The following is a 203,013-nucleotide window of genomic DNA, read 5'->3' on the forward strand; positions in this document are numbered from 1 at the left end:
TGCCCTGTTGAGTACAAGGATCGCTGCAAAGAACTGGGCATGAATGATGCTCAGATCATGCAAGTGGTTGCCTGGGCAGGCATTAATAACTTCAGCAACTGGGTCAACAACTTGGTGCAACCCAAGATCGACTTCCCGAAAGTCGAGTTGGTTCCCACTGCCTAATTAAGTGAAGCAACGATGCGTAAGAGACTTTCCAAAGACGAGCGACGCCAACAACTGCTGGACCTTTCTCTGGTCATTCTCGAGCGCGAGGGTGCAGATGCCCTCACCCTGGCCACGCTCGCTCAAGAAGCGGGCGTGACTAAACCCGTCGCGTATGATCACTTTCAGAGCCGCACCAACCTGCTCTACCAGCTATATGCGCGATTCGACCAGCGACTCATCGACGTCACTCGGCAACGAATTACCCCTCAGGCTTGCTCATTGCATGAGCGAGTACATCATGTGGTGACCGCTTACTTTGACTGCGTTAAATACTGTGGCCCTCAATATGAAGCGATCGTGTCCGCGTTAATGGCTTACCCCGAGCACAAAGACATTCGCACCAACGTACGCAACTCATTCGTGGAGGTCTATCAGGCGCTTTTCTGGGACTGTGATAACGATGGATACCTAACCTACCGTCTCGTGGCCGTTTTCGGTGCAATCGAAGAAATAGCCAAGGCAACCATGGAAGATCAGATCCCCTACGACCAAGCCATTGAAACACTAGAAAGCATAATTGTTTCAACACTTCAGCTGGGTAAAAAAAGCGCTTAAGTCATATCGAAGTCATATCGAGTTGATAACAAGAACACACTCGCTGATATTGGAGGCATACTCCTCATTACGAAGCAAACGATGCTTAAGCGATATTTACCTGCCCTACTGTGGCTGCCTCACTACAACCGCCGCCTACTAAGCAGCGACTTAATGGCCGGTGTGATTGTCACCCTGATGGTCATCCCCCAGTCCATGGCGTATGCAATGCTGGCGGGTTTGCCAGCGGTGGTTGGCTTATATGCCAGCCTACTACCCGCCATCCTCTATGCTTTGCTTGGCACCAGCCGTACTCTGGCTGTTGGCCCAGTCGCCATTATCGGCTTAATGACCGGTGCGGCTCTCTCCCGAGTGGCAGAGCCTGGTACCCAGGAGTACTTACAAGCAGCCTGGCACTTATCGCTATTGTCAGGTGCCATGCTAGCCATCATGGGTGCACTAAAAATGGGGTTTTTTGCCAATTTTCTGAGCCACCCTGTTATTGGTGGGTTTCTATCGGCTTCGGGCTTGTTAATTGCCATCAGCCAGCTCTCTCATCTGATTGGTGTTGATGCCAGTGGATACACTGCCCTATCACTGTTAAATAGCCTTGTTCACCACCTCAGTGATATCAACCTGCCCACAATGGCGCTAGGCGTGGGCACTCTGATGTGGTTGTTTGCCGTGCGACGCTGGGGGCGACGCACCTTAATTCGCCTAGGACTAACCAGAGGGTTAGTCACCCTAACACAACGCGCAGGCCCATTATTCGCCGTCATTCTGAGCACCGTAATCAGCGCTGTGTTCAAACTACATGAGCATGGCGTCGCCGTTGTTGGCACCATTCCCGCGGGATTACCTCCGCTCACGTTACCTCTGCCTAACGCGACGCTCTGGCAGGCACTGTGGATGCCTGCGCTATTGATTAGCGTGGTGGGTTTTGTTGAATCTATTTCCATGGCTCAATTAATGGCGGCACGCCGTCGCGAGCGTATTGTGCCGAACCAAGAATTAATCGGGCTTGGTGGCGCTAATCTTGCAGCAGCTTTTAGCGCAGGCATGCCCGTTTCTGGCGGCTTATCACGCACAGTAATTAATGCCGGTGCTGGCTCACGTACCCCAATGGCCGGTGCCTTTGCCGCCGTGGGTATTGGCGTGATCACCTTATGGCTGACACCTTGGCTTTTTCACCTGCCCGTAGCAACATTGGCAGCCACTATCATCATGTCCGTGCTCACCCTAGTCGATATTCCCTTGATGCGCCGCACGTTGCGCTACTCGCGCAGCGATTTCTCGGCCATGGCCGTGACGATGTTCATGACACTGACTGACGGCGTAGAAAGCGGCCTATTGCTTGGTGTGGCGTTATCAATCGGCCTGTTTCTTTATCGCACCAGCCGCCCCCATAGCGCATTGGTAGGACGCATTCCAGGCACAGAGCACTTTCGCAATTCCGCCCGCCACGAAACACAGACAGCCGACCACTTAGCACTGCTGCGTATTGACGAAAGCCTATACTTTGCTAACGCGCGTTACCTGGAAGACACCATTCAAGCCCTGGTTGCCAAGCGCCGAGGTATTGAGCATGTGGTGTTGATCTGCTCAGCCGTCAACTTAATTGACGCATCGGCCTTAGAAAGCCTAGACAGCATCAACCGTCGTCTATCAGAAGCGCGCGTTACACTTCATCTGGCCGAAGTGAAAGGACCTGTAATGGACCGGCTGAAAAAAAGCGACTTCCTCGGCTCGCTAAGTGGCCGAGTCTTTCTGAGCACCTACTCAGCATGGAAAACACTGAAACAGAAAGCAAAATAGTCGACAAATCAGAGAGGCGAAGGCATTCTCATTAAAGACAGACTTGCTGACAGGGTGATTGACACTCACGGTCGTCAGCACGTTTAGCCGGCCAACAGCCGGATACCACACACCTGATGTCAACTATTTGATCTCAAACACCTGGAATATTGCGTCGGCTCATGGAAATAGCACCGAAACAGAACCTCGCAATCAGCGCCTACAGCCAGCTTAAGCACGACATCATACGTAGTGTTTTTGCACCTGGTGAAAAACTGCTGATGAGCAAGCTCAAGGAGCGCTACGATCTGGGCGTTGGCCCACTTCGCGAAGCCTTGTCACACTTAGTTGCTGAACGGCTAGTGGTCGCCATCAGCCAGCGCGGATATCGCGTGGCGCCCATGTCACGTCAGGAGTTACATGACCTGTACGATGCGCGTACTCAGCTGGAAGGCTTAATTCTAGAGCTGGCTATTGAGCGCGGCGATGATCGTTGGGAAGCCAATATTCTGGCAACCGCACACACATTGGCCAAAGTCGTTGAAATCAACTCTACCGAGCAAGTACTGGACGTCTGGGACGCTCGGCACAGCGATTTTCATACCGCTATTGCCGCTGGCTGCAAGTCGCCGCACTTAATGCAGGCGCGCGCCCAGCTGTTCGACCAGGTCGAGCGCTATCGCCACCTATGGCTGAGAGAAACCGTTCTCTCTGAAAAAGCCCTGGCTCGCAAACGCAATGAACATGCCGAGCTGGTCGATATCATTCTCAAACGAGACGCGATCAAAGCACGCGATATGATGCGGGCGCACTTGATGACGCCAGTGCCCATCATTATTGAAGTGATGGAGCGACAAGGTCTCGCCTGACACCTTTGTCGTCATCACCCTGTCACGTTATGCCATCATGCTAAGCGTGACACTACTCAAAGGAGATAGCATTCATGCCTAAGCTCACACGTCTTTCTCGGAGTCAGGAAATGCGTCTTGAACGCTTGATCGCTCACACAGGGCTGGAACGCAGTGTGCTGATTGAGCAACTGGTTGCCAATGGCCTCAGCCAGCTGGAAACCGAACACTTTGGCGATGACATGATGTTATCGGGCGGCCGCACTATCGACCAGCTGCTGCGTGAAAGCGGCCTCGGGGCTTAATACACGCTGGCGAAACGTCACGCACGGCCTAAACTCGCGAAGCATACGCCGTCTGACTGGTCGGCGTATGTGCACCTTTACGCTGCTCCTGCGCCAGCCTTTCCGCCAGAGCAGCCCGTGGGTCTCGGGGGTAAAAACGCTCAGGCTGGCGTAATATTCGATGATAGAAACGTACGTCTTTGTACGGCATTTTCATGAACCCTGACACACCCAGCCCTTCAATCAACCCCACGGCAGACAGAATATCACGCAAACATTGATGAAACTCCGCCTCACGGGACGGGTCCAGTAACCGATAATAGCTATGTATCTTCATGTGCTCAGGCAGCACTTCGAAGATAATCATGCCGGTATGGTGAATATCGTTAAGTGTCTTCAAGGTGTTGATAATGGCGTCAGGCAGCGTTAGAAACTCCTCTGGGTCAGGGCCATCCTCAAAATAGCTGTGTAACCGGCTATGATCTTCAAGCTCCGGCACTGAGCTGACCTCGTATTTCAACGAGCCATCCGGCACCGAAAAAGGCTGATCAATGGACTCACGCTCCACGTGCAGCGTATCGCGTGCATTGAACAGGCAACTCTTGAAAATACCCTGACGATGCACACCACGTGCTAACGTCACCATATTATTCACCGCAGCCACAAATGCTGGTTTCAGCGCAGGGTCGTGTAAAATCAGCGAAGCGTCGATATGTACGCCGTCGGCTTCCCAGTTTACCGCCAGCCCACCTACAACCGGATACTTGCCTAAACGGCTGACAGAAGCGAGGAACGCTTTTTCAGTCTCCCCCATTCCCTGCATGAAATTTTTGTAATAACGATCAAGCTGTACATCATCAACATGATCCAAGCTATTGATGTGCTCTTCTTCACGTAAAAATGCCTTGCGCGAACTGTACACCACCGTATCAACGTCACGATCCAGCGCCCGGCTCCATACTGGCACCAGCGGCTGCTCTTCGGCGTCAGGCAAATCAAGCATCACGGTTCGTGCCAGCCGAGGCATCTCACGCAGGTAGTAATCTCCCGCTTTTCGGCGCACGGCGGGGTCCGCATCCAGCATGCCATCCAGCATGCGCGCAAACTCCTTGGGCAACCCCAGCGACGTCGCCGGAATCGCTTGATGACCAAAGCGGCACGACTGGCCGGACGCCAACGCATACAGCGTGCCCGCTGCCCCTTGTTCGTCAAAACGCGGAGATGACAACGCCCCGTTAAGCTGATCTTCGCCGATGAAATAAACATCACCCAGCCGCGCATTAGTCTGCTGCATACTGTCTGACATCAGCTCCATGACGTTGGTCACCACAAACTGCTGACTGGCATCAAGCTGAGCAAACACCGATGACCCCCAGTCAATCAGGGCAATCGACTCATCGCGTTCATCAAACACTAAGTTCGACGGCTTAATATCACCATGAACTACCGGGCGACCCGCAGGGTTCGTTTCACAGCGCAGCGCCACCAAAAGATCCGCCAGCTGAGCAGCAATATGCACAATCAAGCGTGGCGACAAGCGCCCACGAAGCAACGACACTTCTTCCAGGTTGATACCCGGTGCCCGCTGCATGACGAGGATCGACTGGTTACGCACCCGCTGATACGCAATCAACCGAGGAATCCGAGGATGCGCCACCTGCTCCAGCATGAACGCTTCTTCTTCCAAACGATCCTGAAGATGCTGGGGCAGCGTAATGCGGCTGAATTTGAACACATAGGCGTCACCTTGCTCAGTTAGCCCAGCAAACACAAAGCCATAAGCCCCCTTACCAATCAGCGCAATATCACGATAACCCAAAAGAGCCAGCTTATTCTGGCACAGCGCCACCCACTCCTTGAGCTTTCGCGCATCGTCCTGTCTAAGCAAATAGATCGACTGATCTTCGGGAATGTAAAACTGCTGCAAATTAGCTTGGGGCATCGGGTCCACCTACGGCTATCAGCTAGCAACTACCAGCTACGCAGTATGCGCCTTAATCAACGCTTCCTGAGCCTGTTTAAGCGTCGTGCTCAAGCCCACTTTGTAACGGTGTGGATTATCAAACCGCTTGTACTCCTGTGGCAGTTTGGCAAAGCGCTGCTGGCAGTACTCGGCAATCTCTGCCAGCGAACGCAAAGTAATGCTAATTTCACCGTTAGCCATCACCTCATGTAACAACGGCTCCTGGTGTAATTGGCCAAGCTCCATGCGCTTGAATGGGTCCGCTGGGTGGTGCATTACCTCAACATCAGCGTCATCGCTCAGCCCAATTACATCGGCCCCTACCCAGCCACCCTCAGCCGTCGTCAACCGCGACACCTGCTTGGCATGGGGCAACGTCACCTTCTCTAAGCTATCAGACAGTTTTATGCGTGGCTTACCATTAGAGTAAACCAGCTTGTAGACCCCATCTAACGCACCATCAGGCTTGCCAATCACCAGATTCGTGCCAACACCGTACACATCAATGGCTGCCCCCTGTTCCTGCAGGCTTTTAATCACATACTCATCCAACGAGTTAGAAGCAGCGATCTTCACCGCATGCAGTCCTGCGGCATCGAGTAACTCTCGGCTTTGGCGTGATAGATAGGCGAGATCACCGCTATCCAAGCGAATTGCCTGTAACTGCTGACCGCGTGCCTGCATTTCCTTAGCTACCGTAATCGCGTTGGGTACACCACTTCTTAGTGTGTCGTAGGTATCCACCAACAATACACAACCATCTGGGCGATGCTTGGCGAAGTCGCGAAAGGCCGCCAATTCGTCGTCATAACTTTGTACAAAGGAGTGGGCCATGGTGCCAGCCACTGGAATATTGAAATCCTTGCCAGCCACCACATTACTCGTGGCATTCATCCCTCCCACAAACGCCGCCCGAGTTGCGTAATACCCGCCTGCCGCTTGTGCCCGACGTAGCCCGAAGTCCAGCAATGCTCGGTCGCCGGCGATCCAGCGCATACGACACGCTTTCGTAGCAATCAAGCTTTGAAAATTCAAAAGGTTAAGTAGCAGGGTTTCAATCACCTGTGTTTCGATCAGCGTGCCTTCTACACGCAGCACCGGCTGATTCGGAAACACCACGTCGCCTTCTGACACCGAAGCAATTCGTCCGCGAAAGCGAAACGCTTTCAAATAGGCAAGAAAGTCGTCGGAAAAATTCTGTTGTGACAGATAGGCCAGATCCGCGTCGCTAAAGCGCAGTGACTCAATGGACTTCAGCAGATCCTCCAGCCCCGCAAAAATGGTATATCCCCCGCCGAACGGGTTGTTGCGAAAATAATAATCAAATACCGCATCCTGCAGGTGCGTCTCGCTCTTGAAGTACACTTGCGCCATGCTGAGCTGATACAAGTCGGTATAGGTTGCCGTGAAACTGAACATCTGATCCCCTGTTATCAATGACGCTTACCCACCGGCCCGTAACGCATCCCCATTCGGACAGTGATATAAATATGCCGACAAAAAGAACAATTCTATCTCACCGCGGAGCAGGCTGTCCTACTAGCCCAATCTCGTGTGGTCAGAAACGGAAATAAGTGACGTCATGTTCAGCTTCTCATTGGTGTTTTTTCACGAAACTTCACTTATTGAGGCTTCGACAAACAGACCGGAACTCCTGGCAAGAAACGGATGAACGCAGACAGCGGTTACTGCAAAAGTCCCATCTCATGACAGGGGTTTCTGCTATGGCGTGATCACCACAGGCGTATGCTGCAAGCCATCTTGTCGCTCCCGTAAATGTCACCCCAGCACGCAGGGAGCGTTTGTTTAGCACAAACACCCCCCTGGCTGCTCAACGTTTTTCCATCAGCTTAGGTGCAACAACATGGTTTCTGGCGAGGTCAAATAGTGCTTCCAAAGGTTGCAGAAACGCGCAATGGTACCGCCATCAATTAAGCGATGATCACCCGCCCAGGTAACCGTCATGATCGCGCGCCGGCACACCTGGCCTGCGTCATCAAAACGCGGCAACCACTGGGTTTTACCCATGGCCACAATCGCCACTTCTGGGGTGTTAATGATCGGCGCGGCATAGGTGCCGCCCAAGGCACCAATATTCGAGATGGTGATGGTGCCATCTTTCAGGTCAGACTGGGCAACCCGCCCTTCTCGCGCATCATTGGTGAGGCGTTGAATGTCTCGCGCAATATCCAACAGACTGAGGCGCTCGACACCTTTAACATTCGGCACCATCAGTCCTGCTTTGCCATCCACTGCCATGCCAATATTACACGAGGGCAGGTAGCGAATTTCATCACCCGATTCACTAAGCTGGCTGTTAAGAATCGGAAATTCAGCCACAGCCAAGGCCATGGCTTTCATGAAAAACGGCATCAACGTCAGCCGAGTTTCCAGCGCTTCAGCACGCGGCTTAAGTCGCTCACGCAAGGCAACCAATTCGGTAACATCGATCTCCTCACCGTACTGAAAGTGCGGAATTGTACTGGCCGAAGCCACCATGCGTTTGGCCATGGCAGCACGCATCCCCCGCAGGGGTTCGACGCGCACTTCGCCAATCTCTTGAGCTGGCTGGCCGCTTGACGGTGCCGACGGTTCGGCGGTCAACCATGCCGCAATGTCTTCCTTGAGTACTCGGCCATTTTTACCTGAGCCTGGCACCTGGGCCAAATCAAGATCGTGTTCACGTAACAATCGACGCACTGCTGGGCTAGCAGGGACCCTACCATACTCCCCCTCGCCAGAAGACGAGTGCTGCCTGCTGGCGCCTGCCACTGCATGCGGCTGTGCCTCAAGCGGTTCCAGCATGCTGCCTTCAACAGGCTCCTCGGCATTTTGCTTAACATCCTGCGCAACGTTTTGCGCACCATCCTGCGTAGCATCATCACCTGCTGAGTCATCGTCAGATACGTACGCATACAGCGGCGCATGTACCTTGGCAATCTCACCTTGCGCCACATACAGTTTGGTGACTCGCCCAGCTTCTGGGGCGGTAATTTCGACCAGCGCTTTGTCTGTCATCACTTCAACCACGGGCTGGTCTTCAACGATCATATCGCCTTCGCTAACCCGCCACTCAACCACTTCGCATTCCACGATACCTTCACCGATATCGGGCAGTTTGAATTCACTCATGGGGTCTCTCCTGTCCTGATACCAAGCTTAAAAGTGCATACTTTCACGAATCGCCTCGAACACCTTAAGGTGATCGGGAATGTATTCCTTCTCCAGCGTTAGTGGGAACGGGGTATCCAGCCCCGTCACACGCCGGATGGGCGACTCCAGATACAAAAAGCAGCGCTCTTGAATGGCAGCAGCAATCTCACCAGCAAAGCCCCCAGTGCGTGGCGCTTCATGCGTCACCACCAACCGCCCGGTTTTGAACACCGACTCCGCAATGGTCTCTTCATCCCAGGGCAGAATGCTGCGCAGGTCAATCACTTCACAAGAGATACCTTCTTTTTCAGCAAGCGCGACGGCCTTGCCAATGACTTCCATCTGGGCTCCCCAGCCCACCACGGTGATATCGCTACCTTCGCTGACGACCTCCGCAACGCCCAACGGCAGCTGGTAATCCTCGTCAGGCACCTCACCTGTGGATGCACGATAAAGCCGCTTTGGCTCAAGAAACAGCACAGGGTCTGGGTCACGAATAGACGCCAGCAACAGACCTTTGGCTTGATGGGGGTTACGCGGTACCACCACCTTAAGCCCTGGCGTATGAGCGAAATACGCTTCTGGTGATTGAGAATGATAAAGCCCACCAGAAATGCCGCCTCCGTAGGGCGTGCGAATGGTCAGGCCGCCGACATTGAACAGATCGCCGGAGCGATAGCGAAACTTAGCGGTTTCGTTAACAATCTGGTCGAATGCCGGAAAAATGTAGTCAGCAAACTGAATTTCAGCCACCGGCACAGAGCCTTGAGCCGCTAAACCATTGGCAAAGCCAATGATGCCCTGCTCCACTAGCGGTGTATTAAAACAACGCCTGCGACCATACTTTTCCTGCAAATGGCTGGTGGCACGGAACACGCCGCCAAAGCTACCCACATCTTCACCAAAGCACAGTACCTTCTCGTCTTCCGCCATAGCGATGTCCAACGCTTGGTTGATCGCCTGCAACATATTACGTGTTGGCATGTTAGGCACCTCCCTGAGTGTTATCGCGGGTATCTTCAGTGGGTTCTAACAGGCGAGCCCCCTTAGGGTATGCCTCAGGGTAACGGCGAATATGTGCGGTTAATGTCTCCATCTGCTCCTTTAATGCGGGTGTGACGTCGGCATACACATCAGAGATCAGGCTTTCCAGCGGCGGCGGCGGACGCTTCTCGGCACGCTTCAGCGTATCAAGCACATCACGACGCAGTATCTCTTGTTGTGTTTTCTCCTCCTCATCACTCCACCAGTCCTGAGCCGTTAACCAGTGACGAAAGCGCAGTACCGGGTCTTTTTCCCGCCAAATCTCTTCTTCTTTTTTCGAGCGATAACCCGATGGATCGTCTGACGATGAGTGCGCAGCAAGACGGTAGGTCATGGCCTCAATCAACACCGGTTTGTTCTGTTCTACTGCAATACGTCGCGCCTCTTGAGTCGCACGATAAACCGCCAGCAGGTCGTTTCCGTCCACTCGCAGCACTTGCATACCATAACCGAATGCACGCGGCGCAATACCATCACCGGCATACTGCTCCGATGACGGTGTTGAAATGGCATAGCCGTTGTTACGGCAGAAAAATATTACCGGAGCCTCATGTACCGCTGCCATATTCATACCCGCATGAAAGTCACCTTCTGACGCCGCCCCTTCACCAAAAAACACTAAGGTACAAAGCCCCTCTCCAGCGAGCTTCTGGCCATAGGCATAACCGGCGGCTTGAGGGATCTGGGTACCTAGCGGTGAAGAAATTGTCATGTAATGCAGCTTGCGCGAGCCATAGTGCACCGGCATCTGACGGCCTTTGCCGTAATCCAGCTCGTTGCCGAACAGCTGATTCATGAACTCATCAATACTGAAGCCGCGATACAGCAACGCCCCCTGCTCACGGTATTGCGCCATGATCATGTCAGCATCATCAAGCGCCGCCGTAGCACCAATTACCGCCGACTCTTCACCCGTACACTGCATATAGAACGACAGCCGCCCTTGGCGCTGAGACGCCATCATGCGCTCGTCCAGCACTCGCGTGGCAAGCATGGCCTGATAGATACGCCGCGCCTTGTCACGATCAAGGCTGGGTCTGTCTGCACCATCAAGCAAGTCACCCGCCTGAGACAGCACGCGGTAGGTAGGAATAGAAACGTCATTACCTGACAGAAAGTCAGGTGTGTGAATCTCATGCGCTGTGGTCATCGTCATGATCCTTGTCCCTTTTGAGGACAGTGTTGTCTGTTTTTTCCGGGATCGCCAGGGGATTGCCCCAGCGCCCATCAACGCTACAACCTGACGTTAACGTAAACTGCAATGATTGGCCATAAAAGAAATAACCCTCAGCCCCCCAATGCTCCCCTTGACGTCAAATCGCTCCTTTTGTAGAACGTTCTATAAAAGGAACATTAACAGAAGAGGTGAATACCTTGGAGCTGTAGCGTAGTGACCTATCCGTATCCGATGCCATCCGCTGGCGCATACTGCGGATCGCCAACGGCAAGAACACAGACGTTAATAGCACGGATACCCTATTCATGGAGCTGGGCATCTATTGAGGTTAACCGCCTCACAAACCACTACGCCCTGACTGCAGCCAAGCAAACAGGCTGTCGACACACAGTGCCAGCAACGCGATCAGCAGTGCGCCCTGTAGCACATGGGCGGTGTTGCCGTTAACAATGCCAGAAATGATCGGATCGCCAAGATTACTGGCCCCCATCGTAGCGCCAATAGCAGCGGTGGCGATGCTAATGGTCACCGAGGTACGAATACCCGCCACAATCACCGAGGCAGCCAGCGGCATTTCCACCCGCCATAGCCGCTGATGTGGCCGCATCCCCATACCTCTAGCGGCTTCTCGAACATCAGCAGAAACTCCCTGCAAGCCAGCTAATGTATTACGCACAATCGGTAACAGCCCATACAGAAGTAGCGCGACGATTACCGGCAAGGTGCCAAAACCCAGCACAGGAACCGCCAATGCCAGCACGGCCACCGGCGGGAAGGTTTGACCAATTGCGGCTACCTGAGCGACAAGCGGTAGAAAATCTCTGCCCCATTGCCGAGTAACCGCGATCGACGCGCCCACCCCAATAATGATGGAAAGCGCGCCTGCCACGCTAACCACCAACACGTGCTTGCCTAGCAAGCTGAGAAAATCAGCACGGGCATAAATCACACTACGGCTGCTTGGCTCAAGCCAACGAAAAACCGGCTCAAGCTGATCCATCCCAACACAGGCAGCAAGCAGCAGGCCCAGCCACACCAGTGGCACAGTTAATCCGCGTAGCCGGCTCACGACGACAGCCCCCTAGTCGTGCCCATCGGGGCCCTCGCCGTTACAACATCAGCTAAACGTAACGTGCCCAGACTCTCACTGCCCTCAACAACATTCAGACAATCAACGCGGTGCCATAGCATCAACGAAAGCGCATCTCGCAGCGTTTTATTAGCATCGATATCTGGCACGCCTGATGTCATTTCAGCGTGGCATAGCCGTTGAGCAACCGGGGTCAGAGCCGCCTCTTTCAGACCACGGCTATTGCCGCCTAATAACGATTCGACAAATTCATCGACCGGCTCTCGTAGCAACTCAATTGGCCTGCCCTGCTGACGAATTTGCCCTTCGTGCATAACGACTAAGCGGTCAGCTAGGCGCAACGCTTCATCCATATCATGGGTGACAAACACAATGGTTTTGTTAAGCCGATGGTGTAGCGACAATAGCTCTTCCTGCAGGCCATCACGAGTCAGCGGATCAAGTGCGCCGAACGGCTCATCCATTAACAGAATCTCTGGATCAGCCGCCAACGCCCGGGCAACACCGACCCGCTGTGCTTGCCCGCCAGAAAGCTGACGCGGGTATTTACCCGAAAAGCGCTCCGCGCTCATTCCCAGCAGCGCCATCAGCTCATCAACCCGTGCGGCGATACGTTCTGGCTCCCAGCCTAATAACCGCGGCACCAAGCCAATATTGCGTGCCACCGTCCAGTGGGGAAACAGGCCAACATGTTGGATCACATAACCGATACGCCGTCTTAACAAGTCTTCACGAAAACCACGAACTGGCTGGCCGTCGATATGTATTTCACCCGCACTGTGCTCAATCAGCCGGTTGATCATGCGCAACGTTGTCGACTTGCCACAGCCCGAGGTGCCCACTAGTACACAAAATTCGCCCTTGTTAATGGTGAGGTTCAGGTCGCGAACGGCCCACATCTCACCAAACTGACGACTCAGGTTTTTCAGCTCAATCATGCCGCGCCTCCTGGCTGCAACCACTCGCCCAGAGCGCCAAGCAAGGCATCAGCCAACAGCGCCATAATGAGAATGGGCAAAGCGCCCAGTAATACTAGGTCCATGGCTGCCTGCCCTAGCCCCTGAAAAATAAAGCGCCCCAGACCACCAGCACCAATCAGAGCCGCAACAGCCGCCAACCCAATAGCCTGCACCGTAGTGATACGTATCCCTTCGAGTAACACTGGCAGCGCGAGTGGCAAGCGCACTTGTCGAAATACCTGCCCTGACGTCATCCCCATACCTCTGGCGGCATCAATCACGCCAGGGTCGACGTCATCAAGCGCCACAAAGGTATTGCGCACCAACGGTAACAGGCTATAACCAATTAATGCCAAAAGCGCTGGGGCCCAGCCAATACCACTAATCCCAAGCGATGCCAGCCAAGGGTGATTCGCCGCAAGCCACGCCAGTGGGGCAATCAGCAGCCCGAAAAGCGCCAAGCTGGGGATGGTTTGCAGGAAATTGAGTAGAGCGAACCCTGGCCCTCTGAGTCGCGGCCAGTGGCGCATGATCAGTGCCAGAGTGACGCCTATGACAAGGCCGCACCCCACCGAGGCACTGACCAACAGCAGATGCTCGCCAATGGCGGTATAAAACGCATCGCTTCGCGTCACGAATTCACGCCGCAGCGCCAGGCTATCGAGCCAGGGGGTCGCTATCAATACCGCACTAAAACTCATCATGGGAATCAATAGCAGCAACCCACCTTGCCAACGCGACAGCCCAAGCCGAGTGCGCACCTCAATCACGCTGAGCAACAGGAGAAAAAGTACCACCCAGATACCGGCCCCAATGCCCAACCGTGCCCCAGGTAGTTCTGGGCTCACCAGATTATGGGCTGCCAACGCTAGCCACAACGGCAGGGCTGCTAACGTCAACACCACTAATAAAGCCACCACCACCAGTTGACGGCGCGAACTCTTCAGCGCCAACACCCCAGCAATAATCACGGGCAGCAAACCCAGCACCACGCCTGGCCAGCCGGCCACTCCAAACACACCAACGCTGCTGCCAGGTACAATTCGATTCGGCGCCACACTCACCGATGACAATACCAGCCACGCCATCACGCTAGAGACCATCAAGAAAACCAGTACCGGATTCGCCTTGGCACTGGCCATCGAATGAGCTGCTGGAGTTACTCCCGCCATCACTGGCCCCTCCTGCTACCGGACACTCGGCTCAATTATCCAACGTAGCAAGAAAGTCTGCGGCCACGTTGGCTGGGTCTAAGCCATTCACTGCCACATCGCCATTCAAACGCTGCAGTGTCTCGCGGTCCAGTGCGGCAAACAGCGGGGCCAATAAATCAGCGATGTCAGGATTTTCATCCAGGACACTCTGGCGTATCACCGGCGCAGGCTGATAGACCGGCTGCACGCCGAGGTTGTCATCCAGCACCTGTAGATCCAGCGCCTGCAAGCCACCGTCGGTGCCGTAGACCATGGCGGCATTAACCCCATCAGTTTGAAGCGCAGCAGCACGCATGGTCGCGGCAGTGTTACCTCCCGACAGCACCAGCAACTGGCCTTGGCTCAGCTCAAAGCCGTAGGCTTCCTGAAACGATGGCAGCGCCTGGGGCGATTCAACAAACTCAGCGCTGGCGGCCAGTTTCAGCTTGCCGCCCTCCTCCAGATAATCCGCCAGGTCTTCTAGGCTTGTCAGGTCGTTGTCGCGCGCCAGATCGCCACGCACACTGATTGCCCACGTATTATTGGCCGGCGCAGGTGTCAGCCACACCAGCTGATTAGCGTCAAGATCCTTGTCACGCACCGTTTCATAGCCGCTATCGGCTTTCTGCCACACCGGACTATCGGCCATGTCAAAGAAAAAGGCACCGTTGCCCGTGTATTCTGGATAGATATCTATCTCGCCAGACACCAACGCCTGCCGCACGATATTGGTCACCCCTAGCTGCAGGCGATCCTTGACCTCTACACCGCCATTTTCAAGCTGCTGTAACACCAACTCCCCCAGAACGGAGCCTTCGGTATCAATTTTTGAGCCAATCACTACCGGACTGGCAGCATGAGCTGTCGCAAGACTCACCAAGCTACCAACCGCCAAGGTGGTGGTGACAAGGTGTCGAGTCACACGATTCAATAACGGAAATTTCATAGACAGCACCCCAGAGGCCAATTACTTGGTATGGTGACGAATTAATGGAAGTTATCCGCTATTGTTTTCATTATTCGCCCCCTGTCGTCAACTCTATACAGTTGAAAAATCATGACCCAGTCTTACGCGCCGCCTTCCTTTGACCACTGGTTTGATCACTGGCAGCACCCTCAGGTGCGCGACCTGGCATGGCTGCTCGAAGCGCCAGATTTGCTGACATTAGAACACGCCAAACGCCCAAGCCTGGCTGAGCTTGGGCTGGCCGAGCCAGACGTCAGGCAACGTTTTCTCGCTCAGCTGGAAAATAGCCCAGAACAACTTAGCACAACATTTGGCGACACCAGCCAGCAAAAACTAGGGCTCTATCATGAATCACTCTGGCAGTTATTGTTGTCGTCGGCACCAGGCACTCGTTTATTAGCCAACAACCTGCCTATCATCGATAATCGGCGCACCCTCGGTGAGCTAGACCTACTCTATAGCTGCCGCGACACCGGCCTACCGATTCACCTTGAAGTCACCGTGAAATATTACCTGGGCCTTCCACTCGGCCCAGGCGCCGCAAATAGCCACTCACGCTGGATTGGGCCCGATGGCAAAGACAGCCTGGCACGCAAAAGCACACGGCTTCATCAGCACCAACTTCCTATTGCCCACACGCGCCAGGCACGGGAAGCCATTACACAACACCTCGGAATGTGCCCACCAGGACAACTATCGCAGCGCCTAGCCACACCGGGCGTGCTGTTTTATCCGCTAGAGGGCAACCTTCCTACCCCTCAGCATGTCAACCTCCAACACCTCAAAGGTCGATGGTTACATTGGCAGCATTGGCAAGACCTTATCGCCACCTTGCCCACAGGAATGCGCGGCGCCTGGCTACAGAAACCTTATTGGCTTGCCCCACCGCCACCGCATCAGCTCGCACCATTAGCACAGCTAAAACACCAACTCACCCATCACTTCAACAACAAAGCAACACCTGTTCAACTCGCGCTTCGCTACCCAAATGGCTACCCCGGCGGCATACCCCATAACTGGCTACGCGTATTTATCGTCAACGACACTTGGCCACAACAAATCCCTCTGCCACCACAGAGCAAAGAGTGATAGAGAAAAGTAGGTTTAGAGCGTTCGCGACGTGGCTTACTGAGGGATAACCTAGGTATTACTCTGGCCTGACAGCACCTGCTCCAGCAACGACCATTTACGCGGCAACAGGCTTACCTCTAGGCCCAAAGGCCGGAAGACTCGGCTCTTTAGCTCTGGGGTAACATTCCCTTTGTCGCCCTCCAGATCAGACAAGGTCCGCCGACTGATACCCACCAACGCGGCGTAGCGGGCCTGTGTCAGCCCCAGTACATCGCGACGCAAAGCACGCAGCAGCTGCCCATCAGTGAGCTCACCGGCATAAAACTGCTTCAGCAACACCACCAGAGCCGCTTCACGATCATCAGGGATATGAGGTTTCACAATAGCCCCCAGCGTTTAAGCCGAGCATCGACGGTACGCAAGCCTACCGCCGGCATATCCAGAAGGCGAGACGGAATCCCTCGTGCAGCTAGGCGTTCATCCAGCCCCTCAAGAGTTGACGCAAGCTGCTGAAGTGACTCCAGCAGTTTCTCGGGCTCAACAACATCCGACAGCGAGTTTGCGATGGCGTGCCAATCAAATTCTCCGCCGACTTCCAACGGAGGGCCCCACTGCGTAGTTCGTGTCACGCCCTCAGGGTCAGCTCGCATCGGAGCAAAGTCATAAACGGGGGCCAGCCACACGCCTTCAGGACGCTTGAGCAGCGCCGTATTACGGCCATGGTTATCAGAATTACCAAAGGCGATATTGAGCAAATCGCGACGGGTCCACTCGATCACAAAAGCCTCCGCATCAAAACGCTCACCCAGCTCGCGGACTCGGTGCTGCTCCTGCAGCAGTCTCACCAAGTGGCGAAGAGTGTCAGCCTGGCGCAGGAAACTGCCAGGTGCCGCCCCCATCAACGAGTAAACCGACTCTAGGCCATAGCGAACCCAGGCACCATCGAGGTACTGCATATCGAAACGCGGCAACCACAGAGAGGGATAGCGCTCACCTTCAACAAGGCGCATGGAACGAGTCTCGATGGTATCAATGCCCAGCGCGGCCAACTCCTGATAGTAGTGATACTCCGCCCGCAGGATGTCGCAATCGTCCGCAGAGCGGCTGCCACGGGGAAATTTTACCAACATCGGCAAGTCGGGGCAGTGAGTCTCCTGCTGCCAGGTATCGATCCAGACTTGCTCACCCTGGCACTCGGACGCTTGGGTGAGCCTAAGCAGCATTTTCGGTGCCTCTCCGCCAGCACCGGTCGCACCGCCGCTGGCCGCACCCATTTGCTGAGCATACTCCAGAAAGTCCACATCGCGCTCTACCACGCTCTGCACCGGAAAACGGCGCTCCCCCATGGCATCCTGGGTGGCATTATCAGGCACCGCTTCTTTAATGCGCAGGTTGCCTACCGGTGCAATCGTGCCGCGAGCCAATAACTCTGCATCCTGGCGTCCCGCCGGAAGATCCTGAATTCCGAGATAGTTCACCCAAAAGCGGCGACTGGCACCTGCTGGCATGATGTCTTCTAGGAAGCCGAACCAGCGCGGAGATTTATGGGTAAGCATCAGCTCTACCGGCAGTCGCAGGCTGCAAGCACGCAGATCGTCACAGAACATTTTTTCGAGGGCATAATCGGTGATATAGCACAGCCGAGACGTTCCACTCACCCCCTTCTCGGGATCAGGCAAAACGACCTCGGCAGCATCGTGCCAAGCGTGGTCAACGTGAACTTGCACCGTCAGTTTCAAGGCTCACCCATGCGTAATATATTGCTCAAAAAGATATACTGACAAAGATTATGAGCAGCATAACGCATAAAAGTTTAACAACGAACCCTAAATGTGCAATATTTTTCACACTTCATAGTTAGCGTTTCATTAAAGAAAAGCAAGAGAAGGCTTGTCGAAGGTGCCTGTACTGCCGGCCTTAGTCGCCCGCTCGCACCAGAGAAAAATCACAGATCGATGCTAGCCTAGTCCCCTCAGGGGCTTAAGGGCCGCCATTACCATTGTCCCTTTGGGGATATCGCCACCCTTTACTCCTACTGCTATTACTATCCCCCGCCCCAAATAACAACAAGGTGAGGTAAATGGAAAAAATTAACGCTTATCCACGTGGCCATGGGCTAAATGCCAAGTCAGGCTTGCGTCGTGGTATGACTTGGCTGATCGTGGTTCTAATAGCGAGCCTTAGTGGATACTGGTTTGGTGGTAAGGATGGGTTTGGTATCTATGTGTTACTCCCAACCTTAGTCGTTATCAGCATGGCCCTAATCACTCAGCGAACTCTAGAAGCGTTATTAGCAGGCACCCTAAGCGGTTTGCTAATGGTGTCACCTACCACAGTGCTGAGCGACATGGCCAACACAGGGCTAGGCGTCATGCAAGACCCAACCATGGGTTGGATCACCTTAGTCTGCGGCCTCTTAGGCAGCCTGATAGGTTTATTACAGTTCGCACGCGGCACCGAAGCTTTCAGTCACTCTGCGGGCAAATATCTTAAAAATCGAAGAAATGCAATGCTTGGAGCAACCAGTCTTGGAGTTCTTATCTTTATCGATGATTACTTAAATGTTATGACAGTCTCTGCTGCTATGAGGCGACTGTTTGACAAGTTAAAAATATCACGCTCCATGCTAGCCTACATTGTTGACTCTACCGCAGCTCCAGTATGCCTTATTATCCCCTTTTCCACCTGGGCTATTTATTTGTCAGGGTTACTTGAAAGCAATGGTGTAGCAGAGACTGGAAGAGGGTTTTCTGTCTATATAACTTTAATTCCTTACTTTTTTTATCCTTGGCTGGCTCTTATAATAGTTATTATGGCAGGGCTTGGAATAATTCCAATACTTGGTAAAAAAATGAAAGATGCTGAACAGGGAAGGGAATCTATCATTGAGAGTAAAGAAGAAAACCATCATCAAAAAGCAACCATAAAATCACCTAAATTAATTAATTTCTTAATACCAATGGCAACGCTACTACTGGCTACTTGGTGGTCTGGAATAGACGCCCTAATCGGTGTTGGCTTTTCTCTAATCGTAACACTTTCACTATTTTCAGCTCAAAAAATTGCACCTTTAAATCGTATGTTTGACGAGCTCCTAACAGGTTTTCAACAAATGCTCTTGCCATTGGGCATTGTCTTTTCAGCATTTATGCTTCAGTCAGTTAATGAGACACTAGGGCTTACTGAAACACTTATCGCATGGGCTCAACCCATGATGCAAGGGAGCTGGCTACCTGCAATAACTTTTATACTATTATCCATTCTCGCCTTCGCTACTGGTTCATTCTGGGGTGTTTACGCCATCGCATTTCCGATTGTAATTCCCTTAGCCCAAGCGACTGATGCCTCTTTATCTCTCACTTTAGGCGCAATGATTTCTGCAGGTGCCTTTGGGTCACATGCCTGCTTCTTTGGAGACGCAACAGTCCTCAGCGCTCGTGGCTGCGGCATCACGCCAATTCAACATGCCTTGACCCAACTTCCCTACGTTTTGTTAGCAGCACTAATCAGTACTGCTCTTTACATTATAGCTTCTTAAAGGAGATCACCATGCATCGTACTGGATTCGCTTTTCACGAACATTGCATGTGGCACGACAGCGGCCCCTGCTCAATATTTCCCACGGCCGGAGGGCATGTGCAACCAGCAGGCGCAGCTGAACACCCTGAGACGAAACGGCGTCTACGTAACTTAGTAGAAATGACCGGCTTGATTGACGAACTAACGCCTCTTAAAGGCGAGGTAGCAAGTGAAAAGGACCTGCTACGTTTCCATACCGCTGAATATCTGTCTCGGTTAGCTAAGCTAAGTGAACGCGGACATGGAGATGCTGGTGACTGCGCTCCGGTGGGGAAAGACAGCTACCAGATAGCGAGACGCTCCACCGGCCAAGCAATAGAAGCAATAGATGCCGTACTACGTGGCGACTGTGATAATGCTTACGCCTTGTGCCGCCCGCCTGGACACCATGCAGAAAGGGACCAAGGTAAAGGCTTTTGTTTGCTAGGAAATATTCCCGTAGCTGTAATGACTACGATGGAAAAATACGACCTCAAACGCGTAGCAATTCTTGACTGGGACGTGCATCACGGCAACGGAACTCAGCAGGCTTTTTGGAAACGAGATGATGTTTTAACAATATCAATTCATCATGACAATAATTACCCTATAGGTAGCGGAGGAATCAATGAGCGGGGAGAAGGTGATGGCCTTAACTTCAATCTTAATGTTCCACTACCTGCTGGCAGTGGCATCGGTGCTTACCTTGCCTGTATGGAGCGAGTAATAATACCTGCATTAACTGCCTTTCGTCCTGAACTGATTGTCGTGGCCTGTGGTTATGATGCCAGCGCCATGGACCCCTTAGGCTGCATGCTTCTCAATAGTGATGCCTTCTATTCTCTCACCCAACAGCTGCTAGATACTGCTGAAATGCTATGCAATGGTCGCTTGGTTATGGTGCATGAAGGGGGGTACTCGGAAGGCTATGTACCATTCTGTGGACATGCCGTGCTCCAAGCACTTGCGGGAAGTAGTATTTCAGCAAATGATCCAGCGAGTAAGGAAATTTCCTTATGGGGGCAACAATCCCTTCAACCACACCAAAATGAGCTACTGATAAAGGCCGAAACATTGGTAGAGGCACTTACATAGGCTATGATCTGCCCTCTTACTAGCAAGAAAGTGATTTAATAATGGCTATCTCTCAGAGCGAGCACCTTCCTCCCGCGAGCTTGGCGCCCGTCGCTAGGCTTGCGGGGCTAGTGCGCTCACCAGACTTTCTTTGTGGATTAGGGAGAACTTTAGAAGACTATTTTCCAAATATTAGCCAAGTGCTATTTCATTTCGATAGTCGTGGACGTCCTAGCGTATTAACTCACAACTTGTCTGGCGAGCTTAATGATCGAGTATTAAAGCCATACGTAGAACGCATGTATCTGCTTGACCCGTTCCACCAGCACTGGAAAAGCACAATGTCGCCAGGTTTATGGACATTGGATGAGCTGGCTCCCGATGGGTTTCGTGATAGCGATTACTTTGCCACTTACTATCGCAACCTCGGGTTATATGATGAGGCGGCTGCATTTTTTGATTTACATAATGGTAACTGCCTGTCTCTATCTTTTGGTTTTTATCAACGAAAAAACTCCCCTAACCAGGCAGAGCTGCTAGCTACTTTACGCTACCTTTTTCCTCTACTAAACTCTTTAATTCATCAGTTCTGGCTTGCCAGCAGCCTAAATATTCCAGCCACGGAAGAAAAGCCAATACTATTAAAACACTTTGGTCAAGGAAAATTAAGTGACCGAGAGAGGGAAACAGCTTGGCTTATTTTGCGTGGCTACACAGGCCCCGAAATGGCTAAATCCATGAACATTACTTTAGGCACAGTAAAGAACCATCGCAAACGATTATATTCTAAACTTAATATCAGCAGTCAAGCCGAACTATTCCGACAATTTATGCTTTTTCAGCACTCAGAAGGTCGAAAACACTAACTAAATTTTAATGATAGAACAAACTACAATAAATAAAAAATACGCTCATCATCATGATTCCAAAAATGCCTCAGCTACCCGCTCTGGTAAAAAGTCATCTAACCAAGCGTCACGTATCGGTGGTTTGCTACCGCTGACATGCTGCCGAAGCCCTTCTGCCAAAGCGTCTTCAGAGCGCACAACGATATTATTCTCAAGCTCGCCTTTTAAAATATCGCGAATCCCCCCAGGGCAATCCACGCTAATCACCGGCGTTCCACAAGCTAGCGCTTCAAACAGCACAATTCCCATGCCTTCAAAGCGTGACGTCAAAACAAACAGCCGCGCCTGATGCATCCAGGGGTAAGGGTTATCCTGCTGGCCAGCAAAAATGGTTCGGTCGGCAATCTCTAGTTCATCAGCTAAGCTCTGCAAACGCTGACGCTCTTGGCCATCGCCAATCAACACTAACGGCAGCCTCACACCACTTCGCGCATAAGCCCTCAGCAACAACGCGTGATCCTTGGCTGGCACCAAGCGTCCCACGCTAACCAAATAGGGTTCATTTGGTATATCTGGCTGAGGCTCAAGCATACGCTGACGAATGCTCTGTAAAGGACATGGATTAGTGATCACCTGCAGCGACGCTGGTTGAAAGTGCCAAATTTTCATCGCCTCACGCAGACTATCCGCCACGCCAGACGACACAGCCACGAGATCACGCTTATGTAACAAGCAACGCCCGAACAGCTTGCGCCCCAGCGAGCTGAGCCAACCTACACCACCACTGGCTGTAAACCTCCTCCCGCCAGACGCTTCTTTAGCTTGCATGACGTTTTCCAACACATAACGCCCTCGACTATCACGAAACGTCCATAGCTGTTCAAAGGTTCCCGCCCCCCGAAATACAATACGATCGACCTTTCCGTACTTGCGCTCAAACACTTTGAGCCACAGCCAAAAGACCGCTCCCCCCATAATCCCCGTACCCAAATACACCGAACGCTTGAGCAACGGATTCAACAGCAATCGAGCAATCAGCTCAAACAGCACGCCCACCCCGGTATAACGCGCCCAACGATTAAGCGGCAGCAGGTGCTGAGTAACCGCAGCACGCTCAGGGCGCAGAGGGTTCGCCACCTTACGTAGGCTGAGCAGATGACTGTCATGGCCCGCCTCAGCAAACGCATCAGCCAGGTTAACGGCAACCCGCTCCATGCCGCCCATTTTCAGTGAACGTACAACGACAAGCGTGCGCATCAGCACGACCGTCCAGCAGTAAGCTGTTGCTGCGGCATTGTTTGTTGACGCTGCCAGCGCCAAATGTGCGTTACCAAACCACCAACAACCAGGTTATGCATGTAAACACCTGTCCAGAAGCTGTTATAGGATTCAAATTGATTAACCACTACCCAATAGATAAAAAAAGCTGCTCCAAACAATGCCAGATCCCCGGGTAGCACACCGGCCCGCCAACTACGCCAACAGCCATAGCCAATCCACACGGTTAACGCAAAGATAACCGCTAAACCTAGCAAGCCATAAGCCACCCACATTTCCAAGAAGTAGTTATGTAAGTGCCCGAACTCGGCCTTCACGTCATCCGGCAACCACTCCGTATGTTTAATGGCCAAGCTGCGCCCCTCACCACCCCAACCAACCATGGGCCGCTCAGCTATCCACTCAACACCGGCACGCCAAGTGTTGATGCGAATTCCAATGCTGGTATAAGGAATGCTGTCGAACTGCCCACTTACCACCTGCTCAACGACGTCACTTTCAGCAGCCAGACGATTAGCTACAGGCTTCCCCAACAACGCAACGGCCAAGCCAATTACCAACACAGCCACCAAACTGATAGCACCAATCCACCGAAGCGGAGCTCCTCCGCGCTTAATCCAGTGATATACAGTCCACGCAATAAGAACAAGAGGCATAGCCAACGCCAAACCAAGCCAAACCGCTCGCGTCTGCCCAACCAGCACGCCAACCAAAGCAAATACCAAGACGAATACCCAAGCACCACCACGCAGCAAACGCCATTTTCCATCACGCAACAAACGTGGTGCCAGAATTACCAGTGCCATCAGAATTACGCCAAACATCATCGAACTATGCTGAGCGTTGCGAATACCAAAATCTACACGCGTGCCCTTAAGCCCTAATAACCAATCTTGATATGCTCCATCCACAAAAAAAGTGGTGGCAAAAAAACCAATTACTGCACACCCCCAGACAAGTAACGTATTTCGTGTACTGCCTCCCAGCCACCAAGCAACCGCGATGAAAATAAATAGCTTCGCCAGACGGTCTACCTGAGGGTTATCAGCCACCCACTCCGGATGATGTTGATAGCCCAACCACCAAGACAAGCACTGTACCAGCAGTGCTGCCAGCAACAACCACAACGGAGCACTTGAGCGAATACCGCGGCCATATACGAGCACTGCTACAAGGCCGAACAGTGCGCTGATACTTTCTGCGTTACTACCCACAGCAGGCCACAGCACACGAAACCCTGCGTAAAATAGCAGTGTCGTCACACCAATAGCCCATAAAGGCCTCGGGCAGGCCCAGTACTCCGGACGCTGCCAAAGCGACTCCGTCAAACGGTTAGAGAATCTCACGACGCTACGCCTCTCTATTATCTACGAAGAAAGCCGCATTAACCTCGCAAAGCGGCTTTCCTGGAACGGGGTACTCAGTCTGAATAACCTTGCGGATTAGCCTGCTGCCAGCGCCAGGTATCCGCCAGCATTTCTTCAAGCCCGCGCATAGCTTCCCAACCAAGCTCCTGTCTCGCCAGGGTTGGGTCCGCCCAGCACTCCGCTACGTCACCCTCACGGCGATCAGCAACCTTGTAGGACACATGCTGCCCTGACACTGTTTCGAAAGCCTTAATCATTTCAAGCACTGAGTAACCACGCCCAGTACCTAGGTTCCAGGTGCTGACACCGCGTTGCGAGGTCAAAACCTGCATGGCTGCCAGATGACCATCAACCAGATCCATCACATGAATATAGTCGCGCACACCCGTGCCGTCTGGTGTGGGGTAATCGTTACCAAACACCGAGAGCGTATCGCGCCGCCCAACGGCCACCTGGGCAATAAAGGGTACTAGGTTATTGGGAATACCATTGGGGTCTTCACCGATGCGCCCACTTTCATGAGCACCCACTGGGTTAAAGTAACGCAACAGCGCGATCGACCAGTGCTCATCGGCTTTAGCCAAGTCACGTAACACGTCTTCAACCATCAGCTTGGAGTGGCCATACGGATTGGCCGGACGTCCGGTCGGCAGTCCCTCGTGAATCGGCATCGGGTGACCGTCGCCATATACCGTGGCTGATGAACTAAACACCAAGCGATACACCCCAGCAGCAGCCATGGCCTGACACAGAGTTAACGAACCAGCGACATTATTCTCGTAGTAGCGCAGCGGCTCGGCCACGCTCTCCCCCACTGATTTGAGCCCGGCGAAATGCAGCACGTCACTAATCGAATGTTCTGCGAACAATGCGTCAAGACAATGCCGGTCACGAATATCGCCTTTAATAAACACTGGCGCTTTACCGGCCAGCAGCTCAACGCGCCGCAGCGACTCCTGACTGGCATTGGAAAGATTGTCCAACACCACCACCTCGTGTCCCGCCTCAAGCAGCGTCAGCACCATATGCGAACCGATATAGCCCGCCCCTCCCGTTACCAGCACAGCCATGGGATTCTCCTTCCGTTTTCATAAACGTAAAGAGGGCGCCTATAGGCGCCCTCCAGCATTATGCATATCTGGTGCCATCTCAGCACGTCGAGTCGTAGGTCACCGTGCACCGAATCCTGTCAGGATAGTCCTTATTGTCTTGAAAACAATCAAAATATCCAGCCACAAAGAGAAATGCTTGATGTAATAAAAATCATGCTGAAGCTTGACCCGAGTATCATCAGCATCGCTGGCATAGCCCTGCACCACCTGAGCCCAACCGGTAATTCCCGGCTTAACTACATGACGATACACGTAAAACGGAATTTCGTTTTCAAACTGCTCAACAAAAGCACGCTGCTCTGGCCTTGGCCCAATAAGGCTCATATCGCCTTTCAGCACATTATAGAACTGCGGCAACTCATCAAGACGCGTTTTGCGTATCACCTTACCAACACGCGTGACACGCATATCTCCAGCCTGAGCCAATTGAGCACCATCTTTCTCAGAGTCATGGCACATACTGCGAAACTTGTAGATTTGATAATCGCGCCCGCCTTGCCCAACCCTGTTCTGTATAAACAGCGCAGAACCGGGGCTGTCTAATTTTACAGCAACTGCCGTCAAAAGCATCAAAGGCACCGTCAATGGAGAAGTCACCACAACAGCAAAAACATCAACGCAGCGCTTAAAAAAAGCATAAAAGGTAGAGGGCAGCAGGCTACCAAATTCATTTTCAACCAAGTGATCTATCTGCACACGCCCTGTCATCGATTCGCTAATCTGCTTGACATGATAAACAGGAATCCGACAAAGCGTACAACGTGCCAGGAAGCGCTCCCAATCCGGCGACAAATCAGGGCTACGCAAGTCGGCAACAACACCATCAAACCTGATGCCTTCAAGATCTGGCTGCTCCAGTCTGCGCAACTCTGTATCACGTGTACTTTCTAACTTTAATGCAGCCCCTGCGGGCACTAACGCCATCTTGAGTTTGCGATAACGGCGCCCAAGAAAGTAGTCGCTATAAAACCACACCAAACATAAAAAATAGCTAAAAAAAAGCACCTGACGCGAGTAACCCTCGCGTGTAAAAAAGAGTATGACAATCGCAAAAAGGAAGGCCACAGTGATGGTTGATACTAAATAAGCCGCAACGTGAGCCCCTGGAAAACGAGCAATCCGACGCTGAGTTAACGTCACCACCAAAAAACATAGTGCGACAGCTGACATGGTATTGATTCTGACATCATCAAGCTCGTGCCAAAACCCAACCCCCCAGCGCTCCAGAGTTACTGGCAGCAAAACAAAAGGCAGCCCCAGCAAGAGCTGAGCCGGTAAGCTTAGTAACGCTTTTTCATACCAGCGTGAGTGACGGCGCTCAAAACGCTTTTCCATAATTGTCTCTTACAGTAAAAAATACGGTCTCGCAGCTTTAACTTTAATCACTGCCAAACAGGTCGCGAGTGTAGACTTTTTCAGCCACATCGGCGAGTTCTTCACTCATACGGTTACTCAAGATCACATCCGAGCCTGCTTTAAACGCATCCAGATCCCGCTCGACCCGAGAACCAAAGAACTCGTCCTCCTCAAGTACCGGCTCATAGACGATGACTTCGATGCCTTTAGCTTTTATGCGTTTCATAACACCCTGCATGGCACTGGCGCGAAAGTTATCGGAGCCCGACTTCATGATCAACCGATACACCCCGACTACGTCGGGTTTGCGGGCCAAAACCTGCTCAGCAATAAAGTCTTTGCGGGTGCGGTTAGCGTCGACAATGGCTTGAATGATATTGCTCGGCACGTCCTGATAGTTAGCCAACAACTGCTTGGTGTCTTTGGGCAAACAGTAACCACCGTAACCGAAACTTGGGTTGTTATAGTGGCTACCAATACGCGGATCCAGCCCGACACCTTCAATAATCTGACGACTATCCAGACCATGGGTTTCAGCGTAGGTGTCTAGCTCATTGAAATACGCCACACGCATGGCCAAGTAAGTGTTCGCAAACAGTTTGATAGCCTCGGCCTCAGTACTGTTGGTAAACAACACCTGAACATCTTTTTTCAGCGCCCCCTTTATGAGTAACCCAGCAAACTGTTCCGCTCGCTGCGAGCATTCCCCCACGATAACTCGTGTCGGGTGAAGGTTATCGTACAGCGCGCGGCCTTCGCGCAAAAACTCTGGTGAAAACAAAAGGTTATTTGTACCAAAGCGTTCACAAGCCTTCGTGGTAAAGCCTACCGGAACAGTGGACTTAATCACCATTACCGCAGTGGGGTTAATGGCCATCACTTCTTGAATGACGGCTTCAACGCTAGAAGTATCAAAGGTGTTGGTACTGGAGTCGTAGTCTGTAGGTGTTGCAATCACCACAAAATCGGCATCCTGATAAGCCACGCAAGGGTCCAGAGTAGCCATGAATTTTAGTTCTGACAACACTAAAAACTCACTGATTTCAGCATCTTCAATGGGCGAAACTCGCTGACGTAATAACGCCACCCTGTGCGCATCAATATCTAGCGCAACAACCTCATTATGCTGCGCCAACAACATCGCGTTCGATAGTCCCACATAACCCGTACCTGCGACCGCAATTTTCATAGGCTATCCGAATAAGTCATTATTCATAATAATGCTGAAAAATCATACAGCATCAACCCCTGATTAATCTTCACCCTTAAGAATTGATATTAACAGTGGATTTATTTTATTCACATCATAACGCTCAGCCGCAATACGATGACTCTCCTCTCCCATCTCTTTAATTTTTTCAGGATTTTCAATTAAATAAATCATTTTTTCAGCTAGCGCACCAGCATCCCAGGGTGGCACCAAAAATCCATTAACATTATCAACCACTGTTTCCCTACATCCAGGCACATCGGTAGTAATAACAGCACGGCCAATTGCCATCGCTTCTTGTGTAGACCTTGGGATACCTTCCCTATAAGAAGGCAATACAAAAACGTGTGAATCAGTAATCCAGTCATTTACATTATTAACATACCCTGGATACTCAACAATGCCTTCTTCAACTAATTGCTTCAATTCTAGCTCTGAAAGGGCAGCAGGGTTATCAGGATCTAAGCCACCTAACATCACAAACTCAACATCAGAATACCTCTGCTTTACTATACGTGCGGCAACAACATACTCATAAACCCCTTTTTCCTTAAGAAGCCTAGCAATAAAAATAAACCGTAAAGGGATAGATAGACTAACATTAGAAAATTTATACTTTTCAAGATTTAACCCAACAGGCCCTAAAACTTTAACTTTTCGGCTATTCAAAAAAGATACTTTTGACAAGTCAAGAAGATCATCGGAATTTAAAAACAAAACCTTATCAGCATAAAAATAGCCAATTGTACACAATAAACCATGCACCAAACGTAGCACTTTTTTCTTTAAACTAAACCCTTCTTTAGCAGCTGTATGGATATACCCCAACCCTTCCAGCATAGCAATACGCCTAGGCACTCCCGCAACTTTTGCAGCCAATGTTGCATAGATAGAAGGCTTAACAAAAAAACTAAAAACTATATCAGGAGAAATAGTTTTTAGCTGACGAGACAGGCCTAAAGTATCTTTAATATCAGAAAATGGATTCACTCCAGTTTTATTAAGGCTGTAACCAACAGGTATGGCACCTAATGAAGAAACAGCCTTCCTTGTCTCATCATTATAATCTATAGCAAAAGCATAAACTTCAAAGCCTTCTTCTAACAACAGATGAATTAAATCTTTCCTAAAAATCAGTATCCCTGGCGATACATTTTGCGAAACAATAGCTATTTTCATAAATTAAAAATCCATTAACAAATTGTTGGATTATTTCAAGATAGCTAGCCTAGCAGCTGAAACAACTTCGGCACGTTAAAATTTTCAAATCGTCACCCTCGTTCGGCGGCATCAATGAACAATTTTAACTCATAATCGCTCAGCTTTTGTAGCACCACCTCACTGCTAAATTAACGTACGGTAACCATAGTAATACTGATTCTTCAAGGCTGCATTCCAACTTATCTACTTACTGACACGGTAGTTTTCAGCCAACCATACAGCGTTGTGCCTGATATGCCTTCTTCAGCGGCCACCTCAGCCACGCTGTAGTTTTCTGGCGGAGCCTTACGTTCCTCGGAATAACGTGGCATGAATGTTCCTATGCCGCCCACTCTGCTTTGGACTCAAGCGAAATCGCCAACTGGACAACTAGGCTGACAGAGGGGGATATCGCTAACTGAACAACTAATTTGACAGAAAGGAAGAGTATGATCGCAAAAAGCAACTACTATAATAACGCTTGAGCCGAAAAATTCTCCCATAGTTTCTCTAAGTCGTTATAAAAGCGACCAAAAAAACTCATATGGTAAAAATGGAGTAGGCCCTTGACCATATTCCAACAAAAAATTTCTAAACGTAGCGCCCACCGATACAACACCAGATAAGACAAACGAAGTTTTCACAAAAAAGTCAAAATCAATATTTAAACTAGAGTAAGCTAAAACAACAGATACAGGAAAAGCAATAGAAATTAAATCAAGAAACCTCAACCCAGCATAGCTAAACTGAGCCAAAAAAACACTTAACAAAGTTGCACTGACTCCTATAAAAACAATTTTATATTTACGCCGATCGCCCAACCTGCCTAAAGAAACCCCTAGAACCATTAGAAAAACAGGTACTACCTTGCCAACCCCAGACAACGCTCCCGGAGAAGAATAATCACTATAGAGTGAAATCTTACTAACCACATATGGCAACATAAAAGTTAAAACAAAAACTATAAAAAAAGAAATACCAAATAAAAAAATTAAAACATTAGAAACTCTAGACCACTTAACCTGAGAAAAGGTGATATAAACCAACGGAAAAATAATTGAATAATGGAAAAATATAGAAGACAAAACAAGACCACTTGCAATCACTTTCCCTCCTCTCCTAACCGTCTGAGCTGCTAGCAGTAAAAGAACAACCGCCACACCTATACGCATACCATTCATACTGTAGGTATAAGAAAAAGCAGGTAGAAAATAAGAAATAATAAAGAACGACTCATTACGATCTGAGCGAGCTATATAAACGAACAAAAGCAAAAAAAATAATAATGAAAATAATCTAACAACAAGCTCTGAGGATTGAATCCAACTACCCAACAACGTTACAAAAACTACAAACGCAGGTTCAGCGCCCCCCCAAACAAACCCTTGTGTTAAATTTTCGACCATTAGTGTGTAAGAAGCTGTATCAGTTCCCACATCACCTCGAAAAACTGCTACCGCTAAAAAATAAAAAACTACTGTTACAAGAAAAGCTCGACCACGGTACCTTAGACCTTCTTGTAAAAAAAAACCAATGTAAAGAAATAGCCATCCAGTAATATAAATCATTATACACCCGAATTTATTCTTTCTCTAAAAATATATCGAACAAGATTTCTTTTAATAAACTTAATCATAGAAAAACAACAGAGAAAAACATAAGTAATTTTTGTTATCAATTTTTTATCTTTTACGCTTTTCAATGTGGACAGCTCCCCCTTCTCCATTTTCCAAAGATGAGCAGAAAGCCCGCCTTCACCATATGCAGCTTTATGTATATACGCCAATGGTGTGCAAGCCTTGTAGCACGGGTAATCAGACAGTGCAATTTCTAACCACAACTGATAATCTTCAGAGTAGCGTTTACCTTCTACATAGCGAAATGGCAAGTCAGACCTGAGCATTATTGAAGGTGTAGAGAAGGAGTTTGAAATCAGTAATTCAGCTTTTTTTATTTTTTTAAAACTCACCTTACTAACATTTACTATAGATTCAGACTCAAACTCCATGCCGACTTGGGCACAAGTATGCCCCGTAAGCCCAACATGAGAATTATCTTTCATCCAATTATATTGCAGCTCTATTTTTTGAGCATGCCAGCTGTCATCAGAATCTAAAAAAGCTATATACTTACCCGTTGCTTTTTCCCAGCCTCTGTTGCGTGCAGAGCCAGCACCAACATTAACATTCAAGAAAACAATGACTACCCAGCCATTAGGGTATATATCTTTTATTTTGTGTAACGTACTGGGTGTGTCATCGCAGCTGCAGTCATCAACTAAGATAACTTCCTTTGGCCTTAATGTCTGTTGGTAAACTGACTCAACTGCACGTTTGATAGTTCCACTTGATTTGTAGCACGGTATGATAACACTTACATCCGCAGTAACCATTCGTTAAGCACCCTGTTAAGAAAGCCACAAGCTGTCTTTGTCTTTTATCAAATTAAATATAAGAAGCCCCATAATTAACCTTCTTAGTTAATTATTCTCAAAGACTCCATAACTATAAATTTAGCAACCAATATTCTGACTTGGAGATAACTATTGACTCTAACCACCCATAAAAAATTAAGCTTGCCCACAGTAGCTTTTCAAGAACAAGCCTCATTAACTCAAAACTATTTTTCTATACGTTATAAAACACAATACCATGTAAAAAATACAGCTAATCATGCAATAAAAAGCTACTGAAAACATCTCGTTATTAAAAAAAACACCCAAATAAAGCGCCGCAAACTTTAAAGGTAGAAAAATAGACTCAAGTATTAAAAATATTTTTTGCATATTTATTACAGGAATTATACTAATTGCTGGCCGAGTCGATAATGTAAAAACCATCCATAATGCAACCCATCTTGCAAACTCACCTGACCTCAGCCACTCCTCCCCAAAAAGTAATGAAAAAAACCAAGGCCCCCAAAAAAAAACTGGCAAGAAAATAACTAAACCTAAACCAAAAAGTATTACTGTCGTTTTTAAAAAAAAATCTCTTAAAATTAAAGGGTCATCTTTTAGCTCTACCGCTTTTGGATAAAAAACATTCCCTACTGACATCCCAACTAAGACTACAGGTGCCTCAAGCACTGTTTTTGTCAATGTATATAGCCCTGCTACAGCTGGGCCAAAAAAGCTAGCTAATATTAATATTGGCAAACTTTGAGAAAGAGCATTAATGACTACTTGGGGTGCACGAAAAAAAGGGAAATCAATATACTTTTTAGCTAAATACTTTACACTACCAGAGGCCTTGCCTTTTTCCGATTTCGCAGCACCTTCTCCTCTTATCCCAGCCAATAGCAATATACCATAAAGTGCTTGGCCGAAAGTTGTAATAACAACAAGCATCGCGCCTATTGGATTAAAAAAGCCAACACCTGTTTTTACTGAATTAATTATTATAGCTTGAAATACTGCCACCCTTGCTGTTATTTTAAATTGGTTTTTACGAATCAACCATTGAGTAAGTACCTGCTGAAATGCAGAAAAAAACATTACAATAGGAATGAGTAGAAAAAAACTTGTGATCGATTGTAGATTGAGAATACTAGCAATCCAACCACCTGCTGTAAGAAAAATCACTGCAGTAATACTTGCAACAGCCGCGGCAAGGCCAATACTAAATTTAGCTAAAACTTTGGCGTCTGCATCCGACCTTGGAAGAACTATCGCAATAGGATAGGTTAGCGCAGCAACAGGGGTAAGAACTGCTATAACAGCCATAAATGTGCCTAATAAACCAAAGGCTTCAGGGCCATATAACCTCGTAATCAATGGCGTAAAAACCATATGAATAGCTTGGGCACCTGCAGTCCCTGTCGCAACCACTACTACGTTGCGAAAAAAATGGCTCTTAGTTAAGGTTTTTGCTTTAGTTATCAACATAGTTGCTTCGATAGCTTATACTTTGTGCGAGATAATTCGCTTCGCAAATTTTAACTAACATTTAGGCACACTATCGCCCAGGGATTGTTCTGTACGATTCCCTTGTCCTTAAATGCTAAAAATGTATAACCGCCTATTTTTTGCAGTTTTTCTAAAAAACACAAGGAAACCAGCATAGCATTGCTTTTCACGGCGCGATATTAGCCAACTCTTATTTTTGCGCCATAACGTGTTGTAACCTGGTTACTGGCCTGCATCGCCCTATGAATTGGCTTTCAATAACTCTTAAATAATCAATTTAGTCACGCGCTTTTTTCTGCCGATAACCTCGCAAGCTTGCTGCAAACCTCACCAAGAACACCAGCATCACACCTAATATACCTCCCAATGCTAAAGAGATGGCTAGAATTAAGGCTTTACGTGGTTTGACAGGCTCCGCAGGCGGAAAGGCGTAGTCCACTACGTCAACCACTCGTTCAGTGTGATTGGGCTCAACACCTTCGTCGATGCCATACAATCGGCCGCTGTCAAGCAGCGTAGCGATACGCTCGCGCTGTTCCAGTTGCTGCTGTGTATCGCGTATTTGGCTATTGCTCAGCCCTTCATCGATGGCACTGCGAAGCACATCACGGTCGGCTTCCAGTGTTTGATAGCCCATAAAGTACAGTGGCAATGCGCCATCGCCGCTGATGTTGGCGTAAATCACTTCACTACCGTTGGGTTGACGTCCAAACTGCTGTGGCGTGGTGGGCTTTTCGATCTCAAGGCGCCTAGCCACATTGATTGCCTGCTCCAGTGCAAATAAACGATCCTCACGGGCACCCTGCAAGGACTCTTTCTGCAGTTCCAAATCAGTAGAAAGACGGCTGGCCTGCGCACGATTATAATCATCAAACTGATTACGCAGCGTTATCCACACGTCCTGTGATGTGCTACGTACATAAGAGTTGAGTATCTCTGGGCCCTGCTCGCCTTCTGGGTAACGATACGTCAGGCTCAGCATCAGATTACCGTCACGATCGGCATTGAGTCCTCCGATGCTAAAACGCTCACTGAACACCTTGCTAAGGTTGGCACCGTTCTCTAAGTCAAACAAGTCGCGGTGCTCTTCAACAAAAGCAGCGAAGTTTTGGTAGCTGGAAAGCTGATTACCCAAGGTACGATAAGCATCTTTCGGAGTGATCTCAAAATCTTCAAAAAGATTAAACCCAGAAAAGTTGGCACCGGCTGAAGGTATCGCTTTAAAGCGTGTTTCATAGGTCGTTGTCGTTATCGCTAAGTAGGCGAAAGCGGCCACAACAGCAACCACGATGGTGCCAATAATCCAATACCAGCCTTCGATCAGCATCAAAGCCAAGTCGCGAAGGTCTATTTCGTCGTTGTGATCATTTTGCATATAGAGAGCGGGGTCTGGAGAGCTCATCGAATGTTAACCTTTGTAATACTTGATGTGAGGCAGCACTGATATTCAGGCACGCTACCGCCCAGGGATTGTTTCTGGACGATTCCCATGCCCTTAAACTAATAGCAGATATTTAATCGTAAGCCTTTGCTGTGGCTATTGTTAACGAGTCGCGTGAGCCACAGGCAGCTTCTTTGTTTTGTAACAGCGCTATGTTACGCCATGCCTCTCGCCCACGCTACTGCACCGAAGCTGTTCAGTGATCGTAAGGCGACTCAGATGCTGGCGCGTTAGAGGTAGGCACCGAGTAGAAAACAATGCTCTTTAGAGGCTGGAGGTAGCTAATTGAGTGGTGTCTGCATAACAGCAACAGTGTGGGAGGTTATGCTTATGTGGATTCCGAAAAAAACCTGAACAGTGACGTTTTAAAGCTTTCTACAACAGCTGGTCGGCGCCAAGGGTTACTTCTACCTCACAACCGTCTTTGCTTGCCCACTGCTCAATCCTGGCTTTGAATATTGCCTGCACGTCGGGCTCCCCGTGTACCAAGCGGATATGGCTGGGTGGATGGCGCATGCGTTTGATGAAGTTGAGGAGTTGGCTCTGGTCGGCATGGGCAGAGTAACCACCCAGTGAAGTAACACTGGCGCGGATGTCGACGCGCTGGCCGTCAAGCACTACCCAGCCGCCAATTGGGCCGTAGCGTTGAATATCACGTCCTGCCGTGCCTCGGGCCTGGTAGCCGACAAACACAACGGCGTGCTTAGGGTCACCAAGCAGCCGCTTGAGGTAGTTGACTACTCGCCCTCCTGTCGCCATGCCGCTGGCGGCGATGACAATAGCGGGCCTTCCTGTGCGTGCCAGGTAATCGACGGTTTGCAGGTGCTCTTTGTGACTAGCGACGGTATACAGCGAATCGAAGCTTAACGGATGACGCCCACTGCGCACGCGACGATGGGCCTCAGCATCCCACCAAGGTTTCAGCTTCCGGTACACCTCAGTAAAACGTGCTGCCAGCGGGGAGTCGACAATGATTTCTAGGTCTTTCCACAGCGGTGACTGGGCCTGATGAATCAGCCCTTCCAGCTCATAAAGCAGTTCCTGTGTGCGACCAATGCTGAAAGCAGGAATAATCACGCTGCCCTGGTTTTCTAGTGCCTTCTCAATGACAATTTTCAGACGTTGCCGCCGTGTAGTGCGCTCTTCATGTAAACGGTCGCCATAGGTCGACTCAATCACTAGGGTATCGGCGCGATATGGCGATTTTGGCGCAGGCAATAAGGGCGAGTAAGGCGCGCCAAGATCTCCCGAGAACACCGTGCGATGCTGCTTACCACTGCGGTGCTCAAAATGGTCTACCTCCACATAGGCCGAGCCAAGAATGTGCCCAGCACGCTTGAGTTTAATGCGCAGTCGGTGGCTCGCATTGTCAATCACGGTGTGCCACTGGCCATAAGGCACGGGTCGCAGGCGCGACCTCACGACTTGCAGAAAGCGTTCAATCAGACGTGTATCGCGGGTAAAGCCAATCTTCAGCGCATCCTCAGTCACCAGAGGAAGTAGCTGAGCCGAGGGGGGTGAGCAATAGATGGGGCCGCGATAACCCGCGGCGAGCAAATATGGCAGCCGCCCCACATGGTCGATGTGCACATGAGTGACCACCATGGCTTGAATATCGTCAACTGGGAACTCTACGCGATGCTGCTCTAGCGTGCTGTCAGCGCCACTTTCTCCTTCCTCACCTTGGAAAAGCCCGCAATCAACCAGCAATGAGTGAATGGCATCCAGGCGAAGCCGATGGCAGCTGCCAGTCACACCTTTTGCCGCGCCATGGTGTTCAATTTGCCCAGATGCCATAGGTGCCCTCCTTGGTTTGCCGAACTGGCCGGTTAGGTGTTCGAGCAGCCGGACGGGGTGTATTTCGCATCGCTGTCTGTAGAACAGCTCCAGCTACCGCTTGCGGTACGTGTCCAAGTCAATGTTTTGCCCGCAAGGCTTGCCGCCACCTCTCCAGACATGGTTGCGACAAGAGACAACTCACCACCAACAGTCAGGCTGCTCAAGTCAGTGGCAGAGCCATCCTCGGCAACGGTCACGCCACCAAACGTCATGCTATCGGCACCCAACAGGTTGGATTGTGTGTAACCAATATCACAGCTAGCCAGACTATTTTCCATTAAACAGATTTCAATCGTTGTTCGCAGCTGCCCTGTTTCAGCCATCACTCGGCTAACTTGAGATCGAGCGACATGGTTTTGATACTGAGGAATAGCGATAGCAGCTAGGACCCCGATGATGGCAACAACGATCATCAGCTCTATCAGCGTGAAGCCGCTTTGGGTAGCAGCCGGTTGGTTTCGAGTCAGCGTTTGCATGATTTATCTTCCCTGTTGTTGAACACAATCCTTGTTTTGGTCCTGTGGTTTTCCTCCTTTTCGTTATTTTTTGTGCCGTCTACAGCAGACCTTCGGCCTGCGTCACCCATTAAACTGGTTTCCTGCAACACCTGCCCCAGGCCACGGGTTGGTTTTATAGCGACACTCAGAATTTGAATATAGTCGGAATTTTGCGTTTAGAAGATAGCCGCCAGTATGAGTACGTGAGCGGCTTACTCTGATCTACACTGAGGAAATGGATACCAAGCGAGCAAAGGACTGCCGTGAAAAATCTTGCTTTTTTTACTGTTTCCCAAGCGGGATTCGATACGTTGGGCACAGGCGGCTCAGGGCCTGAGACGCCACTGCGCGGGTTGGCGCGACGAATGGCGGAAGAGCACTCGGTTGATCCCACTGCGCTGTTAGTTGCCGAGCAGCAAGCTCGTCAGTCAGGGGTTACGCTACTCAAGCAAGTTGTTAGCGCCGGCCTGCTCAGCGCTAGCCAAGCGGCGGAATGTGCTGGGCGCGAGTATGGTTTGTCGGTCGTCAACCCTGAAAGCTTGCCGTTAAGTGAGCTGCCACCCGCCAGTGACTTTCCTGCCCAGCTGTTACGTAACCTGAACGCCCTCCCCATACGGCGCAGCTCACATAAGCTGCTGGTAGCAGTGCCATGCCCCTCATTACTTGCTGGGCTGCATGAGCTGCAATTTGCCACAGGGCTTGAGCCCGAAGGCGTATTGGCACCAACCGATCAATGGGAGCGAGTATTCAACGCATATTTGGCCAACAGTGAAGATACGTTATTTTCACAGCTGGGTAGCATGGACGAAATGAACAGTGCACTGGACGAGTTCACTGCTCAAAATAGCTTGGAAAACGGTGAGGAAAGCCACCAAGCCGTTTCTTCAGAAGAACCTCTCACCAGTAATGACGCCCCCGTTGTTCGGTACATCAACAACCTGCTGCTGGATGCTATTCGCCAGGGCGCCTCAGATATACACGTTGAGCCTTACGAGTCCTCATTCAGGGTGCGCTTTCGCATTGACGGCCTCTTGCATGATGTGGCGCATCCTCCTTTTGCGTTACGCGCACGCATGGCAGCGCGATTAAAAATAATGGCGCGGCTGGATATTTCAGAAAGACGCTTACCTCAGGATGGGGCAATCAAGCTCAAACTCTCTGAAACACGCGCTATCGATTTACGTGTGAACTCACTGCCTACCGTTTTCGGTGAAAAACTGGTTTTACGAATTCTGGATTCGTCATCAACTGGAATCCCCATCGAGCAACTTGGCCTCAGCGAGCGTCAGCAAGCGCTATATGAACACGCACTGTCCAGGCCACAGGGCATGATTCTTGTTACCGGCCCTACCGGCAGTGGAAAAACAGTAACGTTATATACTGGCCTCAGCCTGCTGAACGATACATCGCGCAATATCTGCACGGCTGAAGACCCCGTTGAGATCAAAGTGGCGGGCATCAACCAAGTGCAGGTGCTACCGCGCATCGGGCTGGATTTTGCCAGCGCCTTGCGCGCGTTTTTACGCCAAGACCCAGATGTAGTGATGGTGGGTGAAATTCGTGATGTAGAAACCGCTGAAATCGCCGCTCGAGCCGCTCAAACAGGCCACATGGTACTTTCTACCGTGCACACCAACTCAGCCGCTGAAACCATTACTCGGCTTTCTGACATGGGTGTAGCGGCATTCAATATCGCAAACTCAGTAAAGCTAATTATCTCACAGCGTTTAGCCAGGCGGCTTTGCAACGCATGTAAGCGCCCTGCCCGATACGCCACTCAAGCGCTGCTTGATCTTGGCTGCAGTACGGAAGAAGCCACTAGTGCCAAACTGTTCGAAGCCGTGGGTTGTCAGCACTGCACCCAAGGCTACAAAGGGCGGTTAGGGATTTATGAAGTCTTTCCCATTGACGGCGATTTAAGTCAGCAGATCATGGCCGGCGCCAGCGCTAAAGAACTGGCTGAAGCCGCACGACGCCAAGGGCACCTCAGCCTTCAGCGCAGCGCCGTAGATAACGCTCTTCTCGGCCTAACCAGCTTGGCTGAAATTCATCGCGTTATTACCGACCTCTAGAAACAGGCACTACAGAACCAAGGAGCGTGATGATGGCGATGCCACTGGATAATAAGGGGAATAACACGCTTTATCGCTGGCGCTGGGCAGGCAAAACCCTCAAAGGTCGTGTGGTGCGGGGTGAGCTCATTGCCAGTAATAAGGCAGAAGCAGAAAAAACGCTACACAATCAACACATCATCATCCGCCAATTAGCGCGTAAGCGATTCACGCGAGGCATGGGGCGAGTGAACTCGCGAGATATCATGCTGTTTTCACGTCAGGTGGCGACGCTGATTCGTGCGGGGGTCCCTATTCTTCAGGCGCTTCAGGTAGTGGCGCAAACCCAAAAAAAACCCGTAATGAATAAGCTGATACAAGACGTGATGCACGACATATCTGCGGGTGCCAGCGTAACGCAAGCGCTTAAACGCCACCCCAAATATTTTGATCCTCTGTTTTGCCACTTAGTCGCGGCTGGCGAGCAGTCTGGCACGCTGGATACCATGCTCGAACGCATCGCGACTTATCAAGAATCCAACGAATCGATCAAACGAAAAGTCAAAAAGGCACTGGTCTACCCTACCGCCGTCATTGCGGTTGGTATCGGTGTCAGCGCGTTATTACTGATCAACGTCGTGCCGCAGTTCGAAGCACTATTCAATGGCTTCGACGCAGAGTTACCGGCCATGACCCGCGCCACCATTATGCTCTCAGAGTTTGTCCAAGCTTGGTGGCAATGGGCTGCTGCAGCAATGCTTATAACGATTACGGTTTGCATACAAGCCATCCGCCGTTCCCCCAGCATCGCATTTCGGGTACACCAGTTCGCTCTGAGGTTGCCGATACTGGGCAGTTTGCTTAATAAGTCAGCCGTGGCACGTTATGCACGAACACTGGCCACCACCTTTAGCGCAGGGGTGCCCTTGGTTGACGCCCTGACCAGCGCGGCGGGCGCTACGGGTAATCGCGTGTATGAAAAAGCCGTGATCAGCACCCGCGATGACGTATCAGGAGGGCTACCATTGCATATTGCCATGCGCATGAGCGGGCAGTTTCCGCCCTTGGTAATACAGATGGTGGGTATCGGCGAAGAGGCCGGTGCATTAGACGCCATGCTTGATCGTGTCGCTGAGTATTATGAAGATGAGGTCAGCACCGTGGTCGATAACCTCACAACCCTGCTGGAGCCATTCATACTAGTGCTGCTTGGCGGTATGGTTGGCTTTCTGGTGATATCAATGTATCTACCAGTATTTGAGCTGGGCGGCGCCATGTAGCGCCTACTCGCTATTGATAGAAAGCATTCGCTACCACATCAATAGACAACACTAATCCTGCGGTGTGGGCATGGGGGGTGCGAGTGGCGCATTCATTGCTTGAACCACCACAGGTTGCAACCGATGAACCAACTCACGTACAGAAACGCGTTCATCATAGTCTTTTTCGGCAATATCTCTCAGCGCTTCAAGCCCCGACAGAGTAAACACCACAGACCCTAGCATAAAGTGCAAACGCCAGAATCGCTCGGTTTCCGGCAACTCAGGTGTCGCACGTCGCAGCAGGTCAGTAAAACGCGTGAATACATCCCCATACTCTTCTTGCAAATAGCTACGCAAATGCCCTTGCGCCTGGCTATACGCCAATCCCAGCAAGCGCATGAACACCTTAAGGCTATTTCGTTCAGCAGGGATTTCCAGCACGGTACGGGTTAGGGTTTCCAGTAAGACTTCCAGCGGCACACCGCTACTGGTGTCACGATACGTCTCATCCAACGCATCAAGTGCAACATGAAAACGTACAGAGAAAGGGTCGAGATAACGAGCAAAAACTGCCTGTATCAACGATTTTTTAGACCCAAAATGGTAGTTAACCGCAGCGAGATTGACCTTGGCCTTGCTAGTGATAGTGCGCAGCGAGGTTTCAGCGAAACCACGCTCAGCAAACAGCACCTCCGCCGTGTCTAAAATGCGGGTTACGGTATCAGGCTGGGCCATGTGAACGTTTTCCGGGGTGAGCTGAATAAACTACAAGATCAACAGACGGCTGTTTTTATGTGCCAAAGTGTAAGGCAGTTAGCAACTCAGCTCAATACGCCCATCTCTCGAAACACGCCTGGTGGCAACAACTGGCCTAGGAAAAACAGGCCTAGCGGCAAACCACTGGATGCATTACCATGCTGTATAACTGAACATTTCTTCTGACATCACCTGCCTGGAGGTCGCATGTCACGCCCCCTGACACCGCGTCAACAAAACGTCTACGACTTCATTATCAAAACAATGAATGAAATGGGTTATCCCCCAACTCGCGCTGAAATCTCACGCGCTCTTGGCTTTCGCTCACCCAATGCCGCTGAAGAACATCTTCGTGCTCTCGAGCGTAAAGGCGCTATTCGCATCATTCGTGGCACGTCTCGCGGAATACGTTTGCCTAACAGCGACCCCCAGCAACCGGAAGGTGTTAGCAATGAAGACACTCCTGCCGGGCTGCCAATTATTGGCGAAGTGGCTGCAGGAAGCCCAATGCTGGCCACCGAGCACATTGATCGCTACTGCCCACTGCCCCCAGAGTTTTTCACGCCTCGGGCCGACTACCTGCTGCGAGTACGCGGCTTATCGATGAAAGACGTCGGAATTCTAGAGGGTGACTTACTGGCCGTACATCGCACCGAGCGTATCCGTGATGGCCAAATCGTGGTGGCACGTTTGGAAGATAACGTCACCGTCAAACGCTTCGAGCGTGATGGCCACAACGTCATACTGCATGCTGAAAATGCCGACTTCGAACCCATCAGCGTCGACCTACGCCGTCAGCAACTGGAGATAGAAGGCATAGGCGTTGGAGTAATTCGTGGCGGCGATGGTCGAGCACTGAACTGATGACTACGGGCTAACCTAAATCGCAAACAGCTATGACAGACAGCACTCACGTCATACAGGCCGTGCCAAGCGTGCGCAAAATACTGCATGCCGACTGCGATTGTTTTTACGCTGCCGTAGAAATGCGCGACAACCCAGCACTGCGCGACATCCCGCTAGCAATAGGCGGTGCAAGCGAACGCCGCGGTGTGATTGCAACCTGCAACTACCCCGCCCGAGCCTACGGCGTGCATTCAGCCATGCCCAGTGCTCGGGCCATGCGCCTGTGCCCCTCATTAACACTCATGCCGGGTAACTTTGAAAAGTATCGCGAGGTTTCTCGGGCAATTCAGTCCATATTTTACGAACTTACCCCCATCGTTGAGCCTCTTTCTCTCGATGAAGCGTACCTCGACGTTTCTGCAGTAGGCGCTTTTCAAGGCAGCGCAACCTATATGGCACAGTGGCTCAAACAACAGTGTCTTGAGCGCACGGGTATTACCTTATCCGTTGGCGTGGCCCCCTCACGCTTTTTGGCCAAAATTGCTAGCGACTGGGAGAAACCCGACGGACTGACGGTTATTCCCCCTAGCCAAGTCGGGCAGTTTATCGACCCCCTGCCTGTCAGCAAATTGCATGGCGTGGGCCCTGCAACCAAAGCAAAACTGCACCGACTAGGCATTCACACATGTTCCGACCTACGTCAGCTTTCATTACAGCGGCTACTAGAAATGTTCGGCAAATTTGGCCTGCGCCTCTACCAGCTGGCGCGGGGAATTGATGAACGCCCAGTCAATACCGAAAGAAACAGGAAATCCATCAGCGTTGAAACCACCTTCGCCCAAGACCTTCCGACACTAGGCGCCGCGCACCAAGCCCTTCAACCATTGGTCAAAAAACTGGAACAACGGCTAGAGCGCCACGGCCACCCCGAGACAATGGCGCGCTTCGTCAAGGTTCGTTTTGACGACTTCAGCGTCACCACTATGGAAGAACGTGGCCACGATACCAATCCTCAGCGGCTGCTTGAATTACTCACCAATGCCTGGCAGCGCCAACGCCGCCCAGTACGATTACTCGGCGTTGGCGTAAAACTCAACCTCAACAGCAACAGCCCCCAGATTCCCCTTCCCCTATAAATAAAAATGCCGTGTCAGCCAATCGCTCAGCTTGCTCTAAGCCCATCACCAACCCCAGAAAACAGCCACCGACGACCAAAGTACAAGCGACCCAGCCTTACCTGCGACTTAACATTGTCAACAACTTCTTCTAGAATTGCTCACCTATCGACCGTGTCGTCATTCGCACCGGACTCCCCGGACACTACTATCAATGAGGGACACTACGTGCTTGAAGCCTATCGCCAACATGTCGAGGAACGCGCCCAAGTCGGCGTTCCGCCCAAACCGCTGGACGCTGAACAAACTGCCGCTCTTATCGAATTGCTGAAAACCCCACCGGCTGGTGAAGAAGAGTTCATTCTTGACCTTCTTACCAACCGGGTTCCACCAGGTGTGGACGAAGCAGCCTACGTTAAAGCCGGCTTCCTAACCGCCATCGCTAAAGGCGAAGCGACGTCCCCTCTGATTGACAAGATTCATGCCGTCAAGCTGCTAGGCACCATGCAAGGCGGTTACAACATCGTCTCACTGGTCGAGTTGCTCGACGATGCGGAGCTTGCCACAGAGGTCGGCGAACAGCTCAAGCATACCCTGTTGATGTTCGATGCCTTTCACGACGTTGAAGAGCGCGCCAAAGCAGGTAATGCCGTAGCGAAGGATGTCATTCAGTCATGGGCCGATGCCGAATGGTTCCTCGCTCGCCCCAAGCTGGATGAGAAAATCACCCTCAGTGTGTTCAAGGTAACTGGTGAAACCAACACTGACGACCTGTCTCCTGCACCGGATGCTTGGTCACGCCCTGACATTCCGCTGCATGCCAACGCCATGCTCAAGAACGAGCGCGATGGCATTGAGCCAGTAGAGCCAGGAACGACTGGCCCGCTCAAACAAATCGATGCCGTCAAAGCCCAAGGCCATCCGGTCGTTTACGTGGGTGACGTTGTTGGTACGGGCTCCTCGCGTAAATCGGCCACCAACTCGGTGCTGTGGTTCTTCGGCGACGATATTCCTAACGTACCGAACAAGCGCGCTGGCGGCTTCTGCTTCGGCGGCAACATTGCACCAATCTTCTTCAATACGATGGAAGACTCTGGTGCACTGCCCATTGAGATGGACGTCTCCAAGCTCAACATGAATGACGTCATTGACGTCTACCCCTATGAAGGCAAGGTGTGCAAGCACGGCACCGACGAAGTGGTCAGCACCTTTGCACTAAAAACCCAGCTGCTACTCGACGAAGTACGTGCCGGCGGCCGTATCCCGCTGATCATCGGCCGCGGCCTGACCACCAAGGCTCGCGAGTCACTGGGTCTTGAAGCGTCCGATATCTTCCGCACGCCCGAGCAGCCTGCCGATACGGGTAAGGGCTTCACCCTCGCCCAGAAGATGGTAGGTAAGGCCTGCGGCATGGATGGCGTTCGCCCAGGCATGTACTGCGAGCCACGGATGACCACCGTGGGGTCACAAGACACCACCGGCCCAATGACCCGTGATGAGCTGAAAGACTTGGCTTGCCTAGGCTTTCAGGCCGATTTGGTCATGCAGTCGTTCTGCCACACTGCCGCTTACCCCAAGCCAGTCGACGTAGAAACACACCACACCCTGCCTGACTTCATCATGAACCGCGGTGGGGTCTCTCTGCGCCCGGGCGACGGCATCATTCACAGCTGGCTGAACCGCATGCTGCTGCCTGATACCGTAGGTACTGGCGGTGACTCGCATACACGCTTCCCGATGGGTATCTCCTTCCCTGCGGGTTCAGGCTTGGTGGCTTTTGCCGCCGCCACCGGCGTGATGCCGCTGGACATGCCAGAGTCCGTGCTGGTGCGCTTTAAGGGCAAGCGTCAACCAGGCATTACCTTGCGTGACTTGGTTCATGCCATCCCATACTACGCTATTCAGAAAGGTCTACTGACTGTCGAGAAGTCAGGCAAGATCAACGCATTTTCTGGTCGAGTGCTGGAAATTGAAGGTCTTGAGGACCTCACTGCAGAGCAGGCGTTTGAGCTGTCTGACGCCTCGGCTGAGCGTAGTGCAGCGGGCTGCACCATTACACTGTCAGAAGAGTCAATTGCCGAGTACCTGAAGTCCAACATCACCATGCTCAAGTGGATGATCGACAGTGGCTATGGCGACAAGCGCACTATCGAGCGTCGTATATTGGCCATGGAAAACTGGCTGGCCAACCCCGTGCTGATGCGCGCTGATGCCGATGCCGAGTACGCTGAAGTCATCGAGATCGACCTGGCCGACATCACTGAACCGGTACTGTGCGCCCCGAATGACCCAGACGATGCTCGCCTGTTGTCAGAAGTGGCTGGTGAAACCATTAATGAAGTCTTCATCGGTTCGTGCATGACCAACATCGGCCACTTCCGTGCTGCGGGTAAGCTGCTTGAAAAACAGCCCGCTGGTAGCCTGAAAACACGCCTGTGGCTGGCTCCCCCGACCCGCATGGACCAGCACCAACTGACCGAAGAGGGCTACTACGGCATCTATGGCCGTGCCGGTGCCCGCATGGAGATGCCAGGCTGCTCACTGTGCATGGGTAACCAGGCGCGGGTTGCATCAAAAAGTACCGTAGTATCCACCTCTACGCGTAACTTCCCTAACCGCTTGGGCGACGGCGCCAATGTTTACTTGGCATCAGCCGAACTTGCTGCCATCGCCGCCGTTGAAGGCCGCCTGCCGTCAGTGGAAGATTACAAACGCTACATGGGTGAGTTCGACGCAATGGCCGGCGAAATCTACCGGTACATGAACTTCCATGAAATGGAGGAATTCCAAAAAGCTGCCTCTAATGTGATCCCGGTCGAAGCTATTTAATCAGGAACACTTTTCGCCTCCGATGCTCGCAACGTCAAAGGCCTGTCGCTGAAACAGCCAGGCTGGAGTCGATAATCGAAGCGCCCTACGGGGCGCTTTTTTGTCGCTGCCTTAAGCCTCTCAGCTTAATTAGCACAGGCAACATACACCGTTTATAGCCACAGCAAACCATACAATGCTCTGCTACAGTGGCTATGTTAGCTTTTGCCTACGCACTTTTCTGCCCTACTAGGAACTCACCCCATGACGACTATTGTAACGCCAGACATCTGCGACGACTTTCCCGACGTTCAGGTCCTTGACCCTTTGTTTTCCAACGTTGGCGGCCACGACGCCTTCTTTGGCCCAATACGTACCGTCAAATGCTTTGAAGACAACTCCATGGTCAAGCAGGCAGTGGCCGAGCCTGGCGAAGGCGCCGTGCTCGTGGTTGATGCGGGTGGCTCAATGCGCTGCGCCATGCTGGGCGATATGCTCGCAGATCAAGCGGCCAGCAACGGCTGGGCCGGTGTGGTCATGTATGGCTGCGTGCGCGATATAGATATTCTAGTGACCCTGGACCTGGGCATTCAGGCGCTAGGTATCCATCCTCGTAAAAGCGACAAGAATGGCGAAGGCCAGCGCGACATAAATGTCACCTTCGGTGGTGTAACCATCAAACCGGGCCAATGGTTATATGCCGACAATAACGGCATCTTAATTGCCAATGAGCGTTTGGCACTAGACGACTAACACGCTGCCATCTGGCAGACACCAGCATTAAAAAGGCCGGCACCTAAGGGTGTCGGCCTTTACATCGCATTAACTTGAGCTATTTGGTTTTTACGCTAACTGCTCGCCCGCCAGCATGAACCACGTTTCAAGTACCGCATCCGGGTTCAGCGATACCGAATCAATACCCTGCTCCATCAGCCACTTGGCCAAGTCTGGGTGATCCGACGGGCCCTGGCCGCAGATACCGACGTACTTGCCTTGAGCCTTACACGCCTGAATCGCCATGGCCAGCAGTTTCTTGACCGCAGGATTACGCTCCTCAAACAGGTGCGCTACGATACCGGAGTCACGATCCAGCCCTAATGTCAGCTGGGTCAGGTCGTTGGAGCCGATCGAGAAGCCATCGAAGTACTCAAGGAACTCATCAGCCAGCAAGGCGTTGGCCGGCAGCTCACACATCATGATCAGCTTAAGCCCGTTATCGCCTCGCTTAAGGCCATTTTCTTCCAAAAGATCAACCACTTGACTAGCTTCGTCAGTGGTACGCACAAAGGGCACCATAATTTCAATATTATCTAGCCCCATGTCTTCACGCACGCGCTTAATGGCTCGACACTCCAGCTCAAAGCAGGCGCGGAAAGCGTCAGAAATATAGCGCGACGCACCACGGAAGCCCAGCATGGGGTTTTCTTCACCCGGCTCATACAACTTGCCGCCGATCAGGTTTTCATACTCGTTTGATTTGAAGTCCGACAAACGCACGATCACCCGCTCAGGATAAAACGCCGCCGCCAGCGTCGACACACCTTCAACCAGCTTGTCAACGTAGAAGCTAACCGGATCATCATAGCCCGCGGTACGCAGATCAATGCTCTGCTGCAGCTCTGCAGATAGCGTATCGTAGTCAAGCAATGCCTTGGGATGCACACCAATCATACGATTGATGATGAACTCCAAGCGTGCCAGGCCAACACCGGCATTAGGCAAGCCCGCAAAGCTGAATGCACGATCAGGATTACCCACATTCATCATGATCTTAAATGGAATATCCGGCATGGCATCGACACTGGTGACCTTACGATCAAACTCCAGCAAGCCGTCATAGACGTGGCCAGTATCTCCCTCAGCACAAGAAACCGTCACCTCATGGCCATCCGCCAACACGTCAGTGGCATCTGTACAGCCCACCACCGCAGGAATACCCAACTCACGAGCGATGATCGCAGCATGACAAGTGCGCCCGCCACGGTTAGTGACGATAGCCGACGCACGCTTCATCACCGGCTCCCAGTCCGGGTCAGTCATGTCGGTCACCAGCACATCACCCGGTTGAACTTTATCCATATCATCCGGCGAAAATACTACCTTGACCGCACCGCGGCCAATACGCTGGCCAATAGCACGCCCAGTCACTAGCGTACGGCCTTTTTCTTTCAGCTGAAAACGCTCCAGGTTTCCGCCCTGTTGCTGAGATACCACTGTTTCAGGTCGAGCCTGAACGATATACAACTCGCCATCATCGCCATCCAGCGCCCACTCAATATCCATCGGGCGGCCGTAGTGCTGCTCAATAATCGTGGCCTGGCGTGCCAGTGCCATCACCTGCTCATCGTTAATACAAAAACGCCCCCGCTGGCCTAAAGGCACATCAACCGTAGCCACCGAGCGGCCAGCACTGGTGTCATCGGTGTAGACCATTTGAATCAATTTAGAGCCAAGATTACGACGCAGCACTGCAGGGCGACCAGCCGCCAGCGTTGGTTTATGGACGTAAAATTCATCGGGATTAACCGCGCCTTGAACAACGGTTTCACCCAGCCCCCAGGAGGCTGTCACGAATACCACGTCGTCAAAGCCAGACTCAGTATCCAGAGTGAACATCACACCGCTGGCCCCTGTTTCAGAACGCACCATTTTCTGCACGCCAGCAGACAAAGCGACATTCTCATGGGCATAACCACGGTGTACACGATAGGAAATGGCACGGTCATTAAACAATGAAGCAAACACTTCATGTACCGCACGCTTAATATTGTCAAAACCTTCAATATTGAGGAACGTTTCCTGCTGACCGGCAAAGGATGCATCCGGCAGGTCTTCAGCAGTCGCCGAGCTGCGTACCGCCACCTTCAGGTTGGGGTGACGTGCCTGCAAGCTCACATAGCTTTCGCGCAGCGCGTCTTCAAACGCCGGGGGCAGCGGCGTATCAATCACCCACTGGCGAATTTCTGCTCCTACTCGGGCCAGCTCGTTGACATCATCAACATCCAACACTGACAACGCCTGGTTAATACGCTCATTAAGACCATCGTGAGCCAGAAACTCGCGGTACGCATGAGCGGTGGTAGCAAAGCCGCCAGGCACGGTAACCCCAGCCCCTGCGAGACTGGAGATCATCTCACCCAACGAGGCATTCTTACCACCAACCCGCTCGACATCGCCCATGCCTAGCTGTTCGAACCACTGAATGTAATCGCCCACGAAACCCCCTTGGATGACCCGTTTGCTATGCAAAGCGCGCCGTCATGAATGGATGCTGACAACCTTATCAGCGCCTGTCGATCTACGCCATTGGTCTAACATCGAAGTCACTGAAGGTTTTTTACAACAACACCTAAAAAAAACCGGCTTTATGTAGTCACCCTTTTAAACAGTGCGTGCCGATAGCGCTTCACATGTTGAGCTGGTGGGGTTTCAAGCCGACAATAGATGCCTAACCTGCCGACTACAGAGATTGCCATGACCCGCACCGCATTTTTCATTTCTGATGGCACAGGCATCACCGCCGAAAGTCTGGGGCGCAGCCTGCTGGCACAGTTCGAGAACGTCGAGATTCGAAAAGTCACCAAGCCCTATATCGATAGCGTAGAAAAGGCGCGGGACTTGGTAAAAGTCATCGACGCCACCGCCATTAAAGACGCCAAACAACCGATCATCATTGATACCATCGTCGATGAGGCTGTTCGCGATGTAGTGCGCGAAGCGATTGGTTTCAAAGTAGATATTTTCTCAACCTTTCTCAAACCACTGGAAGAAGAGCTCAATACCCGCTCCTCTTACAGCGTAGGCCGCACCCATGCCATTGGCAGCGACGCCATTTATATGGACCGTATCCAATCGGTGCATTTTGCCCTAGATAACGATGACGGTGCGCGAACACATCAATACGACCAGGCCGATATCATCCTCGTCGGCGTCTCGCGCTGTGGCAAAACGCCCACCTCACTTTATCTTGCCCTGCAATTTGGTATCCGCGCGGCTAACTATCCACTCACCGAAGATGACTACGACGAAGACGGCACCCTGAAGCTCCCCGATGAACTGGCACGCCAGCGCCACAAGCTATTCGGCCTGACCATCGATCCTCGCCGGCTGGCAGCTATCCGTCATGAACGCCGTGCCAATAGCCGCTATAGCTCCATGGACCAGTGCATGCAGGAGGTCCAGCAGGCCGAGGGGCTATTCAGACAGCTGGGGATTCCTTACATCGATACCACGCGCTTTTCAGTAGAGGAAATTTCAACACGCATGATTGCCGAAACCGGCATCAACCGGCGCTTCTCACCACGCTAACGTCATGACTTATCAGTAGCAGAGCCTCCTGCATGAGAAGGAGGCGCTTGCTCAGAAAATCATTGCAATGCGAATCAATCTCTTTATATATTGTATTCAGCCTGCCAGTGTAAGTTGCTGCTAGGTTAGCCCATGACCTGCGCCACACCGCCGACGCAGCATGAGGTGTTTACTGCACACTATGCTCCCTCATGCACAGGATTCGTTATGTCTTATCGCTCTGCCTCTAACCGCCCTACTTTCTCTCTGAGCCTTATTGCTACGGCGATGGCAATCCCGCTGAGCCTGACTGCGGTCACAACAGCTAGCGCCAAGGATGTTAATACCGATGAAGTGACGTCTCAGCAAGTTGTCAACCACTATGCTGATCTGGCTTACGCGACCTATACCGACGCGCTACAAGCCGCGAAAAATCTCGATGCGGCTATCGACAATCTATTGGCTGACCCAACCACCGAAACACTTAAAGCGGCACGCTTAGCCTGGTTACAAGCACGTATTCCCTATCAGCAAAGCGAGGCATTTCGCTTCGGCAATCCCGTGGTTGATGACTGGGAAGGCCAACTCAATGCCTGGCCACTGGATGAAGGGCTGATTGACTACGTGGCCCAAGAGGGTTACCAGCATGAACTGGGTAACGCGGGCGCGACGGCTAACATCATCGCGTCTAAACAGATCAATATTGGCGGCGAAACCATCGACGTCAGCGAAATCACGCCAGAACTTCTGGCCAGTCTCAACGAGATCGGTGGTTCTGAAGCTAACGTAGCCAGCGGCTATCATGCCATCGAGTTTCTGCTTTGGGGTCAGGACCTTAATGGCTACCAGTCCGGTGCTGGCCAACGCCCAGCCAGCGATTATGCTAAGGGTGAGAACTGCACCAATGGGAACTGTGATCGCCGTGGCGACTACCTTTCAGCGGCCAGCAGCCTGCTGATCAGCGACCTTGAGTGGATGACAAACCAATGGTCAGCCGAATCAGATAATAACTATCGCCAAGAACTGCTAGCCGAGCCCGCCGAAGAAGGACTGCGTCGTATGTTATTCGGCATCGGCTCGCTGTCGCTGGGCGAACTGGCTGGCGAGCGTATGAAAGTTGCGCTGGAAGCGAACTCCTACGAAGACGAGCACGACTGCTTCAGCGACAATACTCACAACTCGCATTTCTATAACGGTCAAGGTATTCACAACATTTACAGTGGCCATTACCAACGCCTTGATGGCACAGCGCTGGACGGCCCGTCACTTGCCGACTTACTGAGTCAGCAAAACGCTGAGCTAGCAGAAACACTGAACCAGCAGATGGATGCTTCTATGATGGCTCTCGGTGAGCTGAAGAAACACGCCGAAGCCGATGAAAGCCCGATGGCCTTTGATATGATGATTGCTCCAGGCAACGACACTGGCGCAACGTTGATAAACAACGCCATCATGGCTCTGGTTAACCAGACTGGATCTATCGAAAAAGCCGCGGGCGAACTCGGTGTAAACTCACTGGCACCCGATACGGCTGGGCATAATTTTTAATCATATACCGTCTATCTGATTACTACTTCTGCTCAGCGTTTCATAAGGTATCCGGTCGTCATGACACACTACGCTGTAACACGTATCGCCAGCCGTGCCCTGCTGGCCAACGCAGTGTTTGGGGCCTTTGCGGCCTCAACTCTGGCGACTGAGCTCGCCGTTATTCAAGACACACCCATGACCGGTGGTGACGGTTCAGTGGCACAGTTCGACCACAACGCCTATTCGCTGCCACTGGGCAACCTGCCAATGGCAGGCCGGCTTGACTTCAGCGTTGGCAACAGCTTTTTTCGAAACCCCTGGGTAGTCGCACCGGCAAGCACCGATGCCCGCGACGGTTTAGGGCCGCTGATCAACACTAATAGCTGTCAGGGCTGCCATATCAAAGATGGGCGTGGCCACCCACCAGCCGAAGGCGAGCGCGCAGTATCGCTATTTCTGCGCTTGTCGATGCCCTCACCTGATACTGACGACACCTTAGCCGAGCAAGACAACACCGCAGAGATTCTTCGCCGTACCGGCGCGCTACCAGTACCGCATTATGGCCGCCAGTTACAGAATGCGGCGATTGCCGGCGCTCAGCCCGAGGCTGATCTTGTCATCGACTACCAGCCTCGTGAGGTCAGCCTGAACGGTGGAGAAACAGTCATCCTGCGCGAACCACACTACCGCATAGAGAACCCGGCTTACGGCGAGCTCCCTTCTGAGCTGTTAACGTCACCCCGCGTCGCACCACCGATGATAGGCCTAGGCCTACTGGAAGCCATCACAGACACAGACATTCTTGCCGGTGCAGACCCCTACGACGAAAATGGCGACGGCATCTCAGGGCGAGCCAACCAGGTCTGGGATTTACGCAGCGGCACCACAATGCTTGGTCGCTTCGGTTGGAAAGCGGGGGAACCCAGCGTTGAGCAGCAAAGTCTGCATGCGTTCGCCGGTGACATGGGGCTGACGTCAAACCTCGTTCCACACACAGACTGCATGCCGAGCCAGCAGTGCGACAAATTCACCGATGGTGGTACGCCGGAAGTGTCCGATGAAGTTGCCGATTTCATTACCTTCTATGCCAGCAGTCTCGCGGTACCACAACGCCGAGGTATGGACTCCCCTGCCGTTATGGCCGGCGCTGAGTCGTTTAATGCCCTTGGTTGCAGTAGTTGCCATACACCGCAAATGCGCACAGCCAATAACGCCAAACGCCCTGAGCTAGCCAACCAAACCATCTGGCCCTACAGCGACCTGTTGCTGCACGATATGGGGGAAGGACTGGCTGACGGCCGCGCTGAATATCAAGCTAACGGCAACGAATGGCGCACTCCGCCACTATGGGGCATCGGCCTCACGCAGCAGGTCAATCCGCTGGCAGGGTTTCTGCATGACGGCCGCGCCCGAACGCTGCAAGAAGCTATTCTGTGGCATGGCGGTGAAGCCTCCACAGCCATGGAGCGCTATCGTCAGCTACCTCCTGAGCAACGTGCTGAGCTGATCACCTTTCTGGAGTCATTATGACCGTTACGCCACGGCCATCTGTTCTTGCACTGGCCATCTCATTCAGTTTATTGGCCAGCAACGCATCCGGCGCAACATCAACAGATGATTCATCACCCAGAGCCGTGTGGTATCAGCACATCACGACGCTCTACCAGCAGCTCGCCGATACCACCACCGACCTACACGACGAAACTCTCGCGCTATGTGCGGTTGATGGCTCAGCAAACAGCCGCACAATCGACAGTCTTGAGCAACACTGGCTCGACGCTTATCGCGCCTGGCAGGCAGTCCGCTTTGTCGACTTTGGCCCCATCGAACTAGAAAGCCGCGCATGGCAGCTACAATTCTGGCCCGACGACAAAAACCTAGTGGGTACGCGCATGGCGGCTCGGTTACACCAAGAGGCACCGATAACCTCGGAAACCATCGCTACCGCTGGTGTGGCCGAGACGGGTTTTCCGGCGCTGGAATACCTGTTATTTGACGAAGCCATGCAAAACCCAGCGCTGTCCCGAAGTCAGCCAATTGCCTGCGACCTGGCTGAAGCTATATCAGCACATATCCAGAACATCAGCGCACAGCTGGTCAACGACTGGCAGGACTTTGGCCCTCACTACCTGGCCACCGACAGCTACAATAACGCCACCGTGCACGGTGCCATGCAGTTGCTCGATATTCTGGAAGACAAGCGGCTCGGCAAGCCGCTCGGCATGATGGGCTCTTCAGCGAATGCCTATCGCGCTGAAGCCTGGCGTAGCGATGCCTCTATTACCCTAGTAGAAGCCAGCCTCGCTGGACTGAAAGACGGTTTCATGCCAGGTCTACAGGCGTTGTTCATCACTCAAGGAAAAACGGATACCACCAGCACCGAGCTGTTGAACGCCTTCGACGCTCAGCTGCAACATACGCTAGAGCAGGCCAACGCGATTAATACTGGAATCGCCAGCGGCCTAGAAGACAGCATTGCCCAGCAGCAGCTCGGCAGCCTGTACCTGAACGTGGCTCAACTCAGAGAGCTGCTTAATCGTCAGATAGCTGCCGAGCTTGATATCGTGCGAGGCTTCAACTCTAGCGACGGCGACTAGTGGCATGAGGGCATATCCGCATAACCCTGACCGTAGACGCCTACTCGCCATGGGTGCCATGCTAGGCGTCGGGGGACTGTTCGCCGCAAGCCAGACGCCGCTATGGACCCTGGAAAGCAAGTCACCGCAGCGCAACTGGTACTTCAGCGCCGCTGATGCCGAAGATGGCAGCCACCACCTCGCCGGTATCCGTCATGACGGTAGCGAGCATTTCCTACTGCCCGTACCAGAGCGCTGCCACGGCGGCTGTCTGCGGCCACACCACCCTCAAGCCGTGCTCTTCGCTCGCCGTCCGGGACGATACTTTCATGTTCTTGATGCACGACAACACACCCCGCTGGCAACGATTAATGCCGGCGAGGGCTACCACTTCTATGGCCACGGCGTGTTCGAGCCATCCGGGCGCTTGCTGTACGTCACCGCAAACCGCCTGAGTGATGGTATGGGGCTGGTTCGCATATACAACGCTGATGACGGCTATACCCATCATAAAGACTTTCTACTGAACGGTATCGGCCCTCATGAATTAGTGCTAATGCCCGATAATGAAACACTCGCCATCGCACTGGGAGGCATCAAAACACACCCGGACAGCGGCCGAGTGAAACTTAACCTAAATGACATGGCTCCGGCGCTACTACTAATGAACCGACACAGCGGTGAGATTACCGCCAGACATCCACCCTCCCACCATCAGCTAAGTTGCCGGCACCTTGACGTAACCGCTGATGGTTATCTAGTCGCCGGTTACCAGTTCCAGGGGCCTGCCTGGGAAACCAAGCATCCGCTTTTGGGTCGGCTCACTCCTCAAGGTGACTTCGAAGAGATCACTCTACCTACGCAACTGCAATCAACACTAAGGCAATACACCGCAAGTATCGCCATGAGCCAAGATCACCCAAGAACCTTGGTAACAGCACCGCGTGGCGGCTGTGTCATATTACTAGATCACATCAGTGGTGAGGTTATCGCTAGCCCCTCGCTTAAAGATGCTGCCGGCACACGCTGCGACGGCCAAGGAGGGTTTATTGTGAGCAGCGGTAACGGACATGTATACCGGCTGAGCAAGCACGGCGAGCTAGATGAAATTGCCAAACTCCCTGTTCGATGGGATAACCACCTGGTCTAGACAGCTGTAATTTTCACAATGAAAAAACGCTCCAGAGCCTATAGCGGCATAGCACGAAACACACCTTCCTCGGGGTCAATTCGGTTTTCAATTTTCGCTTTAATTTCTGGGTCCACTTCCTCAGAACCCACCTCATAGACACCACATCGCTTAAACGCCACACGATGATTAACATTTTTCCCTAAATAAGAAAAAACAACACGCTGGCTAACGGGCTCTCTTGAACGCGCCGCCTGGCCTAGTTCGCCTCGACAGCGGTGCGCCCTTTGATGATAGAGCGAGCAAGCATCACATACGCCACCAAGCCACAGGCGGCCATAGCCAGGATGACCGCTTCAAGCGTATGCGGCAACATGGCAGACAATGCGCTCAGCAGCCCGGCAACACCGAACTGGGCTGCGCCCAGAAGCGCTGCGGCCGTCCCGCCACTAGTGGGAAAGTACTCCAAAAAGCAGGCCTGAATATTCGGCGAGATCGCACCTACCGCGCCAATGGTCAGCATCATGGCGGGCAAGAAGGCGTACAGCGGCCACTCCATGAAAACCGCCATCACCAATAACAGTATGCCAACACCCTGACAGCCCGTTGCCAGCTGCAGGATACGCAATGACGAGAGCCTGGAAAGCAACACGCGATTGAGAATATTGAAGATAAGCATCGCGACGATATTCGCCGCAAACAACATCGAAAAGCTTGAAGGCGACTGGCCGAAATGCCCCTGATAGATAAATGATGCATAGGTGATAAACATCATCAGAGTAGAAAACGAGGCAGCCTGCCAAACGATGAACGGCAGAGCTGGCTTTGTCGATAGTACCAGCTTGTAACGCGCCAGCAGGCTCATTTTAGGGCTTTTCACTCGCGACACTTTGCCCGTACCGGTAAAAAGCACCCGCACCAGCAACGGCACCAGCAGTACCGCATATACCGCCAGGGCGAAAAAGATATAGTGCCAGGAACCCAGCGCCAGAATCGCGCTGCCTACGCTCGGCGCAATGCCAGGCGCCAACACCATGATAAAGCCCATCATCGAGAACAGCTTCGCGGCATCGCGGCCCGCCACCCGGTCGCGCACCAACGCCGGCACAGATACCAGAGTAAAGCCAGCGCCAAGGGCCTGCACGGCTCGCCCGACGAGCAGCGTGTTCAAAGAATCCGCCACACCAATGACAATGCTTGAGAGCGCAAAAATCGCTAACCCACTCATCAGCACCCGCTGACGCCCGAAGCGGTCTGAAAGCGCACCGCCGATTAACTGACCAAACGCCATCGCGAAGACATACACTGAAACGCTCAACGATACCGCCTGCTGAGAAATTCCCAGCGATTCGCCAATAACCGGAAAAGCCGGTAGGTACGTATCCATGGAAAACGGGCCCAGCATCATGGTCAGTGCCAGGCTGAGCACCACAATGAACGGCGTTTTAGATTGGGTCATAGAAGCTCACGGTAGAGAGGCGTAATGATAGACAACATCAACAATATGATACCGACAGTTGCTATCAAGGCAATCGAATAGCTAGGTAGCTTGCTAATAAAGTTTTCGGTGCAAGGTTCTGAGAGCAGTTTTTAAGAACAATTTATGAGAGCAGAGCCACTAGAGTAAGTGGACAGCGCCCAAGCAACAACAGGTATGATTGCACAGCGCATGTAACACCAACGAGGAGAGCCGAATGCCCGCCTACATCGTACTAACCTGTGAGCATACTCACGACAACGAAGAAATGAAGCGCTACAGCGAGAAAGCCAAAGCCGCCCGCGAAGGCCACGACCCACAGCCGCTGGCCTTTTATGGTGATTTTGAGGTGCTAGAAGGTAGCGCCATGGAAGGTGCGGTGATTCTACGCTTTCCCGACATGGCCGCCGCCCGCGCCTGGTACGAAAGCCCCGCCTACCAGGAAGCCCGCAAGCACCGTTTCCAGGGTGCCGACTATCGCGCCTTTCTAGTGGATGGAATAGAAGAGGCTTAATGGGAGCAGCCCCTGCGGTCGTCGGCGAGGGGAACTTTGCCAGTAACGCGGCGTTGCGGCGCAGGCACCACAAGAATAAAAACGAGCCGCAGCGTTTGTTGCCATCGGCCAGAGGGTGTGACAGCCAACGGTGCGCTTCATGAATTCAGCGAGATGACCGCTACTGCCGTTGCCCTGCACTTCTGCGTTCAGAGCCTTATCGTCGGTGTGATAGGCACAGGGGCAGTGATAGCACTTGATGGAAGCAGCGCTTGGCCACTTATCGCCTATACCGGCGGTATGGCAGCGATTACATTGGCTGCGCTTATAGGATTAGCGCGGTATAAACAGCAGAGGTAGTTAATTCGTTCTTTTGCAGTGGCGATCAAGCCTTAAGTGGAAAGATCGCTACTACAAAGTGCAATCCTCTGTTCGCCCAAGTAACACCGTATAGCGCGTACTGCGCCCACCGCCGGGTAGCTTGCCAAGGCAACCTTTTTCCATCAGCTCAGCCAAATCCCGCGTTGCGGTGGCTTTACTCACGTTGGCCAACGATTGGTATTTACGAGCATTGATGCCCTGCGCAAACTCCTCTCCTGCTGTATCCAATAAGCGGTTCAGCACCTTGATTTGCCGTTCGTTCAGCACGGTAGTGGCATGGCGCTGCCAGAAGGTGGATTTCATTAGCACACGGTCGATTCTTAACAACGCCTGCTCAAGCGCCTCTTTCAGAGTGTCCAGAAACCACAACAACCACGGCGTAATATCTAGGCTGCCTTTCTGAGCGCTTTCAAGATGATCATAGTAAGCGCGACGGCGCGCCATAATAGCCGCGCTCAAGGAATAGAACCGAACGGACTGACGCTCTGCCTGCGCAAGCGCGCGATCTGTCACCGCACGGGTAACACGCCCATTGCCATCATCAAAGGGATGCAAGGTAATCAACCATAGATGGGCTATGCCAGCGCGCACCAGCCCATCAAGCCCCTGAGGCGGCTGATTGAACCAAGTAATGAAGGCATCCAGCTCAGTTTCCAACTGCCCACGTGGCGGCGCTTCAAAGTGAACGGTAGGTTGATCAAGCCGCCCCGATACCACCTGCATGGGGTGATCACCACGCAGCTCGCCTACACGTACATTGCCAAGCACACCGGGGCCTTGCACAAACAGCATGGATTGCCAAAGACACAACTGTTGGCGGGAAAGCGATTCATCCAACTGATGCGTCGATTGCAGCAGCAGCTCAACCAGTGCCTCAGATTCCGGTGTTTTTCTGGCGGAGACACCGGCCTGCTCTAAACCTAACTGACGGGCAACGGAAGACCTCACAGAGCCAACGTCCAGGCGCTCACCTTCGATTTCACTGGTACGAATCGCACTCTGGATCAACGCATCCATCTCCACATCCAGATCCGCCTGCCCAGGCGCAGCCTCAGTTTTCCCCAGCACGCGGCCCTGCAGCAGCCGTACAGCATCCAGCGTAGGCCGAAGAGTCGATTCATCCCACTTAAAATGAGGCCAATATCGTAGTTCCCAGAGATACATGAGCCGATCTCTCTATCTATTCAGATCACATTATGAGCCGATTATGATGTGTATTCGGCTCAAGGGCTAGCGAAAAGGGTTTTTGGAACTCAATAATCCAGGCCAGAGGCGAATCGCTTCGAGTCGATGTTTACAACTGACTATATGAATGCTGTAAGAACCACGAGATACGTTTCTAAACAGAGGGATGATCTTGCCCAGTAGCGATGGACGCCTCAAGAATGTAATACACTGCAATGAGGTGAACCATGGCAAGATCGACGACATCAATGAAGAAATAAGTGTTACTAAAATATTTTATTTTTTATGAATGATCTTATCTATTCGATTATTGGGCACCACCATTACTTTCTCACTGTCTAGATTAACCACATGGTAGTCTCCTATCTTACCTATCAAATGATATTCAGATTTATCATTTAACAGATATATCGTCGCCATTTCTTCCATTTTACTCATATCAAGACGCGCGACATAAATAGCTCCAGGATATGCCATAACCAAACCAGTAGCCGCAATCGAAACGTAAATAAAAGCTTTCTTACTAGAACCAAAAACATCATCCAGTTTCATTGGCTTAATTAAATTACCTACGCCATATCTCGCAAAATAACATATAGACGCAACCAGTCCAGAGAAAATAGAGTCCCATTCCGCAGGAATTCTTTTGGCTAAAAAAACTAAAAGAAAAAAAATGCCCAATAGATATAAAACACCTTTCCAAAGACTATTACCAACCTCAAAATAATCTCTTTTTTCTTCAACAAGGAATAGAACAACACCTAGAAACGCAAGTATTACAAATAAAGGAACGCTTTGCTTAGTCGAAACGACAAGCACATCTTGAATCGAAAAATAACCAGAAGGGTCTACACCAATCGTGTTCCAATAAGCAAGAAAACCTAGTAAAGAAAGAAATTGCAAGTAGATAAATAAAACAACAGAAGCTTTAATAACTTTTTTACCGAGGGGTGTTTCGTCCATAAATTTCGCCTTAAGGTAACATCCAAAATATGCCTCAATATAACAAAAACCCCTAGCCATTCCATGGCCGGGGGTTTTTAATGCCGCATCCTTCTGACGAGCCGGAGTCCGTCCCGCGTGCTTCAAGGCGACATTGTCAGCTTGGCAAATTTTCTATCGCGTTGATGTAAGCCAATGCCGACAGCACGTGTAAGAAATCGCTTACACGGCCCAGCACCTCGCCTGCCTGACTGATCTTGCCCAGTAACAGTGGACACCTCAAGAATGTTATACACTGCAATGAGGTGAGCCATGGCAAGATCGACGACATCAATGAAAAAAAAAATCCTATACCCGTTACTCAGATGCTTACCGGCAAGAAGCGCTAGCACTTGCTGACCGCATTGGCGTTGCTGCAGCGGCTCGTGAGTTGGGGCTACATTCGAGTCAGCTTTATCAGTGGCGCTCTAAGGTTCAGCAACAGCAAGATACATCAGAGCGAGAGCGGACGCTGGCAGAAGAAAACGCTCGCCTGAAGCGACAATTAGCCGAAGCCAATGAGGAGCTGGCTATCACAAAAAAGGCCGCGGTGTACTTTGCGAAGAGCCTGAAGTGAAGTACGCCTTTCCCTGTGAATGTAACGTCGCGGGGTCTCTCCTGTCATCTGCCGAAAAAACTCGATGAAGGCACTGTCGCTAGCGAAGCCGAGTGCCGCCTCGCTGCTTGGCGCATTCATAAATTCGCGGCTGTTGCGGCGAGGTAGCGACGCCGGGCAACTGATCAAACTTGGCGTTCTGCTGCTGGCCGTCGGTGCGATACTCACACGCTTGCTATCGTTCAGCCCTGCCTTTCTGCTCGGCATGGCCGTCATTGCGCTGGCCTACGCCATTGCCATCCCGAATATCCTTGCTGGCGCTTTGCAGGGCTATGCAGACCGGCTTGGCACCGCAGGTGCCATCCTGAGCCTGCTCTACTATGTGCTCCTCGGCCTAGGGCTGGTCATAGCAGGTCAGGGCCAGCGGCTCGATATTCTGCTCTTGGCATGCAGTATGCTCGCTGCGCTCACTCTTGGTCTGGGTCGGCTAGCGCACAAGTGCTCCAAAGCCACGCCAAAGAGCGGTAGCCTTTTTTAGGATGTCTTTTTCCATCGCAATGTCACGGATGCGCTTTTCAAGCTCACGAATCCTGAGCTGATCGGGTGTCATGGGCGTAGCTTTAGGGTGTTGGCCATCACATTCCTGGCGTGACTGACGCTCTTGTTTCCATGCTGCCACCTAGTGCGGCGCTTGCCGCTGCCTAGTTGCCCTCTACGCAGACGGTTTATCCGCAGAATTATCCGCGTCCTGCGAGCGCTTGCCTTGCCCTTCTCCGCGTGCAGTATCCTCATGGCTGATAACCATGATTTCTCTTGGCCACCATTCTGGATGGTTGTCGCGGATAAAGGCCATCATTTTCTCGCGAATGTTCATCTCGGCCGTCCAGCCCGCCATAGGATCGGATGTCATTAAATAGCAAGTGACCGTTTGCGCGTAGGCCGTTTGCTTGGTCACGTAACAAAGCAGTTTATGGTGCTCAATGACATTATCTTCTTCCTGGGCATAGGCTAAAAACATCTCCCGCACCTGAGAAATATCAGCGCTTAAATGCAGCGTCAGTTCTAAGAAGCGGTACATTTTCGTACTCTTCACCGAAAGGTTTTCAAACGGCTTAGACGTAAAGTAGGTAACCGGCACAATGACGCGTCGTTCATCCCAAGAGCGCAGCCGAATAAAGGTATAAAAAATGCCTTCGACATAGCACCATTGCCCTTCAAAGATGACCAAATCACCAATTCGTATCGGCTTGGCAAGCGACAGCTGAAAAGAAGAGAGGATATTGCCTAACACCGCCTGGCCGGCAATACCTACCAGTACGGTCAGCACACTAGCTGATGCCAACAGCGACAAGCCTAAAGACTCAAACAGCTGGATCTGCCCCAGCACATAAACCGACACACCAATGACCGTGATTAAGATAATCACGCGGCGCAAAGCATACAGCGAGGTTAACAGACGGCGCTTGTCTTTAGGCTTGGTATCGTCAATTTCTCCGACTAAGCGCCGTGTCATGCGCAGCATGATCGTGTCGATCAAGCGTAGTGCAATGGTACCAGCACCCCAGGCCATAATTGAGATCAGCAACACGCGAAATGTTGTCGTCGCAATAGCGGAAAACGATACAACGTAGTCCAGCAATATCTGTGTTACCAGCGACATAACAATCATCGCCATGGGCACGCCAATTTGATCGGCAAAAATAGTCGACACGCCAGAAGGCAGGATGCGTGCCACTAGCCCAACAACGTAGTAAGTAACCACCCCCACCGTACCAATGGCGATTAAAAAAATCGGGATCGCTAACCATTCCCAAATTTTTAGCACGCCAAACGATGACTTCAACCGCTCTGGAATATAGCTTTCCAGCATGGAAGGACCGTACTCGTCATAAAGAGCCGGAATAGACGACACGCTCTCTGGCATGACTAGCCAAACAGGATCTTTTTCGCTGATTCGATAACGCCCTATTCGAACATCATAAGCCTGTCCTTCTATTTTTAATGCTGCCAGCTCTATATTTCGTCGTGGCGACCCCGCTAACGTGTTCTGACCAGAAGCGTCTTCAATCGTTGCGTCCTGGCGAGCCGGCAAATTCGAGGCATTTAGCCACTCACCACGCTTTAGCACCTCCGCTAACTGCCTCGCAAGCTCGGCTCCTTTCGCCTGCTGCTCGCCTGGATCAATACCGTTTAGATTAAGCAAATGCGCGGCTGAGGCGTAATTTCCGCTTTCCGTGAGCGTTAAAAAGCTACGGACCGCTTCCCGTGGCGACATGCGTTTCGCCTCTTCAGGCACCTCTTCTAGCCCTGTGTTAAGCGAGTCAATAGCGAACCACCGCTCATTTTCGCTCTCATCTCCTTGAGTTTGCGCTGTGCTAACGCTGGAAAACACCAAAGTGACAACCAGCACGACCCACACAGGCCACACAGGCCACACAGGCCACACAGGCCACACAGGCCACACAGGCCACGAGCTGTTTTTTTTCATACCAACCTTGTCATTAAAAGTAAGTGAGCCAAGCAACCAGCCACTAACTGGCAATAAAACCGCCAGCCCTGCGCTGAACACAGTGCATCCATGCCAGTGGTTGAGCAAAATACAAACGACGTTCTTCAATCCAGCAAGCATCTCGTGTGCCAACACTGCAACACTGAGTCTCAGCTGTACTATCTATTACATGCACCACTTAACACGTACCCTTCTTAACCAGCAACGTACTCTTTAAGGAGAAACGATGAAAAAGTTAGTAGGTGTTACCAGCGCTCCACGCCCTCACTGGGTGGGTGACGGTTTTCCGGCGCGTTCGCTTTTCTCCTATGGCCCATACTCCGAGCAGTTGAGCCCCTTTTTATTACTGGACTATACAGGGCCCGCCGACTTTACTCCCACCACGCGGCCACGCGGTGTCGGGCCACACCCGCACCGAGGGTTTGAAACCGTCACGATTGTCTACCAAGGAGAAGTGGCGCACCGCGACTCAACGGGCAAAGGCGGCGTCATTGGCCCAGGCGACGTGCAGTGGATGACGGCGGGTGCGGGTATCCTGCACGATGAGTTTCACTCGCCCGCGTTTACAGAACAAGGCGGCACGCTTGAAATGGTGCAGCTGTGGGTAAACTTACCCGCCAAAGACAAAATGGCCACGCCAGGCTATCAGGCAATTTTTAATGCCCAGATTCCTGTGGCAGCGTTACCTGATCAAGCTGGGAGCGTCCGGGTGGTCGCCGGCAGCTATATAGATAGCAACCATAAAACTCACGCGGGCCCAGCACAGACGTTCTCGCCGATGAACGTATGGGATGTGCGGCTAAACGGTGGTAAGACAACCACGCTGACGCAGCCGGATGGATGGACAACTCTGCTGGTCGTGCTAAAAGGGACGGTTCAAATCAATGGCGAAGAGCTACTGCGCGACGCGCAAGTAGCCGAGCTTTCCAGAGCGGGTGACGCGCTGACGCTTGAAGCCAATAATGACACAACCCTATTGCTGCTGAGTGGCGAGCCGCTCAATGAGCCAGTGGTAGGTCATGGGCCGTTTGTGATGAATAGCGAACGTGACATCATTGAAGCGATAGAAGACTTTAACAACGGTCGCTTTGGTCACATGCCGAGCTAATGACGTCGCTATTTAAGCAGCAACTTTTCAAGCAACTTTTCAAGCAACTACTGTTGAAGTAACAACTGGGCTGGCTTAAATAGCCAGCCCTTCCACCACGAATTAATTACGCTGCTGGCCTGGAAAGGGAATGAATTCTTCATCATCCCCCGGCGGCAATGTAAATCGCCCATGCTCGAAGTCACCTTCCATCCACGCCTGCTTAGCAGCCGCTAGCTTTTCTCGGGAAGACGCCACAAAGTTCCAGGAGATATAGCGCGGGCCATTGAGCGTTTCGCCGCCGAGCAGCATTAACCGAGCTCCGCTTTCGCCCGCGGTTACGGTGATGGGATCACCCGGACGGAACACCATCATTCGTCCCGCATCGAAGATATCCCCTGCAATGCTAACGCTACCCGACGTTACATAGAGTCCACGATCTTCGTGGCCATCGGGCAAAGGAAGCTTAGCGCCGGGCTGGAGCACTGCATCCGCATAGAACATCTCCGAAAAGGTCTGTACAGGCGCCTGCTCACCCCATGCCGTACCAAGAATCAAGCGAACCTCTTTACCCTCACCGTTAAGCAGCGGCAATGTCTCCTGCCCATGGTGCGCAAAGCTGGCGGGGTTATCTTCGTATGCTTCAGGCAGAGCCACCCACGTCTGAATACCAAAAAGGGAGTGCTTATTTTGGCGTGTAGCGGGGCTAGTACGCTCGGAATGGGTCACGCCATTACCCGCAACCATCCAATTAACCGCCCCAGGATGAATCATCTGGTTAGTTCCCAGACTGTCACGATGCTGGAACTCTCCCTGGTACAAGTAAGTGATCGTAGCAAGTCCAATATGGGGATGAGGACGAACATCGATACCATCCTCTCTAAGAAATTCAGCGGGCCCCACCTGATCGAAAAAAATAAACGGGCCCACCATCTGACGCCTGGGTGCGGGAAGCGCACGCCGTACTTCAAAGCCACCCAGGTCGTGTGCACGAGGCACGATCAGTGTTTCAACATCGTGTAGGTTACCTGCGGAAGGACATTTGGGCTCAATATCGGGCATCCAGCTCATAGGAGTTTCTCCATAAATAATGGACAACGGAGCAATGGCATCATCGATAGTTGCTGTTTCACAAAGCGATTTATTTTACAAAGCTACCGTCTAGCCAATCACTTACTTTAGCAAATAGCTCAAACGTATTAAAAACACCGAAAACTCACTCATTTTTGGTCAAAATACAGCGTATTTACTTGTCAGAAAACCTTATCAGAGCTTTTTGTCAACATGCTGTCGCTATTCATTACGTTGCGATAGTCGGGGATATGGTTAGAGAATAATGAGTTTACGGCGTGTAGTGGCCATGGGCGCTCTCCTTGCTGAAGCACACTTATTGAAATAGCCCCCGTGACACATTTGTGAACTTTGCGCGATACACTCTTTATCACCCCGTGACTCACCTGTGACGCTGAGCATCTAGGATAGGATTTGAACCTGCCAGTTCGGCAGGCTTACTCTTGGGGAGACACCTCTATGAACAAGCTGACTACAGTCACTGCTATCTGCTTATTTAGCCTAATGGCAACGGCTAGCCACGCCGATGACATGATGTCCGAAGAAGGCATGATGGAAGACGACATGTCTCAGTCTATGGAGAGTGAGTCAATGGAGCATGAGTCAATGGAAAAAAGTGACATGGCGATGGATGATATGTCCGACGCGATGGACGGTTCTATGGACGGAGATATGCATGATGACAGCATGTCTGACGATGGCATGGAAATGGAGAAAGACATGGAAATGCAAGACGAGGACATGTAAGACGAGGACATACAAGCTTCTGCCACACGATTAATCTGAGCACTCAAAAGCTGGGATACCTATGACACGAAACGTACTGATTATTGAGGACAACCCGGGTATCGGTGAGCTCGTCCGCATGCATGTGGCCGAGCTTGGCATGAACCCCGTTCTTTGTGAACGGGGTGATACCGGGCTTGAACGTTTTCGTGAAGGCGGTATCGATCTAGTGATTCTCGACCTGATGCTTCCCGGCTTGGATGGGCTGTCGATTTGCCGCGAAATCCGCTCCGGCCCAGGTTACGTTCCGGTACTGATGCTAACCGCTAAAAGCACTGAGCTGGACCGGGTTCTAGGCCTAGAAATGGGAGCGGATGATTACCTCACCAAGCCTTTCAGTGTGGCTGAACTATCGGCAAGGGTGAAAGCCTTGTTCCGACGCGTAGATGCCATGGCATCTGCCACCGTCACGCAACCCAGCCAGCAAGAATTAATCACCGACGGGCTGCGCATTGATCCGCTGCGTCGGCGGGTGTTTATAAAAGATCAGCCTGTCGAACTCACCGCCCGAGAATTTGACCTGCTATGGCACTTTGCCAGCCACCCAGGTCGGGTATTCAGCCGTATCCAACTGCTCGACACGGTGTGGGGCTACAGCCACGAAGGTTACGAGCATACCGTCAATACCCATATCAACCGCTTACGGGGCAAGATCGAAGCAGACCCCGCTAACCCGGTGTTTATCCAAACCGTTTGGGGGGTGGGCTATCGCTTCCGCGAATAAGTTATGCTGAAAACACTCTATACTCGGCTAGCCTTAGGCTTGTTTCTGTTATTGCTCGTCGTCGGCCTGCTATATACCTTCATCAACCTCTATTCGCTGCGTGAATACAACGCTTCGGTCAATCAGGCGTTACACCAGAATCTGGCCAAAAATCTCGTGTCAGACAGAAACCTGGTCAGCAACGGGCAACTCGATAGTAGCGCCTTGGAAGAACTGTTCGCACTCTACATGGCCATTAATCCCAGTATCGAGATCTACCTGTTAGGGCTGGATGGCACCATTCTGTCTTATTCAGCAGATCCAGCGAAGATTAAACGCAAGCAAGTCTCGATGGCCCCCATACAGAGGCTGATGGATGACACGAGCCTTTATCCGATACTCGGCGATGACCCCAGAAGTCACGATCGGCAGAAAGTCTTTTCCGTTACCCCAGTGCCAACAGCAGACAACCCCGAAGGATATCTCTATGTGGTATTACGGGGTGAAGAGTACGACACGGCGGAAACCATGGCCCGTGGTGGCAAACTACTGGAAATGAGCGCCTGGGCGTTGCTAGTCAGCCTAACCGTGGCGATGCTCGCAGGGCTGACGATTTTCCGCCTACTGACTCGCCGCCTGAGATCATTAACACGCCGAGTAGAAGCGTTCGAAAACAGCGACATGAGCCAGCCCCAACTCGACAACAAATGGCACGACAAACAGCCCGTGGTGCGTGACGAGATCGACTATCTGGACGCTACCTTCGACGACATGGCTCGCCGAATTGCCACCCAGATCGAACAACTGACAGAAAAAGATGCCCAGCGCCGTCGTTTGATCGCCCAGGTATCCCACGACCTACGCACCCCGCTAGCCTCCATGCAAGGCTATATCGAAAGCCTGAAATTAAGGCGTGATCGTCTCAGTCCCCAAGAACAAGATCGCTTTCTCGATATTGCCCTCAAAGAAGGCCGTCGCTTAAGCCGATTAGTGGATGAGCTCTTCGAGCTTGCCGCACTTGAGGCAAGAGAGAAACAGCCAGTGCCAGAACCCTTCCCGCTAGCGGAGCTGGTTCATGACGTGGTGCAGAAGCACAACCAAACTGCACGCGACAACCACTTGGCACTAACGTTAAGTGGCAACCCAGCATTACCAACCGCGTACGCCGACCTAGCGATGACCGAACGTGTGCTGGACAACTTAATCAGCAACGCCATTGCCTACAGCCCCGCTGGCGGCCAAATCGACGTTGTGCTTAGTCAAACGAATGGAGAACCACAGGTTTGCATACAAGACAGCGGCCCAGGCATTGCAGAACAGGATCTGCCGCATATCTTTGACCCGTTTTATCGTGGCGAAACCTCTAGTGGCGCTGGCCATGCTGGGCTGGGGCTGGCTATTGCGCGCAGAATCATGACGCTTCAGAGCGGTGATATCGGTGTCGAAAACCTAGCCAGTGGCGGGGCATCGTTCTGCATACGGTTACCCACCGCCCCCTCGCCCGCCAACGTTATAAATACGTAATAACCTAGAGAGTTGGTTGTGATAACTCTCATGCAAACTGGTTGTAGTAGTCATCCCCTTTCCCCATAGCGAGTGGAGACACCACATGCTTATAAAGATCGCCAAACCGAGTGATTTACACGAATCCGATGTAACACCGGAATCTATTTACCTCTCCCGGCGGCGCTTTATGGGCGGTATGGCGGGCTTATGCGCGGGGCTTGCCCTCTCCGGCCACGTCCGCGCCAACGAAGATTATTCTGATGTGCCGGAAGGCGATGCTCCTGCCTGGCTAAGGGAAAAAATCAGCGACACCCAATGGCGAGCCATCACCCCCAGCGACCCTGACAACGATAAAATCGCCCCTTTTGACGATGCCAGCGGCTACAACAACTTTTTTGAGTTTGGCACCGATAAACGCGACCCCGCCCGCCATGCAGGCAGCCTGGAAACCCAGCCCTGGAGCGTGGTAGTTGATGGTGAAGTGAATAACGGTGGGCGCTTTACCCTAGAAGACTTCGCTAAGCCTGCGCAGTTTGAAGAGCGCATTTACCGCCTGCGTTGCGTAGAGGCGTGGTCGATGGTGATTCCCTGGCTTGGCATCCCCCTTGCGGAAGTGATTCGGCGTGCCGACCCCACCAGCAACGCCAAGTACGTGCGCTTTGAGACCCTGGTGGACCCAGAGCAAATGCCTGGCCAGCGCTCCTCGTTCTCGATAATCGACTGGCCTTACGTGGAAGGTTTACGCCTAGACGAGGCCATGAACCCACTAACACTGCTCGCCATGGGCATGTATGGCCGTGAACTGCCCAACCAAAATGGCGCACCCTTGCGGCTGGTGGTGCCCTGGAAATATGGCTTCAAAAGCATTAAATCGATTGTGCGTATCTCACTGGTGGAAGAGCAGCCGGTCAATTCCTGGCAACGAATCGCCGCCGATGAGTATGGCTTCTACGCCAACGTTAACCCACAAGTTGACCACCCACGCTGGAGCCAAGCCACCGAGCGGCGGCTTCCCAACAGCCTGTTCAACTCTAATACCATTGATACCCAGATGTTTAACGGCTATGCCGACGAGGTCGCCGAGTTATATGCCGGCATGGATTTAAGGAAGCACTACTAATGGCTGCGCCACGGGTATGGTTACTGTGGCGGCTAAGCGTTTTCCTAGCAGCTCTCGCGCCGCTGGTGTTCTGGGGCTGGCAGGTAGCGATTAACGCCGCAGGCCCCGAACCAGGCAATTACCTGCTGCTGAACATTGGCATTGGCGGGCTATGGATGCTGCTGCTCACGCTAAGCCTTACGCCACTCACCAAGCTCACCCGTTGGAAAGGCTTTGCATTGATCCGCCGTCAGCTTGGCCTATGGACACTCGCCTACGCCACCCTGCATATGCTCAGCTACGCACTGTTTATTCTAGGGCTTAACTGGGCACTGTTGGGTAGCGAGCTGGTCAAACGGCCCTACATCATTGTTGGCATGATCGCACTGATCGGCCTTGCCGTATTAGGGGCGACCTCTAACAAATGGTCGATGCGCCGTTTAGGTAAACGCTGGAAGCCGTTACACAAATTTGCCTACATCATTTTAGGGCTGGTACTGCTGCACTTCTTTTGGGTAGTGCGCGCCGACATGCAAGAGTGGGCCATGTATGCCGCCATTGCTGCACTAGTCATGGCAACCCGCCTACCGCCCGTCGCTCGCACACTGCCAAGACTACGCCATTTATGGCGTTGTTAGCGGAGCAACGGCCCAATCGTTATTTGACCGCGCACGTCACTCAGTCAGCCGCCCCGAGTGCCCACCAGCTGTTTGAGCACACGCGATTCCAGCACAAAAAGAACTGAACCGCCCTGGCTTTACCGAAGACTCCATATCCTGAAAGGATGGAGTCATGGAGTCATGAACTCACCAAAACGATATTCTCCAGAAGTCTGGGAGCGAGCTGTTCGATTAGCCTTTGAGCAGCAAGGCGAATACCCGTCCAAGTGGGCAGCGACCTGTTCCATTCCCAGCAAGTTCGGCTGTACACCAGAGACCTTGAGAGCCTGGTGAAAACACATAGAAGTCACGCAGGAAAGCAGCTCGGTTAACCTGTCTGAACGTAAACGACCCAAGCAGCTAGAGCATGAAAACGCCGAACTGAAGCGCGCCAATGAAATTCTCCGTAAAGCAGACGTCGCCGTGACTGGCCTTGTTATGCATTTACCATTGAACCAACACCTCTTGAACTTTCAGTGTCTGCGAGTCAAATCCAACCGCCCAAAACACTTTGATATCACTTTTGCTGTATTTTACCTTCCACAACGTAAACTTAGACTCATTTCTCGGCAGGCAATCTATAAACTCGATGCTTTCCAACGCACCCATGTCATTCTCTATATCCCGACACATATCCAGATACATGTCTTCAGTGATCTTCCCATCGTCATTCGGGTCTTTAGGCGGTGCCGACATTTCCTGGAGTTCCCGATAGCTCCTTCCGTCATGTAGGCTGATTAGTCGCTCAGCCAGTTCAGCTTCTCGATCAGTGATCACGTAACTTATCCTCCTTGATTGCCTAACGCCAAAATCACGCGCTTGTCGCGTGCACTGCCTTGTTAGCGCCGGTGAAAATGACGGACGCAGGCTTATGAGTCTTGGGGTGAATAGGCTCACGCATCTCCAATAATCTAAACCCATTGCCTGCAAACAGGGCCACCCAGCTTTCGAGCGTTCTGAAGTACCAAGGGGCCGGGTCAATAAAGTCTGAGCCAAATCCAGCCCAAGAGCCCTCCCGCCAACCGTCGATGTAAGGTTGGTCGCTCGCGACCACCGGGTGAGGTGTTTGAACAATAAGAACCCCGTCCGTTTTTAGCATTGCCGGTAGAGCCTTAAACAACGCCTCTACCGAGTCCTTTCCAAGGAGCGAGAAATTACAAACAACGACGTCGAACGACCCTTCAACTGCACCTCCTGCGATATCTTCGTAAGATGCGACCAGAAAATCTCCGCCGCCGGCGCTTTCGGCCTTCTCAATAAGATCCGGCACTACATCGACCCCCACTAAATGCGGTACTCGTAACGAAAGTTCACGGATGAGCCACCCCTCTCCGCACCCAATATCGAGAACCGATTGCGGAGAACGACTCAACACAGCCTCGACGATCGCTTTGTTCGTTATCAGCTTGCGGCTTTCGATGTGACCACCTCGCACAGCCGCAGACCACTGAGATGCATTCTTCTCCCAGGAATCGACAATCTTGTCATCACTGTAAGGGTTCATAAAGCAATCCGTTTCAAGCCGCTAACGCTTGGCTTTGCGGCGCACCAGAGCGCCAGCGTAGGTGCGTCCGACAACAGCCACTTGTTAGCCTTGCTCTATAGTTTCATACGTAGGTGCGCCAACCGTATCAACCGAATGCCCTGATACCTTCGCGCCGTGCATCCACATCATTTCTAATTCAGTTGCTACCTCTTCGAAGCGCTCAGCACTTTCTATTGATGAATATGACATGATAGTTTTCTTATCTCGGGGAAATGGCACTAACCTTTCAGGGTGACTCTCTGGCACGACGTGAACCTCTGAAACCTTTTGGGGCTTTGCGTGGGCTAGAGCGTTTCGGAAACGTTTCATGTTGTTCAGTGTTTGCCATGGCTCCACTGAGAAATCTACTTCAATATTAAGAAACTCAGATATCATCGCGATTTTTCCGATGAACGAAGTAGATTCAAAATGAGTCCAATGCGGGAATAGTTGCCCTCCGTAAATATTGCATAGCGCCTCTACGCGGAAGACAGAAAAAGCCATTGATGGAATTATCCACCTAAAGCGGTGGCCATCTTCTTCAGCCTTAGCCTGTTTAAGCTGATTTAATGCGATTGAACCTAAATACCCATGTTCATAGATATTTCTTTCAACCTTAACTTTCTTAGTATTACTTTTATCAGTCACTTAAATTTCCCGATACTGACGGAGGCTAACGCCGCGCTTTGCGGCAAACATGAAGCGCAGCGGAATGTTTGTCCGACAACAGCGCTTTGTTAGGCGATTTCAACTTTAAGATCCGAAACAGGTATTCCAATAGTTTCCAGAGGCATGCCTTGAATGTGAGAGACCACTACCTCTACCTCAAGAGTTCGCTCAAGAAACTCGTTAAAATAATTGGCATACCATGCAAGCTTGGAACGAATATTCGGATCTTCTGGAGCCTCGCTTAGTAGATGCTCAATAGTAGCTTTCTCGTTCAGCAATATCTCATGTGCATTTGCTCCACACATGTTCTGCGCTACTTTGTTTGTGGCCAAGCATAGGCTATCAAAGTACGCGACCGCGTCATCTTTGTCCCGAATGATCTCTTTTCTGATTAGGCTGGCAGCTGAATCACTACTACGCTCAGAAATAAATTCTTCAAATTTCTCATCTATGGCTATTCGAGGTTGCTTCGCCACCTTGCTTTCAAGATTATAGGCATTATTCATCGCCGGCCCAAATACTATTTGTTCTGTGTGAACTAAATTTCCACAAGTAATACCACCCCGGAGTAACAGATTAAACGAGCTAGTATTAACCAATAGCTTGATTAGAAAATATCTGAAGTTGATCAAGCCGTCTGAGTCAGCAGGACAGGAAAACACGATCGAATCTGAAAACGTTGTGATCCTAACCCGTTTAGGTTGCGCTTCTCGTTTCATTGACTCGTAGAAACTATCCAGCTCAGCTTTACGTTCAGCCGAAAGGTAAGCGTAATTTGAATGCGCAAAGAATTCCTCGGGAGAACCGTAGATATCGTTTACATTGTTTATCTTATCTAAGACACCTGAAATTAAGTTGAACTTTTCTGAGTCATGTTCGCTATCAAAGACAAGCTGACCGAACCCTAATATATCAATGAACCCAATGATCCTTCTTTCGTACGACACGTTATGAACCACCTTTCTTTACTGACGCCTAACGCCCCACTCACCGGAATTTTAGGAGCAAAGCGAGTAAAATTTCCGCGTGCAGTGGCTTGTTATATCACCATGCCTCGGGATTCTCACACCTTGGACATACATAGGAATATGTATCTTCCCATGAAGTCATTTCACCATTAGGCCATGGTGTACCACAAATATCACAATCCACTTCAATGTCCTCTGAATCCTCATTTTCACAACCCTCTAGCGTACATCTATAGCCCGTAGATGAATCATCATTCGGTATCATGGTGTCATTCCCGCAACTCGGGCACGTATAGACGTTCCACTCAATAAACGTCTGATGTTTTTGCCTAACTCCAGCAAATAGCAGGTGCTTTTGCTCTGAGACCGAAATGTTTGCTTCCGAAAGGGCGTGTTCGTATTCATCCGCTAGTACTTTGAAGGTATGAATGCGGTCTTCACCCACTTCTTCATCCAAATCGAAAAGGGAAAATATATCTGTAAACTCCGCTAAACCTCTAACTAATCTGCCGACACAGAGTCGGACTTCTTTAGCAGTAAATTCGAATTCAAAATGCTCAATCGAATTTCTTAGACCCTTCATCCAATTAATGTCGTCTATGAAATCCTGATCTACAAAATGATTGCCCGTTACTCTGCATACTTCACACTTAGCAATTGACAAGGCTTGTTCGACCGTAACCGTATGGGGAGATGCATAACCCTGTATTAATTTTCCAAAATCGTAGCCTTCACTTTCAAGGGCATTGAATGATGACAAAAGGTCTGTTTCATCCGTTTTGGAGCGCTTCAAAACTTCTTTATAGCACTTAGTAAAAACTAAATTATCATCTAGTGATTGCAAGTACATCTTGAGCACTAACTCTATACTATGAGCCAAGTGTGTTATGGAAAATTTAAACGCCTTTAAATCACCACCTTGTCCTTGTTCATATTTGGTAAGGGCTTCATTAAAACTATCAATTGCATTAGCTTTAATATCGAATTTGAACTTCACGCGCCACTCCATTTCCTAAGGTGATATAACAGTGATTGGACTGCGCGTCCTGATATTGGATGAACAACCTTGCGCGTTCAATAATATTATCCGACGCGCGTCATTTCCTCCAGCTCATTGATTTTTAAAGCACCTAAATATAGTTTGGCCACCTATCCAGAATTCGCGCGCTTGCGCGTTTTGCCGGAATCAATAATACTGTATAGATATACAAAAAAGAAGCTGTCGTATGGATACGCAGACTAAGCCACCAAAGCTTATAGATTGTGTCAAGGCTGCCATGCGGGTGACGCGCTACAGCCCGCGTACCAAGAAAACTTACTGCTTGGATACGCGGCTTCATTCGCTTTCATGGTGCGCCACCCAGCCAGCATGGGTGCTTCCGAGACGCGTGTTTTTCTGGAGCACCTTACGGTAGAGTGACAGGTGGCGGCTGCCACTCAGCACCAGGCGCTGAATGCTATCGTCTTCCCCTATCGTCTTTCCCTATCGTCTTCCTTTATCGCCAGGTTCTTGAGCAGCCCTTGGGGGAGATCGGTGAGTTCTTACGCACCAAGCGCCCACAACGCTTTCCTGTCGTTTTTCCTTATGAGTTTTGCCTCATAAACAAGTGAGCTTACCCAGAAATAGTGGCCACTGCTTTACGCGATCACTCTGTCAGCGAATAATTCCCTCGCTACGTAATCTGGCAATATCCTCTTCGCTCACCCCCATGCTTGCCAATACACGATCACTGTCTTGCCCTAACGTTGGCGGTGCAACCGTGCTGGTGGCACTAACGCCGTCAAAGCGCAGCGGGTTCGCTACTTGAGGAATTTCTCTGGTGCCATTTTTCAAGGTGCAGTGCATTTGGCGATGCTGCGCCTGCGGATTAGCAAACGCTTCACTAACACCATTAATCGGCCCTGCCGGGATACCCCGCGCTTCAAACTCCGCCAGCCATTCATCACGATCACGGGTCTTAAGCACCGAGTTGATATGGCTCACCAAACTATCACGATTACCGACCCGAGCCGCATTCGTAATAAAGGCGGGGTCTTCAGCCCACTCTGGATGCCCAAGTAATGCCGCTAACCGTGAAAACTGCGCGTCGTTTCCTACGGTCAGAACCAGATAACCGTCTGCACAGGCAAAGGCTTCATAAGGCACGATGTTAGGATGAGCATTGCCCAGCCGCTGTGGGTTTTCGCCAGACACTAACGCATTCAGCGCCTGGTTCGCCAATGTCGCTAACTGAACATCCATCAACGCCACATCAACGTGGCGCCCCTGGCCAGTCTGAGCTCGCTCATGCAGCGCTCCCAATACACCAACCGTTGCATATAGCCCAGTCATAACATCGGTGATCGCCACGCCTGTTTTCATCGGCATACCATCAGGCTCACCGGTGAGGCTCATCAGCCCGCCCAATGCCTGAACCATAAAGTCGTAGCCTGGGCGGTGCGACCAGGGCCCATCCTGGCCGAAGCCGGTAATCGAACACACCACCAGCGCAGGGTTCTCTGCACGCAGAGTCTCAGCGTCCAGCCCATAACGTGCCAGCCCGCCCACCTTGAAGTTTTCAAGCATGATATCGGCGCCAGCGGCCAAGCGTTGAATCAATTGTTGCCCTTCCGGTGTCGCTATATCCACACCAAGCGATTGCTTGCCACGATTAGCACACAGGTAGTAAGCCGCCAAGCGATCAGGATCACTAGACGCCACAGCGTCATCTTCACCTTCACCGAGCCAAGGGGGGCCCCAGCTGCGAGTGTCATCACCGCGCTCTGGGTGCTCAATCTTAATTACCCGCGCGCCAAGGTCAGCCAGTAACTGACCCGACCAAGGGCCAGCCAATACGCGTGACATGTCGAGCACCACAATGCCTTCTAGCGGGCCTTTCATCCACAGTCTCCTTGCCTTCGATGGTTGCGCGGTACCTGTTTATGGCCTAATAGCACAGAGCAAGGTGTATATACCTTGCTCCAGCTCTTGCATACACCTCACCGCCAAGCCAGGTCGCCTGATGGCTTACGCTTAAACGCTCATGGGCAGCTAAAAGCCTGAATCCCCGTCTGGGCACGGCCCAGAATCAGCGCATGTACGTCATGTGTGCCTTCGTAGGTATTTACGGCCTCAAGATTCATAACATGACGAATAACATGATATTCATCAGCAATACCGTTACCGCCATGCATATCGCGCGCAACGCGAGCAATATCCAGCGCCTTGCCACAGTTATTACGCTTGATCAGAGAAATCGCTTCCGGCACTAACTGACCAGCATCAATCATGCGACCTACGCGCAAAGTGGCCTGCAGTCCTAACGCAATTTCCGTTTGCATATCGGCCAGCTTTTTCTGAATCAGCTGATTGGCGGCCAAAGGGCGACCAAACTGCTTACGATCCAGCGTATAGTCACGAGCAGCATGCCAGCAGGCTTCAGCAGCGCCCATGGAACCCCACGCAATACCGTAACGCGCTCGGTTCAGGCACGAGAAAGGCCCCTTCAGGCCGGTGACTTCAGGCAAACGTTGCTCGTCAGAAACCTCAACATCCTGCATGGCAATCTGGCCGGTAATAGACGCACGCAAACTGAACTTACCTTCGATCTTAGGCGCGCTTAACCCGTTCATGCCCTTTTCAAGGATAAAGCCGCGGATGACGCCTTCATCATCTTTGGCCCAGATAACAAATACATCTGCTATTGGAGAGTTAGTAATCCATGTTTTCGTGCCGTTGATGCGCCAGCCGCTATCAGTGCGGGTGGCTCGTGTGCTCATTCCACCGGGATCAGAACCATGGTCAGGCTCGGTCAGGCCGAAGGCGCCCACCCACTCACCCGTCGCCAGCTTTGGTAGGTACTTATCTTTCTGGGCCTCACTACCAAACGCATGTATGGGGTACATCACCAGGCTAGACTGAACACTCATGGCGCTGCGATAACCAGAATCGACCCGTTCAACCTCACGGGCAATCAACCCATAGCTGACATAATTCATACCGGCGCAGCCATAGCCATCAATAGTGGCTCCTAGCAGGCCAAGTTCGCCCATTTCATTCATGATCTCACGATCAAAATGCTCATGGCGGTTCGCTTCAAGCACACGAGGCATCAATTGCTCTTGGCAATAATCGTGAGCTGTCTGGTAAACCATGCGCTCATCTTCATCGAGCTGGTCGATCAGGCGGAAAGGGTCTTCCCAGGTAACGGGGGTAATCTGGCTCATCGTCAGTTGTCTCCATGGCATTAATTTCTACATTCTTATCGAATGTAGACTAAATAAAGGTGATGTACCAGCCTTATTCATCAAAAAAACACGCCCAGACAACGATGTCGGAGCGTGTTTTTTTTACTTTTCTCGCACAGGCTTTCCGGCACGATTTCTCTAGCACTGGCTCTCAGTGGCAAGCACCACGGGCAAGCACCACGGGCAAACATTACGCGTTATTCACTGGCCTGTGTTGCTCGGTACAGTCGTTGAATACTGGAAAAATCCAGTTTCCCAGCGCCTTGAGCACTATGCAGAGCAAACAGGTTGCGCGCCTCAGATCCCATAGGGATGGCTGATTTTGAGTCCAGCGCCAACTCCCAGGCCAGCCCTAGGTCTTTGGCCATCAAGTCCGTCAGGAACCCGCCTTGATAATCTCGTGAGGCAGCCGAGTCTTCCATAACCCCTGGCCAGGGGTTGTAAACATTCAGCGCCCAGTTCCCACCACTACTCTGCTTCATGATTTCAGACAGCACAGCGGGGTCCATACCGTTGTTTACGCCAAGCGCCAATGCCTCTGCCGTACCGCTCATCAAAATACCCAGCAGCATGTTGTTGCAGATCTTAGCCACCTGCCCAGCGCCATTTTCACCAGCATGAAAGATATTTTTACCCATCACTTCAAGCACTGGCCTGGCCTGCTCAAATGCAGCAGCATCACCGCCCACAATAAAGCTCAGCGTCCCCGCCTTGGCACCGCCAATACCGCCAGATACCGGCGCATCCAGGTAGCTAAGTCCACGCTCGCTAGCAGCAGCACCTACCGTTCTGGCGTCTTCAGGGGAAATTGTCGAGGCATCGATAATCAACGGTTTATGACTCAGGGTCTCCAGCAATCCCGGCTGATTGCCATCGCCAAGGTAAAGCCCTCGAACATGAGCACCCGCCGGCAACATCGACACGATGACATCAGCGTTTTCAGCAGCCTGCGCCGCGCAAGTCGCGCGTGTTGCGCCTTGCTGCTCCAATGTCGCTAACGCGTCTTCCACCAAATCAAACACCATCAGCTCATGGCCTGCTGCGCTCAGGTTAATAGCCATTGGTGCGCCCATGTTGCCAAGCCCGATAAAGGCAATCTTCATTCGTCTGCTCCTCGTATTGTCGTTGTCAGATACGTCATCAGGCCGGTTGACCAAGGTCAGCCAGTGGATTTTTTCCTTGCGCCCAAGGAGGTGTCAGCAGTGCTTGAATATCGGCCTCTGGCACACTGGCCACAGTGCTATGTTGCCAATTTGGTGACATGTCTTTTTCAATCAATAGAGCACGCACACCTTCGGCAACGTCGCCTAACTTGCAACACTGCACCGAAAGCACCAGCTCGTCACGAAAGGCATCAGCAAGGCTGGAGTGGCGAAGACGTTCCAACATGCGCCACACCAGATGCGCGGTCATCGGGCACCCCTTGGCTAGTCGCTTACGGTTCGCCGCTAGCCACTCGTCATCACATGTATCTGCCAGTATTCTAGCCACTGCCGCCGCTGGGTCATCGCGCCCAACCAGCGCCTGAATATGGTCAAGGTGCGGCCAAACCTGAGCAGCCGGTGCCTCTGCACGGTTTTCAAAGCGATCCAGAACAGCCTGAACCGCCGCTCGCCTGCTGGATGAGCTACGGTCACCGTAATCTGCCTCGCTCAGAGCGGCGATCAGCGCATCGCGTGAGTCGCGGGGCACAAAGCGATCGGCCATGCCCAGGTCTAATGCATCACGTCCATTAAGCTGCGCGCCCGTTAAGCCAAGATAAGCACCAACACCCTCGGGCATTTTATGCAGGAACCAGCTCGCTCCCACATCGGGGTACAGGCCAATCGTGATTTCTGGCATAGCAATACGCGTGGTCTCGGTCACAATGCGCTGATAACCACCTGCCAAAAGCCCTAGCCCGCCGCCCATCACAATGCCGTCACCCCACACCAGTAACGGCTTGGGAAAGGTATGTAGTCGATAGTCGAGGCGATATTCCGCCGTAAAATACGCTTCAGCAAAGGTTCCGTCATACCCAGCGCTAGCCGCACCACCTTCGTTGTTCAGCGATCGGTACAGCGCCACCACATCACCACCCGCGCAAAATGCTTTGTCACCCGAGCCTTCTAACCACACCGCAACGACACGGTCATCTGTCGCCCAGTTTTCAAGCGTTGCTTCAAGATGCTGAATCATGTCCAACGACAGTGCATTCAGGGTACGCGGTGAGTTAAGGCAAGCTCTGCCAATTAACGCGCCGCCGCCAACGGGTATTTCGTCGAAACTGACCACAGGGTCTGACATTGATGCTTCTCCAGTCCTGAAATAAATGGATAAAACTACTGTAGCGACTCAATGACACCATCAGCCAGTAAGCGACGAGCCACAATTAAGCGCATGATTTCGTTGGTTCCTTCAAGAATTTGGTGTACCCGCGTATCACGCACCAAGCGCTCAAGCGGGTACTCTTGAATGTAGCCATAGCCGCCGTGCAACTGCAGTGCTTCATTACAGACCTTGAACCCCACATCCGTGGCAAAACGCTTGGCCATGGCACAATACGCACTGGCTTCGGGGTCGCCATTATCAAGCCGCCAAGCCGCATGGCGCACCATCAGGCGCGCTGCTACCAGCTCACTGGCCATATCAGCAATCTTAAACTGCAGCGCCTGAAAAGCAGAAAGCTCACGGCCAAACTGCTTGCGTTCGCCCATGTAGTTACGCGCCAGGGTTAGCGCTTGCTGAGCAGCACCCAGTGAACAGCTGGCAATATTCAAGCGCCCCCCGTCGAGCCCTTTCATCGCGAACTTAAAGCCTTCTCCTTCTTCACCCAGCCGGTGAGTTACCGGCACTCTGACACTATCAAAGCTGATCAACGCCGTGGGCTGGCTTTTCCACCCCATTTTGTCTTCATTCTTGCCGTACTCAATTCCTTTAGCATCTGCCGGCACGACAAAAGCAGACACCCCTCCGGCGCCACTATCTGGTGCGCCAGTGCGTGCCATCACGACTAATACCTGCGTGGCACCCGCCCCCGAAATAAACATCTTGCTGCCTGAAATAACGTACTCGTCGCCTTCGCGTACCGCACGGGTGCGTAAGTTAGCCGCATCAGAGCCGGAACCCGGCTCCGTCAGGCAATAAGAACCTAGCGCCTCGCCTGCAATCATATCGGGTACCAGCTGCTCGCGAAGTGTGTCGCTGCCCCAACTGGCTACCATCCAAGTCACCATGTTGTGAATAGTCAGATACGCCGTCGTAGAAATACAGCCTTGCGACAACTGCTCAAAAATCAGCGAGGCATCCAAGCGTGACAACCCGAGCCCTCCTCGCTCTTCCGGCGTATAGATACCCAGAAAGCCCGCTTCACCAGCACGCTTTATGACATCTATTGGAAAATGCGACTGCGCATCCCAGTCCGCAGCATGTTCGGCAAGCTCGGCTTGGGAAAAGTCTCGAGCAGCATCTGCCAGCGCACGCTGGTCATCGGTCAGCGAAAAATCCATGGACACCTCGGGTTATTTAGCATTGTCGTCACATCATGCCCACAGCGGTTGTATTGTGGGAATGACGCTTACTTAGCACGTATCTGTTTTATGCCATATCACGGCATGACCCAACAAGCACTTTACGTTAACGTAAACCTCGTCTAGTGTTTCAGCAAGATGGTAAGCTCACACTGCCACCAATTTATAGGGAGTCCTACCATGAGCAAGGCATCATCCGAAACAGGACGAAAAGATAACGCCGTCCCGCTGCGCGATAAGCAGCGTACCTGGAGTATCGGTGAGCTGGCGCGCATGTTTGAAGTGACTCCTCGCACTATCCGTTTCTATGAACAGGAAGGCCTCATTGCACCACAACGCATTGGCCAAAAGCGCATCTATCACACCCGTGACCGTGTGCGCCTGAAACTGACATTACGCGGCAAGCGCTTGGGCTTTTCGCTGGCTGAAATTCGCGAAGTCATCACGATGTATGACGCCATGCCCGGCGGTAATGCACGACAACTACAACGTTTGCTGGAAATACTGGCAGAGCGACGCGAAGAACTCGACCGTCAGTTAGAAGACATCCATTTGATGCGCATGGAAATTGATAACGTCGACCAGCGGGCCAGAGAAGCACTCCGCAAACTGGACCAGACAAACTAAGGTGTACTCCGCCCGCGCTCATCTACAACAAGGACAGAAAAACGATGCCACGCCAGACCGCAGTTCCTAGCTACGTCAGCGGAACCAGTGATACACCGCTCAAAGGCCAGACGATTGGCGACTGTTTTGATGATACCGTTGCACGCTTCCCCGAGCGCGATGCCCTGATCAGTCGTCAGCAGTCATTGCGTTATACCTGGCAGCAACTGCAAGCAGAAGTGAACAACGCCGCCCGAGCACTGCTGGCCATTGGCGTTACCAAGGGGGATCGAGTGGGCATTTGGTCGCCCAATTGTGCTGAGTGGGCTATCACGCAATTTGCCACCGCCAAGATCGGCGCTGTCTTGGTCAACATTAATCCTAGCTACCGCAGCCACGAGCTAGAATACGCACTGCGCCAGTCAGGCACGTCAACGCTAATTTTGCAGGGCGTATTCAAGTCATCCGACTATGTCGCTACCCTGGCAGAGCTGGCACCGGAAATAAACCAGCCTGTAGCGGCTATTGACGCGTCAACCATCGGAGCACTACACAGCACACGCCTGCCCGAGTTGAAACGTGTTATCTGTTTGGATAAAAACCATTGCCGCCCAGGCATTCTCAGCTGGCAGCAAATGCTTAGTCATTCTGATCAAGTCACCCAGCAGGCTCTGAGCGAGTTACAGGCAACGCTTCAGTTTGACGAGCCCATCAACATTCAGTACACCTCTGGCACCACCGGCGCACCCAAAGGTGCCACCCTATCGCACCACAACATTCTTAATAACGGCTTTTTCGTGGCGCGCACACTCGGGCTATCTGAAATTGACCGGATGGTCATCCCCGTCCCGCTGTATCACTGCTTTGGCATGGTAATGGGCAACTTGGGCTGCATGACCCACGGCGCTACCATGATTTATCCAAGCGACGGATTTGACCCACTCGTCACACTGCAAACCGTTGCCGAAGAAAAAGCCACCGCCCTGTACGGCGTACCTACCATGTTCATTGCTGAACTGGAGCATCCCGAGTTCGCTAGTTTTGACCTCTCAACGCTGCGTACTGGCATTATGGCAGGCTCTATCTGCCCTATCGAAATCATGCGCCAAGTCATCGACAAGATGAATATGCAAGATGTCACCATTTGCTACGGTATGACCGAAACCAGTCCGGTCAGCTTCCAGACCAAAACCAATGCGCCGCTGGAAAAGCGCGTCACCACCGTAGGTACAATTCACCCGCACTTGGAAGTTAAGCTGGTCAGCCCAGACACCGGCGCCGTGGTACCAAGAGGTGGAACCGGCGAACTCTGCACCCGTGGCTACAGTGTAATGCTGGGCTACTGGAACAACGAAGAGGCTACCGATAAATCCATCGATGCGGCGGGCTGGATGCACACTGGCGATCTGGCTACGATGGATGATGAAGGTTATGTGGCCATCGTTGGCCGCATCAAAGACCTGATCATTCGCGGTGGTGAAAATATCTACCCGCGTGAAATTGAAGACTTTCTCTACACCCACCCCGCCATTTCCGATGTTCAGGTAATCGGCGTACCCGACGAGAAGTACGGCGAAGAAGTCATGGCCTGGGTCAAACTCGCTGGCGGGCAGCAACTGAGTGAAGAAGAGCTCATCGCTTTTTGCAAAAAAAGCATTGCCCACTTCAAAGTGCCTCGCTACGTAAAATTCGTGGATGAATTCCCAATGACCGTTACCGGCAAGATCCAGAAATTCAAAATGCGCGAAGAAGCTACCCACGAGCTGGGGTTGTGATCAACCGATACCGGCATTGATTCACTGACCCTACCAAGGAGCTGTGCGGCGAGACCAGCGGTTACTGGCCGCCGCCAGACGCGCCAGCGCCAAGAGGTCATCGCCGTTTAGGGTGTCATAAGAGGGAGGCCGGTCCTTAACACAGACGTTAAAAGCTAGGACCCCACCATCACAGCTCAACGCCCTTTTGTGCCACGATACCTTGATCATTGAAGGCGTGTTTCACCACCTTCATTTCGGTTACGGTGTCAGCCAGTTCGATTAATGGCTTTGGGGCGTAGCGTCCAGTAACCACGACATGCTGCATTTCTGGGCGCTGCTGAAGGTCGTCAAGCACGCGGTCAATACTCAGGTAGCCTTGGTGCAGAGCAATATTTAGCTCATCGAGAAGTACCATCTGATAGCTGTCATCGCTAAGCATGCGACGCGCTTCTTCCCAGGCGTTTTCGGCGGTGCGAATATCACGCTCAATATCCTGAGTATCCCAGGTGTAGCCTTCGCCCATGACGTTATAGTCAACACCAGGCAGGCCACTGAAAAACGCTTCCTCACCCGTGCTGAACGACCCCTTAATAAACTGCACCACGCCCACTTTCATACCATGGCCAAGCGCTCGGGCCAGCATGCCGAAACCTGAGCTGCTCTTGCCTTTGCCAGGCCCGGTCAGCACCAACAGTATGCCCTGCTCTCGGTCGGCAGCGGCGATACGTTCATTCATAATGCGCTGCTTAATGGCCATGCGCTCAGCATGGCGTGCGGGGTCGATTTTACGCTGTGTCATGAAATGTTCCTTTGTGAGAAGCCAGTATGCGTTGAAGCAAGCCAACAGCGCTACGCCACCGGTACAAACACTGGCGCACCGTCGATATGCGCCGTCGTTAATTTTTGCCCGTAAAGCCGTTCCAGTGCTTGCGGCTCTAGCATAGTGTCACGCGGGCCCCAGCAGGCGTCGCCGTCTGGATAAAGCAGCAAAATCTGATCGCACCAGCGGGCCGCAAGGTTAAGGTCGTGCAAGCACATGATGACGCCACAGCCAGCATTAGCCTGCTCGGTCAGTAAACGCATCACGGCCACTTGGTGGTGTAAATCCAGGTGGTTTGTCGGCTCATCGACCAGCCAAATATGAGGTGACTGCGTTAGCACCGTGGCGAGCCCGACTCGCTGACGCTCGCCACCAGACAGCGTAGCGAGTACCCGCTCGCTAAGCGCTTCAAGATCCAAGCGTTTCAATGCAGCCTGAGCCAACGCAATGTCTTCCAGGCTTTCACGACGCCACGGCGATAGCCATGGGTAACGGCCAATCATCGCCGTCTCATGCACCGTGGCCGGAAACCCGATCTGACTATCCTGAAACACCACACCCAATGCCTGAGCAACTTGTCGGCGTTTCAACTGCTGCAGTGGTATTCCATCAAGTGCAACGTGACCGCTGCGTGGCGAACGCAGCCCGGCCAGAGTATGCAGCAGTGTTGTTTTGCCGGAACCGTTAGGTCCAAGAACACCCCAACGCTCACCGGCACAGATAGACAAGCGAAGCGCGCACCCTGAGGCACGGCCCGGTATATCCACCACCAGTTCATTGGCGCGCAACTCAGCCATCAGCGACTCCGATAAAGCAATAACAGGAAGCCCGGCACACCCAGCATGGCAGTAATCACACCGACTGGCAGCTGTTGCGGGGCAATCAGCGTGCGTGCCAGGGTATCTGCCAAGGTCAGTAGAATCCCCCCTGCCAGTAGACTGGCCGGTAGCACAAGCCGCTGATCGTTACCCAGCGCTAACCGCAGCATATGCGGCACCATTAACCCCACAAAGCCGATGCTGCCCGCAGTAGTTACCGCCACCGCCGTGAGCAGGCTAGCCAGCAGATATAGCGCCCACTCCACGGGGCGAACCGCCACGCCAAGAGCTGCCGCAGCCAACCCGCCGCGCGCCAACACGTTAAGCGTTCGTCCCAATGGCATTACCACCAATAAACTGAGCACTGCCAAGCACAATACCGGCCAGGCGCGCTGAGCATAGGCGAGATCGCCCATTAACCAGTACAACATGCCGGGTAGCTGCTCCATGGGGCTGATTGCTAGCAGAAACGTAATGATCGCTCCCCAGCCGGTAGCCATGACCACGCCGGTCAATAACAAACGCACCGGCGTCCAACTGCCGGTGCCGTGAGCCAAGCCAAACACAATCAGGGTAGAGAGCAAAGCTCCAGCGAATGCCGATGCCGAGATCAGCGCTGCCCCCAACCCCGCAATCATCGCCAGCAACGCCGCCACAGCGGCACCACCGGACAGCCCCAGCACAAAAGGGTCAGCCAGCGGATTACGCAGCAACACTTGCATTAGCGCGCCAGCCAAAGCCAGCAATGCGCCAGTGCCAAAGGCTGCCAGCGCACGCGGCAAGCGCAGTTCAAAAATCAACGTGCGGTGTAAGCGCTCGCCCTCACCACTAAGCACCGCCAGCAATTCGCTAGGGGTGACCGTAACGCTACCTATAGACACGGCTACGCCGAGCGCCAGTAACGACAGAGCGCTCAGCCATAGCAGCGGCCGCAGCCGATGCCCGGCGCCAGCCTGTATCACATGAGTTGTTGTTTCAGCGCCGCTCACGCGCATCATCCAGACGTTGGCACAGCTCGCGCGTCCCTTCTAGGAGGCGTGGCGTTGCCCGTTGAACCAGGTCAGGATCAACCACAAACAAGTTGTCATGACGCACGGCACTAAGCTGTGGAAACCGCAGCCAGTTACTATGCCATGCCGTATCGCTGGCATCTTTTCCGCCAGTAATAATCACGTCGGGGTCAGCCGCCAGCACGTTTTCAATACTCGGCCTTGGCACCAGAGCGTCAGCATCAGCAAACAGACTCTCTGCGCCACATATCGCCAGTGACTGGCTGATCCAGTGCTCGCCATTCACTGTCATCAGCGGCTTATCCCATACCTGGTAGAATACCGACAACGTTGGGGCGTCCTGATAGCGTTGCTCAAGTTCGGCCACACCTTCACGCAGCTGTTGCGCGGCGGTTTCAGCGTGTGTGGTATGGCCTGTTAACTGGCCGAAACGCTCAAGGGTTGAGGCAATCGTTGGGAAATCCTGCGCATCAGAGGTGTAAACCGGTATTCCCAGTGCCACCAGTTTGTCCACCTGCATGCGTGGGTTGCCGCCATGCCAGGCCAAAACCAGATCTGGCGACAATGACAAGATAGCCTCAATATCCATACGATCGGAGTCGCCTACCCGAGGCAGTGCGCTAGCCTCAGCCGGATAGTCGCTATAGCTGACAGCACCCACCAGCGTGCTGCCTGCCCCCACCGCATACACCAGCTCTACCAGGTTTGGCGAAAGCGCAATGATGCGCTGTGCCGGTGCGCTCAAACACACCTCCTGGGCTAAATCATCGCTAACACAACCGAACGTAGTGGCCTGTGAGTCTGAGTGAGTTTCAGCGGCCCCCGCCGAAGCGGCGCTGGCGAGAGCAGCCCATGCGACTAACGCAAGACTCGGCAGACGCCAACTAGCCGCCTGAGCCATATCAGCGGCCATCGAACCCAACACTCAGCATGACGCTACGCCCGGCATTTTCATAGCCATAATCATCGAAGGTGTTAAAGGCCGTAACGTAGTCTTTATCGAAAACATTATCGACGTTAACCCGAGCAAACCAAGCGGGTGCAAAATGCCAGGTCGCGCGCAAGTCGACTAGTCCGTAACCGCCTAAGCGATGTGTGCTGTTCGCATCTTCAAAACGGTGATTTTCTGCCACCAGCGAGCCACCCAGCTCCCAGTCACCCACCAGATAATCGGCATCAAGGCGCAGGCTTTGGGTCGCTTCACGACGCAGGCGTTTACCCGTTTCTTTGTCTTCTGGGTCAGACCAGCTCAGCGCCGCACGCAAATCCCAGTCATTAATGTTAGCGCCAGTCGCCAGTTCTACACCCTGCAGACGCGCACGGTTAACGTTATACGGCGCGTAACGTCCATCAATGAACTCATTGGCGATCAACTTTTTCACGTTGGTGCGATACGCCGACAGATCCCAATACCCCACGCGGTACTGTCCCCTCACACCCAGTTCATACGTTTTAGACGTTTCGGGATCAAGATCCGGGTTACTAAAGCCTGGGTAGTACAGCTCATTGAAGTTCGGAGCACGAAAGGCGGTACCGTAACTGGCGCGCAGCGTATGATGGTCATCCAGCTCATAGCCCAGTGCCAAACTACCGGTCAACTGCTCTCCATAAGCCTCATTGTCGTCATGACGCAACGCAGCCTGCACCGTAACCGGCGAGAAATCCAAGAGCCCCTGAGCAAACACCGCTGTGTTGTCGCGGCTGTTTTTGTCGTAAACCGTGGTGCTCTCTACTTTATCCTGCATGTGCTCAGCGCCAACAATCAGCTGGTGTGCGCCTAGATCAAGGGTGTTATCCCAGCGGGCCGTGCGGGTTTTCGTATCAAACTGACTAGGATAGGCAGAAATATCCTTCAATTCATCGCGCGCCTCACTGAGTGTCAAACGGCTGGTCCAGTGGTCGCTGAGCGCAACTTCACCATAAACACCGGCCACCTGCTGAACGTATTCATTCGAGCCGCCGATATAATCAGAATCTCCCCGACCACGCAGCGCTAGCACACCGATCTTCGCCCGCTCTCCCAGCTCTTGCGATACTCGCACCAAGGCACTGGTATTGTCATAGCCCTGTTTCTCACCGCCTTCGCGCAATGCAATACCGTCAGTCTTCAGATGGCTGGCCGCCACATAATAACGCGTTCCTCCTTGGCTGCCAGAAAGCGATGCGCTGGCACGACGCGTATCAAAAGAACCACCACCCAGCGTGACCGACGGCGAAGGACCGTTCTCACCTTCTGGCGCAAACAGTTGCACCACCCCACCCACTGCATCAGCCCCGTAAAGACTGCTTGCCGAACCGCGCACAATCTCAACGCGCTCAAACATACGCGGGTCAAGGAACTGCCACGCAGCACCACCAGTTGTGGCAGAACGCAGACGAATGCCATCAATCATCAGTAATGTGCCGCTATTGCCAGCCCCACGAATGCTGACGCCGGTGACCTTGCCAAAACTGCCATTAGTATTGACATTTACCCCGGGCTGACCACGTAACAGCTCCGTTAGCTCCAGCGGGTCCTGACGGCGCAGAGTTGCTTCGTCAAGCACTGTTACCGAGGCCAGAGTTTCATCCGCCGTACGCGGTGCTCGTGTGGCTGTCACGGTCAGCGGATTCAGCTGTGTCATGACAGGCTCAGGTTTATCCAGCCCTTGGGCCAGAGCCGCCACGGGTGTCAGACACAACGAAACACCCACAATGCCAACGCGGCGTGAGCGAGAAGAAAAACGAAAGGCAACAGTCATGGTAGTCCTCTGAGCCGCGCGCACCCGCGCGAACAACAACATTGAAAGCCGGCACAGAGGAAAAAAGGGGCGAGGATATGACGCGCAAGCGACCGACTCCACCCCGGCTCGCCCTCCGCGTCCTGGTATGCACTTTCCGGCCGGTCTCCGGGCTGACGAGCAGCACACTTGACGTGTCGCTAATCCACCGCCTTCCCGTGTATTGATATTACACAGTGGCCTGAAAGTGGACCTTAACTCGATCACCGTTGCGGGGGCAGCGTCGGGGTTATCTTTTATCGACAACAACCTGAAAGACTCACCGACTTCCCGTTTCATCCGCGTGACTTACGCAGACACCTGAAAGTGCGCTTAACCTAGCAATTGAACCTGCTCAGGTCAATGTAACCCCCTGACCCGGGGGCCAATACAACAGCGCCTGAAAACGACATTTTACGGGTCACTTCAGACAAGTGAATACGCCCAGATTTACAGCAATTTTCTGGCATACCCTCATCATAAGCCGATAGGATACGAGTAACTCTCAAGCAGTAACATGTGCATACAAAAAAAACCAAGGAGCCGCCCCATGACGAATAAAACATCTAAAACCCGTGGCCTTCATGAGCTCTATGGAGAGGACCCTGTTGCCGCTGATCTCACGCTGTGGGACCGCGAAGTTAACCCACTCACTCGGCGTGGCTTTCTCAAGCGCTCCAGTTTGCTGGCCATGGCCGCCGCTGTGGGTGGTTCAATCCCGTTTGCTGCCAACATGCCTGGCGGGCTGATTCCAGCAGCCATGGCTCAAAGTGATGAACCGTTCGCTATTCCCGGCAAGGATGGCTTACTTGTATTGAACGATCGCCCGCTTAATGCAGAAACACCGCCTTACTTGCTTGATGATGACATCACTCCCGCCAAATATATGTTTGTGAGAAACAATGGGAATCCGCCACCACAAGACACCATTGACCCAACAACCTGGCGCATCGACGTTGGCGGTGAGTCTTGCGAAAACCCGCAGAGCTTTACTATCGCTGAGCTCAAGGAAAAATTTGCACATCACACCTATCAACTCACCGTTGAGTGTGGGGGCAACGGCCGGTCTGAATTTGTTCCTGCGGCCAGTGGCAACCAATGGACAACCGGTGCAGTCGCCTGCCCAAGCTTTACTGGCGCTCGTTTGCGCGACGTGCTGGAGGCTTGCGGTATCGCGGGTGATGCTGTCTATGTCGCCTACTATGGCGCCGATGCTCATGCTAGCGGCGACCCCAGCCGTGAATCAATTTCCCGTGGTGTTCCCATGGAAAAAGCTCTGGAAGACGAGTCGCTGATCGCCTGGGCCATGAATGGTGAAGATATTCCTTATCTCAATGGCTATCCGTTACGCATGGTGTGCGGAGGCTGGCCAGGCTCCGTGTCCGGCAAATGGCTGAAGAAAATCGTCATTCGTAACCAAAAACACGATGGCAATAAAATGGCGGCACCGTCTTACAGCGTTCCGAAACAGCCCGTGGCACCAGGCACTGAAGTCCCCAAACAAGACTTTGAAACCATCCATTCAATGCCGGTCAAATCACTCGTTACCTTCCCGCGCACGGGTATCACCCACCAGCAGAATGAGCCTCTAGCAGTACGCGGCCATGCCTGGGCGGGAGATTTATCGGTACACAGCGTGCAAGTCTCCATCGATTTCGGGGCAACGTGGCAAGAAGCGGAGCTGCGTAAGGCACCTAACCGCCTAGCTTGGCAGCGCTGGACCAGTGATATCAGCTTCCCCGAACCCGGCTACTATGAAGTCTGGGCCAGAGCGACGGATAGTGAAGGCCGATCACAGCCGATGGTGGTCCCCGGCTGGAATCCTAAGGGCTACCTTAACAATGCCTGTCATCGCATTGCCGTCCAGGTCGCATAAAAGGGGGTGTCACGATGAACATAAGAAACTACGCCCGCCCGCTACTGCGAGCAGCAATTCCAGTCGCGGTGTGCTTAGTACCACTCTCAGGCTGGGCTGCCTCACAAAGCACACCAGAAACAGACCCCGATAGCGGCATGGTTATTGCTGAAAACTGGCAGGTAGTAAAAGCCAACTGCTCAGCCTGTCACTCCATAAAACTGGTAACTCAAAACCATGGATCACGGGCCCACTGGGAGTACTTGATTCGCTGGATGCAGGATACGCAAGGGCTGTGGGAGTTTCAGCCGGAAATGGAGGATAATATTCTCGACTACCTCGCTACGTACTATGGCCCCAAAAGCGACGCTCGGCGCGCACCACTCCTGCCTAGCCAGAGGCCAAAAAACCCTTACGACAGTGACAGTGATAAAACAGTTAGCGCGGGCACCGAGCCGCCAGCTTAACCGTGAGTCACGAAGCGCGGTATCATTCGGTGCCACGCTTCGTCATCAACCCTTCCACAAACCACTTCGCCTGAAAACTCTCACTTTCCTTTGAAAGAGCCCTGTCATGCCTACCCCCAGAAAAGCGAGCGACATTCTACTAGAAAGCGTAGAAACGGCGATTGCTGCCCACCAACCCGCCTGGAACGCTTACGCTCAGTGGGCACCCCAGCGTGTGCGAAAGCAGGCGGCTGAGCTCATTGCTGATGTTGAAAAAGGTGCAACACCCGGCCCGCTATATGGTGTGAGCGTCTCGGTAAAAGACAACATGGGCCTTAATGGATGGACAATGTGCGGTGGCGGCACAGTCGCGCTACCCAACAAATGGCAGAAAGATACCGCGTTGGTGGCTCGCTTACGTCGGGCGGGTGCGCTATTCACTGGCCTCACTCAGACCGTTCCCTTCTGCTTCACTAGCTTAGGAGTCACCCTAGAGGGCAAAGGTCCGCGCAACCCACATGACCCGTCGCGAGTTTGCGGCGGCTCCTCCAGCGGTGCCGCCGTCAGCGTCGTGGAAGGCAGCGCCCAACTTGCGCTGGGCTCTGACACGGCAGGCTCAGTCAGAGTGCCAGCGGCAATCTGCGGCATCGTAGGATTAAAGCTTGGCACTGGGCACTGGCCTGGTGGCGGCATGCTTCCCCTGAGCCCTCATCTGGATAGCTTAGGCATAATGGCCAGCGATATGAAAACGCTGGCCAAACACCTCCACGCCCTCGGCGAGCCCTGCCTTCCCACGCCTTCGCTCAGCGACATTCGACTTGGCGTACTGGAAAGCGCACCGCGCGTAACAGCTGACGCTGGCATAGACACCGCATTTGCAGAAACGCTACGCCAGCTGGAAACCTGTGGCGCAACACTGGTATCTGTTGATCTACCTGAGGCAACCGACGCCGACACGCTGTTTAAAAGCGGCGGACTAGTAGCAGCTGATCTTGACGCCTTTCTCACTCGCCATTTGCCCGAATGGCGCCACCAACCGCTCGGCATGCCACTCGACGCTGCCATGCAACGCGCAGTAAAAGTAACCCGAGAGGAGTACAGCCACCGCCTGAAGCAAAGAAGAGCACTGGTTCAACGCGGAAAAACCGCATTAAAACGCGCTGGCGTGGATGCGCTAGTGCTGCCAACCACGCCACTCACCCCGCCTCAGCGTCTTTGTATTACCACTCCTGAAGCCTATGGCTTAGCGGATGAACGCATTTTGCGCCACGCGGGCTTTATCAACTACCTAGATTGGTGTGGGATAAGCCTGCCAGCAGGAAAAGATGCCTTGGGCATGCCCGTAGGGTTCCAGCTGGCCATGCCCGCCGGCAAAGAACACCAGCTGGTAGCGCTGGCGTTGGCGATTGAGTCATCTACTACTGATTAGCTTAGCTGACCACCACCTCATAACCCGTAAATTTCCGCAAATTGATCACCCCGCTATCCAGCATCAGATACTGCCCCTTAATCCCCATCAAAACACCACTAACGTCGGGGGTTTTATCAAAGTTGTGCGATACCACCTTGGTCGGGTATTCAAGCACGGGGTAATCAAACTGATAGGGCGTTTCATCCAACACACGAAGCGCTTCGTTACCAAAACGCTCGCGCAGTGCATCAAGACCATCAGCCAGCGCTATCAATAGGCGGTCACGCTCAGCAGGTAAGTCTAACGGGGCGGTTTCACCGCGTAACATGACTCGCCAGTTGGTGCGGTCGGATACGGCATCTTTGAACAACACCTCGACCAGCCCAGACTGCTGGCGCGTGGCCACTTGCATAATCGGCAGGGCCTGAATAGCCCCCTGGTCTAACCAACGGGTCGGCACCTGAGTGCCTCGAGTAATACCAACCTTAAGGCCAGATGAATTAGCCAGGTAAACCACATGTGGCTGAAAACAATGACTCTCGCCCCACTGCGGCTCACGGCAGGTACCCTCATAGTAGTGGCAAAGCTCTGGCTTCATAATGCACGTATCGCACTGGGCCAGGCGCTTGAAACAGGGATAGCAATAGCCCTGAGCAAAGCTCTTGCGCGTGGCTCGCTCACAATGGGTACAGGCAATAGCGCCTGTCCATGACAAGCTCAACGGTTTACCAAGCCGGGCATTAAGATCGAGAGAGTGCTCCCCCGCACGCAGCGTATAGCGCGCACTGTCACCGCCGACTCCTGGCTCGATAGCCATTTTTCGTAAGCAACCATGCAGACTTGCGCCGCTAACCGGTATCTCAGTCACTGCGGCTGCCTCCGCCAACATCTTGCCCTACGTTTTGGCCCAGCCCCGCCATCTCCGGCGACACATTGCTTCCGCTGCTGTCAGCACCGCAGGTACGACGCTCCAAATATCCTACCCGCTGGTCTTCCGGCACATTCTGCTGAGCTTCGTAGCGAATAATCGCCTCTAGACACAACTCGGTCTGCTCCGACGTCAGAAAACGTCCATCAGGCCACTTACGCAAGGACACCGCCTGCTTCAAGCTGTGATAAATCGACGGTGTCATCTGCTCAATCATGCGCTCAAACGTCATATCGCTCATGGGGTTTCTCCTGACTCTAGCGGCCGACAGTGACCACTTTTCACAGCGGTTTAACATTCAACGCAAACGCTGCCCGGGGCGCGAATGATACCAGCCCAACGCTAAGCCCACGACCAAACCACCCAGATGCGCTTCATTAGCGACATTGCCTAAACCAAACAATCCAGCAACGCTGGTCATCGCAAACACCAGCCAGCCTAGCATCAGCACCACCAGCATCCGAGGGATAAAATAGCCACTCTCAGGACGCCGAAGACTCATCAGCCATACATAAGCCATCAGCCCAAAATCAACGCCAGACATGCCGCCAAACAACACAGTACCCGTGGCATATTGCGCCAAATTGCCACCAATAGCTGTCGCCAACAGCAGCACCACAACATGCTTACTGCCCTGCCGCTGCTCGATCTGGCTGCCAAACACCCAGAGCCACAGCATATTGAACAACAAGTGCATCCAGCCGAAGTGCAGAAATACAGGGGAAAATAGCCGCCATATCTGCCCTGAACTAACGCTTTCCTGCAGAGTTCCAAACACGGGGCTGCCAGCGGCAAGCTCCACAGGCACGATGGTCAGCAGGCTCACCACAATATCGCCCAGCACACCCATCAGCCCAAACACCACCAGGCTTAGGCTGATAACAACTGCGGTAGCCGGTGCAACTCGGAAAGGTATACGCCAAGCAGGTGAGCGAGGCGCTGAATGAACCGTGTGATTTACCAACAACGCGTCGCCGCGCTCCCAGCGAATCAGCAGTTGTTTCAACACTTCCTGCTGGTCAGGGTCGGCTAACCATAAGGCCTGCCCCTGAGGGTCGTCAGTAAATTGATGGCCAATATGATGCGCCCACAGCGCCTCGCGCAATTCGCGCACATCTACATCGGCAGGAAGAATAAGGATTTTGTACATGAGCTAGATTCGGCCTTTGCGACTGACTGACCCAAGCGTTGAATAACATGCTGAGAAATAAAAAATTCTAGTACATAAAAAACCGGTGACCGAGGCCACCGGAAAAAATCAAGGGATCATTCAAGGGAATATAACTAATAAACCACAAAAATGCAGCGCTGTCAGCCTATAACCCACAAGACGTATCGCACGACTCGCTGACATCAATCGTCAAACGTCCAGGACGCCTCACCACCCTGCTCATCAAGCGCCACCTTCACCCATGAAAAATGATCCGCATTGAGCTGACGTTCACCACTCCAGCGATACGCCACCAATCGCCCCAGCTTGACGGCGCTGTAATCTAGACAGGCGATATTAGGCGCTGGCAAAGCAGGAATGCCTTCACACCAGTAATGACCAATAAACAGGGGGCGTTCGCTGAGGGCATAATGGCTCAGCTGGCGGCGCTCCTGGTCACTGATCGGTCGTTGCTCCAGTGAGCCTGGCAGGTTATCAGGCTGGAACATCACGTCCCCCCATGTCTGGGGCGACTGCGCCCAAAAATGGGTGCGAAACGAACGACGTTTGAAGCCGTCACCACTATGAATCGTGATATCACCTGGCAGCCACAGCTGAGTACCGCGCGTAAGCCGATCAAGAATGCGGTACTCAAGGGTGTCTGGCTGCGACGCTTTAATCAAAAATGCCAGATCGATACGCCCATCGGGGTAGCTGCTGCGTAACGCATCAATCAGTGAGTGGTCCCAACAGGCATGTACAACCCGGAACTGATCAAGCTCTAGAAACAGCGGTAACTCCATGAACCATGACAGTGTGTCCTCCCACTCCTGGGGATAGTCACGGTACTGCTCTAGTGTTTCATGAACGATACGATTGTGGCGTGCCGTATGAGCACGTAACCACCCTTGCGCTGAGCTGGGGTTTCGCTGGCAGTAAGCCAGTACATTCGCTTCGTGATTACCCATCACAATCAGCGCCTCACCCGCTTCAACCATGCGACGCGCTGTATTGACCGCTAAGCGAACGCGTGGCCCACGGTCAATCAGGTCGCCCATAAAGACCACCTTACGGCGCGGGTGGGAATATACGCCATGATGCTGACGATACCCCATCTGCTCCAGCAGCTTTACTAGGCTGACACCACAACCATGCACATCGCCAATCAGGTCATAACCTTGCGGTTTAGCCTTACTAAGCTCAGTCTCCAAGACGATTACTCCACCCTAACTTACTACGCAATACTTCATAAAAGTTATGCCCCAGCGGATGCAATAACTGGATTCGCTGAGGCTTGCGCTTCACGACCAGCACGTCATCAGGTTTGGAAACCGCGCGAGTTTGCCCATCACAACTAATATGCGGATAGGTTTGGTTGGTCTCACCAATGTGAATACGTATTTCGCTGGCTGCATCAATGACAATCGGCCGACTAGACAGCGTATGGGGGAACATCGGCACAAGAGTGATGGCCTCTAGCCGTGGATGCATAATAGGCCCCCCACCAGACAACGCATAAGCCGTTGAGCCGGTTGGGGTGGCGATAATAACACCATCACTGCGCTGGCTATAAACGAAATGGCCATCAATAAACAGCTCAAACTCAATCATGCGCACGGCTTTGCCTGGGTGCAGCACCACTTCATTCAACGCATCCCCTCGACCAACAACTTCGTCGCCACGATAGAGCTCCGCATCGAGCAAAAAACGCTCTTCTTTTTCATACTGACCAGCCAGCACTTCCCCCACCCGCGCCTCAAGCTCATCGGGGCAAATATCCGTCAGGAACCCAAGACGTCCACGATTAACGCCCAATACCGGCGTGCCGCTATGGCATAGGCTGCGCGCGGCTCCCAACAAACTGCCATCACCGCCAACCACAATAACTAGATCGCACAGCTCACCCAACCGGCGGCGACTAGCCTCGGCATGGCCGTGGTCAAGAAGCACCGTTGCAGTACGGTCTTCAATGATGACGTGGTAGCCGCTGCTATCCAGAAAGCGTGTCAACCGCTTGAGAGTTTCAACGACCCGGACGCTACCCAGACGACCGATCAGGCCAATGTTTTTGAACGCTGAATTGTTGAAGGCTGTCATCCCGATATCCTTGGCATTGGACGGCCATTATGGCGATACCTCTAAGCACCAGCAACGCAGGTTCAGGCAATTTGTGCCGAACGACGACTCTGCCACCAGGAATTAAGCAATAACGATACGACGATAATACCGCCACCCAGTGCCAGGCGCGGCAGGTCCGCATCACGATTCCATAACCATAGGTTAACTAACAGACCCGCTGGCACTAAGGCATTATTCATAATCGCCAAAGAACCTGCATCGACACGCGTGGCCCCTAGGTTCCACAAATAATAACCAAGCCCTGATGCCACAATGCCCAGCCAGGCAAGCACCCCCCACTGCAAGCCACTAACAGGCAACGCCGTGCGGTCTCCCAGTAGCAGAAAGGCTGGCGCGGCAACTGCCAGCGCCCCAAGGTAAAACCAACCAAACACACTGATGCGGGGTAACGACTCTGGCAAACCAACCGAGAAACGGCGATACCCCACCTGCCCCAGTGCAAAACACAGGTTAGCGCCCTGCACGACCATAAAGCCCATCCAGTAACCGCTATCTATGCCCTGATAGCGAATCACCGCAGCACCCAGCACCGCCAACATGGCTGTCAGCAGGTGAAACAACGAAAACCGTTTGAACAAGGCATCATCCAGCAACGCCACATATAGCGGCGTTAATACGGTAAACAGCAGCACTTCGGGCACACTCAGCAACAAAAACGACTGATAGAAAAACAAATACATCATGCCGAGCTGAACAGCCCCCAGCCCCATTAGCATGAGCCGCTGCGAGAGTGTCAGGCGAGCCGGTCGTAGAAATGGAAGAAACACGATGGCCGCCAATGCAATACGAGTCAGTACGGCAAAGTAGCTGTCGACCTGGCCTGCCAGATATACCCCGATAAGTGAAAAAGAAAAGGCCCAGAGTGCCGTTACACCAATAAGATAGCCCACTGTAAACTCCAAAAATATTTAAAGTTTACGGAGTGTATACGCAGCCCCCCCTCATCGACAAGGTGACTCCTGATCTCTTTGCTGCACAACCCAGTACAAAGCGTAGGCGACGCCCGGCAGCCAACCTGCCAACATCAACAATAACGCGACAACACCACGCTTTGCTCCACCATCGGAGAGCCATACTGCCAGCGGCGGCAAGAGTACGCTCAAAGCAACATAAGCAGCAAAAGGATGCAGCGACGGCTTACCAACAGGCTTCGTTGGCACTGAGATTGAAGCTTCAGGAACATAGTGCTCAACGCTGTACTGCTTGGCACTGGGGGCACGCTTACTGTTCACTTCATTGTCAGTAGGCGCAGGCGTTTCATCGGGCGCTATCTTCTGCTCCAGTTGCTCAGCAGCGTCCGCCAATTGCTCGTGATAGCGCTCCCAGTCCTCCCAGTCGTGAGGCGTTCCCGCCCGAGGCCGGTGTTTACCTGACGCTTTAGCACGCGCCCAGGATTTCTCTTCAAGCGTAAGCTGAGGCTGGGTCCTGGGTTTGCCATCAAGTCCTTTCTGAGCCAGATACTCTCGAGCATCCATTCATAACTCCTTGTGTTTCATGAGTGACGGAATAACTGTAACAAGGCATTATCATTGATACCTGTCGCTGGCCTAGGAGAGACAACATGCCAAATAAGTCACCCACCATTGTGCGTGAAATTATGTCCCACGACTGTTACCGCGTATCAGGAAAAACATCGATCGCCACCCTTGCTGGCCGTCTGTCGCACCACCGTCTGCCAGGTGCCCCCGTGGTCGATGAACATGATCACCTGATCGGCTTCATTTCTGAGCAAGATGTTTTAGGTAAGGTGTTAGATAGCATCTATATGGATAATGAGCCGCCACTGGTTGAAGACCTAATGCGCCATGAGGTGCTGTCCGTATCTCCGACCAAAAGCATTATTGACCTGGCTCAGGAAATGCTGGGTGCCAAACCCAAGGTCTACCCCGTCACAGAACAAGGCCGGTTGGCAGGTATTGTTACCCGCCGCGACGTGCTCGATGCCATTCTTCGCATGCGCAGCCGCTGATCTACTGTCGCCCCATCTCACACAAAAAAGAAAGCCGCCGTATCTAAGGATATGGCGGCAAGATCGAAACTGCGAATCAGAAGGACAACTTTAGCGACTGCCATCGCGCACGTTGTCTGTCTGTAAATAATCAGACAGCAAAGACCAAAAAAGTTCGCCATCTTGCGTAATTATTTTCTACTTCCTACCAAAGTCTAAACTCCCTCCCCACGTTTAAGGCAACGTCGAAACACCTCTCTCTGTAGAATGCCCCTGCTCAAATTATCCGACACAGGTAGCGATAGGGCGGCCACGACAAATGGACAGGCCTGGCTACCGAGAAACACTGAACGACTAACGGCAACCTTGCCAATCAACAACCCATCACATAGGGAGTGGGCCATGGGGTTAATCGGAATTTTCCTGTCGCTCGGGCTACTAATGTATCTGGCCTACCGCGGGATCAACGTACTCATTCTAGCACCGATACTCGCACTGCTCGCCGTAGTCATGAGTGGCAGTCTGCCTGTGCTGGCAACCTATACCCAGGTATTCATGAAAGCGCTGGGCAACTATGTTGTGTTGTACTTCCCGCTTTTCTTGCTGGGAGCCATTTTCGGTAAAGTCATGGCGGATAGTGGATCAGCACGCGTCATTGCCGAACGCATTGTTGCTCGCCTTGGCTCAGCACGTGCGATTACCGCCGTCGTCCTTTCCTGTGGTGTCCTGACATTTGGCGGCGTGTCTCTTTTCGTTGTGGCGTTTGCTATTTATCCCATTGCCAACTCACTATTTCGCCAAGCGGATATTCCCAAGCGGTTACTTCCCGCTGCCATTGCACTGGGCTCTTTCACGTTTACCATGACAGCTCTGCCAGGCACACCTGCGATCCAGAATGCGATTCCGATGCCGTATTTCGGCACCAATGCGTTCGCGGCCCCTTTCCTGGGCACAGTGGCTGGTGCCATCATGCTATTTGGCGGCCTGCTGTGGCTCAACCGTCGCGCTTCAGCCGCCCAAGGCCGAGGTGAAGGTTATGGCGTACACAAGACAACTGCCGCTGATGCCGCCCTACCGGATGATGTGCAACTCCCCGCCTTCGCTATGGCCTGTGCGCCAGTTATCACCGTCATTCTGCTAAATGCCGTTTTTACCTATTTGGTCATTCCCAACCTCGATGCCGCCTATCTGGCTGAGCCTGAGTATGGTGCGACCTCACTCAAGTCGGTTGCCGGTATATGGGCCATTATTGTCGCACTCGTGGTATCGATCCTGCTGGTAATTGTCGGCAACTGGAAACGCTTTGAGGACATCAAGGAAAGCATCAACCAGGGCACCTTCGGTTCACTACTGCCTATTTTCAATACCGCGTCCGAAGTGGGCTATGGTGCCGTTATTGCTTCACTACCGGCGTTTCTTCTTATTCGTGATCAGGTCTTAGACTTATTTCCTGATAGCCCTTTGGCTTCACTTGCCGTGGCTGTCAACGTGTTAGCCGGTATCACAGGATCTGCCTCGGGCGGTATGTCGATAGCGTTAGAAGCGCTGGGCGCGCAGTTTGCAGAGATTGGCCAGCTTCAAGGAGTCAGCATGGAGCTCATGCACCGTGTGACCACCCTTTCATCAGGCGGTTTCGACGCGCTGCCGCAAAACGGTGCAGTTATCACGCTGCTGGGTATTTGTGGCCTGACTCACAGACAAAGCTATGGTGATATCTTCATTTGTGCTGTAGCGATTCCCGTCGTAGCAACCATTGCCGTCATTGTGCTTGACATGTTGGCATTCTGAGGAGAAACGCATGCAGTGCAAGATCGTATCGGCCCGTGATGCTATAGCGCTGATCCACTCTGGCGACACACTGACCACATCTGGCTTTGTGGGGGCTGGCGTGCCCGACGCCTTGCTTAAAGCACTTGCTGAACGCCATGCCAATGAAGGGCTCCCCAAGGATCTCACACTGGTCTTCGCGGCTGGCCAAGGTGATGGCAAAGAGCGAGGCCTAAACCGCCTCGCCTCTGCTGGACTGGTGCGCCGGGTCATTGGTGGCCATTGGGCGCTGATTCCGAAACTGGCAGCCCGCGCCATGCAAGGCGACATAGAAGCATACAACTTTCCCCAGGGCGTGATCTCGCAGCTGTACCGGGATATCGCGGCAGGAAAAGCCGGGCTTATCAGCCACGTCGGCCTTGAAACCTTTGTTGACCCACGCTTAAGCGGCGGACGGATTAACGCTATTACGCCCAAAGAGATGGTCGAATTAATCACCATCAAAGGGCAGGAACGCCTGCTTTACCACACCTTTCCTGTTCATGTGGCCCTGCTGCGTGGTTCAACCGCCGATGAACATGGCAACATTACCATGGAGCGTGAAGCGCTTATCCTCGACAACCTGGCTCAAGCCATGGCCGCACGCAATTCGGGTGGCGTAGTTATCGTTCAGGTTGACCAGGTGGTTGCGGCCAACAGCTTGCCAACCCGTGATGTCGTCATTCCTGCCATGCTGGTCGATGCGGTTGTGGTCGCCCCACCGGAGCTCCACCCGCAAACCTATGCCACTCAGTACAACCGCTACTTTACTGGCCGCTACAAACGCCCTGAACAAACAGAGGCCAGCATGCCGCTGGATATTCGCAAAGTCATTGCTCGCCGTGCCGCGTTAGAGCTGCCGATTGGCGGCGTGGTCAACCTGGGCATTGGTATGCCAGAAGGTATCTCCTCTGTGGCCGCCGAAGAAGGCTTGCTAAAGCACGTTACTCTGACCGCAGAACCCGGTGTTATCGGTGGGCAGCCCGCGTCAGGCCTGGATTTTGGTGCCGCAGTGAATACCCAGGCCATCATTGCCCAAGGCAGTCAGTTCGATTTCTATGATGGCGGCGGACTGGATTTGGCCTGTCTCGGCATGGCCGAGGTCGATAGAGAAGGAAACGTTAACGTCTCCCGTTTCGGCACTAAACTGGCAGGTGCTGGCGGCTTCATCAATATCAGCCAGAATGCCAAACACCTGGTCTTTGCTGGCACATTCACTGCTGGCGGCTTAGCCATTGAGCTAAATGACGGGCAGCTGCGCATAAAAACCGAAGGCCAGACACGTAAATTTAAGGAAAGCGTTGAACAAATCACGTTTTCAGGCGCACGAGCGAGGCGTTTTAAGCAGCCAGTACTGTTCGTTACAGAGCGCTGTGTTTTCCGCTTAGAGCCCGATGGGCTAACCCTTAGCGAAATTGCGCCGGGTATCGATATCGAGCGCGATATTCTGGCTCATATGAACTTTATACCGCGTATCGGTGATATTCAGCCCATGGACCCACGCCTGTTCATCGACGCCCCCATGAAATTGCGTGAATAGCGCTGAAAAAATCATCCTAAAAGCATAGTATGAGGTGACGACAGCGTACTAACAGAAAGAGATGGAACGTACATGGCGCTTTATCTACTGGTATTTGCAGTTTGTCTATTAGTGATCGGAAGCGTGCTGGCTGTACTGATGCTATCACGTACTCCGCGCTACCTGACCCAGGCAGAGGATTTGCTGACACTGTTTGCTAAAGCACTGGATAATAGCGTCAGCGAAACCGAATGGAACACCATTATGGGCTACCCGATACGCCATGATGAATTTCTTGAAGGTGTGCGCCGACGCGCCTTGCGGGTGATGGAAGAACATGGCCGATATGGCCGTGCGCAGCGCGGGGGGCAGCTATTAGATACAGAGGGTCAAGCAGAACTTAACGCCATGAGAGACCATCTAAATGCGCGCACCGAGCTTAGAAAAAATCTCATATGATGCCCCACACCCCGATAATAAAAACAGACCATGAATAGCGCCTTTCGCCAGATACCCCTTGACCCCGTGCCTCACCACCATGCTCACGACTTTCATCAGATCGTGATTGGGCTGCACGGCCAGGCAGAATTTGAAATTGAAGGGCTTGTCGGCTCTGTTTCAACACTGTCAGGCTGCATTGTTCCTGCCAACCACCAGCATCACTACGCGGGCCATGGCGAGAACCGCCAGCTAATTATCGACCTACCCCGCGACGCCATCAGCCTTACGGGTCACCACCATGAACTCTCTCGCCTGTTTGATGAGCCCGCTTTCTTCGAGCTGGACAGTCCGCTCAGACATTACCTGAACTTCCTGCTCGAAGAGATACAGCAGTTGGACCAGGTCAAGCCTGGGGCATCATTGCAGCACGAGCGCCTGACCAGCACACTGCTCGGCTCGCTGCATTCACGGCTGACCGAGCGCCAGCCAGCGCGTGGCAGAACACTGGACCTCAACGCACTAGATCGCTATATCGATTGCCACCTAGAGTGTGCGCTGCGGGTATCTGATCTTGCCGCCAAAGCTTGCTTGAGCGAAGGGCACTTCAGCCAGTGTTTTAGTGCCCAGACCGGCATGCCCCCTTGGCAGTATGTCATGCAGCGGCGCCTTTTCGCCGCCAGACGCCTACTCCTGGAAACTCCTCTTCCTCTCATTGAAATTGCGGCTCTGGCTGGTTTTTCCAATCAAAGTGCTTTATCTAACGCTTTCCGGCGAGCCTACGGCCACCCACCCAGCCAGCTAAGAAAAAATATCAGCAACGAGTTACCTCGCCAGCTTGGCCAAGTAGCGCACGACATCCAGCCTGACTAACTTGCACCAGGCACCAGGCTAGGCTTACGGTGAAGGGGGCGAGCATCAACAGTTCGAATAGCAGCACAACTCGTTCACACCCGCCCGTCAGCTACTAGAAAAATACGGACACATGCGGCAGCTCGCATTATACGAAAGTCGAAAAATCCTTCTATACGATGTCAGGATCTAGGAAATAAACAAGTCCTGACGTGGAATCAACAAGCAGCGTTGACCACAGCGCCCTACCCTGTATCAATCCCCGGCCACCTGCTGCAGAGTCAGCATGGTACCAACCGGAACAACCCCTGTGGCAACCAGCAACCTTGCGGGGAATGACACCATGCTCAACGCCGACACCATGCTCATCGATAGTACTTGGCAACAGAATGCCGACACCCTTTTCAGCACCATCAGCGATCATTACATCGTTGATGAAAACACGTATGTAGATGAGCTCATCAAGGCACTAGGAACGAGCCAGCACGATGTTGATCAAACATCGGCCAATACCGCGTCGTTAGTGCGCGAAGTACGTGAGATGGACACGGCTGTCGATACCATCGACGAGCTGCTTCAACAGTACAGCCTGAACACCCATGAAGGCCTGATGCTGATGTGCTTGGCTGAGGCTATGCTGCGCATTCCCGACAAAGCCACTGCCGATGCCTTGATTGAAGACAGGCTAGCGCCTGCTGACTGGCAATCTTACGCTGGCAAAAGTGACTCATGGCTAGTCAATGCCTCGACATGGGGCCTATTAATGACAGGTCGCGTTGTCAGCATGGACCGTACCGAAGACGGCAAACCCAGCAACTTCATTAACCGTATGGTTAACCGCATGGGTGAACCGGTCATCCGGCGCGCCATGGTTGAAGCGATGAAGATTATGGGCAAGCAGTTCGTGCTGGGGCGCGATATCAATGAAGCGTTGAAGCGCTCCAAACCACTGTTTGATAAAGGCTACACCTATTCCTACGATATGCTTGGGGAAGCCGCGCGCACCCGTGACGATGCCCAACGCTATTTTGACGACTATGCTCGCGCCATAGAGCAGGTAGGAAAAACAAGCAAGGCGTTGCCTGATCACACGCCGGCACCGTCCGTATCCATCAAATTATCGGCACTGCACCCGCGTTACGAATTTGGCCGCCGTGAGCAAGTACTTGACGAGCTGGTCACCTCGGTGCGCGAACTTGCTGCCCTGGCCCGTAGCCAGAGTGTTGCCATTACCATTGATGCCGAAGAAGTTGACCGCCTAGAAATTTCCCTGGAAGTCTTTCGTGCGGTTTATACCAGCGACACCTGCCGTGGTTGGGGCCACTTCGGCCTGGTCGTTCAGGGCTACTCCACCCGCGCCCTACCCACACTGCACTTCATCAACCGCCTGGCGGATGAACAAGGTGATGAAATTCCACTCAGGCTGGTCAAGGGTGCCTACTGGGACACAGAGATCAAAGAGTCTCAACAACTCGGTGTTGAAGGGTACCCAGTATTCACCCGCAAAGCGTCAACCGATATTTCCTACTTGGTATGCGCCCGCTTCCTACTCTCTGAGGCGACCCGTGGCCGTATTTTCCCGCAGTTTGCGACCCATAATGCCCACACTATCACCAGCATTCTCGAACAAGCCAATCAGGGCGGTCGTCCGTTTGAGTTCCAGCGCCTGCATGGCATGGGCGAAGCACTCTACGAGGCGGCATTAAAGCGCGCGCCCAAGGGGACTTACTGCCGTATTTATGCACCGGTTGGTGCGCACAAAGACCTGCTCCCCTACCTGGTTCGTCGACTGCTGGAAAACGGCGCTAACTCGTCCTTTGTACACCAGCTGGTCGACCCAGAAGTCCCCGTTGAATCGCTATGTCAGCACCCAGTGCAAACGTTGCGCCAGTACGCAACGCTGGCCAACAATCAAATTCCACTGCCGCTCGAGATCTACGGCGAAGAACGACGCAACTCTAAAGGTCTGGACCTGAACATTCGCAGCCATTACGAGCCGCTGATGGAGAGCATGGACAAGTTCATGGATATCCAATATCAGGCTGGCCCCCTGTTGGCAGACACTGCGACAACAAATGACACCAAGCACCTCAAAGTAACAGCGCCCTTCGACCACCGCAAAGCGGTCGGCAGCGTGCAATGGACCACCGCCGAGCAGGCTGAAAAAGCCGTCGATTCGGCATGGGCGGCCTTTCCGCGCTGGGAAGCAACGCCAGTCAGTGAGCGAGCTGACATCCTACGGCGCTTCGCCGACCTCATGGAAACCAACATGGCAGAGCTGATGACGCTTTGCTCTCGGGAAGGTGGCAAGCTGCTAACCGATGGTGTCGCCGAAATCCGCGAAGCCGTGGACTTCTGCCGCTATTACGCAAATCGTGCTGAAATGCTATTTGGTAAACCGACGATACTTCCTGGCCCGACGGGTGAGTCAAACGAGTTACACATGGGCGGCAAGGGTGTATTCGCGGCTATCAGTCCATGGAACTTCCCAATTGCCATTTTTTGTGGCCAGCTAGTGGCCACTGCCGTGTCGGGTAACAGCGTACTGGCTAAACCCGCTGAACAAACATCTATCACCGCACATCGTGTGATTGAGCTGCTATATGACGCGGGTATGCCACGCGATGTGGTGCAGCTTTTGCCTGGTGATGGCCCAACGGTTGGCAGCATTCTGACCAGCGATCCACGCATTACCGGTGTGGTCTTCACTGGGGGCACAGATACCGCACAGATCATCAATCGCGCGCTGGCCAGCCGAGAAAATGCCGCACTTCCAACGCTGGTTGCCGAAACAGGCGGCATGAACGCGATGATTGTTGATTCCACGGCGCTGCCGGAACAGGTCGTTGTTGATGTGATTGAGTCTGCCTTCCAAAGTGCAGGACAACGCTGCTCAGCCTTGCGCGTACTCTACCTTCAGGATGATGTCGCCGACCGGGTTATTGAAATTCTCAAAGGTGCTATGGCAGAGCTGCGAGTGGGTGACCCCCGCGAACTGGGCACCGATGTGGGCCCTGTCATTGATGCTGACGCGCAACAAGGCCTGCAGGCGCATATCGATCGCCTGAAAGCTGAAGGGCGATTACTCGCAGAAACGCCGCTTGACGCAACCCTGACTCGCGAAGGCACTTTCATTGCACCCACAGCATTTCTTATCGATGGCATTGAGGCGCTGGAGCGCGAACAGTTCGGCCCGATCCTGCATGTGGTCCGCTACAAGGCCAAGGATATTGATCACGTGATTGATTCCATTAATGGCAGGGGCTATGGCCTGACGTTCGGTGTGCATAGCCGCAATGAAAGTTATGCTAACCAAATCGCCAGCAAAATCCGTGCTGGTAACGTTTACATCAACCGCAATATTATCGGTGCAGTCGTAGGCGTTCAGCCTTTCGGTGGTCAAGGGCTTTCTGGCACCGGGCCCAAGGCTGGCGGCCCGCATTACCTGTTGCGCTTCGCCACTGAAAAAGCCATTACCAACAATACGGCGGCGCTTGGCGGCAATGCCTCATTGCTGGCATTGGGAGACGAATAAATCACTAAGTGCGCGCCCAGACAATCTGGGCGCGCACATTTCCGTTCACAGGTAGTGTGTGATACCACTATCGCTCAACTGACAGAAAGCTCTGTCTTCACGGGGGTACGCGTCAAAAGCCAACGTCAGGTCGTTATCACGTCTCTGACAATAACCACAACATGAGATAAGTACGATAATCTCTGAAGGATCGGCAGGACGTCATTATTTTTCCTGCTGTCAAATCAACCGGATGGAAGGACCCACCAATGACCTCAACAAGACGACCAACGACGTTACAGCCGCACGTTCACTGATAGCGAGCCTGCTATCAACGCTCTGACATATATGTAATAACACCTTGTCGGTGTGGGTTCCGACAATAAAATAACATGGAGACATCTTATGGCTAATGGTGTTTGGATCAGCCTGTTTATCTATTTTGCGCTCATGATAGCCATCGGCTTTTATGCCATGCGCAAATCCACATCAACTTCTGAAGGCTACATACTAGGTGGCCGATCTCTCAGCCCAGCCGTCGCCGCACTCTCGGCTGGTGCCTCAGACATGAGTGGCTGGCTGCTGCTGGGCTTGCCCGGAGCCATGTTCGTGTCTGGCCTGGGTTCTGCCTGGATCGGTATTGGCCTGTTTGTTGGCGCATTTTTCAACTGGGTGCTTGTTGCACCTCGCCTGCGCGAACAAACCGTTCACTACGGTAATGCAATCACCATTCCAGAATTTCTGGCTAACCGCTTTCCCACTCGCTCCATACCACTGAGAACGGTATCAGCAGTTGTCATCGTGGTCTTTTTCTCAGTATATACCGCCTCAGGTCTGGTAGCGGGTGGCAAACTGTTTGAAAGCGCCTTTTCGGGAGTGATCAACATTGGCGGAATGAGTGACTATTCCACCGGTATTCTGGTCACCTTGGGTGTGGTTCTGCTCTACACCGTTATCGGCGGCTTTCTCGCTGTAAGCATGACCGACTTTGTGCAAGGCTGCATCATGATGCTGGCACTGGTTATCATGCCGCTAGTCATTCTTTATGGCGATGGAGGCGGCGGTATCGCCCAGGCTGATCAAACCCTGAGAGACGTCGACCCAACGCTGCTGTCGTGGACACAAGGGCTAACCATTATCGGCTGGCTCTCTGCGGTTACCTGGGGATTGGGGTATTTTGGCCAACCACACATTATCGTGCGTTTTATGGCCATACGCTCACTGAAAGATGTCCCAACAGCCCGTAATATTGGCATGAGCTGGATGTTCATTTCGCTCTTTGGCGCGGTCGCTATGGGGCTGTTTGGCCGTGCTTACGCGGTTCGCAACGGCATGGATATCGCAGACCCAGAAACCATCTTTATCATCCTGGCAGACCTACTGTTCCATCCGCTGGTCACCGGCTTCCTCTATGCTGCCCTGCTGGCCGCTGTCATGAGCACCATCTCCAGCCAGCTTCTAGTGGCGTCTTCGTCATTGACGGAAGACTTCTACCGCCTGTTTCTACGCAAGCAAGCCACAGAAAAGGAAACTGTCCGCATCGGCCGGATAAGTGTTGTCTTGGTCGGGCTCGTAGCCGCTGTTATTGCCTCGGACCCCGAGTCACAAGTGCTCGGACTGGTAAGTCACGCATGGGCAGGTTTTGGTGCCGCCTTCGGCCCACTGATCATCCTGTCATTGATGTGGCCACGCACTAATGGCGCCGGCGCCATCGCGGGCATGGTAGCAGGCACACTCACCGTGATTGTTTGGGTCCTGCTGGGTTGGAACGCAAGCTTCATGGGCGGCCCTGGTGTCTATGAAATTATGCCTGGATTTGCTGCGTCCTTTATCGCCATTCTGCTAGTCAGCAACATGACAGCCGATGCCGGTGAGTATCAGCACATTTCTCGCTGAACAGACGCATGTAACACTCTCGCATTGAGCGCGATAAACAGAGGGTTCCATCAGGAACCCTCTGTTTTTTTATAACACCGCAAAGACAACCAAAAATGCCGACAGGTGACTGGCAATTAGTCATTTCCTCTAGCACCTTTTATTGCCCTGCATCAATTTTTTACTGACCGTTGACCTTTATACTGCATGCATTAACCTTGTACGCAAATTTTCAAGGTGTTTACCTTCCTTTCCATAGGAGCACTACCCAGATGTCCAAGAAGATCCTGTTCGTTGCTGGCCTTGGTGTTGCCATGCTGACTAGTACTCAAGTCATGGCTTCCTCATACGGTGCTGGCGACATGTTTACGCGCTTTGGCATTGCCCGCATTGACCCGAAAAGCAACAACGGCGACTTGGTACATGGCGCTTTGGAAACAGACGTCAAAACTGGACGTGGTTTTGCGTTCACTCTCGGCTACCGTTTTACCGATAAGCTGGGTATTGAGCTGCTAGCCGCTGCGCCGTTCAAGCATGACGTTGCACTGACAGACTCAAGCAACAACACTATTGGCGCTTCTGTGAAGCACCTGCCACCTACGTTGACAGCTCAATACTATCCGCTGGGCGGCACAGACTCTCCCGTACAGCCTTATGCTGGCGTAGGGTTCAACTATACCCGTTTCTCTAGTGAAGAAATTGATATCAGCGGTGCCAGTCTTGACCTGAAAAGCTCTTGGGGCGCAGCCGGCCAGCTAGGTGTTGATCTCGTAATCAATGACAACTGGGCACTTAACGCGGCAGCCTGGTATCTGGATATTGACTCAGAAGCTAGGCTCAACGGTGACAAGATCGGTACAGTGCATATCGACCCGCTGGTCATCATGGCTGGTGCCAGCTTCCGCTTCTAAGCAAAGCCAGGTCACCAGGTAGGAAAATCAGGAAATATTGAAACATCCCAGCCGCAACACGGCTGGGATGTTTCATTTCATGGCAGGAGTGATCAGTTATCCGTGATTAAACGGTCAATTCGAGTCACCGATTGGCACAACTGACTCCGGTACGGCGGACTCACCGGTACGCTGGTCAAATACGCTTCTAACGCTGGCGTCACATCACAACTCATTGGCATTGGTGCCTGCGCATCAGCCAAGGCGTGTAACCTGGCAATAAACACAAAACGCAGCCACTCCGGCAAACTCATGGTATCGGCACTGAAAGGCTGTTCACTACTGAACGCACTTGCCGGTGGTGTTGCCATCTGCCACATGCCCGCCTCTTCCATGCATGACTCTAACTCATGCAGCGCCTGTTTCAGTTCCTGATGGGCATTCATAGCGCCTTCCTCACGTCCTGCCTCTGTTATTCGCTAACTGATAGCGCGTCGTTATTGGCCGATATGCTACCGGAAGACGAAGTAGCCAGCACCTTACGCAGGAAATTTTGCGTACGCGGATCACGTGGCGCATTAAACAACTGTGATGGCGGCCCCTGCTCTACAATGCGCCCACCTTCCATGAAAATTACCCGATCAGCGACATCTCGCGCAAAGCTCATTTCATGGGTCACCACCAGCATGGTCTGACGCTCAGCGGCAAGCTGCTTCATCAGCCCCAATACTTCTTCGACCCATTCAGGATCCAGTGATGACGTCGGCTCATCAAAAAGGATAATATCAGCCTTAGCTGCCATGGCCCGCCCGATGCCTACCCGCTGCTGTTGCCCACCAGAGAGTGAGGCGGGATAAGCGTTAGCTTTACTCGCAAGCCCGATACGCTCAAGAATTTCCAATGCCCTCGCATAGGCTTTTTTCTTGGGCCAGCGATTTACCACAATCAAGCCTTCCGCAATATTCTCAAGCGCAGTCTTATTGGCAAACAACGCATAATTCTGGAACACAAACGCCGTCCGCCGTCTGGCAGCAAGCATATCTTTTGCATTCACTGCGGCAACATCAAGATCGAGATCTCCAAGTTTCAAACGCCCTGAATCTGGGCGCTCCAAGAAATTCAGGCAACGTAATAACGTTGATTTTCCTGTGCCAGAAGGGCCGATCACTACAATAATTTCACCCTGAGCAATCTCAAGATCAATACCGTCAAGAATGACACTGTCACCAAAGCGTTTGACGAGTTTTTCTACTCGGATCATCGGCGGTACGCCTCATTGAATCGATTTTCCAGTCGACGCTGGAACCACGCCAGCAGCTCAACAATTGCCCAATAAATGCATGCTACGACGACAAAAGATTCAAAATACATGAAACTACCTGACGCTTCTTTTTGAGTCGCTCCCATCAGTTCGGTCACACCCAGCGTAAAGGCTAGCGATGTGGCCTTGATCATGTCGATAAAATAATTCATCAATGTTGGCACAGCCACTCGCGTTGCCTGTGGCAATACAATGCGACGCATTAGCTGCCCGTTAGTCATACCGATAGATAGAGCAGCTTCTGTCTGACTGCGATCAACACCCACAATCGCGGCGCGTATCGATTCAGCCATATAAGCCGAAAAGTGCAGCGTCAGGCCCATAATAGTGGCCGTAATACCATCGATAGTGGTCAGAAATGACATGACCTGCGGCAAACCGTAGTAGAACAGAAACAACTGAACCAGTAGCGGCGTGCCACGAAAAAACGAAATAAACAGCATAGTTGCCGCATTGAGCCCGGGTATGCGCAACACACGAATTACCGCAAGCCCTGCTGAAAGCATCAAAGCCAGCACCATTCCTGCCGCTGCCATGCCTAGTGTTAAAGGCAGATAGCGCAGCAAAATCGGCACCAGCTCCAGCATATAATTAATATCGAGCAGATTCATGACGTTGTGTCAGGCTCCTACAAACTACTAATATCAGTACCGAACCACTGCTGAGAAATTTCACTGAGCCTGCCAGACTCGCGCAACGCCTGCAGCGCCGCATCAACTTCATCACGCAGTGCTTCGTCGGCTTGCGTATCACGGAATGGTAACGCATTACGCAGCTCAGAGAACGGTTTCCCAGCAAGCGCTAACGGTAAGGGCTTTTCCTTGATCACCTGGCTGGCGCTCACTCGGTCCATAACAAAAGCATCTACTCGGCCAAGTGCCGTATCTTGCTCAATGTTACTGTCATAAGTGCGGATAGTGATCTCATCGGCATACGGCAGTTCACGCAGCAATTGCTCATAATTAGAGCCTAGGTTGACTGCCACCTTCTTACCCACCAGGTCCTCAACCCCTGTGATTTCCTCGTTGCCGCGCTTCACAACGACTTGGGCACCGTCATAAACATAAGGCTGGGTAAACAGGTACTTCTTCTCGCGCTCATCTGTAATCGTAATCTGATTGGCGATAGTATCGATGCGTCCCGACTCAAGCATACCAAACAGCCCTGAGAAGCTAGCAGTTACAAACTCAACGTTGGTATCCATCTGCTCAGCCACGGCCCGTAACACATCGACTTCATAGCCCTTCAATACATCCTTTTCCACATAAGTAAAAGGAAAATAGCTACCGGACATACCGACTTTAAGCGGTTGGTCGTTTGCCTGTGCCGCACCCGCCAAAACAAGCCCGCCTGTTAACAACAGAGGGATAATACCGAATGATCGCAACATGAGAGTTCTCCAGATAGGGTGCTTTCGATATATCAAAGAAGCATAAAAGCTGTTCTATATATAAATTTCTATAGGTACCTACGATAATGAAAAAAACGCTTCTCGCCAATGGGCAACCCTGAAAAAACCTCGAACCCACAGATCATTCACAAATAATTGGGATGAGCCTGTGGACAAGCCTGGGAAAACTGGCGCTACGCGTGATGCCTGTAGCGATACAGTGCACTGATCATTTTCTGACCAGCGTTACGTCCTATCAACAACCCAAAGAATGCACCTCTTGAGAGGCTGACATCTAAGGAGTGCCGCGATAGAGTGCAGGCTCGAAATTCTAGGGGTAGGTCATGCAGCCACTTAATAGTCTTGATGACTTTTTCACTCGCACGGGTGCCAATGTGCGGCTTTACCACATGGGCCGACGTGTTGAACCCTGCGAGCTGTCTACACTCGCCGCACTGGAAACCACTCATGGCACCTGGCCTCAGCCATGGCAAGGAAAAGCTCGGCTGGCGCTGGTTTTCAGTATTGGCGATATGGAAGATCCGCTCATCTGGTTTTTGGCGTTACCGCTGGATGAACAAGGCCAGCTGGACCCCGCATCAAGAGACGCCTTCTTGCAGCGTCTACTAGAGGTACTGGGCCATAACGTGCACTCTTTGGACCGCCATGATGCAAAGCGGGTGGACAACCTGATGCAGAACAACCCATTGGCTTTCACTCCGTCAGTCCCGTTTCAGGCCGTCTTACACGCCATGGCAAGCCGCGACCTTGGGCAGCCCGCCAGCCAGCACCTAGAGCCTGCCGAAGCCTACCTGGAAGGTCAGCACTCGTTAGACTGGCGTGCGCTAGGCCTACAGGGGCTGGCCGATTTCGCCGTACGCATGGATACCATGCAATCACAGCGCCTGTCAGAACAACTTGCCACGTTGCCCAGCGAGGTATTGACCTTGCTATGCTATTGCCTAGAACATGTCGCCATTGATGCGCCTCTTGCTCATTCTCTCAGGTTACGAGGTGAACAGGCCGCAGCGAATGGAGATCTCGAAACACTGTGTGCCTGCGTACGCGCTATCAGCGGTGCTTCCGACGCGATAGTGGGAGACTGGTTCGATTCGCTGCTGACTAACAACCAAGGAACAGACACTGCCGTAGACGCCATCGGTCCTGACCTACTGGCAGCCATGGCTAGCCGCAGTTGGCGAGTGCTTGAAGATGCACAACGGCTACCACGGTTTCTCACCTGCTTAGCAGAAGAGCCGCGAGTCGACTTCATTGCAATAGTACGGGACCTTGCGTTGATTCCACGCCTCCGCTTACCGGTTTTAATGACACTTAAGGATGCCGACCCCGCCTCCCCTATCGGTCAGCGTTTGACGGCATTACACAACGCGGGGTGAATGGCGCAGCTGATTTTCAGTCCAGCAAGGCTACATCTCAATCAGGAGCGAGTGATATGACGACACTACCCTATGAAGGCCAGATCATTGTTGGTCGTCGAGAAATGGTCGTGTTGCCCGAGCTGGAGCTGACCCTGTGTGCCAAAATCGATACTGGCGCTCGCACCTCGGCCCTGCATGCGGAAGATATCGAAACCTTTGTACAGGATGGACAACCGTGGGTTCGGTTCATAACACGGGTAGACGGTCCTGACAGTCCAGCTTGCCCTTGTACACTGCACCTCCATGACCGTAGACGTATCACCAGCTCTAACGGCCAAACAGAGTGGCGCTGTGTGGTGAGCACCCTTATGCTGCTGGGCGACAAGCAAATGCCGATTCAGCTCACCCTGACTGACCGCGGCCAAATGCGCTACCCCATGCTGCTCGGACGACGCGCTCTTGGTGATATGCTGGTCGCTCCCAGCCAAGTATTTCTACACGGCAGGCCGTAAATAACTCGACCAATATGCCAGTACGAGCGACATAATCACCGCGTTCGACACACCCTCAAATACGTTGTCCTACGCACCCTTTACCGCTGATCATTACCGGCCACCGCTTTGGAGAGCCTCATGCATATCGCGCTGCTATCTCGCAACCGCAACCTTTACTCCTCACGTCGGCTAATTGAAGCCGCCGAAGCACGCGGCCACACCGTTCGGGTTGTTGACACCCTGCGCTGCTATATGAGCATTGTTTCGCACGACCCCTCAATCCACTACAGAGGAGAAGAGCTAGAACCGTTCGACTCTGTTATTCCACGCATTGGCGCTTCCGTCACCTTCTACGGCTGCGCTGTACTACGCCAATTCGAAATGATCGGCACTCATGTACTTAACGATAGCGTCTCCATCGCTCGCTCGCGCGACAAGCTGCGCTCTTTACAGCTGTTATCACGCAAGGGGCTGGGGTTGCCGATTACTGGCTTTGCCCACTCCCCTGACGATATTCCTGATCTGATTACCATGGTGCGAGGCGCCCCATTAGTTATCAAATTACTGGAAGGCACCCAGGGCATTGGCGTTGTTTTGGCGGAAACCAACCAAGCGGCTGAGTCAGTCATTCAAGCTTTCATGGGGATGAAAGCTAATATTATGGTGCAGGAGTACATCAAGGAAGCCAAAGGTGCGGATATTCGCTGCTTAGTAATTGGCGACAAAGTTGTTGCGGCGATGAAACGTCAGGCGGCCGACGGCGAGTTTCGCTCAAACCTGCATCGTGGCGGCAGTGCCAGTATCATTCGAATCACTCCTGAAGAGCGCTCAACCGCGATTCGCGCCGCCAAAGCCATGGGGCTAAGAGTCGCCGGTGTCGACTTGTTGCGCTCTAATCACGGACCAGTGATCATGGAGGTCAACTCCTCGCCGGGTCTACGTGGCATTGAGGCCGCGACAGGCAAGGATATTGCCGGCCTGATCATTGAGCACTTAGAGAAAAACAGCATGCCCAGGCACCGGGTACCGCCTAAACCGAAAGGTTAAGCCCGATAGACGAAAAAAAAGCGTGTTAGGGGTAGCAAAAGACCGCCGACAGCATCACAATCTTCGCCACTGCAGGAGGTGAGCCCATGTTTCTCGACAATCGCCAGGTGGCGATGGATAGTGTGCTGGAAACACTGGCTGACGGCGTTGATTACTTCCAGGATAATATGGAGCGCCTGTCGCCAGAGTTGAAAGAAATTATTGAACCCTACTTTGAAGAGCGAACGCAGTCCATGCGTAAGCTCCAGGGAATGGCGCGTAAATACCTGGGTTTACTACCCCGTGATGCCGACGCCGAACGGGATGACTATATGCGGCTCTGGAGTCGGCTCAAAAGTTTCGTGAGCAGCGACGAACAAGTGCTGATCAACGAGCTGCTAGAGCAGGAGCGCGTTTTAATGCAAGCGCTATCGACACTGTTCACTCATCCATTGCCCAATGCTGTCGAGCCCGTTGTTGAAGCTTGCTGGTTGAACTGCCGTGGCCTGATACGCGAGCTTTACACCTTACAGAAAAAAACAACACGCCAGCCAAAGGGTCGCAACCGAAATCGTGGTAAAGCCCAAAACAACCTGAATAAGCGCTGAGCTGCCACCGAAAAGGTTATGATGCACTTAACAGACTGACCATCATGAGGCCAGCTTAGTCAGTATCAGCGCTGGCCTCATCAACCAAGGCGTCATCGCTTACCAGCGGTATATCAATCAACTCCTTCGGCCCCAAAAAGCGTGGCTGACGCTGCCAGATATATAAATCGCCAACGGTTGCCACTCTAGCCAGCCATTCACGAGCTCTCAGTTCCAAAGCGCTTCGCTGCAGCCCGTCTTCTGGTGCCGCACAACCTTCAGCGCCAATACCCATAGCATCAGCAATAAACAATGCCCTAGGCAAATGCCAGGATTGCGTTACCAGTAGCGCGTCTTCAACGCCGAATACCTGCTTGGCTCGCGCCAACGTATCAAAGGTGCTGAACCCGGCATAATCCAATGTCAGCAAGGTATCAGGAACATCACGCCCACGCAGATCGCGCCACATTACAATCGGCTCATTGTAATAACGTGTGCTGTTATCGCCTGACAGCAGCAGATGTTCAACTTTACCACTCTTAGCGAGCGCAGCAGCGGCCTGCATCCTCCCTTCAAAGTGAGGATTTCTGCCACCGCCACGGGTCCAGCGTGAGGTGCCAAACACAATAGCCACACGCTCCTCAGGACATTGAGCGACGTCATGATGAATACGCTCTCTCGTGACAGAAAGCACCCACAAGTTAACACTGACCATTAGCACTACCGCCAAGAGGAGGATACCTCCCAGCAATAGCAAAAAGATCTGAAAGTGTCGTCGTCTGATCCAGGGCATCAGCGTTCTCATCTAGAGCCTAGCGCCAGCTACGAGCACTAGAACATGCCCAGCTCAAGCTTGGCCTCATCGCTCATCATCTCACGACTCCACGGTGGATTAAAAACAATCTCCGTGTGTACCTTACTGATCTGAGGCGCTCCTAACACCTTACTGCGCGCATCCGCGGCAATCACTTCGCCCATACCGCAACCTGGCGCAGTCAGCGTCATGCGGATCGTGACAATTCGCTCACCACTGATCAGGTGTTCAATTCGACAACCATACACCAGCCCTAGGTCCACGATGTTGACTGGAATTTCCGGGTCAAAGCAGGTGCGTAGCTGATCCCAAACAAACTGCTCAATCTCTTCTTCGCTGGCATCTTCCGGCAACGTTTGAACCGGCAACGCGGCCAAGCCAAGCGCATCAAGGTTACGGCCTTCAACCAAATACAGCCGCCCTTCATGGGCGACACTAACAGAGCTGCCCTTGGCCTGCATGACGCTGACTTCCGCGTCTTCAGGCAACGAAATGGTCTTACCAAAGGGCACCGAAATCACCTCAACAGTACGCTGCAAGGGCAATAACTGCCCCCTGGCCAGCCCTCCCAGGTGCTCATTTTGATTGCTCATGAAGCTGCCCCGTCATCCACGCAACATACTCAACACTTTTTGCAGGCTTTCAACAAACACATCTATTTCTTCTGGTGTGTTATATGCCGCAAACGATGCACGACACGTTGACTCGACGCCAAACGAGGTCAGTAACGGCTGAGCGCAGTGGTGACCCGTACGAATTGCCACACCGAGTTGGTCGATTAGCAACCCAATATCTTGAGCGTGCGCCCCTTCAACCACGAACGACAGTACGCCTGCTTTATCTGGTGAGGTACCCAGTACACGCAAGCCATCAACCGCAGCGACACCTTCAGTCGCATGCGCTAGAAGACGAGCCTCCCACGCTCCGATATGCTCAAGCCCAATCTCAGAAATCCAGTTCAACGCTTGCCCAAGTGCAATCACTTCAGCGATTGCTGGCGTACCCGCTTCAAACTTATGAGGAATATCCGCAAACGTACTGGGCACTTCCAAAGAAACAGTGCGAATCATCTCCCCACCGCCCTGCCATGGCGGCATGGCTTCCAGCAGTTCCGCACGTCCATAAAGCACACCAACCCCCGAGGGGCCGTAGGCCTTGTGGCCGGAAAATGCATAGAAGTCGACACCTAGCGCCTGCACATCCACTGTCATGTGCGGTATCGCCTGAGCGCCGTCAACGAGAATAAGTGCACCCTGTTCATGAGCAAGACGCGCCATATCAGCAATCGGATTGATGGTGCCAAACGCATTAGAGACATGATTGACCGCCACCAGGCGAGTGCGTGGCGACAACAGCTCAGTATAAGCTTCCTGATCAAGCACCCCACGCTCATCGACAGGGATCACCTTAATAGTGAACCCTCGATCAGCAGCCAATAGCTGCCAAGGCACAATATTCGAATGATGCTCCAGGCGAGAGATAAGCACCTCATCTCCCGGACCCAGGTTAGCGCGTCCCCAACTGCCGGCCACCAGGTTAATGGCCTCAGTGGTGCCGCGAGTAAAAATCACTTCACGACTATCAGCCGCATTGATGAAGCAGCGGACAATCTCACGCGCTCCCTCAAATGCTGCCGTCGCCTCATCTGCAAGAGTATGCAAGCCACGATGAATATTGGAATTAAAACGACGATAGTAATCATCAAACACCGCAATAACGGACAGTGGTGTTTGGGACGTAGCCGCGTTATCGAGATAAACCAGCGGCTTACCATGAACTTCCCGCTCCAGGATCGGGAAGTCCTTACGCACTCGCGCCACATCCAGCAACAGGTCACTAAAATCCGTCATAGCTTAGTCCTCATTCAGCGCAACAGCTGCCTCAACCAAGCCAGCCAAATGGTAACGGTCAGGTAGCTTGCCAGCAACGGCCAACTCAACGCGCTCAGCAACAACATCTAACCCCACCTGCTCCATCACCTCACCGGCAAATGCTAAGGTCAGTAACCCTCTAGCGGTTTGTTCATCAATTCCCCGAGACCGCAAGGCAAATACCGCCTCTTCATCCAGCTGCCCCGTTGTGGCGCCATGCGCGCACTGCACATCATCGTTGTAGATCTCAAGCTCGGGCTTGGTGTCGATTTCAGCGCGATCAGAAAGCAGCAAGTTAGCACTGTGCTGCTCGGCAACAATCTTGCTGCTATCGCGCTTGACGACAACCTTGCTGTTATAAACTCCACGAGCACGATCATCCAGAATGCCCTTGTAGTTTTCCCAAGAACGCACCCGTGGTGAGTTATGGTTGGCCAAGGTGTGATTATCAACGTGCTGACGCCCTTGAGCGTGGAATAGGCCCTGGTAGATTACCTCGGCACCTTCGCCATTCAACTCACTTACCAAGTCGTTACGCACCAAGCCGCCACCAAGACACAGATTGAAGGAGGTGAAACGACTGTCGCGCCGCAGCTCCATGTGCATGCTGGCGACATGAGAGTCTTGCTCTGGCGACTCAAGTAGTTTGTAGTGAGTTAGGATAGCGCCACGATCCAGCATGATTTCTTCAACCAAATTAGTGAAGTTTGCGGCTGCAACTTCACCAGTATGGTGTTCAATCACCGTCGCCTCACTCCGAGCACCTGCTTCAATCAGAATGCGCGGATGGCTCATTACGGGCTGTTCACCGGCACGTGACAAAAACTGCAACACAATAGGTTTTTCTACAACCGTGCGCGGCGCTAAGCGCAGCACAGCGCCCTCTTCCATAAAGGCCGTGTTAAGTGCGGCAAATGGTGAAAAATCAACCCCCGTCAAACGTCCTAATGGACCGCCTACGGCCTCATGGTTATTCTCCAACGCCTGCGACAACGGCAGCAGCTGCACCCCATCAGGCAAATCAGCAAGGTCCGAGAGCCTAGGGGCAAAGATGCCGTCAACAAAAGTCAACTTATGCGCATCCAATGGCAAAGCAAGTGTCGCTGCAGTCGCTGGAGAAAACTCAGCCTCTTTAGCCAGCACAAAGTCGCCACGAGCGATATTACGCACATCCGTGTACTTCCATTCCTCGACGCGGCGATGCGGAAAACCCAACGCTTCGAAGCGCGCGGCTCCCGCCTGACGCCGAGCGGCAATCCAGCTTGGCTCTGGACCACGATTGGCCGACCGCTCACTAAGCCGGTCGAGAAAGCGTTTAACGTCTTCACTCATGCCGCTGACTCCTCCAGCACCCAGTCATAACCACGCACTTCAAGCTCACGCGCCAACTCGGCATCGCCGCTCTTGGCAATACGGCCATCTACCAGTACGTGCACGCGGTCCGGTACGATGTAGTCAAGCAAACGCTGGTAATGAGTCACCAGTAACATGGAGCGCTCTTCACTGCGCAACGAGTTAACTCCGTCTGCCACCACTTTCATGGCGTCGATATCCAACCCAGAGTCAATTTCATCGAGCATTGCCAAACGCGGCTCAAGAACAATCATCTGCAGGATTTCATTACGCTTTTTCTCGCCGCCAGAAAACCCTTCGTTAACGGCGCGCTGTAAGAAGCTCGCATCCATTTTCATGGCAGCGATTTTCTCCTTGATCAGCTTCATAAACTCAGGCGCTGGCATTTCACCCAGCCCCAGGGCTTCGCGCTTGGCATTCAGCGCCGCCTTGAGCAAATAAATATTTTTGACCCCTGGAATTTCCACCGGATATTGAAAACCCAGCAGCAGGCCAGCACGGGCTCGCTCTTCAATATCCATGGCAAGCACATCTTTACCATCAAACGTGACTGAGCCTGAGGTGATCTCGTAGTCTTCTTTGCCAGCAATCACAGACGACAGCGTCGACTTCCCCGAACCGTTAGGCCCCATAATGGCATGTACTTCACCGGCATTGATGGTGAGCGACAGCCCTTTGAGGATCTCGTTACCGTCCACCGATACGTGCAGGTCTTTGACTTCGAGCATATTGATTACCTTTTAATTCTGATAAGCCGCCACAGCGACTCGAAAAATATGTTGTTCAAGCTGATACCGAGGGGCGCGAGGTTAACCCACAGCACCTTCAAGCGTGACGTTCAAAAGTGCTTCCGCTTCTACAGCAAACTCCATCGGCAACTCTTGGAAGACATCTTTACAAAAGCCATTAACAATCATGTTCACTGCGTCTTCTTCAGAAATGCCGCGTGCTCGACAGTAAAACAGCTGGTCCTCGCCAATCTTTGAGGTGGTTGCTTCATGCTCAACTTGAGCCGTGCTATTACCGATCTCCATATAAGGGAAGGTATGAGCACCGCACTGATCACCAATCAACAAAGAGTCGCATTGAGTAAAGTTGCGCGCGCCCTTGGCTCGCGGCCCGACTTTCACTTGGCCACGATAGGCTTGCTCGGCACGACCAGCAGAAATACCTTTGGAAACAATGGTTGAGCGTGTGCCTTCACCGATGTGAATCATTTTGGTGCCGGTGTCAGCCTGCTGACGACCGTTGGTCACCGCTACCGAGTAAAACTCCCCAATACTGTCTTTGCCACGCAGCACACAGGACGGGTATTTCCAGGTAATCGCCGACCCCGTTTCTACCTGTGTCCAGCTGATGCGCGAGCGATCACCACGGCAATCGCCACGCTTAGTCACGAAGTTATAGATGCCGCCAACACCGTTCTCATCACCGGGATACCAGTTCTGCACAGTGGAATACTTAATATACGCATCCTCCAGAGCCACCAGCTCAACTACCGCTGCGTGCAACTGGTTTTCATCACGCATCGGCGCGGTACAGCCCTCTAGATATGACACTTGCGCGCGGTCTTCGCAGATAATTAGCGTGCGCTCAAACTGACCGGTATTTTCAGCATTAATACGGAAGTAGGTTGATAGCTCCATAGGGCATACCACACCTTCTGGCACATACACGAATGAGCCATCGGTAAACACTGCTGAATTGAGCGCCGCAAAGTAATTATCCGCCTGCGGCACAACAGAACCCAGATAACGTTTGACCAGTTCAGGGTAGTCTCTGATGGCCTCTGAGATTGAGCAGAATACAACCCCCGCTTCCAGTAACTCTGCCTTGAAGGTAGTAACCACCGAGACAGAATCAAATACCGCATCCACGGCAACCCCGGCCAGCGCAGCCCGTTCGTGCAAAGGAATACCCAGTTTCTCGTATGTTTCCAGCAACTTGGGGTCTACTTCATCGAGACTCTGCGGACGATCCTCAGGACGCTTTGGCGCACTAAAATAGGAAATGGCCTGATAATCGATCGGTGGGTAGTCTAGGTGCGCCCAAGACGGTGGCGTCATTTTCAACCACTGGCGATAGGCCTTCAAACGCCATTCCAACATCCACTCAGGTTCGCCCTTCTTGTTGGAAATAAAGGCAATGGTGTTTTCATCCAGGCCCGGCGGCAACGTTTCGCTCTCAATATTGGTAACGAAGCCGTCTTTATATTCTCGCTGAACAAGTTGTTCCATTTCCTGGGTTGACATGATGCTTCCCCCTCCCGGGCAGTTCGGCCGGCGAGTTTGATCGCCTTGAATTCTGTTATCAATCACATGGTTAGGCTTCTACGGCCAAACTCACGCTCTGTATGGGTAATTGCACAGGCAGCTTAATCGGCGCTGTGTCAGAAAGGTGTGCCAGTGTCACGCTATCAAGAAGGCCTCGCACTGCCAGCGAGACACGCTGCCAGTTATCAGCGACACCACAGGTATCTGCCAGCTCACACTCACCCTGCGCCTGGCTGCATTCTGTCATGGCCACAGGCCCTTCAATCGCCGTTATAATATCGATAGCGGTAATGTGAGATGCTGGCCGGGCAAGGAAATAACCGCCCGAGGCACCACGGCGAGATTCAAGAAGCCTCGCTCTGACCAGCATCTTCAGCGTCTTACTGACTGTAGGCCGTGGTAGCCCTACCGCATCGGCAAGCTTAGCTGCGGTATACGATTGCTCTGGATGACGCGCAATTTGCGCCATCACCACTGCGGCATAATCGGTCAGTCTGGATAGTTTAAGCATAGCCCGACTCCCTCGTGGGACTCTGACAGTAAATTGAGTACCATTTTAGTACCATATAAATTGTCTGTGAAGGCTCAGCATGTATTTCTTTTCACAATTTTCCTTCCAGGCGACACAATCGACGACATTCGACACACAATCGATAATAATTCCTATTCATTTTTGATTAATAACACGCGATAGCGCTCTATCGTTATCCAGGAAAGCTCTGTCATGAAACACAACTCCTGTGGCACGATCCCAATGAGACTGACACGCTAAGCCACTACCGAATTAAACTAACGCGAGATCATGACGTAACTAGACCGACACGCCGCAAGGAGTGCTTAGTGAGCTACAGCCAAACGACTGCAACAGACAGCGCCACAACATTGGTATTTGGCGGCAGCGGGTTTCTGGGTTCCGCTATCGTGCGCGAGCTGGTAGAAACCGGACGCAAGGTGCGCCTTGCTGCACGCCACCCAGTAATGCCCGACTGGGCCGAGCCCGATGACCCAGTTGAGCTAATCCGTGCCGATATCCGCAGTGACGACGACATAACAGCCGCGCTTAAAGGAGCCGACACAGTCATCAATACGGTCAGCTTGTACACTGAACGGCGCGGACTTAGCTTCGATGACATTCATGTTCAGGCCGCCCGTCGCTTGGCGCAATCAGCGCGTGACACCGGTATCAAACGCTTCATACATATCTCAGGCATTGGTGCTGACAGCCACTCAACCTCGGCTTATGTACGAGCCCGCGCGCACGGTGAAGACGCCGTACTAGATGTTCTGCCACGCGCCATTATCGTGCGCTCCAGCGTTCTGTTTGGCCCTGATGACGCCCTACTCTCCCAACTTGCGAAACTCACACGTCTGCCACTGATTCCGCTATTCGGCAGTGGCCAGACACGAATGGAGCCATTGCACGTCCGTGATCTGGCCCGCGCCATTACGTGTTTAACCGGCGAGCCTGCTAGCCCGAGGCGGTTATTCGAGCTAGGCGGACCGGACATCATGAGCTACCGAGACATTTTGCGCTTAGTGATGGCCCACCTTGGGCGAGATCGGCCTTTGGTGCCAGTGCCCTTTTTCCTTTGGCGGGTAATAGCAAGGCTACTCGCCGTACTACCCAACCCATCACTAACTCGAGACCAAGTCGTACTGATGGCTCACGACAACCTGATCAACGACACCATGGGAACTTTCGCCGACCTGGGCTTGCTGCCCCACTCACTGCGCGACAGCCTGCCACTATGCTTGCCCCAATCAGCATCACATAGCTGACTCAGCTTCCGGCATTAGGCCTTCTTAACAAACTCCGACTTCAGTTTCATCGGGCCGATGCCGTCAATTTTGCAGTCAATATCGTGATCGCCATCCACTAAGCGAATATTCTTAACTTTAGTTCCTACCTTCACCACCGACGATGACCCTTTAACCCTGAGATCCTTGATAACCGTAACGGTGTCACCATCAGCCAGCGGCGTACCATGGGCGTCACTGATAGTCGTTTCATTTTCTGCCGTATCAGCAGAGACATCTTTTGACCACTCATGCCCACACTCGGGGCACACAAACTGCAGGCCATCATCATAGGTATAAACTGAAGCACACTCGGGACACGCAGGCATATCGCTCATGAAAATTCCTGAAATCAACAAGAAGGCAACAACACGAAGCGCTAAAGCCTACACTGACGTGCCTTTGCACGCCAGCAGCCTTACCCAAACGCTGTCTCACAGGTAGCGATGCGGGTTAAATAATCAACCCTATCGCGGCAAAACTGCACAACGCCAATGAAGACCACTGCAGTATCTTCTGATCGATATGACCAGCAACCCGAGCGGCCAACGCCTGTCCTGACAGCATGGCCGGAAGGAAACTGGCTGAAATACCCAAGTGCCATAATGAGACGTAACCAACCAAAGCAAGAGTAATTAGCGTCATTAACGAGGTAATCAGGAAAAAGGCGGCCAAATTACTACGAATTCTATCTGGCGGCATGTCATGCATCAGCAGCGCCATGGGCGGGCCACCAATCGCCGAGGCGGTACCAAACACCCCTGATACCACCCCAGCCAAGAACATGCTGCGTCGGTTGACTGGCACACGAAACTGAAACAGCCGGATTAACACGGCAAACAGCACAATGCTGGCAATTAACCATTTCAGCACCATGAGCGGTGCACTAACCAGTAACCACAACCCCAACGCACTACCTGGAATTCTGCCTACCAGTGCCATACCGATATCGCCTAACTGAACTTGGCGATGAAAGCGGCGCAGCACCAGCAACGACAAACTAAAGCCCATCACAACCAACGTAACAGGTACCAAGCGAGGGTCGATCAGCAACAATAAAGGCGCACCAACAACGGCTAAACCAAAACCAGTAGCACGCTGCACGAAAGCTCCCAAGGCCATCACCAGGGCAGCTCCCAGCCAGCGTAACGGAGCCATATCCACCCACTGCCACCATAGCTCGTTCATTCGTCAGCAGACCCCACCTTCACCTTTCCTGCCAACACCCGCAATGCCAGGTTGCCACCTAAAGACACCACCACCATGGTCAACACCATCGGCCAGGCACTATCAATTTCAAACGCACTGACCACCACTCCAGCCAGCGCCCCACAGGTAAACTGAACCGATCCCAGCAAAGCGGTGGCAGTGGCACTCATGTGACCAAAATGCTCCAACAATGAAGAAATAGCGTTAGGCGTAATCAGTCCGACCATGCCCATGAACAACATGATCAGTGGCACGACAGTGATCAGCGAATCAAGTCCCGTCAGCACCAGCAATGTCAGGCAAACCGCTACGACCAGCTGAATCAGCAGCCCCAGGCTCATGTTTTGCTGTGGGGTACGGTTTTTTAGCAAACGGATATTGACCCGATTAGAGCCTGCCATAACGATCACATTCAAACCGAAAACCAGCGGGTATACCGCCGGAGACAAGCCATAATGCGTCATATACAGAAACGGCGAGGCCGTAATAAAAGCAAACATGCCAGAAAATGTCGCGGCCACAGCAAACACATACCCCATCGCTTCGCGATGACTCAGTACGCTGTAATAGTTACGCAATACCTGCTTGAATGACGCGGCCGGCGTCCCTGGCGGTCGAGTTTCCGGAAGGTGCCTTCCCATCAGCCAAAAAAGAAACGCTGCATACATGGCCAAAAACACAAATATCAGCCACCAGTCAGACAAATAGAGCAGCATACTCCCCACGGCTGGCGCGGCCAGCGGCGCCAACATCATAATCATGGCCATCGTTGACATAACCTTAGCGGCTTCCTTGCCACTAAAGCGGTCGCGCACAATAGCAGCGGAGTTAACAACACAGGCGCCGCCGCCTATTGCTTGAATCAGTCGCCAGAACAGCAGCTGCTCTAACTCATTAGCGGTAATGATCATCAAGCTTGCCAGAAAAAATATGACCAACCCTGTCAGCAGCACTGGGCGCCGCCCCAGCCGGTCAGACAAAGGACCGCCCGTCAGCTGCCCAACGGCAAAGCCTAACAAGAAAAAGCTGATAGACAGCTCCGTGCGATGCACACTAGCCCCTATCGATTCGGCCAGCGCAGGCATCGCAGGCAAATATGCATCAATAGCAAAAGGGGCCAGGGCCGTGTTGGCAGCTACCAACAGCGACACGCGGCGTGGACTCAGAGTCAAGAGACCTCCAAACAGTATTTTTAGTTGGCTAATGATAACGCTTTGCAACGGCATCTGTCTGCGTCACTATTTTCAGTGCCACGAGCTTGCTACAGTAACTTGCAACTTATTGAGGACCTTTCCATGGCAGACACCTTGCTTGACCAACTTGCTACCATGACGACGGTAGTGGCCGACAGCGGCGACCTTGATTCAATTCGACGCTTTTCCCCTAGCGACGCCACCACCAACCCTTCGCTGATTCTGCAGGCCGCCCAGCTGCCATCACGTCGCCAGCGCTTGGCAGAAATTGCCCAGCAAGCAACAGATATTGATGCAGCTCTAGATGACGTTGCGGTAGAGATCGGCACAGAAATCAGCGCCTTGGTACCTGGTTATGTGTCTACAGAGGTCAGCGCAAGACTTTCCTTTGACCGTGAAGCAACGCTCAACAAAGCGCGTTCATTAGTTGAGCGCTACGCTCAAAAAGGCGTTACCCCTGACCGCATCCTGATCAAAATTGCCGCGACCTGGGAAGGTATTCAGGCAGCAAGAATACTGGAGCGAGAGGGAATTCAAACTAACCTGACACTCCTGTTTGGCATGGCTCAGGCTAAAGCGTGCGCTGATGCAGGCGTCACGTTGATTTCCCCCTTCGTTGGCCGCATCCTCGATTGGCACAAAGCCCATGCCCCTGGGTCAGATTTCAGTGGCGCCAAAGACCCCGGTGTTAAATCCGTGCGCAGTATCTATGAACACTACAAATCGCATGGCATTAAAACAATTGTGATGGGCGCCAGCTTTCGCAGCGCAGAGCAGGTCACAGCCTTGGCAGGCTGCGATCGTTTAACAATTTCTCCTGCCTTGCTTGACGAGCTAGCGAACAGCCATGGAGTACTGGAGCGCCGACTGAGTCCTCTAGGTAGCAAAGCCGGCTCACCCGAACCTCAGGCAGAAACAGCGTTTCGCTGGGCGCTCAACGAAGATGCCATGGCCACCGAGAAACTGGCGGAAGGTATCCGCAAGTTCATGGCCGACCAACGCAGTCTGGAAACCTTGCTTGGCGAACTACGCCATAATTGATGAACCAAAAATACCTACAATCTAACGATTAGCCCCGTGAGGCTTAGTCTGACGACTGAGCCTCAAGCATTTCTACCAATGGCTGAAACTGTTCGCGATTATGCTTGTTCATGCACATCAGGATCCGGTGTGCTTCAAGAATACGGTCACGCAGATCGTTTTCACCGCTCGGCACTTCAGCAAGCTCCTCAAGCTCGCAAGGCTCTTTAATCGGCCCTTCCAGCAACGTGTAGTAGTGAGCAAAGCCCATTACATCCAGCATTCGTCGCACATCAGGATTATTCACTACAATCGTTGGCGGCTGCTCAAGTCGCCCGCTCAGCGCCATCGCAACTTTGGCCAGAAAGCCAAGGGCAGTAGAGTCAATATTCGTGGCATCGCGCAAGTCCACCATTACCGCCGTCAGACCAGGAGTTTCCGCTAAACGCTGAGCTTGATTATCAAGTGTAGCGCATAGCGTTAACCGTACATCACCACTCAGTTTGAGTACGAATACGCCTGATTCGAATGCCGCTTTAATGCGGCCCTCATGCATTATCATTAACAAATCCACCAAGCGTCATGATCGTCAAATCATCAGGAAGCTCTTGGTCTGTATCATCGTCGTCAGCCAGCCACTCACTTTCTCTGGCAAGGTAACCACTGATGCTCAGACCTTCAATAAAGGCTGCCACACTGCCACTGTTTGCCACACGACACGTTAAGTCAGCAAGCCTTTCCGTTAGCGTGTCACCAGGAAGACACTCCAGCACGCCATCAGAACACAGCCATAACTGAAACGAGGCAGGCAGCTCACACCCCAGTTGGGGAAACGTCAGATCAGGAAACAACCCCACGGGCATGCCCTCACCGGCCAATGGCTGCGCCTTACCATCCGCGACCAATAACGGCATCGGTAGCTGAGCCCCCATGGAATAGTGTAAGTAGCGCGTTTGTTGATCAATAACGCCCATAAACAGAGTCGCATGCTTACCAATACCCGTATCCAGCAGCTCCTGATTCAGCTGACTTAACCAGTTAGCAGGCAATGCCTCTGGGTTCTGCCCATCCCAGGCAAGCCGCATGCGGTTGAATAGATACCTGAGCAATACCGTCACAAAAGCCGACGCCACACCGTGGCCTGACACATCGGCAAAATAGAACAGCGTATAGCGATCGTTGAATCGCTTGAAATCAAGAAAGTCTCCCGACAGATAGAGCGACGGGGCCAGCCAGTAATCACAGCTCACCTCACCTTCAGAGCGTGGACGCAATGGCAGCAACCTGCGCTGAATATGTCCACCGGCCTGCTGGTCAAGCCTAAGTAGCTCAAGGTGTGTCTCCAAGCGCTCATTGCGCTCTTCTAGGCGCTGCCGACTCAGGCTCTGCTCAGCACTACAATGACTCAAGCGAGCAATACGGCGAATCATTTGCTGTAGCAACGGCGCCTGGCGTAGCGGCTCAGGTAAGTAGTCAATGACACCTGCCCCTGCGGCCTCAGCCATCGCCGCGCTATCAGCAGCGCTCTCATCCCCCTCAGTAACCATCACCACCGGCCAGCGTGCAGCAAGCTCAACACCAGCCGCCAGAGACAACGCTCTAGCATGCACCACCACCAGTACAACGTCCCTAGGCAGCGCGTCCACACTATCGCTCACCGCCACTGGGTGACCGCCCTTCTCTATGACGTTAGCCAAAGCCTCCCGAGCGGCGTCTGGCCTATCGATCAAGCCAATCAGCTCACTGTCAGTAGACATCTCGTCACGACCTCAGTCGGCAAAGGCATCATCAAAATCAACATCATCCAGGTCGAATTCGTCACTCGCGAACGGATCTCTGCCTAACTGCCCGTCAAGTACTTCAAAGCGCCGACGCTGGAGATAGGTGTCACGTAAAAAGACATAACGATCACCGCTGATCAGTTTTTCCTGATCAAGATACCCTGCGCGGGTATCGATGACGTCCAATAGCGCCAAGCCCACCGTAATTCTATCGTTATCGACATAAGCCAGTGGGCTGGTATACACATCCGCCGGTAAGCCCGCAGTATCACGCACCATACTTGGGCCGAGCAATGGAAGCACCAGATAAGGGCCTTCTCCTACGCCCCAGACTCCTAGAGTTTGGCCGAAGTCTTCACGATTACCCGTTAACTCCATATCGGTTGCCACATCAAAGATACCGGCAATCCCCAGCGTAGAGTTAAGCACAAAGCGGCCCGTCGAAACTCCCGCATTGCCAGGTTTACCCTGCAGCAAACTGTTGATGGTAGTGCGAATTTCACCAAGGTTAGAGAAGAAATTCCCAACCCCCGTTTGCACCGGCTCCGGCGTCACATAGTTATAGCCTTGCGCCACCGGCTTGAGCGCATAACGATCTAGCACCTCGTTAAAAGCAAACACCTTACGATTGAAACCTTCCCAGGGATCGTCAGGGTTACGGTCCTGCACGGACGTACCCGCACAGCCGGACAATGCCACAACCGTCAACACGGTAGTCAGCCCGCTCAGCGCCCTGCGCTTGCGTCGACGTTTGGCAACGTGGCCAACAGACAGAGATTGATTTTCCATGCTCACAGATCCTTGAGTTCAATCATTCAACAGCGGCGTACAATCACGCTTCCTGCACTGTATCCAGCACCAAAAGAGCACACTACGCCGAGTGCGCCAGAAGGCAAGTCATTACGGTGCAAATGAAACGCAATGATAGAGCCGGCAGAGCTTGTATTCGCATAACGATCAAGAATGATCGGCGCTTGCTCAGGCTCTGGGGGGTGACCCAGTACTCGGCGCGCAATCAAGTCATTCATATGCCGATTAGCCTGATGCAGCCACATTCGATCAATATCACTTCCCGCCAACGACAAACTGGCAAGATGATCACTGATCAGGCTTGCCACCATCGGACAGACATCCTTAAAGACGCGCCGCCCTTCTTGTACAAACAGTTTATCAGCCGCCAGTGGGTCGCTGTCACTGACTCGGTTAAGAAAACCGGCATTATTACGAATTGCATTAGAGAATTGCGTCACCAGGCGAGTATCCAGCACCTCAAAAGCCTGTTCAACAGTAGCCACCTGTTGGCTTTCCAGCACAATGGCGGTACAGGCATCACCGAAAATAAAGTGACTGTCACGATCACGAAAATTCAAGTGTGCGGTACAGATCTCTGGGTTAACGACAAGCACGCGCTTAGCGCGACCGGCACGAATCGCATTCGCGGCGGTTTCTATCGCGAAGGTTGCCGAGCTGCAGGCAACGTTCATATCAAACGCATAACCTCCCGCCCCCAGCGCCGCTTGAAGCTCTACGGAAACAGCCGGATAGGCGCGCTCCAGATTCGAGCAAGCCACAATGACCAACTCGATATCCTCAGCGTTAACGCCCGCATTCTCCAGCGCCTGCTGAGCAGCAATCAGGCCCATTCGACACTGAGTTGATGTGTCGTCATTAGCGCGCTCTGGCAAGCGCGGACGCATGCGCTCAGGGTCCAGAATACCTTCAGCGTCCAGCACATAGCGGCTATGAATACCTGACGCTTTGACAATGAACTCGCTACTCGAGTGCGCCAATGGCTCACACTCACCTGCCTCGATAGCCGCGGCATTGCGAGTATTTTCCGCATCTACCCAGTGGTTGAATGTTGCCACCAGCTGGTCGTTGTCGATGCTATGTTGCGGGGTGAAAAGCCCCGTGCCGGTGATTACTACGGCAGTCATATCTTTTCCCCTGTATTTCCTTGACGCGCTACCTAGCAAGCCAGCTAGCGACCGGTCAGCTCGGCCCAACGTCGTTCGAGCCGCTTATCCGATACCGTCATCGCGGTACCCAGCTGCTGAGCAAACAACGACACTCGCAGCTCCTCAATCCACCAGCCAAATTCCACCAGGCCTGGAGCAACAACACCACTACGCTGCTCAACCTCCAGCCGAGCATCAAGCCGGGCCTGAAAATCCTGCACCTGCTGCATCAGAAGCTGATCGCGACGATGCTCACGTGGCGCCTTTTCAAGCCGTACCAAGGCAGCTTCCATATAGCGAGGATACTCCGTCAGCCATCGGCCTGCCTCCTGTATAAAACCTGGATAAACCAAGCGCGCCATTTGCGCCTTGAGATCAGCATAACTAAGCGCCAGAGCAAAACTGAGTCCACCTTTCAGTGCTTTGGTGACGGCAAGGTGCCCCTTCAGCGCCGCCTCGAGTGTCACCAGCATCTCCTTGGCGTATGGCAAGAGCTCATCCTGACAGGCTAACAACTGTTGATCCAGCTCCGTACGGCTACGCGGTAGTGGCTCAACCGCCACCACTTGCTGAAACACTGCCGCTACCAGGTCATCGGCCAACTGCCGCTTGGTGCCCACCTTAGTAAACAGCAGCGCACAGGGTGCAATACCTGGCAAGCTCTGTATCGCTTTTATTTGCCCTGGAAGCTGATCCATGGCGGCTCTGACGACACCACGGCGATGGGCCACCAACGCTTTGTCTGGGTGATCAAACAACTCAACGCGATACCCCTCAGGCTCTGGCACCAGTGCAGGATAGGCTTCAACACGAATACCTGCTTGCGTCGTTACCCGAGACTCGGGCAAGGCCTGCTCAGGCAAACCAGCCAATGCGCTATCGTCATTATCCTGAGCGGCCAGGGCACGCGCGCCTTCACCGGCAGCTTTCTCAAAACGCTGTTGCAACGCCGACAGATCACGCCCTTGGCCGAGCATTTTTCCATGATGATCAACCACGCGTACATTCATGTGCAGGTGCGCTGGCAGCTGATCCTGACGCCAGTCATCCGGGTGCAGCCGCAGGCCAGTTTTGACGCGCAAAAACTCACCCAACGCCTCAGTCAGCGGTGTTTCATCAGGCACTAGAGACGCCAGCGCTGCATCTACCCAGTCAGGAATCGGTACCACCTGACGCCGAATGCCCTTGGGTAAGGATTTGAGTAGTGCAATGCATTTCTCACGAAGCAAACCTGGCACAAGCCATTCTAGACGCCCCTCCGGCAGCTGCGACAACATAGCAGCAGGCACAACCAAGCTGACACCATCGTCTTCGGCGTCGATAGCAAAGTGGTAGCTCAGCGGATAGCTGACACTACCCACACTTAAATGATCAGGATATTGCGCCTGAGTGACTTCCTCAGCATCTCGAGCTAACAGCGTGTCACGATCAAATTTGAGTATCTGCGGCGTTTCTTTTTCAACCTTACGCCGCCATCCCTCAAACCCTTTACCGTTAACGACATCATCAGGAATTCGCGCGTCATAAAAATCAAACAGAGCTTCCTCATCGACCAAAATGTCACGCCGCCGAGCACGGTCTTCAAGGTTTTCGACCTCATCAATCAGCGCCCGATTGTGAGCAAAAAACTCGCCTTTAGTGCGAAACTCCCCCTCGACCAGCGCACGCCGAATAAACAACTGACGCGCTTCTTTGGGGTCGATTGCGCCATAGTTAACCCGCCGCCGGCTGACAATCGGCAGACCAAACAGTGTGACTTGCTCCAGCGCCATGACTTGCGCACGCTTCATTTCCCAGTGCGGGTCGCTATAACTGCGTTTCACTAAGTGCTCTGCGGCAGGCTCAATCCACTCGGGCTCAATACGTGCCACCGTACGAGCAAATAACCGCGAGGTTTCGACTAACTCAAACGCCATCAACCACTTGGGTGTTCGCTTGGCCAAACCCGACGCAGGGTGCACCATAAAACGGCGATTACGTGCCCCAAGATATTCACGCTGCTCATGAAACATCCCTAAGTGCGACAACAGCCCTGGCAACAGCGCGCGATGCAGCTGAGCCGCCTGACGGCTGATTTCTCGTCGCTGGGCGGCATCAAGCCGGCTGGCAGACGAATCGTCATCAGAACGTGCAAGCGTGCCATCCAACGCCTTCTCAGGCTGAGAACGTGGTGGTGGCGCAGGCACGATGATATCCATTTCGCGCAACAACTGGCGCAACTGACGGAAGGTATCGTGCCATTCGCGTAGACGCATATAGTTCAGGTAGTTGTCACGACACCAGCGACGCAGCTGGTTACCAGATAACGCCTCCCGGGCATCGGCATAGCCGTGCCACAGATTAACCAGCGCCACAAAATCCGAATCGCGGTCCTGCCAGCGACGATGCGCCTGATCGGCCGCCTGACGCTTCTCAGCAGGCCGCTCCCTGGGATCTTGAGTCGCCAGCGCAGAAGCGACAATAAGCACATCGCGCAGCCCACCCTGCTCAGCGCCAGCCAGCACCATCCGCGCCAGTCTCGGGTCGATAGGCAGGCGTGCCAAGCGGCGGCCCAACGGCGTCAACTCTTGCTTCGCACCAACAGCGCCAAGCTCGAATAACAACCGAAACCCATCCGTAACAAATCGCGAGTCGGGAGGATCAACAAACGGAAAATCAGTAATGTCTCCCAGCCTGAGCGATAGCATCGACAGAATCACCGAGGCCAGGTTGGTGCGGCGAATTTCGGGGTCGGTAAACTCTGGCCGCGCCAGAAAGTCCTGCTCGTCATACAGCCGAATACACAAACCCTCAGCCACTCGGCCACAGCGTCCTTTGCGCTGGTCAGCACTAGCCTGGCTAATCGGCTCTATTGGCAAGCGCTGAATTTTTGAGCGATAGCTATAGCGGCTGATACGCACCAACCCTGGGTCGATGACATAACGTATACCGGGCACAGTCAGTGAGGTTTCGGCCACATTAGTGGACAACACAATACGACGGCCGCGATGGGGGGAAAAAATACGGTTCTGTTCAGCATTAGACAGCCTGGCATATAACGGCATAACCTCAGTGCCTTTGAGGTTTGCGCGGCGTAACGTATCAGCCGTCTCGCGAATCTCACGCTCGCCAGGCAGAAACACCAGAATATCGCGTGGGCCGTTTAGCCAACCTTTCTCACGCTCAACACGTGAAATTTCCTCAACCGCTTCAACAATGCCCTGCTGCAAGCCAATATCTTGCTCATCGTCGGCATCACGCACCAACGGCCGATACTGCACCTCGACGGGAAAAGTACGCCCACTAACCTCAATAACCGGCGCTGAGCGCTTGCGCCCATCACTACCTACCAGCGCGAAGTGCTCAGCAAAGCGCTGCACATCGATAGTGGCGGAGGTAATGATTACCTTGAGATCCGGGCGACGTTCGAGCAGGCGCTTAAGATAACCCAGCAAAAAATCGATATTAAGGCTGCGCTCATGGGCCTCATCAATAATGATCGCCTCATAACGCAGTAGTTCAGGATCATTGCGCGTTTCTGCCAGCAAAATACCGTCAGTCATCAACTTGACCAACGTTGTATCAGCCGTGTGGTCAGTAAAACGCACTTGATAGCCGACCGGCCCGCCCAGCGGCACTTGAATCTCTTCCGCCAAGCGCGTAGCCACCGAGCGCGCCGCTAAACGCCGTGGCTGGGTATGTCCAATCAGCCCACGCCGGCCCAGCCCCAGCTCTAAGCACAACTTAGGTAACTGGGTCGTTTTGCCAGACCCCGTCTCGCCAGCTACCACCACCACCTGATGCTCGCTCAGCGCCTCAAGAATATCCTCGCGCCGCTGACTAACCGGCAGCGCTTCAGGATAATCCAGCGTTAACGATGACTGCCGCCGCGCATCCACTTGCGCTCGCGAACGACGAATATCGCGCTGAACTTCCTGAAGGCCACGATCAATCGGCTTACTTTGACGCTCACGCCGCTGTAGCCCGGCCAAGCGTTTGCCTAACCGATGAACGTCGCGCAGCAGCACATGAGAAAGCTCGCGCTTCAGCTCCGCAACACCGGGCGGCGTGTTAGCGGGCGAACGGGGCGATATGGTTGAATCGTCAGTACGGGAATTACTCACAGGGCGGTCTGCTGGCTCCATGAAAGAAAATAAGCGGCGATGAAAAACCCGCGACGATCAAACGACCGACGCGGGCTGAAGATTATACCTTTGACACCGGCAGGAGACTAATTACCCTGCCGCATTGCCAGATGTTGCCTTGGCATCGCGCAACTCACGACGCAGCACTTTGCCGACGTTGGTTTTCGGCAATTCATCCTTAAACTCTACGTAGCGCGGCACTTTGTAGCCCGTCAGCTCCTTCTTGCACCATTCGCGCAGCGTCTTTTCATCTAGCGATGGATCGCTTGCAACAACAAACAGCTTGATGGTTTCGCCGCTAGTTTCATCAGGAATTCCCACAGCAGCAGATTCCACAACGCCGGGGTGCATGGCAACCACATCTTCGATTTCATTAGGGTAAACATTGAAACCAGACACCAGAATCATGTCTTTCTTGCGGTCTACGATACGCACATAACCATCATCCTGAATGACGGCAATATCTCCCGTCCGAAACCAGCCATCCGCACTCAGCACCTTGCTGGTTTCTCCCTCCAGATTCCAGTAACCCTTCATAACCTGAGGGCCTTTCACGCACAGCTCACCCGACTCGCCTTGAGCTAAATCGTTGCCATCCAGGTCAATCACCTTGACCGACGTACCCCCAACTGGGCGACCAATGGTACCCAGCTGAATGGCGTCGACAGGGTTGAATGTCACAATGGGAGAGGTTTCAGTCAACCCATAACCTTCGGCCACTGGGCAGCCGGTAACCTCCTCCCAGCGCTGGGCAGCAGCTTTGGTTAACGCCATACCACCAGAAATAGTCAAACGCAGTGACGAAAAATCCAGTTTGTGAAAGTCATCACGACTACAAAGTGCATTGAACAACGTATTGAGGCCCACAAAGCCAGTAAACCTGATGGATGACATTTCTTTGATTAAACCATCCAGGTCGCGCGGATTAGTAATCAGCACAGAATGGTTGCCAGTCACCATCATGAACAGGCAATTCACGGTAAACGTATAGATGTGGTAGACCGGCAGCGGCGCAATAATGGTTTCCTGCGCATCGTTGAGCCCCTTGCCAATAGCCTGGTGCGCCTGAAGCATATTCGACACCAGGTTAGTATGCGTCAGCATGGTACCCTTGGCACGCCCTGTGGTCCCGCCGGTATATTGCAGAGCCACCACATCCTCTGCCTGGCACGTCGCTTCGCTTAACTCACGTGCGGAACCGCGCTTGAGTGCATCACGAAACGAAATAGCCTTAGGCAATGAATAGGACGGCACCATCTTCTTGATATAGCGAACCACCCCATTAATGATCTGGCGCTTGGGAAAATGGTGAAAATCGGCAATTTCCGTAATCAGCACATGGCGAATATCGGTGCGCGGCAGTATTTTTTCCAACTTGCTGGCCATATTCGCCAGAATCACAATGGCCTTGGCACCAGAGTCTTTAAATTGGTGGGCCATTTCCCGCTCTGTATACAGCGGGTTGGTGTTAACCAGCACCATTCCAGCACGCAGAGCACCAAATACCGCCACGGGAAACTGCAAAAGGTTGGGCAGCTGAACGGCGATTCTGTCGCCAGGTTCCAGATCCGTTTCATGTTGGATCCAAGCAGCAAAATCATGCGACATCTTATCAAGCTCAGCATAACTCAGGGTACGCCCCATGCAAGTAAACGCTGGCTTGTCAGAAAACCGCGCAACGGAAGAATGGAAGACATCCAAAACCGTGGCGTACGTATCAACACCCTCAAGTGCCGGGCCGCTCAAAATCGTATTGCTGGCTGACTCACTCATAAAAATCTCCAGGCTATGATCGGCCGCTGGCCGTTCCTTGTTATTCTGAACTCACCATATACCAGAGGCTTCGATGCTGTAAAACAACCGATTCAAACTTTCGTTTTAAACCGCCCCTTGATTTCGCCTTCACGCCAGATCAGAAGCTCGCCTGGCGCCAGCCGATGCCAGTCCTCATTGTCTGTTAACGGCTCAGTTACAACCACCGATACCACATCATTAGGCGTTGTGTGTTCAGCAAAGTTCACCGACAGTTCGGCATCAGACAGGTTCGCCTCACCAAATGGAGCGCGACGCGTAATGTGTGCAAGCTTAGTGCTGCAGTAGGTATATAAGTATACCCCGTCAGACAGCAATAAATTGAACACCCCCAACCCCCGCAGCCGTTCACATAACTGGTGCAACAGCTGCCAGGCCTCCTGGCACTCTTCGGGCGGGTTTGGAAAAGCACGGCGCATTTCACTCATCAACCAGCAAAATGCATGTTCGCTATCGGTATCACCTATCGGGCGATAATAATCCAAGGTCAGCTCCTGCCAACCGTCGAGCTGGCCATTATGAGCATAACACCAGGGACGCCCCCACATCTCACGGGTAAATGGGTGTGTATTCGCCAGGCGCACCTGCCCGACATTCGCCTGACGAATATGGCTGATGACAATATTTGACTTGATGGGGTACTCACAAATCAAACGTGCAATCGGTGAATGCACCGACGGGTGTGGATCACGAAAGTCGCGATACCCCCCTTCTTCATAGAACGCAATGCCCCAGCCATCCTTATGCGGTCCCGTGCCCCCGCCACGATGCAGGAAGCCGGTAAAACTGAAGCAAATATCAGTGGGTACATTGGCACTCATGCCCAGTAATTCACACATGGAAGTCCCTTCAGTGCGTCGTTCAGGAGAAGTCGCGCCACGGTTGTAAGCGCTGAATGGCGAGCCGCAATACAACCTCTCAATACAGTATCTTTAATGAGGTCAGCGCAACGTCGGCTCCTGACGCGCTGACACCTTACTATGCGACTGACGCGTATGAGACGGCTGGGTGACTGGCTTATCCTCAGGAATCGCCGACAATGTTGCACCTGTGGCAGTGCCATCATCGCGCCGGTTACCGCCATCGTTACTGCCGCCGTTATTTTCATCATCGTGGCTATCTGAGGGAGCATTACGCTTCAACTTAGCCTGCCGACGAGCCTCGGCACGACCTCGTCCTACCCACCACAATAAAAGGCCACAGCCTGCGCCAGCCGCCGCCGCGACGATCAGTAGAAACAGCGTTGAGCTAAACACCGAATGCTCACCCTCAAGAAAAGCTAGCCCCGCAACAACAGCAGCCGGTGCCATACCGTGATAGCTTTCACCCTGTTCAAGTAGCCGCAACGAATAGTTAGCAGGCATCCACATGACTCCTGCCACTGCCCAGCTAATTACCAAACGTGGCAAGCGTGGTAAAAAGCCCAGCGCCAGATAGCCAGTAATCAATACCAGCACAGACAGGACGGCATAGCCCAACCATAGTAGGCTCATTGAATCCGTAGTCAGCATTACACCCTCGTCATTGGTGTGCTCTCAGGCACACCTCGTTGAACATTTATCGAGTATGGTACATCCAGCGCAATGAAAGCACAGCAGCCCAAAGAACTGAACTTACCCACACATGCCACTCAGCGATCCGCACTGGACTTCCAGCGTAGCGATGATCCTAACTGGCATTGGTTGGAAGCGCATGATACACCGCAGGTGAAGGACTTTCTGAATACAGCCAACCAATCGTTCGATCAATGGTTCAAACCACTGAAAGGCCTGGCCGAAAACCTTTACCAAAGCCAGTTAGCGCGTCGTGAACTAGCGGCCAAAGGCCTACCCACAGCACACGACCATTTTACCCTATGGAGCGAAATTTCAGCCGAGGCTGACCACCCCGTGTGGTGGCGTCACCCCAATGACTCACCTGACCACAGTGAGTGTTTTTTTGATATTCAGGCACGCGCCAGCGAGCATGTTTTTTTCGATATTGGTGACATGGCGCTATCGCCAGACGAGAACTGGCTGGCCTGGAGCGAAGACACCCAAGGTAACGAAACGTACACAGTATGGCTCAAACACCTGCCAGATGGCGCACCCAAGCAACTGCTCAGCGACGTGGGGCCAGAGCTATGCTGGGCAGAAGATAATCGCACTCTGATCTTCACGCGATTTGATACCACCCAACGCCCAGATAGCCTATGGCGGCTACCACTTGAGCTGGAACCGCACTCGACACGCATTGGCGAGGCCACACTAATGCTGCATGAAGACGATGGTGAGTTCTGGGTCAGTCTAGGTAAAACCCGTTCGCGCCAGTGGTTACTGCTGGAATGTGCCTCGAAGGACACCTCTGAAACCTGGCTGGTACCTGCCTCACTTCCAGAGACACCGCCGCACTGCTTTCTACCCCGCGAGACAGGAGTTGAATACGGTATCGACCACCGTGCGGGCCACTTTTATCTCTTACACAACCGTGACGCCAGACATTTTTGCCTTGACCGCATTGACGAATCGACAGCCACACAAAGCCACAATACTGCTAACGGGACCAGCACAGAGCGCCTGATAGCCCATCGCCAAAACACAACACTTGAGAGCATTGATGCCTTTTCCTGGGGGCTGGCGATTAGCGAACGTGATCACGCACAAGCACAAACACGCATTCGTATTATTGACTACGACACCCACCACCAAGTGCAGCATGACCGCTACCTTCTTTTGCCAGAAACGCCCTGTAGCCAAGTAGCTGGCGACAATCCTCACTTCAACAGCCGCCATTTCAGGCTGGCAGAAGAATCTTTTACTCAACCTCCAAGCTGGTTTGAGATAAACCTGGATAACGGCCAACGCCGCTTATTACGTCGCCTCCCCGTACTCGGTGACTTACAGCCTGAGCAGCTAACATCACGCCGACTCTGGGTGCGCTCCCATGATGGTGAGCGCATCCCCGTTTCCGTCGTCAGCCGCTCTGATCTGAGCGACCAACCGTTACCCACGCTACTTTACGGCTACGGTGCCTATGGCGACGAACTAGACCCCTGGTTCTCCATTGCGAGGCTGGAGCTGCTTAACCGCGGCGTAGCATTTGCCGTCGCCCACGTCCGTGGTGGTGGTGAATGCGGCGAACCCTGGTATCAGTCCGGAAAGCTGGAACACAAAGCCAACAGCTTTCACGATTTCATTGCGGCGCGAAATGGCTTGGTAGATGCTGGCGTGTCATGTGCTGAGCGAGTGGTTGCCTATGGCAGTAGCGCCGGCGGGCTGCTGGTAGCCGCCAGCCTTAACATAGATGCCTCGGGCTTTTGTGGTGCCGTGCTCGATGTGCCCTTTGTTGATGTGCTGCGTACTATGCAAAATCCCGATCTGCCGCTGACTACCGCTGAGTACAGTGAGTGGGGAAACCCCGACGACCCTGATGTATGCCAGCGAATACGCAGCTACTCGCCACTGGATAATCTACCGCCCTATCAGCCTCACCCTCAGCGGCCCTGGCCACCGGTATTGATTGAAGGTAGCTGGCATGACACGCGAGTTGCGTATTGGGAGCCAGCCAAACTCTACGCTCGGCTCTGCCAACTGGAACACTCACCCAGCGCGGCTCACCCCATTTTACTGCGCACTGATATGGATACCGGCCACAGCGGCGCATCGGGACGCTTTCAGGCTTGGCGAGACACCGCTCGCCAGGACGCGTTTATTCTATGGGCGCTTGGCTGTACTGAGCGGCAAAAGCATGCTGAGCAGAAAACGCCACGCAGCGCACCAGCGCCGTAACCGACTGACCTACCGTTAGCCCCAGCTCACGCCACGCTTGGCGTGTCACTCGGGCACGCAGCGCCTGATCGCCCAAGCGCAGGCGCAGCTCAACACTGGCATCAGAGTCAGATAGCAGAGTCGCCTCCTCAATAACGGCATTGAGCTGGTTACGGTAACTCAGCCCATTCAGCACGCCGCTAACCGCCGGCTGAGTCGCCAGCGCGATATCGCGGGCAGGTATACGCAAGCGTATCGATTGACCTTGCGGCGCATCAAATGCGGGCACACGCAATAATTGACCATCAGCCAAGACAATTTCAGTCAGTCTATCGTTGTCATCGTGGCGATGCACTTGCCCGACTAAACGGCTGGCTCCATCAAAACCGGCTAGTGGCTCGCTCAGGTCGAAGCGCAGCAACATCTCATCCAAACTGCCAGACGCCAGCACCTTACCCGCGTCCATCAGCACCAGTGCATCGGCAACGTCAACAATCTCCTCTGGTGCATGGCTAACAAATACAATCGGCACGCCAACCTCAACACTCAGGCGGCGGATATAACGCAATAATTCTGTTTTGCGTGCGGCATCCAAACCGCTAAGCGGCTCATCCATCAATAACAAGGCTGGGTCACTGAGCAAGGCACGACCAATGGCCACTCGACGGGCTTCGCCGCCCGACAAAGTCGCCGGATAACGCCCCAGCAGCTGACGAATACCCAGCAGCTCAACAATCGCACCGAAGCGCCTCGCCATATGTTTCGGCATGCCATAACGCAAGTTGCCGGCCACTCGGTAATGGGGAAACAGCCGCGGCTCCTGAAACACCACGCCCAAGCGCCGACGGTGCGGTGGCAAACAACGCCCTTGCTCAGTATCAGCAAGCACGGTCTGCCCCAACGCAATACGCCCTTTCTGCAGACGATCCAACCCTGCAACTAGCCTCAGCAAACTGGTTTTTCCGCAACCCGAACTACCAAATAGCGCCGTCACACCACGCATTGGTAAACTGAGCTGAGCCGCCAACTGAAAACGCCCCTGGTGCTGCATAATGTCGATAGTTAAACGCTGCTTATCCGGCATTGGCTGTTCCGCCATGCGTCTCTCCTCCGTCTCGCCCTTGCAGCCGCAGACGCGCACGGCGAGCTAACCACTCTGACGTCACCAACGACACCATGGCAATAATAATAGCCAGCACACACAGCCGAGCCGCGGCGGCCTCACCGCCTGGCGTTTGTATCAAGGAATACAGCGCCAACGGCAAGGTGCGTGTTTCGCCAGGGATATTAGACGCAAAGGTGATTGTGGCCCCGAACTCGGAAAGCGCTCGGGCAAAAGCCAATACCGTGCCCGTCAATAGCCCCGGCAGCGCCAGCGGTAGTGTGACGGTAAATAGCACTCGCAGCCGCCCTGCACCCAGTGTCGCAGCAGCCGCTTCAAGCTCAGGGTCTACCGCCTCGAGCGATAAGCGAACAGCGCGCACCAAGAGCGGAAACGCCATTACGCCACCGGCCACAGCGGCGCCTTGCCAAGTAAAGGGCAAGCGAATACCAAGGTGTTGGTGCATCCAACTCCCCAGCACACCTTGAGTTCCCAGCCCCACCAGTAACAAGTAACCCACGACCACCGGCGGCAGCACCAGCGGTAGGTGTAACACCCCATCCAGCAGGGCTTTACCGCGAAACTCCCGACGCGCCATCAACCAGGCAAGGGCAATGCCTGGCACCAATATCCAGCCTACCGCCACGCCAGCAATTTTCAGGCTGATCAAAATGGCATCAAATTCAGCTTGGCTAAGCTGCATCACGCCCCAGTCAGAGATCATCGGCATCAGCAGCACTGAAACCGTGGCGCTCAAACACCTCTCGTGCTTGCGCGCCACCCAGCCACTCTCGTAATGCCTGAGCTTCAGCGCTTGGCGACATTTCAACGCCGTCGCTGATCAACGCAATCAGGTAAGTAACTGGGGTATGGCTGTATTGAGGGAAAACACCTAGCTCTTTGACCTTATCACTGGCTTGCCCATCGGTGCGATACACTGCGCCCAGCGGGACTTCGCCGCGCTCTACCAACGCCAGCGCCGCGCGCACGTTATCAGCACGGGCCAAGCGTGGTGCCAGCGCCTCCCACTCACCCAACGACTCAAGCGCTTCCTTGGTATAAAGTCCCGCTGGCACATGGTCAGGATCGCCAACCGCCATCCGTTCACCGTCAGCTAATGCGTCAATTAACGCACCGTCCTCGCCAGGCTGCAGCGCGTCAATCGGGCTACCCAAAGGAGCGACCAGCACCAGCCGGTTATTAAGCAAGTCTTTGCGCTCACTGAGCGCTACACCTTCCTCATCCAGCCAGTCCATCCAACGCGTGTTAGCCGATAAGTAGATATCGGCCGGCGCCCCATTAGCAATCTGGCGCGCCAGCGTCGAAGAAGACGCATAAACAGAGACCACGTCCACATCGGTAGTTTCACGATAAAGCGCCACGGCCTCATCAACAGCATTGGTTAGCGATGCGGCTGCCAAAAGATGTACACGCTCGCCTGCCTGAACACTAGCGTTCAAAACTATCGCAATACCACCAGTAGCCAAGGCAAACCATTGACCTTTAGAAAGCGGCATAAAACGTCTCCGAAAGCGTTATATAAAAATAAAATAGCGATAGGACTATAGCCCGCTCTAAGACCTCGGGCAAATGTGCACTGGGTGTTCTAGATGATGCGCAACGTGCCCCTTGGAAATGAAAAATGGCTGGCGAGCACAAACCAGCAACGAAGAGCCGACTAACAAGCGTCAGCTCAATCGCACAATGAAAGGAAGGAAGGAAGGAAAGAGGATTAGCCGTCTACCGGCAGAACCGCGATGATATGATTTTCAAGCTCACTATCAGGCACCAAACGGCCCGAAATGGCAAAATTTCGCACGCTAATCCCCTTACGATGCACTCGCTCAGGATCACCACACAGCAACGGATGCCAGCCGGCCAGCTTGCGCCCTTCAGCCATTCGCCGATACGCACAGGAGTGTGGCAACCAGCGATACTCATAGGCACGCTCAGGCGTCAGCTGGCGGCAGTCGGGCACCCGCATTAAGCGGTTAGCGTAATCGCTACAGCGACAGGTTTGAACATCAAGCAGCTCACAGGCCACATCTAGAATAGCCAGATCACCGTCGTCATCTTCCAGCTTCATCAGACAACACTGGCCACAGCCATCGCACAAGGCTTCCCACTCGTCCTGAGTTAACTCGTCAAGCGTGTAACGTTCCCAAAAACGTTCGCGCATCAGTAACGTGCCTCTGTGGGGGCGCGGTACAGATCTAGCAGATAATCTTCTTTAGCTGGCGGCATCTGAAAGTAATAACCCTGCTCACGAATGGCGACCATTACATCGGCAGCGCTAACCCGCGCCAGTTTTTTATCGTCACTCAAAATCAACGTCATCGCTGATAACGGCTTACCAAACCGCTCAAGCAGCGGCTCAGGAACATCCGCTAAGCCATTTTGCTTGTCAACATACAGATACATCTCTTCTTTGTGTGAGCTGCGAAACACCTCACATAGTATCTTGCCTTGCATGGTTGTCATGATGCGCTAGCCACCTCATTCAGGATATCGGCCAGCGCTTTTGACAATCGCTCGCCACGCCAGCCACTAGGTAACGGTAAACTTTCGCCACGTAGCGATGCCGACGTGAGCGCCTCCAGTTCGCGGCGGTTAAGCAGCATTTCGGGCGCAATACCCAACTGCTGAGCCTCAGCATTAACCACCGACTTCATGGCTTTCATTCGCTTTTTAAAGGCTGGGTCCATAGGCGACAGCGGTGGCACGGGCAACTCAGACTCTGCAACCTCACGGGCCTGTTGCACCAGCGCCAGCAGCGTATCGCCCTCACGTTTGACCAGCGGCGGCTTAACCCCCTCAACCTGCGCTAACGCAGCACGGTTGGTGGGCATGCGTTCAGCGATGGCGTATAGCACCTTGTCGTGAATTAACCATCCGCGCGGTAAATCCCGCCGCCTGACTTCGCCTTCACGCCACAAGGTGAGGCGACGATAGGCGTCTACCTGGCGCGCCGACAACCGCCACAATTGGCGCTGACGAAGATACCACTGGCCATCTGCCGCAGTGCTTCGAACCGCTTGTGCAGATAACTGCTGACAGTGTTCTTCAAGCCAGCCCAGCCGCCCCAACTGTTTCAATTTTTCTTGCTGCTTCGTCCATACATCCAGCAAGTACACAACATCCAGCGCAGCGTAGGTAAGCTGAGTGCTGCTCAATGGCCGCTCCAGCCAATTAGAGCGCGTTTCATCCTTGGGTAGCGTTTCTCCAAGCCACAACTCAACCAACTTCTGGTACCCCATGGATGGCACCTCTCCAAGCAGGGCTTGGGCGATCTGAGTGTCCACTAAAGGCGTGATGGCAACGCCAGCCCAGTTAGCAAACACTTCGAGATCTTCACTGGAGGCATGCAACAGCTTAAGCTGCGCCGAATGATTCAGTAGCTGGCGAAACGCATCCGTACACGCCACCTTGGTCGGGTCAACCAGATACGCAGCACCACCCGCACAGAACTGAATCAGCGCTGGTACAGGGTGAAAAGTCCGCTCACGAAAAAACTCCGTATCCAGCGCAATCACCGACGCGCCAGACACAGCGTCACAAGCGGTATCCAAAGCGTCCGGTGTATCAATCCAGCAAATCTCAGGGGTAACTAGCATGAAGGTTCCGACAGATTAATGCGGCAGCCGCTAGCCGTTGAATGGCAAACGACCATTGAAGGCGCGACTCAACGTCCCACCATCGACATATTCAAGCTCACCGCCCATGGGTACGCCATAGGCCAACCGCGACAACTTGATTTCACTGGACGCCAGCAACATGGCAATGTAATGCGCCGTGGCTTCACCCTCAACCGTCGGGTTGGTGGCCAACACCACTTCGTCAATGTTGCCCTTGGCGATGTAGGCTTCCAGCTGATCGATGCCTACGTCTTCAGGCCCGATGCCATCCAACGGAGACAGGTGCCCATGCAGCACAAAATAACGGCCATGAAAGCCCCCCGCCTCTTCAATCGCCAACTGATCCGCCGGCGATTCCACGACGCACAGCAGGCGATCATCTCGGCGCGGGTCAGCGCACAGCCGACACAGCTCGTCTTCCGTTAACGTACGACAGCGCTGGCAGTAGCCGACCTGCTCCAGCGCGAGCCCTAGCACTTCCGTCAGCCGCTGCCCGCCTCGGCGCTCGCGTTCCAACAGGTGCAGCGCCATACGTTGCGCTGTTTTAGGCCCAACGCCAGGCAAAATACGCAGTGAATCGATCAGGCGATCCACCAACGGGGAAAAACTCATCGCACAGACCTATTCAGCGGCCTACTCAACGGCCTATTCAATGAACTAAACGCCATACCAGCTCGCAGCTCGTTCAGAACGGCATCTTAAAGCCAGGGGGCAGATTCAGACCCGAGGTGGCTTGTTCCATTTGCTGGCGCGAGTTCTGCTCAACCTTGCGCACGGCATCATTAACGGCTGCTGCCAGCAGGTCTTCAAGCAGCTCTTTGTCTTCTTCCATAACGCTTGAGTCAATGGACACGTCAATGACATCATGACGACCGTTCATGGTGATTTTAACCATGCCAGCCCCCGCCTCGCCCAACACTTCGGCCTTGGCAATTTCTTCCTGGGCCTTCTGCATTTTTTCCTGCATTTCCTGGGCTTGCTTCATCATGTTACCCATTCCACCCTTGAGCATGGCACTATCCTCGTCAGTAAGTCGTATCGTTTTTTGAAGCGTTTTTAAGTGAGCGACGCTCGTGCCAACAGACACGTCCAACTAGTGCGTTACCGGACGCACCGTGGCCTCTTCAATCGTGGCACCAAACGTTTCCTTAAGCTGTTGTACATGGGGGTCATTACGCAACGCATCAAGTGCCCAGGCATGGCGTTCGGCATTAAGTTGCTCGGCCTGCTGCTGGGGGGTCTGTACATGACTTGGCAGCTCACCTTCCTCCACCACCAGTTGACGCGTATAACCCGCCTCGCTCAATGCCTTTTGAACCCGGCGCTCATGAACCTCAGCGCGCATTGCTGACACCTCTTGACTCAGCTTGAGCAAAACGCGGTGGCCATCATCGTCTTCAACAATACAATGCGCAGCCAAATTACGCGTCAGCCCCGTCAATCCCAGCGACTCGAACATGGCGAGCCACTGCGTATGGTCGAGTCGCTCCTTCATGGGCACACTCAACCTGGGCGCCGAGGGTAGCGTCGAAGAGATCGACGACCCTGAATTATCCTCTGGCCCTGCGGCAATCGTGGGGGCTGACTCAACAGTCGTTTCTGGTTCAACAGCCGGTATTTCATGCGGCTCCTGAGTGGCTGATTCTACCCAGGGTGGCAACGAGTGCGGGTCTCCTACAGGAGAAGCCTGACGCTCTGGCTCTGGCTCTGGCTCTGGCTCTGGCTCTGGCTCTAGCTCTGGCTCTGGCTCTGGCTCTGGCTCTGGCTCTGGCTCTGGCTCTAGCTCTGGCTCTGGCTCTGGCTCTGGCTTCAAGTCTGGCGCTGACTGACGGCTGGGCTCAAGCCCGACGGCAGACTCAGGCTCACTTGCGGCCTGAGGCGCCAAACCAGTGTTTCGCGGCGGCTCAGCACTACCACCCTCCGTCTTTCCTGCACCACCGCTCATAGGCAGCGGCGCCTCTGGTGGCTTAGGTACACCCTGGGGGCGAAATGCCAGCATGCGCAATAGCGTCATTTCAAGTGCGGTGCGTAAATCCGGCGCATGCGCCATATCGCCCCGCCCCTGCACGCCAATTTGGTAGTACAGCTGAATATCTTCCGCAGTAAAGCGAGCTGCCAGCGCCAGTAACTCGTCACGGTCCCCATGACTGTTATCTACTGCTTCGGGCACCATCTGTGCAATCGCTAACCGGTGCAGTACGCTTGTCACATCATCCAGCACCCCGGCAAAATCTGGCCCCTGCTCAGCCAGTCGTGCGACTTCAGCAAGCAATTGTGCGGCATCAGCATTGGCCAAAGCGTCGATCAAGGCCAGCACATGGCGATGGTCAAGCGTGCCTAGCATGGCAGCAACATCGGCGTGATTTACCTTGCCCTGCCCAAAAGCAATGGCCTGATCAGTCAAGCTCATGGCATCACGCATCGAACCATCAGCCGCCTTACCTAACAGCCATAACGCCCGCTCTTCAAACGCAATCTGCTCTGCTTCCAAAACGTGTGACAGATGTCCAACAACCTTCTCTGGTGGCATATGCTTGAGCGTAAACTGCAAGCAGCGTGAGAGCACAGTTGCCGGAAGCTTTTGCGGATCAGTCGTAGCCAGCAGAAATTTCACATGCGGCGGTGGTTCTTCCAGTGTTTTAAGCAGCGCATTAAAACTGCTGGTAGAAAGCATGTGCACCTCATCAATCAGGTACACCTTGTAGCGCCCCTGAGTTGGCAGGTACTGCACATTATCGAGCAGCTCACGAGTATCTTCTACTTTGGTGCGCGACGCCGCATCCACTTCGATCAAATCAACAAACCGGCCTTCATCAATGGCGATGCAGTTGGGACACTCACCACAAGGAGTGGATGTCACGCCCTCATCGCCTTTACCACCGGCAGTGCAGTTCAGGCACTTGGCTAAAATTCTTGCTAACGTTGTCTTACCCACCCCGCGTGTGCCGGTAAACAGGTAGGCATGATGCAGTCGCCCCTGGTCCAAGGCGTTAACCAGTGCGCGCTGCACGTGATCTTGTCCAACCAGTTCGCGGAAGGTACGCGGCCGCCATTTGCGGGCCAGAACCTGATAACTCATGTGGCACAGAATCCTTGCAGCTGGGTCGGTAGCAAGCCGGAGGTAGAGAAGCCATCCGGCATACTGCCGGTTCAATAACGCTTTTTGTTATTCTACCGACTGGCACGCAAGGCGCAAAGACAAAGCCATTGATCAGACCACTGACAGATCCACTATAACTGGATACCCGTACAGATAAGTGGGTATCATTAATACGCACCCACAGCCTAACGCCACCCTTAAACAGAACCTGCCGGACACTGCGTCATGCCTATCGACGATACCTTGACTCTGACGACTGCCAACTTATATCTCATTGGTGGCGCAACCCTGCTCATCGGGCTATTGGTCGGCTGGCTTGTCACCCTGCTGCGCAACCAACGCCAAATCACCCTCTTAACGACTGAGCACAACGCGCGAATTGAACAGTGGCGAAGCGCACTTTCCGAGCGCGATGCCCACCTTGCCAGGCTCAACGAGGTAGTACACGGCCTAAAAGGTAACGAACAGCAGCTCAAAGAGCACTCTGAGCAGCAAACCGCTCTTTTACATCAGCAGCTATCGCAAACCAGCCAGACACTCGATAGCTTGCGTGAGCGCCACCAAGCGCTCAGCCAAGATCACCAGCGCCTAGCAACCACTCTGGAACAACAAGAAGCACACGTCAGGCAGCAACATGAACAGCTGGCTGCCCATCGCGCCCAGCTCAAGCAAGAATTTGCCAACTTAGCTAACGAGGTGCTGGAACAGAAAGGCAAAACGTTTGGCGAGCTGTCTGAAAAAAACATCAACAGTTTGCTCAAACCTTTTCAGCATGAAATGCAGGGGTTTCGCGAAAAAATCGAACGGCTTCATCACCAAGACACTCAACAACATGCCAGCCTACGCACCGAACTGCAGATGCTACAGCAACTCAATCGCGAGATTACCGACCAGGCCAGCCGCCTCAGCGACGCCCTACAAGGGCAAAAGAAAGTCCAGGGTAACTGGGGCGAACTCATGCTAGAAAATGTGTTGGAAGGCTCGGGCCTACGTGCCGGCACAGACTACCGCCGCGAACCGAGCTTCAATACCGAGGATGGCCGCCGTCGGCCCGATGCCATCGTCTATTTGCCGCGCAACCGTCATTTAGTCATTGATGCAAAAACATCGCTGGTGGCCTATGTACGCTATGTCAATGCTGACGATGAACTAAGCGCTAACCAAGCACTGGCCGAGCACAGCCAAGCCGTTTCCGAACGAATTAACGAGCTGGCCGATAAACATTACTACAATTTGCCCGGCCTCAACTCTCCTGAGGTGGTCGTCATGTTCATTCCCGTAGAGTCCGCCTACGTTGCTGCCATGAAGCATGACGAAAGTCTCTTTCAACGGGCTATCGAGCGTAATGTACTGGTTGCAACACCGACCACCCTGCTCACCAGCCTGAATATCGTTCGCCAGCTTTGGCGTCATGAAGACCAAAGCCGCCACAGCGCTGAACTAGCCCGCCGAGCCGAGCGCGTTCATACAAAATTACGCGGCTTTTTAGAGAGCATGCAGGATGTTGGCAAACGACTGGACGGTGCCCGGAGCAGCTACGACAAAGCCATGAGCCAGCTGGTTGATGGTAAAAACAATCTGATCAAACAAGCCGACGAGTTTAGCGAGCTCGGGGTTTCTGTACGTAAAGAGCTCCCTCCTGAACTGGTAGAGCGCGCCCAGCTTGAGCTGGAGCGTCGCGGTGATTAGCACACCGTTTTGGCGGATAAACCATCGAGCGAACGCAACGACAAAGCGACCATATCGCTGGTAGTATCAGAGTTAAACGAAAGCTAATAACCCGCCTCAGACATGGTCAGTTAGCTGGCCATGGCAGAGTCATGATGAGAGCAGCATTACGCCATGCCAAACACTGCAACACCGGGTGATTTGATCAAAAACGGTGATAATTTGATGGCCGTTGGCGACTGGACGCTGGCCAACTATCAGCGCCTTTGCCGTGTGATCACTACCAACAAAGCCAACCCTCAGCGGCTCGACCTAAGCGGCATTGGTACGCTGGATACCTGCGGTGCTGAAGTGCTGGGCAGACTGGTCGGGGCGGAACAACTCGAAGCCGTCGACCACTGGGCGATCGAGCTGCCAGCGTCTCGACGCGCCCTGCTACGCACAGTAGGCGAGGCCATGAACAACATGGCCGGCCCCGCCCCAGCCGAGACACACCGCTTACTACACTGGCTGGACGATTTGGGCGCTCATGTCGTCGCGCTTTGCCAGCAGCAGATTATGTTGCTTGGGTTCATCGGCCAGGTACTGACCGGCTTCGCTACCACCGCTTGGCGACCATCTCGCTGGCGTATTACCTCAGTGGTGGCACAGCTACAGCAAACCGGCCTCAACGCCTTACCGATTGTCGCCTTGCTAACCTTCATGGTAGGCGCGGTTGTCGCCTTTCTTGGCGCCACCGTTCTCACCGACTTTGGCGCGACTATCTATACGGTTAATCTGGTCGCTTTTGCTTTTCTCCGCGAGTTCGGTGTGCTGTTGGCCGCGATTATGCTCGCCGGTCGTACGGCTAGCGCCTTTACTGCACAGATCGGCTCCATGAAGGCCAATGAAGAACTCGATGCGCTTAGTTCAATCGGGCTTCCTCCCATGGAGCTACTGGTATTACCTCGCGTACTGGCCATGATCATCGCCCTGCCTATTCTCACTTTTGTCGGCATCTTATGCGGCCTGCTGGGCGGCGCACTGGTATGCCTGGTAGCACTGGATATTTCATTGCTGCAGTTTGCTACCATTCTGAGCAGTGAAATCGGAGTGACCAACTATATCGTGGGAATTGCCAAAGCACCGCTGTTTGCTTTCGTCGTGGCAGTGATTGGTTGCCTCGAAGGTTTCAAGGTCAGCGGCAGCGCGCAATCAGTCGGCGAGCACACAACGTCGAGTGTCGTGCAGTCGATTTTCATGGTCATTCTCATTGATGCATTGGCCGCACTGTTTCTGATGGAGATGGGCTGGTGACGGAGCCGGTTATTCGCATTCGCGACCTAGACAATCGATTTGGCACGCACCAGGTTCACAAAAACCTCGACCTGGAGTTGTTTCGTGGCGAAATATTAGGGGTTGTTGGTGGCTCGGGCACGGGCAAGTCTGTCTTGCTACGCAGCATTGTTGGCTTAATCAAACCCTATGCGGGCAACATTGAGGTGTTTGGCAAACCACTGCTTGCCCTCCCCGACGCCGAACGCTCACAGGTAGAACGCCGTTTCGGCGTGCTGTTTCAGCAAGGTGCGTTATTTAGCTCGCTCAACCTGCAAGAAAATGTTGCCCTGCCGTTAATTGAACATATCGGCCTCAGCCGTGCCGATGCGGAGTCTTTGGCACGGCTCAAACTGTCGCTGGCTGGGCTACCGCCCGACGCGGCGACAAAAATGCCCGCAGAACTCTCAGGTGGCATGATCAAGCGCGCGGCATTAGCCCGCGCCTTGGCGCTTGATCCTGAAGTTCTGTTTCTTGACGAGCCCACAGCAGGCCTTGACCCCATCGGTGCGGCCGCGTTTGACCGGCTAGTCATGACACTACGCGATGCACTGGGGCTAAGTGTCTTCCTGGTGACTCACGATCTAGACACGCTCTACACCGCCTGCGACCGAGTCGCTGTATTGTCTCAACGCCGCGTGCTGGTTGCCGATCGGCTTGAGGTGGTTGAAACAACCCCCGATGACTGGATTGCCGATTACTTTCATGGCCCCCGTGGCCGCGCAGCCCTACTCGCATCTCAGCGGGCCGCCAGCGCTATCAAGGAGAAATGATCATGGAACCCCGCGCCCATTATGTATTGATCGGCCTATTTACCGTGGTATCAGTGGTTGGCGCTTTGCTCTTCGCGCTGTGGATGGGTCGCGCCGATGCCGATAGCAACCAGAACTACTACGAGATCACCTTCAATCAGGCCGTCAGTGGCTTGGCGGTAGGTAATACAGTGCAATACAACGGCATTAAGGTCGGCAACGTCTCGGATCTTAGCCTTGACCCCGACAACCCTAGCAAGGTTCGAACAATCATTCGCGTTGCCAGCAACACCCCTGTGACAACTGATACACAAGCGCGCCTGACACTGGCCAACATCACCGGCAGCATGAACATACAGCTTCAGGGCGGCACATCAGACAGCCCGAGATTACCAGGCACTCAACAGGAGCCAGGGCATATTCCAGCAGCCAGGTCGCCACTCAGTTCATTAATGGACAACAGCGAGTCGATGATTGCTGCCAGCAATAGGCTGCTATCTCAAGCTAACCAGCTGCTCTCAGACGAGAACGTCGCACGGGTATCAGAGATACTGATTAATGTTGACCGACTGACAAAAAGCCTAGCCGTTCAAAGCGAAAATGTTGAACCCCTGATCAGCGGGCTTGGTACCTTAACGACGCAGGCAGAACGGGCCATGGACAGCATCAATGCCGCAGGGGCAAGCGCCCGTGAGTTGCTCGACAACAGCGGCCAACAAGCAATGGACAGCGCCAGCCAAGCCATGCAATCGCTTGCCGAAGTTAGCCAAGACCTGCTTCAGATAGGCACTGAACACAGCGGAGATATCGACAGCGCCTTACGCGGCTTAGGCGGTATTGATCCTGCCATGCAAGAGCTACGCAACACACTCAGTAGCTTCAGCTTACTGTTGCGTCGGCTTAATGAAAACCCAACCCAAACCCTGCTGGGTGGCGACAGCCCTGAGGAGTTCAGGCCATGACTCAACCCATACCGTCGACGCGACGCATCCCCGTTGCGGCGTTACTAACAGCGCTTGCCATTAGCCTATTGCTGTCGGCTTGCAATGTATTACCACGAGCCACACCGCTAAGAACCTTCACCTTGCCGGACGCATCGCTGGCGGCACCTACTCAGGCCAGCCACTACCCAGCAGACTCAACGCTTTCTCTCACCCTTAGGGTTGATACACCCAACGCTAATGCCTTACTCGATGGCGTTCGCATGCTCGTTCAACCTGACAGCGAAGAAATTCAAGTCTATGGCGGAACGCGTTGGAAAGACCGTGCTCCAGTATTAATTCAAAACCGTTTGATCAGCGCACTGCGACAGGACGGCCGCCTCCAAGCCGTTATCAGCAGCAACAGCCCGGCCAGCAGCAATGTATTACTTAGCTCAACGCTGACTGGCTTCCAGAGCCGTTATAACGCCAATAGCCCTGACACTCCGCCTGATGCCGTCATCGAGCTAGACGCCCAGTTGATTGATTCAGGCCGAGGTCGTGTCATCGCCACACAGCGCTTCAGCGTTCGCCAAGCCGCAAGCGATGAAAGCGTTGAGGCTGTCGTTCGCGCCTTCGGTAACGCCGCGAGCCAACTTGACCAACAGGTGGTTGAATGGACAATTACCCAGCTTAACCACCGCAGTGTGCGACCATGACAACAACATCATCCCCTTCGCCGGCGCTAAGCCCGCGTCAGTATCGTGACACTGACTTTCCGCGCCTGCGTGAGCTGTGGTTACGCTGCTTCCCCGATTACACCGGCTACAACGCCCCTGAGGTTATTGTTGCCAACAAACTGGCTGTCGATGATCTGCTTTATGTGATCGATGACGGCGAAGCGCTCATTGGCAGCTGCATGATTGGTTATGACGGTCATCGCGGCTGGCTGTATTCCATCGCCGTTGCCCCAGAGTATCAAGGCGAGGGGCTTGGCAAACGGGTAGTCGAGTTCGCCGTGGCTCGACTACGTGAGCTTGGCTGCGTCAAAGTCAACCTGCAGATTCGTGCCGGGAACGATTCCGTTGCGGCGTTCTACCAAACGTTAGGATTCGACTTAGAAGAACGCATCAGCATGGGAATGCGGCTAGACGGATAACACAAAACGCCACCTTTGAGGTGGCGTTTTCAGCAATATGGCAACGGCTCTCATATCGCTACTGAACGTTTTCTTCGTCGCCAAAGCGTCCTTCAAACAGAGCCGAAGACAAATAACGCTCAGCACTATCGGGCAACACCACCACGATATTCTTACCTTTATGCTCCGGCTGCTTTGATACCCTGACAGCAGCCACCACCGCAGCGCCACAGGAAATACCACACAAGATGCCTTCTTCCTGCATCAGCCGATGCGTCATGGCGATAGCATCCTCGTTGCTGACCTGCTCCACCTGATCGATCATCGACATATCGAGGTTACCCGGAATAAACCCAGCGCCGAGGCCCTGAATCTTGTGCGGTGCAGGTTTGATATCCTGACCTTCACGCACCTGACTGATCACAGGCGAGTCACTAGGCTCCACCGCGACGGTCGTGATGGCTTTACCGCGCGTTTGCTTAATATAACGCGACACGCCACTCAAGGTGCCGCCAGTGCCCACACCAGAAACAAAGATATCAACCTGGCCGTCGGTATCATCCCAGATTTCGGGGCCTGTTGTGGTCTCGTGAATACGCGGGTTCGCCGGGTTTTCAAATTGCTGAGGCAGAAAGTAGCTATCGGGGTTAGTCGCCGCTAACTCCTCAGCCTTGGCGATCGCACCCGGCATGCCTTTAGCTGGCTCAGTCAGCACAATCTCAGCACCCAACGCCTTGAGTACCTTACGGCGCTCCAAGCTCATAGACGCTGGCATGGTCAGCACCATCTTGTAGCCACGGGCTGCCGCGACAAATGCTAAGGCAATACCCGTATTACCGCTGGTCGGCTCAATGATCGTCATTCCGGGCTTAAGCACGCCGCGCTGCTCGGCATCCTTCACCATCGCCGCCCCAATCCGACACTTCACCGAATAAGCAGGGTTGCGCCCTTCAATCTTGGCCCAGATAGTCGCCCCATCATTGACTCGGTTGAGCCGTACCAGCGGCGTGTTGCCGATGGACAATGAGTTGTCATCATAAATACGTGCCATGATCACTCCTTATTATTTACTTTGCTGTGCAGAATTGCTGCTTAGCACTGTGACTTAGAACTGCTGCTCAGAATTGTTGAGCACGCCCATGAACTCTTACCGGTAGTTTGTATCGATGAGCTTACACAGAATCAAAACCGCTCAATACATTGACCACGTTAATACCGATTTCTTCCACGGCATAACCGCCTTCCATCAAAAAAGTAGTTGGTAAGCCAGCATGCCCAAGACGCCGCCCCAGCTCACTGAAGTCATCACTGGTCAGCTTAAACTCACTGATTGGATCGTTTTCAAACGCATCCACACCCAATGAAACAATCAGCAGCTCACAGCCAAGCGCACGAATTTTTTCTAGCGCCTCATCCAAGGCCTGTGACCACACATCAAAACCACTCCCCCGCGCCATGGGGTAATTGAAATTAAACCCCTTACCCGCGCCGACCCCACTCTCGTCAGCATGGCCCAAGTAATACGGAAAGCACTGTTTCGGGTCGCCATGCAGCGAGATAAACAGCACATCATCACGCTCGTAGAAAATCTGCTGGGTGCCGTTACCGTGGTGGAAATCAACATCAAGAATCGCCACCCGCCGGCGCCCTTGGTCCAAGGCATATTGAGCCGCAATAGCCGCATTATTGAAAAAACAATAACCACCAAACTGGTCAGTCGCTGCGTGGTGGCCCGGAGGACGACACAGACCAAAGCTCGGCTCACCTTTCGTTAAGGTATGTTTTACCGCACTCAACGCAACGTCTTTGCTCGCTTCAGCGGCTTCGAAGGTACCCTCACAGATCGAGGTATCGGCAGACAACGAATAATGACCCAGCCGCCCATCAATACACTCAGGAATTACCCGGCCTGGCATAGTGCGCGTTGGCCAAATCCAAGCAATCGCCTCACCTTCACGGCCCAACGCCTGCCATTCATCCCAGCAGCTTTTCAGAAACTCGACATAATCACGGTCATGCACCGCTAACACCGGCGCTAAGCCGAAATCTTCCGGCTCGCGCACCTCCCCAAGCGCTCTATGCCGAACGTGTTTAAGTACCAGCTCAACCCGCTCGGGGCATTCGTAAGGCGTCACCAACTGGCCGCCATCCAGCTCAGTACGGGCACGACGACGCAAGGTCGCATCGCTATGGAAGGTCAACATTCGAGGTATCCTGAAACAAAGAAAAGTAAGTGAACATCCTGACCGTACATCATACGCCATCCCATTGATTCATATTGCACTTACCACCGCAAGCAATGGCCTAGAGCCAAGCTAACTAAGCATATGCTTTGAGCAACTCACTCCCACTCTCGCGAATAAATTCCAGCACTTGGGCCTGCTTCCAGTCGTCCCGATAAACAAGCCCAAAACTGAAGCTTATCTCAGAGGCAAACGGTCGCATGACAACACTATCGTTATTGGCTAACTGGTCCATTGCAGTGATCGGATTCATCACACTGATCCCCACGCCATTAGCTACCAACGCCGTAATCGCACCAATGTTAGCCTCCGTCTTGCCAGCAATATTGACTCCATGGCTCGCCGCTAAGCTCAACAGAGGATTCGCTCCCACATGAGACTGGTGACTAATCACCAGATGCTCGTTTTTAAGATCTTCAATCGTCACTTGAGACTTTTTACTCAACGGATGCCCACTCGGTAATAAACAGCGTGCCGGTGTGGTCAACCATTCTTCAATCCGCAACATTCGCGAGCTTGCCGGCAGTGTCACAAAGCCGATATCGGCATGGCCAGACTCCACATCACGTAACACATCATGGCTCGACATCATGTCCAAACGGATACTGAAACCACGGTTCCTCTCAAGCAGCTTAGCAATCAATCGCGGCACAAAACCAAATGACAAACCAGGAATAGCGGCCACTCTAAGCCGCGAAACCCCAAACTCCTTGAGCGCCAGCACACTGTGACGAAGCTCTTCAACATTTCCCATTAAACGCAATATTTCCTCATACAACTCCCGCGCTTCAGGAGTTGCCACCAAGCGGTTCTTTTCACGCAAAAACAGACCAAGCCCGAGATTACTCTCCAGTTGAGCCAGCGACCGGCTAACACCCGATTGCGTAATGTTCAGAATTCTCGCTGCCTGAGAAGCCGTACCCGCTTCAAATAATGTTTTAAAAATCACCAATGACTTCAGAGAGTCTATCGAAATATCTGCCATGACTAAAACTCATTAAATTCGTTAAAAACATCATATATTGAAATAACTATCGATTGCTATCTAGACTAAACGCATTCCAAATAATTAATGACAACGGACAGGCAAAATGACGACTTCCCCGCTATTTTACCAGGCTGGCCCGCCCAACCCAGAAGTAAGTCACGGCAAAGGCGTCTTTCTGTGGGATACCCAAGGCAAGGAATATCTCGACGGTTGCTCCGGGGCCATTTCTTGCAATCTCGGCCACGCACATCCAGCCATGCACAAGGCTATGCTCGAACAACTGGACCGCGTTGCCTTTACCTATCGCACCCAGTTCGAAAATGCTCCAGCCGTCGAGTTAGCCCAAGCTCTAGTCGATATGACCGATGGGAAGCTAGATAAAGTATTTTTTGTTTCCAGCGGATCCGAAGCTGTTGAGTCAGCTCAGAAGCTAGCGCGCCAGTATTTTGTCGCGACTGGCCAGCCTCAACGCCGTCACTTTGTCTCACTGCGCCCGTCCTATCATGGCAGCACCCTAGGTGCCTTAGGCCTAACCGGATACGAGCCGCTAGAAGCTCCCTTCGCAGACATCACTAATGGCTCAATTAAGGTGCCCGGACCTGATTTTTACCGCCACCAGGACGGCAACCAAGACGCCCATATCGCCCGAATACTCAAAGAGACTCGCGCCCAGATAGACACTGCCGGAAGTGACAGCATCATTGCCATCGTCATTGAACCGGTAGGCGGTGCGAGCACAGGTGGCCGCTTAGTAGATCGTACTTACTTAAAAGGACTACGCGAGCTCTGTGATGAGATCGGTTGCTTGCTGATTTATGACGAGGTGCTGTGCGGTATCGGCCGTACCGGCACCTGGTTTGCCTATCAGCAATGGGGGGTGGCGCCAGACCTGTTGACCACCGCCAAAGGCTTGGGCGCAGGCTATTACCCAGTCGGTGCCTTGCTTAGCCGCGCACCAATTGTCGACGCGGTAATGGCCAATGGAGGATTCCAGCATGGCCACACCTATGCCGGCAACCCACTGGCTTGTGCTACCGGCTTAGCCGCCATTCGTACTATTCAGAGCGCACAGCTGCTGGACAACGTGATTGTTCGCGGAAAACAGCTTAAACAAGGGCTCAAAGCGCTCCAGCAGCGCTTTGACTGGATTGGTGATGTACGTGGTACTGGCCTGCTATGGGGCGTAGAACTGGTCATCGATCCAGATACCAGGGCTGCTTTTCCTGCCGATGCCAACCTGTTCGCAAAGGCCACCGCTACCGCCAAACAAGAAGGCTTACTGATCTACCCGCGTCGCACACTTAACGGTGTGGCCGGAGACCACTTCCTAGTAAGTCCACCGTTCATCATCAGCGAAGACGAAACGGTGCTGCTGCTTGAGCGACTCGAACGCGCGCTGACACGTCTTGATCGTGAGGTTATCTCATCACTGCGCGATGCACATAACTCAAACGAATACGCCACCAGCATTACAGACTGAGACCCCATGACTCGACTCAATGAAAAACATGTAGCGATTGAGGCCGCCATTGCTCAGATCAGTGATGGCGCCTCAATTATGGTCGGTGGCTTCGGCTCACCCGGCACCCCCTTCGCCCTGCTCGATGAACTGCTCAAGCAGGGCCAGAAGCACCTCACACTCATTAAAAATGATGCCAACGAGTCAGATATCGGCATCGGAAAACTCATCAGTGCCGGTCGCGTTGACCGTCTAGTCACCTCACACATTGGTTTAAATCGAGTGGCTATCGATGAAATGAACGCTGGTCGCCTAAGCGTGGAGATTTACCCGCAGGGGCTACTGGCCGAAAAAATTCGCAGTGCTGGCGCGGGCCATTATGGCTTCCTGACCGACATCGGTATCGGCACAGAAATCGGCGAAGGACGCCAGGAAGTCGAATGTGACGGCCAAAGATGGGCCATCGAGCCGGCCATTCATGCCGATTTCGCCCTGATTCATGCTGACTTGGCCGACCACTACGGCAACCTTATCTATCGCGGTACCGCCATTAATTTCAATCCGCTAATGGCAATGGCCGCCGAACACGTGATAGCCCAGACCTTCCATATTGAGGCACCTGGCAACCTGGTCCCTGAGCAGATTCATACGCCCTGCGCTTTTGTCAGTCAGGTCATCCAAGTCGACCCAGCCACCAGCGAACAAGGAAGGCGTCAACATGACAACTGATCAACAGCGCATTCTGGCCCGTGCAGCCAAAGAGATCACAGCAGGCCAGATCGTCAACTTAGGTATCGGCTTACCCACCCAGCTATTCCACTATATTCCGCCTGAGCTTGAAGTGCTGGTGCATTCAGAAAACGGGGTGCTGGGTTGTCAGCTGATTGATGACAACAGCGAAGCCGATCTTGAGATGATCGACTCCGGAGGAACCTACATCGGCACCCGTCCCGGCGCCAGTGTATTCGACAGCGCCATGTCATTCGCCATGATTCGCCGACGTCGAGTCGACATGACGTTCATGGGTGCTTTCGAGGTCGATCAGCAAGGCAACTTAGCTAACTGGAAAATCCCAGGAAAGTTTTCTCCTGGCATCGGCGGTGCCATGGAGCTAGCCCAAAAAGTCGAACGACTGATCGTTCTGTGCTCGCACAACGACAAGCACGGCAATCCAAAAATCCTCAAGCGTTGCCGCCTGCCATTAACCGCGCCGCACTGTGTGTCTCTCGTCATCACCGAAAAAGCCGCCATGCAAGTTACCAGCACTGGTCTTGAAGTCGTCGACATTGCTGACGGGCTGAGTATTGAGGAGCTGCGCGCTGCCACCGAGGCCGAACTGATCATCGACGAAACACGCGTGGGGAGATTTTGATGCTTACCGATATTGAAAAACGCATTCTTGAGCGTTGCGATGCCCTTATGCTCGACACCCTGGAGCTGACTCAAGACCTAGTGCGCAGCTACAGCGTACTTGGTCAAGAGCATAGCGCGCTTAATACTATAGAACACTGGTATCAACGGCTTAACCTACCTTCCGAGCGTGTGGCACTAGATGCACCCGGTTTTGCCGACAATCCCCACCGCGCGCCGACTAGCTGGAGCAACGAAGGCCGTTACAACGTAATCTCTCGGCTTAACTCAGACTCAACCAAACCGCACCTAGTCCTCAACGGTCACTTAGACGTGGTACCTGCGGAACCCACTGACATGTGGACCCGCCCACCCTGGGAGCCTTGGCAAAAAGACGGCTGGCTGTATGGCCGTGGTGCTGGCGATATGAAAGCCGGCATCGCTGCCATGATCATGGCAGTACAGGCCGTGCGTGACGCGGGTGTTGAGATCGACTTTCCACTGACATTACAAACAGTAATTGAAGAAGAGTGCACAGGTAATGGCGCCCTAGCCTGCCTACATCAAGGCTACAGTGGTGACTTCGTGCTCATTCCTGAACCTTTCGGCGCACAGATATATAGCGGCCAAATCGGCGTGCTGTGGTTTAGGTTACGTCTCGACGGCATACCGGCCCACGTTTTGGATACCCGCGCTGGAAACAATGCCATTGAACAAATTCAGCATTACCTACCAGCGTTCAAAGCACTCGAAGATGAGATTAACGCACTGCCACGCCCCTCGCCTTACGACGCACTAGACCACCCGTTCAACCTGAGCATCGGAAAGATCGAAGGCGGCAACTGGGCATCTAGTGTGCCAGCTCATGCCATTCTTGAAGGCCGCGTCGGCTTTCCACCAGGCATGAGCGCAGACGACGTAATGAACCGTGTACGCGAAGTGGTGATTCAGCGCCATGCCGAGCTCGGTAGCGACGGTCCTGTCCCACGAGTTGAATTTCACGGCTTTCGCTCCGAAGGGCACTTGGTCGATGTGGAAACGCCAGCCATCCGGTTATTGTCGCGCTGCCACGAAGACCTGGTCGGTGAACCACCAGCCCACTACCTCTCCACCTGTACGACCGACCTACGCGCCTTTCACGTTCAAGGTGGTATCAACGGTACTTGCTACGGTCCTGTCGCTCAACGCATTCACGGGGTAGACGAATGTGTAGAGATCGCCTCCATTCACCATGTGCTAACTACCTATGCCTTGTTCATCAGTCGCTGGGCTAATGCTGAACATCACGATGACCACCGTGACACGCTCAACACCGCCGAAAGGAGCCTGACATGAAAGCTGCTTATTTAGCCGACTATGGCCGTTCGGCCTTCACTCGAGCTCATCCACGTAAACCAGAAGTCGACGCCTGGTCTGAGCAGCGCGGCGATGCCCTGCTCGGTCAGCTGATCGATGCCCTTCTTGAACGCAGAGGCGTTGACGCCGCAGCCATCGAAGACTTCAGTATTGGCTGCGCGCTACCGGTCAAAGAACAGTGGAGCTTCGGTGGGCGCTATCCCCATTGGTTATCTCAGCGTCTCGCCGCTGCCGGGCAAGCTTGTCCGTCTCGCCAGATCGACCAACAGTGCGGCTCAGGCTTAGCCGCTTTACGCAGCAGCGTACGCGAAGTTCAGGTGGGCGCCATAGACGTCGGCCTGGCGGGTGGTTTTGAGAATATGTCTCGTGTACCGATGGGACCAAGCCTGTTTAACGAAGGCGTATTGACGGTGCCCAACGCCTTGCAACACACCAGTTGGCTGGAACTAAACGTCGCCATGAATATGGGGCTAACCGCCGAACGGCTTGCCACCGAAAGCAATATCACCCGTGAAGCTATGGACGCCTTTGCGCAGCGCTCACATCAGCGTGCTGCTGATGCAGAAGCCAGCGGGTGGTTTGATGGTGAGCGGTTTACTCTCACCACCCCAACCCATGAACGCGTCGAACACGATACCAACATCCGTGCCGACACCACCCTCGAGCGCCTGGCCGAGCTTAGTCCCGCCTTCGTCGAAGGCGGACAGATCACCGCAGGCAACAGCTCGCCGCTAACATCCGGTGCCAGCGCAGCGTTGTTGATGTCTGAAACGGCACTTTCCCAACATAACTTGTCACCGCTGGCTCGTGTGGTCGACATCGTTGATTGCGGTGTCGCTCCCGAACGCATGGGAGCAGGCGCAGCACTGGCTATCAGCCGTGCACTATTCAAGGCAGGCCTCAAAGTCGACGACATCGACCTGTGGGAAATCAACGAAGCATTCAGCGCCGTACCACTTTATGCCATGACCACGCTTGGCATCGAATCTGAACGCGTCAATGTCTGCGGAGGTGCACTGGCACTAGGCCATCCGCTGGGCGCTACCGGCATTCGCCTGGCAGGCACCCTTGCTCGCCTGCTGCAACATCACCAGGGCCGCTATGGCTGTGCCGCTGCCTGCATCGGTGGTGGCCAGGGTATTGCCTTGATACTCGAACGCTGCTGAGGAGCTCGCACTCAACCACCACATCCCCCCTTACACCAACATGAATGACAGCACTGACGCTAACGACAACACAAAAAAGCATGCCACAACTGGAAGGAACCATAAGATGAAGAACACAACCGCCAGTGATAACGAACTACAGCCTCCATTCTGGGGAGCCGCTCTCTGCATTATCTTTCTCTGTTTTATGATGTTTGCCCAGATCTTCCTCCTTGGTGAAGACTGGGTTACCCATATTTCGTTGTTATTTGCCATCGTTGTTTGCTGCCTGGTCGCCCTGTTTTCCGGGTTCACCTGGGGTGCTATTCAACGCGGCATCTTGTATGGCTGTGAGATTGCCATGCTTCCAATGCTTATTCTGATGATGGTGGGCGTACTAGTTGCCAGCTGGATCGCTGCAGGCACTATTCCAGCACTGGTTTACCTGGGTCTACAGCTAATTTCACCGTCGTACTTCCTTTTTACGGCAGTCATCGTGTGCTCTATCTCATCGCTGGTAACGGGCAGCTCATGGACCACCGCTGCCACTTTCGGCGTCGCTTTTATGGGCATAGGACTTGGCCTAGACATTCCACCAGCCATGACGGCTGGCGCAGTCATTTCAGGAGCCATTTTTGGTGACAAGATTTCTCCGGTTTCCGACTCAACCAACCTGGCAGCCGGTATCGCAGAAGCGAATCTGTTTGACCATATCCGCTCGATGTTCTACACCACCGGCCCCGCCATCATCATCACTGCCATTCTGTTCTTTTTCCTTGGCATGAAATATAGCGATGGCGGTATTGATACCACGCAAACCGACCTTCTGCTTCAGGGAATTCGTGATAACTACTGGATTAATATCTTTGCCTTTATTCCACCGCTAGTAGTACTCGTACTTGCTTACCTCCGCGTGGCCGCACTGGCTGTCATGGTCATTGGTAGTCTCGCCGGTGCTTTTTTGGCGGTAACTACACAGGGAGTCGGTATCGGTGACATGATGAATTACATGAACTACGGCTATGTCTCAGAGACGGGTATCGAGTCGGTAGACAACCTACTCAGCCGTGGTGGGCTCCAAGAAATGATGTGGACCATTTCGCTAGGATTTATTGGTCTTAGCTTGGGCGGGTTACTTGAGAAAACCCGCGTACTTGAAGTCCTCCTCAAAAAAATGGGTAGCTTGGTTAGCAACTCGCGTGGCCTGATCACAACCCATGTATTTGCTTCTATCGCCACCAACCTTTTCTCAGCAAGTCAGTATATTGCCATCATCATTCCAGGCCGTATGCTGGTACCTGCATATCGCAGGCTCAAAATATTACCTTCTGTCTGCTCACGTACCTGCGAAGACTCAGCCACTGTCACCTCTCCACTCGTTCCCTGGGGCTTAGGTGGCGCCTACTTCTCCGGCGTACTGGGTGTTTCTGCATGGGATTACATGGGCTGGACCTTTCTTGCCATCATCACCCCTATCATTGCCATCATCTACGCCATGACCAATATCTTCATCTGGCGTGAAGGCGAGCGCAATGACGTCAACACCTATAGTCAGCAAGAGACTGAAGAGAATGACCAGCCGCAGAATCAAACTACCGATCAGCACGTCTGAGAGAGTTTAGTTCACGATAAAAAGTTCAGGCAATAAGTTCGCCTGAGCTAATAAAGAGGGCCGTAGGCAAGGCTAACGCTCCGGCTTTCATAGTCAATCATTCGATGGCTCGCGCCACCTTAGATCAGGGTTAACAACATGTATAAAAACATATTGATCACGACTGCAGCAGACAAGAATTCTAACATTGTGAAAAAAATAGAAGTCGCCAAAGCGCTGGCTGACGATGATGGACAAATAACCATCATCTCCGTCATGGAGCGTATTCCTCCTTATGTCGCGCCATCATTGCCTAGCGACTACGAAGAAACCACAACCCAACGTATGCAAAAAGCGATTAGCCAGAAAATTGGCAATCACAACTATAAAATCACCGTACTCAGTGGACACGCAGCTCACCAAGTACTCAAGTTTGCGAAAAAAAACGACATCGACTGCATTATTGTTTCATCTCACCGTCCCGGTTTTCAGGACTACTTCATGGGATCAACAGCTCTCACCATTGTTCGCCAAGCAGAGTGTTCGGTAACCGTCGTAAGGTAACAATATTGCATTAACTATCGGAGTGGCAGTGAAAATACCGCCCAATTACCTGAACAAGATAATTCGGCGGTTTTATTTACCGATGCAGTATTTTTATAAGCCCCTCTACGAAACCAGAAAAACGGTAAGAGTGTATGGACACCCACATTCAACTACTGGAAAAAATTATATTAATCAATTATCCACTTGGCATCATAACCCGTGGCCGCATCTCGAAATTTCAGAAAATAAATCTTCACTAAAACGTCTCTTCCCTTCAACTAACAACACGCGCAAACACAATGAATTAGACATAAAAGATTTAGTTATGATTTTAGAATATCGAAGAAAACCTCACCTGCTAATTCTAAAAAGGAGCTCACATGCTGGCTAGCATTGCAAACAAATTCTCAAGCTTTATCAACAGGTTCTTACCTGACGCATTTATTATTGCCGTGCTCATGACGCTATTAGTAATAGCTTTAGCATGGGGGCTAGACCCGCAGAATGGTGTACAGGTGATCTCATCGTGGGGCGATGGTTTCTGGGTATATATTGGCTTTACCATGCAGATGGTACTTCTACTGATGACAGGCATGACGCTGGCATCAGCTCCCAGCGTGAGCGCCTTGCTCACCCGTTTGGCAGGACAAGCCTCTGGCAAGCTAAAGCCCTACGCCCTAGTGTTTATAGCCTGTGCTATTGCCTATTACATCAATTGGGGGCTAGCCGTAATTGTCGGCGCGATACTGGCTAGAGAGGTTGGTCGTCAGAATGACCAAGTGCACTTCCCTCTATTAGTTGCAGCAGCCTATGCGCCAACCGCCCTTTATACCGCCGGGCTTTCCAGCTCAATTGGCCTCACTGTGGCGACAGAAGGCCACTTCATGGCAGAAGTGATGGGAGTGATCCCCACCACAGAAACCATGTTCTCTCCTGCCACGATCACCATCTTCCTCGCGCTGGCTATCACCATGCCCATCATCATCATCCTAATGGCACCCAAGAATGCCAGTAAGATCATCCCATGGTCAGGTAACAAGGAAGAAAATCATCATTCTGACAATCAAAATGATGGCAGCGACACCGAAAAAACACCCGCTTCAGTGTTGGAAAATAGCGGCTTTCTGGGCCGGGTGATGGGCATCATTGGTTTAGCCTATACAGTTTACCATTTTGCTACAGGAGCTGACCTCAACCTCAATATCATCAATCTACTGTTTCTTTCACTCGGACTGGTACTTCATCCTTCCTTGAAAGCCTTTTCGAACGCGTTCTCATCTTCCGCTAACGCTATATCCCCCATCATTCTTCAGTTCCCGTTTTATGCCGGTATCATCGCAGTGCTAAGCAGCTCTACCCTTGGCGACATGATCGTCACCGGTCTGACTGGCGTGGCTACCAGCGAGACATTCAACGTCTTTACTTATCTTTCTGCAGGACTGGTAAACATACTAGCACCCTCAGGGGGTGGACAATGGGCACTGCAAGGCCCCCTCCAGATTCCCGCAGCCATCTCTCTTGGGGTCGATCCAGCAACTACTGCTATGGCCGTCGGTTGGGGCGATGCTTGGACCAACCTGATCCAACCATTTTGGGCACTACCTATCCTCAGCGTAGTAGGCTTACATATCCGCCACATCATGGGGTACTGCATTCTGCTCTCTGTATGGGTCGGGATAGTTACCTCGATCTTGATCTACCTGCTTTACTAATTAAAAAACTGCGTTGAATTGAACTCTGGTTCAGCGCAGTTAATCCGCTTTCAGAGCATTCTACTACTGGCTACCAGGCCACCTGACGTTCTAGCTCGGCTCCTAAACGAAAGGTACCACTCGGCTGATCCACCTCTCTGTCAGACCCAGTGCCAAAATCGCTCAGTTATCTGTGTATTATTACTGAGCGATCCTAATTAACTACTGCGATTTTTCAAACACCGTGAGGTCTCATGGGCATCTGTATTCAGCCGCTGGAAAAACACTACATTGATGAGCTGGCAGCTTGGCATCATCGCCAATGGCAACATCTTGATCGTTCAGTGAATGAAAATACTCGGCGAACCGGGCTCGCCGCACATTGCACTACCACAGAGCTACCCATGACATTTATTGCTTTCGAAGGCGATGAACTGGTGGGTAATATCTGCTTAGTTGCAGAAGAAGTGTCCAATAGGCCGCAATACACGCCCTGGATCTCGCGAGTGTATGTCTCAACCGAGCATCGTGGTAAATCGATTGGTAGACGTTTGATTGAACATGCCAAGTCGGCTTTGCAGCAGCAAGGCCATCCTGAGCTCTACCTACTTACCGAAGATAAAGCTGACTACTATGCTCAACTGGGTTGGGAAAAGGTCGAGGAATATCAGCTCAATGGTCTCACCGTAGACATTATGAAAATCGCTCTTGCCAAGAACTGCTCTAAGTAGCCGTCATGTCGCCGCCCCAGCGTATTGATAGGGCGGCGTATAGCAAACACAATCAGCCGTCACGGTGACAGTGGCGATAGCTATCACTACCTCACTTATTGCCCAGCGACCTGACGCTCCAACTCAGCCTGAAGTTCAGTCCCAAGGCCTAAAGCACCACCCAACTGATCCAGCCAAGCACGTTCCATGGCATTTTGGTCATCAATCACCGCAACACTAATCAGGTACATTTCTCGCGCAGCCTGGGGCGAATCGGCCTGCGCTGCCAACGCCTGGGCATCTAGCGGCGCTTGAAGCTGGTGCTGAACCCAGTGGTTCATCTCATCATCGGCACCCAGTTGGCCAATTTGCTCGGTGATCAGGCTACGTTCCTGTTCATCAATGTGGCCATCAGCCCGCGCCGCCATAATCAGCGCCTGCAACAACGCCAGACTACGCTGCTCTTGAGGCTGCCCCTGAAGCTGCTCCATGGTTTGGCCCTGTTGCTCAGGCTGCCCATCACCACGGTTCTGCCAAGCCTTATACGCCAGCATACCGATGCCCGCGATGGCTCCATATTTAAGCGCACTCCCCCCCATGCTGCGGCCACGCTTACTACCAAGCAGCAAACCCAGCGCACCACCACCAAGCAGGCTGCCAACATCTAAGCCACCGCCACTCTTTCCCTGGTTCTGGCCCTGGCTTTGCCCGCTGGTGAACTGCGAGACAAGCCCGCCAACCATATCCGCCAAGCCGCCACCCTGCTGCCCCTGTGACTGACCACTGCCATTCCCCTGCTGCGGGTTCTGGCTGCCGCCCATCTGGTTCATCAACTGCTTCATAATGTAACTTGCGTTCATATGGTCATACTCCCTATGTGAAACGTTTGGTGCTCAATGGTCGCGTAACGGGTACTGAACAGTAATATACTATTGGCTATTCGCTGTCATAGCATGAACCATGCAAGATGAAACACAGGCAACTCAAGTGCCACAGTCTGCCCCACAATCACGACATTTTTTTTGCGGGCTCTTGAAGGGAAGCGGGATCTTCAGGGCATGCACTACCAAAAAAGCGATACACCACGACCTATTCTGCGAAATGACATCCCTGCTTCCACACTTAGGACAAGACGGCTCATTTTTACTCTCCGGCACAGACGACACAGAATCAAGAATAGCTGTGGCATCAGCCGCTGCACTGGGGGGAACCTGCAGACGAATACCACCTAAAGCCAACGTCACCGGCCAGTCGATCTGCGAATGCTCTTTGCTATGAAGAAATGCGGGAATCCCTGCACTCTCAAGCAAGCCGCGTGCAATCTCTGCCTCAATAGGATCCAAGTACCAGCCAACCGTTACCGGCGCAGAAGATGTTATCGTTCTGTTGTGGCGCATTCTGCTCAACCTATAGCTCACTAGCTAAATTTTAGATAAAAATTTAGCTTCCACCCAGGCGCTAAGCCAACGTATCAGTCGAGATAGCGGCGACCAAGTGCCCTGTTATATAAACGTGTTACCCTCTACAACCCTAGCTTTGCCCTTTCTATTGCGGCCTTAACAGCCGACAAGGCTTGAGGACTATTCTTCCAGCAAGTTGTCCTGAGCATAGACGCCACCCTCTCAGCAATTTCTTTTGGCTCATAGTTAGCCAACTCAGAAAAAGACGTTATACCTATTTCCTCAAAACGTTTAACTACCGCAGGCCCAACGCCTTTCACCTCCAGTAGTGCGGCCTTTTCTGATTCACTGAATGCCATATTGAGACTCCCTAAGCCACATAATGCCGGCATTTTCGGCTGCTTTGAAGCGTAGCGGAAAATCCAACGCCCTTGTTGACGCACTTGTTGACGCACTTGTTAGGTGTTTTTCAATTTTGAGCTGTAATTGCAAAAGAAATATTCTCTGTATTTTTATAAACACTTAATTCTGTAGTATTTGGATTGGTAAATTCTGCCATCACCCAATGAAACCCTTGAGAAGGTATCTTAATTTTGTGTACATAACTTATACCTCCTGAATTTACGGTTCCAGTGATTTCACAAGGCTGATCGAAGTAGGTGAGTATCAAGCTTTTGCTAGACTTAGAATCATAAAATCCTGTTAAACCTAGACTGTAGTTTACAAGTGGGTCATATGCATCGGTCCCGACCCTAAAAAACCTTGTGCTATTGGGTTTTATCAATAAGCCTTTTGTTGTCTCAGAATCAACGATCTTACTGGCGTGATTATCTAGCGAGGTGGTCATAGCATTCATATCTAAGGACAGTAGTTGATTTTGGGTCACTTGGTCGCTATAAATTACATCATTACCGCGAGGGCCAAAAATCTGTCCGGAGATTGCCGTGAAATATATATAGATTTCTTTGACACCTGGATGATGCATCTTGTCTTTATCAGGATTGAAAAAGTCAACTGTTATAGATAGCTCGTCAATTGGTCTAGAACCTGACTGTTTTGCCGAGACACTGGTACAACCAGTTACCAAGATAGTGATAATTATCAACGATATTAGTTTTTGGAAGGATATTTTCATATATTCACCTAACGAGGCTGTAGAAAAACCGATTTCGAGCCGTTCCCACTGCCTCTTGTCCTTATTCATTTATCCAGCCAGTCATCTAGCTGAGTCATCTTAATATCAGCATTTAGCCACTTAAGAACACAGCTAACGCTTGTTAAAGACGGCCTTCTTCTCTTAATCTTAAAAAGCAGCTTACCTCGCTCTAAGCCTTTCATGACGCGGCCAAGTGGCCGTAATTCGCCAACTTCTCTCTATTGTACACCAAGCAGTAAAGCTGCCACTGACCTTGTACGTTTTTCTTATTCCGAAGGCTGAAGCGGTTCAGTCTTTCCTTTGTGCCAATGTTGCCGAAGACGGGCCCCACGTCGGCTGGCACCGCTGCGATGGCGCTTTCCGTATTTGTCTTATGGAAAACTGACAAGTCGAGTTTATGCTCGATCAGGTAATGCGCTGCGTGCTCAAAGGTGCCTGGCTAGAGCTGGTCGTGGTAGTTGATTACCACCATGGCGTTCTGATCGTAGTTATAAACCTTGAAGCACCGCATGCTGACCACGCCTCGCCTGTTTCCTCAATCCTACCAAAAACCAGGTATCAAAGTAGTTTTTCTACAGCCTCAACGCCGTGTTCACCGGTAAATTACGAGCACAGCGAATAATTTATCCGCGTGCAGCACTTTGTTATGCGATTTCGTGTGTTAGTAATTTCTTAAATTCCGCTACAAGAAGACTTTCTCTTTCTTCTACGAATTGCCTGAAGTTTTCTAATGTAAGGTCAACATCTGGAATATAGTGTCTTTCCATATACGCTTTTCTATCATTTCTATCTGGATACTTTTCTTTTATCCAGACATGAAAATCCTTCCCTGATTTTTCTTGGTTAGGAACGCCATCAAGTAGCTGCAAATTGGCCAAATAATTAAAGTTTTCTAGATAAAACTCGATATCCTCGGCTTTGATTCCGCGCTTCTCAAGCCGTTTTCTCGTAAATAGCTTCTTTGGAAATATGTGGTCTTGATGAAACTTATTTCTGAAATCGAGCGATGGATAGATAAACGCAAGGGCGGAATAAGTGTATGCTCGCCCATATTGATAATACAAAAGATTGTCTATTTCATCATCATCAAATGATATTGCTTTAGTCCCGCCTTTCAATTTATTCACAATCTCAAGCAACGGAAAACCATCTTCAGAAGCATTGATGGCCTCACGAATCGGCCTAAGTACATTGTCAGGTTGCCCACTAAAAGTTCTTTTCAATAGCACCATCACTAGCCACTTGAAAATCTTTTTCCTGTCATCTAGATATTTGGATGATTCAGAGAAATTTTTTGGACTGCCAATCTTATATAAATACCCTGCTATTGGTATAAGGGCATTGTTTGAGGTTAATGTATCTCTGTGATAGCCAAGGCTTGAAATCAAAATAATTGCAGATTTGATTGCTTTCGTTATTTCATCCCATTGTTTCTCAATGGCAAGCATATTTTCTTGGTTAAAATTATCAACTTTAAATGCTATATCTCTAAATCCAGATATAACCAAGCAACTTTTCAAAACAAAATCTTTGTTAACATTAAAACCGTCGCCTATGGCATTTATTTCGTCAACAAACGCTGTAATTTCTTCTCTGGCATCTTTTTCTTTCCATTGCGCAGTGGCAATTGAAAGTAAAAGATCGGAATAGCTTAATTGTGTTCCGCCGCTATTGACGCGAATAAATATATTGAGAACTTTGTCTAAACTCTCTCCTCTTTCCAAGAAAAAGTTTACTGACTTGTTTTTGTGAATTACTTCGTACAACTTAAAAAGCGTTTTGTTAGCAAATCTAAACTTTTCTTTCCCATATTCCGAGACGTCATTTTCTAGAAGGTAATCATTAACATCAACTGCCTCTGTCAAATTAAGCACATCACCGACGACAAACCAGAAGTTTCGATCATCAGCTTTTTCTGACTCCTTTTTTGTTAGAAATTTAAACTCATATTCCAAGTCACCATCATCAGCAGGTGCAAGCAAGTTCAAGCAGAGTTTTCGTTTTGGGAATGCAGAATCATTGTCCCACCTCTTACGTGGGAGTTTATAAGCATAGGTTCCTTTTAACCCAACATATAGCGATGTCAGTCGTTGCTGCCCATCCAAAATCGCAGTAATACCAGATTCCCCATCAATATTTGCTTTTGGATTGTGGGTATTGTCCCTTTCATGATATTCACGAACAAATTCATAGAATTGGTAGTTATCGATATTGGCTTTCTCTACCTCCCAAAACAAGAATGAACTTATTGGGTAGTCCCTCATTAATGAGTCAAAGAGTCGTTCTATCTGATCTGCCCCCCAAACAAACTCACGCTGAATGGCTGGGAGTAAATAGTTTTTCTTGTGTACATTATCAATCGCGTCTTTTATCGTGATTGGCTCTACAAACGCCATTTAACACACTCCATCTGATTTATTGGCATAACGCACGCATTTGCGGCTGGTTTGGAGCGCAGCGGAAAACCAGTCCGACAACATGCGTTTGTTAGGCATGTTCTTCCCCAATACTTTGGAGTAACGCTGAATACTGGTCTGGATCTTTTTCTTCAATTTTTCGTAATATAAAACTCGCCGTTGTCTTCATCTCAGGAACATCAATGGGCAAAACACTTCTCTCAAAGACACCCGCCAAATGGGAGAATTCATTATTGATGCGATCCGTTAATGACGCAGCCAATGCATCATCACCGAAAAAGCGCGCCAATTTGTCATCTTTTTCTACTGCATTTGGGTACTTGTAGTACAAAAAGGCCTCTAGAAACTTTCGCGCATTGTTCCCGAAGTTGTAGTAGCAATCATGATTTTCATCGCCGTCTACCTGGGCATGGGCACACTTATAAATTTGATGAAACAGGAAATTGAACTCTGTGACGTAGTCTTTCAGGTATCGAGGCATCAGCGTAATATCACTGACTTGATCTGTTCGAGTAATTATAAAATATTGAGACTTATTTTTATTCAACGCACCGGGGAGTCGCTTCAGATACTTCAAAAAATCCAAGCTGTGGGTTGAAATAAATAACTGTTTAAAACAATCACGTTCTTTTATCTCACCACCATCTTCATATTTCTCTGGCGTTACAATCTCAGCATTAATAAGGCTATAAACGAAAAAGATATGATTTGCATCCAAGCTGGAGATAGGATCGTCGATCCATATGATCGGCTGGTTGCCTTTAGTTTCTATGTCATCAAGTTTAGCCATGAAGTAACAGAAGGCTATCAAACTACATTCACCTTCACTTAGGTGGAATGCTTTTTTGTCATTTCTGGTTACCTCAAATCGGTACCCAGATGATGAATCCCCTGGGATTGCTTCAATAGCTTTGAGTGAAAGATTCTGATGACCGAAGAAATTATTTAAATAATCATTTACACGGTCAGCGCCCTTGCTTTCATCTTTAAGTTGAGCCTTTAGTTCAGCTATTTTCTCTCGTTTTTTATCAACCTCTTCTTTTTCCGAGTTTCTAGCCTCCTTCGCTAAGCCCATAGCCTCATTCAGTGATTCAATGGCCGTATTCTCTTCTTCATACTTTATATCAGTTATGAATGTAAAAACCTCATGGAGGCGTAACGCTCCACGAGCTTCAGATTGATCAGAGCTTAGTGAAGCTGTAAGCTTGTTAGATTCGTTTCTGAGTTGCTCATACAAGTCCCTGACCGCCTTCAAATTTTTTTCAACCGACTCAGGCGTATTGAATTCAAGAGGTGTGAAAATATCATCTCTTCGTCTTTCGATCTGTTCTTTTATCGAATCCAGACTATCAATGTAAGACGTTGATAGGGTCGACCACTGTTCTGTCAGCGAATCCAAGTCGGCTGTGTAGTTAGAGTAGAAATCCGAGTTTTTTACTTTCAGTAAATTAGGAACTCTGGATCGCTCACCTTCAATTGACCCAAGCAGGGTTTCCAGTGCTTGACGAAGTGCTTCAGACTCCTGATTAAAATGCTTGTCCAGCTTCTGCCACAAATCTTCAGGAAGGTCGCTGCCACAAAATGCACACTTATCTCTTTTATGTTGATGGTGGCCCCGACCAGTCCGTACCCACGTTGCCAGAGCAGCATCGTTTAGCAACTCCTGAATTGGTTCAGATGCCTGAATCTTTTTTTCGACTAATTCTTTAGCCTTTGAAGCGATTACAGAGTATTGGAGATTGAAAGTCGTTGATTCAGGGATTTCCGGTTTGGGTTCTTCTCTGAGGAGGTCATGAAACTTGCCTACTTGCTCATCAGTAAGCGGAGAGCAAGTGTCTTTGGTAACAGCCGAGATGTCTGCCTTTATTTTAGAAACATTGTAGTTGGCATCACCAAACGTTTTATTATGCTTGATTCCAGTACCTGATTTATTGGCTTTATCACGTAATTTTCCTTCCAATTCTGACGACTTGTCGCCATGGTCTTTTTGGGCTTTTTTGAAGCTCTCCTCAGCACCGAGTAAATCCCCAAGCAATCCAGACTTGTTCTCTTCGTTGCCAAGTTCGGTTTCATGTTTTTCGATTTCCTCCTCAAGCTTTGTATTGTCTTCCCCTAATATAGCGAAGGAATTGATGGTCTGTTCATCATCCACAATGAAACGCAGATTGTCCCGGACAAAGTCCTCATTGAATACCCGAACGACTTGACCATGATTACTTAGTGAATTTTGCGTTGCAGTGCTACCGCCATCAAAAGACACCCGAAACTCGGGCGAACTATATTTCTCTGAGATACAACCAGTTTCCAAAGCTCGAATGATTCGAGAAAGCGTTGTTTTTCCAGAGTAATTGCGTCCATACAGAATATTTAGGCTTTTAAATTCTGCGATCTTATTCCCTGTATCTCGCACGGATGATGACCACTGAAAATCATCGTAGACAGCCACACCTTTTATTGAGTCTATTTTTTTAATGTGTCCGCTCATGCATATCCTTTTTGAAGATTCCTAACGCCCCAATATGCCGACGAAACGAGCACAGCGAGTTGAGGTCGGAATAATTGGCTTGTTAGCTTTCACTTCTACCAACTTGTTTTGCTATTTGCCCACTCAAAGAAAAATGAACCTCGATGTCTGTTGGGTTAATATTGCTAAGCTTATATTCACCACCTAATAAATAAGGCTGCATTAAACTATATATTTGACCGTTAGATAATACTTTGCCAGATTGAATTAAATCACCGACCATTTTCACAGCAAAACACTCAACAACAAATTCTTTGTCTGATAGAAGTTCGTTAAACTGTTCAGGTGACTCAGCTACCTTAGAAAATCCTGCTCCGCCAGTATCTAACCACCAAACTTCTCCATTTTCGACATGCTGTACAAAGGCGTCACCAGACGCTGACATCAGAATTGGTAAGAATTTACCCTCTAAAAGCCACTCCCAATCATTGAGTAATGAGTCTTGATTTAGATGAGAAAAATTTACGGTTAAATCATTCAGGGTCATCGACACTTCCTGTGAAAGCTAACAGTGATTAGACTGCGCGTCCTGATATTGGATAAACAACCATGCGCGTTCAACAATATTATCCGACGCGCGTCATTTCCTCCAACTCATTGATTTTTCCGGCACTTGAATATAGCTCGGCCACCTGTTCAGAATTCGCACGCTGGTGCGTTTTTCTGCCTTGCCAGGGGGCTAGTCGCAGCACGGTGTATTACCCAATGCTTAACCCCTACCCCAACAGCAGCGAGTCGTCGTCTACTTCCTGGCCGCGAGCGCGTTCGAACAGTTTGAGCAGGTCGGCTACGTCTAGCCCTTCTCGCTGTTCGCCTTTTACATCAAAGGCAACTTCGCCTTGATCCATCATTACGGTTCGGTCGCCTACGTCTAGCGCTTGGCGCATGCTGTGGGTGACCATTAGCGCGGTTAGCTGCTGTTCGCGGATGATATCTGCCGATAGCGTTAACACGAAGCTGGCGATGCGTGGGTCGAGTGCTGCGGTGTGTTCGTCGAGCAGCAGGATTTCCATCGGCTGCAGTGCGGCCATTAATAAGCTGACGGCTTGGCGCTGGCCGCCTGACAGCAACCCGATACTGTCGTGAAGGCGGTTTTCCAAGCCCAGCCCAAGGCGAGCCAGGTTTTCCTGCAGGCGACCGCGCAGTCTGGTGTCTAAGGCGCTACGCAGCCCTCGGCGGCGGCCACGCGCGCAAGCCAACGCCATGTTTTCTTCAAGCGTTAACGTGCCGCAGGTACCCGCTAGTGGGTCTTGATACACCCGTGCCACCAGGTCAGCACGTTTGAAGGCTGGCAGTCGGGTCACATCACGCTCACCGATTTTGACTTGGCCTGGCTCAGCAAGCACCTCACCCGCCAACACGTTAAGCAGCGTCGATTTACCTGCCCCGTTACCCCCAATCACCGTAACGAATTCACCACTTTCAATACGCAGGTCAATGCCACGCAACACATGGTTTTCCAACGGCGTACCAGGGTTAAATGTCACATGGATATTGTTGAGCTCAATCATGCTACGCGCCTCCGGCGACGGAGTTTAGGCAATACCAGCGCCAGCCCTACAAGTACGGCAGTCACTAAGTTGAGGTCCTGGGCTTTGAGGCCGATGAAGTCAGCGTTGAGCGCCACGGCAACCATTAAGCGATAAAGAATCGAACCGAACAGGCAGGCGAGTGTTGCCACCAGTATGCTGCGCCCGGGAATCAACGATTGGCCACCAATCACCGCCGCCAGGCCGACCACAATAGTGCCTACGCCCATGGTGACATCAGCACTTCCCTGGCTTTGAGCAAACAGCGCCCCACCCAGTGCAACCAGGGCGTTAGATAAGGCCATGCCGGCAACCACCATCACTGAGGTATTGATACCATTACCTGACGCCATGCGGGAGTTCTCGCCGGTCGCACGCATCGCTAAGCCGGCTTCACTATTCAGAAAGCGATTCAGCAGGAAGGTGATAAACAACAGCCCGATACCAATAGCAATCGGGAATGCCACATAACGGCTAACCGGTAGCGATTCCAACGGCACAAAAATCGTCGGCTCAGTCAGCAGTGCGATATTGGGCCGCCCCATGATGCGCAGGTTAATCGAGTACAGCGCTATCATCGACAGAATCGAAGCAAGCAGGTTGAGAATCTTGAGCTTCACAGCCATCCAGGCGGTTACCGTACCCGCCATAGCACCAGCAATCATGGCAAGCCCTGTGCCCAGCCATGGATTACCACCGCCAACAATCCATACGGCGGCAACGGCGGCTCCCAGAGGGAAGCTGCCATCCACTGTTAGGTCGGGGAAGTCAAGTACGCGAAACGACAGGTAAACGCCGAGTGCGACAAAGCCAAAAATGAGCCCGAGTTCTAGGGCTCCAAGAAATGCAATAAGACTCATGAGGATATCCGCTGGTTCAGTCGCTAGTTCACTCGATTATCTCGACCGCGCGTTCTTGAAGCTCGGCAGGAATCTCATAGCCAATTGCCTCAGCAGCACTGCTGTTGACGATCAATTCCAGTTTTTCAACTGTTCCAACGGGAATGTTACCCGGGTCTTCGCCGTCGATAATACGTGCCACCATTTCACCCGTTTGGCGGCCCATGTCGTAATAGCTGAAGCCCAGTGATGCCAGTGCGCCGCGTGCCACAGATGAGTTATCACCCGTAAACACGGGAATATCCGCGTCATAGCCAACGCGCACAACGCTTTCCAGTGCCGACACCACGGTGTTGTCGACCGGCACATAGATCGCATCAGCACGTCCCGCCAGGCTGCGAGCCGCTCCCATGACTTCGGATGTGCGCGATGCGGTAACGTCAACCAGCGTGAAGCCCATGTCTGGCGCTAATGTTTCCAGCGCTTCAACCTGAGACACTGAGTTGGCTTCACCTGGGTTATAAATCACGCCCAACGATTCAGCCTCGGGGAACATCTCACGAATTAACTGCAGCTGAGCCTTCAGCGGCGGTGCATCTACAACACCGGTAATATTGGCCCCGGGGCTGTCCATGTCAGCAACCAACTTAGCCAACAGCGGATCTGTCACTGCAGTAAATACAATGGGAGCGGTCTTAGGCATTACCGCCGCTGCTGACTGAGCCGTTGGCGTACTAATCGCCAGCAACACGGTTGGTGGTTCACCCGCAAATTTACGCGCAATTTGAGCCGCAATTGCGGTATCGCCCTGAGCATTTTCGAAAATCACATCAAGATTGTCATCTTCGATGTAACCACGCGCTTTCAGCTCATCCAGCACGCCTTGTCGACTGGCGTCTAACGCCGGGTGCTCAACAATTTGAGTAATGCCCAAGGTGACGGTGTCTTGTGCCTGATCCTGGTCCTGAGCCTGAACCTGAACAGCACTTGCCAGCATCAAAGACCCCAGAACCGCGCTTAGTATGGTACGCCGCATAGGTTACTCCCTTTAAATCGCTACCCGTAAACCGTTAGCAATGAACAGCCTGAAAATGGCCGGCAAAATGCCGACCATGTTATTTTTCTAATAGCTGAACAATAGCGCGTTCAGGCAGCTCCGCCAATGCCACGCCACACTCGATGACACGATGACAAATATTACGACAGCGCGATCCATACGCTTTTGAGGCTTGAGTACTCTTCAAGCGAGTGATGCGACTTGTCACGCCCGTTACCCGATTGCTTAACCCCACCAAAGGGCACCGACTGGTCACCACCGGCCCAGTTATTGACGAACACTTGGCCAGACTGCAAGCGACGTGTAACGCGCATGACTCGGTCAATATCCTGGCTCCACAACCCAGCCGCCAGGCCATAGTCACTGTCGTTAGCCATGGCTATCGCTTGCTCTTCGGTGTCAAAGCCAAATACTGACAACACAGGCCCAAAAATTTCTTCACGGCCTATTGCCATTTCATCGGTTACGTCGTCAAACACCGTGGGGGCAATGAACAACCCAGAGTCCGACTGCCCTTCACCACCAGCACGCAGCGTTGCGCCTTCTTCTACACCACGACGGATATAGCCAAGAATACGCTGATACTGCGTATCATCAACAATCGCACCCATGAAACTGTCGGGGTCGAGTGGGTCACCAGGCTGCATAGACGCCACCGCCGCCAGCACCTTATCAACGAAGGTCGCGCGAATTGTGTTCTCAACCAACAGCCGTGAGCCGGCAATACACACTTCGCCCTGGTTATGAAATATCGCGGCAGCCGCATGTTGCGCAACACGCTCTAGGTCTTTGCAGTCAGCGAACACAATATTCGGGCTCTTGCCGCCACACTCCAAGTACAGCCGCTTAAGGTTGGACTGCCCCGCGTACTGCGTCAGGAGCTTACCTACGCCGGTGGAGCCAGTGAACGCTAGGCAATCAACCTCCATGGATAACGCCAGCGCTTTACCGACGGTATGCCCAAAGCCCGGCAATACCTGGAAAACACCGCGAGGAATTCCAGCCTCTTGCGCCAGCTCAGCCAAGCGTAAGGCTGACAGCGGAGACTTCTCTGACGGTTTCAGAATCACGCTATTACCTGCAGCAAGCGCAGGCGCAATCTTCCAGGCTGTCATCATCAGCGGAAAGTTCCACGGCACAATAGAGGCCACGACACCTAGCGGCTCACGCAGCACCAACGCTAGGCTGTCCTCTCCGGTTGGCGCCACTTCACCATACAGTTTGTCAATCAGTTCCGCCTGGTAGCGCATGCAGCCAATGGCACCAGACAGATCACCCAGCGCACTGTTAATCGGTTTCCCCATATCTAACGTATCAAGCAACGCCAGCTCGTTTTTATGGGTTTGCATCAAGTCGGCCAACTTAAGCAGCACTTGTTTGCGTTTAGCGGGTGCCATACGCGACCAGGCCCCCTTATCAAACGCCTCCCGCGCCACCTTAACGGCTTGGTCAGCATCGGCTTGATCACAACTGGCCACCTGAGCAAGCACGTCTCCCGTTGCGGGATTAATGGTAGCGAACGTTTCACCACTCGCTGCATCGACAAACTGGCCATCCACAAAGGCACGACGCTCAAACTCTAGGGAAGCCGCTAGTGTCTGCCAGTCAGCAAGGGTAGTTGGAGAGTGAGAGAGATCCATACGAGTTGCTCCTGTCATAAAAAATGTTAGCCATGTTGCCATGCTGGCTTAGCTATTTACTGCTAATAAAACGTGTGTCATTCACGCAGTCTTTACTGCGACGGAAGCAAGCGACGTGCGGTTTCATCCAGCGCATGTCGCGCCAAGTTAACCAGCTCATCAATCTCCCCGCGAGTAATGACTAGCGGAGGAGAAATAATCATGGTGTCACCGACCGAGCGCATCACTAACCCACTGTTAAAGCACAGATCGCGACATACACTGCCCGCTGCGAGTGATTCGTCGAAACGCTCACCCGTTTGCTTGTTGGCCACCAGTTCTAAGGCGCCCATCAGGCCTAATGAGCGTGCCTCACCCACTAGCGGGTGATCAGCCAGCGTGGACCAGCGCTCAGCCAGATAGGGCCCCAGGTCATCGCGGACTCGTTCCACAACGCCCTCTGCTTCCAGCAATTCCAGATTCTTCAATGCCACGGCAGCACAGGCGGGGTGCCCAGAGTAAGTAAAGCCATGGTAGAACTCGCCCCCGTCGTTGATCAGGGTATCAGCCACACGATCACCGACCAGTACACCGCCGATAGGTAAGTAGCCCGACGACAACCCCTTGGCTATCGGCATCAAATCCGGCGTCAAACCGTAATGCTGGCTGCCAAACCACTCGCCCAGTCGCCCAAAGCCGCAAATGACTTCGTCGGCGACTAACAGAATGTCATACTTGGCCAGCACCTCGTTCACTGCTGGCCAATAACTTTCTGGCGGCATAATTGCGCCACCCGCGCCCTGTACCGGCTCAGCAATAAAAGCGGCAACGTTTTCTTCGCCCAGTTCAAGAATTTTTTCTTCCAGCGCAGCCGCACATTCTCGCCCGAACGCGTCTGGCGTCATATCGCGCCCCTCAGCGAACCAATACGGTTGACGAATATGGGTAATACCCGGCACACAGGGGCCGCCCTGCTCGTGCATCGGCGCCATCCCGCCCAGACTCATACCCGCCACCGTAGAGCCGTGATAGCCATTTTTTCGACCGATCACCCACTGCTTTTCAGGTTTTCCTTTAATGGCCCAATAGCGCCGCACCATACGCAACACGGTGTCATTCGCTTCTGAGCCTGAGCCGGTAAAAAACACCCGATTCATGTGCGCCGGTGCCAGTTGGCAAAGTTTCTCAGCCAACGCTACCGCTGGCGGATGAGTGGTTTTGAAGAAGCTATTGTAATAAGGCAGCTGTTCGAGCTGGGCCGCTGCCGCCTCAACCAGCTCTTTTCGGCCATAGCCAATGTTAACGCACCACAGCCCGGCCATGCCGTCGAGAATACGGTTCCCTTCGCTATCGTAGATATACACACCATCGGCCTGTGTCACGACACGGCTACCCTCTTCGCTCAACGACTTAAAGTCAGTAAACGGGTGCATGTAATGATCACGATCGAGTTGCTGCAAGCGAGCAGTCTCTTGATGAGCCATAAGGCAACCTCCGAAAAAACACAGCAGATGTTATTGATTGCTCAACATATCGACAGCCAAGGCATGTTGCCAGCCCTTTTTCAAAATCTTTGCAAAAACCACTCTAACCAATTGATATTAAAGCAATAGAAAAATTCATTTTATCGACAATATTAATTTTTAATGACAAAAAACTTGACGAAATATCTATTCAGACGCCACATTGTTGCTTCATAAACAACACTTAGCTTTACCACAACCCATAACTCATGATGGCGGACGGGGAGACAACAATGAAAAACCGCACATTAGGGCGTGCCACCTTACTGCTCGCTCTACTGCTGATGACACTGACCACCGGCGCCGAGGTTCGAGCCGCACCCCAGCTAGAAGCCCCCGATGTTGTCCTGCGCGGCCTGCCTTTCAGCATTAATGTTCAAGAACTCCCTGGCGATGGCCCCTACAACGCCATTATTGGCGACCAACGTCTAAGCGTCAGCCTTGATGGCCAAGGGGGGGGCATCATCGAAAACATACAGGTAGACGATGCCAGCACCACGCTGACGATTGTCGACCCCAGCGGGGGCGTAGTGGCAGGTCTAGAAATACAGGCAATCTTTGCCTGGCTATCGCTACTGCCCGCACTGGTTGCCATTGTTCTTGCACTGGTTTTTCGGCAAGTCATCATGGCGCTATTCGTCGGTATTTTGCTGGGCGGGTGGATTTGGCACGGAATGGATGCTGCCGCCTTGGCTAGCGCATTTGGCGACTCAGTCAACGTACATGTGCTGGAGGCTGCCAGCGACAGTGAGCACATGTCTATCGTTCTGTTCTGTCTTTTGATTGGCGGCATGGTAGGCATCGTATCGCGTAATGGCGGTACTCAAGGCATCGCGCAGCGCATTTCACGCGTGATTCGTGGCCGCCGCCAAGCGCAGACCTCAACGTTTCTTCTGGGTATTGCCATCTTTTTCGACGATTACGCCAACGCGTTGATTGTGGGCAACACCATGCGTGCCATTACCGACAAAATGGCCGTTTCCCGCGCCAAGCTCGCCTATATTATTGACAGCACCGCTGCGCCAGTTTCAGCCATTATGCTAGTCAGCACTTGGATCGGCTTTCAGGTGGGGCTGATCAGTGAAGCCATGAGCCAGATTAGCGACTGGAACGAGTCTGCCTACTCCGTTTTCGTCAATGCTATCCCCTACAACGCCTATCCCATTCTCACCTTGGCCTTTGTGCTCATGACCACCTGGCTGGGTCGAGACTTCGGCCCTATGCTTAGCGCTGAGCGCCGCGCCGTTGCTGCAGGCGGTAGACGCACACCACTTAGCAACCGTGAAGCCATCGTCGAAGAAGCAGAAATCACCACGAAGCCTGGCGTTCCCATTCGAGCCGTGAATGCTATCGTGCCGATGTTAATTCTCGCTGGCATCACACTGGGTGGCATCTATACCACTGGCGTGGCAGCGCTTGGGCCAGGCGAACACAGCCTGAAAGATATCTTTGGTGAAGGCGACTCTTTCAGCTCCATGATGTGGGGGTCGCTGGCGTCTTGTGTGGTGGCTGTCATTATGACGCAAAGCCAACGACTAATGCGCATGACCGAAACCAACCATTACTGGTTTGAGGGTGTAAAATCGATGCTGTTACCCATCACTATTCTGATGATGGCGTGGGCATTAGCAAACGTGAACGAGACTCTACAGACCAGCGACTTCCTGGTTGCAGCTCTGGGTGACAGCCTTAGCCCTAAATGGCTACCTACCGCAATTTTCATCTTGGCAGGATTTACAGCCTTCGCCACTGGGTCGTCCTGGGGCGTAATGGGCATCATGATACCGCTGGTGGTCCCTCTTGCGTGGGCTGTGCTAGAGCAAAATGGCATGAGCAACACGCCTGAAGGCATGCCGATTCTCTATGCCTCTGTTGCCTCAGTGCTTGCAGGTGCCGTATGGGGTGATCACTGCTCGCCTCTAGCAGATACCACGCTGCTCTCCGCTATGGCGAGCGGCTGCGACCTGGTAGAGCATGTGCGCACTCAGTTGCCCTACGCGATGCTGGTAGGTGCTGTATCACTGACCTTCGGCACTCTAGCTGTCGGCTATGGCATCAGCTGGTGGCTAGGGCTACCCATAGGCGCAGCGGTACTGCTAGGCGTTCTTTTACTCGTCGGCAGACGCCCTGAGAAACACCCCGAAGCCGCTCACGCCTCAGCACACTCGCTAAACTGATTCTCAGGCACGCGACGTCACACAACAAGGCCCGTGGCTTTCACCACGGGCCTTGTTGTATTTTTTTTATCAACTAGTTGCACACTATTGATAAAATCAACACAGCCTGCTCATAAGCTATCAATAGCGCAGAAGCATCATCTCAGAAATACCATCTCAGAAGCATCATTGAAGAGACGCTATCTATCCCGCGGGTTATTGAGCCTTTGCGCAGGCGTCAGCAAACCCTTTAAAAATGGCGTCGTACAAAGGATGCTCCTTAGGCTGCCACTCAGGATGCCACTGCACGCCCAGCGTAAATGCGCTGGCATCAGTCACCGAAACCGCTTCAATTAAGCCATCTGGCGCCAGCCCTTCAATCGTTAACCCGTCACCCAGCCGGTCAATTCCCTGCTGGTGCAGCGAGTTTACGGTTGCATGAAGCGCAGGGTATAACCCTGCAAGCACGCCCCCCGATTCAATCGTTAACTCATGCACTGGCACATACTGTAGCTCGGTCGGTTTACCCTTAGGCTCGCGATGATCAAGCTTGCCTGGCTGGTTCTGTACTGCCTGATAAAGCGTGCCGCCAAACGCCACGTTAAGCTCTTGAAAACCTCGGCAAATGCATAACAACGGCATGCCAAGTGCTAAACTTGCCGGCAGCCAGCTTAACGCTGAAGCATCTCTGTGCAGGTCGTCACGGGTATTTTCTGGCGCGCGCTCAGCACCATATCGGTCAGGCGCAACATTGGTATGACTCCCCGTCAGCAGCAGACCATCAAAATGAGAGAGCAGCCGCTCAGCATCCCCTTCATCGATATCTTCCCATACCGGCAGCACAACAGGGTCCAACCCATAAGCACGCAGAGCACTCAGGTATTTATCTGTCACCATATGAGCAGGATGACCTTCGACATCACGACGACAGGCAATCACTGCCACCAAGGGGCGGTTTTGCATGAAAATCTCCTCAGGCGTGTCAAACACTGTAGGCAGACAGCTGCCACAGCTGCTGAAAAGCCTCATCGAGTGGCGTCATCGATGAGGCAGCATTACTGCTGAAAAATGGAGTGACGCTTACGCTATTGCGCTATACACCGAGCTTGTCACGCAGCCCATACCACCAGGACCCCATCACCGAGTAAGGAACACGGAATGTACGACCGCCTGGAAACGGGATCCATGGCACCTTGGCAAATACATCAAACCGAGTCAGGTCGCCATCAATCGCCTCAGACAAAATACGCCCGAACGTGTGCGACCCCGTTACCCCGTGCCCGCTATAACCATGAGCAAAATAGGTGTTATTACCAATGCGCCCCATCTGCGGCACACGGCTGAACGAAAGGGCGAAGTTACCACTCCAAGCGTAGTCAATCTTGACCCCTTTCAGCTGCGGGAACACTTTATCCATGTTGCGCTGCAACTTGGCTTTAATATCTTTAGGATCGGCACCACCATAAACCGTGCCACCACCAAATAGCAGACGCTTGTCACCAGACAACCGGTAGTAATCAAGGATATAGCGAATATCTTCAACACAAACATCTGTTGGCAGCAGATCATGCGCACGCTCGTCACCCAAGGGCTCGGTCGCCATCACTTGCGTTGATACCGGCATGACACGCGGCGTTAATGTTGGCACCACGTGCCCAAGATATGCATTACCGCACAACACCAGTGTTTTGCAGGTCATCGAGCCTTTCGCCGTTCTGACCACCGGCTGAGCCGCAGCGTGATCAACATCGATAACTGGCGACATTTCATAAAGGGTCCCGCCATTAAGCTCGAACGCTGCAGCTTCACCCAGTGCCAGGTTCAGCGGATGCATATGACCACCGGAATGATCAATCAGCCCTCCGGCGTAAAGGTCGGAATTTACATGCTGGCGCAACTGCTCTTTGTCCAGCATTTCCTGATTATTGATGCCATATCTGGCCCAAAGCCGCATCCGCTCTTCTAGCTCTTTTACATGGGCGCCCGTTAACCCTGTAAAAATATTCTTTTCCTTCAGGTCGCACTTGATGTCATAGGTCGCCACCCGCTCGCGGATAATCTCACCACCCTCTTGCACAAGGCCCGCAACAAACGTCGCCGTGTCTTGCCCATAGCGCTTTTTGATCGTCTGTAAGCTGGCGTTCAAGCCATTAACAATCTGCCCGCCATTACGCCCTGAGGCCCCCCAGCCAATCCGCGCACCTTCAATAATCGCGACCTTGTAGCCTTTTTCCGCCAGGTGCAGGCCGGTAGAAAGCCCGCTGTAGCCAGCGCCAACAATACAAACATCAACTTGATGATGACCGGTCAGCTCAGGACGCTCAGGCGCGGCGTTGGCAGAGGCAGCATAATAACTTGCAGTATGGCTGCCATCGCCAGCATAGGGGTGTTTCTGCAGGGTCATCACAGACCTCCGGTTAGTTATTAACATGTATCGACAGCTGTCATCCCGCCCCACCAACGCAGGGGAGCGGCTGCTCATGGCAGGAGACTCTGGCCCCCAACAGCGACAAATCGACAAACATTCGATCACATTGTTGCTCTTTATTCAACAAACTACCCAATGAGCCGCTCGCCACAAATAATCACTTAACTTTTTGTAACTTATAGTTTTTTATTAAAACAAGCCGTATAAAAAAGACTAAAGTCTAACCCCGATTGATGTTATAAATTTGACAACACCAGGCAGTAATCTCAAAAATGGCACCATCAACACTGATGAAAATGCAAAAGGCCCCGACATGTCTTCTCTAAGCGCTGACGAAGCAAGTAACTTTCTTGAGCAACATCCCGACATCACCAGCATTGATCTGCTGATCAGTGACCTCAATGGCATCGTTCGTGGCAAGCGAGTTCCAAGGAACAACCTCCTAAAGGCCTGGACTGATGGTATCAACCTGCCCGCCTCTGTCTTTGCTCTCGACACCCTAGGTAATACTGTTGAAGAAACCGGACTCGGGCTTGAAAGCGGTGACGGCGACCGAGTTTGCCGAGCAATTCCTGGCACGTTGATGCCAACGCCCTGGCTACGTAATGGCCAACACGCCCAGCTGTTAATGCACATGGAAGATAGCGACGGCAGCCCTTTTTTTGCAGACCCGCGCCAAGTACTGTCACGCGTGCTCAAGCGTATGACTCAACGCAGCCTGACACCCGTTGTCGCGTTAGAGCTGGAGTTTTACCTGGTTGACCGAAAGCGCAATGAGCGCGGCATGATTCAACCGCCCTGCTCACCGTCCAGCGGAGAGAGGGCAACTCAAAGCCAGCTGTATTCCATCAACGAACTGGACGAGTACGCCGACTTTCTTGAAGATATTCAAAACGCTGCAGAAATACAAAACCTACCGCTAGATACCACGCTTAAAGAGTGCGCGCCCGGCCAGTTTGAGATCAACCTGATTCATTGCGATGACGTACTGGCGGCTTGCGACAGCGCCGTGTTACTCAAGCGCTTGATTAAAGGCGTTGCCCTTAATCATGGCTTTGAAGCAACGTTTATGGCTAAGCCTTACGGAAAGGAAGCAGGCAACGGAACCCATGTGCACATCAGCCTGGTTGATGCTAACGGCCATAACGTATTTGCCGCTGAAGATGGTGATGTACTGGGCACAGAAACACTCAAACAAGCCGTTGCTGGCCTGCTTGAACTCATGCCAGCATCCATGGCCCTATTCGCACCCAATCTAAACTCTTATCGCCGTTTCCAGCCGGGGCTTTACGTTCCCATGAGCCCGAACTGGGGCTATGACAACCGCTCCGTAGCAATCCGCATTCCTTCCGGACCCAATGAGGCACGCCGCATCGAGCATCGCGTTGCTGGTGCAGATGTAAACCCCTACCTGCTGCTAGCCACGCTTCTGGCTTCCATTGACCACGGCCTGACCCAAGAGTTAACGCCTGACAAGGCCGTTATCGGCAATGCCTACGACCAGTACGAGCCAAGCCTAACCAATAGCTGGGCCACCGCATTAGACCTGCTTGCAGAAAGCCAGCCTCTCGCTAAAGCCTTGGGTAACGATTTTCTGCATGTGTTTATTGCCAACCGCCGGGCCGAACGCGACCTAGCCATGCAAGAAGTCAGCCAACTGGAATACGACTGGTATATGCGCCACGTTTAAGCCAATCAACGTCTAAGCCATGAGCTGTTTAAACAACTCAACGTCCATAAAAACCAGAAACAAAGGACAACAGACAGCATGATAATCACAACATTTCTTGCCACTTTTCTTGCCCCACCCTTAGCAACAGCAACCAGCGCCAGCCTCCTTTTCGCAGCAACAGGAGGCCTGTCGTGAGCCATTCAACCCACGCGTTTTCCCCCTCTTACCCTGCTGAGCGCGGCAAAGGTAAAACAATAATGCTGGTGGCGGCCATCTTGATCACCGTTATCAGCCTGACGCTATATCATGAAACGGGCACAGAGTTCGGTTGGATCAGTCTCGTGCCGTCATTCATCGTGCTGGTTGTGGCCATTTCTACCCACCGCACCTTAGAGGCACTGGCAATAGGCGCCCTGTCAGGGCTAATCATTTTGCAGCCTGGCGACTATATTGGTGAACTGGCCGATATTTCACTCGCCGTAATGATGGACGAAACCATTGCCTGGCTCATTCTTGTTTGTGGCCTGATGGGTGGTTTTATCGGCATGTTGGAAAAATCAGGCTGCACATTAAGCTTCAGTCACTTCGTTAATCGTGCGGTTAAAACTCGCCGCCAGGCAATGCTCAGCACCGCCGGCCTTGGCGTGATGATTTTCATCGACGACTACCTAAACGCCCTTGCCACGTCAGCAGCCATGAAGCGCCTGACCGATCGCTTCGGAATCTCGCGCGAAAAACTCGCCTATATTGTGGACTCAACCGCAGCACCCATTTGTATACTGGTACCCATCTCTACTTGGGCGGTTTACTTCGCTGAACTGCTGGAACATAACTCAGCCACCGAAGGGCCTGGTATGGCGCTATATATTCAGTCGATTCCCTTCATGCTTTACGGCTGGGTTGCTATGTTGCTGGTACTGTTGGTGGCGGTTGGTAAACTGCCAGATTTCGGGCCGATGAAAGCTGCAGAACAACGCGCACAAGCTGGACAACCGATTCCCGACGGTGCGCCTGACACACCTGCCAACGAACACGGCTCTACTCAGATGTCACCACTTCGCGGTGTTTTCAACTTTCTTGCCCCCATGGTAGTGCTGATCGCGGCCAGCGCTTATTACGAGATAGACCTGCTTAAGGGTGTCATCTTAGCCACGCTATTTACCCTGGTACTCTATTTGGTTCAGCGCCTAGCCACTTTCAGCACGCTAATGGACGCTATTATGGACGGTTTTCGTACCATGATGCTGCCGCTGGCTATCGTGGCGGTTGGGTTTGTGCTGCGCGAAGTGAATGATCGCCTAGGCATGACAACGTTTATGATTGACTCCTTAGCCCCTTATCTCACTGTCGCTATATTACCGGCACTAGTGTTTTTGGTGATGGCCGTTGTGGTCTTTGCCACCGGCTCTTCCTGGGGCGTATTCGTTATCTCGATTCCCATCGTCGTGCCGATGGCCCAACACATGGATGCCTCCATGCCGCTAATGGTAGGCGCACTACTTTCCGCCTCTAGCTTTGGTAGCCATGCCTGCTTCTTTTCGGACTCTTCAGTGCTATCAGCCCAAGGCAGCGGTTGTCTTCCCATGCAGCACGGACTCACCCAGTTACCCTACGCGTTACTCGGCGCATTACTCACAGCAGCTGGCTTTCTAGCACTAGGATTTATAATGGCCTAATGCATTAGGCTCAAATGGCTTAACGCTCCAATGATACAACGCCAGAATAATTTAACCCCTTCTTCGGTATAGCGTTACAGCACCAAAGATGGGGTTGAATTATTAATAATAAATATAAAGCTCTCTTAAAATGCTCTGGCTGGCGTCGTGCAGCTAACCACGCGGCAAATTTTATCACCAACATTACGAAAACGATGCGGAATATTCGTATTATAATAATATGTTTCACCAGCAACCAGTACGCGGGTTTCTGCCCCTATGGTAACTTCAATCTCTCCCTCTAGCACCAACCCCGCTTCCTCGCCTTGATGGACGATCATCTCACGCCCTGTATCAGTGCCTGCAGGATAGGTTTCGATCATGAAAGACAGCGCCCGATCACGGCGGTCTGCACCAACGAGTTTGTAGATAACATCCCCTGATCCCATATCAACAAGCTCTTCGGGAGAATAAAAAGTTCGCTGGCCATTATTGTCCAATTCCAGGGTAAAAAAATCTCCGACACTAATAGGAATAGCATCAAGAATTTTCTTCAATGAACTTACCGAGGGACTAACCTTACCTTGTTCAATCAGCGACAAGCTTGAATGAGTGACCCCGCAGCTTTTTGCCAGCTCGCGCTGAGAAATTCCTTTTAACGTTCGCAGAGCTCGCAAACGCGCCCCGACATCGTTTGACATCTGGTTCTCCTTTTACGCGCCGAATGGGTTAACACAGCACGTCAAATTTTTATATCAGCAAAGCCGCAACCTGCCGAGGAACTCGCGGCATCATGCACAAAGTTTTCATTACCGCACTACTGTGAAGTTTATCATGGCAGTGCGCTCAGCCGCTTATCGACTTTGCTTTCTAGTAAAGGAGCCGCTGAACACGTTCATCGGGTGGCTCTGTCAAACTGTGGCAGAAAGGTCAGATCTCCCCCGCCGGCGCTGATCAAGCAGCCGCGGCAGGGTTTATGCAGCGTTTTCCTAAACCACCGTGTAACGAAAGGGGCGCGTAGCATCAATGGACAGATAGTTCACTATTCGGGCGGACCTGGCACAAACTCGCGCATCTCAATATTAAAATATTGATCTTCCTTGCCACGCACTCGAACGATATTGGGGCCCCAAGCCTCCGCCCCCCCAATATCCTCATAAAGATGATCAAGGAGCCTGGTACCGTCGGGCAAATATAGACCGACCTTTTGCGACGTATTTTCTGCCGTAATTGTCTCGGTCAGCGGATCCCAACTCCACCAACTGAGACGTTCAGGGATTATCACATCACCTTGTTGAGAAACAAGATAATAACTCAGCTCACCCTCTTTTGAAATCAAGTAATAGCTGGGACCAAAGGTGCGCACTCTATCATAGGCCTGAAACTGCGTGAGCACGTCATCTGGCAACGTAATATTTTCTGGGCGCGGCAGACCTCGATGTAACTCCAATGTCAACCATGCTCGTAGAGCATTCCTGTCCTGAGATTTGCAAACCAATGTGAGCGGTCCGACCCGTTCAGCGCTATAGACATAATACAGCGGCCCCTCAGCACCGATGGCGATATCCGGTTCATCAAGAAACCAAGTTGGCTCACTCCGCTTAACGATGGGAGTTCTCACAGGGCTGGCCGGCTTATTAGCAGCAAAGTTCCCACTTTCGATATAGGCAACAGCTGAATCCAACGGACGATTTACGGATATGTCATCCTGCCATTTTGATAGGAAAACATCATGGAGTGTAGATACCCTTTCAGGATGATCCAGAAACGGTGCACATATCAAATTCCCACTGAATTCAACTGGATGGGATTCGTCCGTCTCAACATAATCTGCATCGTAAGCATTGAGTATTCCGCTAATAATACTTCCAGAATTATAGCGCGCCATAAGGTTCTGAGGCTCAAACAGACGAGCAAGGTCTTTAATAGCATACTGGCGAACATTTGGATCCCAGGAACGCCCGACTTTCAACTCGGGAAGCTCAAGAGCCGTCAATACCTTGTCGCGGGTCAGACTTGTCAGGTCTATGTCAGGCGCCGAAAGTGGGCGTGCTGCCAGTGAGTTGGCCATGGCAAGTACGACTTCCAGCTTACGGTAATCAGCGAGTTTGGCGACTGTCAAGTAGGAAAGGTGCTCCAGTTCAGTCAATTTGGCAATTAACGTACCACCCTCATAGACGCCAGCGACAAATACATCTTCCGTATCGCGCAAAATAATGCGGGAATCGCCTGGTCGACCGATATAGTCCTCACGCAAGGATTCCATTTTTTGTGTTGCCGTATGTGGTCGTAGCGCTAAAATCTGTACTCGAGTCCGATCCGAAAGCACCACCTCGATATCAAAACTCTGAAAGGGTGTGTCAGTTACTGCATCAACCGGATATGTCAGTGTAGCCTGCAATCCAGAGAGCATTTGATCCTGTGTCCTACCATTAAAAGCGGGATCAACAGGAAATTTTTCTGAAAAAACCTCCATATCAGTGCGCCACTTGGCTTTTTCGGAAAGCTCCTGTTTGATGATCTCTCTCTGTTTTACAGCCCTTGCCGAGATATCGTCGACTGCTCGCAAGGGAATTTCAAACGCCAACCCACTTGAGGCATCAAATAGCATGACCGGGGCGGTCACTTTGGGGTTAAGGCCGCGCTTACCCCATGTCACTTCAATCGGACCGATGTCCGCCGACTCTACCCGGGAAACTGGAACACTAGGATCGAAAGGGACGGTGGTGGTTGTGCCAGAAAAATGCAGCACAAGATGCTGATCTTCTGTATCGAAGCTTGCGTATCCAAGCGCCATTTCGTCGCGCAGCACCTGATTCATTTGCACCAGAAGCGGGCCAAGCAGCATGTCTTTCTTCAACTCACTCCAATCCGCCGGTTCGCTCGTATCATCCAGTAACACCACGTCTCCAAACACAAAATCCTGAGATTGTCCCAGTGAAGTCGAGCTCGGTTGAACCAAAGCATTAATAATGACTAACGTGCCGAATCCAATGGCGGCACATGCCAACACTACAATCCCTCGCATGTAAAAACTCCTTTTTTACGCAGTAAATCAATATAAGCAGACATCATCTGAGCAAGCCATCGAGACGCTTTCTACCCCCCGAATCTTCTCGCGACCATAACTCGAAGTCACCAACCCGTTTTAGCCCTCCTTATCAAGGAATAAGCACCGCACACGTTCAACACTAACGGTCAATCTAGCAGCGCCTCAACGCCCCCCACTTCACCACAGCGATCTGGAGAATAGCCTGGCAACGTCGCAACCGCGGCACGAAATGCCTCGCTAAGCAGTACCTCTCGCAACTGTTCCAGTCGCGGATCATTCAGGCTTCGCTGATGGCATACCAGTAAATAGTCTTCACTAACTAGCGGTAAAAAATCCAACCCGAAGCGCCTGGCCGCCGCTTCCACACCAAAGCCCACATCCGCCATGCCTGATGCCACATAAGCGGCTACCGCCGAATGGGTATATTCTTCCACCGGATAACCGTTAATACCCTCGGCCAAGATACCCTGCTGAGCTAACAAGCCATCAAATAGCGCTCGTGTGCCAGAGTCTGGCTGGCGGTTAATAAACCTCACCTGCTCTTTTGTTGAGCAGGCAAGGTCAGCCAAACCATGAATACCTAATGGATTCCCCGCCCTGACCATTAGCCCTTGGCGACGCGTAATAAAGCGTAGCAAACGGTGCCCTCTTGGCTTAATTAAGCCGCGATAATGACGCCCTAGCTCAAGGCCAAGCCTCCCTTGGGCCAGGTGAAAGCCAGCCAACTCACAGGCCCCGCGATTCAATGCCAACAGCGCCTCTCTTGGACTGCAGTACTGCAAATCAAGGCGCCCCCCCTGATCCTTAAGAAAGCCAGACAGCAGTTCTACCGCATACCCATGACTGGCATGAAAGCGCAGCACTGGCCTGATGCCTTCCAGCGTTTGGGCAATGGCAAGATTCAACTCCGAACCCAGGCTTTCGAGCTGCGGCCCCAGGCGCGCACTAACTCGCTGTTCAGCCCATAACAACTTTTCACCCAGCGGGGATAGCCAGGCACCACGGCCGCGCGCTAACTCCACTAGAGGCGTGCCAAAAAAATCTGCCCATTTATTAAGCTGATTCCAGGCATGACGATACGAGATGCCACTCGCCTCAGCCGCCTTGGTCAATTTGCCGTAACGATGTACTGCATCAAGCAGCACAAATAACTGACGATCCAGCTGGTTGCCTGCCTCATCGTTAAAATACCAACCTGGTGTAATCTGTATTTTTTTCATATGAAGCAACTTTCATATTTCACTGAGAGAGACCTAATGCTAGCGTTAATGTAACCGTGACACTAGCCCGCTGTATCGCCGTGTCAGTGATAATGATAAATCACGAATATTGTGCATAAAAATGCATATTTAAACAGAGGTTTTCTTAAACCCGCTTCGTGATACCAGACAATAACCCGTGACAATAAGCAGGTGGCCACGATGAGCGCTTCTATCGAGTGGAGTTCGGCACAGGTTCAGGACAGCATCGATGCGTTAAAACATAAGCCAGGCGCGCTGTTACCAATCCTACATGCCATTCAGCAACATATCGGCTATATCCCCGATGGCAGCGTACCTATCATCGCCAAGTCGCTAAATCTGAGTCGCGCTGAAATACACGGCGTGATTAGCTTTTATCATCACTTTCGTACCACGCCGCCAGGTCATCATGTCATTCAGGTATGCCGTGCTGAAGCTTGCCAGGCAATGGGTGGGCGTCAGCTGGAAGCCCATATCAAAGACCGCTTAGGCATCAACCACCATGCCACAACAGCTGATGGAGGCATCAGCCTAGAAGCCGTTTACTGCTTGGGAAACTGCGCCTGCGCTCCCAATATCAGCGTGAACGAACGGGTACATGGCCGCATGAACAACACACACTTCGACGCGCTCTTTGAAGAAATAAGCGACGCCCTACACACCCAGACACTGGAGGTGAAATGATGGCCGTTCGCGTATTCGTTCCCTGCGATACCACAGCACTCGCCATGGGTGCCGATGACGTCGCCCAGCGGTTGCTGAATGAAGCCGAGCAGCGTGGCCTAGCAATAGAGCTGGTGCGCAATGGGTCACGTGGTGCCTGCTGGCTTGAGCCGCTGGTAGAAGTGGAAACACCCGATGGCCGCCAGGCTTACGGGCCAGTTAGCACCGAAGATATTCCTTCACTGCTCGATCAAGGCTTGCTGGAAGGCAAGCGCGAACATGCCCTGGCACTGGGCAACACCGAGGACATCGCCTGGTTAGCCAATCAGCAACGCTTCACCTTTGCACGAGCGGGTATTACAGACCCTCTGAGCTTAAGCGACTACTTGGCTCATGATGGATTTCGTGGCTTAGAACGAGCGCTCACGCTCGATACTCAGGCCATTGTTGACGAGGTCAAGGCCTCAGGCCTGCGCGGACGCGGCGGCGCCGCCTTTCCTACTGGAATCAAGTGGCAAACCGTACTCGATGCGCCCGCCGAGCAAAAATATATTGTATGCAACGCCGACGAAGGTGACTCCGGCACCTTTGCCGATCGCATGGTCATGGAGTGTGATCCTTACATGCTGATCGAAGGCATGGTAATTGCAGGCTTAGCGGTCGGCGCGACCCAAGGCTATATCTATGTACGCTCAGAGTACCCGCTGTCCTGTCGCATGCTTGATGAGGCCATTCTCAGAGCCGAGGCGGCAGGCTATCTGGGCGACAACCTGCGCGACAGCGGTCGCCGCTTTCACTTAGAAGTGCGCATGGGCGCTGGTGCCTATATTTGCGGTGAAGAAACATCGCTGCTGGAAAGCCTTGAGGGCAAACGCGGGCTAGTGCGTTTCAAACCGCCCCTACCTGCCATCGAAGGGCTATTCGGCAAGCCCACTGTCGTCAACAACGTGCTGTCGTTAGCAGCCGTACCGTTCATTCTCGATAAAGGCGGCGACGCTTACGCCGAGGTTGGGCTGGGTCGTTCTCGCGGCACACTGGTTGTACAGCTCGCTGGCAATGTTAAACGTGGCGGCCTGATAGAACTGGCTTTTGGTACTCGTCTGCGCCAAGTCATGGAAGACTTTGGCGGAGGCACCCACAGTGGTCGCCCTCTACGCGCGGTTCAGGTGGGTGGCCCTCTGGGCGCTTATCTGCCTGAGTCTCAGTGGGACCTGCCACTGGACTATGAATCCTTCAGCGGCGACAGCGCTGTGCTTGGCCACGGCGGTATAGTGATGTTCGACGACAGCGTCGACATGGCCGAGCAGGCACGTTTCTCCATGGAATTCTGCAAGGTGGAGTCCTGCGGAAAATGCACGCCATGCCGCATCGGTTCAACGCGTGGCGTTGAAGTGGTCGACCGCATTCGTCATAACCAGAATCGCGATGCCAACCTGGCACTGCTCGAAGAATTGTGCGAAACCATGGTGGACGGCTCGCTGTGTGCAATGGGCAGCATGACACCAATTCCCGTACAGAGCGCCCTGACTCATTTTCCCAACGACTTTCTGCGCACGCCGGACGCCAATGCGGAAGGAGAATCATCATGATCGAGCATTTTGACCCCAGTTCATATGAAAAAGACTTCGGCACCCCAGCACAAGAGGGAGCGCCGGTCACGCTGTTGATCGATGGTGTCAGCGTCACAGTACCAGAAGGCACGTCGTTGCTGCGTGCTGCCGCCATCGCTGAAATCAAGATCCCCAAACTGTGCGCCAGTGATAACCTGGAAGCGTTTGGCTCGTGTCGCATGTGCGCCGTACAAGTCGCAGGCAAGCGCGGCTATCCCGCTGCTTGTACGACCCCCGTGGAGGCCGACATGCAGGTCACCACCTATAACCCGCACTTAGCCAAGCTGCGGCGCAATATCATGGAACTCTACATCTCTGACCACCCGCTGGACTGCCTAACCTGTTCTGCCAATGGTAACTGCGAGCTACAAGACGTAGCCGGAGAGGTTGGGCTGCGCGAGGTGCGCTATGGTTTCGATGGCGAAAATCATTTGGCGTCGAAGCAGGATGACTCCAACCCTTATTTCAGCTTTGATCCTAGCAAGTGCATCCTCTGCTCACGCTGCGTGCGGGCCTGCGATGAAGTACAAGGCACCTTCGCCCTAACTATCGACGGGCGCGGCTTTGATTCCAAGGTCTCGCCGGGCCAAGATCAAGCCTTCATGGACTCCGACTGTGTCTCCTGCGGCGCCTGTGTACAGGCCTGCCCCACCGCGACATTGATGGAAAAAAGTGTCATCGAACAGGGGCAGCCAGACCGCAGCGTTATCACAACCTGTGCTTACTGCGGCGTTGGTTGTTCGTTTAAGGCCGAAATAAAAGGCAACGATGTTGTGCGCATGGTGCCTTACAAGGGCGGTAACGCGAATCACGGCCACTCTTGTGTCAAGGGCCGCTTCGCCTTCGGCTATGCCACTCACAAAGATCGACTGACCACGCCGATGATTCGTGATAGCATCGAGCAGCCTTGGCGTGACGTCAGCTGGAGCGAGGCGATTAATTTTGCGGCCAAACGGCTTAAAGCGACCCAAGCCAAATATGGCCGCGAGAGCATTGGCGGCATCACCTCGTCACGCTGCACCAACGAAGAAACGTATCTGGTACAGAAGCTGGTCCGCGCTGCCTTCGGTAACAATAATACCGACACCTGCGCCCGAGTCTGCCACTCTCCCACTGGATACGGGCTAAAAACCACCCTGGGCGAGTCTGCTGGCACCCAAACGTTCGACTCAGTCATGCAGGCTGACACTATTATCGTCATTGGTGCCAACCCCACCGATGCCCATCCCGTGTTCGGCTCACTGATGCGCCGTCGCCTGCGTGAAGGTGCCAAGCTGGTTGTTGCCGACCCGCGGCATATCGACCTTCTCAACACCCCACACCTGGCCGATGCCCAGCACTTACCTCTACGCCCTGGCACCAACGTGGCATTGATCAATGCGCTAGCCCATGTGGTAATCGATGAGGGCTTGGAAGATCACGACTTCATCGCCAAACGCTGCGACACCCAAGCCTACAGCGCGTGGCGTGAGTTTATTGCCCATTCAAGGCACAGCCCAGAAGCGACCGAGTCAATTACCGGCGTATCAGCCGCAGAGGTACGTCGCGCTGCGCGTAGCTACGCCAACGCGGGTAATGGCGCGATCTACTACGGCTTGGGCGTAACAGAGCATAGCCAAGGTTCCACCATGGTAATGGGTATTGCCAACCTGGCGCTGGCCACGGGTAACATCGGCCGCGAAGGCGTGGGCGTGAACCCGTTGCGCGGCCAGAATAATGTTCAGGGCTCCTGTGATATGGGTTCTTTCCCTCACGAGCTTCCTGGTTATCAGCATGTTGCCGACGACACATCGCGCCACCGCTTTGAGCAAGAGTGGGGAGTTCAAATTGACCATGAGCCTGGGTTGCGTATTCCCAACATGTTCGATGCCGCTATCGAAGGCACTTTCAAGGCGCTTTACGTACAAGGTGAGGACATTGCCCAGTCAGACCCAAACACTCAACACGTAGAAGCTGCATTAACCTCGCTTGACTGCTTGATCGTGCAAGACATTTTCCTTAATGAAACGGCCAAGTTCGCTCATGTGCTATTACCCGGTTCCACCTTCCTGGAAAAAGACGGCACATTCACTAACGCCGAGCGACGCATCAACCGGGTTCGCAAGGTCATGCCACCACTGGCTGGCAAGGAAGACTGGGAGATCACTCTCGCTCTGTCTGAGGCGCTGGGCTATCCCATGCATTACGACCACCCCTCTGAGATCATGGACGAAATTGCCCGTCTGACGCCTACCTTCACCGGTGTCAGTTTCGCCAAAATCGACGAGCAAGGCAGTCTCCAGTGGCCGTGCAACGAGGAATTTCCGCTGGGCACGCCGACCATGCACGAAGTGGACTTCCCGATCGGCCGGGGCCGTTTTGCGATCACTGAATATGTCGCGACCGAAGAGCGTGCTACGCGGCGTTTTCCGCTACTCCTCACCACGGGTCGAATTCTGTCGCAATACAACGTTGGTGCCCAGACTCGACGCACGGCGAATCAGCAATGGCACGCAGAAGATGTACTGGAACTTCACCCGTCCGATGCGGAGCTACGCGGCGTTAAAGATGGCGACTGGTTGGGTATCACCAGCCGTGCAGGCCACACAGTGCTACGCGCTCGGCTTAGTGAGCGTATGCAACCGGGTGTGGTCTACACCACCTTCCACCACCCGAGCAGCGGCGCTAACGTCATTACCACCGACAGCTCTGACTGGGCCACCAACTGCCCAGAATATAAAGTCACCGCTGTTCAGGTGGAAAAGGTCAGCCAACCCTCGGAATGGCAGCGTCGCTTCGATGACTTTGAGCTCCGCCAGCAAGAATACTTAGCTGCCGCCCAGCCTGAAGAGGCGTCAGGAGTAAGGCATGACCAAGCGTGATGGCACAGTGCCCCAATGGGTGCATACCTGTCAGCTGGGCCATTTAGAGAAATGCCACGACTTACTGGCCGATGAAGTGCCGGTGGCACTGGTATACAACGGGGTGTCTCATGCGGTAATGATGGCAAGCCCCGTTGATCTTGATGACTTTGCGTTGGGCTTTAGTTTGTCTGAAGGCATCCTCACGGATGCCTCAGAGCTATACGACTGGTCGCTGCAAGAAACCGCTGCCGGATGGGTCGTTGAACTGGCTATTGCCAGCTCACGTATGGCCGCCCTCAAAAAACGACGGCGAAACCTGACCGGACGCACGGGGTGCGGGCTATGCGGCACCGAATCACTGGATCAGGCCATTCGCCCAGTTGCCCATGTTCAGGCTCCCCAACTCAGCCACAGTGCCGTTGAACACGCCATTACAACACTTGAAGCACACCAGCCACTTCAGGCTATAACCGGCGCTAGCCATGGTGCAGCCTGGTGTAGCTTGGAAGGCGAAATAATGCTGGTACGCGAAGATATAGGGCGACATAACGCCTTAGACAAACTGATTGGCGCACTGGCAAAAGAATCGCTATCTGGAGAAGGACCCAAACACACACTTAACCGCAGGCTTTCCCAAGGCTTCGTGCTGGTTTCTAGCCGAGCCAGCTATGAAATGGTGCACAAAAGTGCCAGTGTTGGCATTGGCGCACTGGTCTCAGTATCCGCCGCTACTGGGCTTGCTGTTGATCAAGCGCGTAAAGCAGGTTTGCTACTCATCGGCTTCGCACGCCCCAAACGACACGTCATCTATCATCGCCCTGCTATTCGGTCAGTAGCCAACGGTTAAGTTCGACAAAGGAAGCTCAATAATGTCAGCACACAACAGTACTCTGATCCATATGGTCAACCAAATTGCCGAGAACCTGCGTCACGGCCGCAGTAACGAACAGGCTGTTGAAGAAACCGCGTCACACCTAGAAAAATTCTGGGCTCGCCCAATGAAAGCGAAGATTATTGATAGCCTAGGAGATAGCGAAAACGGCCTAATACCAGCCGCCCGTGACGCAGTAGAGCAGCTAAAACAACGCAGCCGCACCAGCTAAAACGCGGGGTGCGGCTGCATTACTGCACCATGAGTCAAGGCGTTAGTTTGCTGAAACTTGCCTTTCTCCATTAATCAGAATATCTACCCGACGGTTAGGCTGCAGACATTCCTTGAGTTGTGCGCCAGACTCACCCGCACAACTCACCACTGGGTTGCTCTCACCCATACCAAGCGCCTGAATATGCAGTGGGTTAATCCCTTGCGCTATCAGAACTTGCCTAACGGCATTGGCTCGCTTATCAGACAATCTCTGATTATAGGCATCGTTACCAATCCTATCCGTATGGCCCAGCACCCGCACCTCTGGATCGTTAAAGTCAGTAACCAGCAGATCTGCCACTCGCTCTAAGCTCCGCTGCCCTTCGAAGCGCAACACATCACTATCGAAATCAAACAGCACATCAGCAGAAAGCCTAACTCTCTCTTCTGTCGACTCAGGAACGGGGGCGGCTTCAACGGGAACCAGAAGATCAGCGCACATTTCATTTTTCCAATGCGTGCTTTCCACTAAGACATCATCATCAAAGTGAACCTGATACTGACAGGTTACATAGCCTTTCGGCACACTGTCGGTATAAAAATTAAACGCATAATTCCACTCTCTCACACCAAACAGACCTTCCGAGAACTGGGGAATATCCAATAGGGCACGAATTTGATCTTTATTCTGCCCTTTAGAGACCCTCAGCACAGCATCCGGCGCAACAAAGGTACCTTCTTTAAGGTAGGCGCTGTCCATGTCGGGGAACATAATCCCCGACTCATTAGTGCTACCACTAGACACGCAACCCTGTAGCAGAGCGGCAGTTGCCGCCACTACCGTGGCGAGCAACATTTGCTTATGACCCATCTTTATATACCATCCTTTACCTAGTGACCTTTTACATTCGTAAATGCACAGCTTATCGCTTACCAGTGCCAACCCGCGCCAACACCAGCACCAAAGTTACCTTGTGAGTCACCCGTCACATTCAACTTAATCGCCAGATGACCATTTTCAGACAACCGGGAAACACCAACGGCTACCGCTGACTCACCTTTATATGTGCCAGCACCAACAGCAACCATGCCTTTACCCACACGAGTCGTCTGAGGAACCGAAGACGCGGCAATCGCACTAGCTACACCAGCGAAAGAATCATCCTCCAGGTCACTAATACGCCGCTTAACACCTCCCAGTTCCTGCGTGAACCGTTGATTAAGGTCCTGCAGCTGGCCTACATTTGCGGCGTCAGTAGGCGCTTTACCTGCGGCAACATTATGGATCACCGTGGTTTGGTCACCACCGCCACCCAGGGTTACATTGCCGTAGTCGATGCTGCCATCATCGTTGCGGTCGTAGTTAACTGAAGCTGCCTCAACAGACTTCAACTGCCGTACGTTAACTGCATCAGTATCCTGCGTACCACCCGCAACATTAGTGATCTGGCGCTCACCACCTTGGTTGCCCACTGAAATAGCGCCCTGCTGCGATGCCACTGCAACATTCGAGAAGGCTTCTTTCTTACCGTTCATGCCTTCACGATCGGCCACCGAACCAGCCCCCAGCGCCACACTACCCTGCGCCTTAGAAACCGCTCCGTTGCCGGCTGCTACGCTATCATCACCGCTCGCAACACTTTGCGGCCCCATGGCAACGCTTTCCTGACCAACCGGATTAGCTGCTGCGGCTTCTGAGTTGGCTTTGAAATACTTACCCCCTTTTTCAGTGATATTGGTGATGTCATTTTGCATCTCCCAGAGCTGGCTACCATTCACTGCATCAGTGCTGTTTTGAGCAACTTCACCTTTACCAACACCGCTAATAATGGTGTTTCCTTCATTATCGACATTGTTTTTATCGATAGTGACAGAACCCACATCGATGCTATCGAACTCCACATCATCTGCAGTAGCAACTTCATAAACGGTCTGACCATCATCACCTAGTGATTCTTTAACAGTAATGTTTTTTCCTTGCGTAACTTCAGTCTTAGCTGCTGCAACATCCTTATTGATATCGCCAGCAACCTGTTTGAGGTCACCCACATTTACTGCGTTCAACAGATCGTCACCGCTAACCTGGCCCAGCGACTGATTTCCCAGGCCACTGGCTACACCAGTAATCTGCTTATTACCGGCATAGATACCGTTGATTGTTACACTCGGGCCACCATTAGCAATCACTAGGCCAGTTTTATCCAGAGCTACTTTATCACCAACGCTGAGCAGGCCGTTTTCACCATCCACAGCAATTGCGTTTTCATCTTCACCCAGGGTGATCTTGTCAGCCAGCGCAACACTAATGTCATTACCTTCATTGCTGACCAGAACATTACCATCACCAGCAAAGTCAACCGTATCCCTAGGAGCCACATTACTTGCAGAGGCTTCTTCACCATTGGTAGTCAGATTCCAGCCGGCGTTAGCAACGTCCTTCACTTGCCATAGTTGGCTACCGTTAATGGCGTCTTTGCTGTCCGATGAAACATCGCCATTCGCCACATTAACGATCTTATTATGACCATTATTCAAACCACCATTGTTCAGCACAACGTCACCATTAGCTCCACCTGTGAGCGTGATGACACCAGCACCAATATCTGTGGTTTGTGGGTCTGTTGCATCTCCATTAGTGACGAATATGCCACCATCAGCCATGCGCGTATTACCCGTGGTAACGCTATCAACGGTTAGGTCTTTATTCAGATTAAACGCAAGATCTGTACCATCTTGTGAAATCAGGATGTTGTCATCGGTATTGCTGAAATCTACCTTCGCTCCCGGCGCAACATTTTCACCCGCCGAGCCGTTAGCACTAACATCCCATCCTGTATTAGCGACATCGTTAACCTGCTTCAACTGCTCTTCGGTCGCCGCACGACCTGCTTGGGCAAAATCACTGCCGTCAAGGTCCGTGTTAGTCAGCCCTTCAATGGTGCCGTTGCTGCCATCAACCGTAACGCTGTTGCCCGCACCGGCCACGCTGATGCTGCCCGCGCCGACTTCAGTGGTGCTGCCTGCGCCGTCATCAACGTTTACGCCGGCGTCGTTCATCACGGTATTACCCGTGGTCACGCTGCCCGTTGCACCCAAGTCGATGTTATTAGCCAGCTTGATATTCAGCTTGCCGCCTTCTTCGACCACACCAATATTGTCATCAGCCAGCTTGTTAAGATCAGCACCACCGACAATATCCAGTTGCTCGTTGAGCTTCTTAGCAAGTACTTTTCCATCATCACCCGCAAAGTTTAGGCCATCGTCCATGGTGGCCACTTCTTTGTCGTCAATGACGATGCGCGTAATGCCGTCTTTGCCATCCACGCCAGCTACGCCGTCAACCACGGTAATAGTGCCGTTAGCGCCGTCCTTGCCGTTGATTCCAATCGAGCCATCTGCACCGTTGATGGTGACGCCATTCTTGCCGTC

178 protein-coding genes, 3 pseudogenes and 1 riboswitch (1 of these 182 running past the window's edge) are annotated in these 203,013 nt (G+C 52.6%); of the genes and pseudogenes, 73 read left to right on the forward strand and 108 right to left on the reverse strand.

Annotated elements, in window-relative coordinates; all coding sequences use genetic code 11:
- The 5 genes from H616_RS14505 to H616_RS0108205 form a co-directional block, all read left to right on the forward strand.
- Nucleotides 1-165 carry the 3' portion of a carboxymuconolactone decarboxylase family protein gene (locus tag H616_RS14505; protein ID WP_051234090.1) on the forward strand. The gene continues 375 nt to the left of window position 1, outside the view, so only the last 165 of its 540 coding nucleotides appear in the window; the start codon falls outside the window, past its left edge; it ends in the stop codon at nt 163-165.
- A 15-nt stretch (nt 166-180) separates the two neighbouring features.
- Nucleotides 181-762, forward strand: a complete 582-nt coding sequence (locus H616_RS15215; RefSeq protein ID WP_051234092.1) for a TetR/AcrR family transcriptional regulator — start codon at nt 181-183, stop codon at nt 760-762.
- A gap of 81 nt (nt 763-843) precedes the next feature.
- Nucleotides 844-2,556 carry a SulP family inorganic anion transporter gene (locus H616_RS0108195; protein ID WP_027966934.1) on the forward strand — a complete coding sequence of 571 codons (1,713 nt, stop codon included), beginning with the start codon at nt 844-846 and terminating at the stop codon, nt 2,554-2,556.
- Between the two features lie 161 nt (nt 2,557-2,717).
- Nucleotides 2,718-3,404 (forward strand): DNA-binding transcriptional regulator CsiR, encoded by a 687-nt coding sequence (csiR, locus tag H616_RS0108200; protein ID WP_027966935.1) that lies wholly within the window; start codon nt 2,718-2,720, stop codon nt 3,402-3,404.
- Nucleotides 3,405-3,478: 74 nt separating this feature from the next.
- On the forward strand, nt 3,479-3,688 hold the full coding sequence (locus tag H616_RS0108205) for a hypothetical protein (RefSeq protein ID WP_027966936.1): 210 nt from the start codon (nt 3,479-3,481) through the stop codon (nt 3,686-3,688).
- A gap of 28 nt (nt 3,689-3,716) precedes the next feature.
- Here H616_RS0108205 and H616_RS14515 read toward each other — a convergent pair whose 3' ends face one another.
- Both H616_RS14515 and H616_RS0108215 read right to left on the reverse strand, forming a co-directional pair.
- Nucleotides 3,717-5,609 (reverse strand): protein kinase domain-containing protein, encoded by a 1,893-nt coding sequence (locus tag H616_RS14515; protein WP_051234094.1) that lies wholly within the window; start codon nt 5,607-5,609, stop codon nt 3,717-3,719.
- Between the two features lie 36 nt (nt 5,610-5,645).
- Nucleotides 5,646-7,049: a nicotinate phosphoribosyltransferase gene (locus H616_RS0108215; protein ID WP_027966937.1), complete on the reverse strand. Its 1,404-nt coding sequence runs from the start codon at nt 7,047-7,049 to the stop codon at nt 5,646-5,648.
- A 271-nt stretch (nt 7,050-7,320) separates the two neighbouring features.
- Here H616_RS0108215 and H616_RS15800 point away from each other — a divergent pair.
- Nucleotides 7,321-7,440, forward strand: a pseudogene (locus H616_RS15800) (Ada metal-binding domain-containing protein); the annotation flags it as partial.
- 35 nt (nt 7,441-7,475) lie between these two features.
- On the opposite strand, the gene H616_RS0108220 reads toward H616_RS15800, so the two are convergent.
- From H616_RS0108220 to osmF, 7 genes are all read right to left on the reverse strand, one after another.
- Nucleotides 7,476-8,762, reverse strand: a complete 1,287-nt coding sequence (locus tag H616_RS0108220) for a 2-oxo acid dehydrogenase subunit E2 (RefSeq protein ID WP_027966938.1) — start codon at nt 8,760-8,762, stop codon at nt 7,476-7,478.
- A gap of 27 nt (nt 8,763-8,789) precedes the next feature.
- Nucleotides 8,790-9,767: an alpha-ketoacid dehydrogenase subunit beta gene (locus tag H616_RS0108225; protein ID WP_027966939.1), complete on the reverse strand. Its 978-nt coding sequence runs from the start codon at nt 9,765-9,767 to the stop codon at nt 8,790-8,792.
- A 1-nt stretch (nt 9,768) separates the two neighbouring features.
- Nucleotides 9,769-10,983: a thiamine pyrophosphate-dependent dehydrogenase E1 component subunit alpha gene (locus tag H616_RS0108230; protein ID WP_051234096.1), complete on the reverse strand. Its 1,215-nt coding sequence runs from the start codon at nt 10,981-10,983 to the stop codon at nt 9,769-9,771.
- Nucleotides 10,984-11,341: 358 nt separating this feature from the next.
- Nucleotides 11,342-12,073: an ABC transporter permease gene (locus H616_RS0108235; RefSeq protein WP_027966941.1), complete on the reverse strand. Its 732-nt coding sequence runs from the start codon at nt 12,071-12,073 to the stop codon at nt 11,342-11,344.
- Nucleotides 12,070-13,032 carry an ABC transporter ATP-binding protein gene (locus H616_RS0108240; RefSeq protein WP_027966942.1) on the reverse strand — a complete coding sequence of 321 codons (963 nt, stop codon included), beginning with the start codon at nt 13,030-13,032 and terminating at the stop codon, nt 12,070-12,072. Before H616_RS0108240 ends, H616_RS0108235 begins: the two co-directional genes overlap by 4 nt.
- Nucleotides 13,029-14,225, reverse strand: coding sequence for an ABC transporter permease (locus tag H616_RS0108245; RefSeq protein ID WP_240470551.1), 1,197 nt, complete (start codon nt 14,223-14,225; stop codon nt 13,029-13,031). The genes H616_RS0108240 and H616_RS0108245 overlap by 4 nt, the downstream gene beginning before the upstream one ends.
- A gap of 31 nt (nt 14,226-14,256) precedes the next feature.
- Nucleotides 14,257-15,192, reverse strand: a complete 936-nt coding sequence (osmF, locus tag H616_RS0108250) for a glycine betaine ABC transporter substrate-binding protein OsmF (RefSeq protein ID WP_027966944.1) — start codon at nt 15,190-15,192, stop codon at nt 14,257-14,259.
- A 111-nt stretch (nt 15,193-15,303) separates the two neighbouring features.
- On the opposite strand from osmF, the gene H616_RS0108255 reads away from it, so the two are divergent.
- On the forward strand, nt 15,304-16,302 hold the full coding sequence (locus H616_RS0108255) for a DUF1853 family protein (RefSeq protein WP_027966945.1): 999 nt from the start codon (nt 15,304-15,306) through the stop codon (nt 16,300-16,302).
- A gap of 51 nt (nt 16,303-16,353) precedes the next feature.
- Here the strand turns inward: H616_RS0108255 and H616_RS0108260 are convergent, their stop codons facing one another.
- The gene (locus tag H616_RS0108260; protein WP_035572758.1) at nt 16,354-16,665 is read right to left on the reverse strand and encodes a helix-turn-helix domain-containing protein; all 312 of its coding nucleotides are present in this window, start codon (nt 16,663-16,665) and stop codon (nt 16,354-16,356) included.
- Nucleotides 16,662-18,023: a type II toxin-antitoxin system HipA family toxin gene (locus H616_RS0108265; RefSeq protein WP_027966947.1), complete on the reverse strand. Its 1,362-nt coding sequence runs from the start codon at nt 18,021-18,023 to the stop codon at nt 16,662-16,664. The genes H616_RS0108260 and H616_RS0108265 overlap by 4 nt, the downstream gene beginning before the upstream one ends.
- Before the next feature lie 341 nt (nt 18,024-18,364).
- Here H616_RS0108265 and H616_RS0108270 point away from each other — a divergent pair, with 341 nt between their 5' ends.
- The 3 genes from H616_RS0108270 to H616_RS0108280 are packed head-to-tail and all read left to right on the forward strand — an operon-like array spanning nt 18,365 to nt 21,782.
- The gene (locus H616_RS0108270) at nt 18,365-19,822 is read left to right on the forward strand and encodes a Na+/H+ antiporter NhaC family protein (protein WP_051234098.1); all 1,458 of its coding nucleotides are present in this window, start codon (nt 18,365-18,367) and stop codon (nt 19,820-19,822) included.
- Between the two features lie 11 nt (nt 19,823-19,833).
- Nucleotides 19,834-20,937, forward strand: a complete 1,104-nt coding sequence (locus H616_RS0108275; protein WP_027966949.1) for a class II histone deacetylase — start codon at nt 19,834-19,836, stop codon at nt 20,935-20,937.
- A gap of 41 nt (nt 20,938-20,978) precedes the next feature.
- Complete coding sequence (locus H616_RS0108280) at nt 20,979-21,782, forward strand: helix-turn-helix transcriptional regulator (RefSeq protein ID WP_027966950.1); 804 nt, start codon at nt 20,979-20,981, stop codon at nt 21,780-21,782.
- A gap of 51 nt (nt 21,783-21,833) precedes the next feature.
- Here the strand turns inward: H616_RS0108280 and H616_RS0108285 are convergent, their stop codons facing one another.
- The 13 genes from H616_RS0108285 to H616_RS0108345 form a co-directional block, all read right to left on the reverse strand.
- Nucleotides 21,834-23,021, reverse strand: a complete 1,188-nt coding sequence (locus H616_RS0108285) for a glycosyltransferase (RefSeq protein WP_027966951.1) — start codon at nt 23,019-23,021, stop codon at nt 21,834-21,836.
- Nucleotides 23,021-24,388, reverse strand: coding sequence for an O-antigen ligase family protein (locus tag H616_RS0108290; protein WP_240470553.1), 1,368 nt, complete (start codon nt 24,386-24,388; stop codon nt 23,021-23,023). Before H616_RS0108290 ends, H616_RS0108285 begins: the two co-directional genes overlap by 1 nt.
- A 74-nt stretch (nt 24,389-24,462) precedes the next feature.
- Complete coding sequence (gene galE, locus H616_RS0108295) at nt 24,463-25,479, reverse strand: UDP-glucose 4-epimerase GalE (protein WP_027966953.1); 1,017 nt, start codon at nt 25,477-25,479, stop codon at nt 24,463-24,465.
- A 99-nt stretch (nt 25,480-25,578) separates the two neighbouring features.
- The gene (locus H616_RS0108300; protein ID WP_035572760.1) at nt 25,579-26,856 is read right to left on the reverse strand and encodes a sugar transferase; all 1,278 of its coding nucleotides are present in this window, start codon (nt 26,854-26,856) and stop codon (nt 25,579-25,581) included.
- Nucleotides 26,857-26,899: 43 nt separating this feature from the next.
- The gene (locus H616_RS0108305; RefSeq protein WP_027966955.1) at nt 26,900-28,066 is read right to left on the reverse strand and encodes a nucleotide sugar dehydrogenase; all 1,167 of its coding nucleotides are present in this window, start codon (nt 28,064-28,066) and stop codon (nt 26,900-26,902) included.
- A 63-nt stretch (nt 28,067-28,129) separates the two neighbouring features.
- Nucleotides 28,130-29,266: a glycosyltransferase family 4 protein gene (locus tag H616_RS0108310; RefSeq protein ID WP_027966956.1), complete on the reverse strand. Its 1,137-nt coding sequence runs from the start codon at nt 29,264-29,266 to the stop codon at nt 28,130-28,132.
- Nucleotides 29,267-29,487: 221 nt separating this feature from the next.
- Nucleotides 29,488-29,619: a hypothetical protein gene (locus tag H616_RS15750; protein ID WP_276195417.1), complete on the reverse strand. Its 132-nt coding sequence runs from the start codon at nt 29,617-29,619 to the stop codon at nt 29,488-29,490.
- Between the two features lie 186 nt (nt 29,620-29,805).
- On the reverse strand, nt 29,806-30,855 hold the full coding sequence (locus tag H616_RS0108320) for an EpsG family protein (RefSeq protein WP_027966957.1): 1,050 nt from the start codon (nt 30,853-30,855) through the stop codon (nt 29,806-29,808).
- Entirely contained in the window at nt 30,855-31,679 is an 825-nt protein-coding gene (locus H616_RS0108325) for a glycosyltransferase family 2 protein (protein WP_027966958.1), read from the reverse strand. Before H616_RS0108325 ends, H616_RS0108320 begins: the two co-directional genes overlap by 1 nt.
- A gap of 216 nt (nt 31,680-31,895) precedes the next feature.
- On the reverse strand, nt 31,896-33,170 hold the full coding sequence (locus H616_RS0108330; RefSeq protein WP_027966959.1) for an oligosaccharide flippase family protein: 1,275 nt from the start codon (nt 33,168-33,170) through the stop codon (nt 31,896-31,898).
- Between the two features lie 298 nt (nt 33,171-33,468).
- The gene (locus H616_RS0108335; protein ID WP_027966960.1) at nt 33,469-34,593 is read right to left on the reverse strand and encodes a GNVR domain-containing protein; all 1,125 of its coding nucleotides are present in this window, start codon (nt 34,591-34,593) and stop codon (nt 33,469-33,471) included.
- 414 nt (nt 34,594-35,007) lie between these two features.
- A complete protein-coding gene (locus H616_RS14520; protein WP_051234102.1) occupies nt 35,008-36,429 on the reverse strand; it encodes an MBL fold metallo-hydrolase RNA specificity domain-containing protein in 1,422 nt (473 codons plus the stop codon).
- A 32-nt stretch (nt 36,430-36,461) separates the two neighbouring features.
- Nucleotides 36,462-36,947 carry a pilin gene (locus H616_RS0108345; RefSeq protein WP_035572762.1) on the reverse strand — a complete coding sequence of 162 codons (486 nt, stop codon included), beginning with the start codon at nt 36,945-36,947 and terminating at the stop codon, nt 36,462-36,464.
- Between the two features lie 284 nt (nt 36,948-37,231).
- Here H616_RS0108345 and pilB point away from each other — a divergent pair, with 284 nt between their 5' ends.
- Nucleotides 37,232-39,040 (forward strand): type IV-A pilus assembly ATPase PilB, encoded by a 1,809-nt coding sequence (pilB, locus tag H616_RS0108350; protein WP_338035747.1) that lies wholly within the window; start codon nt 37,232-37,234, stop codon nt 39,038-39,040.
- 32 nt (nt 39,041-39,072) lie between these two features.
- On the forward strand, nt 39,073-40,299 hold the full coding sequence (locus tag H616_RS0108355; RefSeq protein ID WP_051234104.1) for a type II secretion system F family protein: 1,227 nt from the start codon (nt 39,073-39,075) through the stop codon (nt 40,297-40,299).
- Nucleotides 40,300-40,350: 51 nt separating this feature from the next.
- Here the strand turns inward: H616_RS0108355 and H616_RS0108360 are convergent, their stop codons facing one another.
- Nucleotides 40,351-41,016, reverse strand: a complete 666-nt coding sequence (locus tag H616_RS0108360; protein WP_027966964.1) for a TetR/AcrR family transcriptional regulator — start codon at nt 41,014-41,016, stop codon at nt 40,351-40,353.
- Nucleotides 41,017-41,244: 228 nt separating this feature from the next.
- On the opposite strand from H616_RS0108360, the gene lexA reads away from it, so the two are divergent.
- The 4 genes from lexA (at nt 41,245) to rraA (ending at nt 46,559) form a co-directional block, all read left to right on the forward strand.
- Nucleotides 41,245-41,901, forward strand: coding sequence for a transcriptional repressor LexA (lexA, locus tag H616_RS0108365; RefSeq protein ID WP_027966965.1), 657 nt, complete (start codon nt 41,245-41,247; stop codon nt 41,899-41,901).
- 71 nt (nt 41,902-41,972) lie between these two features.
- A complete protein-coding gene (dinB, locus tag H616_RS0108370) occupies nt 41,973-43,019 on the forward strand; it encodes a DNA polymerase IV (RefSeq protein WP_027966966.1) in 1,047 nt (348 codons plus the stop codon).
- A gap of 207 nt (nt 43,020-43,226) precedes the next feature.
- The gene (acnB, locus tag H616_RS0108375) at nt 43,227-45,827 is read left to right on the forward strand and encodes a bifunctional aconitate hydratase 2/2-methylisocitrate dehydratase (protein WP_027966967.1); all 2,601 of its coding nucleotides are present in this window, start codon (nt 43,227-43,229) and stop codon (nt 45,825-45,827) included.
- A gap of 243 nt (nt 45,828-46,070) precedes the next feature.
- The gene (gene rraA, locus H616_RS0108380; protein ID WP_027966968.1) at nt 46,071-46,559 is read left to right on the forward strand and encodes a ribonuclease E activity regulator RraA; all 489 of its coding nucleotides are present in this window, start codon (nt 46,071-46,073) and stop codon (nt 46,557-46,559) included.
- Nucleotides 46,560-46,649: 90 nt separating this feature from the next.
- On the opposite strand, the gene ppsA is transcribed toward rraA, so the two are convergent.
- On the reverse strand, nt 46,650-49,022 hold the full coding sequence (gene ppsA / locus H616_RS0108385; RefSeq protein ID WP_027966969.1) for a phosphoenolpyruvate synthase: 2,373 nt from the start codon (nt 49,020-49,022) through the stop codon (nt 46,650-46,652).
- A gap of 258 nt (nt 49,023-49,280) precedes the next feature.
- Here ppsA and ppsR point away from each other — a divergent pair, with 258 nt between their 5' ends.
- From ppsR to H616_RS0108415, 5 genes are all read left to right on the forward strand, one after another.
- Nucleotides 49,281-50,114, forward strand: coding sequence for a posphoenolpyruvate synthetase regulatory kinase/phosphorylase PpsR (gene ppsR, locus H616_RS0108395; RefSeq protein ID WP_027966970.1), 834 nt, complete (start codon nt 49,281-49,283; stop codon nt 50,112-50,114).
- Between the two features lie 207 nt (nt 50,115-50,321).
- Nucleotides 50,322-51,641 carry an imelysin family protein gene (locus H616_RS0108400; RefSeq protein ID WP_084155785.1) on the forward strand — a complete coding sequence of 440 codons (1,320 nt, stop codon included), beginning with the start codon at nt 50,322-50,324 and terminating at the stop codon, nt 51,639-51,641.
- Nucleotides 51,642-51,701: 60 nt separating this feature from the next.
- Nucleotides 51,702-53,153 (forward strand): di-heme oxidoreductase family protein, encoded by a 1,452-nt coding sequence (locus H616_RS0108405; protein ID WP_051234106.1) that lies wholly within the window; start codon nt 51,702-51,704, stop codon nt 53,151-53,153.
- Nucleotides 53,150-54,220, forward strand: coding sequence for an imelysin family protein (locus H616_RS0108410; RefSeq protein WP_027966973.1), 1,071 nt, complete (start codon nt 53,150-53,152; stop codon nt 54,218-54,220). Before H616_RS0108405 ends, H616_RS0108410 begins: the two co-directional genes overlap by 4 nt.
- A gap of 4 nt (nt 54,221-54,224) precedes the next feature.
- On the forward strand, nt 54,225-55,349 hold the full coding sequence (locus H616_RS0108415; RefSeq protein WP_051234108.1) for a DUF1513 domain-containing protein: 1,125 nt from the start codon (nt 54,225-54,227) through the stop codon (nt 55,347-55,349).
- A 238-nt stretch (nt 55,350-55,587) separates the two neighbouring features.
- On the opposite strand, the gene H616_RS0108425 is transcribed toward H616_RS0108415, so the two are convergent.
- Complete coding sequence (locus tag H616_RS0108425; RefSeq protein ID WP_027966975.1) at nt 55,588-56,787, reverse strand: multidrug effflux MFS transporter; 1,200 nt, start codon at nt 56,785-56,787, stop codon at nt 55,588-55,590.
- Nucleotides 56,788-57,022: 235 nt separating this feature from the next.
- Here H616_RS0108425 and H616_RS0108430 point away from each other — a divergent pair, with 235 nt between their 5' ends.
- Nucleotides 57,023-57,319: a DUF1330 domain-containing protein gene (locus H616_RS0108430; RefSeq protein ID WP_027966976.1), complete on the forward strand. Its 297-nt coding sequence runs from the start codon at nt 57,023-57,025 to the stop codon at nt 57,317-57,319.
- Nucleotides 57,320-57,709: 390 nt separating this feature from the next.
- Here H616_RS0108430 and H616_RS0108440 read toward each other — a convergent pair whose 3' ends face one another.
- Nucleotides 57,710-58,843: a Fic family protein gene (locus H616_RS0108440; RefSeq protein ID WP_027966978.1), complete on the reverse strand. Its 1,134-nt coding sequence runs from the start codon at nt 58,841-58,843 to the stop codon at nt 57,710-57,712.
- A 297-nt stretch (nt 58,844-59,140) separates the two neighbouring features.
- On the reverse strand, nt 59,141-59,827 hold the full coding sequence (locus H616_RS0108445) for a hypothetical protein (protein ID WP_156906435.1): 687 nt from the start codon (nt 59,825-59,827) through the stop codon (nt 59,141-59,143).
- A gap of 334 nt (nt 59,828-60,161) precedes the next feature.
- Here H616_RS0108445 and H616_RS14525 point away from each other — a divergent pair.
- Together H616_RS14525 and H616_RS14530 are read left to right on the forward strand one after the other, a co-directional pair.
- Nucleotides 60,162-60,433, forward strand: a pseudogene (locus H616_RS14525) (transposase); the annotation flags it as partial.
- A gap of 53 nt (nt 60,434-60,486) precedes the next feature.
- Entirely contained in the window at nt 60,487-60,939 is a 453-nt protein-coding gene (locus tag H616_RS14530) for an MFS transporter (RefSeq protein WP_027966981.1), read from the forward strand.
- A 174-nt stretch (nt 60,940-61,113) separates the two neighbouring features.
- On the opposite strand, the gene H616_RS0108465 is transcribed toward H616_RS14530, so the two are convergent.
- Entirely contained in the window at nt 61,114-62,889 is a 1,776-nt protein-coding gene (locus tag H616_RS0108465; protein ID WP_084155815.1) for a mechanosensitive ion channel family protein, read from the reverse strand.
- 247 nt (nt 62,890-63,136) lie between these two features.
- On the opposite strand from H616_RS0108465, the gene H616_RS0108470 reads away from it, so the two are divergent.
- The gene (locus H616_RS0108470) at nt 63,137-64,018 is read left to right on the forward strand and encodes a pirin family protein (RefSeq protein ID WP_027966983.1); all 882 of its coding nucleotides are present in this window, start codon (nt 63,137-63,139) and stop codon (nt 64,016-64,018) included.
- 102 nt (nt 64,019-64,120) lie between these two features.
- On the opposite strand, the gene H616_RS0108475 is transcribed toward H616_RS0108470, so the two are convergent.
- Nucleotides 64,121-65,068 (reverse strand): pirin family protein, encoded by a 948-nt coding sequence (locus tag H616_RS0108475; RefSeq protein WP_027966984.1) that lies wholly within the window; start codon nt 65,066-65,068, stop codon nt 64,121-64,123.
- Nucleotides 65,069-65,527: 459 nt separating this feature from the next.
- Here H616_RS0108475 and H616_RS0108480 point away from each other — a divergent pair, with 459 nt between their 5' ends.
- The 5 genes from H616_RS0108480 to msrQ all read left to right on the forward strand — a co-directional run bounded on the left by H616_RS0108480 (nt 65,528) and on the right by msrQ (nt 69,800).
- Nucleotides 65,528-65,815: a hypothetical protein gene (locus H616_RS0108480; RefSeq protein ID WP_027966985.1), complete on the forward strand. Its 288-nt coding sequence runs from the start codon at nt 65,528-65,530 to the stop codon at nt 65,813-65,815.
- A gap of 61 nt (nt 65,816-65,876) precedes the next feature.
- The gene (locus tag H616_RS0108485) at nt 65,877-66,578 is read left to right on the forward strand and encodes a response regulator transcription factor (RefSeq protein ID WP_027966986.1); all 702 of its coding nucleotides are present in this window, start codon (nt 65,877-65,879) and stop codon (nt 66,576-66,578) included.
- A gap of 3 nt (nt 66,579-66,581) precedes the next feature.
- On the forward strand, nt 66,582-68,081 hold the full coding sequence (locus H616_RS0108490) for a sensor histidine kinase (RefSeq protein ID WP_027966987.1): 1,500 nt from the start codon (nt 66,582-66,584) through the stop codon (nt 68,079-68,081).
- A gap of 85 nt (nt 68,082-68,166) precedes the next feature.
- Entirely contained in the window at nt 68,167-69,183 is a 1,017-nt protein-coding gene (msrP, locus tag H616_RS0108495; RefSeq protein ID WP_027966988.1) for a protein-methionine-sulfoxide reductase catalytic subunit MsrP, read from the forward strand.
- Nucleotides 69,183-69,800 (forward strand): protein-methionine-sulfoxide reductase heme-binding subunit MsrQ, encoded by a 618-nt coding sequence (msrQ, locus tag H616_RS0108500; protein ID WP_027966989.1) that lies wholly within the window; start codon nt 69,183-69,185, stop codon nt 69,798-69,800. The genes msrP and msrQ overlap by 1 nt, the downstream gene beginning before the upstream one ends.
- A 465-nt stretch (nt 69,801-70,265) precedes the next feature.
- Here msrQ and H616_RS0108510 read toward each other — a convergent pair whose 3' ends face one another.
- The 10 genes from H616_RS0108510 to H616_RS0108555 all read right to left on the reverse strand — a co-directional run bounded on the left by H616_RS0108510 (nt 70,266) and on the right by H616_RS0108555 (nt 80,698).
- Complete coding sequence (locus H616_RS0108510) at nt 70,266-70,598, reverse strand: hypothetical protein (protein ID WP_027966990.1); 333 nt, start codon at nt 70,596-70,598, stop codon at nt 70,266-70,268.
- A 34-nt stretch (nt 70,599-70,632) separates the two neighbouring features.
- Nucleotides 70,633-71,325 (reverse strand): methyltransferase domain-containing protein, encoded by a 693-nt coding sequence (locus tag H616_RS0108515; RefSeq protein WP_027966991.1) that lies wholly within the window; start codon nt 71,323-71,325, stop codon nt 70,633-70,635.
- 84 nt (nt 71,326-71,409) lie between these two features.
- The gene (locus H616_RS14535) at nt 71,410-71,994 is read right to left on the reverse strand and encodes a hypothetical protein (RefSeq protein WP_051234110.1); all 585 of its coding nucleotides are present in this window, start codon (nt 71,992-71,994) and stop codon (nt 71,410-71,412) included.
- Between the two features lie 89 nt (nt 71,995-72,083).
- Nucleotides 72,084-72,962, reverse strand: a complete 879-nt coding sequence (locus tag H616_RS0108525) for a hypothetical protein (protein ID WP_027966992.1) — start codon at nt 72,960-72,962, stop codon at nt 72,084-72,086.
- Nucleotides 72,963-73,059: 97 nt separating this feature from the next.
- Nucleotides 73,060-73,980 (reverse strand): hypothetical protein, encoded by a 921-nt coding sequence (locus tag H616_RS0108530; protein ID WP_027966993.1) that lies wholly within the window; start codon nt 73,978-73,980, stop codon nt 73,060-73,062.
- Nucleotides 73,981-74,637: 657 nt separating this feature from the next.
- Nucleotides 74,638-75,864 carry a CaiB/BaiF CoA transferase family protein gene (locus tag H616_RS0108535; protein WP_027966994.1) on the reverse strand — a complete coding sequence of 409 codons (1,227 nt, stop codon included), beginning with the start codon at nt 75,862-75,864 and terminating at the stop codon, nt 74,638-74,640.
- 140 nt (nt 75,865-76,004) lie between these two features.
- On the reverse strand, nt 76,005-77,189 hold the full coding sequence (locus tag H616_RS0108540; RefSeq protein WP_027966995.1) for an acyl-CoA dehydrogenase: 1,185 nt from the start codon (nt 77,187-77,189) through the stop codon (nt 76,005-76,007).
- Between the two features lie 218 nt (nt 77,190-77,407).
- Nucleotides 77,408-78,313, reverse strand: a complete 906-nt coding sequence (gene mmsB / locus H616_RS0108545) for a 3-hydroxyisobutyrate dehydrogenase (RefSeq protein WP_027966996.1) — start codon at nt 78,311-78,313, stop codon at nt 77,408-77,410.
- A gap of 37 nt (nt 78,314-78,350) precedes the next feature.
- The gene (locus tag H616_RS0108550; RefSeq protein ID WP_027966997.1) at nt 78,351-79,496 is read right to left on the reverse strand and encodes an enoyl-CoA hydratase/isomerase family protein; all 1,146 of its coding nucleotides are present in this window, start codon (nt 79,494-79,496) and stop codon (nt 78,351-78,353) included.
- A gap of 35 nt (nt 79,497-79,531) precedes the next feature.
- Complete coding sequence (locus tag H616_RS0108555; protein WP_027966998.1) at nt 79,532-80,698, reverse strand: acyl-CoA dehydrogenase family protein; 1,167 nt, start codon at nt 80,696-80,698, stop codon at nt 79,532-79,534.
- Between the two features lie 201 nt (nt 80,699-80,899).
- On the opposite strand from H616_RS0108555, the gene H616_RS0108560 reads away from it, so the two are divergent.
- Nucleotides 80,900-81,346, forward strand: a complete 447-nt coding sequence (locus H616_RS0108560) for a MerR family transcriptional regulator (protein WP_027966999.1) — start codon at nt 80,900-80,902, stop codon at nt 81,344-81,346.
- A 44-nt stretch (nt 81,347-81,390) separates the two neighbouring features.
- Nucleotides 81,391-83,100, forward strand: coding sequence for an AMP-binding protein (locus H616_RS0108565; RefSeq protein ID WP_027967000.1), 1,710 nt, complete (start codon nt 81,391-81,393; stop codon nt 83,098-83,100).
- A 169-nt stretch (nt 83,101-83,269) separates the two neighbouring features.
- Here the strand turns inward: H616_RS0108565 and cobO are convergent, their stop codons facing one another.
- From cobO to H616_RS0108590, 5 genes are read right to left on the reverse strand one after another with little or no spacing between them, the layout of a single operon-like run.
- Entirely contained in the window at nt 83,270-83,881 is a 612-nt protein-coding gene (gene cobO / locus H616_RS0108570; protein WP_027967001.1) for a cob(I)yrinic acid a,c-diamide adenosyltransferase, read from the reverse strand.
- A 50-nt stretch (nt 83,882-83,931) separates the two neighbouring features.
- Nucleotides 83,932-84,699: an ABC transporter ATP-binding protein gene (locus H616_RS0108575; protein ID WP_027967002.1), complete on the reverse strand. Its 768-nt coding sequence runs from the start codon at nt 84,697-84,699 to the stop codon at nt 83,932-83,934.
- Nucleotides 84,699-85,715 (reverse strand): FecCD family ABC transporter permease, encoded by a 1,017-nt coding sequence (locus tag H616_RS0108580; protein WP_051234112.1) that lies wholly within the window; start codon nt 85,713-85,715, stop codon nt 84,699-84,701. The genes H616_RS0108575 and H616_RS0108580 overlap by 1 nt, the downstream gene beginning before the upstream one ends.
- On the reverse strand, nt 85,696-86,643 hold the full coding sequence (locus tag H616_RS0108585) for a cobalamin-binding protein (RefSeq protein WP_240470557.1): 948 nt from the start codon (nt 86,641-86,643) through the stop codon (nt 85,696-85,698). The genes H616_RS0108580 and H616_RS0108585 overlap by 20 nt, the downstream gene beginning before the upstream one ends.
- Nucleotides 86,633-88,471, reverse strand: coding sequence for a TonB-dependent receptor domain-containing protein (locus H616_RS0108590; protein ID WP_035572767.1), 1,839 nt, complete (start codon nt 88,469-88,471; stop codon nt 86,633-86,635). The genes H616_RS0108585 and H616_RS0108590 overlap by 11 nt, the downstream gene beginning before the upstream one ends.
- 121 nt (nt 88,472-88,592) lie before the next feature.
- Nucleotides 88,593-88,829: riboswitch (cobalamin riboswitch) on the reverse strand.
- Between the two features lie 210 nt (nt 88,830-89,039).
- Here H616_RS0108590 and H616_RS0108595 point away from each other — a divergent pair.
- The 3 genes from H616_RS0108595 to H616_RS0108605 all read left to right on the forward strand — a co-directional run bounded on the left by H616_RS0108595 (nt 89,040) and on the right by H616_RS0108605 (nt 92,219).
- Nucleotides 89,040-90,365: a sulfite oxidase gene (locus H616_RS0108595; RefSeq protein WP_027967006.1), complete on the forward strand. Its 1,326-nt coding sequence runs from the start codon at nt 89,040-89,042 to the stop codon at nt 90,363-90,365.
- Nucleotides 90,366-90,379: 14 nt separating this feature from the next.
- A complete protein-coding gene (locus H616_RS14540; RefSeq protein ID WP_051234114.1) occupies nt 90,380-90,811 on the forward strand; it encodes a hypothetical protein in 432 nt (143 codons plus the stop codon).
- A 106-nt stretch (nt 90,812-90,917) separates the two neighbouring features.
- Complete coding sequence (locus tag H616_RS0108605) at nt 90,918-92,219, forward strand: amidase (RefSeq protein WP_027967007.1); 1,302 nt, start codon at nt 90,918-90,920, stop codon at nt 92,217-92,219.
- A 1-nt stretch (nt 92,220) separates the two neighbouring features.
- Here H616_RS0108605 and H616_RS0108610 read toward each other — a convergent pair whose 3' ends face one another.
- From H616_RS0108610 to H616_RS0108640, 7 genes are all read right to left on the reverse strand, one after another.
- A complete protein-coding gene (locus H616_RS0108610; RefSeq protein WP_051234161.1) occupies nt 92,221-93,018 on the reverse strand; it encodes a DUF2797 domain-containing protein in 798 nt (265 codons plus the stop codon).
- Between the two features lie 43 nt (nt 93,019-93,061).
- Nucleotides 93,062-93,370, reverse strand: a complete 309-nt coding sequence (locus H616_RS0108615; protein ID WP_027967009.1) for a YeaC family protein — start codon at nt 93,368-93,370, stop codon at nt 93,062-93,064.
- A gap of 57 nt (nt 93,371-93,427) precedes the next feature.
- Complete coding sequence (locus tag H616_RS0108620; protein ID WP_027967010.1) at nt 93,428-94,279, reverse strand: rhomboid family intramembrane serine protease; 852 nt, start codon at nt 94,277-94,279, stop codon at nt 93,428-93,430.
- 203 nt (nt 94,280-94,482) lie between these two features.
- Nucleotides 94,483-95,490: a metallophosphoesterase gene (locus tag H616_RS0108625; RefSeq protein ID WP_027967011.1), complete on the reverse strand. Its 1,008-nt coding sequence runs from the start codon at nt 95,488-95,490 to the stop codon at nt 94,483-94,485.
- The gene (locus tag H616_RS0108630; protein WP_035572769.1) at nt 95,480-96,376 is read right to left on the reverse strand and encodes an NAD(+) kinase; all 897 of its coding nucleotides are present in this window, start codon (nt 96,374-96,376) and stop codon (nt 95,480-95,482) included. The genes H616_RS0108625 and H616_RS0108630 overlap by 11 nt, the downstream gene beginning before the upstream one ends.
- 62 nt (nt 96,377-96,438) lie before the next feature.
- Nucleotides 96,439-97,308 (reverse strand): EamA family transporter, encoded by an 870-nt coding sequence (locus H616_RS0108635; protein WP_027967013.1) that lies wholly within the window; start codon nt 97,306-97,308, stop codon nt 96,439-96,441.
- A gap of 51 nt (nt 97,309-97,359) precedes the next feature.
- A complete protein-coding gene (locus H616_RS0108640) occupies nt 97,360-97,893 on the reverse strand; it encodes a YqaE/Pmp3 family membrane protein (protein WP_027967014.1) in 534 nt (177 codons plus the stop codon).
- Between the two features lie 86 nt (nt 97,894-97,979).
- On the opposite strand from H616_RS0108640, the gene H616_RS0108645 reads away from it, so the two are divergent.
- From H616_RS0108645 to H616_RS0108680, 8 genes are all read left to right on the forward strand, one after another.
- The gene (locus tag H616_RS0108645; RefSeq protein ID WP_027967015.1) at nt 97,980-98,387 is read left to right on the forward strand and encodes a CBS domain-containing protein; all 408 of its coding nucleotides are present in this window, start codon (nt 97,980-97,982) and stop codon (nt 98,385-98,387) included.
- 381 nt (nt 98,388-98,768) lie between these two features.
- Entirely contained in the window at nt 98,769-100,154 is a 1,386-nt protein-coding gene (locus H616_RS0108650) for a GntP family permease (RefSeq protein ID WP_027967016.1), read from the forward strand.
- A 10-nt stretch (nt 100,155-100,164) separates the two neighbouring features.
- Nucleotides 100,165-101,712, forward strand: a complete 1,548-nt coding sequence (locus H616_RS14545; RefSeq protein ID WP_035572772.1) for an acyl CoA:acetate/3-ketoacid CoA transferase — start codon at nt 100,165-100,167, stop codon at nt 101,710-101,712.
- A gap of 72 nt (nt 101,713-101,784) precedes the next feature.
- The gene (locus H616_RS0108660; RefSeq protein WP_027967017.1) at nt 101,785-102,150 is read left to right on the forward strand and encodes a hypothetical protein; all 366 of its coding nucleotides are present in this window, start codon (nt 101,785-101,787) and stop codon (nt 102,148-102,150) included.
- 30 nt (nt 102,151-102,180) lie between these two features.
- Nucleotides 102,181-103,002, forward strand: a complete 822-nt coding sequence (locus H616_RS14550; RefSeq protein WP_051234116.1) for a helix-turn-helix transcriptional regulator — start codon at nt 102,181-102,183, stop codon at nt 103,000-103,002.
- Nucleotides 103,003-103,324: 322 nt separating this feature from the next.
- Nucleotides 103,325-106,516, forward strand: a complete 3,192-nt coding sequence (gene putA / locus H616_RS0108670) for a bifunctional proline dehydrogenase/L-glutamate gamma-semialdehyde dehydrogenase PutA (RefSeq protein WP_027967018.1) — start codon at nt 103,325-103,327, stop codon at nt 106,514-106,516.
- Nucleotides 106,517-106,900: 384 nt separating this feature from the next.
- Complete coding sequence (putP, locus tag H616_RS0108675; protein ID WP_027967019.1) at nt 106,901-108,391, forward strand: sodium/proline symporter PutP; 1,491 nt, start codon at nt 106,901-106,903, stop codon at nt 108,389-108,391.
- Between the two features lie 251 nt (nt 108,392-108,642).
- Nucleotides 108,643-109,281: an OmpW/AlkL family protein gene (locus tag H616_RS0108680; RefSeq protein WP_027967020.1), complete on the forward strand. Its 639-nt coding sequence runs from the start codon at nt 108,643-108,645 to the stop codon at nt 109,279-109,281.
- A gap of 92 nt (nt 109,282-109,373) precedes the next feature.
- On the opposite strand, the gene H616_RS0108685 is transcribed toward H616_RS0108680, so the two are convergent.
- From H616_RS0108685 to H616_RS0108700, 4 genes are read right to left on the reverse strand one after another with little or no spacing between them, the layout of a single operon-like run.
- Nucleotides 109,374-109,706, reverse strand: a complete 333-nt coding sequence (locus H616_RS0108685) for a YqcC family protein (RefSeq protein ID WP_027967021.1) — start codon at nt 109,704-109,706, stop codon at nt 109,374-109,376.
- Nucleotides 109,707-109,732: 26 nt separating this feature from the next.
- Nucleotides 109,733-110,521 (reverse strand): amino acid ABC transporter ATP-binding protein, encoded by a 789-nt coding sequence (locus tag H616_RS14555; protein WP_051234118.1) that lies wholly within the window; start codon nt 110,519-110,521, stop codon nt 109,733-109,735.
- A complete protein-coding gene (locus H616_RS0108695) occupies nt 110,518-111,192 on the reverse strand; it encodes an amino acid ABC transporter permease (protein WP_027967022.1) in 675 nt (224 codons plus the stop codon). The genes H616_RS14555 and H616_RS0108695 overlap by 4 nt, the downstream gene beginning before the upstream one ends.
- Before the next feature lie 17 nt (nt 111,193-111,209).
- Complete coding sequence (locus H616_RS0108700; protein WP_027967023.1) at nt 111,210-111,971, reverse strand: amino acid ABC transporter substrate-binding protein; 762 nt, start codon at nt 111,969-111,971, stop codon at nt 111,210-111,212.
- Between the two features lie 344 nt (nt 111,972-112,315).
- On the opposite strand from H616_RS0108700, the gene H616_RS0108705 reads away from it, so the two are divergent.
- The 4 genes from H616_RS0108705 to H616_RS14560 all read left to right on the forward strand — a co-directional run bounded on the left by H616_RS0108705 (nt 112,316) and on the right by H616_RS14560 (nt 115,478).
- Entirely contained in the window at nt 112,316-113,368 is a 1,053-nt protein-coding gene (locus tag H616_RS0108705) for a DUF3549 family protein (RefSeq protein ID WP_027967024.1), read from the forward strand.
- Nucleotides 113,369-113,424: 56 nt separating this feature from the next.
- Complete coding sequence (locus H616_RS0108710; RefSeq protein ID WP_027967025.1) at nt 113,425-113,862, forward strand: ATP-dependent zinc protease family protein; 438 nt, start codon at nt 113,425-113,427, stop codon at nt 113,860-113,862.
- A 120-nt stretch (nt 113,863-113,982) separates the two neighbouring features.
- Nucleotides 113,983-114,891, forward strand: a complete 909-nt coding sequence (rimK, locus tag H616_RS0108715; RefSeq protein WP_027967026.1) for a 30S ribosomal protein S6--L-glutamate ligase — start codon at nt 113,983-113,985, stop codon at nt 114,889-114,891.
- Nucleotides 114,892-114,977: 86 nt separating this feature from the next.
- Complete coding sequence (locus H616_RS14560) at nt 114,978-115,478, forward strand: ferritin family protein (protein WP_051234120.1); 501 nt, start codon at nt 114,978-114,980, stop codon at nt 115,476-115,478.
- Between the two features lie 55 nt (nt 115,479-115,533).
- On the opposite strand, the gene H616_RS14565 is transcribed toward H616_RS14560, so the two are convergent.
- The 7 genes from H616_RS14565 to H616_RS0108755 form a co-directional block, all read right to left on the reverse strand.
- A complete protein-coding gene (locus H616_RS14565) occupies nt 115,534-116,250 on the reverse strand; it encodes a SanA/YdcF family protein (protein ID WP_240470558.1) in 717 nt (238 codons plus the stop codon).
- Nucleotides 116,251-116,288: 38 nt separating this feature from the next.
- Nucleotides 116,289-116,864, reverse strand: coding sequence for a putative Fe-S cluster assembly protein SufT (gene sufT, locus H616_RS0108730; protein ID WP_027967027.1), 576 nt, complete (start codon nt 116,862-116,864; stop codon nt 116,289-116,291).
- Between the two features lie 12 nt (nt 116,865-116,876).
- A complete protein-coding gene (locus tag H616_RS0108735) occupies nt 116,877-118,121 on the reverse strand; it encodes an aminotransferase class V-fold PLP-dependent enzyme (RefSeq protein ID WP_027967028.1) in 1,245 nt (414 codons plus the stop codon).
- Nucleotides 118,122-118,124: 3 nt separating this feature from the next.
- On the reverse strand, nt 118,125-119,474 hold the full coding sequence (gene sufD, locus H616_RS0108740; protein ID WP_027967029.1) for a Fe-S cluster assembly protein SufD: 1,350 nt from the start codon (nt 119,472-119,474) through the stop codon (nt 118,125-118,127).
- Nucleotides 119,471-120,223, reverse strand: a complete 753-nt coding sequence (gene sufC, locus H616_RS0108745; RefSeq protein WP_027967030.1) for a Fe-S cluster assembly ATPase SufC — start codon at nt 120,221-120,223, stop codon at nt 119,471-119,473. The genes sufD and sufC overlap by 4 nt, the downstream gene beginning before the upstream one ends.
- Nucleotides 120,224-120,304: 81 nt before the next feature.
- The gene (gene sufB, locus H616_RS0108750; protein ID WP_027967031.1) at nt 120,305-121,747 is read right to left on the reverse strand and encodes a Fe-S cluster assembly protein SufB; all 1,443 of its coding nucleotides are present in this window, start codon (nt 121,745-121,747) and stop codon (nt 120,305-120,307) included.
- Between the two features lie 70 nt (nt 121,748-121,817).
- On the reverse strand, nt 121,818-122,279 hold the full coding sequence (locus H616_RS0108755; protein WP_027967032.1) for an SUF system Fe-S cluster assembly regulator: 462 nt from the start codon (nt 122,277-122,279) through the stop codon (nt 121,818-121,820).
- Nucleotides 122,280-122,608: 329 nt separating this feature from the next.
- Between H616_RS0108755 and H616_RS0108760 the strand changes: the two genes are divergently transcribed.
- Nucleotides 122,609-123,547, forward strand: coding sequence for a complex I NDUFA9 subunit family protein (locus H616_RS0108760; RefSeq protein WP_205619071.1), 939 nt, complete (start codon nt 122,609-122,611; stop codon nt 123,545-123,547).
- A 14-nt stretch (nt 123,548-123,561) separates the two neighbouring features.
- Here H616_RS0108760 and H616_RS0108765 read toward each other — a convergent pair whose 3' ends face one another.
- From H616_RS0108765 to H616_RS0108775, 3 genes are all read right to left on the reverse strand, one after another.
- Nucleotides 123,562-123,903, reverse strand: a complete 342-nt coding sequence (locus tag H616_RS0108765) for a zinc ribbon domain-containing protein YjdM (protein WP_027967034.1) — start codon at nt 123,901-123,903, stop codon at nt 123,562-123,564.
- A gap of 115 nt (nt 123,904-124,018) precedes the next feature.
- Nucleotides 124,019-124,753: a sulfite exporter TauE/SafE family protein gene (locus H616_RS0108770; protein WP_027967035.1), complete on the reverse strand. Its 735-nt coding sequence runs from the start codon at nt 124,751-124,753 to the stop codon at nt 124,019-124,021.
- Nucleotides 124,750-125,946 (reverse strand): Bcr/CflA family multidrug efflux MFS transporter, encoded by a 1,197-nt coding sequence (locus H616_RS0108775; protein WP_027967036.1) that lies wholly within the window; start codon nt 125,944-125,946, stop codon nt 124,750-124,752. Before H616_RS0108775 ends, H616_RS0108770 begins: the two co-directional genes overlap by 4 nt.
- Nucleotides 125,947-126,069: 123 nt before the next feature.
- Between H616_RS0108775 and tal the strand changes: the two genes are divergently transcribed.
- Nucleotides 126,070-127,008, forward strand: a complete 939-nt coding sequence (tal, locus tag H616_RS0108780; RefSeq protein WP_027967037.1) for a transaldolase — start codon at nt 126,070-126,072, stop codon at nt 127,006-127,008.
- A gap of 43 nt (nt 127,009-127,051) precedes the next feature.
- Here tal and H616_RS0108785 read toward each other — a convergent pair whose 3' ends face one another.
- The 8 genes from H616_RS0108785 to H616_RS15685 all read right to left on the reverse strand — a co-directional run bounded on the left by H616_RS0108785 (nt 127,052) and on the right by H616_RS15685 (nt 138,173).
- Nucleotides 127,052-127,549 (reverse strand): STAS domain-containing protein, encoded by a 498-nt coding sequence (locus H616_RS0108785; RefSeq protein WP_027967038.1) that lies wholly within the window; start codon nt 127,547-127,549, stop codon nt 127,052-127,054.
- The gene (locus H616_RS0108790; RefSeq protein ID WP_027967039.1) at nt 127,536-128,744 is read right to left on the reverse strand and encodes a PP2C family protein-serine/threonine phosphatase; all 1,209 of its coding nucleotides are present in this window, start codon (nt 128,742-128,744) and stop codon (nt 127,536-127,538) included. The genes H616_RS0108785 and H616_RS0108790 overlap by 14 nt, the downstream gene beginning before the upstream one ends.
- A gap of 12 nt (nt 128,745-128,756) precedes the next feature.
- A complete protein-coding gene (locus H616_RS0108795; RefSeq protein ID WP_051234122.1) occupies nt 128,757-129,557 on the reverse strand; it encodes an MlaA family lipoprotein in 801 nt (266 codons plus the stop codon).
- Between the two features lie 26 nt (nt 129,558-129,583).
- Complete coding sequence (locus H616_RS0108800) at nt 129,584-130,705, reverse strand: beta-ketoacyl-ACP synthase III (protein WP_027967041.1); 1,122 nt, start codon at nt 130,703-130,705, stop codon at nt 129,584-129,586.
- Nucleotides 130,706-130,749: 44 nt separating this feature from the next.
- A complete protein-coding gene (gene hrpA, locus H616_RS0108805) occupies nt 130,750-134,754 on the reverse strand; it encodes an ATP-dependent RNA helicase HrpA (protein WP_240470564.1) in 4,005 nt (1,334 codons plus the stop codon).
- 186 nt (nt 134,755-134,940) lie between these two features.
- Nucleotides 134,941-136,623 (reverse strand): AMP-binding protein, encoded by a 1,683-nt coding sequence (locus tag H616_RS0108810; protein WP_027967043.1) that lies wholly within the window; start codon nt 136,621-136,623, stop codon nt 134,941-134,943.
- Between the two features lie 92 nt (nt 136,624-136,715).
- Nucleotides 136,716-137,501 carry a class II glutamine amidotransferase gene (locus H616_RS0108815; protein WP_027967044.1) on the reverse strand — a complete coding sequence of 262 codons (786 nt, stop codon included), beginning with the start codon at nt 137,499-137,501 and terminating at the stop codon, nt 136,716-136,718.
- Nucleotides 137,502-137,603: 102 nt separating this feature from the next.
- On the reverse strand, nt 137,604-138,173 hold the full coding sequence (locus H616_RS15685; RefSeq protein ID WP_205619072.1) for a hypothetical protein: 570 nt from the start codon (nt 138,171-138,173) through the stop codon (nt 137,604-137,606).
- 72 nt (nt 138,174-138,245) lie between these two features.
- Here H616_RS15685 and H616_RS0108825 point away from each other — a divergent pair, with 72 nt between their 5' ends.
- Entirely contained in the window at nt 138,246-140,429 is a 2,184-nt protein-coding gene (locus H616_RS0108825; RefSeq protein WP_027967045.1) for a S9 family peptidase, read from the forward strand.
- On the opposite strand, the gene modC is transcribed toward H616_RS0108825, so the two are convergent.
- The 9 genes from modC to dnaX form a co-directional block, all read right to left on the reverse strand.
- Entirely contained in the window at nt 140,350-141,507 is a 1,158-nt protein-coding gene (modC, locus tag H616_RS14575) for a molybdenum ABC transporter ATP-binding protein (RefSeq protein ID WP_051234124.1), read from the reverse strand. The genes H616_RS0108825 and modC overlap by 80 nt on opposite strands.
- Entirely contained in the window at nt 141,482-142,213 is a 732-nt protein-coding gene (modB, locus tag H616_RS0108835) for a molybdate ABC transporter permease subunit (protein WP_027967046.1), read from the reverse strand. Before modB ends, modC begins: the two co-directional genes overlap by 26 nt.
- 10 nt (nt 142,214-142,223) lie before the next feature.
- On the reverse strand, nt 142,224-143,027 hold the full coding sequence (gene modA / locus H616_RS0108840; RefSeq protein ID WP_027967047.1) for a molybdate ABC transporter substrate-binding protein: 804 nt from the start codon (nt 143,025-143,027) through the stop codon (nt 142,224-142,226).
- Between the two features lie 215 nt (nt 143,028-143,242).
- Nucleotides 143,243-143,689 carry a YcgN family cysteine cluster protein gene (locus H616_RS0108845; protein ID WP_027967048.1) on the reverse strand — a complete coding sequence of 149 codons (447 nt, stop codon included), beginning with the start codon at nt 143,687-143,689 and terminating at the stop codon, nt 143,243-143,245.
- The gene (locus H616_RS0108850) at nt 143,689-143,991 is read right to left on the reverse strand and encodes a YcgL domain-containing protein (protein ID WP_027967049.1); all 303 of its coding nucleotides are present in this window, start codon (nt 143,989-143,991) and stop codon (nt 143,689-143,691) included. The genes H616_RS0108845 and H616_RS0108850 overlap by 1 nt, the downstream gene beginning before the upstream one ends.
- Complete coding sequence (gene rnd, locus H616_RS0108855) at nt 143,988-145,124, reverse strand: ribonuclease D (protein WP_027967050.1); 1,137 nt, start codon at nt 145,122-145,124, stop codon at nt 143,988-143,990. Before rnd ends, H616_RS0108850 begins: the two co-directional genes overlap by 4 nt.
- Nucleotides 145,125-145,154: 30 nt before the next feature.
- Nucleotides 145,155-145,757 (reverse strand): recombination mediator RecR, encoded by a 603-nt coding sequence (gene recR, locus H616_RS0108860; protein ID WP_027967051.1) that lies wholly within the window; start codon nt 145,755-145,757, stop codon nt 145,155-145,157.
- A gap of 73 nt (nt 145,758-145,830) precedes the next feature.
- Nucleotides 145,831-146,157, reverse strand: coding sequence for a YbaB/EbfC family nucleoid-associated protein (locus H616_RS0108865; RefSeq protein WP_027967052.1), 327 nt, complete (start codon nt 146,155-146,157; stop codon nt 145,831-145,833).
- Between the two features lie 81 nt (nt 146,158-146,238).
- The gene (gene dnaX, locus H616_RS0108870) at nt 146,239-148,224 is read right to left on the reverse strand and encodes a DNA polymerase III subunit gamma/tau (protein WP_027967053.1); all 1,986 of its coding nucleotides are present in this window, start codon (nt 148,222-148,224) and stop codon (nt 146,239-146,241) included.
- A 246-nt stretch (nt 148,225-148,470) separates the two neighbouring features.
- Between dnaX and H616_RS0108875 the strand changes: the two genes are divergently transcribed.
- From H616_RS0108875 to H616_RS0108900, 6 genes are all read left to right on the forward strand, one after another.
- Complete coding sequence (locus tag H616_RS0108875) at nt 148,471-149,934, forward strand: DNA recombination protein RmuC (RefSeq protein ID WP_051234126.1); 1,464 nt, start codon at nt 148,471-148,473, stop codon at nt 149,932-149,934.
- Between the two features lie 153 nt (nt 149,935-150,087).
- The gene (locus H616_RS0108880) at nt 150,088-151,209 is read left to right on the forward strand and encodes an MlaE family ABC transporter permease (protein ID WP_051234128.1); all 1,122 of its coding nucleotides are present in this window, start codon (nt 150,088-150,090) and stop codon (nt 151,207-151,209) included.
- On the forward strand, nt 151,206-152,000 hold the full coding sequence (locus H616_RS0108885; RefSeq protein ID WP_027967056.1) for an ATP-binding cassette domain-containing protein: 795 nt from the start codon (nt 151,206-151,208) through the stop codon (nt 151,998-152,000). The genes H616_RS0108880 and H616_RS0108885 overlap by 4 nt, the downstream gene beginning before the upstream one ends.
- A 2-nt stretch (nt 152,001-152,002) precedes the next feature.
- Complete coding sequence (locus tag H616_RS0108890) at nt 152,003-152,941, forward strand: MlaD family protein (protein WP_027967057.1); 939 nt, start codon at nt 152,003-152,005, stop codon at nt 152,939-152,941.
- Complete coding sequence (locus tag H616_RS0108895) at nt 152,938-153,618, forward strand: ABC-type transport auxiliary lipoprotein family protein (RefSeq protein WP_051234130.1); 681 nt, start codon at nt 152,938-152,940, stop codon at nt 153,616-153,618. The genes H616_RS0108890 and H616_RS0108895 overlap by 4 nt, the downstream gene beginning before the upstream one ends.
- Complete coding sequence (locus H616_RS0108900; RefSeq protein ID WP_027967059.1) at nt 153,615-154,058, forward strand: GNAT family acetyltransferase; 444 nt, start codon at nt 153,615-153,617, stop codon at nt 154,056-154,058. The genes H616_RS0108895 and H616_RS0108900 overlap by 4 nt, the downstream gene beginning before the upstream one ends.
- 58 nt (nt 154,059-154,116) lie before the next feature.
- Here the strand turns inward: H616_RS0108900 and cysK are convergent, their stop codons facing one another.
- From cysK to H616_RS0108915, 3 genes are all read right to left on the reverse strand, one after another.
- Nucleotides 154,117-155,088 carry a cysteine synthase A gene (gene cysK, locus H616_RS0108905; RefSeq protein ID WP_027967060.1) on the reverse strand — a complete coding sequence of 324 codons (972 nt, stop codon included), beginning with the start codon at nt 155,086-155,088 and terminating at the stop codon, nt 154,117-154,119.
- A 121-nt stretch (nt 155,089-155,209) separates the two neighbouring features.
- Nucleotides 155,210-156,241 carry a histone deacetylase family protein gene (locus H616_RS0108910; protein WP_027967061.1) on the reverse strand — a complete coding sequence of 344 codons (1,032 nt, stop codon included), beginning with the start codon at nt 156,239-156,241 and terminating at the stop codon, nt 155,210-155,212.
- 115 nt (nt 156,242-156,356) lie between these two features.
- A complete protein-coding gene (locus H616_RS0108915) occupies nt 156,357-157,265 on the reverse strand; it encodes a LysR family transcriptional regulator (protein ID WP_027967062.1) in 909 nt (302 codons plus the stop codon).
- A 106-nt stretch (nt 157,266-157,371) separates the two neighbouring features.
- On the opposite strand from H616_RS0108915, the gene H616_RS0108920 reads away from it, so the two are divergent.
- The 9 genes from H616_RS0108920 (at nt 157,372) to H616_RS0108960 (ending at nt 167,137) form a co-directional block, all read left to right on the forward strand.
- Nucleotides 157,372-158,748, forward strand: coding sequence for an aminotransferase family protein (locus H616_RS0108920; protein WP_027967063.1), 1,377 nt, complete (start codon nt 157,372-157,374; stop codon nt 158,746-158,748).
- A 6-nt stretch (nt 158,749-158,754) separates the two neighbouring features.
- The gene (locus H616_RS0108925) at nt 158,755-159,456 is read left to right on the forward strand and encodes a CoA transferase subunit A (RefSeq protein ID WP_027967064.1); all 702 of its coding nucleotides are present in this window, start codon (nt 158,755-158,757) and stop codon (nt 159,454-159,456) included.
- The gene (locus H616_RS0108930) at nt 159,446-160,099 is read left to right on the forward strand and encodes a 3-oxoacid CoA-transferase subunit B (protein WP_027967065.1); all 654 of its coding nucleotides are present in this window, start codon (nt 159,446-159,448) and stop codon (nt 160,097-160,099) included. The genes H616_RS0108925 and H616_RS0108930 overlap by 11 nt, the downstream gene beginning before the upstream one ends.
- Nucleotides 160,099-161,412, forward strand: a complete 1,314-nt coding sequence (locus H616_RS14580; RefSeq protein WP_035572781.1) for an ArgE/DapE family deacylase — start codon at nt 160,099-160,101, stop codon at nt 161,410-161,412. Before H616_RS0108930 ends, H616_RS14580 begins: the two co-directional genes overlap by 1 nt.
- A complete protein-coding gene (locus tag H616_RS0108940; RefSeq protein WP_027967066.1) occupies nt 161,409-162,599 on the forward strand; it encodes an acetyl-CoA C-acyltransferase in 1,191 nt (396 codons plus the stop codon). Before H616_RS14580 ends, H616_RS0108940 begins: the two co-directional genes overlap by 4 nt.
- A 106-nt stretch (nt 162,600-162,705) precedes the next feature.
- Nucleotides 162,706-164,190, forward strand: a complete 1,485-nt coding sequence (gene nhaC / locus H616_RS14585; protein WP_035572784.1) for a Na+/H+ antiporter NhaC — start codon at nt 162,706-162,708, stop codon at nt 164,188-164,190.
- Nucleotides 164,191-164,328: 138 nt separating this feature from the next.
- On the forward strand, nt 164,329-164,733 hold the full coding sequence (locus H616_RS0108950) for a universal stress protein (protein WP_027967067.1): 405 nt from the start codon (nt 164,329-164,331) through the stop codon (nt 164,731-164,733).
- Nucleotides 164,734-165,095: 362 nt separating this feature from the next.
- Nucleotides 165,096-166,427 (forward strand): short-chain fatty acid transporter, encoded by a 1,332-nt coding sequence (locus H616_RS0108955; protein WP_027967068.1) that lies wholly within the window; start codon nt 165,096-165,098, stop codon nt 166,425-166,427.
- 233 nt (nt 166,428-166,660) lie between these two features.
- Nucleotides 166,661-167,137 (forward strand): GNAT family N-acetyltransferase, encoded by a 477-nt coding sequence (locus H616_RS0108960; protein ID WP_027967069.1) that lies wholly within the window; start codon nt 166,661-166,663, stop codon nt 167,135-167,137.
- Between the two features lie 95 nt (nt 167,138-167,232).
- On the opposite strand, the gene H616_RS0108965 is transcribed toward H616_RS0108960, so the two are convergent.
- The 14 genes and pseudogenes from H616_RS0108965 to H616_RS0109015 all read right to left on the reverse strand — a co-directional run bounded on the left by H616_RS0108965 (nt 167,233) and on the right by H616_RS0109015 (nt 181,141).
- Nucleotides 167,233-167,976 carry a tellurite resistance TerB family protein gene (locus H616_RS0108965; protein WP_027967070.1) on the reverse strand — a complete coding sequence of 248 codons (744 nt, stop codon included), beginning with the start codon at nt 167,974-167,976 and terminating at the stop codon, nt 167,233-167,235.
- Nucleotides 167,977-168,099: 123 nt separating this feature from the next.
- On the reverse strand, nt 168,100-168,513 hold the full coding sequence (locus tag H616_RS15415) for a putative signal transducing protein (protein WP_084155795.1): 414 nt from the start codon (nt 168,511-168,513) through the stop codon (nt 168,100-168,102).
- A 125-nt stretch (nt 168,514-168,638) separates the two neighbouring features.
- Nucleotides 168,639-168,875: a helix-hairpin-helix domain-containing protein gene (locus H616_RS0108970; RefSeq protein WP_027967071.1), complete on the reverse strand. Its 237-nt coding sequence runs from the start codon at nt 168,873-168,875 to the stop codon at nt 168,639-168,641.
- A gap of 110 nt (nt 168,876-168,985) precedes the next feature.
- On the reverse strand, nt 168,986-169,720 hold the full coding sequence (locus H616_RS0108975; RefSeq protein ID WP_027967072.1) for a hypothetical protein: 735 nt from the start codon (nt 169,718-169,720) through the stop codon (nt 168,986-168,988).
- A 130-nt stretch (nt 169,721-169,850) separates the two neighbouring features.
- Nucleotides 169,851-170,015, reverse strand: a complete 165-nt coding sequence (locus H616_RS15560) for a transposase (RefSeq protein WP_205619078.1) — start codon at nt 170,013-170,015, stop codon at nt 169,851-169,853.
- A 30-nt stretch (nt 170,016-170,045) separates the two neighbouring features.
- Nucleotides 170,046-170,183 (reverse strand): annotated as a pseudogene (locus H616_RS15805) (transposase); the annotation flags it as partial.
- Nucleotides 170,184-170,316: 133 nt separating this feature from the next.
- Complete coding sequence (locus H616_RS0108980; protein WP_027967073.1) at nt 170,317-172,068, reverse strand: GmrSD restriction endonuclease domain-containing protein; 1,752 nt, start codon at nt 172,066-172,068, stop codon at nt 170,317-170,319.
- Nucleotides 172,069-172,159: 91 nt separating this feature from the next.
- The gene (locus tag H616_RS0108985) at nt 172,160-174,574 is read right to left on the reverse strand and encodes an AAA family ATPase (RefSeq protein WP_027967074.1); all 2,415 of its coding nucleotides are present in this window, start codon (nt 174,572-174,574) and stop codon (nt 172,160-172,162) included.
- Nucleotides 174,575-174,656: 82 nt separating this feature from the next.
- On the reverse strand, nt 174,657-175,100 hold the full coding sequence (locus H616_RS0108990; protein ID WP_027967075.1) for a T6SS immunity protein Tdi1 domain-containing protein: 444 nt from the start codon (nt 175,098-175,100) through the stop codon (nt 174,657-174,659).
- A gap of 229 nt (nt 175,101-175,329) precedes the next feature.
- The gene (locus H616_RS0108995) at nt 175,330-176,124 is read right to left on the reverse strand and encodes an ABC transporter ATP-binding protein (protein ID WP_027967076.1); all 795 of its coding nucleotides are present in this window, start codon (nt 176,122-176,124) and stop codon (nt 175,330-175,332) included.
- Nucleotides 176,121-177,002 carry an ABC transporter permease gene (locus H616_RS0109000; RefSeq protein WP_027967077.1) on the reverse strand — a complete coding sequence of 294 codons (882 nt, stop codon included), beginning with the start codon at nt 177,000-177,002 and terminating at the stop codon, nt 176,121-176,123. Before H616_RS0109000 ends, H616_RS0108995 begins: the two co-directional genes overlap by 4 nt.
- Nucleotides 177,003-177,030: 28 nt before the next feature.
- Complete coding sequence (locus H616_RS0109005; protein ID WP_027967078.1) at nt 177,031-178,017, reverse strand: ABC transporter substrate-binding protein; 987 nt, start codon at nt 178,015-178,017, stop codon at nt 177,031-177,033.
- Nucleotides 178,018-178,178: 161 nt separating this feature from the next.
- Entirely contained in the window at nt 178,179-179,678 is a 1,500-nt protein-coding gene (locus tag H616_RS0109010) for an aldehyde dehydrogenase (protein ID WP_035572789.1), read from the reverse strand.
- Nucleotides 179,679-179,770: 92 nt separating this feature from the next.
- Nucleotides 179,771-181,141 (reverse strand): aspartate aminotransferase family protein, encoded by a 1,371-nt coding sequence (locus H616_RS0109015; protein WP_027967080.1) that lies wholly within the window; start codon nt 181,139-181,141, stop codon nt 179,771-179,773.
- A 272-nt stretch (nt 181,142-181,413) separates the two neighbouring features.
- Between H616_RS0109015 and H616_RS0109025 the strand changes: the two genes are divergently transcribed.
- Nucleotides 181,414-183,357, forward strand: coding sequence for a Na+/H+ antiporter NhaC family protein (locus H616_RS0109025; RefSeq protein ID WP_027967081.1), 1,944 nt, complete (start codon nt 181,414-181,416; stop codon nt 183,355-183,357).
- 195 nt (nt 183,358-183,552) lie between these two features.
- Here H616_RS0109025 and H616_RS0109030 read toward each other — a convergent pair whose 3' ends face one another.
- Complete coding sequence (locus H616_RS0109030) at nt 183,553-184,299, reverse strand: gamma-glutamyl-gamma-aminobutyrate hydrolase family protein (protein WP_027967082.1); 747 nt, start codon at nt 184,297-184,299, stop codon at nt 183,553-183,555.
- 130 nt (nt 184,300-184,429) lie between these two features.
- Entirely contained in the window at nt 184,430-185,740 is a 1,311-nt protein-coding gene (locus H616_RS0109035; protein ID WP_035572792.1) for an NAD(P)/FAD-dependent oxidoreductase, read from the reverse strand.
- 337 nt (nt 185,741-186,077) lie between these two features.
- On the opposite strand from H616_RS0109035, the gene H616_RS0109040 reads away from it, so the two are divergent.
- Nucleotides 186,078-187,454 (forward strand): glutamine synthetase family protein, encoded by a 1,377-nt coding sequence (locus tag H616_RS0109040; protein WP_027967084.1) that lies wholly within the window; start codon nt 186,078-186,080, stop codon nt 187,452-187,454.
- 173 nt (nt 187,455-187,627) lie between these two features.
- The gene (locus H616_RS0109045; RefSeq protein ID WP_035572794.1) at nt 187,628-189,112 is read left to right on the forward strand and encodes a Na+/H+ antiporter NhaC family protein; all 1,485 of its coding nucleotides are present in this window, start codon (nt 187,628-187,630) and stop codon (nt 189,110-189,112) included.
- A gap of 125 nt (nt 189,113-189,237) precedes the next feature.
- Here the strand turns inward: H616_RS0109045 and H616_RS0109050 are convergent, their stop codons facing one another.
- The 3 genes from H616_RS0109050 to H616_RS0109060 all read right to left on the reverse strand — a co-directional run bounded on the left by H616_RS0109050 (nt 189,238) and on the right by H616_RS0109060 (nt 193,363).
- Nucleotides 189,238-189,792: a cupin domain-containing protein gene (locus H616_RS0109050; RefSeq protein WP_027967086.1), complete on the reverse strand. Its 555-nt coding sequence runs from the start codon at nt 189,790-189,792 to the stop codon at nt 189,238-189,240.
- Nucleotides 189,793-190,133: 341 nt separating this feature from the next.
- A complete protein-coding gene (locus H616_RS0109055; RefSeq protein WP_027967087.1) occupies nt 190,134-192,119 on the reverse strand; it encodes a hypothetical protein in 1,986 nt (661 codons plus the stop codon).
- A 170-nt stretch (nt 192,120-192,289) separates the two neighbouring features.
- A complete protein-coding gene (locus tag H616_RS0109060; RefSeq protein ID WP_027967088.1) occupies nt 192,290-193,363 on the reverse strand; it encodes a substrate-binding domain-containing protein in 1,074 nt (357 codons plus the stop codon).
- 201 nt (nt 193,364-193,564) lie between these two features.
- Between H616_RS0109060 and H616_RS0109065 the strand changes: the two genes are divergently transcribed.
- From H616_RS0109065 to H616_RS0109085, 5 genes are read left to right on the forward strand one after another with little or no spacing between them, the layout of a single operon-like run.
- Nucleotides 193,565-194,068: a formate dehydrogenase subunit gamma gene (locus tag H616_RS0109065; RefSeq protein ID WP_027967089.1), complete on the forward strand. Its 504-nt coding sequence runs from the start codon at nt 193,565-193,567 to the stop codon at nt 194,066-194,068.
- Complete coding sequence (locus H616_RS0109070) at nt 194,068-195,636, forward strand: formate dehydrogenase beta subunit (RefSeq protein ID WP_027967090.1); 1,569 nt, start codon at nt 194,068-194,070, stop codon at nt 195,634-195,636. Before H616_RS0109065 ends, H616_RS0109070 begins: the two co-directional genes overlap by 1 nt.
- A complete protein-coding gene (gene fdhF / locus H616_RS0109075; RefSeq protein ID WP_027967091.1) occupies nt 195,633-198,518 on the forward strand; it encodes a formate dehydrogenase subunit alpha in 2,886 nt (961 codons plus the stop codon). Before H616_RS0109070 ends, fdhF begins: the two co-directional genes overlap by 4 nt.
- The gene (gene fdhD / locus H616_RS14590) at nt 198,505-199,347 is read left to right on the forward strand and encodes a formate dehydrogenase accessory sulfurtransferase FdhD (protein ID WP_084155797.1); all 843 of its coding nucleotides are present in this window, start codon (nt 198,505-198,507) and stop codon (nt 199,345-199,347) included. The genes fdhF and fdhD overlap by 14 nt, the downstream gene beginning before the upstream one ends.
- 22 nt (nt 199,348-199,369) lie before the next feature.
- A complete protein-coding gene (locus tag H616_RS0109085) occupies nt 199,370-199,603 on the forward strand; it encodes a formate dehydrogenase subunit delta (protein ID WP_027967092.1) in 234 nt (77 codons plus the stop codon).
- A 42-nt stretch (nt 199,604-199,645) separates the two neighbouring features.
- Here H616_RS0109085 and H616_RS0109090 read toward each other — a convergent pair whose 3' ends face one another.
- Complete coding sequence (locus H616_RS0109090) at nt 199,646-200,455, reverse strand: OmpA family protein (protein WP_051234132.1); 810 nt, start codon at nt 200,453-200,455, stop codon at nt 199,646-199,648.
- A gap of 59 nt (nt 200,456-200,514) precedes the next feature.
- Nucleotides 200,515-203,013, reverse strand: a 2,499-nt coding sequence (locus H616_RS0109095; protein ID WP_027967094.1) for a YadA family autotransporter adhesin, incomplete at its 5' end; no start/stop codon positions are given.

Source organism: Halomonas halocynthiae DSM 14573 (assembly GCF_000425725.1).
In the GTDB taxonomy this organism is placed as follows: Bacteria; Pseudomonadota; Gammaproteobacteria; order Pseudomonadales; family Halomonadaceae; genus Halomonas; species Halomonas halocynthiae.

Excerpts from the sequence above, each read along its gene's own strand:
- modC (WP_051234124.1), bottom strand. The coding sequence starts at position 141,507 with ATGGCGGAACAGCCAATGCCGGATAAGCAGCGTTTAACTATCGACATT.
- H616_RS0108485 (WP_027966986.1), top strand. The coding sequence starts at position 65,877 with ATGACACGAAACGTACTGATTATTGAGGACAACCCGGGTATCGGTGAG.
- H616_RS0108685 (WP_027967021.1), bottom strand. The coding sequence starts at position 109,706 with ATGAATGCCCATCAGGAACTGAAACAGGCGCTGCATGAGTTAGAGTCA.
- H616_RS0109035 (WP_035572792.1), bottom strand. The coding sequence starts at position 185,740 with ATGACCCTGCAGAAACACCCCTATGCTGGCGATGGCAGCCATACTGCA.
- sufT (WP_027967027.1), bottom strand. The coding sequence starts at position 116,864 with ATGAGCAATCAAAATGAGCACCTGGGAGGGCTGGCCAGGGGGCAGTTA.
- modA (WP_027967047.1), bottom strand. The coding sequence starts at position 143,027 with ATGCCGCTTTCTAAAGGTCAATGGTTTGCCTTGGCTACTGGTGGTATT.
- H616_RS0108430 (WP_027966976.1), top strand. The coding sequence starts at position 57,023 with ATGCCCGCCTACATCGTACTAACCTGTGAGCATACTCACGACAACGAA.
- nhaC (WP_035572784.1), top strand. The coding sequence starts at position 162,706 with ATGAAGAACACAACCGCCAGTGATAACGAACTACAGCCTCCATTCTGG.
- H616_RS0108345 (WP_035572762.1), bottom strand. The coding sequence starts at position 36,947 with ATGCAAACGCTGACTCGAAACCAACCGGCTGCTACCCAAAGCGGCTTC.
- fdhD (WP_084155797.1), top strand. The coding sequence starts at position 198,505 with ATGACCAAGCGTGATGGCACAGTGCCCCAATGGGTGCATACCTGTCAG.
- H616_RS0108985 (WP_027967074.1), bottom strand. The coding sequence starts at position 174,574 with ATGAGCGGACACATTAAAAAAATAGACTCAATAAAAGGTGTGGCTGTC.
- H616_RS15215 (WP_051234092.1), top strand. The coding sequence starts at position 181 with ATGCGTAAGAGACTTTCCAAAGACGAGCGACGCCAACAACTGCTGGAC.
- H616_RS0108865 (WP_027967052.1), bottom strand. The coding sequence starts at position 146,157 with ATGCTCAAGGGTGGAATGGGTAACATGATGAAGCAAGCCCAGGAAATG.
- H616_RS0108335 (WP_027966960.1), bottom strand. The coding sequence starts at position 34,593 with ATGAGCTCTCCAGACCCCGCTCTCTATATGCAAAATGATCACAACGAC.
- modB (WP_027967046.1), bottom strand. The coding sequence starts at position 142,213 with ATGCAGCTTAGCCAAGCTGAATTTGATGCCATTTTGATCAGCCTGAAA.
- osmF (WP_027966944.1), bottom strand. The coding sequence starts at position 15,192 with ATGAAATTTCCGTTATTGAATCGTGTGACTCGACACCTTGTCACCACC.
- H616_RS0109030 (WP_027967082.1), bottom strand. The coding sequence starts at position 184,299 with ATGCAAAACCGCCCCTTGGTGGCAGTGATTGCCTGTCGTCGTGATGTC.
- H616_RS15685 (WP_205619072.1), bottom strand. The coding sequence starts at position 138,173 with ATGCTGACTACGGATTCAATGAGCCTACTATGGTTGGGCTATGCCGTC.
- H616_RS0108575 (WP_027967002.1), bottom strand. The coding sequence starts at position 84,699 with ATGGCTGAGTTGCGCGCCAATGAACTGGTGGTGGATATACCGGGCCGT.
- H616_RS0108270 (WP_051234098.1), top strand. The coding sequence starts at position 18,365 with ATGGAAAAAATTAACGCTTATCCACGTGGCCATGGGCTAAATGCCAAG.
- H616_RS0108640 (WP_027967014.1), bottom strand. The coding sequence starts at position 97,893 with ATGGATGCTCGAGAGTATCTGGCTCAGAAAGGACTTGATGGCAAACCC.
- lexA (WP_027966965.1), top strand. The coding sequence starts at position 41,245 with ATGTCACGCCCCCTGACACCGCGTCAACAAAACGTCTACGACTTCATT.
- H616_RS0108980 (WP_027967073.1), bottom strand. The coding sequence starts at position 172,068 with ATGGCGTTTGTAGAGCCAATCACGATAAAAGACGCGATTGATAATGTA.
- H616_RS0109060 (WP_027967088.1), bottom strand. The coding sequence starts at position 193,363 with ATGAAAAAAATACAGATTACACCAGGTTGGTATTTTAACGATGAGGCA.
- H616_RS0108800 (WP_027967041.1), bottom strand. The coding sequence starts at position 130,705 with ATGACTGCCGTAGTAATCACCGGCACGGGGCTTTTCACCCCGCAACAT.
- H616_RS0108825 (WP_027967045.1), top strand. The coding sequence starts at position 138,246 with ATGAAAGCACAGCAGCCCAAAGAACTGAACTTACCCACACATGCCACT.
- H616_RS0108225 (WP_027966939.1), bottom strand. The coding sequence starts at position 9,767 with ATGCCAACACGTAATATGTTGCAGGCGATCAACCAAGCGTTGGACATC.
- H616_RS0108615 (WP_027967009.1), bottom strand. The coding sequence starts at position 93,370 with ATGAGCGATATGACGTTTGAGCGCATGATTGAGCAGATGACACCGTCG.
- H616_RS0108680 (WP_027967020.1), top strand. The coding sequence starts at position 108,643 with ATGTCCAAGAAGATCCTGTTCGTTGCTGGCCTTGGTGTTGCCATGCTG.
- H616_RS0108920 (WP_027967063.1), top strand. The coding sequence starts at position 157,372 with ATGACGACTTCCCCGCTATTTTACCAGGCTGGCCCGCCCAACCCAGAA.
- galE (WP_027966953.1), bottom strand. The coding sequence starts at position 25,479 with ATGGCTGTGCTGGTAACGGGAGGGGCGGGCTATATCGGTTCGCATATG.
- H616_RS0108440 (WP_027966978.1), bottom strand. The coding sequence starts at position 58,843 with ATGTATCTCTGGGAACTACGATATTGGCCTCATTTTAAGTGGGATGAA.
- H616_RS0108630 (WP_035572769.1), bottom strand. The coding sequence starts at position 96,376 with ATGACAGCCTTCAACAATTCAGCGTTCAAAAACATTGGCCTGATCGGT.
- tal (WP_027967037.1), top strand. The coding sequence starts at position 126,070 with ATGGCAGACACCTTGCTTGACCAACTTGCTACCATGACGACGGTAGTG.
- msrP (WP_027966988.1), top strand. The coding sequence starts at position 68,167 with ATGCTTATAAAGATCGCCAAACCGAGTGATTTACACGAATCCGATGTA.
- H616_RS0108765 (WP_027967034.1), bottom strand. The coding sequence starts at position 123,903 with ATGAGCGATATGCCTGCGTGTCCCGAGTGTGCTTCAGTTTATACCTAT.
- H616_RS0108425 (WP_027966975.1), bottom strand. The coding sequence starts at position 56,787 with ATGACCCAATCTAAAACGCCGTTCATTGTGGTGCTCAGCCTGGCACTG.
- H616_RS14540 (WP_051234114.1), top strand. The coding sequence starts at position 90,380 with ATGAACATAAGAAACTACGCCCGCCCGCTACTGCGAGCAGCAATTCCA.
- H616_RS0108660 (WP_027967017.1), top strand. The coding sequence starts at position 101,785 with ATGGCGCTTTATCTACTGGTATTTGCAGTTTGTCTATTAGTGATCGGA.
- H616_RS0109040 (WP_027967084.1), top strand. The coding sequence starts at position 186,078 with ATGTCTTCTCTAAGCGCTGACGAAGCAAGTAACTTTCTTGAGCAACAT.
- H616_RS0108540 (WP_027966995.1), bottom strand. The coding sequence starts at position 77,189 with ATGAGCCAGATTACCCCCGTTACCTGGGAAGACCCTTTCCGCCTGATC.
- H616_RS14560 (WP_051234120.1), top strand. The coding sequence starts at position 114,978 with ATGTTTCTCGACAATCGCCAGGTGGCGATGGATAGTGTGCTGGAAACA.
- H616_RS0108410 (WP_027966973.1), top strand. The coding sequence starts at position 53,150 with ATGACCGTTACGCCACGGCCATCTGTTCTTGCACTGGCCATCTCATTC.
- H616_RS0108650 (WP_027967016.1), top strand. The coding sequence starts at position 98,769 with ATGGGGTTAATCGGAATTTTCCTGTCGCTCGGGCTACTAATGTATCTG.
- H616_RS0109025 (WP_027967081.1), top strand. The coding sequence starts at position 181,414 with ATGAAAAACCGCACATTAGGGCGTGCCACCTTACTGCTCGCTCTACTG.
- H616_RS0108990 (WP_027967075.1), bottom strand. The coding sequence starts at position 175,100 with ATGACCCTGAATGATTTAACCGTAAATTTTTCTCATCTAAATCAAGAC.
- H616_RS0108755 (WP_027967032.1), bottom strand. The coding sequence starts at position 122,279 with ATGCTTAAACTATCCAGACTGACCGATTATGCCGCAGTGGTGATGGCG.
- H616_RS0109070 (WP_027967090.1), top strand. The coding sequence starts at position 194,068 with ATGGCCGTTCGCGTATTCGTTCCCTGCGATACCACAGCACTCGCCATG.
- recR (WP_027967051.1), bottom strand. The coding sequence starts at position 145,757 with ATGAGTTTTTCCCCGTTGGTGGATCGCCTGATCGATTCACTGCGTATT.
- H616_RS14545 (WP_035572772.1), top strand. The coding sequence starts at position 100,165 with ATGCAGTGCAAGATCGTATCGGCCCGTGATGCTATAGCGCTGATCCAC.
- H616_RS14555 (WP_051234118.1), bottom strand. The coding sequence starts at position 110,521 with ATGATCCGAGTAGAAAAACTCGTCAAACGCTTTGGTGACAGTGTCATT.
- H616_RS0108605 (WP_027967007.1), top strand. The coding sequence starts at position 90,918 with ATGCCTACCCCCAGAAAAGCGAGCGACATTCTACTAGAAAGCGTAGAA.
- H616_RS14515 (WP_051234094.1), bottom strand. The coding sequence starts at position 5,609 with ATGCCCCAAGCTAATTTGCAGCAGTTTTACATTCCCGAAGATCAGTCG.
- H616_RS0108325 (WP_027966958.1), bottom strand. The coding sequence starts at position 31,679 with ATGGTTACTGCGGATGTAAGTGTTATCATACCGTGCTACAAATCAAGT.
- H616_RS0108230 (WP_051234096.1), bottom strand. The coding sequence starts at position 10,983 with ATGACGATGACCACAGCGCATGAGATTCACACACCTGACTTTCTGTCA.
- H616_RS0109005 (WP_027967078.1), bottom strand. The coding sequence starts at position 178,017 with ATGCGGCGTACCATACTAAGCGCGGTTCTGGGGTCTTTGATGCTGGCA.
- H616_RS0108400 (WP_084155785.1), top strand. The coding sequence starts at position 50,322 with ATGTCTTATCGCTCTGCCTCTAACCGCCCTACTTTCTCTCTGAGCCTT.
- sufD (WP_027967029.1), bottom strand. The coding sequence starts at position 119,474 with ATGAGTGAAGACGTTAAACGCTTTCTCGACCGGCTTAGTGAGCGGTCG.
- rraA (WP_027966968.1), top strand. The coding sequence starts at position 46,071 with ATGACGACTATTGTAACGCCAGACATCTGCGACGACTTTCCCGACGTT.
- H616_RS0108300 (WP_035572760.1), bottom strand. The coding sequence starts at position 26,856 with ATGGAAAAGCGTTTTGAGCGCCGTCACTCACGCTGGTATGAAAAAGCG.
- sufB (WP_027967031.1), bottom strand. The coding sequence starts at position 121,747 with ATGTCAACCCAGGAAATGGAACAACTTGTTCAGCGAGAATATAAAGAC.
- H616_RS0108695 (WP_027967022.1), bottom strand. The coding sequence starts at position 111,192 with ATGAATCTGCTCGATATTAATTATATGCTGGAGCTGGTGCCGATTTTG.
- H616_RS0108620 (WP_027967010.1), bottom strand. The coding sequence starts at position 94,279 with ATGTACAAAATCCTTATTCTTCCTGCCGATGTAGATGTGCGCGAATTG.
- H616_RS0109090 (WP_051234132.1), bottom strand. The coding sequence starts at position 200,455 with ATGGGTCATAAGCAAATGTTGCTCGCCACGGTAGTGGCGGCAACTGCC.
- H616_RS0108880 (WP_051234128.1), top strand. The coding sequence starts at position 150,088 with ATGCCAAACACTGCAACACCGGGTGATTTGATCAAAAACGGTGATAAT.
- H616_RS0108405 (WP_051234106.1), top strand. The coding sequence starts at position 51,702 with ATGACACACTACGCTGTAACACGTATCGCCAGCCGTGCCCTGCTGGCC.
- H616_RS0108475 (WP_027966984.1), bottom strand. The coding sequence starts at position 65,068 with ATGAGCTGGATGCCCGATATTGAGCCCAAATGTCCTTCCGCAGGTAAC.
- H616_RS0108915 (WP_027967062.1), bottom strand. The coding sequence starts at position 157,265 with ATGGCAGATATTTCGATAGACTCTCTGAAGTCATTGGTGATTTTTAAA.
- H616_RS0108465 (WP_084155815.1), bottom strand. The coding sequence starts at position 62,889 with ATGAAAAAAAACAGCTCGTGGCCTGTGTGGCCTGTGTGGCCTGTGTGG.
- H616_RS0108940 (WP_027967066.1), top strand. The coding sequence starts at position 161,409 with ATGAAAGCTGCTTATTTAGCCGACTATGGCCGTTCGGCCTTCACTCGA.
- H616_RS0108560 (WP_027966999.1), top strand. The coding sequence starts at position 80,900 with ATGAGCAAGGCATCATCCGAAACAGGACGAAAAGATAACGCCGTCCCG.
- H616_RS0108705 (WP_027967024.1), top strand. The coding sequence starts at position 112,316 with ATGCAGCCACTTAATAGTCTTGATGACTTTTTCACTCGCACGGGTGCC.
- rnd (WP_027967050.1), bottom strand. The coding sequence starts at position 145,124 with ATGCTAGTTACCCCTGAGATTTGCTGGATTGATACACCGGACGCTTTG.
- H616_RS0108245 (WP_240470551.1), bottom strand. The coding sequence starts at position 14,225 with ATGGCGGGAGTAACTCCAGCAGCTCATTCGATGGCCAGTGCCAAGGCG.
- H616_RS0108900 (WP_027967059.1), top strand. The coding sequence starts at position 153,615 with ATGACAACAACATCATCCCCTTCGCCGGCGCTAAGCCCGCGTCAGTAT.
- H616_RS0108910 (WP_027967061.1), bottom strand. The coding sequence starts at position 156,241 with ATGTTGACCTTCCATAGCGATGCGACCTTGCGTCGTCGTGCCCGTACT.
- H616_RS0108845 (WP_027967048.1), bottom strand. The coding sequence starts at position 143,689 with ATGCGCGAACGTTTTTGGGAACGTTACACGCTTGACGAGTTAACTCAG.
- H616_RS0108875 (WP_051234126.1), top strand. The coding sequence starts at position 148,471 with ATGCCTATCGACGATACCTTGACTCTGACGACTGCCAACTTATATCTC.
- H616_RS0108255 (WP_027966945.1), top strand. The coding sequence starts at position 15,304 with ATGACCCAGTCTTACGCGCCGCCTTCCTTTGACCACTGGTTTGATCAC.
- H616_RS0108515 (WP_027966991.1), bottom strand. The coding sequence starts at position 71,325 with ATGAACCCTTACAGTGATGACAAGATTGTCGATTCCTGGGAGAAGAAT.
- H616_RS0108595 (WP_027967006.1), top strand. The coding sequence starts at position 89,040 with ATGACGAATAAAACATCTAAAACCCGTGGCCTTCATGAGCTCTATGGA.
- H616_RS14565 (WP_240470558.1), bottom strand. The coding sequence starts at position 116,250 with ATGCCCTGGATCAGACGACGACACTTTCAGATCTTTTTGCTATTGCTG.
- H616_RS14580 (WP_035572781.1), top strand. The coding sequence starts at position 160,099 with ATGCTTACCGATATTGAAAAACGCATTCTTGAGCGTTGCGATGCCCTT.
- H616_RS0108480 (WP_027966985.1), top strand. The coding sequence starts at position 65,528 with ATGAACAAGCTGACTACAGTCACTGCTATCTGCTTATTTAGCCTAATG.
- H616_RS0108275 (WP_027966949.1), top strand. The coding sequence starts at position 19,834 with ATGCATCGTACTGGATTCGCTTTTCACGAACATTGCATGTGGCACGAC.
- cobO (WP_027967001.1), bottom strand. The coding sequence starts at position 83,881 with ATGACACAGCGTAAAATCGACCCCGCACGCCATGCTGAGCGCATGGCC.
- H616_RS0108585 (WP_240470557.1), bottom strand. The coding sequence starts at position 86,643 with ATGGCCGCTGATATGGCTCAGGCGGCTAGTTGGCGTCTGCCGAGTCTT.
- H616_RS0108965 (WP_027967070.1), bottom strand. The coding sequence starts at position 167,976 with ATGAACGCAAGTTACATTATGAAGCAGTTGATGAACCAGATGGGCGGC.
- H616_RS0108285 (WP_027966951.1), bottom strand. The coding sequence starts at position 23,021 with ATGCGCACGCTTGTCGTTGTACGTTCACTGAAAATGGGCGGCATGGAG.
- H616_RS0108975 (WP_027967072.1), bottom strand. The coding sequence starts at position 169,720 with ATGAATAAGGACAAGAGGCAGTGGGAACGGCTCGAAATCGGTTTTTCT.
- H616_RS0108445 (WP_156906435.1), bottom strand. The coding sequence starts at position 59,827 with ATGGACGAAACACCCCTCGGTAAAAAAGTTATTAAAGCTTCTGTTGTT.
- H616_RS14550 (WP_051234116.1), top strand. The coding sequence starts at position 102,181 with ATGAATAGCGCCTTTCGCCAGATACCCCTTGACCCCGTGCCTCACCAC.
- H616_RS15750 (WP_276195417.1), bottom strand. The coding sequence starts at position 29,619 with ATGCCACGTTATTCCGAGGAACGTAAGGCTCCGCCAGAAAACTACAGC.
- H616_RS0108785 (WP_027967038.1), bottom strand. The coding sequence starts at position 127,549 with ATGATAATGCATGAGGGCCGCATTAAAGCGGCATTCGAATCAGGCGTA.
- H616_RS0108895 (WP_051234130.1), top strand. The coding sequence starts at position 152,938 with ATGACTCAACCCATACCGTCGACGCGACGCATCCCCGTTGCGGCGTTA.
- H616_RS0108955 (WP_027967068.1), top strand. The coding sequence starts at position 165,096 with ATGCTGGCTAGCATTGCAAACAAATTCTCAAGCTTTATCAACAGGTTC.
- H616_RS0108240 (WP_027966942.1), bottom strand. The coding sequence starts at position 13,032 with ATGATTGAGCTGAAAAACCTGAGTCGTCAGTTTGGTGAGATGTGGGCC.
- H616_RS0108960 (WP_027967069.1), top strand. The coding sequence starts at position 166,661 with ATGGGCATCTGTATTCAGCCGCTGGAAAAACACTACATTGATGAGCTG.
- H616_RS0109065 (WP_027967089.1), top strand. The coding sequence starts at position 193,565 with ATGAGCGCTTCTATCGAGTGGAGTTCGGCACAGGTTCAGGACAGCATC.
- H616_RS0108995 (WP_027967076.1), bottom strand. The coding sequence starts at position 176,124 with ATGATTGAGCTCAACAATATCCATGTGACATTTAACCCTGGTACGCCG.
- H616_RS0108810 (WP_027967043.1), bottom strand. The coding sequence starts at position 136,623 with ATGAGTGAGTCAGCCAGCAATACGATTTTGAGCGGCCCGGCACTTGAG.
- H616_RS0109010 (WP_035572789.1), bottom strand. The coding sequence starts at position 179,678 with ATGGATCTCTCTCACTCTCCAACTACCCTTGCTGACTGGCAGACACTA.
- H616_RS0108555 (WP_027966998.1), bottom strand. The coding sequence starts at position 80,698 with ATGGATTTTTCGCTGACCGATGACCAGCGTGCGCTGGCAGATGCTGCT.
- H616_RS0108535 (WP_027966994.1), bottom strand. The coding sequence starts at position 75,864 with ATGAAAGGCCCGCTAGAAGGCATTGTGGTGCTCGACATGTCACGCGTA.
- H616_RS0108355 (WP_051234104.1), top strand. The coding sequence starts at position 39,073 with ATGGCGATGCCACTGGATAATAAGGGGAATAACACGCTTTATCGCTGG.
- msrQ (WP_027966989.1), top strand. The coding sequence starts at position 69,183 with ATGGCTGCGCCACGGGTATGGTTACTGTGGCGGCTAAGCGTTTTCCTA.
- H616_RS0108305 (WP_027966955.1), bottom strand. The coding sequence starts at position 28,066 with ATGAAAATTGCGGTCGCAGGTACGGGTTATGTGGGACTATCGAACGCG.
- H616_RS0108565 (WP_027967000.1), top strand. The coding sequence starts at position 81,391 with ATGCCACGCCAGACCGCAGTTCCTAGCTACGTCAGCGGAACCAGTGAT.
- putP (WP_027967019.1), top strand. The coding sequence starts at position 106,901 with ATGGCTAATGGTGTTTGGATCAGCCTGTTTATCTATTTTGCGCTCATG.
- H616_RS0108330 (WP_027966959.1), bottom strand. The coding sequence starts at position 33,170 with ATGTTGATAACTAAAGCAAAAACCTTAACTAAGAGCCATTTTTTTCGC.
- H616_RS0108970 (WP_027967071.1), bottom strand. The coding sequence starts at position 168,875 with ATGGCATTCAGTGAATCAGAAAAGGCCGCACTACTGGAGGTGAAAGGC.
- H616_RS0108215 (WP_027966937.1), bottom strand. The coding sequence starts at position 7,049 with ATGTTCAGTTTCACGGCAACCTATACCGACTTGTATCAGCTCAGCATG.
- H616_RS0108550 (WP_027966997.1), bottom strand. The coding sequence starts at position 79,496 with ATGTCAGACCCTGTGGTCAGTTTCGACGAAATACCCGTTGGCGGCGGC.
- H616_RS0108645 (WP_027967015.1), top strand. The coding sequence starts at position 97,980 with ATGCCAAATAAGTCACCCACCATTGTGCGTGAAATTATGTCCCACGAC.
- H616_RS0109015 (WP_027967080.1), bottom strand. The coding sequence starts at position 181,141 with ATGGCTCATCAAGAGACTGCTCGCTTGCAGCAACTCGATCGTGATCAT.
- H616_RS0108890 (WP_027967057.1), top strand. The coding sequence starts at position 152,003 with ATGGAACCCCGCGCCCATTATGTATTGATCGGCCTATTTACCGTGGTA.
- H616_RS0108310 (WP_027966956.1), bottom strand. The coding sequence starts at position 29,266 with ATGAAAATAGCTATTGTTTCGCAAAATGTATCGCCAGGGATACTGATT.
- H616_RS0108735 (WP_027967028.1), bottom strand. The coding sequence starts at position 118,121 with ATGACGGATTTTAGTGACCTGTTGCTGGATGTGGCGCGAGTGCGTAAG.
- H616_RS0108195 (WP_027966934.1), top strand. The coding sequence starts at position 844 with ATGCTTAAGCGATATTTACCTGCCCTACTGTGGCTGCCTCACTACAAC.
- sufC (WP_027967030.1), bottom strand. The coding sequence starts at position 120,223 with ATGCTCGAAGTCAAAGACCTGCACGTATCGGTGGACGGTAACGAGATC.
- H616_RS0108610 (WP_051234161.1), bottom strand. The coding sequence starts at position 93,018 with ATGGCTATCGAGCCAGGAGTCGGCGGTGACAGTGCGCGCTATACGCTG.
- H616_RS0109000 (WP_027967077.1), bottom strand. The coding sequence starts at position 177,002 with ATGAGTCTTATTGCATTTCTTGGAGCCCTAGAACTCGGGCTCATTTTT.
- H616_RS0108360 (WP_027966964.1), bottom strand. The coding sequence starts at position 41,016 with ATGGCCCAGCCTGATACCGTAACCCGCATTTTAGACACGGCGGAGGTG.
- fdhF (WP_027967091.1), top strand. The coding sequence starts at position 195,633 with ATGATCGAGCATTTTGACCCCAGTTCATATGAAAAAGACTTCGGCACC.
- H616_RS14530 (WP_027966981.1), top strand. The coding sequence starts at position 60,487 with ATGAAGGCACTGTCGCTAGCGAAGCCGAGTGCCGCCTCGCTGCTTGGC.
- H616_RS0108790 (WP_027967039.1), bottom strand. The coding sequence starts at position 128,744 with ATGTCTACTGACAGTGAGCTGATTGGCTTGATCGATAGGCCAGACGCC.
- cysK (WP_027967060.1), bottom strand. The coding sequence starts at position 155,088 with ATGGCACGTATTTATGATGACAACTCATTGTCCATCGGCAACACGCCG.
- H616_RS0109050 (WP_027967086.1), bottom strand. The coding sequence starts at position 189,792 with ATGTCAAACGATGTCGGGGCGCGTTTGCGAGCTCTGCGAACGTTAAAA.
- H616_RS14520 (WP_051234102.1), bottom strand. The coding sequence starts at position 36,429 with ATGGCATCTGGGCAAATTGAACACCATGGCGCGGCAAAAGGTGTGACT.
- H616_RS0108770 (WP_027967035.1), bottom strand. The coding sequence starts at position 124,753 with ATGAACGAGCTATGGTGGCAGTGGGTGGATATGGCTCCGTTACGCTGG.
- H616_RS0108700 (WP_027967023.1), bottom strand. The coding sequence starts at position 111,971 with ATGTTGCGATCATTCGGTATTATCCCTCTGTTGTTAACAGGCGGGCTT.
- H616_RS0108815 (WP_027967044.1), bottom strand. The coding sequence starts at position 137,501 with ATGTGTGAATTACTGGGCATGAGTGCCAATGTACCCACTGATATTTGC.
- csiR (WP_027966935.1), top strand. The coding sequence starts at position 2,718 with ATGGAAATAGCACCGAAACAGAACCTCGCAATCAGCGCCTACAGCCAG.
- H616_RS0108220 (WP_027966938.1), bottom strand. The coding sequence starts at position 8,762 with ATGAGTGAATTCAAACTGCCCGATATCGGTGAAGGTATCGTGGAATGC.
- H616_RS0108490 (WP_027966987.1), top strand. The coding sequence starts at position 66,582 with ATGCTGAAAACACTCTATACTCGGCTAGCCTTAGGCTTGTTTCTGTTA.
- H616_RS0109085 (WP_027967092.1), top strand. The coding sequence starts at position 199,370 with ATGTCAGCACACAACAGTACTCTGATCCATATGGTCAACCAAATTGCC.
- H616_RS0108580 (WP_051234112.1), bottom strand. The coding sequence starts at position 85,715 with ATGCGCGTGAGCGGCGCTGAAACAACAACTCATGTGATACAGGCTGGC.
- H616_RS0108590 (WP_035572767.1), bottom strand. The coding sequence starts at position 88,471 with ATGACTGTTGCCTTTCGTTTTTCTTCTCGCTCACGCCGCGTTGGCATT.
- H616_RS0108470 (WP_027966983.1), top strand. The coding sequence starts at position 63,137 with ATGAAAAAGTTAGTAGGTGTTACCAGCGCTCCACGCCCTCACTGGGTG.
- H616_RS0108280 (WP_027966950.1), top strand. The coding sequence starts at position 20,979 with ATGGCTATCTCTCAGAGCGAGCACCTTCCTCCCGCGAGCTTGGCGCCC.
- H616_RS0108205 (WP_027966936.1), top strand. The coding sequence starts at position 3,479 with ATGCCTAAGCTCACACGTCTTTCTCGGAGTCAGGAAATGCGTCTTGAA.
- H616_RS0108950 (WP_027967067.1), top strand. The coding sequence starts at position 164,329 with ATGTATAAAAACATATTGATCACGACTGCAGCAGACAAGAATTCTAAC.
- H616_RS0108320 (WP_027966957.1), bottom strand. The coding sequence starts at position 30,855 with ATGATTTATATTACTGGATGGCTATTTCTTTACATTGGTTTTTTTTTA.
- mmsB (WP_027966996.1), bottom strand. The coding sequence starts at position 78,313 with ATGAAGATTGCCTTTATCGGGCTTGGCAACATGGGCGCACCAATGGCT.
- rimK (WP_027967026.1), top strand. The coding sequence starts at position 113,983 with ATGCATATCGCGCTGCTATCTCGCAACCGCAACCTTTACTCCTCACGT.
- H616_RS0108415 (WP_051234108.1), top strand. The coding sequence starts at position 54,225 with ATGAGGGCATATCCGCATAACCCTGACCGTAGACGCCTACTCGCCATG.
- H616_RS0109055 (WP_027967087.1), bottom strand. The coding sequence starts at position 192,119 with ATGCGAGGGATTGTAGTGTTGGCATGTGCCGCCATTGGATTCGGCACG.
- H616_RS0108795 (WP_051234122.1), bottom strand. The coding sequence starts at position 129,557 with ATGGAAAATCAATCTCTGTCTGTTGGCCACGTTGCCAAACGTCGACGC.
- H616_RS0108850 (WP_027967049.1), bottom strand. The coding sequence starts at position 143,991 with ATGACAACCATGCAAGGCAAGATACTATGTGAGGTGTTTCGCAGCTCA.
- H616_RS0108710 (WP_027967025.1), top strand. The coding sequence starts at position 113,425 with ATGACGACACTACCCTATGAAGGCCAGATCATTGTTGGTCGTCGAGAA.
- ppsR (WP_027966970.1), top strand. The coding sequence starts at position 49,281 with ATGACCCGCACCGCATTTTTCATTTCTGATGGCACAGGCATCACCGCC.
- dnaX (WP_027967053.1), bottom strand. The coding sequence starts at position 148,224 with ATGAGTTATCAGGTTCTGGCCCGCAAATGGCGGCCGCGTACCTTCCGC.
- H616_RS0108930 (WP_027967065.1), top strand. The coding sequence starts at position 159,446 with ATGACAACTGATCAACAGCGCATTCTGGCCCGTGCAGCCAAAGAGATC.
- putA (WP_027967018.1), top strand. The coding sequence starts at position 103,325 with ATGCTCAACGCCGACACCATGCTCATCGATAGTACTTGGCAACAGAAT.
- H616_RS15415 (WP_084155795.1), bottom strand. The coding sequence starts at position 168,513 with ATGCGCCACAACAGAACGATAACATCTTCTGCGCCGGTAACGGTTGGC.
- H616_RS0108925 (WP_027967064.1), top strand. The coding sequence starts at position 158,755 with ATGACTCGACTCAATGAAAAACATGTAGCGATTGAGGCCGCCATTGCT.